Consider the following 230,686-nt stretch of genomic DNA (forward strand, 5'->3'; position numbering starts at 1 on the left):
CTGGCGCGACAGGAGGGGCACTTCCTTGACTTCAAGGATAAAAGAATCGCCCCCGCCAAGGTAGCAAGGGCTGTTTCCGCGTTCAGTAATGCGGACGGCGGCGATCTGTACATTGGGGTCAACGAGTTATCTACAGGTTTCTCCTGGGACGGTTTTGCGGACCCTGAGGATGCCAATCAATTGATTCACACACTTGAGGACGTATCTCCTTTCGGCACCGACATAGATGCCGAGTTCCTCTACGCGGAGGGGCTTCCGGGTTACGTTCTACACATCAACGCGCGCAAGTCGCGAGTGATTCGCAAGACGCCCGACGGGAAAGTCTACAAACGCCTCAGCGCTCAAAACGCTCCGGTAACTTCTGTCGATGCCCTAACTGCGCTGCGCAGACAGAAGGGACTTGAGTCCTTCGAGTCTGAAACTCTTCCAATCGACATCGACGTTGTAACCAATTCGGAAGCAATCCTTGAATACCTCCTGAGTGCGGTGCCCGTCACAGAACCGGAGACGTACCTCAGGAAGCAGCACCTGCTTATCTCGGGGAAACCAGTGGTAGCGGCGGGGCTTCTCTTCGCCGATGAACCGCAAGCCTTCCTGCCCAAGCGATGTGGCATCAAGATCTATCGATATAGCAGCGAGGAGCAGTCGCGCGATCGCCTTGTAGGAGATCCGGTGACCATCGAGGGTCCGCTCTACAAGCAGATCTACGATGCCGTAGATCGAACGGTGGAGCTAGTCGCAGCTGCCGCCTTCCTCGATGAAGACGGCCTGCGCAGTGTGAAGTACCCGCATGAGGCGCTGCATGAAATCATCACAAACGCCGTCCTGCATCGAGATTACTCCGTTACGGATGACATTCATATTCGAATCTTCGAGAATCGAATCGAGATTCAGAGCCCAGGTCGACTCCCTGGTCATATCACGATCAAAAACATCCTCGACGAACGGCTTAGTCGCAATCCATACCTTGTGCGCCACCTCAACCGATTCCCCAACCCGCCCAATAAGGATGTTGGTGAAGGCCTTAATACTGCCTTCGAGTCGATGAAGAAGTTGAATCTACACCCTCCGATTATCGAAGAAAAAGACAATTCGGTACTCGTTATCGTACGCCACGAAAGCCTGGCTTCACCGGCCCAGCTGGTGGTTGAATATCTCAAGGTCAACGACTCCATCAAGAATGAGCAGGCTCGGAAGCTGACGGGTGTTGGCAGTGAGAGCAAGGTGAAGAAAATCTTTGAAAGCCTGATCCAGGCGGATGAAATTGAGCACAAGCCAGGTACCGCTGGCCGTGGGTACGCTTATCAGCTCAAGAAGAAGGGGGATGGCTCGGTCTAAGGAGTCGCTCGACGGCTTTTGGGGTACAGCGGGCTGTTTCCTGCTACAGCAGCTCACCACTTCCTCCAGCTCCCATCCCGTCCGCCTTCGACCGACACATTGTGGAGCGGGCGGGGTCGCGTCCAGGTGGAGCGCGCCACTGTACGAACGACCTGGACGCCATGGGAGCCTCCCCGCGCACGCCACTACGCACCCGCAGTCGGTGGCGGCGCCCCCTCCATCCCGGCGCCGGCCGGTCCCCCGCCGAAGGCATTGCCTTGACTGCGGGCCGCTCTATGCGGTGATCGACTGGCCGCCGGCCCTATCCACACGTGGGCGTGCGTCGGCGCAGCGCGCGCGGAGCGGGCCGAAGGCAGGAGCGCAGCGCGGAGCGGAGCCGGGTGCCCTGGTGGCGTAGGGAAGGTCGTACCGCGCCGAGATCCGGCGCTTACAGTCGTGGGTTCGCGCTGCGGACCGCTTTCACTATGCACGGGTACGTCGGCGGACAGCTGCCGGCGTCCTTCCGGAAGTGTTCTTGTTGCCTAGCGCCGCCAGTGGTTCTGCTCATGGTCTTGCAGGAGGGTTACGTGTGCGGCCAGGGGGTGCTGTCTCGGAGAGGGATTTCAAGATCTTCTCCCAGATTTCTCCCAAGAGGCCCCGGAAACCACTCAGGGGCCCGACCCGCGCTGCGGATCAGGCCCCTGACCTGGTACTTCACTGTCGGGGTGGCGGGATTTGAACCCACGACCTCTTCGTCCCGAAGCAACTTCTGTGGGTCCTCGACCTGGAGCTGGTGTGCCTCTCACCTGTTGTGATGGTCCGCTGACGTCCGTGCTTGTTCGCGGTCGTTCATCGGCGTTGTCACGCAGTTAGACACTCACCCCGTGCCTCTGCATCACTTCTTACGGCGCTTGCTCGCCCTCTTCTTCTGTTCGGCTTGGCCACGCTTCGTCCAGTTGCCTTGGTGGCGGTAGCAGCGCGACGTGCCCTTCATCGTCTTGTTCTGACAACGTCTCCCGGCCGAAGTCGGCCAACCGCACTTCCCTTGCTTCCACTCGCCCACCGTCCACCCCCGGTAGTTCGGCTTCAAGGTCGGCACCCAGCGTGCGTCGCCGTTTAGCCATCGGGTAGGGCGCACGGCCGGCGCAGCAAGAGCGTCACGTGCACGCGAGTTGGTACAGGCAGCACCGTCGCACGTGCACTCTTTCCAACTGTGGTGGTGGGGTGCTGGGGTGTGTGCGGGGGCGTTCACCTGGGTTCATGTACGGCTAGCCACTCCCTGTCCATCGGCTCCCGGTCTCGCTTGAACGGCCGTGAACCGTGCTGAATGAGACGGAAATTGAGACGGCCGATGGAGCTGGACTCGGTAGCATCCGTGCCGCTGAGGAGGCGCCATGTCACTGGGCCGCAAGGGAGCGCGACGCATCGTCGTTGACGGCACGGACTACCGGTGGCGGCTGCGCCGTAGGCCGACCTATCTTCAGGCGCTGGTCTGGACACCGTGCACGTTCGCGGTCGAGCAGGCAGACGCCCGGGGGACGACACTCGTGGTCATCACCAACCACCCGCATCCGAGCAACTGGTTCGGGCGCAAGGCCAAGTCCGTACTGCCATCCGACGTCGCCCACGCCATCGAGCTTGCCCTTCGCGAGGGATGGACTCCAACGGAGCCTGGCTCCCCGTTCTACCTCGACCTGTCCGCCGGCTTCGCGCCCTTGCCCTGAGCAAGGCAAGGGGCACCTGAGCCTGGGAAGCTCAGGTGAGGCGCTGGTGGCCCCGCTGACCTTGGGTAAACGGCGCAGGCGCCTTCGCGGAGGTGGTGTTGCTCTCGGCACCTTTGCACTGGTTGATGTCCTGCTTCTGGAAAAGGTTCGGATGATCAGCTCCTGCTCAAGTGTCCGACGGCGGTGTTCACGAGCTTCTGCAGCCTTACGACTTGATGCTCGGCAGTGGGCACTCAACATGCCTTCAGGTGGCACAGTTGGAGTCTTTGAACTCGGGCTCATGCAAGGCCTGTTGCCTCTATCCTGGCTTCATGTTGGATGAGCTGGCGGTGATCTTGTCGGGCAGCGCCGTCGTGCCGGCCTTGGTCGCCACTTTGAGAGCATGGCTTAGCGCTAAGAACGCTCACTCGGTCACGCTTCGAGTGGGTGATCGTAAAGTGCTTGTCGATCTAGAAAAGCCCGAGGAAGCGGAGTTGTTTCTAAGGGAATTCTTGGATCGAGCTCCCGACAGCGAGGCCCGACGCGATGGCTGATCCTCAAGTTCCTGTCCAGCGAAAGAGGGCAGCGCGACGGGAAAGGCCCGCGCGGAAGGACACCATTAACTCGGGCCTTGGCGGAGTGGGAGGTGGTACGGGGGTTGTGGCGATCGCCAACAGCGTTGGCCTACATACCATGCTTGGGCAAACCTTGATTTATCTCGCTCCGGCGTTCTCTGTTGTGGCTGGCAGCTTCTTTTATATGCTGAAGAACCAAGCGGATTGGTATGCAGAGCGGTGGCAGATAAAGCGGGCTCGGAAGACTATTGAGAAGTCGCTGAAGTATCCGCACACCTCTGAGGAGCATAAGAGGAGGATTCGCGAAATGCTGGAGGAAATCGACGCAAGTGTTGCCGTATCGGAGCTGGACCGAATCAAGCTGCTAGGCAACAAATGACCATTCAGATACGCCGCGTGCGCTGCGCGAGTTTCTGAGGTTCTTGCTTCGGTGTGGCGTCAGAGCGGAGCCAAGCCAAGAGGAGGTCGGTCTCGCAGAGGCACCTACCGACCCAACTGCGCTCTCAGCTTGGGAAGCTGAGCGCTCTTGTGGCCGGTTCGCACGCTGACCTGCCTCGGATGGGTTCAACGCCTCGTGGGCGGGCCCGTTGATTCCCCGGTGTTCCCCGCGATTCCCCGTACGATCTGGCACGCGTCTGGCACGACCTCTTCGTCCCGAACTCTTGAGCTGGCCGTTGGAGGGCGCTGGCGGCCAGCTACGGCCGCTGTGGTTGCGGTACTTCGTGCTGTCCAGCAAAAGGGGTCGGGCGCGGTTGCGGAGCAGTAGGTTGTGGCCGGCGGGCGAGAATCGATCCGCCCGGCACACCGGACAGCCCTCCCGCGCCGACCGTTCTACACGGGCATGCGGCATGCGAGTGAACCACGCCAGGCCCGTCCACTGTGTGCTTGACTCCTGAAGCTCAGAGGTGATCTTTGAATTGGTAGGGCATCGCCAGATCAGATTGGGGATTGCGGGGTGGATAACGCCGCAGAAGAACTCGGAAGATTGCGCGAACAGCTTCAGCATGCGTTTGAACTCTTCAGTGCCGATGATGTTAAATCAGCTTCTGAAACGCTGGAGAGCGTAGTACGTCAAGCAGATGAGGTTATCGCTGTCCTTAGAGAAGCTGGGGCAACCGACGCAGTTACCCTTCCTTGGGACCTTGATAGGGCATTTGCTTTGATCTCTCGGGCATCCCTGGAATTCGGCGAGGGGAATGCGAGAGGTGTGGCCTCCTCGCTCAGGTCTGTTACTGAGGCTATCTCCCAAATCGACTTGGATGCAGTTGCGGATATGACCTTCGGCCGCTGCGTCCATAACCTGATTACGTCGGATGACAGTAGATGCCAAGCATCTCCGCCATGCTGAGCGATGTTTCTCAGCGGTTCCACGTTTCGTTTGGCTTCGACCTAATGGATGTGTGGCTGCTGTTCGCGTTGGCCATCGTCGTCGTTTGCCGACTTACGTGGCTGATTGCCTATTTTCGTAAGATGGGCAAGCACTCCTTTAAGGCCTTGCATGTTGAAGTGTTTCCACGTGCCGGGGAGACGGAGGAGAAAAAAGTCAAACGTAACGAAGACTTCTTCGCGGTTACTGTACGTCAGGAAAGCACGCTGCTAATCGTCGGCTCTATCGTGCTAGCGACATGGGCAGTATTGTTTACTACACTCAAATCAGCTCCAAGTAGAGATATTTCTTCACTCAGTAGAAATCTTCTTCTCGCCAGCTCCGTTACTTTTATGATTGCGCGGACATTTTTCCGTTCGGCGGGAAGAGAAATGTCTTTTATTGGCACAGAGGGGGCCACGGCCATTGGCTACAGTGCGTTCGCTCTAGCGCTTGCTTCGATTCTTGCAGATCTATTCAATATGGGCGGCGCTATCCTGGCGTTGATCATTGCGACCTGCCTTGTGGTCCGTGAGCTTATAGAGGTCAGGGAACTGGTTCGTTCCTATCAATAAGCCTCTAAGGCGCACCTTGGGCCGCGCTTTGTGCCCCACGCCGGCGATCCAGACCCTGCTGGTGACGAGTCACGTATGCCCGTGCCTTGTGCACGGTTGCTCTCGTCTACCGCCCAACGGCGAGGCCCCGTTCAACCTCACTCCCTGTTTGCGCGTGACTTGTCTCCAGCAAGGACAAAGTGTAGGTGCCAATAAGTATGGTTCCCGCACTTCCTGCGGCGGCATCTGCACACGTCGGGTGCATAATCGTGCTGGATCAGGTGATGTGCCCCGCAAGATTCAAACCTGCACACACGGCCCCGGAGGCTCCTTCGGGGCCTTGGCGCTACAAGACGTCACGGCGCTACACCCTGCACATGGCAGGCCCGGCGGGAGCTGAGGTACAAGCCAGGAACTCCGGTGGGAGGCAGCGCACGCCTCATGACACGGTGCTCGCCACGCGTGGACTATCTGTGGACGCGGGCAGTCGAACATCACGGATACTGCGGTGGGGTGGTTTTTCTGGCCGGGCAGCATCTGATCCGTGACTAAATTTGTCTTGCGAGATGGCGTTGAAGGTCAACATGTCTGAACTGGTAAACGGCGCCAACTTGTCGTAGGACGCCACGAACCTCATGAGCGTCTTGCAGAAATGCTGCCAATCGCCAAGGGGCTCTCCCCTCCACTGCTAGGAGTATACGGGCAGCTGTGTAAACCCCCCAAGCAGCATAACTGCATGCAAACATTGGGCCCACGGTGACGAGGATGGATATGAGCACCGGAGGTGCAAGTATGAAAAACGTGCCACGGTTCAGACTTGGGAAAGTCATAGCTGCGACGAGCAGCGAAATGTAGATTGACCACTGGAATGCAACCATCCTGAATGCGTGACGATCATTTCGGAGAGAAATGAATGGTCCTGTGGCTCGTTGCAAATCGGGTGCGACTTGATGCATTCCCATAGATATGACCGTGATAGCCACCCAGAGCAAGCCAGTGAACACCCCCAGGAACGGGGACCCGGTGCCAATCCCTGTTCCCCAGCCCATCACGACACCGGTGAGTATCGAGAGAACTGCCTTGTCTTTGCGTTGAGTGGGATTTCCGGCTGTCCAGCCGAGACGAGCGCTCGGGTTAGTCGTCAGCCTACCGCCAGCTGTAGTGAATCCAACAAAGAATCCAGCGAAAAGTCCGACCGTTAGGGAATTGAACAAGCTGGTCAACATCGCAGAAGTCAACGCTGCCGCTATTGCAGCCGGAAGTCCGAAGATGGCGGCCATCGCGATTCTGAGCTTAACGTTTGATGTCGCTGAATACAATTCCCACCATGCAATATCAATGGAGCCCGAGGCGTCGAACTCTTGATGCTTGGCAAGCTGAGTTAGCGTCTTGGTTGCCCTGGCTCCTGTCCATCGTGGCGGCCGTTGATTTCCTGGTCGATACACAGCAGGTATGAACGCTGAAAACAGGTGAGATTCGATGTCTGCCTGAGTTGGGAATCTGGATACATTCAGCAACTCGCTTGGGTGCGGAATGCCGCCTATGGGCTCACCGGCACGAGGGTTGTAGATGGCTCTAGCCAAGAATACAAAGAGAGGTCTACTGAGTGTTCGACCTAGGGGGCTAGCTTCGTTTATCTCTTGGAGGAGAGTTCCCCATCGATCGTTGCGAGACGCATTCGTGCCTCCAAAGCGGACCAGGTATTCGCGGACTCGCTGAAGGGTCAATGGGAGCAGCGTGATAACGGCTCCACCGTTCAACCCCTCTTCTCCTGTGCCACCTCCTGTTACGACTTGCCTATACTCGGCTGTGCGGCAGGAAATCACAATTGGCTGCCTGTATGAAATCTCCTCGTTAATAAGAGCCAAGGCTTTGGCGCGCAGTTGCTCCGGAAGCTCATCCAGGCCGTCAAGTACCGGGATAACCAGTCGGTTGTCCAATAGTTCTCGTGCCAGAATTTTTTCATCTACCCTGTTTTTGGAGCGCAATGAGAGAGCTTGATGGTCCTGAGATATTTTGCGAGTCATCCACGACAGAAAACCCTCCAGGTCTGGGTTCCATGACGCCAACGAGAACAACATAGGAACTGCTTCTCCGCTTTCTCGTCGAGCCAGTATCGAAAGGATGAGTCGAATCAATAGGACAGTTTTCCCAGCTCCTGGATCGCCGAGAATTATGAGACGTCGAGTAGGTGTGCGCTCCAGGAATACTTTGTCGATCTCGCTACCTTCACCGGCAAGATGACTCAATTCCTGTGCCCAGTGAGTGTGGTCACTGAATGGGCCTCCCGGCCAACTGTTGGCTACCTGCATGATGGAGGTCCAAGAGCTGGATATTTCACCTTCCGCGGCTGTCCACGCTACGGGAAGTGGATAAGGGTCGTTCAGACGCCTTAGCTGAGATTCACGCTCCCACTGCTGGCCGACGGCCTGTGCTAGCTGATCAGCTCGCTCACCGAGCGGTGTGTTGACTGCGTCATCGCCATTCTCTTTTCCCAGCCCGGTAAGAAGCAATGCAGGAAGGCCCAGCAAACCCATGACCAGGCCCACGGTGTCGGCAAGGTCGCCAGCCCTGTTCAGGCCGTCTCGGAGGTACCAGGCCACTCCAGCAATGACGGACGTTCCGTACATGATCCAGAACCACTTGCCGATCCGGCGCCTCATGGGCGTTCCTTATCTCCGACCTGGTGCTTCTCACGTGAGAAAGCAGTGCCCTACTTTCCCACGTAAGCAACATAGTTGGGGGTCTTGCATGCCCAATGGCACCTGTTGAAGGAGCGGGTCCTCTCGCGGCGGGGTCCTGTTGGCACTCAGGTTGGCGTAGCGGCTTTGGGGTGGCGCTGCTTTGGCGCGAGTGATCATGGCCCCGTAAGCTTCCGGCGCGTCGGGCAGTCTGTGGACCTGCCCGGTAAGGCACGACGTTGGGGCCATGATCTTCGAGGCTCGCGCCAAAGTGGCTCCGTAAAGCCGCGTAGCCGACCGCCCCAGCCACGACGTAGCTCTTTCTGGGCATCAGGTGGCTGAACGCTTTGAGCGCGGCGCGGGCGTCGGCTGGGCTGGAGCGGGGCGGAGACAGGAGCGCAGGCCCGGCCGGGGGCCGGGCCGCGCGCGGTGAGCGGAGCGAGCCGTCTTGATGACGTGGAGAAAGTCTGAGCCAACTGAGGTTCGGCTACAGCCTGAATGACAGTTCCAGATCGTCGCCGGGAAGGTGGAACTCCTCCAGGGCCAGCGGCTTGTCCCTCTCCGCGAGCGTCACGCGGATGACGTGCAGGAGCGGGACGCCTTCGGGAAGGCGGAGGGTCTGGGCCTGGTCCGGTAGAGGCATGCGGGTACGGACGTACTCCGTGAAGTGGAGTACGTGATCCAACGCGGCGAGCGCCACGTAGAGATCCGGTGCCGGCGGCGGTGCCTCTTCCTCGTACTTCGTGCCGACCAAAACAGAGAACGGCACGTGCGTGCGGTGGAGTTGGCGGAGGCGGCCGTGGTCGGCGGTCTGCAACGCGTCGTACGTGAACATCGGCTCGCCTGGTGGGATGCGGAGGAGGTCCGCCAATTCCAAGGGGGCGTCCGTGCGAGTGGATACCGGTGGCTCGGCGTTCGTCCACTGGATGCCGTCGGCCTCCATGTACCGGCCGTCGGGGGCCAGACGTACGCCGCGCGGGCGCGTGAGGCTTGGGCGGCTCTGGGGTGAGCGGGCGAATGTGCCTCGGCCCATGATCGCCTCTACTAGGCCGGATGCCCGTAGCTCCGTGAGGCCCTGACGGACTGTGGGACGCGTCACGCCGAACTGCTTTGCCAACGCCTCCTCGGAGGGGAGCGGTTGGCCGGCGGGGAAGGTGCCGTTCAGGATGCCTTCGCGCAGGTAGTCGGCGATCTGCCGATACTTCGGCTGCGTGTTCTTCGGCGGCATGCAAGCCCTCCACGGCCGTGATCAATACGTTCGATGTTCCATGAGTGGAAGCACCTTCCACGCGTGGAACACCATCCCTCATCACAAGACGGTTGACAACCCGTACTACGGGTCGCCACTCTGGACCCGGCGCCCGTACTACGGGTGGTCTAGCAGCCCGAAGGATCAGCCTTCGGGTGCCAGAGATGAGGAGTTCAGATCAGTGGCAAGCCTTCCGATCGACACCGCGAAGTTCACGGGGATCATCTGTGCCGTACCCCCGGCTCCGCGGATTGCGAATCGTGAGACCGGTCAGCTTCGTGTTGACCGTGACACCGGCAAGACCGTGTACCAGGTCGGTCTCTGCCTGATGGCTGGGTCATCGGCGGACGTGGTGAACGTGAGCGTCGCCGGTGAGCCGGCCGGTGTGCAGCTCGGTATGCCCGTGGCCGTACGGGACCTGGTCGCCACGCCGTGGGAGAACGACGGGCGGCACGGGGTTGCATTCCGTGCGGCGGAGATCCGGCCCCTGAGCGCTCCGGCGGGGAAGGGGGCCGGGCAGTGATGACCCTGGCCTCCTCCACCTCCTCGGCCGGGACGGTCTGGCCGAGTTGGGTTCTGGTGGTGGCCGCAGTGCTGGTGTCGGGTCTGCTTCTCGCAGGCCCGGCCCTGCGCCGCCGCTACCCCGTGGCCTGGTGGCTGTTACTCGGCTTCCCGGTCCTGGTCGTCCGGGTGATGCGCACCTGGCGGCCGTTGATGGCCGGGTGCGGACTCGCCGTGAGTCGTCGGCCGGCGCTGACCGTGGTGTCAGGGCTCGTCGGCAACGGGGCACCTCCGCCTCAGCCGCGCGTTCCCCGGTACGGGCTCATACGCCCGACCGGCGGCGGGTTCTGGCTACTGGTACGGCTGTTGCCGGGGCAGGTGCCCGAGGACTTCGTCAAGGCGGCGCCCGCCATGGCGGAGGACTGGCAGGTCCACGGGGTGCGAGTTACCTCCTGGAGGCCGGGAGTCGTACGGATCGCCGCCTCGGTGGCCGATCCCCTGGCCACTCCTCGGCTGCCGAAACAGCGCGGGCCCAGTCAGCTGCTCCGGGTCGCTGTGGGCGTGCTGGAGACCGGTGTTGCCTGGGTCATCGACCTGCGCCGCGTGCCGCACTGGCTCATCGTCGGTGCCACTCGGTCCGGCAAGTCGACGTTGATCAACGCACTGGTAGCGGGCCTGGCTCCGCAACCGGTCGCGCTGGTCGGCATCGACTGCAAGGGCGGCATGGAACTGTCGCTCTACGAGCCGCGATTGTCGGCGCTGGCGACCAACCGCGAGCAAGCGGTTCGGCTCCTGGCGGCGCTCGTCGACCTGACGCTCGACCGCATGACCGTCTGCCGGGCGGCCCGGGTACGCAACATCTGGGGTCTGTCGGAAAAGGAACGCCCGGTCCCCGTCGTCGTGATCGTCGACGAGATCGCGGAACTGTTCCTCGTCGCGAGCCGCAACGAGAAAGACGAAGCGCATGCCGCCGGTACGGCGTTGATCCGGCTCGCCCAACTCGGCGCGGCGCTCGGGGTGTTCCTCGTTGTGGCCGGCCAGCGGGTGGGTTCCGACCTGGGGCCAGGCGTCACGGCACTGCGGGCCCAGCTCGGAGGGCGCGTGTGCCACCGCGTGGCCGATCCCGGTACAGCGGAAATGGCACTCGGAGACCTCAATCCCGACGCGCTCAAGGCTGCCCAAGCCATCACGCCGGAACAGGCCGGTACGGCCGTGCTGGCCTCCGGCGACGGCTGGGAACGTGCCCGCTCACACCTGATCACCGAGGCAGACGCGGAAGTCATCGCGGCCGAGTACGAGTACCTCGCGCCGGTCCTACCCGAGTTGCTCACCGAGGCCAAGTGAGAGGGGGCTGTCGTGTTGGTTTCCATGTCGGCCGTACTGCTGCTCGGCCTGTGCATCTGGTTCCTGCTGCGCATCCGCTACCTGCGTTGGGCGGACACGCTGCTCTGCGGAACCTTCGGCTTCCTGGTGGCAAAGACCGTGGCCGCGCCAGTGGTTCAGGCAGTCCTCGTCGCCGTCAGCGGGTTCCTCGGCCAACTCCGCTTCTGAAGCGACCTCACCCGATGTCCGAACAAGAGAGGTGGGCGAGCCATGCCCAAGTACGAAATCCGCTCCGGCGAGCGGGCTGCGTTCATCGCCGGCCTGCGGGAGCTGGCGGACTTCCTCACCGCGAACCCCAGTGTCCTCGTCCCGCGCAACGCGTCGTTCGGTGTCTTCGTCGACGCAGCCGACCCCACCGCTCGCAGGGAGGGCGCGGAACACGTCGCCACCCCGCTCGGCGCCTCGGTGGAGGACCTCGGCGAGGGCTACTACGCCGCACGCCGTGCCTTCGGACCGATTGCGTTCAACGTCGTCGCGATCCCGCCCAAGGAACAGCGGTGATCGCCCGTATGACGGGCTCCCGACGGGGCGCGAAGTCGCCAAACCCGACCCCGTCAGGAACCCACTCCATCCGCCACATGAGCAGTGAAAGGAGTACTCACACTTTGTCCACCGCGCATCGTTCGCGCAAATCCCCTCTGCCGGAGTGCGAACTCAGGGTCGTCGACTCCGAGGTGTCGACCTGCGACGGACGGGAACAGATCGTCCTCGTCGGGCTCGACGGTTTGGAGCGGCACCTGTGCCCGGCACACGCCGCAGCACTCTGGCTCACAGACCCGACACTCCGGTTCAGCGCCAAGACCCGTACGGAAGCAATCGCTGCCGTGATGTCGCAGGCGTTCGGAGGCGGTGGTCGGCAATGACCGCACCTCTGCCGAAGAGCGTTGCTGCCCTGCTCAACAGGGCAACAGAGCCGGAGTTCGCAGCCTGGCGGCGCAACATTGTCAGCCTCGCCGGCTGCACCAACCCGATCCACCTGGTCGGCGGGGCAACCGTCGTCGACACGACCACGGGCGAGGCCCTGTTCTCGTACGCGTCGGACGTCTACGGCGGTCGACTCCTGACCGCATGCGGCAATCGGCGCGCGACGGTCTGCCCGTCCTGCTCCCGCCTCTACCGTGCCGACACCTATCAACTGATCCGGGCCGGGCTGGTCGGCGGCAAGAACGTCAGGGAGTCGGTGAGCGGGCACCCTCGGGTGTTCGCCACCCTCACGGCCCCCGGTTTCGGCCCAGTTCACACCCGTCGTGAGCGTGCGGGGCATGTACGGGGATGCCGTCCCCGGAGGGCGGGGGAGTACTGCCCGCATGGCCTGCCCATCGGATGCCATGAGCGGCATGCGGAGGGTGAGCCTCGCCTCGGCGAGCCCCTGTGCCCGCGCTGCTATGACTACGCCGGAGCTGTCCTCTGGCAGGCGTACGCCGGTCAGCTCTGGCACCGGTTCGCGCTGGAGCTGCGCCGCGAGGTCGCACGGCGGGCCGGACTGTCCCGTACCGAATTCGGCGACGTGGCCCGGTTGTCGTACGCCAAGGTGGCCGAGTACCAGCGGCGGGGCCTGGTCCACTTCCATGCCGTGATCCGTGTCGACGGTCCGGAGGGACCGGCCTCCGCTCCGCCCGGTTGGGCGACGACGGCTCTCCTGACGGATGCGGTACATGCAGTCGTCGGCAGGGTGGGGCTCATCGCTCCTGGCGCGGATGTCGTAGGCACTCGCGTGCTGCGCTTCGGCGATCAGGTCGACGTGCGACCCATTGCGGCGTTCGGAGCGGGGGAGCGGCTGACCTCCGCGGCCGTCGCGGGATACATCGCGAAGTACGCGACCAAGGGGGCCGAGTCCGCCGGCGCGGTCGACGGTCGGATTCACCAGGCGCGGGAAATGGTCATGTTGCCAGTACGGGCTCACGTTCTCCGCATGATCAGTACGTGCTGGTGGCTCGGCGGCTTGCCTCCCTTCGAACCTCTCGGGCTACGGCATTGGGCCCACATGCTCGGCTACGGCGGCCACTTCTCCACCAAGTCACGGCGCTACTCGACGACTCTGACTGCGCTCCGTGAGGCCCGTGCCGAACACCGTGCGGAGGAGCAGCGGACCGCTCTCGGCATCAGCGGGCGGTCAACCATCACCGTCGGCGAGTGGCGCTATGCAGGGCGCGGCTACTCGCTGGAGGGGGCGCTCCTGGCTGCTTCCGTGCGGGAGGGCGGTGTTTCTGATGGCGCGTGAGAAGGCAAGCGAACTGCTCACCGTGCGGCAGGTGCTCGAAGAGCTGGGCGGGATTTCCCGGCGGACCTTCTACCGCTGGCGGGAACTGCGCATCGCGCCGGCGTGCATCCGTCTGCCGAATGGTGAGTTACGGGTTCGTCGTGACGTGCTCAACGACTGGTTGGCGGAGCGAGCGGAGGGGGCCGCGTCGTGAAGTCGTACAAGGTCGTCATCTGGAAGCTGAGTATCAACCGCTCCGCGAAGAAACCGACGTACCTCGTCCGCTGGTCCGTGGACGGCGAGCCGTTCCACGAGTCGCACAAGACAAAGGCGCTTGCGGATCGCTTCCGGGCCAAGCTCCTCCGAGCCGCTGACAAGGGCGAACCGTTCGACACAGTCACCGGTCTGCCCGACTCGCTCCGCGGAGGGAAGGCGGCGCTGTCGTTCCTCGACCTGGCGCGGAAGTACGTGGACGCGCGTTGGGCAGAAGCGTCAGCGAAGCAACGGGACAGCATGACTGACGCTCTGGCCACGGTCATTCCCCTCCTCGTCAAGCCGGGGAGGGGGCGGCCCGCTCCCGAGGTGCTGCGACGGGCGCTGCGCTCGTACGTCCTGCCGGTTCCCCGTCGAGAGCGGGAGCGGCCCGAGGAGATCGCGGCGGCCGTGCGGTGGATCGAAAGGGCCTCACTCCCCGTGGGGGAGTTGCAGGAGATCGCCCGAGTGCATGAGCTGATCGACGGGTTGGGCCGGAAGCTGGACGGCAAGCTTGCGGCGACCCAGACGTACCGTCGGCGCAGGGCGGTGGTCTTCAACGCCCTCGAATACGCTGTCGAGTTGGAGCACCTGCCGTCCAACCCGCTGAGCCGGGTGCGCCGTAATCGGGGCAAGCGAGCGGTGCAGGAGGTCGACCGCCGGGTGGTGGTCAATCCTCGTCAGGCTCGGGAACTGCTGATCGCCCTCACCTACGTCGGTGGCTACGACCGTGCGAGCGGTCGGCGGCTCAGGGCGTTCTTCGGGTGCCTGTACTACGCGGCCATGCGGCCGGGTGAGGCGCTCGGTCTCCGCCGCTCCGACTGCACACTTCCGGCGTCCGGCTGGGGCCGGATCGAACTGACGGAGACCCGTCCCACGGCCGGGAAAGCGTGGACGGACTCCGGGGAGGCACACGACCGACGCGGCCTGAAGCAACGGGCCCGCGGCGAAGTGCGCATCGTGCCGATTCCGCCTCCGCTGGTGCGGCTGCTCCGCGAGCACCTGAACGAGTTCGGTACGGCGAAGGACGGCCGGCTGTTCTCCAGCGAGCGGGGCAACGTGATTGCGGCCTCGTCGTACTCACGAGCGTGGAAGCAGGCTCGGGAACTGGCGCTCGTACCGCATCAGGTGTCGTCGGTCCTGGCCTTCCGGCCGTACGACCTCCGGCACGCGGGTGTCTCGCAGTGGCTCAACTCCGGTGTACCCGCCCCGGATGTGGCATTCCGTGCCGGTCACTCGGTGGACGTACTGCTGAAGATCTACGCGAAGTGCATCGACGGCCAGGAGCAGGAGATGAACGACCGGATCCTGAAAGGGCTGGGAGAGGAGGGCGAGACCGAATAGACGGGGGCTCGCCGGACCACGATCACGAGCCCCGGAGGAATCCGGGGCTCAGTCGTATGAGCACGACCAGAGATTCAGTCGAACTCCGGTGGAGCGACGAAGCGGGCCGCTGCTCCGTCGTACCAACTCCACTGCCATCGGTGGTCGAAGCCGTTGGCCGGCGTCCCCGAGGTGACGAAGGCTCCGCCCTCCGGCGCGACGGGTACCACTCTGCGCTTCCCCGCCTGGGAGGTCTCGATATTCAGCGACCAGGAGCACTGCACGCTGTTGGCACGGCCTGTGATGAGGAGCGATTGTGTTTCTCCGGGCGAGAGGTTGATGACATGGTCGTCGAAGTAGGGTCGGCTACCCGTGCGGACCAGACGCTCGGTTGACCCTTCGTAGGTAGCGCTCCATGCCGCGGGTTGGTCCTCGTCGAGCAGAAAGTCCAGAACCAAGGCCTCTGCTGCGCCCGCTGGGGGGTACCTGACCCAAGCGGCGCTGAAGGGAGCGCCTTCTTGCGTCTTACGAACCGTGATGTTGGTGATGGTGAGTGGTTGCTCTGAGCGGTTCTCGACAAGGATCTTCGTATTGGTGGTTTTGAAGTCGGCGGCACCTTGGTTACGGAGCAGCCAGTACATGGGCCAGTAGGTGCGCTTGTCCTCAGGCACGTGTGACGGCAGGGACTCGGACGTCGGAAGGGCGAGCTGCCAAGCCTTGGGAACGATGATCTCTCCTGTCACCGCTAGAGGGTCCCCACGCTTCAGCCAGCGCCTGATGAACACAACGAGCCCGATGAGCGCTGCAACCACCAAGGGCGCGATGAAGTTCTCGATCACGTAGGGCTCCTTGCCGGTTCGACTCTGACGTTCGACTATTCCACCGGGAAGCGTGATCTGACCTGGCGAAAGACACTCCAAGATCATTACGTCGTCATTACGTGATCACTGACAAACGGCTGCTTTCAGCGGCGTCCGCCTGCACACACGCGAAGACCCCGTCTTCAGCTAAAGCGCTGATGGCGGGGTCTTTAGGCACCAAATGCAAGGTGCCCCCGGCAGGATTCGAACCTGCGCACACGGCTCCGGAGGCCGTTGCTCTATCCCCTGAGCTACGGGGGCGTGACCGCTGCGCTGTGTGCGCGGCGACGGGTAGAACCCTACCAGCTGATCCAGGGTGTTCATGAACGGGTTTTCCGACGTCGATTGGGGCGTCACCCCTCGCTGCATCACCGGCCGACGCCTTGCTGTTGGCCGCCGATCGCCCCCAGCCGTTGCTCCCACCGCTGCCGCCCGTCGCCCGCCGTGGCTCCCTCTGGCGCTCGCCCATCCCCTTACCTGCCACCCCCACCCATGTCCGCCCATGGACCCTGTTACCGCTCCCCACGCAACCCGCCCCCCGCAACCCACACCCCCCGGCGACCCCCACCACAAGCCCGCCCGCCCCCCACCCAGGACGCACCCCGCCCCTCCCAGGTTGGAAGTAGGGAAAACCCGGACGCGGTGGCCGGTCTCGACCTACTCTCGAGTTGTGCCAGGCGCGTCGGGTCGGGTGCTTGTTGTGGACGACAACAAGGTCATCCGGCAGCTGATCAGGGTCAATCTCGAGCTGGAGGGTTTCGAGGTGGTGACCGCGGCTGACGGTGCCGAGTGTCTGGATGTCGTTCATCAGGTGCGGCCCGATGTCATCACCCTCGATGTCGTCATGCCCCGGTTGGACGGGCTCCGGACCGCGGGCCGCCTGCGGACCGATCCACGGACCCGCGACCTTCCCCTCGCCATCGTCAGCGCCTGCACCTCGTACGAGGTCGAGACCGGGCTGGACGTCGGCGTCGACGCCTTCCTCGCCAAGCCCTTCGAACCTGCCGAACTCGTACGCCTCGTGCGGGAGTTGGTCGAGCGGGCGAGGAGCGGGCGGGGCCGGGGTGAGGGTGGTGAGTCCGGGCTCGGGAGTGTTCTCGGCGTGGGGGAGGCCGAGCGGGCCGGGCACGCCGGCGGCTGACAGGCACCCGTGCCCTGCCCCGCCGTGCCGTGTCTGACGTCCTCCCTGCCGGTTGAGTGCGCCTCCGTCGTCGGCCGGGTACGCCCCGTCCATATCCCGGACCTTCGCCCAAACCGGCTCGCATACCCACCCCCCTCCTCCCATACGCTTGTCCCGTGACCCCCGGCGAGCTCTCCCGTACCGTGCTGTGCGCGGTGCGTCGTGCTGTCGACGAGGGGGAGCTGAGCGTGGCCGTGCCGCGACGGGCCGTTGTCGCGCCGCCCGGGCCGGGTGGCTGTGGCGACTACGCCACCAACATCGCCCTCCAGCTCGCGCGGCCGGCCGGGCTGCCGCCTCTGCGTGTCGCCGAGATCCTGCAACAGCACCTCGTCCGGACGGACGGTGTCGCCGGCGTCGTCGTCACCGGGCCGGGGTTCATCAACTTCAGCCTGCAAGGGGCAGCGGGTTCCGCCGCAGTCGCTCTTACCCGCGAGATCCTCCGTGCGGGCGCGGCATACGGTCACGGCGACGCCCTCGCCGGGCAGGTCATCGACGTGCGTATCCCGTACGACGTCCGAGCCGAAGTCGTCGCCGACGCCCTCGTGCGCATCGTCGGATCCCAGGGCGGCCGCGTCGAGGTCGCCCACGGAGAGCCCGTGAACCTGCGGCCCGTCCCGGCGCCCGACGACCCCGCCCTACTCGGCCCCGATGCCGCCCGCTGGGCGCTCCTGCACCCCGCCGCCCACGACCGGCCCCGTATCACCGCCGATCACCTGGTCCAGCGCGAGAGCAACCCGCTCTTCCGCGTCCGTTACGCCCACGCCCGTACCCGGGCCCTCAGCCGTAACGCCGCCGAGCTGGGCTTCACCCCCGAGCCCGGTCACGTAGAAGTAGAAGTAGAAGCCGCAGCAGTAGCAGGCCCGCAGGGCGACGACACCAGCCGGCTTCTCGCCGTCCTCGCCGACCACCCCCGTGTCCTCGCCCGTGCGGCAGCACACCGCACGCCCGACAGTCTGGCCCGGCATCTCGTCACCGTCGCCGATGCCGTCCTCGCTGTCATGCCCACCGTGCTTCCGCGCGGCGACGAGAAACCCTCGGCCGCCCACCGTGCCCGGCTCGCGCTTGCCGAAGCCGCCGGGGCGGTGCTGGCCGGTGGCCTGTCCCTGCTCGGCATCGACGCACCCCAACACCTCTGAAAGACGACTGAAGATGAGCCGTTCCGCACACCCCGCCGGGCCCCGTCACGCCGACGTCCTCCCCGAGGGTCATTACTCCGCCCCGCCCACCGATCTCAACGACCTCGATCCGAAGGTGTGGGCCCAGACCGTCAGCCGGGACACGGACGGTGTCGTCACCGTCGGCGGCATCGACGTCAAGCGGATCGCCGAGGAGTTCGGCACGCCCGCCTACGTCCTCGACGAGGCCGACTTCCGGGCCCGGGCGCGGGCCTGGCGCAGTGCCTTCGGGGCCGACGCCGACGTCTTCTACGCCGGCAAGGCGTTCCTGTCGCGTGCCGTCGTGCGCTGGCTGCACGAGGAAGGGCTCAATCTGGACGTGTGCTCCGGGGGCGAGCTGGCCACCGCCCTCTCGGCCGGCATGCCCGCCGACCGCATCGCCTTCCACGGCAACAACAAGTCGGCGGAGGAGATCCGGCGGGCCGTCGAGGCCGGTGTCGGGCGGATCGTGCTCGATTCCTTCCAGGAGATCGTCCGGGTCGCGCACATCGCGAAGGAACTCGGCAGGCGGCAGCGTGTGCAGATCCGTATCACCGTCGGGGTGGAGGCGCACACGCACGAGTTCATCGCCACCGCCCACGAGGACCAGAAGTTCGGCATTCCGCTGGCCGGCGGGCAGGCTGCGGAAGCGGTCCGCCGTGCGCTCCAGCTCGACGGGCTCGAACTGATCGGGATCCACAGCCACATCGGGTCGCAGATCTTCGACATGTCCGGGTTCGAGGTCGCAGCGCACCGGGTGGTCGGGCTGCTGAAGGACATCCGTGACGAGCACGGTGTCGAGCTGCCGGAGATCGACCTCGGGGGCGGGCTCGGGATCGCGTACACGAGCGACGACGACCCCCGTGAGCCGCACGAGATCGCCAAGGCGCTGACCGAGATCGTCACGCGGGAGTGCGAGGGCGCCAGGCTGCGCACTCCTCGTATCTCCGTCGAGCCGGGGCGGGCCATCGTCGGACCGACCGCCTTCACGCTGTACGAGGTGGGCACGATCAAGCCGCTCGACGGGCTGCGCACGTACGTCTCCGTCGACGGTGGCATGTCGGACAACATCCGTACCGCGCTGTACGACGCCGAGTACAGCGTCGCTCTCGTCTCGCGCACCACCGACGCCGAGCCGATGCTCGCCCGCGTCGTCGGCAAGCACTGCGAGAGCGGCGACATCGTGGTGAAGGACGCGTTCCTGCCCTCCGACCTGGCACCGGGTGACCTCATCGCGGTGCCGGCCACGGGCGCGTACTGCCGGTCCATGGCCAGCAACTACAACCACGTGCTCAGGCCGCCCGTCGTCGCCGTGAACGACGGCGAGGCCCGTGTCATCGTCCGCCGCGAGACGGAGGAGGACCTCCTGCGCCTCGACGTCGGGTGAGTCAGCCCCAGGAATAGCGGCAGGAAGAGCGGGTGGAAGATCTCCTGTCTTCCGCCCCCGTACAAATGAAATCGATGTCTCACGATCCGGACATGGGATAGAAAGTCCCGTCCGGTGAGTGAGACTGGTCGAACCGTAGACGGTATGAGGAAACGAGGTCGGATGATGCGTACGCGTCCGCTGAAGGTGGCGCTGCTGGGCTGTGGGGTTGTCGGCTCAGAGGTGGCGCGCATCATGACGACGCACGCCGACGACCTCGCCGCCAGGATCGGTGCGCCCGTGGAACTCGCGGGTGTGGCCGTACGGCGGCCCTCCAAGGTCCGTGAGGGCATCGACCCCTCCCTCGTCACCACCGACGCCACCGCGCTCGTCAAACGCGGCGACATCGATGTGGTGGTCGAGGTCATCGGGGGGATCGAGCCCGCCCGCTCCCTCATCACCACCGCCTTCGCGCACGGCGCCTCCGTCGTCTCCGCCAACAAGGCGCTGCTCGCCCAGGACGGCGCCGCGCTGCACGCCGCCGCCGAGGAGCACGACAAGGACCTCTACTACGAGGCCGCCGTGGCCGGTGCCATCCCGCTGATCCGCCCGCTGCGCGAGTCCCTCGCCGGCGACAAGGTCAACCGCGTGCTCGGCATCGTGAACGGCACGACCAACTTCATCCTCGACAAGATGGACAGCACGGGAGCCGGGTACCAGGAGGCGCTCGACGAGGCCACCGCCCTGGGATACGCGGAAGCCGACCCCACCGCCGACGTCGAGGGCTTCGACGCCGCCGCCAAGGCCGCCATCCTCGCCGGCATCGCCTTCCACTCGCGGGTGCGCCTCGACGACGTCTACCGCGAGGGGATGACGGAGGTCACCGCCTCGGACTTCGCCTCCGCCAAGAACATGGGCTGCACCATCAAGCTGCTCGCCATCTGCGAGCGGGCCCAGGACGGCGGATCGGTCACCGCGCGCGTGCACCCCGCCATGATTCCGCTGAGCCACCCCCTCGCCTCCGTGCGCGGCGCGTACAACGCCGTGTTCGTCGAGTCCGACGCGAGTGGGCAGCTCATGTTCTACGGGCCCGGTGCCGGCGGTGCGCCCACCGCGTCCGCCGTGCTCGGCGACCTCGTCGCCGTCTGCCGCAACCGACTCAGTGGGGCAACGGGGCCCGGCGAGTCGGCGTATGCCGCGCTGCCCGTGTCGGGCATGGGTGAGGTCGTCACCCGCTACCACATCAGCCTCGACGTCGCGGACAAACCGGGTGTTCTCGCCCAGGTCGCCACCGTGTTCGCGGAGCACGGTGTGTCGATCGATACGGTTCGGCAGCAGGGCAACAACGGCGAGGCCTCCCTGGTCGTCGTCACCCACCGCGCGTCCGACGCCGCTCTGAGCGGGACCGTCGAGGCGCTGCGCAAGCTCGACACCGTGCGGGGTGTCGCCAGCATCATGCGGGTTGAAGGAGAGTAACCAGCAATGACCCACCAGTGGCGCGGAATCATCGAGGAGTACCGGGACCGGCTGCCCGTCTCCGACACCACGCCGGTCGTGACGCTCCGCGAGGGCGGCACGCCCCTCGTGCCCGCGCAGGTGCTCTCCGAGCGCACGGGCTGCGAGGTCCACCTGAAGGTGGAGGGCGCGAACCCCACCGGGTCCTTCAAGGACCGCGGCATGACCATGGCCATCACCCGGGCCAAGGAGGAGGGCGCGAAGGCCGTGATCTGCGCCTCCACCGGCAACACGTCGGCCAGCGCCGCCGCCTACGCCGTCCGCGCCGGCATGGTGTCGGCCGTTCTCGTCCCGCAGGGCAAGATCGCGCTCGGCAAGATGGGCCAGGCCCTCGTGCACGGCGCCAAGATCCTCCAGGTCGACGGCAACTTCGACGACTGCCTCACCCTCGCCCGCGCGCTGAGCGACAACTACCCCGTGGCGCTGGTGAATTCGGTCAACCCCGTGCGCATCGAAGGCCAGAAGACGGCCTCCTTCGAGATCGTCGACATGCTCGGTGACGCGCCCGACATCCACGTCCTCCCGGTCGGCAACGCGGGCAACATCACCGCGTACTGGAAGGGCTACAAGGAGTACGCCGCCGACGGCATCGCCACGCACACCCCCCGCATGTGGGGCTTCCAGGCCTCCGGCAGCGCCCCGATCGTGCGCGGCGAGATCGTCAAGGACCCGTCGACCATCGCCACCGCGATCCGCATCGGCAACCCCGCCTCCTGGCAGTTCGCACTGGACGCGCGGGACGAGTCCGGCGGCTTCATCGACGAGGTGACGGACCGTGAAATCCTGCGCGCCTACCGGCTGTTGGCCGCGCAGGAGGGCGTATTCGTCGAGCCGGCGTCCGCCGCGTCCGTGGCCGGACTGCTGAAGGCCGCCGAGCAGGGCAAGGTCGACCCGGGCCAGCGGATCGTGTGCACGGTCACCGGTAACGGCCTGAAGGACCCCGACTGGGCCGTCGCCGGCGCCCCGCAGCCGGTCACCGTCCCGGTCGACGCGGTGACGGCGGCCGAGCGCCTCGGTCTGGCCTGACCGGGAACTCCCTTCAAGGGGTGCACAGGGGGCTTACGGCGCGCATCGTGCGCCTCCTGTGCGCCCTATGTCGCCACGGAAGCTTCCTTCGATAGGCTGTACTGAACCCGCCCGCCGCATATGCCTCCGCACATGGAGCATGTGGACGGCGCCGCGCCGTCATTGCGGCCTGAGGGTCCTGGTACGTACCCGATGCCGTATCGAATGTCTTCGACCATCACGCAGCTCAAGGAGAGTCATCGAGAGATGGCCGGTCCCGCCTTCCGCGCCGCCGCCGTAAGGGTGCGCGTCCCCGCCACCAGCGCCAACCTCGGCCCGGGCTTCGACGCCTTCGGCCTGTCGCTGGGACTCTACGACGACGTCGTGGTCCGGGTGGCCGACACCGGGCTGCTCATCGACATCGCGGGTGAGGGCAGCGAAACCCTGCCCCGTGACGAGAAGCACCTCCTCGTACGGTCCCTGCGCACCGCCTTCGACCTGCTCGGCGGGCAGCCGCGCGGCCTGGAGATCGTGTGCGCCAACCGCATTCCGCACGGGCGCGGCCTGGGCTCCTCCTCGGCCGCCATCTGCGCCGGCATCGTCGCCGCGCGCGCCGTGACCATAGGCGGGGAGTCGAAGCTCGACGACACGGCCCTGCTGGAGCTCGCGACCGAGATCGAGGGTCACCCCGACAACGTGGCGGCCTGTCTGCTCGGCGGTTTCACCCTCTCCTGGATGGAGGCGGGCGCCGCGCGTGCGATCAGGATGGACGCCGCCGATTCCATCGTTCCGGTGGTTTTCGTGCCCGGAAGGCCGGTCCTGACGGAGACCGCGCGCGGCCTGCTCCCGCGCACCGTGCCGCACGTCGACGCCGCCACCAACGCGGGCCGTGCGGCCCTGCTCGTCGAGGCCCTGACCAGGCGTCCCGAGCTGCTGCTGCCCGCCACCGAGGACCGTCTCCACCAGGAGTACCGCGCGCCCGCGATGCCGGAGAGCGCCGCGCTGGTGGAGCGGCTGCGGGCCGACGGAGTCCCGGCGGTCATCTCCGGAGCGGGACCCACCGTGCTGGCGTTGGCCGACGCCGACAGCGCCGACAAGGTCGCCCATCTGGCAGGCGAAGGGTGGGCCGCCAACCGGCTCGAACTCGACGCCCAGGGAGCGAGTGTGCTGCCGCTCGCAGCCTCCAGTGACATGTAAAAACCGGCGGTTGCCGGATTTCGAGAGGGGGAATGTTTGTTGGATCCGGTAGTGTTAATCTCAAGTCTGCACCCGACCCCACCATGGCGAGGTGCTTCGTGTCCCCGTCCGGGACAGACATTCTTCCGGGAGCCTCCCAAGCCGCACTGTGTTCCGTACGACGTACGCGGGCAGTACCTCGTACGCGGGCACTGAGCGACTTGCCGGGCACGCTCCGGAACAGGTGCGACCAGGCCACGTGACACCGACACTCGGTGCCGCGGTCACGGCTTTGGGAAGCGCCGTCCCAGAAATTGCCTCCGCCACCTTTGGCGGACCACCGCCCCGGCACGGTCCACACAGCAAGGACCGCAGCCGGAAGCACAACCGGTCGCCGAGCCAGACAGGCCGACGTCCGCTCCAGGGAAGGACCCTTCGTGAGCGACACCACCGATCTGATGGGCGCACGTGTCGAGGAGACCGCTGCCGCGCCCGCCACGGACGCCTCCGCGCCTGCCACCGGTGCAGGCTCCCGGCGGCGCCGCGGTACCGGCCTCGACGGCATGGTGCTGGCAGAGCTGCAGCAGGTCGCATCCGGCCTCGGTATCAGGGGCACCGCGCGCATGCGCAAGAGCCAGCTGATCGAGGTCATCAAGGAGGCGCAGGCGGGAGGCGGTGCCGCGGCCCCCAAGGCCGAGGACGCCGCCGAGACCAAGCCCAAGCGCCGCGCCACCTCCAAGGCTCGTACGGGCGATGACGCAGCGCCCGCCGCCGCGAAGAAGGCCGCCGCCCCGGCCGAGAAGGCCGTGGCCCAGCAGCAGATCGAGATCCCCGGCCAGCCGGCCGGCGGCCCCTCCCGCGCGAGCGAGGCCGAGCGTGCGGGAGACGACGCGCCTGCGGAGCGCCGTCGTCGTCGCGCCACCTCGGAGGCCGGCGCCCCGGCGTCGAGCACCGAGACCATCGCCGCCGAGGCGAAGAGCGAGCCCAAGGCCGAGAACCCGGCCCAGAGCCAGCCGCAGGGCGACGCCGGTGACGGCGACGGCCGCCAGGGCCGCCGTGACCGCCGGGACCGCGACCGCGGGGGCCGTGGTGACCGCGACCGCCGCGGCAACAAGGGCGACGAGCAGCAGGGCGGCCAGGGCGGTGGCCAGCAGCGCCAGGACCGTCAGGACCGCGGGGACCGGCAGCAGCAGGGCGGCGCGCGCCAGGACCGTCAGGACCGCCAGCAGCGCGACAACGGCCCGCAGGACGACGACGACTTCGATGGCGGCCGCCGCGGCCGTCGGGGCCGTTACCGGGACCGTCGTGGCCGTCGTGGCCGTGACGAGATCGGCGGCGCCGAGCCGCAGCTCGCCGACGACGACGTCCTGATCCCCGTCGCGGGCATTCTCGACATCCTCGACAACTACGCTTTCATCCGCACGTCGGGCTACCTGCCGGGCCCCAACGACGTGTACGTCTCCCTCGCCCAGGTCCGCAAGAACGGCCTGCGCAAGGGCGACCACGTCACCGGTGCCGTGCGCCAGCCCAAGGACGGCGAGCGCCGCGAGAAGTTCAACGCGCTGGTCCGCCTCGACTCGGCGAACGGGATGGCGGCCGAATCCGGGCGCGGCCGCCCGGAGTTCAACAAGCTGACGCCGCTGTACCCGCAGGACCGCCTCCGTCTGGAGACGGACCCGGGCGTCCTCACCACCCGCATCATCGACCTCGTCGCGCCGATCGGTAAGGGCCAGCGCGGTCTGATCGTGGCCCCGCCGAAGACCGGCAAGACCATGATCATGCAGGCGATCGCCAACGCGATCACGCACAACAACCCCGAGTGCCACCTGATGGTCGTCCTGGTCGACGAGCGTCCGGAAGAGGTCACCGACATGCAGCGGTCGGTCAAGGGCGAGGTCATCTCCTCGACCTTCGACCGCCCGGCCGAGGACCACACGACGGTCGCCGAGCTGGCCATCGAGCGCGCCAAGCGCCTGGTGGAACTGGGTCACGACGTCGTCGTGCTGCTCGACTCGATCACGCGTCTGGGCCGTGCGTACAACCTCGCCGCCCCGGCCTCCGGCCGCATCCTGTCCGGTGGTGTCGACTCGACCGCCCTGTACCCGCCGAAGCGCTTCTTCGGTGCCGCGCGCAACATCGAGGACGGTGGCTCGCTCACCATCCTGGCGACGGCCCTTGTCGACACCGGGTCCCGCATGGACGAGGTGATCTTCGAGGAGTTCAAGGGCACGGGCAACGCCGAGCTCAAGCTCGACCGGAAGCTCGCCGACAAGCGCATCTTCCCGGCGGTGGACGTCGACGCGTCCGGTACCCGTAAGGAAGAGATCCTGCTCGGCAGTGACGAGCTCGCCATCACCTGGAAGCTGCGGAGGGTGCTGCACGCGCTCGACCAGCAGCAGGCGATCGAGCTGCTGCTGGACAAGATGAAGCAGACGAAGTCGAACGCCGAGTTCCTGCTCCAGATCCAGAAGACGACGCCGATGCCCGGTAACGGTGACTAGTCGCCGTTTGAGGTAGCTGTTGTCTGTCGGCTGCGAGTTTGTCGTGGTTGATCGCGCCCACGTGGCGGAGCCGCCTATTGATACGGCCCCGCACCCCTTAAGAGCCTGCCCTCCGTCACTTGCGTGACGGAGGGCAGGCTTTTTGCGCTGATAGGAACGGGCGTCTTCTCGCGCCCCTTTCACATCCTGTCTCCCTGGGGGGAACTCCTTGCGCACGCCCTTGGCCGGTAGCGGTCGTCGTAGACGCCGGATTCGTATGGCACTGCCCATTGCCGCGGCAGGACTGGCCGCCGCTGTCGCCGGTGCGTTGCCGGCCTCGTCCGCGGGTGCCGCCACCGGCGTGCCGACGCCGACCGTCAAGCCCGCCACCAGCACCGTCTCGACCACCGTGCTGCAGAAGCGCATCGCCGGCGCGCTCGTCACCGACGGCACCGCGGGGCAGGCGACGCCGAAGTCGTCCTTCAGCGCGAGCACGACCGGCTCCTCCGTGAGCCCGTACGTCATCGGCGGCACCGACACCGCCGTCACCTCGGCGCCCTGGATGGCGCAGCTCTGGTACTACGACGACCAGGGCACCGCCGACGAGAGCGACGACCTCGGCTTCTTCTGCGGCGGCACCGTCGTCTCGCCGACGAAGATCCTCACCGCCGCGCACTGCGTCAGGGACGAGAACGGCAAGAGCTACGACTGGAAGGCCTACGGCGCCGTCCTGACCGGCACCTCGCAGCTGCCGACCACCGACAGCTACGGCAGCACCGACCTGCACGGCGGCACCGTGTCGCTGCCGCTCAGACAGTGGAACCACCCGTCGTACAGCGCGACGACCATCAACAACGACATCGCCGTCCTCACCCTGGCCTCCCCGGTCACGGCGACGCCGCTGCGCATGACGACGTCCGGCGACACCACCTCGTACGCCGGCGGCACCAGCGCCAGGCTCTACGGCTGGGGGCGCACCGGCTCCACCAGCCAGGACATCTCCGAGACGCTGAAGTCGACCACGCTGACCATCCACGCCGACAGCACCTGCTCGGGCGTCTACGGCAGCGGGTACGTCAAGGGCCACATGATCTGCGCCGGCTCGCAGAGCGGCAGCGACATCGGCACCAAGGCGGCCTGCAACGGAGACTCCGGCGGGCCCCTGGTCGTGAACAACCGGATCGTCGGCGTCGTCTCGTGGGGCGTCGCGAACTGTGTGAAGAAGGGCTACTACAGCGTCTTCTCGAAGGTCAGCAGCTACGTCGGCGCCGCCTACGCGAACGTCGACGACACCGACCTCAGTCACACGGACGGCAAGGCCGACCTGTTCGTGCGCAGCTCCTCCACCAAGGAGGCGTTCGAGAAGGACTCCAAGGGCACGTCGCTTGCGGCACGGGTCTCCCTGGGGTCGTACGACGGTGTCGACCTCGTCCTGCAGACCGACCTGAACCGGGACGGCTACCAGGACATGGTGGTGCGCCAGAGTGCCGGCGGCGACGTCTACTGGCTGCACTACGTGCCGTCCGGTGGGACCTGGGCCAAGACGAAGATCTTCACCGACTGGAAGACCCGCACCCGCATCGTCGCCCCGGGCGACATCACCGGCGACTACCTTCCGGACCTGCTGTCGGTCGACTCCGGCGGCACCCTGTGGATCTACCCCGGCAAGGGCAACGGCACCTTCGCCTCCCGGGTGAAGGTCGGCACCGGCTGGAACCAGTACAACTCCCTGCGCGGCAAGGGGGACTTCACCGGCGACGGCAAGACCGACCTGCTCGCCCGCAAGAGCAGCAACGGGGACCTGTACCTGTACAAGGGCACCGGCAAGTCCGGCACGGGCGCCTTCTCTGCCCGCGTCAAGGTGCGCAGCGCCTGGACCGGCTACAACGCCTTCGACGCGGTCGGCGACGTCAGCGGCGACGGCAGGGCCGACTTCCTGGCCCGTACGCCCTCAGGGACCCTCTATCTGTACAAGGGCACCGGTAAGGCCACAACGGAGATCTTTGCCACAAGGGTCTCGGTCGGTACCGGTTTCCAGCAGTACGACCTCTTCGGCTGAAACAGCAGGTGAGCGAGTTACGCCCGCCAACTTTCGTGACGCTCTGTGCCCAACCTTCCACGGGTTGGGCACGGTGCGTTGTGCAACCCTTTCTCGAGTTCCTCCGTCTGACCGTACGGAGCGACGATGGTTCGGTACGACGCGTACGACGTGGATCCGGTACTGACAGGCCTGTCCCTGAAAGCAGGGGGTAACCGACCGTAACGAGAACGAGGAGCACATGTCCGCCGAGAGCACGCCGGGACCCGGCATACCGGGAGGATCCGGGACCAACGGCTCGCGCAACAGCGCCAAGGGCCGTCGCCGCAAGCCCCGCAGCAAGCGCCACAAGGGCCTTCTGATCGCGGCCTGGACCACTGCGGGCATCGTCGTGCTCGGCGGCACCGGGGCCGGATACGTGTACTTCAAGCTCAACGGCAACATCAAGAGCGTCGACATCGACTCGGCGCTCGGCACCTCACGGCCGACGAAGGTGGACAACGGCTCGGAGAACATCCTCGTCCTCGGCTCGGACTCCCGCTCCGGCAAGAACAAGAAGCTCGGCGGCGGCGCCGACGACGGCAGCGCCCGCTCCGACACCGCGATGATCGTGCACGTGTACAAGGGTCACAAGCGGGCCAGCGTGGTCTCCATCCCGCGTGACACCATCATCGACCGCCCCGAGTGCACCGACACCAAGGGCGTCACCCATGACGCCGCGAACGGCGTGATGTTCAACTCCGCGTACTCCACCGGCGGTGCCACCTGCGCGGTGAAGACCGTCGAGTCCCTCACGGACATCCGCATGGACCACTATCTCGAGGTCGACTTCAGCGGCTTCGAGAAGCTCGTCGACGAACTCGGCGGCGTCCAGGTCACCACGACCAAGGACATCAAGGACTCCGAGAGCCATCTGAACCTCAGCGCCGGCAGCCATAAGCTCGACGGCGAGCAGGCCCTGGGCCTGGTCCGCACCCGACACGGCGTCGGCGACGGCTCCGACCTCGGCCGCATCCAGCTCCAGCAGGCCTTCATCAAGGCACTGGCCGACCAGGTCAAGCACATCGGCGTCTTCTCCAACCCGAAGAGGCTCTACGACCTCGCCGACACCGCCACCAAGGCCGTGACGGCCGACTCCAAGCTGGGCTCGGTCAACTCCCTGATGTCGTTCGCGAACGGACTCAAGGGCATCGGCTCCTCGAACATGCACATGGTCACGATGCCGGTCCGGTACGACCCGGCGAACCCGAACCGCGTGATCGTCGAGAAGTCGAAGGCCCAGCAGGTGTGGACGGCCCTCAAGAACGACCGGCCGATCCCGAAGGCGGCCACCGAAGGCAATGCCACGGGCGAGGCCAGGGGCGTCGTCAGCTCCGGCCGGGAATAGATCACCCGAACCCCCGGTTTTGGGGGATGGCCCCAGTCCTGGCAGACTGGTACGTCGGCTCCGGTTCACGCCTCCGCAATCCGCGGCAGCGACCCGGCGCCCTCCCGAAACTAGGAGACACCTTGAAGCGCGACATCCACCCCGAGTACGTCGAGACGCAGGTCAGCTGCACCTGTGGCGCGTCGTTCACCACCCGTAGCACGATCTCCAGCGGCACCGTCCGTGCCGAGGTCTGCTCCGAGTGCCACCCGTTCTACACGGGCAAGCAGAAGATCCTCGACACCGGTGGCCGTGTGGCCCGCTTCGAGGCCCGCTTCGGCAAGGCTGCAGCCGGCTCCAAGAAGTAGCGAGCTCCAATCCGCCGGTCCACGGCCGCGCCCTGAAACAGGCGCGCCGGGACCGGCGTTTTTGGTCGCCCGCCTTCCCCCTCTTTCCGCATTTCAGGAGCCCAAGATGTTCGAGGCCGTCGAGGAACTCGTCGGTGAGCACGCCGACCTGGAGACGAAGCTCGCCGACCCGTCGGTCCACGCCGACCAGGCCAACGCGCGCAAGCTCAACAAGCGTTACGCCGAGCTCACCCCGATCGTCGCCACGTACCGCTCCTGGAAGCAGACCGGCGACGACATCGAGACGGCGAAGGAATTCGTCGCCGACGACCCGGACTTCGCCGCCGAGGCCAAGGAGCTGGAGAAGCAGCGCGAGCAGCTCACCGAGAAGCTGCGCCTGCTGCTGGTCCCGCGTGACCCCAGTGACGACAAGGACGTCATTCTGGAGATCAAGGCCGGCGCCGGCGGTGACGAGTCCGCGCTCTTCGCGGGCGACCTGCTGCGTATGTATCTCCGCTACGCCGAGCGCATCGGCTGGAAGACCGAGATCATCGACTCGACCGAGTCCGAGCTGGGCGGCTACAAGGACGTCCAGGTCGCCGTGAAGACCAAGGGCGGCAACGGTGCCACCGAGCCCGGACAGGGCGTCTGGGCACGCCTGAAGTACGAGGGCGGCGTGCACCGCGTGCAGCGCGTGCCGGCGACCGAGTCCCAGGGCCGTATCCACACCTCCGCGGCCGGTGTCCTCGTGACGCCCGAGGCCGAGGAGGTCGACGTCGAGGTCAACCCGAACGACCTGCGCATCGACGTCTACCGCTCCTCGGGACCCGGCGGCCAGTCGGTCAACACCACCGACTCCGCCGTGCGCATCACGCACATTCCCACCGGAGTCGTCGCCTCCTGCCAGAACGAGAAGAGCCAGCTGCAGAACAAGGAGCAGGCACTGCGTATCCTGCGCTCCAGGCTGCTCGCAGCGGCGCAGGAGGAGGCGGAGCGGGAGGCCGCCGACGCCCGCCGCAGCCAGGTCCGCACCGTCGACCGCTCCGAGAAGATCCGTACGTACAACTTCCCGGAGAATCGCCTCTCGGACCACCGCGTCGGCTTCAAGGCCTACAACCTGGACCAGGTCCTGGACGGCGACCTCGACGCGGTCATCCAGGCCTGCGTCGACGCGGACTCGGCGGCCAAGCTGGCAGCCGCGTAAGGCGCACGTACGCACGACCGAGTACGACACGGAGGACTTGCGTGAACCTGCTGCTCGCAGAGGTGGCACAGGCCACCCAGCGGCTGGCCGACGCCGGCGTGCCCTCGCCGCGCAATGACGCGGAGGAGCTCGCCGCGTTCGTGCACGGCGTGAAGCGGGGCGAGCTGCACTCCGTGAAGGACTCCGACTTCGACGCCCGCTACTGGGAGGTCATCGCCCGGCGCGAGCAGCGCGAACCGCTGCAGCACATCACCGGGCGGGCCTACTTCCGCTACCTGGAACTCCAGGTCGGGCCGGGCGTGTTCGTGCCGCGGCCCGAGACCGAGTCCGTGGTCGGCTGGGCCATAGACGCCGTGCGCGCCATGGACGTCGTGGAGCCCCGCATCGTCGACCTGTGCACCGGCTCCGGCGCCATCGCGCTCGCGCTCGCCCAGGAGGTTCCACGCTCCCGCGTGCACGCCGTGGAGCTGTCCGAGGATGCCCTCCAGTGGACCCGCAAGAACGTGGAGGGGTCCAGGGTCGACCTGCGGCAGGGCAACGCGCTGGACGCCTTCCGCGACCTCGACGGCCATGTCGACCTGGTCATCTCCAACCCGCCCTACATCCCCCTGACCGAGTGGGAGTACGTCGCCCCCGAGGCGCGGGACTACGATCCCCAACTCGCCCTGTTCTCAGGGGAGGACGGCCTCGATCTCATCCGCGGTCTGGAGCGGACCGCACACCGGCTGCTGCGCCCCGGCGGCGTCGTCGTCATCGAGCACGCCGACACCCAGGGCGGCCAGGTGCCGTGGATCTTCACCGAGGAGCGGGGCTGGGCCGACGCGGCCGACCACCCCGACCTGAACAGGCGCCCCCGGTTCGCGACGGCCCGCAAGGCGCTGCCGTGAGCACCCCCCAGACTCTTTCCCGGATGTACGTGTACGAGGAGGCCCGCTAGACATGGCACGGCGATACGACACCAACGACGCGACGGACCGTACGACGGGTCTGCGCGAGGCCGCGTCCGCCGTCCGTCGTGGCGAGCTGGTCGTCCTCCCGACCGACACGGTGTACGGCATCGGCGCCGACGCGTTCTCCTCGGAAGCCGTCGTCGATCTGCTGGAGGCCAAGGGCCGGGGCCGCAACATGCCCACCCCCGTGCTGATCGGCTCCCCGAACACGCTCCACGGCCTGGTCACGGACTTCTCGGAGATGGCCTGGGAACTCGTCGACGCGTTCTGGCCGGGCGCGCTCACGCTCGTCGCCAAGCACCAGCCGTCCCTGCAGTGGGACCTGGGCGACACCCGTGGCACCGTCGCCCTGCGCATGCCGCTGCACCCGGTCGCCATCGAGCTGCTCACCGAGGTCGGCCCCATGGCCGTCTCCTCCGCCAACCTCACCGGCCACCCGGCGCCGGAGGACTGTGACGCCGCGCAGGAGATGCTCGGCGACTCCGTCTCCGTCTACCTCGACGGCGGCCCGACGCCCGCCAACGTCCCCTCCTCCATCGTCGACGTCACCGGCCCGGTACCGGTGCTGCTGCGTGCCGGTGCGCTGTCGGCGGACGAGCTGCGGAAGGTCGTACCCGACCTCGAGGTGGCGAATTGACGGCCCCTGACGCGGGGCGTGGCATAGGCAACGGGGAACGTGCCACGGAGATCACGACGACGTTCGTCGGGCTTCCACGCGACTGTTTCCGCATCCTCCACGTCAGCACCGGCAACGTGTGCCGCTCGCCCATCACCGAGCGGCTGACCCGCCATTACGTGACGCAGCGGCTCGGCGTGCTCGGTGGCGCGCTGATCGTGGAGAGCGCGGGCACCTGGGGCCACGAGGGCGCACCCATGGAGGCGAACGCGGAGGCGGTCCTCGCCGACTTCGGCGCGGACGCCTCCGGCTTCATGGGCCGGGAGCTGCTCGACGAGCACGTCATCATGGCCGACCTCGTCCTGACGGCGACCCGCGACCACCGTGCGCAGGTCATCTCCATGGGCCACTCGGCGGGCCTGCGCACCTTCACGCTGAAGGAGTTCACCCGCCTGGTGCGGGCGATCGACCCGGCGACCCTGCCGCCGCTGGAGGAGGGTGTGGTCGCGCGCGCCCGGGCCCTGGTCCGCGCGGCGGCGGCTCTACGCGGGTGGCTCCTGGCGCCGACGGCGGAAGCGGACGAGGTGTACGACCCCTACGGCGCCCCGCTGACCTTCTTCCGGTCCGTCGGGGACGAGATACACCAGGCGGTGGACCCGGTCGTCACGGCGCTCACCGGTGTACCCGCAAGGGCGTAACAACCGAGCATCTCACCGGTCCCGGGCCTACATTGGTCGTACGTCACCGTCGACGCCCCGGAGCCCATCATGCCGGTCACCCATACCCTTGAGGCCGATGTCCTGCGCCGGCAGGACCCGGAGCTGGCCGAGATCCTGCTCGGTGAGCTCGACCGGCAGTCGACGACGCTGCAGCTCATCGCCGCCGAGAACTTCACCTCGCCCGCCGTGCTGTCCGCGCTCGGCTCACCCCTGGCCAACAAGTACGCCGAGGGCTACCCCGGTGCCCGGCACCACGGCGGCTGCGAGATCGTCGACGTGGCCGAGCGCCTCGCCGTGGACCGCGCGAAGGCCCTGTTCGGCGCCGAGCACGCCAATGTGCAGTCGCACTCCGGGTCCTCCGCCGTACTGGCCACCTACGCGGCGCTCCTGCGGCCCGGCGACACCGTCCTCGCCCTCGGCCTCCCCTACGGCGGTCACCTGACGCACGGCTCGCCCGCCAACTTCTCCGGCCGCTGGTTCGACTTCGTCGGCTACGGCGTCGACGCGGAGACCGGTCTCATCGACTACGAGCAGGTGCGCTCGCTCGCCCGTACCCACCGCCCCAAGGCGATCGTGTGCGGGTCGATCGCCTATCCCCGGCACATCGACTACGCCCTCTTCCGCGAGGTCGCCGACGAGGCCGGGGCGTATCTCATCGCCGACGCCGCCCATCCCATCGGACTCGTCGCGGGGGGCGCGGCGCCCAGCCCGGTGCCGTACGCCGACGTGGTCTGCGCGACCACGCACAAGGTGCTGCGCGGGCCGCGCGGCGGGATGATCCTGTGCGGCGCCGACCTGGCGGAACGGGTCGACCGGGCCGTTTTCCCCTTCACCCAGGGCGGCGCGCAGATGCACACCATCGCCGCCAAGGCCGTCGCGTTCGGCGAGGCGGCGACACCGGCCTTCACCGCGTACGCCCATCAGGTGGTCGCCAACGCGCGGGTGCTCGCGGCCGGGCTGGCCGCTCAGGGGCTGGTCGTGACCACCGGCGGCACGGACACGCACCTGATCACCGCCGACCCGGCCCCCCTCGGCGTCGACGGCCGCACCGCGCGCGGCAGGCTCGCCGCGGCCGGCATGGTGCTCGACTGCTGCGCGCTGCCGCACGGCGACGCCCGCGGCCTGCGGCTGGGCACGGCCGCGGTGACCACGCAGGGCATGGGCAAGGAGGAGATGGACCGGATCGCCGTGCTGTTCGCAGACGTGTTGCGGGGCGGGACCGAGAGCCAGAAGGCGCGTGACGAGGTGCGTGAGCTCACCGGTAGATTTCTGCCGTACACCGGCTGAGCGGGGGTAGACGCACCTGCGTACACCTGGATGCAGCCTGCGTGCACAGGCACGCGTGCAACCATCGTCGCTACCCGGAAGTCCCCACTCATATGCGTCCGTCGCTAGGGTGTGGGGCTGAGATGGCCAGCGAGACCTGTGGGGAAGCCTGTGCGTGAATATCTGCTGACGCTCTGCATCACGGCCGCGGTGACGTACCTGCTGACAGGGCCGGTACGGAAGTTCGCGATCGTGGCCGGAGCCATGCCGCAGATCAGGGCCCGTGACGTGCACCGGGAGCCCACTCCGCGCCTCGGCGGTATCGCCATGTTCTTCGGCCTGTGCGCCGGACTGCTGGTCGCCGACCACCTCACCAACCTCAGCGAGGTCTTCGAGAAGTCGAACGAACCGCGGGCACTGCTCTCCGGAGCGGCGCTGATCTGGCTGATCGGCGTCCTGGACGACAAGTTCGAGATCGACGCCCTGATCAAGCTGGGCGGCCAGATGATCGCCGCCGGCGTCATGGTCATGCAGGGTCTGACGATCCTGTGGCTGCCCATCCCGACCGTCGGCAACGTCGCGCTGACGCAGTGGCAGGGCACCCTGCTGACGGTGGCGCTCGTCGTCATCACCATCAACGCGGTGAACTTCGTGGACGGCCTCGACGGCCTGGCCTCCGGCATGGTGTGCATCGCGGCCTGCGCGTTCTTCCTGTACGCCTACCGGATCTGGTACTCGTACGGCATCGAGGCCGCCGCCCCGGCCACGCTCTTCTCGGCGATCCTGATGGGCATGTGCATCGGCTTCCTGCCGCACAACATGCACCCGGCCCGGATCTTCATGGGCGACTCCGGCTCGATGCTGATCGGCCTGGTGCTGGCGGCGGGCGCGATCTCCATCACCGGACAGGTCGACCCGGACGCGCTGAAGCTGTTCACCGGTTCCGAGAAGGCGGCCGTGCACCAGACGGTGCCCGTCTACATTCCGCTGCTGCTGCCGCTGACGATCATCGCGGTGCCCACCGCCGACCTGGTGCTGGCGATCGTCCGCCGCACCTGGAAGGGGCAGTCGCCGTTCGCCGCCGACCGCGGGCACCTGCACCACCGGCTCCTGGAGATCGGGCACTCGCACAGCCGGGCCGTGCTGATCATGTACTTCTGGTCCGCGCTGATCGCGTTCGGCGCGCTCGGCTACTCGGTCAACTCGGCGTCCATGTGGATCGTCCTGGGCGTCGTGATCCTCAGCTCGATCGGTCTGCTGCTGCTCCTGCTGCCGCGCTTCACGCCGCGTGCCCCGCGCTGGGCCGAGCACTTCGTACCGCCGCGCTACCGCCGCCGCAGGGCCGTCGCCGAGTCCGCGTCGACCCCGGCGCAGCCGGCCACGGTCGAGGAGGAGCAGCGCCCTCCGGTCGCCGCCGGTGTGCCGGGAGTGAACGGTGCGACCGCCCTGGGGACCCGATCGCGCTTCCTGGACCGGCGCAAGGCCGGGACGCCGCGCTGACCTCGGCAAGGTAAGAATCTGACTAGAGCATTGCCAACTCGTGGGGGAGTAAAGCTCCCCAATACCAGACATACACACCTGGTTTTTGCACAGACGCGCGCTGTCACTCTCATGTGTGACAGCGAGCACACCAACTAGGTAAAGACCGCATCAAATAGTTTGTGATACGGTTCACGAGAACCCCCGGACAGAGCCGAAGGACCGTAGTGCGACGGTTCATTGGCCGTGAGTTCCCCTCTCGATCCGGGACTACGCTCGTCCATGACGACACCCCCCCGCCCCCTGTGAAAGCGGAGTTGCCGCCATGCCGTCCAATGACGCCCGGAACCTCTTGCAGACCGCTGTGCCCACAGCAGCTGCCGGCGCGATTGTCGTCGCCGTCAGCGCTGGGGTCGCCGGTGGCAAAGGTGCGCTCGGTGCGGCGGTCGGCACGGTGCTCGCGATCCTCTTCATGGGAATCGGTCTGTACGTCCTGCAGTGGGTGGCAAAAACGCTCCCGCAGTTGTTCCAGGCCATGGGGCTGATGCTCTACGTCGCCCAGCTCCTGCTGCTCCTGATCTTCGTGGCCGTCTTCAAGAACACCCATCTCTTCAACGCGAAGACGTTCGCCGTCTCGCTCGTCGTCTCGACCGTCGTGTGGATGGCTGCGCAGGCTCGTGCGCACATGAAAGCCAAGCTTTTCTACATCGACCCGGACTCCGAGAAGAGTGGCAAATCCGAGAAGACCGGGTCGTCGTCGTGAGGAGTAGGGGCGGGATAAGGGCTTGTGAGATCTCCTGCTATCGTCCGGTGCCAACTGCGGCATCGCGGGCGCGGGCATTCGAGCTGACGCTTGCTCAATCGCGAGGCTTGAAGCCCCCCAGCCGCCCTCACATCCGTAACACCAGTCCGGTGCCGACCAGCGGCTTCGCGCCGCGCCGACACAACGAGGTTGCCCTACCCATGCGTCATGCCGAAGGAGCCCGTGGTGAGTGCTGACCAGACCCAGCTCGCCTTTGACTGGAGCTGTCGGATCATGTCCGACAACGGGTGTGGCTTTCCGGCTCCGGGCCTGCACTCGTTCCTCTTCAAGCCGATTGCCACGGTGGGGGGTTACGAGTTCAACAAGGTGATGTTGCTCGCGCTCATCACCAGTGCGCTTGTCGTCGTGTTCTTCTGGGCCGCCTTCGGCAAGGCCAAGGTGATCCCGGGCAAGCTGCAGATGGTCGGCGAGGCCGGTTACGACTTCGTGCGCCGCGGCATCGTCTACGAGACGCTCGGCAAGCGCGAGGGCGAGAAGTACGTCCCGCTCATGGTCTCGCTGTTCTTCTTCATCTGGATCATGAACATCTGGTCCGTGATCCCGCTGGCACAGTTCCCGGTGGCGTCGGTCTTCGCCTTCCCTGTGGTGCTGGCCGCGGTCGTCTACGTCACGTGGGTCTCGCTGACCTTCAAGAAGCACGGCTTCGTCGGCTTCTTCAAGAACGTGACGGGCTACGACAAGTCGCTCGGCGGCGTGCTGCCCCTCGTCATGGTCATCGAGTTCTTCTCGAACCTGCTGGTCCGCCCGTTCACGCACGCGGTGCGACTCTTCGCCAACATGTTCGCCGGCCACCTGATGCTGGTGATGTTCACCGTCGCCTCCTGGTACCTGATGAACAGCTGGATGATCCCGGCGGCCGGAGTCTCCTTCGTCATGACCGTGGTCATGATCCTCTTTGAGCTTTTCGTGCAGGCCGTCCAGGCGTACGTCTTCGTACTGCTGGCCTGCTCCTACGTTCAGGGCGCTCTCGCCGAGCACCACTGAGCCGAGTACCACCCGCCCGCACCCCCGAGACGTCCGGTGGCCAACCCCCACCGGTCCATGAAAGAGAAGGAAGAATCGGCATGTCCGCTCTCCAGGCACTTGCTGCTGACACCGTCCACGGCTCCATCGGCTCCATCGGTTACGGCCTCGCGGCCATCGGCCCCGGCGTCGGCGTCGGCATCATCTTCGGTAACGGCACCCAGGCCCTGGCCCGTCAGCCTGAGGCCGCCGGCCTGATCCGCGCCAACCAGATCCTCGGCTTCGCCTTCTGTGAGGCGCTCGCCCTCATCGGCATCGTTATGCCGTTCGTGTTCGGTACGTGATCAGCCCTTACCGACACGCATCGACGAAAGGCACTGATGTGATCGCCAACCACTTGGTACAGCTGGCGGCCGAGGAGAAGCAGAACCCCCTCGTCCCGGCCGGTCCCGAGCTGCTCGTCGGCGCCCTTGCCTTCGCCATCGTGTTCTTCTTCTTCTGGAAGAAGCTGCTCCCGAACATCAACAAGGTTCTGGAGGAGCGCCGCGAGGCGATCGAGGGTGGCATCGAGAAGGCCGAGGCGGCTCAGGTCGAGGCCCAGAGCGTCCTTGAGCAGTACAAGGCCCAGCTCGCCGAGGCCCGGCACGAGGCCGCGCGTCTGCGCCAGGAGGCGCAGGAGCAGGGTGCCGCGCTCATCACCGAGATGCGCGCCGAAGGCCAGCGGCAGCGCGAGGAGATCGTCGCCGCCGGTCACGCGCAGATCGAGGCCGACCGCAAGGCCGCCGCGTCCGCGCTGCGGCAGGACGTCGGTCACCTCGCGACCGAGCTGGCCGGCAAGCTCGTCGGCGAGTCCCTTGAGGACCACGCCCGGCAGAGCCGTGTCATCGACCGTTTCCTCGAGGACCTTGAGGAGAAGGCCGAGGCCACCCGATGAACGGAGCGAGCCGCGAGGCCCTGGCAGCCGCACGCGAGCGTCTCGACGCGCTGACGGACGCGACGTCCGTCGACGCGGCGCAGCTCGCCGACGAGCTGGCCGCCGTCACCGCGCTGCTCGACCGCGAGGTGTCGCTGCGTCGGGTCCTGACCGACCCGGCGCAGGCCGGTGAGGCCAAGGCCGAGCTGGCCCAGCGTCTGCTCGGTTCTCAGGTCGGCGGGGCGACCGCCGACCTGGTGTCCGGCATGGTGCGCTCCCGCTGGTCGCAGTCGCGTGACCTGGTGGACTCGCTGGAGGAGCTGGCGAACACCGCCGAGCTCACCGCGGCCCAGCAGGCGGGCTCGCTCGACGACGTCGAGGACGAACTGTTCCGGTTCGGCCGGATCGTCGCCTCGAACACCGGGCTGCGCGCCGCACTGACCGACCGCAAGGCCACCGCCGCCGCCAAGATCGAGCTGCTGCACCGGCTGCTCGGCGGGCGGGCCGCCGCGACGACCGAGCGTCTTGTGACGCGCCTTGTTACCGCGCCGCGGGGACGTAGCCTGGAGTCGGGACTGGAGTCCCTGTCCAAGCTCGCCGCCGAGCGCCGGAAGCGTCTGGTCGCCGTCGTCACCTCGGCGGTGCCGCTGAGTGACTCGCAGAAGCAGCGCCTGGGCGCCGCTCTCGCGAAGCTCTACGGCCACAAGATGCACCTCAACATCGACGTGGACCCCGAGGTCCTCGGCGGGATCCGGGTGCAGGTCGGCGACGAGGTCATCAACGGCTCGATCGCGGACCGCATCGAGGACGCCGGCCGCCGACTGGCGGGCTAGCAGCAACTTCACAAGCAAGAACAGCAGTACAGCAGCACAGCAGTACGTACCTACGGCCCGGTTGGGCCGTGCAGAGGATTCCTGGGGGTCGCCCCCAGACCCCCAAGTTGAAACTTCGGGCCCAACAAGGAGAGCAGGGAACCCAGATGGCGGAGCTCACGATCCGGCCGGAGGAGATCCGGGACGCGCTGGAGAACTTCGTCCAGTCGTACAAGCCGGACGCGGCCTCGCGCGAGGAGGTCGGTACGGTCACCCTTGCCGGCGACGGCATCGCGAAGGTCGAGGGCCTGCCCTCGGCCATGGCCAACGAACTGCTGAAGTTCGAGGACGGCACCCTCGGTCTTGCGCTCAACCTCGAAGAGCGCGAGATCGGTACCGTCATCCTCGGCGAGTTCAGCGGCGTCGAGGAGGGTCAGCCGGTGCAGCGCACCGGTGAGGTGCTCTCCGTGGCAGTCGGCGAGGGCTACCTCGGCCGCGTCGTCGACCCGCTCGGCAACCCGATCGACGGCCTCGGCGAGATCGAGACCAGCGGCCGCCGCGCCCTTGAGCTGCAGGCTCCGGGCGTCATGGCCCGTAAGTCGGTGCACGAGCCGATGGAGACCGGCTACAAGGCCGTCGACGCGATGACCCCGATCGGCCGTGGCCAGCGTCAGCTGATCATCGGTGACCGTCAGACCGGCAAGACCGCCCTGGCCGTCGACACGATCATCAACCAGCGTGACAACTGGCGCTCGGGCGACCCGAAGAAGCAGGTCCGCTGCGTCTACGTCGCCATCGGCCAGAAGGGCTCGACCATCGCCTCCGTGCGTGGTGCCCTCGAAGAGGCCGGCGCGCTGGAGTACACGACCATCGTCGCCGCCCCGGCGTCCGACCCGGCCGGCTTCAAGTACCTGGCGCCGTACACCGGTTCGGCCATCGGTCAGCAGTGGATGTACGAGGGCAAGCACGTCCTCATCATCTTCGACGACCTCTCGAAGCAGGCCGACGCCTACCGCGCCGTGTCCCTGCTGCTGCGCCGCCCGCCGGGCCGTGAGGCCTACCCGGGTGACGTCTTCTACCTGCACTCCCGTCTGCTGGAGCGCTGCGCGAAGCTCTCGGACGAGCTGGGTGCCGGTTCGATGACGGGTCTGCCGATCGTCGAGACGAAGGCCAACGACGTCTCCGCGTTCATCCCGACCAACGTCATCTCCATCACCGACGGCCAGTGCTTCCTGGAGTCGGACCTCTTCAACGCCGGTCAGCGCCCCGCGCTGAACGTCGGTATCTCCGTCTCCCGAGTCGGTGGTTCCGCGCAGCACAAGGCGATGAAGCAGGTCTCCGGCCGACTGCGCCTCGACCTCGCCCAGTACCGTGAGCTGGAGGCGTTCGCCGCCTTCGGTTCCGACCTGGACGCCGCGTCGAAGTCGCAGCTGGAGCGCGGTCAGCGCCTGGTCGAGCTGCTCAAGCAGGCGCAGTACCAGCCGATGCCGACCGAGAACCAGGTCGTCTCCGTGTGGGCCGGTACCACCGGCAAGATGGACGACGTCCCGGTCGCCGACGTCCGCCGCTTCGAGAAGGAGCTCCTGGAGTACCTGCACCGCAAGGAGCAGGGCCTCATGACCTCCATCAAGGAGGGCGGCAAGATGTCGGACGACACCCTCACCGCCATTGCGGACGCGATCGCCGAGTTCAAGAAGCAGTTCGAGACCTCGGACGGCAAGCTTCTCGGCGAGGACGCCCCGGCCGCGGCCAAGTGACGTAAGGAAGGGACCTGACTCATGGGAGCCCAGCTCCGGGTCTACAAGCGTCGCATCCGATCCGTCACCGCGACCAAGAAGATCACCAAGGCGATGGAGATGATCGCCGCCTCGCGCGTCGTCAAGGCGCAGCGCAAGGTGGCGGCCTCCACGCCGTACGCGACCGAGCTCACCCGCGCGGTCACGGCGGTCGGAACCGGTTCGAACACGAAGCACGCGCTGACCACGCAGGCCGAGACGGTCACCCGGTCCGCCGTGCTGCTCCTCACGAGCGACCGCGGACTGGCCGGCGCCTTCAACTCCAACGCCATCAAGGTCGCCGAGCAGCTGACGGCGCGCCTTGAGGCGGAGGGCAAGGAGGTCGACACGTACATCGTCGGCCGCCGCGGTCTGGCCCACTACAACTTCCGCGAGCGCAAGGTCGTGGAGTCGTGGTCGGGCTTCACCGACGAGCCCACGTACGTGGACGCCAAGAAGGTCGCGGGTCCGCTGATCGAGGCCATCGAGACCGAGACGGCCGAGGGTGGTGTGGATGAACTCCACATCGTCTTCACCGAGTTCGTGTCGATGATGACGCAGACGGCGCTCGACGACCGCCTGCTGCCGCTCAGCATCGAAGAGGTCGCCAAGGAGGCCGCCCCCAAGGGCGAGATCCTTCCGCTGTACGACTTCGAGCCGTCGGCCGAGGACGTCCTCGACGCCCTGCTGCCGCGCTACGTCGAGAGCCGTATCTACAACGCGCTGCTTCAGTCGGCCGCCTCCAAGCACGCCGCCACGCGCCGTGCGATGAAGTCGGCCACCGACAACGCGGGAGAGCTCATCACCACGCTCTCCCGACTTGCCAACGCGGCCCGCCAGGCCGAAATCACCCAGGAAATCAGCGAGATCGTCGGTGGCTCCGCAGCCCTGGCCGACGCGACCGCGGGGAGTGACAGGTAATGACGACGACAGTTGAGACGGCCGTTGCCACGGGCCGCGTCGCCCGGGTCATCGGCCCGGTCGTCGACGTGGAGTTCCCCGTCGACGCGATGCCGGACATCTACAACGCCCTGCACGTAGAGGTCGCCGACCCGGCGAACGAGGGCGAGAAGAAGACGCTGACCCTGGAGGTCGCCCAGCACCTGGGTGACGGCCTGGTCCGCACCATCTCCATGCAGCCGACCGACGGTCTGGTCCGCCAGGCCACCGTCACCGACACCGGCACGGGCATCACCGTCCCGGTCGGCGACTTCACCAAGGGCAAGGTGTTCAACACCCTCGGTGAGGTGCTGAACGTGGACGAGCAGTACGAGGGCGAGCGCTGGTCCATCCACCGCAAGGCCCCGCGCTTCGACGAGCTCGAGTCGAAGACCGAGATGTTCGAGACCGGCGTCAAGGTCATCGACCTCCTCACCCCGTACGTCAAGGGTGGAAAGATCGGCCTGTTCGGCGGTGCCGGCGTCGGCAAGACGGTGCTCATCCAGGAGATGATCTACCGCGTCGCCAACAACCACGACGGTGTCTCCGTGTTCGCCGGTGTCGGCGAGCGCACTCGTGAGGGCAACGACCTCATCGAGGAGATGGCGGACTCGGGCGTCATCGACAAGACCGCCCTGGTCTTCGGTCAGATGGACGAGCCCCCGGGCACCCGTCTGCGCGTGGCCCTCGCGGGTCTGACCATGGCGGAGTACTTCCGCGATGTGCAGAAGCAGGACGTGCTGTTCTTCATCGACAACATCTTCCGCTTCACGCAGGCCGGTTCCGAGGTCTCGACCCTGCTCGGCCGTATGCCCTCCGCGGTGGGTTACCAGCCGAACCTGGCCGACGAGATGGGTCTCCTCCAGGAGCGCATCACCTCGACCCGTGGTCACTCGATCACCTCGATGCAGGCGATCTACGTCCCCGCGGACGACCTGACCGACCCGGCCCCGGCCACCACCTTCGCCCACCTCGACGCGACGACGGTTCTGTCCCGTCCGATCTCCGAGAAGGGCATCTACCCGGCCGTGGACCCGCTGGACTCCACGTCCCGGATCCTGGACCCCCGCTACATCGCGGCGGACCACTACAACACCGCGATGCGCGTCAAGACGGTCCTCCAGAAGTACAAGGACCTGCAGGACATCATCGCGATCCTCGGTATCGACGAGCTGGGCGAGGAGGACAAGCTCACCGTCCACCGTGCCCGTCGCGTGGAGCGCTTCCTGTCCCAGAACACCCACGTCGCCAAGCAGTTCACCGGCGTCGACGGGTCGGACGTTCCGCTGGACGAGTCGATCACCGCGTTCAACGCGATCTGCGACGGCGAGTACGACCACTTCCCGGAGCAGGCGTTCTTCCTGTGCGGTGGCATTGAGGACCTCAAGGCCAACGCCAAGGAGCTGGGCGTCTCCTGAACTCGGACCGCTGAGTTCGTCTGAGGGGGCGGGGCTCGTCCCGCCCCCTCTACCACGCCCACTAGACTTGTAACCAACACCCGGCCGAACAGCCGGGTGGTGACCCGAGGAGCCACCTTGGCTGCTGAGCTGCACGTCGCGCTGGTCGCGGCCGACCGAGAGGTCTGGTCCGGCGAGGCCACCCTGGTCGTCGCGCGCACCACGTCCGGCGACATCGGCGTCATGCCCGGTCACCAGCCGCTGCTAGGTGTGCTGGAGTCGGGCCCGGTGACCATCCGTACGAGTGATGGCGGAACCGTCATCGCCGCGGTGCACGGCGGTTTCATTTCGTTCGCAGATGACAAGCTGTCGCTGCTGGCCGAGATCGCCGAGCTGTCCGACGAGATCGACGTCCAGCGCGTGGAGCGCGAGCTCGAGCGCGCGAAGGCGGAGGGCGACGCCGCCGCCGAGCGTCGCGCGGACGTACGACTGCGTGCGGCGACGACGGGCTGAACCCGCGCAGAGCTGTATGACGTCACTCAGCCGCGGCCGGCACCGGAGCAATCCGGAGCCGACCGCGGCTGAGGCAGATATAGGTGTTTTTTCCGTTCCGTTACCTATTTTCGGTACCTAGGAGACGAGGAGGTCGGTGTCGATGGTCCTCGCTCTGACTGTGTGCGGAGTCGTTGTCGCCCTTGTGGTGCTGGCGCTGTTCGTCTTCGGCCTGCGCCGCAGACTGATCCAGCGCTCCGGGGGCACCTTCGACTGTTCGCTGCGCTGGGACGTCCCGGAGAAGTCCGACACCAACGGAAAAGGCTGGAGCTACGGTGTCGCCCGCTACAACGGCGACCGCATCGAGTGGTACCGCGTCTTCTCCTATGCCTACCGCCCGCGCCGTGTCCTGGAACGCGCCGCCATCGAGGTCGCCGGCCGCCGTCTCCCGGAAGGCGAGGAGGAACTGGCCCTTCTCTCCGACGCGGTCATCCTGACCTGTCTGCACCGGGGCACGCGCCTCGAACTCGCCATGAGCGACGACGCGCTGACCGGGTTCCTCGCCTGGTTGGAGGCGGCCCCGCCCGGCCAGCGCGTCAATGTTGCCTGACAGGCTTACTGCAGCCCGCTGTTGATGGCGCTCACCAGCTCGCCGTTGCCCGTGTCGCCGCTGAACTCCCAGAAGAACGCGCCGCCGAGGCCCTGGGACTTGGCCCAGCTCATCTTTCCGGTGATCGTCGACGGGGTGTCGTACGACCACCAGTTGCTGCCGCAGTGCGCGTAGGCCGTGCCGGCGATGGTGCCGGTGGCCGGGCAGGACGTCTTGAGGACCTTGTAGTCCTCGATGCCCTGCTCGTACGTTCCCGCGGCCGGACCCGTGGCGGTGCCGCCCGGGGCGTCCTGGGTCACGCCCGTCCAGCCGCGGCCGTAGAAGCCGATGCCGATGAGCAGCTTGCTCGCGGGGACGCCCTTCGCCTTGTACTTGGCGATCGCGTCGGCCGTGGTGAAGCCGGGCGTCGGGATGCCGGCGTAGGAGGTGAGCGGGGAGTGCGGGGCGGTCGGGCCGTCCGCGTCGAAGGCGCCGAAGAAGTCGTACGTCATCACGTTGTACCAGTCGACGTACTGGGCGGCGCCCGCGTAGTCCGCGGCGTCGATCTTGCCGCCTGAGGTGCCGTCGGCCGTGGTGGCGGCGGTGACCAGATTGTTCGCGCCGAACTTGGCGCGCAGGGCCTGCATCAGGTTCTTGTAGGCCGCGGCCCCGCTGGTGTCGCAGCTCAGGCCGCAGGCGTTCGGGTACTCCCAGTCGATGTCGATGCCGTCGAAGACGTCGGCCCAGCGCGGGTCCTCGACCAGGTCGTAGCAGGACTGCGCGAAGGCCGCCGGGTTCTTGGCCGCCTCGCCGAAGCCGCCGGACCAGGTCCAGCCGCCGAAGGACCACAGCACCTTGATGTTGGGGTACTTGGCCTTGAGCTCGCGCAGCTGGTTGAAGTTGCCGCGCAGCGGCTGGTCCCAGGTGTCCGCGACGCCGCTGACGGACTGGTCGGCGGTGAAGGCCTTGTCGTAGTCGGCGTAGGAGTCGCCGATCGCGCACTTGCCGCCGGTGACGTTGCCGAAGGCGTAGTTGATGTGCGTGATCTTCGCGGCGGAGCCCGAGGTCACCAGGTTCTTGACGTTGTAGCCCCGGCCGTAGATGCCCCACTCGGTGAAGTAGCCGAGCTTGACCTTGCCGCCGGTCGGGGGCGGGTCGGTGGTGCCGCCCGTGGTGTGCACGGCGACCGCGCCGCTCGCCGGGCCGGTCTGGTCGGCGGTGTCACGGGCCTGGACGGTGTAGGAGTAGTCGCTGCCGGCGCTCAGGCCGGTGTCGGTGTACGAGGTCGTCGTCACCGTGGCGACCTTGGCGCCGTCGCGCAGGACGTCGTAGTTCTTGATGCCCTTGTCGTCGGTGGCGGCCGTCCAGCCGAGCTTCACGGACGTGTCGGTGATGCCGGAGGCGGTGGGGGTGCCCGGCGCGGAGGGTGCCGCGTCGCCCGGGACCGTCGTGCCGTCGCAACTGTCGCCGTTCAGCTTGCAGTTGGCGGGGGAGCCGGTGCCCGCGCCGTTGAAGCCGAAGGAGACGGAGGCGCCGGGGGCGATCGAGCCGTTGTAGGACTTGTTCCTGGCGGTCCAGTGGGTGCCGGAGGACGTGACGTCGGCGTCCCAGGCCGAGGTGACGGACGTGCCGGAGGGGAAGTCCCACTCGATCGTCCAGGAACTGACGGCGGTGGTGCCGGTGTTCTTCACCGTCCACTTGCCTTCGAAGCCGGTGCCCCAGTCCTGGGTCTTGGCGTAGGTCGCCGTCGCGGTGGCTGCGGCCTGGGCGGGGCTCGCGAGGCCGACCAGACCGGCCAGCGGGAGCAGCAGGGTCGCGAACCCTGCCACGGCTCTGTGTCTGAAGCGCATGCTGCGCCTCCTCTTTTCAAGAAGCGGTGGGGGCGCGACTGAGCCTTCACGCCCACGGTGCCGCGAGAATAGAAAGGTCTGGACCATCGGTCAAGAGGTCTGGACCACTACTCTTCAGGCGTGCTCAGATCCCCAATTCCTGTGCCAGTACGGCCGCTTGGACCCGGCTGCGCAGCTCCAGCTTCCCGAGGAGACGGCTGACGTGCGTCTTCACCGTCGCCTCCGCCATGTCGAGTCGGGCGGCGATCTCGGCGTTGGACAGGCCCTCGCCGAGACGGGACAGCACCTCGCGTTCGCGACGGGTGAGGCCGTCGAGGACGGCCGGGTCCGCGGTCGGTTCGCGTACGGGCTTGGCGGCGAACTCGGAGATCAGCCGGCGGGTGACGGCCGGAGCGATCAGACCCTCGCCGCGCGCGACGGTCCGTACCGCCTCCAGCAGGTCCTTCGCTTCGGTGTTCTTGAGCAGGAATCCGGCGGCGCCCGCGCGCAGCGCCCCGAAGACGTACTGGTCGAGATCGAAGGTGGTGAGGACGAGGACGTCGGCCAGTTCCTCGGCGACCACCTGCCGGGTCGCCGACACCCCGTCCAGCCGCGGCATCTGAATGTCCATCAGGACCAGGTCGGGGCTCAACTCCCTGGCCAGGGACACCGCCTGCTCGCCGTCCGCCGCCTCGCCCACCACTTCGATGTCGGGCGCGCTGCCCAGGATGAGGACGAGCCCGGCACGGACGGCGGACTGGTCCTCGGCGACCAGGACGCGAATCATTCGGGGTCTCCTTCCATCACGGGAAGCGTGGCGTGCACGGCCCACAGCGAGCTGTCGGGTCCGGCCTCGAACGTGCCGCCCAGCAGCGCGACCCGCTCCCTCATTCCGACCAGTCCGGCGCCCGAACCGGGGGCCCGCGGGCCGTCCCGGTGACCGTACGGGCTGGTCACGCGGACATCGAGGACGCCGTCGCACTGGACGAGGGCCACGGTGACCCGGCCTGAGAAGGCGTGTTTGAGGGCGTTGGTCAGGGACTCCTGGACGATGCGGTAGGCGGCGAGTTCGACGGGGGCGGGGACCTGGCCGTGGTCGGTGTCGAGGCGCACGTCGAGGCCGTTGGCGCGGGCGCCTTCGACGAGCGCGCCGATCCCGTCCAGCGTGGGTACGGCGGCCGGCTCGCCGTCGCCGCCGTCCCGCAGCAGGCCGATGAGCCGCCGCATCTCGGCGAGGCCGGCCACGCTGTTCTCCCGGATCACCGACAGGGCGTCCCGCGAAGTCCCCGGTCTGTCGATCGACAGCGCGGCCGTGGAGTGGATGGCGATCGCGGAGAGATGGTTGGCGACCATGTCGTGCAGTTCCCGGGCCATCCGCGCCCGCTCGGCCAGGACCGCCTGGGTGCGGTCCATCTCGGCGAGCAACGCCGTCTGTTCGGCGCGCAGCCGGGCGGCGTCGGCCGCGTCGCGGTGGTCGCGGACGATCCAGCCGGTGGCCGCGGGGCCGAACGCGACGATGCCGATGATCACGCCGATCAGCAGCGCCTCCGGCACGCGCCACACCGCGAACGGCACGAGCGTCCCGGCCACCGTGAGCAGCCCGGTGATCCAGGGGATGCGGCGGGCCGAGGCGGGCGGGCCGTACAGGACGGCGGCGTACACGAGGTCGGTGAACATCAGGATCGTGGCCAGGTTGCCCTGGGTCACAAGGTCGGCGCAGATCGCGGCCGTCCCGGCCAGCAGGGCCGCGCTCGGGGCGGTCCGGCGCAGCAGCTCGCAGCAGGCCATGACGACGAGCGGCGCCAGGACCGGCCAGGGCCCGTCGAAGAGCGTGATCGGATCGCCGGGGCCGCGGGAGCTGAGGCCGATGCCCATCAGCAGCAGGCCACCGAGCAGCCCGCCGACGGCGACGTACACGTCGAAGCGGTGCGGGCGGGGGAGTCGCAGGGCCATGGCTCCATCCAACACGCACCGCCCGCCCCGCACCTGATCCCCGGGGAGGGTCCGGAACTGCATCTTTCGATGTACCGCGACCTCGTCACCGGCGACGACGAAAGCGCCCCGTCCGGCCGGGAGCCTGGATGGACGAGGGAAGGAGCGGGTCGTGGTCGTCGGGCTGATCGTCGCGTGCGAGGTCGGGTTCTGGGTGCTGCTGGCGGCCGGGCTGGCCGTCCGCTATCTGCTGAAGTGGCGGCGCACCAGCGTGGCGCTGCTGTTGTGCGAGCCGGTGCTGGAGGTCGTCCTGTTCGCGGTGACGGCGGTGGACCTCAGAAACGGCGCCGAACCGAGCTGGGAACACGGACTCGCCGCGCTCTACATCGGCTACACCGTGGCGTACGGCCACTACACGATCCGCTGGCTGGACGGTCACGCTGCCCACCGCCTGGCAGGGGCCCCGCGTCCGCACCGGCCGCCGCGCTACGGGATGGCACGCGCCCGCCACGAGGGCGCCCTGTGGCTGCGCACCCTCCTCGCGGCCGCCGTCGCCTGCGCCCTGCTCCAGGCGGCGATCTGGTACGTCGGCGACGGCGACACCTCGACGCTGCGCACCTTCCAGTGGGTGTCGCTGCGGGCCCTGGGCATCCACGGGCTGATCGCGCTCACCTATCTGATCTGGCCGAAGAAGCAGCCGGACACCGCCGCCCGCCCGGTGGAGGACCGTACGCCGACCGGACGATGAACGAGGGAAGGGCGCGGGGGTGCTCCGGCTCAGCGCTCCCCGCCCGGCACCCACAGGACGTCGCCGGTGTCCTTGTTGGCGGTACGGGCCAGGATGAACAGCAGGTCGGAGAGCCGGTTGAGGTAGGTCGCGGTCAGCGGGTTCATCAGCTCGCCGTGGACCTCCAGCGCCGCCCACGTGGAGCGCTCGGCCCGGCGTACGACCGTGCAGGCCTGGTGGAGCAGGGCCGCGCCCGGGGTGCCGCCCGGCAGGATGAAGGACCGCAGCTTCTCCAGCCGTTCGTTGAAGCGGTCGCAGTCCGCCTCCAGCTTGTCGACGTAGAACTGCTCGACCCGCAGCGGCGGGAACTCGGGCTTCTCCACCACTGGCGTCGACAGGTCCGCACCCACGTCGAACAGGTCGTTCTGGACGCGGGTGAGGACCTTGACGACCTCCTCGTCCAGGCCGCCCAGCGCGATCGCCGTGCCGATCACCGCATTCGCCTCGTTGGCGTCGGCGTACGCGGAGATCCGCAGATCGGTCTTGGCGACCCGGCTCATGTCGCCGAGGGCGGTGGTGCCCCGGTCGCCGGTCCTGGTGTAGATGCGCGTCAGATTGACCATGTGGCCAGCGTAGTTACGCTCCGGCCGTCCGGAACCCGCGTGTGCCCACTGTCACGGCCCGCGCCGTGGGACCCGGGGCACGCCGGGTGGGCGTCGGCGGATCAGCAGGAGGTTCTGGCCAATCTCGAAACAGGTCCTGCGCGAGGAGAGCGGCGACGCCGCCGACGATGAGATGCCGCGCCTGATCGCGGGTCAGCTGGGCCGGGCGTAATCCGTGCAAAGCATCACGAGAGGTACCCCTCCTCCTCGACGGCATCGAGGAGCTGTTGGGCGTGGAGGCGCCCAACTAGGCCGTCCGAGGCACGGAATGGCCCGCGCCGGTGTGATGTCCGTCAGATGAGACGTGACGCGCATTACTTACCGGTCACACGGCACCGCACGAGCGCTAAGGTCCGCCGAAGAGGCAACCTAAAAAGGGTGTAAGGCGTTTCAAAGGGGAGTCGCAACAGTGGCACGGAAGCTTGCCGTCATCGGCGCCGGCTTGATGGGTTCCGGTATCGCCCAGGTCTCTGCCCAGGCGGGCTGGGACGTCGTTCTGCGGGATGTCACCGACGAAGCGCTCACGCGTGGCACCGACGGCATCAAGGCCTCGTACGACAAGTTCGTCAGCAAGGGGAAGCTGGAGGCGCACGACGCCGACGCCGCCCTCGGCCGTATCACCGCGACCACCGACCTCGACGCCGCAGCCGACGCGGACGTGGTCGTGGAGGCCGTCTTCGAGAAGCTGGAGGTCAAGCACGAGATCTTCCGCGCGCTCGACAAGATCGTGCGCCCGGACACCGTGCTCGCCTCCAACACCTCCGCGATCCCGATCACCAAGATCGCGGCGGCCACCGCACACCCCGAGCGGGTCGTCGGCGTCCACTTCTTCTCGCCGGTGCCGATGATGCAGCTCGTCGAGCTCGTCCGCGGCTACAAGACGAGCGACGAAACCCTCGCCACCGCACGGGAGTTCGCCGAGTCGGTCGGCAAGACCTGCATTGTCGTCAACCGCGACGTCGCCGGCTTCGTGACGACCCGTCTCATCTCGGCGCTCGTCGTCGAGGCGACCAAGCTGTACGAGTCGGGCGTGGCGAGCGCCGAGGACATCGACCTCGCCTGCAAGCTCGGCTTCGGTCACGCGATGGGCCCGCTGGCCACGGCGGACCTGACCGGCGTCGACATCCTGCTGCACGCCACCGGCAACATCTACACCGAGTCGCAGGACGAGAAGTTCGCGCCGCCCGAGCTGATGCGCCGGATGGTTGACGCCGGTGACATCGGACGCAAGAGCGGGCAGGGCTTCTACACGTACTGAAACACCAGTACGTACAGCCACTGACATCGCACAGACCCCGCGAGTATCACCCGCGGGGGTGAATTCGGTATCGGTTCGCTTACAGACGGCAACCTCGTCGCCGCTGAAGCAGTCAGACGTTGCACAGCCACCGTCACGGAGTACGCCACCGCACTCTCGGGGAGCGCATATGTACATCAGGGGCGACCACGCCGAGCTGGTCGTCGGGGGCCGCCTCGACGTCCGCAGCGCGGCGGACGCCCGTACGGTCCTGCACTCGGCCGTCGACGACGGAGTCGGCGACCTGGTGCTCGACCTGTCCGGACTGGACTCCTGGGACGCCACCGGCCTCGGGGTGATCATGGGTGTCCACCGGCGGGCCGGACGCTGCGGCCGGCGTCTGGTGCTGCGCGAGGTACCGCCACAGATGCAGCGCCTGCTGGTGGCCACCCGACTGCACCGGATCCTGGCGATCGAGGGCGGCATCGGCGTGGAGTCGCTGCCTCGCGTGTGACCCCTTCGAACGGATGTGAACCGGGAGGCGGGGGAGTCCCGGCGCAGGTCCGCGCAGCAGTCGTCGCGTGCGATCCTCACGAGACTGTGACGTCACGCACGGCGCGGTACCCGGGGCTGTCGTAGATACTGAGCGAAGGTTTAAGGTTCGGTCGCCCGCTGCCTGACAAACCCTGCAGCGGGCCCGGACCAGAAGCGACAGCGCGGTGTGCAGCAAGGCCGGGAGGGGCTCAAGGCACACACGACGCTTTTGGGGGGCTTGAAACCTATGGACCCGAACAGCCGGGGACCCGAGGAGTACGGCCACGACGATGGGGGCACCTCCCGCTCGGGTGCATTCGAGAGCGGGGGCGGCAGCTCGTCGCGCCAGCGCCCGCCCAGGGACCCCCTCACGCCGGACTTCGGACAGCACACGCCCGCACTCGCACGCACGGTGCAACTCGTCACGGGCGACTACCTGCTCACCGTCAACCCCGTCGACGGCAGCGAGATAGAGGCCTGCCCGCCGGGCGAGCGCCCGGGGCGGCCCGCGAAGTACACGACGGCCGAGCGGGCCGAGGTGGACCGCACGGCCAGGCCGCCCGTTCCGCCGGGCCCGGCCCAGCCGTCGCTGCCGCTCCTGGCGCGCCAGGAGGAGCGCGAGCGCCTGGTGCGGCTCCTCGCCCGCGGCCGCTCCGTGCGCCTCACGGGCCCCGCCGGTTCCGGCCGCACCAGCCTCCTCGACCTCGTCGCCGAGGACTGCTGGGACCTCGCCCCCGACGGCGTCGTCCGCCTGAGCGGCTTCCACCGCACGGCGAGCGACCTGCTCCACGACCTCTTCTACGCCGTCTACAACGCACCCCTGCACCGTCCGGAACAGGACGAACTGCTCGCGCTGGTCCGTGACATCGGCGCGGTCGTCGTCCTGGACGACGTCGAGTTCGGCGGCGCCGGACTGGACGAGCTGCTCGACGCGACGCCCGAGTGCGCCTTCGTGATCGGCACGACGCCGGAGGTGCCCGCGCCCTCCGCCGACTCCGCCCTCGAAGAGGTCTTCCTCGGCGGTCTCGACCGCGCGGGCGGCGTGGAGCTCATCGAGCGAGCCGTCGGTCGTGTCCTCACCGAGGAGGAGGCCAACTGGGCCGGCGACCTCTGGTTCGAGTCGGAGGGCCTGCCCCTGCGCTTCGTCCAGGCCGGCGCTCTGCTGCGCCAGCGCGACGAGCAGCGCTCCCGGGCCGACGCCGTCGACGAGTTCGGCGTCTTCCAGGACGCGGTTCCCGCCGACGGCCCGTTCGACACGCCCCTCGACGGCGAGGACGGCGCAGACGTACCCCTGCCGTCCCTCGGCGAGGCCGCGGCACCCGCTCCGCTGCTGGCCTCGCGGCTCAGCGACTCGGCGCGTGCCACCCTGCGGTTCGCCGTCGCGCTCGGCGGCGAGGTGCCGCACCAGGCCCATCTGCCCGCACTGGTCGGCGACACCCACGCCGACGCCGCCCTCGGCGAACTGGCGTCCTGCGGCCTGGTCTCCCCGGTCGGCTCCCGCTACCGGCTCGCGGCCGGGGTCCTCACCCAGCTCGTGGCCGCCGGATACGTCGACGACGTCGACACACGGGCTCTGTCCGCCGCCCAGCACTACGCCTGGTGGGCCGGGCACCCGTCGGTCACCCCGGAGCGCGTGTGCGCCGAGGCCGACGCCCTGCTCGCCGCCCTCGGCGTCCTGGTGCCGGGCACGACGGCGCCGGCCGAGGGCGAGGAGAGCGTCACCGTGCAGCTGGCCCGCACGGCGGCGCCGGCCTTCGCCGCGGGTCTGCACTGGAGCGCCTGGGAGCGGACGCTGCGGTTCGGTGCCGAGGCCTCCCGGCTCGCCGGCGAGGTGTCCGAACAGGCCTACTTCCACCACGAGTTGGGCATCCTCGCGCTCTGCGGCGGGCAGCTCGACCGAGCCCGCGCCGAGCTGGAGTCCTCCATCGGCCTGCGCGGCGCACTCGCCGACAAGCGCGGCACCGTGGCGGGCCGCCGCGCCCTCGCCCTGGTCGCCGACCGCTCCGGCACGACGCCGGGGCTCGGCTCGACGGCGGGCGAGGAGGTCCCGGACGCGCGCTACGAGGAGTCGCAGTCGCCGCCCCGGGGAATCCCGGCCGCGCTGCCGGGCGTGCCGCCGCCCGGTGACGCCTCGACCCTGGTCGTCCACCGGGGCATGTCCGGCCCGATGCCCAAGCCCCACCGGGCCGGCATCCGGGGCCTGGCCCGGCGCAACCTCGTCGCGGCCGGTGCGGGCGCGCTGCTCGCAGCCGTGCTCGGCACGGTCGTGACGCTCGGCGCGACCTCGAACAACGACGCCAACAACCCGTCCGACAAGGTCGGCGTCAACCCGTCAGCCAGCCAGGGCGCCGACGACGGCAGCCTGGGCGCCGACAAGCCGAAGAGCGGCAACGGCGACACCGGCACCGCGACGAGCCGCCCGACGGACCCGGGCCCCGACGGCACGTACGGCACCTCCGACGACCCGACGCCGCCGTCCGACACCCAGCGGCCCTCCGACGACCCGAGCGGCACGAAGGGTTCGGGAGGCGGTCCGTCGCACTCGCCGTCCAAGTCGCCGACGACGAAGCCGCCCACCTCGGGGACGCCGACCAAGTCGCCGACGACGCATCCGACCACGCCGTCGTCTCCGCCGCCCACGTCGCCGTCGGCGTCGCCCACCCCGTCCGCCACGCCTTCGACGAGCCCGTCCACCTCCGACTCGGCCAGCGGACCGGCGTCCAGTGCCCCGGCGTCCTCCAGCGCCCCGGCCCAGACGAGCAGTTCCGCGAGCGCGCCGACGAGCAGCGGTGCGGGAACGCCCAGTGGTTCCGGCGCCGTGATCTGAGGTTCCGCGCAGACGACGAGGGCCGGGTCCGTCTCACGGACCCGGCCCTCACCGTCGTGGAACCGCCTTTTATCCCGCTGTCGCTCAGAACAGCCGGAGCTTGTCGTCCTCGATGCCCCTCATGGCGTTGTAGTCCAGCACCGTGCAGCCGATGCCGCGGTCCGTCGCGAGGACGCGGGCCTGGGGCTTGATCTCCTGGGCTGCGAAGACGCCGCGGACCGGGGCGAGATGGGGATCGCGGTTCAGCAGCTCCAGGTAGCGGGTGAGCTGCTCCACGCCGTCGATCTCGCCGCGCCGCTTGATCTCGACCGCGACGGTCCGCCCCTCGGCGTCCCGGCACAGGATGTCGACCGGGCCGATGGCCGTCATGTACTCGCGGCGGATGAGCGTGTAGCCGTCGCCGAGGGTCTCGATGCGGTCGGCGAGCAGCTCCTGGAGGTGTGCTTCCACGCCGTCCTTGATCAGGCCGGGATCCACGCCCAGTTCGTGCGAGGAGTCGTGGAGGACTTCCTCCATCGTGATGATCAGCTTCTCGCCCGCCTTGTTGATGACGGTCCAGACGCCGTCCTCGTCGCCGGAACCCTCCTTCAGGGTGCAGGGCGGCGACATCCAGTTCAGGGGCTTGTAGGCGCGGTCGTCCGCGTGGATCGACACGCTGCCGTCCGCCTTCACCAGGATCAGGCGGGGCGCCGAGGGGAGATGGGCGGTGAGCCGGCCCGCGTAGTCGACGGAGCATCGGGCAATGACGAGACGCATGGTCGGCAACGCTACTCGACGGGTGCGGGTCGACGCGATTCGCGTCGGCAGAGCGCCCCTGTTGTCCCGGAAGACCCGAGACAACCCTTGTTCATTTGTGGCTGATTGTGCGCCCAATGAGGGCTCTCCATGTACGCATTTTTGTGGTGCGGTCACCGTCCGTTGCTTACCGTAGTAAACGGGAGGTCGCGAGTCGGGTACTGAGCGTGTTCGGTATCGCGAACTCCCCTATCTGTCCGGCAACCCCTGTCGACCACGGGGGTGCGAGAGGAGAACCCATGTCGCTCGACGTCTCACCGGCCCTACTCGAAAAGGCCGAGCGAGGCGAGGTCGACGAAGCCGAATTCGTCGACTGCGTCCGGACCTCCCTGCCCTACGCATGGGAGATGATCAGCTCCCTGGTGGCCCAGCTGAAGGTCGACGGCGGCAATTTCGCCGACAACCAGACGCCCCCGCCGGACGAGCAGGCACGCGGACAACTGCTGCGTGCGCTCGCGAGCGACGCCATACGCGGCGCGCTGCAAAGGCACTTCGGTGTGCGGCTGGCCTTCCAGAACTGCCACCGCGTGGCGGTGTTCCCGCTGGACGCCTCGGTCGACGAGACGCTGGCCCGCTTCACCTCGGTCCGCAGTCAGCTGCTCAACCAGTCCCCGGAGTTCCGGGACTGCTGAGAAGCAGGCCGCTTGCTTGCCGCTCCGTACGCGGGAGGTGTGTCAGTACTGGGGCGGCAAGCTCCTTGCAGTGCAGGCCCGTTCAACCGAGGTGCGGGAGCACCTCGGCACCCAGCCGTCGTACGTTCTCCTCGGTGGCCGCCAGGTCCCCCGAGCCCTCGACGAGCAGCGCGAAGCGGGAGATGCCGGTCCGCTCGCTGGTCGCCGCGAGCCGGTCGGCGCACAGGCGCGGGGTGCCCACCGGGTGCAGCCCGCACAGCAGTTCGGTGTAGGCCAGCGGGTCGCGCATCTGCCGGCTCCGGCCGTCGACCGTGACATGCGCTTCGAGTCCCTGCTTCAGCCAGCCCGGCATCGCCTTCGTCAGTGCCTCCACCGCGTCCGTACGCCGGTCCGCGATCTGGCAGACGCCGGCGGAGACATGGGCCGCACCGAGGACCTCGTCCGCCGGATGCCCGGCGGCCCGCGCCAACTGCCGCCACAGGGCGACCATCTCGGCCTTCTCCTCGTCGCCCACATGCATCCCGAGGAGCATCGGCAGCCCGCGCTCGGCGGCCGTCCGTACGCTCGACGGCGAGGTGCACGCGACGACGACCTCGGGGCCCGCCGTGTCCGTCAGGGACTCCGACGGCCTTGGTACGACGGGGACTTCACGGAAGGCGAAGCGATCCCCGGCCGCCGCGACCGACGGCTCGCGCAGCCAGCGAACCAGCAGATCGAGTGATTCCGGGAACCCCTTCTCGTACGCCTCGATGCCTGACCCGAACACTTCCAGGTCGACCCACGGCCCGCCGCGCCCCACGCCCAGCGAGAAGCGCCCGCCGGAGGTGATGTGCAGCAGCGCGGCCTGCTCGCCGACCGACACCGGGTGGGCGGTGGGCAGCACGGTCACCGCCGTGCCCACCCGGATCCGGCGGGTGCGGCCGAGCAGTAACGCCGCCAGGGTGATCGCCGACGGGCAGGTCCCGTAGGGCACGAAGTGGTGCTCGGCCAGCCAGACCGAATCCAGACCGGCCTCTTCGGCGATCTCGGCCGAGCGGACCGCCCGGTGCAGCGCCTCCCCCTGGCCCTGCCCCGGGAACTGGGCCGCCAACACGAAACTTCCAACGTGCATCGTTTTTCCTGCTTCCTTGGCCCCGACGCGGAGCTCCCCCACTCGCATAACCGTCTGACACGTGCCGAGGACACGGCCTGGCGAAGGGATTTGCGGATTGTCTGCAGAATCGGCGCTCGCGGCGGGGCCGGCGCCGACCGGTCCTTTACGCGTACCCCCGTCCGCGCCCCGTAGGCTGGAGTGGAACCGTGCTTCCTGTATAGCCCCGTGAGGTGTCCCGTGTCCCCGCGTCGCAACCGACCCAAGGGAGCCGACCCGTCGGACTCGTCCGGACGGAGCGCCGAGGACGACCGTCCCGGCCGCTACGGCGGCTGGCAGTCGACGGAGAGCTGGCAGGGCGAGGAGTGGAGCGTGCGGCACGTCGCGGGCGCCAGCGCGCAGGGCAAGACCTACCGCTGCCCCGGCTGCGAGCAGATGATCCCCTCCGGCGTCCCGCATGTCGTGGCCTGGCCGGAGCACTCGGGCGTCGACGACCGCCGCCACTGGCACAAGGCGTGCTGGAACGCGAAGGACCGCCGCACCACGCGGGTGCAGCGGTCCCGTAACGCGCCGAGGTTCTGAGCCCGGGCCAGAGGCTAGACGTCGCGCTTCTGCAGCAGCACGACCGCGCCGGCGAACGCGGCGGCCGTCACTCCCAGGGCGATCCACAGCGGGTCCCAGCCGGTCGGGCCCGTTTTGCTGAGCGACGTGGTGTAGAAGGCGCCGAGCTGGTTCGGGATCGAGTAGTCGAACAGCGCCTGGCGCAGGTCCTCCAGCGCCGACGAGAACATGAACAGCGCGATCACCAGCGGCGCGAGCACGAGGCCGATCATGAGGGTGATGGCGCCCGCCGAGTGCCTGATGATCGAGCCGACGACGAGCGAGAGCAGGCCGAGCAGCGCGATGTAGAGCGAGATGCCGAGCGTGCCCTTCAGCCACTCACCGCCGGACGGCTTCTCGGCGCCGTCCAGCATGCCCACGTCCGCGAGGGCGACGAGGAGCACCGACACGAACGTGACGGTGAACGCCACCGAGAAGAACACGATCGCCTTCGCCGCCAGCACCCGTCCCCGGGACGGGCATGCGGTCATCGTGGTCCGGATCATCCCGGTGCCGTACTCCGAGGCCGTGGTCAGCACGCCGAGCGTGATGATGCACATGCTGCCGAGCAGCAGCCCGAAGACACCGAAGGACAGCGGGTTGTCGCCGGCCAGATCGTCCTCGCCCGCGTTGGTGGAGACCAGCGTGGCCACCAGCAGCCCGATGCCGACGACGAGCAGCACGAACACGCCGAGCGTCCACATCGTGGAGCGCACCGACCTGATCTTCGTCCACTCCGAGGCGATCACGTGCCCGAGGTGCGTGCGCACGACGGGGATCGGCGAGGTGTAGGTGGGGTACGGCGAACCGGACGCGCCCGCCTGCCAGTTGGGTGCGGCGGCCTGCGGCATCGGGGGCTGGGGCGTGCTCATCGGGCGTCCTCGGGCTTGGTCATGTCGGCGGGGGCGGCGGGGGCGGCCGCGGGGGCCTGGGGCGCCTGGGGCGCCGACTGGGCGTACGGGTTGGCCGGCCCCGCCGCGGGTGCGCCGGGGGCTCCGTAGGGGCCCGCAGCGGGCTGCCCGGAGCCGTACGGGCCGGCGGGCGCCGCGCCCTGCGGACCCGGGGCGCCCTGCGGCATCGCGAACGCCTGGCCGCCCTGCTGGGGCGGCGGCGGGGCGTACCAGTCGGGCTGGCCCTGCCCCGGCACCGGCATCGGCGGCTGTACGCCGGGCGGCAGCGGCTGCATCAGCCCGGCCTTCTGGTCGATCGTCGAGCGGTAGTCGACGGCTCCCTGCGTCATCCGCATGTACGCCTCCTCCAGCGAGGCCTGGTGCGGCGACAGCTCCCACAGCCGTACGTCGCTGTCGTGCGCGATGTCGCTGATGCGGGGGAGCGGCAGTCCCGTGATCCGCAGGGCGCCGTCCTGCTCGGGCAGCACGTGCCCGCCCGCCTCGGTCAGCGCGGACGTCAGCTTCTCGCGCAGCTGCGGCTCGGTGTCCGGCGTGCGCACGCGCGCGAAGTCGGCGGAGTTCGCCGAGATGAAGTCCTTGACGCTCATGTCGGCCAGCAGCTGACCGCGGCCGATCACGATGAGCTGGTCGGCGGTGAGAGCCATCTCACTCATCAGGTGGGAGGAGACGAAGACCGTACGTCCCTCCGCCGCGAGCGCCTTCATGAGGTTGCGCACCCAGAGGATGCCCTCGGGGTCGAGGCCGTTGACCGGCTCGTCGAACAGCAGCACCTGCGGGTCGCCGAGGAGCGCGGCGGCGATGCCCAGGCGCTGCCCCATGCCGAGGGAGAAGCCCTTGGAGCGCTTCCTGGCCACTTCCTGGAGGCCGACCACGCCCAGTACCTCGTCGACCCGGCGCGCCGGGATCCCGGACAGCTGGGCCAGGCACAGCAGGTGGTTGCGGGCCGACCGCCCGCCGTGCACGGCCTTGGCGTCGAGCAGGGCGCCCACCTGGCGGGGAGCGTTGGGCAGCCTGGGGTACGGGTATCCGCCGATCGTCACCTGCCCCGCGGTGGGGTTGTCCAGGCCGAGGATCATGCGCATCGTCGTCGACTTGCCGGAGCCGTTGGGGCCGAGGAAGCCGGTGACGGCGCCGGGCCGCACCTGGAAGGAAAGGTTGTACACGGCGGTCTTGTCGCCGTAGCGCTTGGTCAGGCCGACAGCCTCGATCATGCTCCGCACCCATCGAAAGGATCAGGACAGCAGGGCACACGCCCCCGTAAGGGTTAGGAGGATATCGAGGCGCTGACGGTTCCGCTCAAGAGGAAGTAAAAGACCTGCCCCCGCTTACGTCCTTGCTCACGCGTCCCGCCTCTTCAGCAACCCGTACCCGCCGAGCAGTGCGGCGACGGCCCACAGCACCATGATCCCGAGTCCGCCCCAGGGACCGTAGGGAGCGTCGTCGTCGATCGGCGTGACCACCTGCATGATCTTGCTGCCGGCCTGGTCGGGCAGGAACCGGCCGATCTTCTTCGTCGCGTCGACGTTGCCCAGGATGTTGGAGATCAGGAAGAAGAACGGCATCAGGATGCCCAGCGACAGCATCGGCGAGCGCAGCATCGAGGCGACGCCCATCGAGAACACCGCGATGAGGGTCATGTAGACACCGCCGCCGATCACGGCGCGCAGGACATGCGGATCGCCGATGGCGGCCCGGTGCGAGCCGAGCATCGCCTGCCCGAGGAAGAAGGCGACGAAGCTGGTGACCATGCCGACGGCGAGGGCGAGGCCGGCCGCCACGGCGATCTTGCTGAACAGGAAGGTGCCGCGCTGGGGGACCGCGGCCAGCGAGGTGCGGATCATGCCGGTGCTGTACTCGTTCGAGACGACCAGCACGCCGAACACGATCATGGCCAGCTGACCGAGGCTCATGCCGGCGAAACTGATGAACGTCGGGTCGAAGGAGAGCCGGTCCTTCTGGCTCATGTTGTCGAACTCGTGCCTGGACAGCGCCGAGATGAGCATGCCGAGCGCGACGGTGACGACCACGGAGAGGGAGAGCGTCCACACCGTGGACGCCACCGACCGGATCTTGGTCCACTCGGACTGTACGACCTGGATCGCCGCCATGCTCAGCTCCTCTTCCAGTCCTCGCCCCAGTGCGGCCGCTCAGGGGGCGCCGGCGCCTCGTGGGGTGTGTCGGCGTGCGCGTGGTACTCCACCGACTCCGCGGTCAGCTGCATGAACGCCTCCTCCAGGGAGGCCTGCTGGGGGCTCAGCTCGTGCAGCACGAGCTGGTGCTGCGCGGCCAGCTCGCCGATCTGCTCGGCCTTGCCGCCGTCCACCTCCAGCACCCCGCTGCCGGACTCGATGACGGTGACCCCGGCCTCCTGCAGCACGTCCAGCAGCCGCTCGCGCTGCGGGGAGCGGACGCGGATGTACGACCGTGAGTTCTGCTCGATGAAGTCGGCCATGGAGGTGTCGGCGAGCAGCCGCCCCTGTCCGATGACCACGAGGTGCTCGGCGGTCAGCGCCATCTCGCTCATGAGGTGGGAGGAGACGAAGACCGTACGGCCCTGCGCCGCGAGCGATTTCATCAGGTTTCGGATCCAGTGGATGCCCTCGGGATCGAGGCCGTTGACCGGCTCGTCGAACATCAGGATCCGCGGATCGCCCAGCAGCGCGCCGGCGATCCCGAGTCGTTGTCCCATGCCGAGCGAGAACCCCTTGGCCTTCTTCTTCGCCACCGCCGTGAGGCCCACGGTGTCCAGGACCTCGGCCACCCGCCGCTTCGGGATGCCGTTGCTCTGGGCCAGGCACAGCAGATGGTTGAAGGCGCTGCGTCCGCCGTGCATGGCCTTGGCGTCCAGCAGGGCGCCGATGTACTTCAGGGGTTCCTTCAGGCGGTCGTAGTGCTTGCCGTCGATACGGACGTCCCCTGTGGTGGGCCGGTCGAGCCCGAGCATCATGCGCATCGTCGTCGACTTGCCGGCCCCGTTCGGCCCGAGGAAACCGGTCACCAGGCCGGGTCTGACGGTGAACGTGAGGTTGTTGACCGCCAGCTTCTCGCCGTAGCGCTTGGTCAGGCCCTCCAGCTCGATCATGCGGCCACGCTAAGACGCCGGTTGGGCCCCTGCCACCCGGGCAGGCAACCGGGCGTGAGCCGGGGCGGTCGGCAGCAGGCTGCCGAGGGGAGGCCGGGCAGGCCAGAGGCCCGCACCTTCGGGGGAGACGGTGCGGGCCTCTGATCGTGCTGCTGGTTACCGGGACTGCTGCGCCGGAACTCCACGGGAGATCGGCTCGTCCTCGGCCGGCGAACCGGCGGCGGCCACCGCGGCGCCCGTGAGCGTCGCGAGCATCTCGCGGACGTTCGTCAGCTGGGCGTTGATGCTGTCGCGGCGGTTGGTGAGGGCGGCCAGCTCGCGCTCGGATTCCGAACGGATCCGGTCGGCCTTGGCGTTGGCGTCGGCCACGATGTCCTCGGCCTGGCGCTGAGCCGTCTCCACCGTCTGGCGGGCGCGGCGCTCGGCGTCCGTGCGCAGCTTCTCCGCCTCCAGGCGCAGCTGCTCCGCGCGGTGCTCGATCTCCGCGAGACGCTTCTCCGCCTTCTGCTGACGCGACGCGAGGTCGCGCTCGGACTGCTCGCGGCGCTTGGCGAGGTTCGTCTCGAAGTCGGCGGCGGCCTGCGCGGCCTTGGCGCGGGTCTCCTCGAAGAGGGCGTCGGCCTCCTCGCGCTTGGACTGCGCGTCCTTCTGCGCCTCGGAACGCAGCTGAGAGGCGTCGCTCTTGGCCTTCTCGACGATGCGGACGCCCTCGTCCTCGGCCTTGGACTTGCGCTCCGCAGCGAACGATTCTGCGTCGTTGCGGACCTGCTGGGCCGCCGACTCCGCCAGCTCGCGGTGCTGTTCGGCCGCGCGACGCGCCTCCTCGCGCAGATCCTTGGCCTCCTCCTCGGCGAGGCGGAGGATCTTCTCTACGCGCGCGCCGAGGCCGGCGTACGAGGGCTCCGCGTCGGTCACCTGGGCCTGGGCGTTCTGCGTTTCGAGGTGGAGTTCCTCGATGCGCTTTTCCAGGGCGGTGATACGGGCCAGAGCGCTGTCACGGTCGGAGACGAGCTTCGAGATGCGTTCGTCCACCTGAGCGCGGTCGTACCCACGCCGCACAAGCTCGAAGCCGTAGGGGGAAGTGTCGCTCATGGGGTTCCTGTCAAATGAGACCGGTGAGGTGATAGGGGGAATCCTAGGGGCCGAAGCGGTGTGTCATCGAGCGGATACGTGTTTGATCTGGAGAATGACACCCCTTTTGGGTGGCTGACCGCGGGACGGCTTGCCAAAAACTTGGTCAAAGGCCCCAGACGACGCCGGTTTTGGACCTGTCGATCAGCTGTCCGACGGCTTACCCGAACGAGGGGCGCCGACCGTGACGCCCGCCTTGACGCCGCCGTCCTTGCCCGCCGTTGGGGTCTCGAAAGACTCCAACGCCTCCAGCACGTCCTGGACACGGGAGATCTCGGCGTTGATGTCCTCGCGCCGGCGCACCAGGATCTCCAGCTCCCGCTTGCCTTCCTCGACCGTGCGCCGGGCCTCGCGGATCGCCTCGGCCTTGAGCTCCTCGGCCTCCTTCACGAGCGCCGACTTCTTCAGCTCGGCCTCCTTCAGGAGCCCCTCGGCCTTCTTCACGGCGGCGATACGGACCTTGCCCGCCTCGGAGTTCGCCTCCGAGACCAGCTCCCTGGCCTTCGCCTGTGCCTTGGCCAGCTGCTCCTCGGCGGCCTTGATGAGCGCGTCGCAGCGGTCGCCCGTGGACTTCATCGTCTCGGCGGACTCGCGCCGGGCCCGCTCGTGGAGCGCCTCGATCTCGCCCGTGATCCGGTCGCGCAGCTCCTCCGCGCGCTCCCGGATCTGCGTGGCGTCACGGCGGGCGCCGACGAGCAGCTCGTCCGCGTCCGTACGGGCCTTCTCCACCCGCGAGTTGCCCTCGATCGTGGCCTCCGACACCAGGCGCTCCGCCTCCGTGCGGGCCGCGCCCACCATGGAGTCGGCCTGCGCCTCGGCGTCGGCGGTGGTCTTGTGGGCCTGCTGCTGTGCCTCGGTGAGCAGCTTGTCGGCCTCGGCCGTGGTCTCCGTGATGAGCGTGTCGACCTGCTCGGCCACGTCGGAGCGCCGTTTGTTGGCGTCCCTGCGGGCCTCGTCGAGGGTCCGGTCGGCTTCCTCGCGCGCCGCGTTGACCAGCCGCTCGGCCTCCGTGGCCGCGCCGGCCTTGACGCGCTCGGACTCGCTGCGTACCCGCTCGGCGTGCTGCTGCGCGGAGCCGACCGTCTCGGCGGCCTCGGCCCGCAGCCGCTCCGCGTCCCCGGCGGCGTCCGCGATGAGCTTCTCGGCCTTGGTGACCGCCTCGGCCCGCACCCGCTCGGCCTCGGCGGCCGTGTCGGAACGCAGCCGGTCGGTGTCAGCGATCGTCTCCGTCGTGAGCCGCTCCGCCTCGCTGCGCGCCTCGGTGATGAGGGTGTCCGCCTGGGTGGCGGCGTCCGACCGGATGCGGTTGGCGTCGTCGCGGGCGTCCGCCCGGGTGCGCGCCGCCGCCTGGTCGGACTCGGCGATCGCGTCCGACGCCTCCGTACGCACCCGCTGTGCGTACTCGGCGGCCTCCGAACGCAGCCGCTCGGACTCCGCGATCGCCTCCGAGACCGTGCGCTCCGCGAGCGACTTGGCGGCGTCCGTCTCCTCCCGCGCCTCGCGCCGGATCCGGCCCGCGTCCTCGGACGCCCGCTCCCGCTCGGAGTAGGCGTCGGCGCGGACCCGGTCCGATTCCTCCTGCGCCTCGCGCCGGGTGTGGTCCGCCGCGTGCTCGGCGGCGCTGCGCAGCCCGGCGATCTCCTCCTGGGCCTGCTCGTGCAGCCCGGCCACGGAGTCCCGTACCTGCTGGGCGTGTTGCTCGGCGGCCGACACCATCTCGTTCGCGCGCCGGTCGGCCTCCTCGACCAGCCGGACCGCCTCGGCCTGTGCCTCCTCGACGCGGTTGCGCGCCGAGGCCAGCAGCTCCTCGCTCTGCTCGCGGGCCCGCTCGCGCTCCTGGTCGGCCTCGGCACGCGCGGCGCCGAGGGTCTCCTCGGCCTCGCGCCGGCGCCGGCCGGCCTCCTCCTGTGCGGCGGCCAGCGTCTCCGACGCCTCCGTGCCGAGTCGCTCGGCGGCGGCCTGTGCCTCCGCCCGTACCCGGTCGGCGGTGTCCTGGGCCTCCGACTTCAGCCGCTCGGCCTCGGCCGCGGCCTCCGACCGCAGGCGTATGGCGACGGCCTCGCTCTCGGCACGCGAGGCGGACGCGTCCGACGCGGCCTCGCTGCGCAGCCGGTCGGCCTCCGCCTCGGCCTGCTGCTGCAGGGTGCGGATCCGTTCGGCGGCCTCGGCGCGCAGCCGGTCGGCCTCCTCGGCGGCCTCGCGGCGGATGCGCGACGCCTCCTCGCGGGCCTCGGTCAGCGCCAGCTCGGCGGCGGCGAGCCGGTCCTCGGTCTCCGCGTGCAGCCGCGTCAGCTCCTCGGCGGCCTCCGCGCGGCGTGCCTCTATGGCCCGCTCGGTCTCCTCGTGCAGCTCGCGCGCGGCGTGCTCGGCGTCGGCCTTGATGCCCTCGGCCTGCTCGACGACCTCCTCGCGGTGCCGCTCGGCCTCCTGACGGGTGCGCTGCAGCGTCTCCTCGGCCTGCCGGCGCAGCGTGGTCGCCCGCTCGATTGCCTCCGTACGGACCTTCTCGCTGTCCGTCGTGGCTTTCTGGCGCAGCTCGTCCGCGTCCTGCTTGGCCTTCGCCAGCAGCTCCTCGGCGGTCTTGGCCGCCTCCTCGATCTGCTGGACGGCCTCCTTGCGGGCCTCCGCGCGGATCTTCTCGCCCTCGGCGACCGCGTCGGCACGCAGCTGCTCGGCCTCGCCGCGCAGCCGGCGCGCCTCCTCCTGCAGCTCGACCGTCTTGGCGCGGTACTCCTTGGTGTCGTCCTTCGCCGAGCCCTTGAGCTGCTCGGCGATGTCGTGCGCCTCGGCGCGCAGCCGGTCGGCCTCGGTCTCCGCCTCGCGGCGGATCCGCTCGGCCTCCTCGGCGGCCGCCTTGGTGGTGTTCTGCGCGTCCTCCTGCGCCTTGTTGAGGACGTCCTCGGCGGTCTTGGCCGCCTTCGACAGCTGGGTCGCGCTCTCCTCGGCGGTGAGCGTGCGGGCCTTCTCGGCGGCCTCCGCGACGATCCGCTCGGCCTCCGCGCGGGCGTCCTCGACGGCCTGCTCGGCGTCCGACCTGGTGGACTCCGCCTCCTTGGTGGCCTCCTCGACCAGCCGGGCGACCTGCTCCTTCGCCGTACGGGTGCGCTGCTCGTTCGTCGACTCGGCGCTCGCGAGGGCCTTCTCGGCCGCCGCCGTGGCCTCGGTGACGAGCTTGTCGGCCTCGGCCTGCGCCTTGCGCAGCGCCTCCTCGGCCTCCGTCATCCGCTGCTCGGCGGTCCGGCTCAGCTCCTGCGCCTGACGGCGGGCGGAGTCCGACTCGGAGACGGTGGAGGTGCGCAGCTGCTCCGCGTGGTCGGTGGCCTCCTGAGCCTGCGTGGACGCGGCGTTCAGCAGCCGCTCGGCGTCCGTACGGGCCCTGAGCAGCAGCTGCTCGGCCTCCGCGCGGGCCGCCTCGGCGTCGGCCTCCAGGCGCTGCCGGGCCTCGGTCGCGACCCGCTCGGCCTCGGCGCGCGCGGCGGCCATGGCCTGCTCGGCCTCGGCGCGGGACTCCTCCAGCAGCCGGCGTGCCTGGGACTCCGAACGGGCGCGCAGCTGCTCCGCCCATGCCACGTTCTCGTTGACGTGCGACTCGACGGTCTGCCGGCGCTCCGACAGCTCCTGGTCGAGCTGCTGGCGCCGGGTGACCGCCTCCTGGTGCAGCTCCGCCTGCAGCCGGGCCGCGTTCTCCGCGTGTTCCTGGAGGATGCGCTGGGTCTGCGCCCGCGCCTGGCTCAGCTCGCGCTCGGCGTCCTGGCGCAGCTGGTCGGCCTGGACCTGCGCGTTGCGCAGCAACTGCTCGGCCTGGTAGCCGATGTCGCCGCCACCGGCGTCGTAGGAGGGCCGGGACATGATGGTGCGGCGCGCCTCGTGCAGCTTGGCGCGCAGCACCTCGACCTGGTAGCCGAGGTCCTCGGCGTGCTGGATCGCCTTTTCCCGCTCGGTCTTCAGCCGCTCCATCTCGGCCTCGAACCGAGAGAGGTGGTCGACGTCAGCCGCCGGCTCTCGCTCCTGGCGTTCGTAGCCCCGCACTGCGCGGTCCCATCCGTCCCCTGGTCGCAAGTCTGGCCATACGAGCTCCGTCCATCCGCCGAACGGGGCCCCCGGGGAATGGTGTCAGATCAACGGCGGAGCACGGGCTGCTGCCCCGACGCCCGCCCCCCGAAACCCGGTCCCCGGCGGTCCCGGTGTCAAAAGGTGGCGTCGTCCGCCCTCAGAGCGGGCCGCGCGTCGTCCGGCACATGCGGTCGCAAGGCGCCGGAAGGTCCTTGTAGCGGGGAGCCACCAGGGCCTTTCGGCAGCGCGGCGAGCGTGCGTGCCAGGCGTCGTACGGCAGGCGCCACCTCAGACGCCAGGACCGGGTCACCCCCCAAGAAGCGGCGACCGCCCCCAACCCTACCGGCCCATATGTACGGGGGTCAGTGCTCAGGTGACTCAACAGGCGCCGAAGTGACCAGTTCTGTCAGAACGCCGTGGCAATCCTTGGGGTGCAGGAACGTGATCCGTGACCCCATGGAACCGCGTCGCGGCTCTTCGTACAGCACGCGTACGCCCTTGTCGCGGATGTCCGCGGCCTCGCTGTCGACATCCGCCGTACCGAAAGCGATGTGGTGGACGCCCTCGCCGTTCTTGTCGAGCCACTTGGCGACGGTCGAGTCCGGACGCGTCGGCTCTAGAAGCTGCAGGTAGGAGGCGCCGCCGTCGGACGTGTCGTTGATCTTGAGCATGGCCTCGCGCACGCCCTGCTCCTCGTTGACCTCGGAGTGGAACACCTCGAAGCCGTACGTGGCCCGGTAGAACTCGACAGTTTTGTCGAGGTCGAAGCAGGCGATCCCGATGTGGTCGATTCGCGTCAGCATGGTGTTAGTGCAGCGCTCCCCCAGTGGTTACGCAACGTGCGCGCGATCACACCGACGGCCGGGTGACGGCACGGAGTGCCACTCAGTACATTCGAAGTAAACCCTCGTTCACTTCTTCAGCTGTGCAGCTGGAAGGGGATCGCACCTCATGTCTGGAACGAACAGCACGACCTCCGTGATCGTCGCGGGTGCTCGCACCCCGATGGGGCGGTTGCTCGGCTCTCTCAAGTCCTTCTCCGGAGCCGACCTCGGCGGCTTCGCGATCAAGGCCGCCCTCGACCGTGCGGGGATCGGTGGCGACCAGGTCCAGTACGTGATCATGGGTCAGGTCCTGCAGGCCGGCGCGGGCCAGATCCCGGCACGCCAGGCCGCGGTCAAGGCCGGCATCCCGATGAACGTCCCGGCACTCACCGTCAACAAGGTGTGTCTGTCCGGCCTCGACGCCATCGCCCTCGCCGACCAGCTGATCCGCGCCGGCGAGTTCGACGTGATCGTCGCGGGCGGCCAGGAGTCCATGACCAACGCCCCCCACCTGCTGCCGAAGTCCCGCGAGGGCTTCAAGTACGGGGCGATCGAGATGCTCGACGCCATGGCCCACGACGGCCTGACCGACGCCTTCGAGAACATCGCCATGGGCGAGTCGACGGAGAAGCACAACACGCGCCTCGGCATCCAGCGCCCCGAACAGGACGAGATCGCCGCCCTGTCCCACCAGCGCGCCGCCGCCGCCCAGAAGAACGGCATCTTCGAGGCCGAGATCACCCCGGTGGAGATCCCGCAGCGCAAGGGTGAGCCGGTCCTCTTCAGCAAGGACGAGGGCATCCGCGGCGACACCACCGCGGAGTCCCTGGGCAAGCTGCGCCCGGCGTTCACCCGGGACGGCACGATCACCGCCGGCTCCGCCTCGCAGATCTCGGACGGTGCGGCGGCCGTGGTCGTGATGAGCAAGGCCAAGGCGCTGGAGCTGGGCCTGGACTGGATCGCGGAGATCGGCGCGCACGGCAATGTGGCGGGTCCGGACAACTCCCTGCAGTCCCAGCCGTCCAACGCGATCGCGCACGCCCTGAAGAAGGAGGGCCTGGAGGTCGAGGACCTGGACCTCGTCGAGATCAACGAGGCCTTCGCGGCCGTGGCCGTGCAGTCAATGAAGGACCTCGGGATTTCCACGGAAAAGGTGAATGTCAACGGCGGAGCGATCGCCCTGGGCCACCCGATCGGCATGTCCGGCGCCCGGCTCGTCCTGCACCTGGCACTGGAGCTCAAGCGCCGGGGCGGCGGCGTCGGCGCGGCCGCGCTGTGCGGCGGCGGCGGTCAGGGTGACGCGCTGATCGTGCGGGTACCCAAGGCCTGAACCCGTCGCCGGGCAATTCTCTGAACGGAGCTGTGATGCAGGACGTCTCCACCCTGGTGGCCCAGGCCAGGGAAGGCCGGCCGCGGGCCGTGGCCCGGCTGATCTCGCTGGTCGAGGGGGCGTCCCCGCAGCTCAGGGAGGTCATGGAGGCACTTGCTCCGCTCACGGGGAACGCGTACGTGGTCGGTCTGACCGGTTCCCCGGGCGTCGGCAAGTCCACGTCGACCTCCGCGCTCGTGACGGCGTACCGCAATCAGGGCAGACGGGTCGGCGTCCTGGCCGTCGACCCGTCGTCCCCCTTCTCGGGCGGCGCGCTCCTCGGTGACCGCGTCCGTATGTCGGACCACGCCTCGGACCCAGGTGTCTACATCCGCTCCATGGCGACCCGTGGTCACCTCGGTGGCCTCGCCTGGGCCGCCCCGCAGGCGATCCGCGTGCTGGACGCGGCGGGCTGCGACGTGATCCTGGTCGAGACGGTGGGCGTGGGCCAGTCGGAGGTGGAGATCGCCTCCCAGGCGGACACGAGCGTGGTGATGCTGGCCCCGGGCATGGGCGACGGCATCCAGGCGGCGAAGGCCGGAATCCTCGAGATCGGCGACGTCTACGTCGTCAACAAGGCGGACCGGGACGGTGCGGACGCCACCGCCCGCGAGCTGAACCACATGCTGGGCCTGGGCGAGTCCCGCGGTCCCGGTGACTGGCGCCCGCCGATCGTCAAGACGGTCGCCGCGCGCGCCGAGGGCGTCGACGAGGTCGTCGAGGCCCTGGAGAAGCACCGCGCGTGGATGGAGGAGCGGGGAGTGCTGGCGCAACGCCGCCTCGCCCGTGCGTCCCGCGAGGTGGAGACCATCGCGGTGACGGCCCTGCGCGCCCGCATCGGCGACCTGCACGGCGATCGCCGGCTGAGTGTGCTGGCGGAGCGGATCGTGGGCGGGGAACTGGATCCGTACGGTGCCGCGGACGAGCTGGTGGCGGGGCTGACGGAGGGCTGAGGCGGGCCTTTCCCGCATCCCCGTCGCCAACTCCCCAACCCCGCTGCTACGTTGATGCACATGTACCTCCTCCTGGCATAGGGCACGCCCGAGCCCGCGCACGGCGAGCGGTGACCGACCGCACGGCCCGCGCGGCGATCAGGCGTCCCCTTTCCGCCTCGAGTCGAGGACTCCCGTGTCTTCCATACCGGTCGGACGGCCGTCGTACGCCGCCGTCCTTCGTATCCCGCATGCCCGCCGCACCTTCGCCGCCGCCCTGCTCGGCAGACTGTCGTACGGCGTCGTCCCGCTGTCCGTGATGCTCGCCGTGACCCGGGCCACCGGGTCCTACGCGGTGGCGGGCACCGTCATGGCCCTGTTCGGCGGCACCAGCGTCTTCCTGTCGCCCGCGAGGGCGGCCCTCACCGACCGGCACGGCCCGCGCCGCGCGCTCATCCCGATGGTCGTCGCCTACGCTGCCCTGCTCGGGCTGCTGACGGTGCTCCTCGGGCGTCCGGGTGCCGCCTCGCCGCTGACTCTGGGGGCGGTGACCGCCGCGGCGGGCGCCTGTACTCCGCCGCTGGGCCCGACCATGCGCGCCGTCTGGGGCCGACTCGCCCCGGACCGTGATCTGTTGCAGCGCGCCTACAGCCTCGACGGCGTCGCCGAGGAACTGCTCTTCGTCTCGGGGCCGTTGCTGGTCGGCGTCCTCGTGGGCTTCGCCCCGCCGACGGCCGGGATCGTCCTCGGCACGGCGCTGATCGTGGTCGGGACCGTCGGGTTCGTGTCGTCGCCGGCGGTACGGGACACGCGGTCACAGGACGGGCCGGCGCGGCACCGGTCCGGCGGGCGGCCGATACTGCTCGGGCTCCGACGGCCCGTGACCGCCGCCGCGGGCGTCGGGCTCGCGCTCGGCGCGGTCGATCTGCTGGTCGTCGCGTTCACCGGGCGGCAGGGGTACGGCGGTGACAGCGTGGCCTGGGTACTGGCCGCCCTGTCCGCTGGGAGCGCCGTCGGCGGACTGCTCAACGGGGCGGTGACCTGGCGGGCCCCGGCGGGGAGGCGGCTGCCCCTGCTGACCGCCGGGCTGGGGCTCGCGCTCCTCGGCGCCGCCCTGGTCCCGGACCTCGTCACGCTCGCCCTGGCCGCCACCGTGGCCGGGTTCTTCGTGTCCCCGGCGATCACCACGGCCTACCTCATCGCCGACGAGTCCGCCGCACCGGACACCCGCGTCCGCGCCGGCGCCTGGGTCAACACGGCCGTCAACGCGGGCGGCACGGCCGGAACCTCAGCCGCCGGCGTGCTGGCCGGGGCCTTGCCGACGGGCTGGTGTTTCGCGGCGACCGGCGGCGTCGTACTGCTGACGGCCCTGACGACGGTGACGGTGACGGTCGCCGGGCCGGACCGGACCGGAACAGCCTGACCTGCCCCCGGCTTCTCCTGGCTTCCTCCCGGTTTCCACGGGTTGCCCGAGGCGGCACCGTCGGGCCGTGCACGAGGCCGCACGGAGGTACTGGGCGAGTCCGCCGACAGGGCGAGACACGGATCCCGGCCGGGCGGTGCGGTAGTCCGGCGGCCGCCGTCGCGGCCGGGCGTTCCCGGACACGCGGTGCACCCGGCTGTTCGTCGACCACTCCAGGTCCGGCAGCCGGCGCTGGTACGACTGGCTGACGTGCCGCGGGGCAGCGTGCGGGCCGGCGCCGCGCGTGCGCGCCCGCCGCCTGCCGCCTGCCGGTCGGGGCCGTGCCCTGCCCGTCGGCCTCGCGCGGTCAGCGAAAAGTGGGCCGTGCGGTCCTGGGCGTACCAGGTGCCGCACGGCCCGGTGTGTCCTGCCGCGCGGACCCTAGGGCCGGCGCCCCCGCTGCCCGCGGAGGTGCTGCGCGATGGGCTTCAGGGCCTTGTCGAGTTCCGCCATGGCCTCGGGGGACAGCAGATCGATGAAGTGGCGGCGCACGGACCCCACATGGTGCGGCGCGACCTTCTGCATCGTTTCCAAGCCGTGCTCGGTGAGGACCGCGTAGAGCCCGCGGCGGTCGGACTCGCAGTTCTCACGGCGGACCAGGTTCGCGTTCTCCATCCGGGTGATCTGGTGGGAGAGGCGGCTCTTGGACTGGAGGGTGGCGGATGCGAGATCGCTCATGCGCATCCGTACGTCCTCCGACTCGGAGAGGTTCACCAGGATCTCGTAGTCGTTCATCGTCAGGCCGAACGGCTGCAGGTCCCTCTCGAGCTGGTACGTCAACAGCCTGTTGACCTCCAGGTGGGTGCGCCAGGCGCACTGCTCCGCATCGGTCAGCCAGCGAGTGGCCGTCTCGGTCTCCATGAATCAAGTCTACCTAAAATGTTGAAAGGCGAACTAGTGAGGGTGGCGTGACGGTGGCGTGCACACGTTCGACGTCACACTCCGCAGACTACCGCTCACAGCCCGAAGCGACGCTGGAGGTCCCCCAGCTGTCCGGGAAGGCGCGGTGTGCCGGCTTGCTGCGAAGGGCCCGCGTGTGCCCCGCCGCCACCGGGCACGCCGGCCTGCTGGGGAACCGCTCCGGTGGCCTGCTCGGCCATCAGGGTCTCCGAGGACTGGAGCAGTACCGTGCCGGCCCCGATGAACTCGAACTGGTGCTCCTCCCCGGAGGCCCCGCCGAGGCCTGTCATCGCACGTAGACCCCCCATGACGCCCGTCAGGTAGCCGTGGTCGTAGTGGTGGCACGGCGAGGGGCAGTCGGCCCAGCCGACGAGTGCCTGCGGGTCCACCCGGATCGGCGGTTCGATGAACACCACCGGACCGTTAGATGCAGCCACGAACTTTCCGGTTCCGATCAGGGTCAGAAAACCCGGCACGATTGATTGCTTGAGAGCGAGACTTGGCTGAAAAGCGAGCAGGTTGCCCGAGCGAATGGTCAGGTTGCCGTCTTCCAGGTCGTACGAATTCACGTCGAAGGCCCGGTCGGCGAGGAGCATCTTGCCCGAGCCCTCCGCCACGACCCAGTCGCTCGCGTGCAGTGGCGAATGAAAGGACGTACGGACAAGTCGGTCGAGTCGCCCGTGCCCGATGCCGTTGAACTCCATCGAGCCGTAGTAGGCGATCATCTTCCCCTTCTGCAGGAACCACTGGCTCCCCTTGAGCTCGACGCAGAAGGTGTACTTGTTCACGTTGTCGTCGACCGGCAGGGTCATCGGGTCGAAGACCGTCGGGCTGCCGCCCGGAGCCCCGTACATGCTCACAGCTTCTCCTCCGAGGCCTGGACGTAGACCGCGCCGCTGCCGCTGAGCTCCAACTGGAAGGCCTCGCCGGAGCCGCGGCCCACCATGTCGCGCCAGCCCAGCGCCGTGGACAGCTTGTTGCGGACGTCGCCGTGGTGGGCGACGTACGCCTGCGGGTCGACGTGGACGGGCCGCTGGGGGGTGATCGGGAGCTCGAAGACACCGCCGTGGGCCATCACGGCGACGGCGCCGTGGCCCTTGAGGGTGGTCGTGAACAGCCCCTGGCCGGTGACCTGGCCGCGCACCATGCCCATGACGCCGCCCTGCGAGCCCATGAACATCGTGCCCTGCTGGAGCGTGCCCTCGAAGGCGAGCAGGCGGTCCGCCTCGACGTAGAGGGTGTCGCCGGTGAGGTTGATGACGTGGACGTGGTGGCCGCCGTGCCCGAACAGGACCGTGCCGCTGCCCTCCACGCTCATCAGGGGCGTGGCCTCGTTGGCGACCCGGCGGCCGATCATCGACATGACCCCGCCCTGGCCGCCCTGGATGTTCGGGGTGAAGGAGACCTCGCCCTTGTAGGCGAGCATGGCGCCACGCTGGCTGAACAGCCGCTGACCGGGCAGGACGGTCGCCTCGACCATCTTGGAGTTGATCTCGCGCAGGGTCATGTCACACATCACCCGCGATCGTGTTGCGCTCGCTCGGCTGTACGTACACCAGCCCGTCCCCCTCGAAGCGGATCTGGAAGGCCTCGCCGCCGCCCTCCCCGAGGAGCGTGCGGAAGGTCACACCGGACTGGAAGGACTGCCGCAGATTTCCCTGGTGCGCGATGTAGGCGCCGGGGTCGACGGTCAGCGGGTACTGCGCGCTCACCCGCAGCACCACCGCCTGGCCGTCCGACATGATCGCCGCCTGGCCGTGGCCCTCGACGGTCGTCGTGAACAGTCCGTTGCCCTGTGAGGCGCCGCGCATTCCGGTGAAGGTCGTGCCGGTCCTGAGACCGGTGTCGGTCGCGAGCAGATTGCTCGACTCCACGTACAGCTTGTCCCCCTGGAGGCTGACGAGGTTGATCTCGGAGGCGCGGTCCGCGAACCAGCACGTGCCGTGCCCCTTCACCTCCATCACGGTCATCTGCTCGCCGGTGATCCGCCGGGTCACCATCCCCCGGATGCCCTCACCGCCGCCGCTGAGCTTCTTGAAGGCCATCTGCCCGTCGTACGCGACCATCGAGCCGTTCTTCGCCTTCACGGCGTCCCCGGTCATGTCGACGGCGAGCACCTTGCTTCCTTGAAGTCGGAACATCGCCACGTTGCGAAGGTAACCGCGGGCGGCTGCGCCGAACAGGGCTCAAAGGTGGAGAGGGACCCTGACCGCACCCTGAGAGCGACGGTTTGTCAGAATGGACGAACGCTTGTGCTTACATTCACAAAGAGCGACCGTCTCCCACCGAAGGTGACCCGTGGACCTCAAGACCGCCACCGCCCTGCGCCGGCTCCGACTCGTCTCGGCCCCCGAGGCCGTGTCCTTCCTCCTGCTGCTGGTCTGCTCCGTGCTGAAGCGGACCACGGACTTCAACGCGGTGCCGGTGATGGGCATGGTCCACGGCGTCCTGTTCATCCTGTACGTGATCTTCTGGGCCGACGCCTGGAACCGCACCAAGTGGCCGCTGAGGACCGCGGCCTTCTACTTCGTCCTCTCCGTCCTGCCCACCGGCGGCTTCTTCGCCGAGCGCAAGCTCAAGCGCGCCGCCGAGAACGCTGTCAACGCAGCCATCGCCTCGCGCGCCCGCCAGGAAGGGATCGTGAACGCATGATCGTCGCCTTCTCCGTGACACCGTTGGGGGTCGGCGACGAGGTGGGGGAGTACGTCGCCGACGCCGTCCGCGTGGTCCGCGAGTCGGGTCTGCCCCACCGCACCGACGCGATGTTCACGAGCATCGAGGGCGAGTGGGACGAGGTCATGGACGTCGTCAGGCGCGCCGTCGCCGCGGTCGAGGCACGGGCACCGCGCGTGTCCCTCGTCCTCAAGGCCGACATCCGCCCGGGAGTGAAGGACGGTCTCACCGCCAAGGTGGAGACGGTGGAGCGGTATCTGGCCCAGTAGTCGAGAGCTATGGGCTGTGGGCCGGGGCGCGGGGTCCGGCCCGCTGTCCGTCGCCCGTCCCGGCCGCTCGGCGGACCGAAAGGCGAGACGGGGCTGACCAGCATGTGACCGGCCGGTAAGGTCGATGCCGTGCCGAAGCCGCTCAGTCTTCCCTTCGATCCGATCGCCCGCGCCGACGAACTCTGGAAGCAGCGCTGGGGAAACGTGCCGTCGATGGCGGCCATCACCTCGATCATGCGTGCGCACCAGATCCTGCTCGCCGAGGTCGACGCGGTGGTGAAGCCGTACGGACTCACGTTCGCGCGGTACGAGGCGCTGGTGCTGCTCACCTTCTCCAGGGAGGGCGAGCTGACGATGTCCAAGATCGGCGAGCGCCTCATGGTGCATCCGACGTCGGTGACCAACACCGTGGACCGGCTGGTGAAGTCGGGCCTGATGGCCAAGCGCCCCAACCCCAACGACGGGCGGGGCACCCTCGCCTCCATCACCGACAAGGGCCGCGAGGTCGTCGAGGCGGCCACCCGCGACCTGATGGCGATGGACTTCGGCCTCGGTGCCTACGACGCCGAGGAGTGCGGGGAGATCTTCGCGATGCTGCGGCCGCTGCGGGTGGCGGCGAGCGACTTCGACGCGGACTGACCCCGCCCAAGATCTCCCGGAACGGGCGGTTACGCTCGACGCCATGAAGAAGAGCGTGCTGACCCGCTACCGCGTCATGGCCTACGTCACCGGTGTGCTGCTGGTCCTGCTGTGCCTGAGCATGATCGCCAAGTACGGCCTGGACGTCGACGGCGCCGCGGACTTCACCCGCGTCGTCGCCATCGCGCACGGCTGGCTCTACGTGGTCTACCTGATCTTCGCCTTCGACCTGGGCTCCAAGGCGAAGTGGCCGGTGGGCAAGCAGCTGTGGGTGCTGCTCGCGGGCACGATCCCGACGGCCGCCTTCTTCGTCGAGCGGAAGATCAGCCACGAGCTGGAGGCCAAGGCCGCCGGCCCGTCTCCCGCGGTCGCCAAGGCGTAACCACCCCACCGCCGCACGGACACGCGTGCGGCGGTCTTCCATCGACATGTACTAGGACGTCCAAGTAAATTCGATGGTATGAACGCTGACGCCATCGAGGAGGGCCGCCGTCGCTGGCAGGCCCGGTACGACGCCTCGCGCGGGCGCGAGGGCACCGGGGGCCCGAAGAACCGGACGCGCACCACGCTCTCCGGGGATCCCGTGGAGCCCGTGTACGGGCCCCGGCCCGGGGACGCGTACGAGGGCTTCGAGCGGATCGGGTGGCCGGGGGAGTACCCCTTCACGCGCGGGCTGTATCCGACCGGATACCGGGGGCGGACGTGGACCATCCGGCAGTTCGCCGGGTTCGGGAACGCCGAGCAGACCAACGAGCGCTACAGGACGATCCTCGCCAACGGCGGCGGGGGACTGTCCGTGGCCTTCGACATGCCGACCCTCATGGGGCGGGACTCCGACGAGCCGCACTCCCGGGGCGAGGTCGGGCACTGCGGGGTCGCCGTCGACTCGGCCGCCGACATGGAGGTGCTGTTCCGTGACATCCCGCTGGGTGACGTCACCACCTCCGTCTTCTGCATGTACCTCGTGGCCGCCGAACGGCAGGGTGTCGACCCGCGGGTGCTCAACGGCACGCTCCAGACCGACATCTTCAAGGAGTACATCGCCCAGAAGGAGTGGCTCTTCCAGCCCGAGCCGCATCTGCGCCTCATCGGCGACCTGATGGAGTACTGCGCCGCCCGGATCCCCGCCTACAAACCGCTGTCGGTCTCCGGCTACCACATCCGCGAGGCCGGTGCGACGGCCGCGCAGGAGCTGGCCTACACGCTGGCCGACGGGTTCGGGTACGTGGAGTTGGGGCTCAGCCGCGGGCTGGACGTGGACGTCTTCGCGCCCGGGCTGTCCTTCTTCTTCGACGCGCACGTGGACTTCTTCGAGGAGATCGCCAAGTTCCGCGCGGCACGCCGCATCTGGGCGCGCTGGATGCGGGACGTCTACGGCGCCCGGTCCGAGAAGGCGCAGTGGCTGCGCTTCCACACGCAGACCGCCGGTGTGTCCCTGACCGCCCAGCAGCCGTACAACAACGTCGTGCGTACGGCGGTGGAGGCGCTCGCGGCGGTGCTCGGCGGGACCAACTCGCTGCACACCAACGCCCTGGACGAGACCCTGGCACTGCCGAGCGAGCAGGCCGCTGAGATCGCCCTGAGGACCCAGCAGGTGCTCATGGAGGAGACCGGGGTCGCCAACGTGGCCGATCCGCTGGGGGGTTCGTGGTTCGTCGAGCAGCTGACGGACCGGATCGAGGCGGACGCGGAGAAGATCTTCGAGCGGATCAGGGAGCGTGGGCTGCGGGCGCATCCGGACGGCCGGCACTCCATCGGCCCGATCACCTCCGGAATCCTGCGCGGGATCGAGGACGGCTGGTTCACCGGCGAGATCGCCGAGTCGGCATTCCGGTACCAACAGGCCCTGGAGAAGGGCGAGAAGAGGGTCGTGGGCGTGAACGTCCACCACGGATCCGTCACCGGGAACCTGGAGATCCTGCGGGTCAGCCACGAGGTCGAGCGGGAGCAGGTGCGGGTGCTCTCCGGCCGGCGGGCGGCGCGTGACGAGGCCGCGGTGCGCACGGCGCTGGACGGGACGCTCGCCGCGGCCCGGTCCGGCGCGAACATGATCGAGCCGATGCTCGGCGCCGTACGCGCGGAGGCGACCCTCGGCGAGATCTGCGGGGTGCTGCGGGACGAGTGGGGGGTGTACACGGAGCCTGCGGGGTTCTAGTGCCGCGGCAGGGAACGTTTGCCCGTCAAGGAGCGGCGTCCGGTGCGTGCTCTCGGCGTGCCGGCCGGAAGTCCTCGTACTGGACGTACTTGGGCTTTCGGCCGGTGCGGTGAGAGTGCGTGCCGGGCGTCGCGACGGGGCGAACGTTGCCTGTTGCGGCACTAGGTGCCAAGGGGTTCCGCCCCTGGACCCCCGTCGGCCTACGGCCTCGTCCTCATTCGCCGGACGGGCTGATGGACGTGAGCCCGGTGAGCAGGACCTGGGTGAACCGGCGTACCCACTCCTCGTCCGCCGGCTCCGCGCTCACCAGGGTGCGGTGGACCACCGCCCCGGCCACCACGTCGAAGATCAGATCGACCGTGCGGTCCGCCTCGCCCGGATCCGTCTCCGGGGGCAGTTCGCCGCGGATCTGGGCGCGCGACCGGCCCTCCAGAACCAGCCGTTTCTGCCGGTCGACGATCGAGTCGCGGATCCGCTCCCGCAACGCCTCGTCGCGGATGGACTCCGCGACCACCGCCATCAGGCCGCTCTTGGCCTCCGGGCGGGCCAGGATCGCGGCGAACTGCAGGACGACACCCTCGATGTCGGCGGCCAGGGTGCCGCGGTCGGGGAGCACGAGTTCGTCGAAGAGCTCGGCCACCGCGTCGACCACCAGCTCGTTCTTGCCCGCCCAGCGGCGGTAGAGGGTCGTCTTCGCAACCCCGGCGCGGGTCGCCACGTCTCCCAGGGTGAGCTTGGACCAGCCCAGCTCCACCAGCGCCTCCCGGGTGGCCGCGAGGATCGCGGCATCGGCCTCGGCGCTGCGCGGGCGTCCTGAGGCGCGTGGGGCGGGAGTGCGGCTCTGCATCCCCTGACCATAAACCGGCGGTTCCTGTGAGGCCGTGAGGGAGATCACCGGGGGGTGGTGTCCGGGAGGCACGCGGTGCCATTACGCTACGACTCGTAGCGAAACCACTGGCGTGGCGCGGGGTGGGGACCCGGCGCCGAACACAGCGCAGTACGACCGGCTTTCACATGGCTTTTCACACACCGCGCGCGGACGGGGGAGGATAGGCGCATGCAGCCACGGAACATGTCCATGAGCGGAGTCGTCGACCTCGCCGCGGTGAAGGCGGCCCAGGAGGCCAAGACGAAGGCGGAGCAGGCGCGCGCCGAAGCCGCCCGGCAGGGCGGCGGCCCGGGAGCCGTCTCCCCGGCCGATCTGGTGATCGACGTCGACGAGGCCGGATTCGAGCGCGATGTCCTGCAGCGGTCCACCGAGGTGCCCGTCGTCATCGACTTCTGGGCCGAGTGGTGCGAGCCCTGCAAGCAGTTGAGTCCCGTCCTGGAGCGGCTCGCCGTCGAGTACGCCGGGCGCTTCCTCCTTGCCAAGGTCGACGTCGACGCCAACCAGATGCTGATGCAGCAGTTCGGGATCCAGGGGATCCCCGCGGTGTTCGCCGTCGTCGCCGGGCAGGCGCTGCCGCTCTTCCAGGGGGCCGCCGGCGAACAGCAGATCCGGCAGACCCTCGACCAGTTGGTGCAGGTCGCCGAGGAGCGTTTCGGTCTGACCGGACTGGCGGTCGACCCGGACGCCGAGTCGGGCGGCGGCCAGGCGGAAGCCGAGGCGATGCCGGCCGGACCGTACGACGCGCTGCTCGAAGCCGCCGTACGCGCCCTGGATTCAGGGGACTTCGGCGGTGCCGTCCAGGCCTACCGGAACGTGCTCAGCGACGACCCGGGCAACCCGGAGGCCAAGCTGGGTCTCGCCCAGGCCGAGTTGCTCCAGCGCGTGCAGGGGCTCGACCCCCAGCGGGTGCGCAAGGACGCCGCCGAGAAGCCGGCCGATGTGCAGGCGCAGATCGTCGCCGCGGACCTGGATCTGGTCGGCGGTCATGTGGAGGACGCCTTCGGGCGGCTCATCGAGACCGTGGGGCGCACGGCGGGTGACGACCGCGACACGGTACGTCTGAGGCTGCTGGAGCTCTTCGAGGTCGTTGGGGCGGATGATCCGCGGGTGGCGGGCGCGCGTCGGGCGCTCGCACGGGCCCTGTTCTGAGCGGGGCGGCAGGCCGGTTCTGACCTGTCGTTAAACGCCGGGGCATGTGGTGCCCGAGTGAAAGATTTGCCGACGGAACGTCAATGCGGCCGCGCTTTACCAAATCTTGGTAAACGCGGCCGCTGTTACTGCAAGTAAGTTTCGGGCGTTGATCTGTCGGTTTCTGTCCAATGATCAACGGTTTTGTCTCTGGCCCTGACTGCACCCTCCGTCGCCGCCCGAGACCTGTGGGTCGTTGTTCGGTTATCCGGCCGTTACTACCCAGTAACGAAGCCCCTTGTGCGGGCGGCGAGAATGCACCACGATCGGCGACGCTCGGTCCATTCCCGTACCCCGGCAGCCGGTTGGGTCGCGGGGCTTCCTGGGTCCCCACCGAGCAGAGGCGGCGCCACTGGCGCCGGCTCTTGGACAGGGGGGTCTTCGCCCACTCGGCGGAGCCTGTCCAGCAAGGTTGTGCGTGATGTGTGTCAGGCGCGACCAGTGGTTGTCGCTCGGGGGTGATCGCCGGTGATCGGTGCGCGGTTTCAGCGCCTCCGAGTACAGGCGCTCTCCTTCCCGAGGACGTAGCACTTCTCCCATCCCTGCCCGGCTGAGCCGCCAATTGGGGGCAGCCAGGGCCAGGAGATGTACGTCCGAGAAGGAGGAAATATGGAGTCCCAGGTGCGTGGCGGGACCAGATGGAAGCGGTTCGCTGTGGTCATGGTGCCCAGCGTCGCCGCTACGGCCGCGATAGGTGTCGCCCTCGCGCAGGGCGCTCTCGCCGCGTCGTTCAGCGTGTCCGGCCAGCAGTTCAAGGTGACGGCCGACCAGCTGGAAGGCACCGGCTTCTCGCAGTACGGAGCCATTGACTCGGGGTACACCCTCGACGGCAAGAAGACGGCGCACCCGGTCGCGGTCTCGGCGTTCAAGTCCGCGACCATCAAGAACCTGTGCCAGTCCGTCGTGACCCCGGACATCCCGGTGATCGGCAGTGTCAGCCTGATCCTCAAGGCCGGTGGCGGCAGCCAGCCGGTCGAGGCCGACAACCTCTACATCGACCTCGATGACCTGAGCGCCGACGCGACGTTCAAGAACATCGACATCGGTGTGGCCGCCAAGGACGCCAGCAAGGGTCCCGGCATCCACAGCGGTGACACCGCGAACCCGTACGGATTCGCACAGCAGGCGGACTCGGCCTCGCTGAGCAGCGTGAAGCAGACGGCGTGGGCCACCACTGCCGGAACCTTCAAGCTCAGTGGGCTGAAGATGTCCGTCTCGACGGGTGTCAAGGAGTGCTACTAAGCACTCGCTGACGGGCGGGGGAGCCTATGGCGCCCCCGCCCGTCGCCCTTCCACCACATTCTTCACACGTGGTGCAACTCACCACCACAGCACCATCACCACAGCAAAGCCGTACAGGGAGCTGTATTCCATGAGCGCCGAGACTCCTGCCGTACCCGCCGGCCAGTTCAGTCGCCGGAGGGTGCAGTTCCGCGCCTGGCGGGGCACGCGGCCGTTCTGGGCCGGCCTGTTCGTCATGCTCGCCGGACTCCCCATCGCCTACTTCCCGTACGCCCACCTGCAGGTCGGGCATCTGACTCTGGCGATGGCCACCACCGCGGGCGCCGGGTCCCTGATCATCGGTGTGCTGCTGGTGGTCCTGGGCTTCAGTCTCTGGTTCCAGAAGCACGTCCGTACCTTCGCGGGTATCGCGGCGATCCTGCTGGGACTGGTCTCCATCCCCGTCTCGAACCTCGGCGGTTTCCTGCTGGGCTTCCTGCTCTCGCTGGTCGGCGGGGCGATGGCCGTGTCCTGGGCGCCGGGCGAGCCGCCGGCCGAGGCCGCGCGAGAGGGCACACCGGCAGCGGGCCCCGCCCCCGAGGCACTGGACCCGGACACCACCATCCTCAAGCCCGTGCTGGGTGAGTCCAACGATCTGTCAGGAACGAGCCCGGCGAACGGGGCGAACGGGAGGCACAGTGCCGGCTGACGAGGTGACCCACGGGACGGATGTGGACGAGTCCCGCGTGAGAACCGGGCCGCGCCACGCGGCACCCAAGAAGCCGCTGTTCACCAGGTTCCACATGCCGGCCGGCAAGGCGATAGCCACGGTGGCGATGCCGACGGCGGTCCTCATGGGAATGGGGTTCACGTCCTCGCTCGCCCTCGCGGACAGCGGCGGTTCGGGTGCTCCGACGGCGAAGAGCCTGACCGCGGACGAGTACAAGGACTGTGTGGCCGCTCTGGGCGACGACGCGTCGGCCTCGCCGTCGCCGTCCGCCTCGGAGAGTTCGAGCCCGTCGGACGAGAAGGCGACGCCTTCACCGTCGTCCACCTCCTCGAAGGACGCCTCCGACTCGGGCAAGGCGGGATCGTCGGGTTCGTCGGATTCAGGTTCCGACGACAAGGCGACGCCCGCGCCGTCCGCCTCGGAGAGTTCGAGCAAGGACTCGTCGAGCGGCGACACCGCCACGCCGAGCCCCTCGGCGTCCGCGAGCAGCGGTGGCGGTCTGCTGAACGACCTCGGCGACGCGATCGGCGGCCTCTTCACAGGGGGCAGCGGCAGCTCCACGTCGAGCGCGAGCCCGACGCCGTCCGCGTCCTCCCCCTCGGCGAGCGCGAGCAAGGACTCGTCGACGTCCTCGGACAAGAGCGTCACGGACAGCGTCAAGGACACGACCAAGAAGGTCACCGACACGGTGGGCGACACCGTGAAGGACACGACCGACAAGGCGTCCAAGGCGGCCGACAGCGCCACCAAGACGGTGGAGAAGGCGGCCGGCGAGGCCACCTCCTCCGCGAGTCCCTCGCCGAGCTCCGGTGCCGACGCGGCGAACTGCCCGACCGCCACGGACGACGAGGGCGGCGTCGACAACAAGGTGACGCTGCCGGACGACCCCTGGTACCTGGACGCCAGCTCGCTGCTGCTGCAGAAGGCCGACTACCAGGGCATCGTCAAGGTGAAGACGGCGAACGGCACCACCAAGAAGGTGCTGAAGTACGTCGTTTCCGGCGGTGTCGACATCGGTGACCTGCACCAGACGGTCAAGGACAAGAACGCCGGGAAGACCTACCACGTGCAGGCCGGTTCGGGTACGACGTCCACCTTCCGCGACGGCGCCGTCACGATGTACACGGAGTCCATCTCGGGCAACCTGTTCGGGCTGATCCCGATCACGTTCAGCCCGGACAGCCCGCCGCCGCTCAACATCCCGCTGATCTACTTCACTCACGTGAAGGTCGTCCAGGCCGGTCAGTTCGGCGGGACGCTGCACATCCCCGGGATGCATGTGTACACGACCGACGGAGCCGGCTGAGCGCCACCACAGACCCGTTCGGGAGCCGCGCACAGAGCTGAGGGCGCCCCTCTTCGGAGGGGCGCCCTCAGTGCGTACACACCCGTTTGTGGCTGCGGCTCAGCGGGTCGGCGTCGTGCGCAGGGTGTCGATCCAGGTCAGGGTGAGGGCCGCCAGTTCGTCCTGCTGCTCCTGGAGATAGAAGTGCCCGCCCGGCAGCACCCGCACGTCACAGGTGCCGGCGGTGTGCTCCGCCCAGGATTCGGCCGCCTTCGGTGTCACCAGGGGGTCCTGGTCGCCGACCACGACCCTGACGGGGCAGCCGAGCCGCTGTCCCCGAGGGTGGACGTAGGTCTCCAGCGCCGTGTAGTCGCCACGCACCGCGGGAAGCGCCAGCCTCATCAGGTCCTCGTGGGCCAGGACCCGCGGGTCGGTGCCCGACAGGCGCCTGATCTCGGCCAGGAGCGCGTCGTCACCGAGGTGGTGGATCGTCCGTTCCCGAGGTGCGGAGGGGGCGGGGCTGCCGGAGACGACCACTCCCAACGGGCCGGCGCCGCGGGCTTCCAGGCGGGCGGCGACCTCGTAGGCGACGACGGCCCCCATGCTGTGCCCGAACAGGACGCAGGGCCCGGTGCCGCGGGCGACGACGGCTTCGCTCGCCCGGTCCGCGAGGGCGTGCAGGTCGTGCGGGGGCGGCTCGGCCGAGCGGTCCTGCCGCCCCGGGTACTGCACGGCCAGGACCTCGACCTCGTGCCGTAGCCGTGCGGAGAGCTTCAGATACGTCCCGGCCGATCCCCCCGCGTGCGGAAAGCACACCAGCCGGACGGCCGCGGAGGGGGAGGGGTGGAAGCACTTGATCCAGTCGGTGGTCCCGTCCCGGGTGGGCTCAGCGTTCGGCAACGAGTTCCTCCGAGACGTCCCACAGCTCGGCCGCGCGGGCCGCGTCGTGCGACTGCGGGGAGCTCTCGCGCCGCTTGCGCCCCGAGAAGTAGGTCCCGGTGACATCGGCGACGTCGGGGGAGGTGGTCAGCCAGGCCAGGTCACTGCCGGAGCCGGCCACGGAGCGGGTACCGGGCAGGACACGGACCAGCACCGGGGCCATCGCGTGGTAGATCCGCTGTGTCCACTGCGGCCAGTCCCGGTCGAGTCCGGTCTCCGGCATCAGGCCCGGGTCGAAGGCGTTGACGGTGATGCCGAGTTCGGCGACGCGCGGGGCCAGTTCGTACGTCAGATAGAGGTTGGCGAGCTTGGAGGTGGCGTAACGGACGCGGCCCGCCTTGGGGGAGCCGCCCAGCTCGGTCTGCGCCGGGTCGGCGAGCGCCTTGGGGTGCTGCCAGTGCGGCGCGGGGAATCCCATCGACTTGCGCGGGCCCTGATGCACCTCGCTGGACACCAGCACGATCCGGCCCGGCGCCACGATGTGGTCGGCGAGCAGCCGGATGAGCAGGAAGTGGCCCAAGTGGTTGGTGGCGAAGGTGAGTTCGTGTCCGTCGGCCGACTGCTGCACTCCGTTGACGACCTGGACGCCCGCGTTGCACACCAGCGCGTGCAGCGGTGGCCGGCCGCTGTCCGCCAGCAGCTTCGCGGCCGCCGTGCGGACCGAGTCCAGTGAGGCGAGGTCGAGTTCGAGCACCTCCAGAGAGGCGCCGGGAGTACGGGACCGGATGCGCTCGGCCGCAGCCTCGCCGCGCTCGACGCTGCGGCAGGCCAGGATCACATGGTGGCCGAGGGCGGCGAGATCCCCGGCGGTGATCTCCCCAAGGCCGGCGGAGGCGCCAGTGACGATGATGGACGTGGTCACGTTGAATTCCTCTTGTTGCGACGGGAGTTGAGGCGCGGACGTAGGTCTGTCAATCACTCTGTCATGCCGGTCTGTCGCCCGAGGCCGCCATGGTCCGTGGTGTGTCGAGCGCAGAGGCGTCCCCCAGCGCGCTGGAGTGGAGGTCCGTGGAGCGGATGAAGACGAAGCCGATCACCGCGCCGACCGAGGCGAGCACCCCGCACGCGAACAGCACGTCGTTCAGGCCGTGCACGAACGCGGCGCGCGCGGCGGCGGTGACCTGGTCGGCCAGGGCGGGCGGAAGGGTGGCGGTCAGTTCCCGGCCCCCACCGGCGGCCGCGGCCCGGCCGGCCTCCGCGGCGTGCGGGCCGAGCTGCCGCCCGGCGTCCGAATGGGTGAACGCGTCGACGACCCGGTTCTGGAACAGGGCTCCGAACCCCGCGATGCCCACGGCGACCCCCACCTGCTGGAAGGTCTCGCCGATGCCCGAGGCCATGCCCGCCTTGGCCGGTTCGGTCACCCCGATGCACAGCGACGCACGCGGCGGATTGAACATGCCGAGCCCGACGCCGCTGACGATCATGCTGGGCAGCAGCGCGGTCCACTCGTCCTCGACCGTCACCCGGCCCATCAGGAAGAGGCCCACGGCGATGCAGGCGAGCGCGGTCCCGACGAGCAGCCGCGGCGGGAGCGACACGGTGAGCGGGCCGGTCGCCGCCGCGGCGGCGAACAGCGTCAGGGTCAGCGGGAGGAAGCGCACACCGGTCTCCCAGGGGGAGTGGCCGAGCACGTTCTCCATGTAGGAGCCCTGGAGGAAGATGGCGGACAGCACCGTCGCGTTGGCGATGAAGGCGGTGAGGGAGATCCCGTTGAACGTGGGTATCCGGAACAGCGACAGGTCCAGCATCGCCGCGGCGCCCCTGCGCAGCTCCAGCGGGACGAAGACCGCCAGCAGGACGATCCCGGCCGTGAACATGCCGAGTATCAGCGGGCTGGTCCATCCCTCGGCCTGGCCGCGCATGAAGCCGAGGACCACCAGGGTCAGTGCGGCGCTGAAGACGGCCAGGCCCGCCCAGTCGACTCCGTGCGGCTGGGGATCGCGGGACTCCTTGAGCCGCCATGCGCCGACGAGTACCACCGCCACGCCGATGGGGACGTTCACCAGGAAGATCCACCGCCAGCTCAGCAGGTCGGTGAGCGCCCCGCCGATCAGCGGACCGAAGGCGATGGCGAGGCCCGAGACCGCCCCGAAGACGCCGAAGGCGAGGCCGCGGTCCTTGCCCCGGTACTCGTGACCGATCAGCGCGGGGCCGACGGCGAAGAGCAGGGCCGCGCCCAGGCCCTGGGCCGCGCGGGCGATGTTCAGCGCCGTCACGTCCGGGGCCAGGCCGCAGGCCAGTGAGGCGAGGGTGAAGACGACGAAGCCGGTCTGGAAGACCCGCTTGCGCCCGAGCCGGTCGGCGAGCGAGCCGCCGGTGAGCAGGAAGACGGCCAGGGTGAGCGCGTAGGCGTCCAGCACCCACTGAAGGTCGGAGAAGTCCGCCCGGAGCGCGGTGCGCATGTGCGGCAGGGCGACGTTCACCACCGTCAGGTCGAGCATGAGCATGAACGCCGCGGTGGACACGATCGTGAGCGTCCACACGCGCGCGTGGGGCAGTCCGTTGGGTGTGGCCGACAAGTCCAGCTCCTCGGTGATGGTGGGGCAACCGGCCTTGCGCCGACCGGTCTTGCGTCCGGCTTGTGTCGAACGGCTCCGTCGCGCACCGGCGGTGCAGGTGGCTCAGCCACGCGAACAGGTGGTGGCTCAGCCCGCCGTGATGATGTTTTCCAGGGCCCGGGACACCGAGCGGTCGGCCAGGGCGGTGGTGGTCAGCGCCGGCGGCATGGCGCCGGTGGAGCCGGGCAGCAGGGAGCTGTCCACCGCGAACAGGTTGTCGTGGCCGATGAGTTGGCCCGCCGAGTCGGTGGCCTCACCCAGGACGACGCCCCCGGTCGAGTGAGAGGTCAGCAGGGGGGTCACGATGTCGAGCCCGAGCCCCGTGGCGGCGTTGAGCCGCTGCGCGGTGCCCTGCACGGCGGCGGTGACGCGCAGGATCCGAGGGTCGGCGGCGGGCCAGTACAGCTCCGCGCTGTCGCTCAGCAGCCGGTAGGTGAAGCGGCCGATCGGGGGTGCCACGGACATCGCGAGGGCGGTGTCCGTGAGCGGTCCGAGCGCCGGGTAGCCCAGCGGGAAGCTCAGCAGGCTCACCGGAGCCTTCGGGTTGTCCCAGTCGGTCGCGAGGATGTGGGCGGGCCCGCCCTGGGCCTTGCCGGTGAGCGGCAGACCGGCCCGGGCGACGATGTGGTCGCCGCCGCTGCCCCAGTTGCGCCCCACCTGGTCGTTGAGGCGTGGCAGATGACCGCGTGCCTTCGCCCGCACCAGCAGACGGGTGGTGCCCAGCGACCCGGCGGCCAGGAAGACATGGCGGGCGGTGAACCGCGGGCGCGCCAGCTCGTGGCCCTGCTCGTCGATCTGCCGGCAGTCGATCACATAGCGGTCGCCGTCGGCCCGGATGTCCAGCACCTGGTGCAGCGGCAGCACCTCGGTGCGTCCGGTGGCCTCCGCGGCGGCCAGGATGGTGCGGTCCACGCTGCGCTTGGCACCGCTGTTGATGCCGAGCATGGCGTCGCCGACGATCGCCGAGCGGACCGCCGTACCGGCTATCTCGGCGCGCACGGTCTGCCAGTCGATCGCCATGTCGACGCGCCGGGTCCCCAGCCCCGCGCGTTCGGCGGCGGTCAGGAAGTCACGCGCGTTGGCGTAGTAGGGGGAGGCGAGCACGTCGTCGGGGATGGGAGCGACGCCGATCAGCCCGCGCGCCCGGGGATACCAGGTCCCGGCCATCTCGGCGTAGTCGAGCCGGGTGCCGAAACTCGCGCGGAACAGCTGCTCCGAAGGAGCCTCCATGACGGCGTAGTTGACCAGCGAGCCGCCGCCGACACCGGCACCCGCCAGACACGTCACGCCGCCGCCGGCGTAGGCCTCCAGTACGCCGGTGAACAGGCTGACCGGTTCCCGGCTGAGGGGCGAAGTGGTGGACAGCCAGGAGGCCCGTCCGTCCGGGCGGGCCTGCGGGGCGAAGGTGTCACCGGAGGGGGTGATGGTCCAGCGTCTTCCCCGCTCCAGGACGACGGAGTTGATTCCGGCCTGGGAGAGCCTGAGGGCCGCCACCGACCCGGCGTAGCCGCTGCCGATGACGACAGCGTCCACGGACTCGGAGGCCTTCGCCTCGGTGCTGAGCAGGGGTACGGACAGCGCCGCAGCTCCGGCTGCTCCCGCACCGCGCTTGAGGATCTGTCGTCGGGTGGGCGCAGGCTGGGTCATGGGTGGCGTGGGCTCTTCTCTTCGCGGACTCTTCGGCGCTTCACTTCGGCGCTTCACGATTCCGGGTGGGCCCGCGCCGCGGCAACCCCTGACTTCGGCTGCCGGCAACAGGGGTTGTAACCATAGGTAATAGGGGTCGTACCGCCTATGCTCGGAGTGAAATGTGAGGGGAAGGGGAAGGAGTTGCAGGAGTCTGCCGGGGGCTAAGGGCGTTTGCCGGGTGAGCCTTCCTAGGCTGTTCGGTGTACCTGGCAATGGGGGCAGCGCGGCCCCTCGATGTGCCGGGCGCGGGGGGCGGCGCGGCCCCTCTACCTGCGGAAGCTCCGTGTGGTGACGGATTTTTCGCAAACTTGAATTACCTAATGGGGGAAATAGAGAGAATGAACTTATGTGAACGGGACGGAGAGATCCGGCAAATACGAGGGCTACTGGCGGAAAGCAGAGAGGGCCACGGGAGGGTCGCCCTCATAAGCGCCGCAGCGGGCGCGGGGAAGACCGCGCTCTTACGGGAGTTAGAAGCGGAACTCTCCGACGATGTCATCTCCCTCGGCGCAAGCTGCGCCCCGTCCGACCGCGACGTCCCGTACGGAATGCTGACCGAGCTCCTCGAAAGTCCCGCACTCGGCGCGGAGGACGCCCGGCGGGCCAGGAGTCTGCTGGGAAACCGCACCGTTCTGGCCGGTTCCGGCTTTTCGAGACTTATCCGGGACATGGCCGAGCAAAAGCCGGTCGTCATCACCGTGGACGGTCTCCACAACGCGGACCCGGAATCAGTGGTTCACCTGGTGCGGGTGGTGCGCCGGGTGCCCTCCGACAGAGTGCTCGTGGTTCTCTCCGAACGTCCCCAGCCGGCCGAGGCGTACTCGGCACTGCACAGCGAACTGCTCGGGCGACCGCATGTCAGCTTCATCCGGCTCCGCCCGCTGTCCCCACGAGGGGTGCGGGAGATGGTCGACGCCGACACCGGGGCGAGGGCCGCGGCCCCGCCGGCCGCCGACCTGCACGCGCTCACCGGAGGCAGCCCGCTCCTGGTCCAGGCACTGCTGCAGGACCTGCGCGCGTCCGGACAGACCGCGGTCGCCGACGTCCCGCCCGGCGGCCCCGCCTTCGGCCACGCGCTGCTGGGCTGTCTGCACTCCGCGGGCCCGACGACGCTGGCGGTCGCCCGCGGGATCGCACTGCTGGACGGGGCGGCCACCCACGCGCTTCTGAGGCGGCTGCTCGACCTGCCGCTGGAGGCCGTCGCACGGGCCGTGGCCGAACTCGACGCCGTCGGGCTGGTGCGCGGCTGCCGGCTGCGCCATCCCACGGCGGTCCGGGTGATTCTGGGCGAGATGGCGCAGGGGGACAGGACGACATGGCACCGGCGGGCGGCGCGGCTGCTCCTCGACTCGGGCACCGCCGCGGCGGGTGTCGCCCGGCAGCTCCTGCACGCGGACTGCGTCGCCGAGACCTGGATGGCACAGGCTCTCGTCGACGGCGCCGGCGAACTCCTCGACGAGGACGACGGCGAGCAGGCCCGGGCATGCGCGCTCCTCGCCCTGCGGGCCGGTGTCGGCGACCTGCGGCTCCAGGCGGAGGCGGTCGCCGCGCTGGCCCGCGCCGAACTGCTGCTCAGCCCCGCCGCGGCACCCCGGCTGTACCCCTACCTGTCCGCGGCGATCAGACACGGCCATCTCTCACCACGCCTGGCCCTCGAACTCCCCGGGATTCTCTGGTGGCACGGCCGGGCCGGGCAGAACCAGCGGCTCTACGGCCACCTCGCGCGTCTCGTGGATGGCGCGAACCCCGGACCGGCCATGGAACTGCGCGCCTGCGGCACGATGCTCACCACGGTCTTCCCGCAACTCGCCGAGCACATACCGGACCTACGGGACCAGAGCAGTGATCTGCAGCTGGCCAGCGCGGCGTTCACCACCGCCACCCGCATGAAGGTCTTCATGCAGCTGCGCGCCGTACAGACGCACGGCCCCAGGGCCGACGCCGTGCGCAGCGCCGAGCAGGTGCTCGGCGCCACCCGGCTCAGCCACCGCACCGTCGAGCCGCTCGCCATGGCCGTGGCCACGCTCCTCGGCTGCGACCGGCCCCGGTCCGCCCGCAAGTGGGCGGACCGGCTGCTGGCCGAAGCCACCGACCGGGGCGCCGCCCACTGGGAAGGCCTGATGGCCGCCCTGCGCTCCCAAGCCGCCCTGTACGAGGGCGATCTGGTGGGTGTCGAACACTATGCGCGGCGGGCGCTGCGCCGGATGCCGCCGCAGGCGTGGGGCGTCGGGCTCGGCACCGTCTACGCCCTGCTGCTGCGCGCGTTCACCGGGACGCGACGGCATGGCGAGGCCGCCGAGCTGCTCAGCAGGCCGGTGCCGGAGATGCTGTTCGAGAGCACCCCGGGGCTGCTGTATCTGTACGCCAAGGGCTGTCACCATCTGGCCACGCACCAGTACCAGGCGGCACTCGCCGACTTCCACGCCTGCGGCGAGCTGATGGCGAAGTGGGGCATGAGCCGTTCCACGATGGTGCCGTGGCGCTGCGGGGCGGCACAGGCGCTGCTGGCACTCGGCGAACCGGACGCGGCCGGCCGCCTGGCGGAGGAACAGCTGTCGGCTCTGATGTCCGGCGGACACTTCCGGGTGAGAGGAATGGCGCTGCGCGTCCTGGCCGCCACCCGGCCACTCGAGCAGCGGTCCGAACTCCTCGTCCAGGCGGTGAACCTGCTGCGGAACAGCGGTGACCGGGTCGAGCTGGCGGAGGCCCTCGCCGATCTGGAGGACGCCCAGCGCCTGCTCGGCGAGAACGCACCCGCGCGCAGGCCGGTCCGGCCCAGCCTGCACGCGGTCATCGGAGGCCGGGCGGCCCTGCCCGTGCAGCTGACGGCGGTCACCGCCCCCGACGCCCGGTCCGCCGACCCGGAGCCCGCCGAGGACACCTCCGCCGATCTGCTGAAGCCCCTCACGGAGGCCGAACGACGGGTGTGCGACCTCGCGGCCCGGGGCCGCAGCAACCGGGAGATCTCCGGTGAGCTGTTCATCACCGTCAGCACCGTCGAACAGCATCTGACCAGGATCTACCGCAAGTTGAACGTCAAGGGGCGCCAGGACCTGCCCGTCGAGCAGACCGAGGCCCACCCCGACACCCTGCACGCCACGCCCCCTACCCGACTGCGCAAGGTATGACCGCGGGCGCTCGTGAACGGGTCGCACCGCTCACGAGCGTCCCCTACGCGGTCGCTCCCCTCGGGGGTGCTGAGGGGTGCTGAGGGGTGCTCAGGGGGCTCAGGGGTCCTCAGAGTCCTCAGGGGGCTCAGGCGTGCCTAGGGGTGCCGCCCGGTGGCGGGCATCCGCAGGTCAGACGGGCGTCCGCGAACCCCTGTAAGCCGGATAAGGGTTGTCACGGACGCCGCGGGTGACGAAGCCTCTTGTGTATCTGAGCTGCCGCATCGCCGCGGTGGCGCTTCCCCGGCCGTCCGAGCCGGGGCCCGCAGCGCACGGGCCGACACCGACGTCGGCGAATGGTGCGCCGTTGCCGATTCCGCATCCTGACCTGACCTTTCCGGGGGAACCGTGCCTGCGCATGACGAATTCACCGAGCCGATTGCTGTGGTGGGGGTGGGGTGTCGTTTTCCTGGTTCTGGTGGGGGTGTTGAGGGTTTTTGGGATCTGTTGACGCGGGGTGGGTCCGGGGTGGGGTTGGTGCCGGGGGACCGGTGGGATGTGGAGGCGTTCTTCGACGCTGATCCGGAGGTGCCGGGGCGGACGTATGCGCGGCATGGCGGGTTTGTGGATGGGGTGCGGGAGTTTGATGCGGGGTTGTTCGGGATTCCGCCGCGGGAGGCGGTGCGGGTGGATCCGCAGCATCGTCTGGTGCTGGAGGTGGTGTGGGAGGCGCTGGAGCATGCGGGGGTGGCGCCGGATTCTTTGCGGGGCAGTCGTACGGGTGTGTTTGTGGGGATGGGTGGGAGTGATTATGAGCGGTTGACGGCTTCGGGTGGGGATGTGTCGGGGCTGGATGGTTATACGGCGACGGGGGGTGCGCTGAATTTCGCGGCGAACCGGGTGTCGTATGTGCTGGGGCTTGAGGGTCCGAGTCTGGTGGTGGATACGGCGTGTTCGTCGTCGTTGGTGGCGTTGCATCTGGCGTGTCAGGCGTTGCGGGCTCGGGAGTGTGAGCGGGCGCTGGTGGGTGGGGTGAATCTGCTGTTGTCGCCGGGGACGACGGTGGCGTTGTCGAAGGCGCGGATGTTGTCGCCGGAGGGGTTGTGCAAGACCTTCGATGCTTCGGCGGATGGTTATGTGCGGGGTGAGGGCTGCGGTGTGGTGGTGCTGCGGCCGCTCGCGGACGCGCTCGCGGAGGGGCAGGACGTCCTTGCGGTGATCAGGGGCTCCGCCGTCAACCAGGACGGTCGCAGCAACGGCCTGACGGCACCTCGCGGTTCCGCTCAACAGGAGGTGATCCGGCGGGCGTTGGCGGTCGGTGGGGTCGCTCCGGGTGATGTGGGTTATGTGGAGGCGCATGGGACGGGGACGCCGTTGGGTGATCCGATCGAGGTGCGGGCGTTGGCCGGGGTGCTGGGTGAGGGGCGTGCGGTGGACCGGCCGGTGGTGTTGGGGTCGGTGAAGACGAATATCGGGCATCTGGAGGCGGCGGCCGGTATCGCGGGTCTGATCAAGACGATTCTGGCGGTCGGTCGTGGGGTGATTCCGCCGCATCTGAACATGTCGACGCCTAATCCGTTGCTGGCGTGGGACGAGTTGCCGGTGCGGGTGGCGACGGAGTTGACGCCGTGGAACGAGGAGCGTCGGGTGGCGGGGGTGTCGTCGTTCGGGTTCGGCGGGACCAACGCGCATGTGATCGTGGAGTCCCCGCCCGCGCCGGCCGAGACGATCGCCGACGTCGCGGATCAGGGTCCGGTGGTGGTGAAGGTGTCCGGGCGCAACGAAGATGCCCTGCGCGCCTCCGCACAGCAACTCGCCGCAGCCATCCGCGAGTTGGGCGAGGGCGTACAGCCACGTGCCGTCGCATGGGCGGCCGGCGTGGGCCGGGCGGACCTGCCGCAGCGAGCCGCCGTCGTCGCCGCCTCGGCCACCGAACTCGCCGAACGGCTCGACCAGGTCGCCGACGGAACGGTGCGCGGACGGCCCGCCGCCGGCGCGCCCCGGGTCGGCTTCGTGGTGCCGGGCCAGGGAGCCCGGCTGGCCGGAGTGCTCGCCGGACTCCACGGCCGGTTGGAAGCGGTGACCGAGGCCGTCGACGAGGTCGCCTCTGTGGTGGGCGGGTTGTCCGCGCCGCCGCTGTCGGTCCTCCTGGACCCCGGCGCCGAGGCGGCGGCCGCGCTGGCGGAGACCGACGTCGCCCAGCTGGCCCTGTACACGACCGGGGTCGCCCTGGGGTCGTGGTGGAAGTCCGTCGGAGTGGCGCCGGACGTCGTGACGGGGCACAGCGTCGGCGCCTACGCGGCCGCAGCGCTCGCCGGGGTCTTCAGCGTCGCCGACGGCGCCCGCCTGGTCGCCGCGCGCGCCCGGCTGATGGCGGAACTTCCCCGCACCGGCACCATGGCCGCGCTGTTCTGCGGCCCCGGGGAACTCACCGGGATCCCGGCCATCGAGTCGGGAACGGTGGAGATCGCCGCGTACAACAGCCCACGGGAAACCGTGGTCTCCGGGCCGCGGGAAGGGGTGGCGGACGTCGTGGCCCGGATCCGCGAACGCGGGATACGCGCCGTGCCCCTGCGGGTGTCGCACGCCTTCCACTCCGCCCAGATGGACCCCGCACTGGCGCCCTTCGCGGAGGCCTTCGACGGGGTACGGCTGCACGAACCCGCCCTGGACTTCGTATCGGATCTGACCGGTGAACTCGCCGGGCCGGAACCGGCCACCGTCGACTACTGGCTGCGGCATGCGCGGCAGGCGGTGCGGTTCGCGGACGCCGGGCGTGCCCTGCTGGCGGACGACATGCGGATCGTCGTGGAGCTGGGCACCGGCGGGCTGCTGCCGCACATCGTCTCCGCCGCGGGTGCCGCCGTCGTGACCTGCCTGCCCTCCGTGGCCTCGGACGGGGACTCGCACCGACGGCTGCTGGAGTCGCTGGCCCGGGTCTGGGCGGACGGCGTACCGGTGGACTGGGCCCGCGCGGGCGGCCCCCGCCCGGCCCGCCTGCCCCAGCTGCCCACCTACCCGTTCCAGCGTCAGACGTACTGGGAGCCGAGCAGCCCGCCCGTGCCCGGCGGCACCGCCGCCGCACCGGCCGCCGCGCCGCCCAGGACCACTCCACAGCCGACGCCGGCCGCCCGGCCCGCGCCCCTGGCCGCCTCCTCGGACAACCGTGACGAACGCGTCGCCGCGCTCGTCGCCCACCTCAGGCGCGAACTGGCCGCCGTGATGGAACTCGACGACGCCGGCGCACTCGACGCGGACACCGGACTGTTCGACCTCGGGCTCACCTCCACGATGGTGGTGGAACTGCGTGTCGGGATCGAGCGCGCACTGGGGCGCCAGATCCCCACGACGTCCGTGTTCGACCACCCCACCATCCGCCGCCTCGCGGCATACCTCGCGGACCTGGACGTGGCGGCCCCCGCCGCACCCGACCGGTCCGCCGAACGGGCCGGTGGAGCGGGGACCACCACGGAACCCCTCGCCATCATCGGCATGGGCTGCCGCTTCCCCGGCGGGGCCAACGACCTCGACGCCTACTGGCGGCTGCTGGCCCGAGGCGGCGACGCCACCTCCTCCGTGCCCGAGGACCGGTGGGACCGGGACGCCTTCTACGACCCGGACCCGGCCGCGCCCGGCAAGGCGTACACCTACCGCGGCGGCTTCCTCGACGTACCCGTGGACCAGTTCGACGCCGAGGCCTTCGGCATCGCGCCCAGGGAAGCCCGCAGCATGGATCCGCAGCAGCGGCTGCTGCTCGAAGTGGCCTCCGAGGCGCTCGCCGACGCCGGCCGCACCACCGCGCGGCTCGCCGGGTCCCGGACCGCGGTCTACGTCGGCATCAACACCAGCGACTACATGCAGCTGCTGTCCGCCGACGGCACCCACGGCATCGACCCGTACCAGGCGACCGGCAACACCTTCAGTGTGGCCGCCGGACGGCTCTCGTACCTCCTCGGCGCCCAGGGCCCCAGCATGGCCGTGGACACCGCGTGCTCCTCCTCACTGGTCGCCGCCCACCTCGCGGCCCGCAGCCTGCGCTCCGGCGAGGCGGACCTGGCGATCGTGGCCGGCGTCAACCTGATGCTGGCCCCCGGCACCACCGTCAGCCTCGCCAAACTCGGCGCGCTGTCCCCCGACGGCCGCTGCAAGACCTTCGACGCCTCGGCCGACGGGTACGGCCGCGGCGAGGGCTGCGGCGTCGTCGTCCTCAAGCGGCTGTCCGAGGCGGTCGCCGACGGGGACCGGGTGTGGGCCGTGCTGCACGGCTCCGCGGTCAACCAGGACGGCCGCAGCGCGGGCCTCACCGTCCCCAACGGACAGGCCCAGCAGGCCGTCATCCGGGAGGCGCTGCGCAGCGGCGGGACCGACCCGGCCGAGGTCGGCTACGTGGAGGCCCACGGCACCGGCACCCCGCTCGGCGACCCGATGGAGATCGGCGCCCTGGTGGAGGTGCTGCGCCCGCACCCGGAGACGGCGGCCCCGCTGACGGTCGGCTCGGTGAAGACCAACATCGGGCACCTGGAAGCCGCCGCGGGCATCTCCGGCCTCATCAAGGTGGCGCTGTCCCTGCACCACGGCAAGATCCCGCCGCATCTGCACTTCGACACCCCCAACCCGCACCTCCCGTGGGACCGGCTGCCGGTGGAGATCCCCGCGAAGCTCACCGAGTGGAAGCAGCCCGACGGCACCCGCACGGCCGGCCTCAGCTCCTTCGGCTTCAGCGGCACCAACGCCCATCTGATCCTGGGTGAGGCACCGCCGGACGGCCGCCGGGACTCCTCCGGCGCGGACACCCCGCAAGCCGCGGCCGCCGAAGAGCCCTCCGCCGAACTCCTGCTGCTGTCCGCCCGCACCCCGGACGCCCTGACCGCCACCGACGAGGCGTACGGCCGCTTCCTCGCAGCAGCAGCAGCTGACGACGACGAGGCGCCCGACGGAGCCCTTGCCGACCGGCCCGGCTGGGCGGGCATCACCCGCACCGCCGCCCTCGACCGCGACCACCTGACGCGGCGCACCGCCGTGGTCGCCCGCTCGGCGAGCGAGGCGGCGAGGACACTGACCGCCGCCGCGAACCCGGCACGGGCCACCGGCATCCGGCACGGCGCGGTCGTCCCCGCGGAACAGCGCCGGCTGCTGTTCGTCTACAGCGGGCAGGGCTGCCAGTGGCCCGGCATGGGACGCGGCCTGCTCGCCGACCCCACCGCCGCCCGGGTGCTGCACCACTGCGACAGCGTCGTCCGACGGCTCGCCGACTGGTCGCTCGTCGACGAACTCGTGGCCGACCGCGCCGGCTCCCGGCTGGCCGACACGGTGATCGCGCAGCCCGCGGTGCTCGCCGTGCAGGCCGCGCTGACCGAGGTGTGGCGCAGCTGGGGGATCACCCCGGACGCGGTGCTCGGACACAGCGTGGGCGAGGTCGGCGCGGCGTACGCCGCCGGGGCGATCGACCTGGACACCGCACTGGAGATCGTGGTCCGCCGCGGCGAGGCCATGGGGGCCACCCGGGGGCAGGGCGCGATGGCCGCCGTAGGAATGGGCGCCGACCAGGTCGCCGACCTGATCGCGCCCTACGGCGACCAGGTGACCGTCGCCGCCGTCAACTCCCCGGTCAGTACGGTGCTCGCCGGCGACCCGGCGGCACTGGCCGAGGTGGAGAAGCGCGTCCGTGAACGCCGCGCCCAGTGGGCGACGGTCCAGAAGGAGTACGCCTTCCACAGCCCCTACATGCTGCCGGTCCAGGGCGACCTGGAACGGGCGCTGGCCCACCTGCCCGCTCCCGCGCCCGCCGGCCTGCCCGTCCTGTCCACCGTCACCGGCGGACCCGCCGAACCGGGCGCGTTCGACACCGGCTACTGGTGCGCCAACATGGTCAGCCCGGTGCGCTTCGCCGACGCCGTACGGGCCGCCGTGGGCGACGAGGCCCACACGGTGGTGGTGGAGATCGGACCGCACGGCGTGCTCCGGTCCGCCGTCACCCAGACCCTGGCGGACCGCGCCGAGCACCTGACCGTGCTGGGCTCGATGCGGACCGGCGCCGACAGCCGCACCACGCTGCTCGACGCGGCCGGCGGACTGCACGTCCTCGGCTACGACCTCGCCCACGAGGCGATCCAGCCGCCGAACGCTCCGCGGGTCTCCCTGCCGGCCTACCCCTGGCAGCGACAGCGGCACTGGCTGCCCGCCAGGCCGGTGTCCACCGTGCCCGGAACCGCCCCGCGTACCGACGACGTCGACACCCAACTGGCCGAGAACAGCTACGAGTTGGAGTGGCGTACCGCCGAGGCTCCGCAGGGTCCTGAAGAGGCGGGCGAGGGCACCTGGCTGCTCGTCGCCGACCGGCAGGGCGTCGCCGCCCGGGTCGCCGCACTGCTGGAGGCCACCGGCGCCGACTGCCGGGTGCTCACTCCCGAGGAGGCCGAGGGGCCCCTGCCCGTGGACCTGCCGGTCCGCGGCCTGCTGCACCTCGGCACGCTGGACGCCGCCCCCGAGGCGCGCACCCCGGGCGCGGAACTGGACGCCGCACTCGCCGTCTCCTGCGGCCCCCTGCTGTGGGCGGCCCGCAGCCTCGCCGTCACCGACGGACACCCCGCCCCCCGGCTGTGGCTGGTCACCCGCGGCGGCGCCGCCGTCGACGACACCGGCGTGACCCCGTCGCACGCCCCCGTGTGGGGCCTGGGCCGGGTGGTGGCGCTGGAACACCCCGAGGTGTGGGGCGGCTCGCTCGACCTGGACCCGGCGGCGGCCGACCTCGACGCCGACGCCGCAGCCGTCGTCACCGAGGTGCTGCGCGCCGACGGCGAGGACCAGGTCGCCTACCGGGCCGGCGCACGCAAGGTCGCCCGGCTGCGCGAGGCCGACGCACTCGACCCGACGGCCACCGTGCGCATCGACGCCGACGCCGCCTATCTCGTCACCGGCGGCCGTGGCGCACTCGGCCTGCGGATCGCCCGCTGGCTCGCCGACCACGGAGCCCGCCACCTGGTCCTGACCGGCCGCCGGCCACTGTCCGACGACCCCGACGACCCGGCCGTACGTGCCGTCGCCGAACTGCGGGACGCGGGCGTCGCCGTGCACACCCCCGCCGTCGACGTGGCCGACGCCGAGGGCATGGCCGCCGTCTTCGACGCGTGCGGCACCGAGTGGCCCGCGCTGCGCGGAGTGGTCCACGCGGCCGGTCTCTTCGACCCCGCGGCCATCCAGGACATGAGCTGGGAACAGCTGCGCACCGTGCTGCGGCCCAAGGTCGAGGGCACCCTGGTCCTGGACGCGCTCGCGGACCGGGCGGAACTGGACTTCTTCGTGATGTTCTCCTCCGCCTCCTCGGTGTGGGGCTCGGCGCTCGCCGGGCACTACGCGGCGGCCAACTACTTCCAGGACGTGATGGCCCACGACCGCGCCGGACGCGGGCTGCCCGCACTCGCCGTCAACTGGGGCTGGTGGGCCGGCAGCGACATGGTCTCGCCCGAACACGTCGGCTACTTCGAGTCGATGGGCCTGTACGTGCTGCCCGACCGGGTCGGTTTCACCGCGCTCGACCGGCTGCTGGGCGCCGGACGCCACCAGATGACCGTCGCGCCGGTGAACTGGGACATCTTCCGTCCGGTCCTGGAGGCCAAGCGCCGCCGTCCGCTGCTGGAACTCCTGGGCACCGCCACCACGGCGACGGACACCGTGGACCAGGACCTCCTGGACCGACTGCGCGAGGCACCCGGCGCGGTGCGCCGGCGGCTCCTGGAGGACCGGCTGCGCGAGGAGACCGCCGTCGTGCTCGGCGGCACCCTCCTGGAACGCGACGCGGGCTTCTTCGAGGTGGGCATGGACTCGATCACCAGCGTCGAGCTGAAGACCCGGGTGGACGCGGTACTCGGCGTACGCCTGCCCGCCACCGCCACCTTCGAGCACCCGACCATCGCCGCACTGGCCGAGTACCTGCTCACCGAGGTGCTGCCGCCCGAAACCCCTCGCACAACCGAGCCCGCCCCGCCCGAGGACGAGCCCGCAGAGGAGTTCGACGACCTGTCCGAGGACGAACTGCTGCGCCTCCTCGGCGAGGAACTGGAGCGCTAGCGCCACATGAGCGGGTCCACGTCCACGAACACCATCATCATGCCCGGCACTGGGGGAATTTCATGACAACGGCCACCAACGGCAGCACCACTCACGACCGTTCCGACCTGCTGCGCCGCGCCCTGGTCGAGCTGAAGACCGCGCGCGCCGAGGCCGCCGAAGCCAAGAAGGCCCTCACCGAGCCGATTGCTGTGGTGGGGGTGGGGTGTCGTTTTCCTGGTTCTGGTGGGGGTGTTGAGGGTTTTTGGGATCTGTTGACGCGGGGTGGGTCCGGGGTGGGGTTGGTGCCGGGGGACCGGTGGGATGTGGAGGCGTTCTTCGACGCTGATCCGGAGGTGCCGGGGCGGACGTATGCGCGGCATGGCGGGTTTGTGGATGGGGTGCGGGAGTTTGATGCGGGGTTGTTCGGGATTCCGCCGCGGGAGGCGGTGCGGGTGGATCCGCAGCATCGTCTGGTGCTGGAGGTGGTGTGGGAGGCGCTGGAGCATGCGGGGGTGGCGCCGGATTCTTTGCGGGGCAGTCGTACGGGTGTGTTTGTGGGGATGGGTGGGAGTGATTATGAGCGGTTGACGGCTTCGGGTGGGGATGTGTCGGGGCTGGATGGTTATACGGCGACGGGGGGTGCGCTGAATTTCGCGGCGAACCGGGTGTCGTATGTGCTGGGGCTTGAGGGTCCGAGTCTGGTGGTGGATACGGCGTGTTCGTCGTCGTTGGTGGCGTTGCATCTGGCGTGTCAGGCGTTGCGGGCTCGGGAGTGTGAGCGGGCGCTGGTGGGTGGGGTGAATCTGCTGTTGTCGCCGGGGACGACGGTGGCGTTGTCGAAGGCGCGGATGTTGTCGCCGGAGGGGTTGTGCAAGACCTTCGATGCTTCGGCGGATGGTTATGTGCGGGGTGAGGGCTGCGGTGTGGTGGTGCTGCGGCCGCTTGCGGACGCGCTCGCGGAGGGGCAGGACGTCCTTGCGGTGATCAGGGGCTCCGCCGTCAACCAGGACGGGAAGAGTTCAGGACTCACCGTGCCGCGTGGACCGGCCCAACAGGAGGTGATCCGGCGGGCGTTGGCGGTCGGTGGGGTCGCTCCGGGTGATGTGGGTTATGTGGAGGCGCACGGGACGGGGACGCCGTTGGGTGATCCGATCGAGGTGCGGGCGCTGGCCGGGGTGCTGGGTGAGGGGCGTGCGGTGGACCGGCCGGTGGTGTTGGGGTCGGTGAAGACGAATATCGGGCATCTGGAGGCGGCGGCCGGTATCGCGGGTCTGATCAAGACGATTCTGGCGGTCGGTCGTGGGGTGATTCCGCCGCATCTGAACATGTCGACGCCTAATCCGTTGCTGGCGTGGGACGAGTTGCCGGTGCGGGTGGCGACGGAGTTGACGCCGTGGAACGAGGAGCGTCGGGTGGCGGGGGTGTCGTCGTTCGGGTTCGGCGGGACCAACGCGCATGTGATCGTGGAGTCCCCGCCCGCGCCGGCCGAGACGATCGTCGACGTCGCGGATCAGGGTCCGGTGGTGGTGAAGGTGTCCGGGCGCAACGAAGACGCCCTGCGCGCCTCCGCACAGCAACTCGCCGCGTTCGTACGGGACTCCGCGACCCCGGTCGCACTGCACGGGGTGGCCTGGGAGGCCGGCGTGGGCCGGGCGGACCTGCCGCACCGGGCCGCCGTCGTGGCCGGCTCGCTGACCGAACTCGCCGACGGGCTCGGGCATATCGCCGAGGGCGGGTCGCTGCCCGCCGGCGTGGTGTCGGGCCGGCGCGACGAGACCGGCGCGCCCAGGATCGCCTTCCTGGCGCCCGATGGGGAGGCCACCGGGCTGCCGTCCGGCCTGTACGGGCGGATCGACGTGGTGACGGAGACCGTCGACGAGATATGCGAGGCCGTCGACCTGACACCGTCGGCACTGATCGCCTCCGACGCGGAGCCTCAGGGCGGCGGTGCGCTCGCGGCATACGCGGCGGCCGTGGCCCTGGGAGCCTGGTGGAAGTCCGTCGGCGTGGCCCCGGACGTTGTCGCCGGGCATGGCGCGGGCGCCTACGCGGCCGCCGCGCTCGCCGGAGTCCTCACCGTCGCCGACGGCGCGCGCCTCGTCGCCGCGGCCGACGATCGGGAGACGCTGGCGAAAGTCCTCGCCGACATCGAACTGCGCCTGCCGGAGGTCGACTTCGTGTCGGACGCCACCGGCAAACCGGCCGGCGCCGAGGCGGTCACCGTCGACTATTGGCTGCGCCAGGCCGCCGAACCCGTCCCCTTCGAGGACGTGCTGTGGTCCACGCTGGGCATCCGGACCCGGGTCCTGGTCGAGCTGGGCTCGCCGGACCGGCGGCCGATGCTCGCTGAACTGGTCTCGGAGGGCGGACTGACCCGCGTCGCCTCCACGCCCCCCGCGGACACCACCGCCGACGCGCACGAGTGCCTGCTGCAGGCGCTGGCCCGCGTGTGGAGCGAGGGTGCCGACGCGAACTGGGCCCAGGTCAACGGCCCGCGGCCCGCCCGGGTACCCAAGCTGCCCACATACCCCTTCCAGCGCCGTACGTACTGGATGCAGCCCGCAGCCCACGACACCGCCGCCCAGGTCACCGCGCAGCCCGCCGCCGGTGACGCGGGTGCGGCGCTGCGCCCCCGCGTCCTCAAGGCGGCCACCGGGGACACGATCGGCGAGACCCGGCTGTCGCTGTCGGTCCTGCCGTTCCTCGCGGAACACCGGGTGCACGACCGGCTCGTCGTACCCGGCGTGGTCTACCTCGAACTGCTGCTGCGCTGCGCGGCGGAGACCTTCGACGGCCCGGTGCGCATCGAGGGTCTGGAACTGTCCCGGCCGCTGGTGCTGGGCGACGACGACGCGGCGACCGTCCAGGTCGTCATCTCTCCGGCCGAGTCAGGCCGGGCCCGGGCCCGGGTGTTCAGCGCGGACCCCAAGGGCGGCTGGCAGCAGCATCTGACCGTCGTGGTCGTCGAGGAGGAGCCCGCCTCCCCCGAGGACCCCGGCACCGGCACCCAGGCCTCGGCGGTCGACCTCCACGCCGTACGGGCACGCTGCGCCGAGAGCCTCGACGCGGACACCTTCTACCGGCAGGCCTGGCACCCCTCCTTCCGGCTCGGCCCCAGCTTCCGCCTGGTCCAGAGCGCCTCGCGGGGCCCCGGAGCGGCGGTGGGCACCCTGGTCCGGCCCGGCCCGGACGCCGAGGGGATCACCGCGGGGATCCGGCCGGAACTGCTCCTGCTCGACGCGTGCGTGCAACTGGTCGCGGTGGCCGCGCACTCCGGCACCGAGGGCTGGGACCAACGGCCCGTACGGCTGGGCACCGGCTACCAGAAGATGGTCGTGCACCGGCCGGTGGAGGGCGCCGCACTGGAGTGCGCCGCCACGGTCCGGGACACCGCGGACGGTTCGGTCATCGGTGACATCGCGCTCACCACGACGGACGGCACCCCCGTCGCCGACCTGCTGGGCGTTTCGTTCCGCCCGGTCGGCCCGCAGGTACTGAGCCGGCTGATCGCCGAACGGGCCACCGGCGAGGGCGGATCCGGGGCGCCGGACGCGGCACCGGCGCCGGCCCGCGAGGTGCTCCTCGCGGCGGACCCGGTCCGGCGGCAGCGTCTCCTGCTCGATCACTTCGTACGGGTGCTGGCCGGCATTCTGGCGGCCGAGCCCGAGGAGGTGCACCCGGACACCCCGGTGACCGACCTGGCCGACTCGCTGATGATGGCCGAGCTGCAGACCATGGTGGACCGGGACCTGGGCATCACGATCCCGATGGAGATGATCTTCGACGGCAGCGGGCTGCGCAGCCTGGCCGCCTGGGCCGCCGAGGAGTTGGTCGAAACCGCGGAAACGGCGGAAACGGCTGACACGGCTGACACGGCGCATGCCGCGGAAGCCTCACCCTCAGCCGTCGCCAGGGCGGCGGAGCCGGCACCCGTTGCCGCGCCGAAGCCCCGCCCGCGCCGCCGCAAGACCATGACCGTCGAGGAGATGGCCGGACGGGCGCGGCTGGAGGAGTCGATCGCCCCCGCCCTCCCGCCGGAGCCCGTGGGCACCGCCCCCGAGGCCACCCTGCTCACCGGCGCCACCGGATTCGTCGGCGCCTTCCTGCTCGCCGAACTGCTCGACCGTCGCTCCGGCGACGTCCTGTGCCTGGTCCGCGCCGACGACGAGGCACATGCGCTCCGCCGGATCGTGGCCAATCTGGAGGCCTACGGCGTCGACCCGGAACCGTACCGGGAGCGCATCGTGCCGCTCGTCGGCGACCTCGGCGAGCCGTTGCTCGGGCTGGACGACGGCGCGTTCGCCGCACTGCACGCCCGGGTGGGCTCGATCATCCACTGCGGCGGCATGGTGAAGTGGACGTACCCCTACAGCGGTCTTGAGGACGCGAACGTCGCCGGTACCCGGGAGGTGCTGCGGCTGGCCACGGCCGGCGCGGCCCGGCCCGTGCACTTCATCTCCACCGTCGGTGTCTTCTCCTCCATCGACTACACCGCCGACCTGGTGCACGAGAGCGACGACCTGCACAGCAGCGGAGCACTGGCGGTCGGCTACGCGCAGACCAAGTGGGTGGCCGAGCAGATGGTCCGCACCGCCCACGAACGCGGCGTACCGGTCACCATCCACCGCATCAACACCGGCGGGCACAGCCGTACGGGCTCCTTCAACCGTCTCGACCATCTGAACATGATGCTCAAGGGCTGCATCGAGGCCGGCATCGCGCCGCAGGACGTGCGGATGCCCGTACAGCCCGCGCCGATCGACTACGTGGCCGCCGCCGTGGTGGAAGTGGCAGGCCGTCCCGAACTGAGCGGCCGCACCTTCCACCTGGTCAACCACGGGTCGCTGAGCTGGTCCCAACTCTTCGACCACGTAGAGGAGTTCGGCTACCCGATGCGGCGGCTGCCGTTCGACGAGTGGAAGGAGCGGGTGACCAACCGCAGCTCGGGAACCATGGCGCTGCTCGGCCTCGCGCCCTTCCTCAACGACACCGTCGACGACGTACGGCTGCCGCTGTCCGACTCGGCCGAGACCCGCTCGGCTCTCGACCCGGCCGGACTGGTCTGCCCGTCCCTGGACGCCGACCTCGTCCACACCTATCTGCGGCGCTTCGTCGCCACCGGCTTCGTCGACGCGCCGGCGCGGCCGGACGCACCGCAGCACGCCTGAGCCGGACGCACCAGAGCACACTCTGACAGGAGTTCACCGATGACGACCCTGGCCATCGATCTCACCAGCACCGAATACCGGCTCAACCCCTGGCCGCTGTACGCCAGGCTGCGCGACGAGTCCCCCGTCCACCATGTGCGGGGCGGCGCCGCGGACGGCTCGGACTTCTATGTGCTGAGCCGCTACGACGACGTCGCGCTCGCCCTGAAGGACAAGAAGCTGTTCTCGTCCCAGATCCGGCGGGACGACTACATGAACCTGCCGATGCTGGTCAACCGCGACGCCCCGGAGCACACCCGGCTGCGCCACATGGCCAACCGCGCGTTCAACGCCCGTCTGGTCCGCACGCTCGGCGACTGGGTGCAGACCCTCGTGGACGACCTGATGACCGAGGTGCTCTCGCACGACCGGGTGGAGTTCGTCGAGGCGTTCACCACCATGCTGCCCCTGCGCGTGGTCGGCGGCATGCTCGGCATCCCGCTCGACCGCAAGAAGGACCTGCGCCGCTGGTCGCAGGCGGTGATGGACAGCTTCGCGGTGGCCGCGGGCATGGATCCCGACGAGGCACCCGGGTTCTTCGAGGACCTGATGGAGTTCGGGAACTACATGGGCGACCTGGCCGCCGAGCGCAAGGGCAAGCCCAACCAGGAGGACATCCTGGGCGAGCTGGTCGTCCAGCACGAGGCGGGCGACCTGACCCGGGACGAACTGGTCACCATGGCCTGGTCGTTCGTCGCCGCAGGGCACGAGACCACCATGAACCTGCTGGGCGGCGGCTTCCACATGCTGCTGAGCGACCCGGAACTGGCCAAGCGGATGCTGGCCGCTCCCGAGCGCTCCGGCGACTTCGCCGAGGAGTATCTGCGGCTGAACAGCCCCACCCAGTGGCTGCTGCGCCGCGCCAAGGAGGACGTCGAACTGCACGGGTCCGTCATCCCCGAGGGCGCGCTGGTGCACGTGCTGCTCGGCGCGGCCAACCGGGACCCGCGTCACTTCCCCGACCCCGACACCTTCGACCTGGACCGCCCCAACAGGGGCGACCACATGGCCTTCGGCGCGGGCCCGCACTTCTGCCCGGGCGCCGCCCTGTCCCGGCTGCTGGCCGACCGCGCCTTCCACGCCTACTACGACCACCTCGACCGGTTCTCCCTGGACCCCGAGGCGCCGGCCCAGTACCGCACCCGGCAGGGGTCGTACGGCATCGCGCGGATGGACGTTCTGGTGACACCGACCACGGGGGACAAGTGATGACGACAGCGACCACCCTTCCCACGACCTCCGCGACGCCCTCCGATCCGGCGGCGGAGACGACCCTGGACCGGTTCCTGCACCACGCCGAACGGCAGCCCACCGCACCGGCGTTCACCTTCCTCGACGACGACGGCGAGGTGCAGCGGACGCTGTCCTACGGCGAGCTGGACGCGACGGCGCGCAGCATCGCCGCCGGACTGCGGTCCAGGCTGGCGCGCGGGGAGCGGGCACTGCTGCTGCTGCCCGAGGGCCTGGACTTCGTCCCCGCGTTCTTCGGCTGTCTCCAGGCCGGCGTCATCGCCGTACCGGCGTACCCGCCGCTGCCGCTGCAGAACCGGCAGCGGATGGAGACCCTGAAGTCCATCGTCGACGACTGCCGGCCCGCCGCGGTGATCGTGGCCGTGCCGCCCGAGATGCTGGACACCGTGCGCTCGGTGATGCCGGACCTCGCGGACCTGTGGTGGACCACCGTGGCGGAGCTGTCCGCCGCCGACGCCGCCGACGCCCCGGACGACCACCGCCCCGGGCCGGACGACATCGCCTTCCTGCAGTACACCTCCGGCTCCACGGCGATGCCCAAGGGCGTGACGGTCACCCACCGGGCGCTCGCCCACAACGAGGAGATGATCCGGGAGTCCTTCGAGCACGACCAGGGACTCACCGGCGTGGGCTGGCTGCCGCTCTTCCACGACATGGGCCTGATCGGCCACGTGGTGCAGCCGTTGTGGATGGGCGGTCACTCGATCCTGATGTCACCGCTGACGTTCATCAGGCGGCCCGTCCGCTGGCTGCGGGCGATCTCCCAGTACCGGGCCACCACCAGCGGCGCACCCAACTTCGCGTACGACATGTGTGTCGCCCGCATTCGTGAGGAGGACTGCGAGGGCCTGGACCTGAGCAGCTGGAAGGTCGCCTACACGGGCGCAGAACCGGTGCGGGACCGCACCCTGCGCGCCTTCGCCGAACGCTTCGCCGCCCACGGCTTCGACTCCACCGCCGCCTACCCGTGCTACGGGCTCGCGGAGGCGACCCTGCTGGTCACCGGTGCCCGGGTGGCGGCCGAGCCCGTCCGGCTCACCGTGGACGACGAGGCACTGGGCGCCGGGCGGGTGCTGCCGGCCGACGTCGGGACGACGCTGGTCAGCAGCGGGATCACCCGCATGGACCGGGAAGTGGTCATCGTCGACCCGGACACCGCCGAACCGGTCGGGCCCGGCCGGGTGGGCGAGATCTGGATCGGCGGGCCTGACCTGCCCACCGGCTACTGGGGCAGGCCCCAGGTCAGCGACGAGGTCTTCGCCGCCAAGCCCGTCGGAGGCGGCGGCCCCTACCTGCGCTCCGGCGACCTGGGCTTCCTGCACGACGGCGAGCTGTACGTCACCGGGCGCTGCAAGGACCTGATCATCGTCGGCGGCCGCAACCACTACCCCCAGGACCTCGAATTCACCGCGGAGCAGGCCCACTCCGCGCTGCGCACCGGCTGCTCCGCGGCGTTCGCGGTCGAGGACGGCGGAGCCGAACGCGCGGTGCTCGTGGCCGGCGCCGGGCAGGGCGCGGCCGGGACCGACGAGGCCGCTGCCGCCAAGCGCGCCGAGATCGCGCGCGTGGTGCGCACCGCGGTCGCCGCCGCGCACGGCATCACCCTCGACGACGTGGTGGTGGTCGGTCCCAACGCGGTGCCCAGGACATCCAGCGGCAAGGTGCAACGTGGTGCCTGCCGGGCCGCCTACCTGCGAGGAGAGTACGCCCAGTGAGCACGAAGACCCTGACCCGGCGGCAGGTGCGGAGCTGGCTGGTCGGCCGGGTGGCCGAGCATCTCAAGGTCGCCCCCGAGACCGTCTCCCCGCAGGCCGTCTTCAGCGAGCTGGGACTGTCCTCCGTCCAGGCGGTCGAACTCACCGCGGAACTGGAGGACTTCAGCGGCCTGAAGATACCTCCCACGATGGTCTACGAGTACCCCACGATCGACGACGTCGCGGCGTACGTCGCCGGCCAGTGACGCGAGGAGACCCCGCCATGGCACTCAGTCCTGTCCCCGGGGCGCGGATCGCGGCTCTGGGGCACTATCTCCCGGCCACCGTGCTGTCCACCGAGGCCGCCGCCGAGCGGCTCACGGTGGACGCGGAGTGGATCGTGGCGCGCACCGGGATCCGGGAACGCCGGCTGGCGGACCCGGACGAGACGGTCGCCGACATGGCCACGAGCGCGGCACGTCACGCGCTCACCAAGCTGTCCGCGGACCCCCGTTGCACCGACCCGGCGCAGGAGATCGACACGGTGATCGTGGCGACGTCCAGCGCGGAGTCCACCATGCCCACCACCGCGGCCCGGGTCGCGGCCCGGCTCGGGCTGGCGCAGCCGGCGGCGTTCGACCTCAACAACGCCTGCGCCGGGTTCTGCCATGCGCTGGCGGTCGCCGACGCGCTGATCCGGGCGGGCAGCAGTCGCGGCGCGTTGGTGATCGGCGCCGACAAGGCCAGCGCCTGGCTGGACTGGACGGACCGGGACACCGCGATCCTCTTCGCGGACGGCGCCGGCGCGGCCGTGGTGCTGCCGCACGAGCGCCGGGCCATCGGGCCGGTGCGGTGGGGCAGTGCGGGAGAGCGCGCGGACCTCATCGCCATCGACCCGGTCGACCGGGTGCTGCGCCAGGAAGGCCGGGCGGTCTACCGCTGGGCCACCGGGCTGGGCTCCACGGCCCGGGAGGTCTGCGACAACGCCGGCGTCAAGCCCGGCGACCTGGCCGCCTTCGTCCCCCACCAGGCCAATCTGCGCATCGTCGACGCACTCGCCCGGCACCTGAACCTGGACGGCGTCCCCGTCGCCACCGATGTCGTGGACACCGGCAACACCATGGCCGCGACGATCCCGATCGCGCTGTCCCGCATGACCAGCCGCCCCGAGGCCGAGGTACGGGGCAACGTGCTGCTGTTCGGCTTCGGCGCGGGGCTGGCGTACGCCGGACAGGTCGTCGACCTGGATCTGGCGTCGGCGTCTCCGGCAGCGGCGCCCTGTGAGCCGGTCGCGGTGAGCGTGGGCCGCGGTGACTGAACTCCCGGCATCCCGGCCGGCCCGCTCCGACGGCCGGCCCGCACCCTCGACGGAGGAAGAGCCTCCGGGGGATCAGGCCCAGCACGAACAGGCCCAGCACGAACAGGCCCAGCACGAACAGGTTCAGTACGAACACGCCGTCCTCCGGGCCCTCCTCACCTTCACCGGGGGTCTGGCCGGCCCCAGCAGCGCGAACCCAGGCTGAACAGCGAGCGGAACACTGAGGGCGCCCCCTGTCGCAGGGGGCGCCCTCAGCGCAGTACAGGAGCCTTCAAGGCCCTTGCCGGGTACGTCAGTTGCTGCCGCCGGCGATGTGGTGGACGCGGAGCATGTTGGTGGTGCCGGGGACGCCGGGGGGCGAGCCGGCGGTGATGATGACGATCTCGCCCGGGCTGAAGCGGTTGATCTTGGCGATCTCCTGGTCGACCATGTCGACCATCTCGTCCGTGGTGTTCACGAACGGCACGACGTGCGACTCCACGCCCCAGCTGAGGGTCAGCTGGTTGCGGGTGTTCTCGTCGGTGGTGAAGGCGATGATCGGCTGCTGGGCGCGGTAGCGCGACAGACGGCGGGCGGTGTCGCCGGACTGGGTGAAGGCCACCAGGCCGCGGCCGCCGAGGAAGTCGGCGATCTCGCACGCGGCACGCGCGACCGAACCACCCTGCGTGCGCGGCTTCTTGCCCGGCACCAGCGGCTGCAGGCCCTTGCTCATCAGCTCCTGCTCGGCCGCGACGACGATCTTCGACATCGTCTTCACGGTCTCGACCGGGTAAGCGCCGACGGAGGACTCCGCCGACAGCATGACCGCGTCCGCGCCGTCCAGGATCGCGTTGGCGACGTCGGACGCCTCGGCGCGCGTGGGCCGGGAGTTGGTGATCATCGACTCCATCATCTGGGTCGCCACGATCACCGGCTTGGCGTTGCGGCGGCACAGCTCGATGAGCCGCTTCTGCACCATCGGGACCTTCTCGAGCGGGTACTCGACGGCCAGGTCACCACGCGCGACCATGACGGCGTCGAAGGCCATCACGACGGCCTCCATGTTGTCCACCGCCTGCGGCTTCTCCACCTTGGCGATGACCGGGACGCGGCGCCCCTCCTCGTCCATCACCCGGTGGACGTCGTCCACGTCCTTGGCGTCGCGGACGAAGGACAGTGCGACCATGTCGCAGCCCATGCGCAGCGCGAAGCGGAGGTCCTCGACGTCCTTCTCGGACAGCGCCGGCACGTTGACGGCCGTGCCGGGCAGGTTGATGCCTTTGTGGTCGGAGACGACACCGCCCTCGATGACGATCGTCTTCACCCGCGGGCCCTCGACGTCCAGGACCTTCAGCTCGACGTTGCCGTCGTTGATCAGGATCTGGTCGCCGCGGTCCACGTCACCGGGCAGGCCCTTGTACGTCGTGCCGCAGATGGACTTGTCGCCCGGGACGTCCTCGATCGTGATGACGAACTCGTCACCCCGCTCCAGCTCCACCGGACCCTCGGCGAAGGTCTCCAGCCGGATCTTCGGTCCCTGCAGGTCGGCGAGGACACCGATGGCCCGGCCGGTCTCCTTGGAGGCGGCCCGGACGCGGTCGTACCGCCCCTGGTGCTCGGCGTGGGTGCCGTGGCTGAAGTTGAACCTGGCCACGTTCATTCCGGCCTCGATCATCGAGACCAGCATTTCGTGGGAGTCGACCGCGGGGCCGAGAGTACAGACGATTTTCGAACGGCGCATGGGGCGATCCTATCGGTTTGTTTCGCCGCGGAATATTCCGTCTGGCGGAAGATACAAATGGGCGGGTCGGTGCTCAGCTGCGTTACCGCTCAGTCGCCGAGCGGCGGCGCCGCATATCAATGCCGTCCGACCAGTGCGTAGGTCTGTGTGGCGATTTCCAGTTCTTCGTCGGTGGGCACCACGGCGACCTTCACCCGTGCGTCCTCGGGCGAGATCAGCCGCGGTTCGTCACTGCGTACGGCGTTCAGCGTGCCGTCCACCGCCAGGCCCAGGGTCTCCAGGCCCGCGACGGCCGCCTCCCGCACCGGCGCCGCGTTCTCGCCGACCCCGGCGGTGAACGCGATCGCGTCCACGGTGCCGAGTACGGCGTAATAGGCGCCGATGTACTTCTTCAGACGGTGAATGTAGATGTCGAAGGCGAGCTTCGCCTCTTCGTCGCCCTCGTCGACCCGGCGCCGTATCTCCCGCATGTCGTTGTCGCCGCACAGGCCGACCAGCCCGCTCTTCTTGTTGAGAAGAGTGTCGATTTCGTCTGTGGACATTCCGCCAACTCGCGCCAAATGGAAGATGACGGCCGGATCCAGGTCTCCGGAGCGTGTACCCATCACGAGCCCCTCCAAGGGCGTCAGCCCCATGGAGGTGTCCACGCAGCGGCCCTTCGCGACCGCCGAGGCCGACGCCCCGTTGCCCAGGTGCAGCACGATCACGTTCACCTCGGACGGGTCCCTGCCGAGCAGCTTCGCCGTCGCCCGGGACACATACGCGTGCGAGGTCCCGTGGAAGCCGTAGCGCCGGATGCGGTGCTCGTCGGCGGTCCGCACGTCGATCGCGTAGCGGGCGGCGGACTCCGGCATCGTGGTGTGGAAGGCGGTGTCGAAGACGGCGACCTGGGGCAGGTCGGGCCGCAGGGCACGGGCCGTACGGATGCCGGTGAGGTTGGCCGGGTTGTGCAGGGGCGCCACCGGGATCAGCCGCTCGATCTCGGCGAGCACGGTCTCGTCGATCACGGTCGGCTCGGTGAAGGACTTCCCGCCGTGCACGACGCGGTGCCCGATCGCGGCGAGCTCTGGTGAGTCGAGCCCGAGACCGTCCCTGGCCAGCTCCTCCGACACGATCTTCAGGGCGGTCTCGTGGTCGGCGATCCGGCCGCCGAACTCGCGGCTCTCGCCGCCGCTCGCGAGGGGCGTGTGCCTGATGCGCGAGGTCTCCTCGCCGATCCGCTCGACGAGGCCCGCGGCCAGCCGGCGGCTGCCCTGCATGTCGAGCAGCTGGTACTTCACCGACGAGGAGCCGGAGTTGAGGACGAGGACGCGGGAGGGGCTCACTGTGCGGTCGCCTTCTCGTTCGAGTTCTGGGCCTGTATCGCCGTGATGGCGACGGTGTTGACGATGTCCGAGACCAGGGCGCCCCGGGACAGGTCGTTGACGGGCTTGCGCAGACCCTGCAGCACCGGACCGACCGCGATCGCCCCGGCCGAACGCTGCACGGCCTTGTAGGTGTTGTTGCCGGTGTTCAGGTCGGGGAAGATCAACACGCTTGCCTGGCCTGCGACTTCGGAGCCCGGCAGCTTGGTCTCGGCGACGGACGGCTCCACGGCGGCGTCGTACTGGATCGGCCCCTCGATCTTCAGGTCGGGGCGCCTCTCCCGCACCAGCTCGGTGGCCTCGCGCACCTTGTCGACGTCGGCGCCCGAGCCGGACGTGCCCGTCGAGTACGACAGCATCGCGATCCGCGGCTCCACGCCGAACTGCTCGGCGGTGGCGGCCGACTGGATGGCGATGTCGGCCAGCTGCTGTGCGTTCGGGTCGGGGTTCACGGCGCAGTCGCCGTAGACGAGGACCTTGTCGGCCAGGCACATGAAGAAGACGGACGAGACGATGCCGGCGTCCGGCCTCGTCCGGATGATCTCGAAGGCGGGCCGGATCGTCGCGGCCGTGGAGTGCACGGACCCCGACACCATGCCGTCGGCCAGCCCCTCCTGGACCATCAGCGTGCCGAAGTAGTTCACGTCCGAGACCACGTCGTACGCCAGCTCGACGGTGACGCCCTTGTGGGCCCGCAGAACGGCGTACTTCTCGGCGAAGGAGTCGCGCAGCTCGCTGGTCGCGGGGTCGATCAACTGGCAGCCGCCCAGGTCGATGCCGAGGTCGGCGGCCTTCTTGCGGATCTGGTCGACCGGCCCCAGGAGGGTGAGATCGCAGACGCCGCGGCGCAGCAGGACCTCGGCGGCGTGCAGGACGCGGGGCTCGGTGCCCTCGGGGAGGACGACACGGCGCCGGTCGGAGCGGGCCTGTTCGAGCAGCTTGTGCTCGAACATCATCGGGGTGAGGCGGTCGCTGCTCGGGGCCGAGACGCGCCGGGTGAGGTCGCCGGTGTCGGCGTACCGCTCGAAGAGCCCTAGCGCGGTCTCCGCCTTCCTCGGGGTGGCCGCGTTCAACTTCCCTTCCAGGGAGAAGAGTTCGGCCGCGGTGGGGAAACTGGTGGTGGCCACCGAGAGCACCGGGGTGCCCGGGGCGAGGCGGGCGGCCAGGGTGAGGATCCCGTCGCTCGGCACCTCGTTCAGGGTCAGCAGTACGCCGGCTATCGGCGGGGTGCCGGCGCTGTGCGCGGCCAGCGCGCCGACGACCAGGTCGGCGCGGTCGCCGGGGGTGACGACCAGGCATCCCGGGGTGAGAGCGGCGAGGAAATTCGGCAGCATCGCACCGCCGAACACGAAGTCGAGCGCGTCCCGGGCGAGACCCGAGTCGTCGCCCAGCAGCACCCTGGCGCCGAGGGCCTGGGAGATCTGGGCCACCGTGGGCGCGGAGAGCGCGGGCTCGTCGGGCACGACGTAACAGGGCACGGGCATACGGGAGTCGAGCCTGCGCGCGATCTCGTCCCGGTCCTCCCGGCCCACCCGGTTGGTCACCATCGCCAGCACGTCGCAGCCCAGCCCCTCGTACGCCCGGTAGGCGTTGCGGGTCTCGGCGAGCACCGACTCCGCGAGCTGCCCACGGCCGCCCACCACCGGGATCACGGAGGCGCCGAACTCGTTGGCGAGGCGGGCGTTGAGGGACAGCTCGTCGGGGAGCTGGGTGTCGGCGAAGTCGGTGCCGAGGACCAGTACCACCTCGTAGTCGCGCGCGACCAGGTGGAAGCGGTCGACGAGGGTCGACACCAGCTCGTCCGTGCCCTGCTCCGCCTGGAGGGCGGACGCCTCGTGGTAGTCCATGCCGTAGACCGTGGCCGGGTCCTGGGAGAGCCGGTAGCGGGCGCGCAGCAGCTCGAACAGGCGGTCGGGGCTGTGGTGGACGAGCGGCCGGAACACCCCGACCCGGTCGACCTGCCGGGTCAGGAGCTCCATGACCCCCAGCTCGACGACCTGCCGGCCGTCGCCGCGGTCGATACCCGTCACGTACACGCTGCGCGTCACGCGTGCTCTCCGTTTCGTCTGTCGCTGTTTCGTCTGTCGCTGGGGTGTCGCCGGAACAAAAATCGCCCACCGAGGTGAGCAGAACCCTCTTGACAATACCCTCGCCGGTGGTTAAGGCGCCCGCCAGGATCGAGGGTCGAGCCGATGGCCCGACAGGGTGATTCCGGCCAGAGGGGACGGAGGGGGCGGAGGGGGACATCGTCCTTCTGGCCGTGAAACAATCGGATCGGCTCACCGGCACCCACACCGAGCAGGAGACACAGCACGATGCGCATCGGAGTTCTCACCGCCGGCGGCGACTGCCCTGGTCTGAACGCAGTGATCCGGTCGGTCGTGCATCGAGCGGTCGACCACTACGGCGACGAGGTCATCGGCTTCGAGGACGGCTACGCCGGCCTGCTCACCAGCCGCTACCGCAGCCTCGACCTGAACGCGGTCAGCGGCATCCTGGCCCGCGGCGGCACCATCCTCGGCTCCTCCCGCCTGGAGCGCGACCGGCTGCGCGAGGCCTGCGAGCGGGCCGAGGACATGGTCGAGGCGTTCGGCATCGACGCGCTGATCCCCATCGGCGGCGAGGGCACGCTGACGGCGGCACGCATGCTGTCCGACGCCGGCCTGCCGGTGGTCGGCGTCCCGAAGACGATCGACAACGACATCTCCTCCACGGACCGCACCTTCGGCTTCGACACCGCGGTCGGTGTCGCCACGGAGGCGATGGACCGTCTCAAGACCACCGCCGAGTCCCATCAGCGCGTGATGGTCGTCGAGGTCATGGGCCGGCACGCGGGCTGGATCGCCCTGGAGTCCGGCATGGCCGCCGGCGCCCACGGCATCTGCCTGCCCGAGCGGCCCTTCGACCCGGCCGACCTCGTCAAGATGGTCGAGGAGCGCTTCGCCCGCGGCAAGAAGTTCGCCGTCGTGTGCGTGGCGGAGGGCGCCCACCCCGCCGAGGGCAGCATGGACTACGGCCACGGCGAGATCGACCAGTTCGGTCACGAGCGCTTCCAGGGCATCGGCACGGCGCTGGCCTACGAGCTGGAGCGCCGGCTCGGCAAGGAGGCCAAGCCGGTCATTCTCGGCCATGTCCAGCGCGGTGGCGTCCCGACGGCGTACGACCGCGTCCTCGCCACCCGCTTCGGCTGGCACGCGGTGGAGGCGGCGCACCGGGGCGAGTTCGGCAGGATGACCGCGCTCAAGGGCACCGACATCGTGATGGTGCCCCTCGCGCAGGCGGTGACCGAGCTGAAGACGGTGCCGAAGGACCGGATGGACGAGGCCGAGTCGGTCTTCTAGAGCCTGTCGGGGTACTACCGATGCCTCACTCGGTGTTGTCCTGGACCGCGGCCCAGAAGTGGTCGACGATTCGGTCCAGGAAGTCCCGCCCCAGGTCGCTCGACTCGTTGGCGGCGGTTCCGTCGCCCCAGCTCAGCGAGGCGACCATCTGCCCCTGGTAGTCCTGGTGCAGCTGCTGGAGGGAGTCCTCCAGCAGCCGCCGGTCCAGGGGCACCACTTTGCCGACCGGGCGGACGTAGGCCTGCCAGCGCGTACTCGCGGCACTGCGCAGCAGTTCGGTGAGCTTGCCCTCGCGCCCGGTGACGGAGATGAAGTCGGGGAGCGAGAGCCGGAGCAGCTCGGCGAGCGCGGCCGACTGGCGTTCGTTGCCCCGCCAGCTGTTGTGCTCCTCCATGTGGAGATAGGCGAGGAGTTCGAGGCCGGCGCTGCGGGCGATGTCCTCGGGGGCCAGACGGCGGGCGATGCGGTGTTCGCGCAGGGTGCGCGGCTTTCCGATGAGTTCACCGGGGGAGCACCACAACACGCCAGCGAGGGCGGCGAGTTCGGAGTCGGAGGGGCTGAGCTGCCCCCGCTCCCAGGCGACGACGAGGTCCGGGGTGATGTAGGGGAGCCCGTAGGAGACGCGCAGGCCGTAGGCGACATGTTCGGGTCCCATGTCGAGGGCGGTACGCAGGCGGCGAGCGGACTGGGCGTTGAAGGGCGGTGGTGGCTGGGCGGGCTGATTCGGGCGGGTAGGACGTTGGCGCACGGGCCACAAGCTAGGCGCACCGTGACGTGCTGACTACGGTCTGTTCGGCCAGGATCGCGGATTGTAGGAACGTACGGCTGGGGCGGTCGGGAGCGGCTGGCCGGAGATCGTCTGTCGATCGGGCCGGGATGATCGCGAGGATGGGCGCGGGCCGCCCGGACGGGCGGCGGAGAGGGCGTGATCTTCGTGTACGAGGTGAATGGCAAGGTAGAGGGGCATATTCGCGAGCGTCTGCTGGCGCCGAACTTCTGGCACCTCGCGACGGTCGGCGCCGACGGTGCGCCGCAGGTCTCGCCCATGTGGGCGGACCTCGAAGGTGAGTACGTCATGGTCAACACGGCGATGGGACGGGTGAAGGAGCAGAACCTGCGGCTCAATCCCAACGTTTCGCTGTCCCACCACGACCCCGGCAACCCCTACGACCGAGTGGAGATCCGGGGCCGGGTCGTGCGGTTCGTGGAGGGGGAGGAGGCGGAGCGGTCGATGGACCGGCTGACGAAGAAGTACATCGGCGAGGACCGGTATCCGTGGCTGCTGCCCGGGGAGCGGCGGGTGATGCTCCTGATCGAGCCGGTGCGGGTGCGCAGGGTGGTGGGCGTGGAGCCGTTCCGCCCGGGAGTGCTCAACCCTTGACCGCCCCGCCCAGCGCGAAGCCACCCCCCAGCCGCCGGGCGATCAGCACGTACAGCAGGAGGTCAATGAGTGTGCCGCGATCTAACGTCTTCGCTCGTCACCCCGGTCGCCCCGTTCGTCACGAACCCACCGATACTGCAACTCCGGGCGCCCCACGGTCCCGTACTGCGGATTGCGGGCCGCGCGTCCCGCGTCCACCAGATGCTCCAGATACCGCCGGGCCGTGATCCTGGAGATTCCCACCGCCTCCGCCAGCGCCGCGGCCGTCAGCCCCGCTCCGCAGTCCCGCAGCGCCACCGTCACCCGCTCCAGCGTCGGCGAGCTCAGTCCCTTGGGCAGCGCCGCGGGCGACGGCGCCCGCAGCGAGGCCAGCGCCCGGTCCACCTCGTCCTGCCCGCTCGCCTCACCCACCGCCGCATGGAACTCCGCGTACCGCACCAGCCGGTCCCGCAGCGTCGCGAAGGTGAACGGCTTCAGCACGTACTGCACCACCCCCAGCGACACCCCCTCCCGCACCACGGTCAGATCCCGCGCCGACGTCACCGCGATCACGTCCGCGTGATGCCCGGCCGCCCTCAGCGACCGCGCGAACTGCAACCCGTGCACATCCGGCAGATGCAGATCCAGCAACAGCAGATCCACCGGCGTACGGTCCAGCAGACGCCGCGCCTCCGCCCCCGTGTGCGCCTTGCCCACGGCCACGAACCCCGGCACCCGGCCGACGTACATGACATGCGCGTCCGCGGCCACCGGATCGTCCTCCACGACCAGGACGCGGATGGGCTGGACGGGCTGCTCGGTCGTCATACGTCACCTCTCACCGTGGTGCGCGTGATCGCGCCGGCCGGGGCGGCGGCACTCAGGGGCAGCCGGGCCTCGAAGACCGCGCCGCCCTCCTGGCCCTCCGCCACCGTCAGCGTGCCCTCCTGCCGGGCCACCGCCTGTCGTACCAGGGCGAGGCCCAGACCGCGCCCGCCGGGGCCGGCCGGCTTCGTCGAGAACCCCCGTTGGAACACCAGCTCCGCATGGGCGGGATCCACCCCCGCGCCGCTGTCCGCGACCCGCATCACCAGCTCGGAGTCCTCCGCGTACGCCGTCACCGTCACCCGGGCGCCGACGCTGCCCTGGGCCGCGTCCACCGCGTTGTCGATCAGGTTGCCGAGGATCGTGACCAGGTCGCGGGCCGGCAGGGTCGGCGGGAGCAGGCCGTCGTCGAGGCGGCTGTCCTCCGACACCACCAGCTCCACGCCCCGCTCGTTGGCCTGCGCCGTCTTGCCGAGCAGCAGCGCCGCCAGCACCGGTTCGCTCACCGCCGCCACCACCTGGTCGGTCAGCGCCTGGGCGAGCTCCAGCTCGGCCGTCGCGAAGTCCACGGCCTCCTCGGCCCGGCCGAGCTCGATCAGGGACACCACCGTGTGCAGCCGGTTCGCCGCCTCGTGCGCCTGCGAGCGCAGGGCCTGGGTGAAGCCCCGCTCGGAGTCCAACTCGCCCATCAGCGACTGGAGTTCGGTGACGTCGCGCAGAGTCACCACCGTCCCGCGCCGCTCCCCGCCGGACACCGGCGAGGTGTTCACCACCAGCACCCGGTCCGCCGTCAGAAGCACCTCGTCCACCCGCGGCTCCGAGGCCAGCAGGGCACCCGTCAGCGGGGCGGGCAGACCGAGCTCCGCGACCGACCTGCCCACCACGTCCTCCTGGGACGGCACACCCAGCAGCTCCTGCGCCCCGTCGTTGACCAGTGCCACCCGGTACTGTCCGTCCAGCATGAGCAGCCCCTCGCGCACGGCGTGCAGTGCGGCCTCGTGGTAGTCGTGCATATGGCTGAGCTCGGCCGCGTTCATGCCGTGGGTGTGACGGCGCAGGCGGGCGTTGACCACGTACGTGCCGACCGCGCCCAGCGCGAGGGCGCCGGCCGCCACCCCGAGCAGGGCCGACACCTGGCCCTGCGCCTGCTTGCTGATCGCCTGCACCTTGATGCCGGCGCTGACGAGGCCGACGATCCGCGTGCCGTCGTAGACGGGAGTGACCGCCCGGACCGACGCCCCGAGCGTGCCGGTGTAGGTCTCGGTGAAGGACTTGCCGTGCAGCGCCGGCCCGATGGTGCCGACGAAGTGCTTGCCGATCTCGTCCTTGTTCGGGTGGGTCCAGCGGATGCCCTTCGGGTTCATGATCGTCACGAAGTCGACGTCCGCGTCGCGCATCACCTTCAGCGCGTACGGCTGGAGCTGCGCGGTGGGGTCCGGGGTCTTGATCGCCGCCACCACGGACGGGGCGTCCGCGATCGAGCGGGACACCGCCATGGCCTGGCGGGCGGCCGCGTCCTCGGCCTGTGCCCGGTCGCTGAAGTAGCTGAACAGTGCATATCCGGCCACGAGCACCGCTATCAGCACCGCCTGCATGGCGAAGAGCTGGCCTGCCAGGCTGCGGGGTCTCGGGACGGGGATGCGCATGTCGTCAGTGTGCCTCTCACGCTGAGTGTGAACTAAATGAACGGAAGGGTGACCGCCCTCACAGAGCGGGAGATAGTCACGGCATTCCCCTATATCCCCGGACGTGAGCCGCACGCCGGTTGATGCCGATGACGTCGTCAAGGAGGGCAGCCGTGGCCAGCACCCCCGCTACCGCACCTGCCGCACCCGCCAAGCGGGACCGCACCCACTACCTCTACATCGCGGTGATCATCGCGGTGGTTCTCGGCATCGGCGTCGGGTTCGCCGCGCCAGATTTCGCCAAAGAGCTCAAGCCGATCGGCGCGGGCTTCGTGAACCTGATCAAGATGATGATCTCGCCGATCATCTTCTGCACGATCGTGCTCGGCGTCGGTTCCGTGCGCAAGGCCGCCAAGGTCGGCAAGGTCGGCGGGCTCGCCCTCGGCTACTTCATCGCCATGTCCTTCGTGGCGCTGGCCATCGGCCTGGTCGTCGGCAACATCATCCACCCGGGCAGCGGGATGCACCTGACCGAGGCCGTGAAGGGCGTCGGGCACGAGCAGGCGAAGGCCGCCGCCGAGGGGCCCGTCGACTTCCTGCTCGGGATCATTCCGACCACGTTCGTCTCGGCCTTCACCGAGGGCGTCGTCCTCCAGACCCTCCTCGTGGCGCTGCTCGTCGGGTTCGCCCTGCAGGCCATGGGGCGCTCCGGTGAGCCGATCCTGCGCGGGGTCGAGCACATCCAGAAGCTGGTCTTCCGCATCCTCGGCATGATCATGTGGGCCGCGCCCGTCGGTGCCTTCGGTGCGATGGCCGCCGTGGTCGGCGAGACCGGAGTGGACGCGCTCAAGGCGCTGGGCACGATCATGGCCGGTTTCTACATCACCTGTCTGCTGTTCGTCGTCATCGTGCTCGGCACGCTGACGAAGCTCGTGGCGAAGGTGAACCTCTTCCAGCTGCTGAGGTACCTCGGCCGGGAGTTCCTGCTGATCATCTCCACCTCGTCGTCCGAGTCCGCGCTGCCGCGGCTCATCGCGAAGATGGAGCACCTGGGTGTCGGCCGTCCGGTCGTCGGTATCACCGTGCCGACCGGCTACTCCTTCAACCTCGACGGCACGATGATCTACCTGACCATGGCCTCGCTGTTCATCGCGGACGCCATGGACCAGCCGATGAGCATCGGCCAGCAGATCGGTCTGCTGCTGTTCATGATGGTCGCCTCGAAGGGCGCGGCCGGTGTCTCCGGTTCCGGTATCGCGGTCCTCGCCAGCGGTCTGCAGTCGCACAAGCCCGCCCTCGTCGACGGCGTCGGCCTGATCATCGGCATCGACCGCTTCATGAGCGAGGCCCGCGCCGTCACCAACTTCGCCGGCAACGCCGTCGCGACCCTGCTCATCGGTACCTGGACCGGCGAGGTCGACAAGGAGCGCGTGGACCGCGTCCTGGCCGGCGAGCTGCCCTTCGACGAGAAGACGCTGCTGGACGACGCCGAGCCGGACGTCCCGGTGGAGGTGCCCGAGCAGGGCGGCGAGAAGGAACTCGCCAAGGCCTGAGCCCTTCAGTCCCCCGGGCGGCCGAAACTCCCCCCGTCGATCGGTCGCCCGGTCGAGAACGCCGAGCGGCCGGGTCCCTCCCCCGTGGACCCGGCCGCTCGGCGCGTTGATCCTCACCAACCTCTTACCTGCGTCCACTAGCGTGCCGCGCCGATCGTCAGGCGCGGCAAGCTGTTTGGAGGCACGGGGGATGAAGATCGACTGGGACCGGCGCACATGTGCCCGAAAGGGGCATGTCACCTATGCCCCGGACGACTCCCGGCTGCGGGTACGGCTGCACGCCGAGACCGCTCTCGGGGACGTCTGGCGCTGTCTGCGCTGCGGCGACTTCGCGCTGGGCGAGCCGCACGGGTCGGGACCGGCGAGCGAGGCGCCCCTCGTGCCGCGCGGGAAGGTGCTGCGCGACCTGTTCATCCTGCGCTTCCTGGCGATCGAGCGGGCCGTGCGCGGCGTGTTCATCGTGCTGGTCGCGGCGGCGGTGTGGAAGTTCAGCAACAGCCAGGACTCGGTACGCAGCCTCTTCGACGAGTACCTGAACGTCTTCCGGCCCGTCTTCAAGCACTTCCACTACGACCTCGACCACTCACCGATCGTCGGCAGCATCCAGAAGACCTTCGGCTACAAGCACTCCACGCTGCTGCTGGTGGCCGCACTGCTCGTCGCCTACGCCCTGATCGAGCTCGTCGAGGCGGTGGGCCTGTGGTACGCCAAACGCTGGGCCGAGTACCTCACGGTGGTCGCCACCGCCGCCTTCCTCCCGCTGGAGATCTACGAACTCACCGAGCACATCAGCTGGCTGAAGATCGGCACCCTGGTCCTCAACATCCTCGCCGTGCTCTACATCGCCCTCGCCAAGCGGCTGTTCGGGCTCAGGGGCGGCCGCCGGGCCTTCGACGAGGAACGGCAGAGCGCGTCCCTGCTGGAGGTCGAGGAGTCGGCCGGCATGCCCGCCGCCCAGCGCGCCTAGGTCAGTCGGCGGCCCAAGGGCGGGTGCGTTTGGGGGCACTTGCCCCAAATCCTTTGACCTGCGGGACCGTTGGGCATCAGGCTGGGAGGCCTCGGGGGTGCACGGCCCAACGCACGGAGGTGTACATGGGGCAGCCCGACGAGGTGGAGATCCTCAGCACGGACGAGTACAAGAGGCGGTACGGCGCGGAGCGCGAGCCCTCGCCCCTGTCGCTTGAGCGGGTCAACGAACTGTTCCACGAGTTCCTTATGGCGGTCGCGCGCCCGAAGCGCAGTGACGCCGACGGCAGCCGCGACCTCGCCAAGCGGCTGCGCGAACACCTGGGTTCGGCGCCGACCGACCGCCCGGTGGTCAAGTCCGCGTACGCGCCGTTCGACCTGCCCAACGTCCATCTCGCGCTGGAGCGCTGGTTCGCCGCGGACGGCCGGTCCTACGAACTGGTCGGCATGCGCGGCGCCCAGCACCACGGCGATCTCACCCTCGGCGACATCATCGAGGCCGCCGACCGCTACGACCGCTTCGTGATCGGCGCCGTCGACTACGCCCATCTGCCGGTCTCGCCCGACCGGGAACTGGCCTGCGTCTCCTGCGGGTTCTATCTCGGAGCGGAGGGCGACGAGCGTTTCGCCGTACTCCTGCGCGGCCCGCAGGACGCGTACGGACGCAACAAGGTCGAGCTCGAAGTCCTCGCCCGCGACAAGGAGTTCGCGGACCGGCTGCTCGCCGGGATCGACGCCCTCGTGCGCGAGCACAACGTCTTCCGCGGTCAGGTGCTCTCCTTCGAGGGCTCGCAGTTCGGCCACGGCCTCGGCCCGTTCCGCTTCCACCGCCGCCCCGGCCTGACCCGTGACGACATCGTGCTGCCGGCCGGGCTCCTGGAGCGGGTGGAGCGGCAGGTCGTGGGGGTGGCGCGCCGCCGCGAGCAGCTGCGCGCCGCGGGCCAGCACCTGCGCCGGGGACTCCTCCTCTACGGTCCTCCCGGCACCGGCAAGACCCACACGATCCGCTATCTCCTCTCCCACCTTCCGCAGTTCACGGTCGTCGTCCTGTCCGGCGAGAGCATCGACGCCATCGGCCCGGCGTGCGCCCTGGCCCGTATGCTCCAGCCCGCACTCGTCGTCCTGGAGGACTGCGACCTGATCGCCGAGGCCCGCGACTACGGCAACGGCGAACAGCCCCTGCTCTTCCAGGTCCTGAACGAGATGGACGGCCTCGGCGACGACGCCGACGTCGCCTTCCTGCTCACCACCAACCGCGCCGACCTGCTGGAACCGGCCCTGATCCAGCGCCCGGGCCGCGTGGACCTCGCCGTGGAGATCCCGCTGCCGGACGCGGAGGGCCGCGCCGCGCTGCTCGCCCTGTACGGCGCGGGCCTCGGCCTCGGCCAGGACGTCGCCGACGAGGTCGTGGCCCGGACCGAGGGCACGACGGCCTCGTTCACCAAGGAGCTGGTCCGCCGGTCCGTCCTGATCGCGGCGGAACGCGAGTCCCCCCGCACCGAACCGTCCGACATCCGCGAGGCCCTCGACGAGCTCATGTCCGACCGCGACCGGCTGACCCGCCGGCTGCTGGGGGTGCGGAACGCGAGCGAGGACGAGGAGGACGAGGAGGAAGGCGACGAGGACTACGACGGCAGGGGGCATGGTGGGCCGCCCTCGGGGGAGTGGCTGCTGGGCCCGCGTCCCGGCCGTGCGCCCCGCTGACCTTCACGCCGACCCTGACACCGAGACCTGACGCCGACCCCCCGGACGTCTGTCGTCGAGCGCTGTTGCCTTGACGTCGGCGTCAGGGATTACGTTCGTAGGCATGCGAATCGGCGAGCTGGCCGCACGGGCCGGTACCACGACGCGGACGCTGCGCTACTACGAGTCGCGCGGGCTGCTGCCCGCACGGCGGGGCGACAACGGCTACCGGACCTATGACGAGAGCGACCTGAAGCTGCTCCTGCAGGTCAGGACGCTCCAGGACTTCGGGTTCGACCTGGAGGAGACGCGGCCGTTCGTGGAGTGTCTGCGTGCCGGGCACCCGGAAGGCGACTCCTGCCCCGCGTCGCTGGCGGTCTACCGGCGCAAGCTGGACGAACTCGACGCACTGATCGAGGAGTTGCAGGCGGTGCGGGCGAAGATCGGCGTGCGGCTGGCCACGGCCGGAGGAGATTCACCGTTGTGCGAACTGGGAGGACGGGAACTGTGATCGGAGCAGTGGGTGTGGCCGCGGTGACGGACGCGGACTTCGAGACGGAGGTGATGCACAGTGATCTGCCGGTCCTCGTGGAGTTCACCGCCGACTGGTGTCCGCCGTGCCGGCAGATGGGACCGGTGCTCAGCGCCCTCGCCGCGGAGGAGGGGGAGCGGCTGAAGGTGGTCCAGCTCGATGTGGACACGAACCCGGAGACCACCAACGCGTACCGGGTCCTGTCGATGCCGACCTTCATGGTCTTCCGCGGTGGCCGGCCGGTGAAGTCGATGGTGGGCGCCAGGCCCAAGCGGCGGCTCCTTGAGGAGCTGGCGGACGTCCTGTGACCTGACGCAATACAAAGAAATCCCCCGAGCAATTGCGCTCGGGGGATTTCTTTGCGTATATTCAATGGTTCGCGACTTCAGGGCAATTGAGTCACGAAGAAGTCCAGTGAGCACATTCTATATGCGCGGGAGTGGAATTGTCAAACAGCGATGAAATTCGTGGTGAGCAGGAATTCATCGACGGGCTGTACGCGCGCGTGGACGCCCTGCGCGGGGACACCGAGGCCGGCGTCACGGACGCGCTGGCCCAGGGCAACACGCCCATGCAGGCCCGGCTGGAGCGGGACATCCTGGTCGCCGAGCGCTCGGGACTGCTCGCGGCACTGAACGCCGTGGACGGCTCGCTCTGCTTCGGCCGTATCGACCTCACCTCGGGCACGAGCCACCACATCGGCCGTATCGGGCTGCGCACCGACGACGAAGAGCGCACGCCGATCCTGATCGACTGGCGTGCCGACGTCGCCCGCCCCTTCTACCTGGCCACCGGGCACACCCCGATGGGGCTGCGCCGGCGTCGGCACCTCACCACCAGCGACCGTACGGTCACCGCCCTGCACGACGAGATCCTCGACCTGGGGGACCAGGAGAGGACCGGTCACGAGGACCCGACCGGCGACGCCGTGCTGCTGGCCGCGCTCAACTCCGCGCGCACCGGCCGCATGAGCGACATCGTGCAGACCATCCAGGCCGAGCAGGACGAGATCATCCGGGCACCGCACCGCGGGGTGCTCGTGGTCGAGGGCGGCCCCGGCACGGGCAAGACGGCCGTGGCACTGCACCGGGCCGCGTATCTGCTGTACGAGCACCGGGAACTGCTCGCCAAGCGGGCCGTTCTCATCGTCGGCCCCAACCCCGCGTTCCTCGGCTACATCGCGGAGGTGCTGCCCTCGCTCGGCGAGACGGGCGTGCTGCTCGCGACCGTCGGAGAGCTGTTCCCCGGCGTGAAGGCGAGGGCGACCGACACCCGTGCGGCGGCCGCGGTGAAGGGCCGTGCCGACATGGCGGCCGCGCTCGCCGAGGCCGTACGCGACTGGCAGGCGCTGCCCGACCCGGTGATCGCGATCGAGCACGACCGCGAGATCCTGATGCTCGACGACGGCCTGGTGAAGATGGCCCGCGAGCGCACCCGTGCCGCGGACCTGCCGCACAACGTGGCCCGCGAACACTTCGAGGGCCACATCCTCAACACGCTCACCGACATGGTCGCCGAACGCATCGGCACGGACCCCTTCGACGGTACGAACCTGCTGGACCCCAGCGACATCACGCAGATCCGCGACGAGCTCGCCGAGAACCCCGAGGTGTGGGCGGCCATCGACCAGCTCTGGCCGCGGCTGACCCCGCAGCGGCTGGTCGCGGACTTCCTCGCCGATCCCGTCGGCTATCTCCCCGACGAGGACGCGGCCGCCATCCGCCGCCCGGTGACACGGGCCTGGACGGTGGCGGACGTACCGCTGCTGGACGAGGCCGCCGAACTGCTCGGTGTGGACGACCGGGTGCGGCGGGCGCGGGTGGAGCGCGAGCGGGAGACGCAGGTCGCCTACGCGCAGGGCGTGCTCGACGTGTCGTACGCCTCGCGCACCTACGAGTTCGAGGACATCGACCAGGAGGACTCGGAGGTGCTGTCCGCGCACGACATCATCGACGCCGAGCGGTTCGCCGAGCGCCAGGAGGAGGACGACCACCGCAGCGCCGCCGAGCGGGCGGCGGCCGACCGGACCTGGGCGTTCGGGCACATCATCGTCGACGAGGCGCAGGAGCTGTCGCCGATGGCGTGGCGGCTGCTCATGCGGCGCAGCCCGACCCGCTCGATGACCCTGGTCGGCGATCCCGCGCAGACCGCGGAGGCGGCGGGTGTCGGCTCCTGGGCGGGGATCCTGCAGCCGTACGTCGAGGACCGCTGGGAGCACACGCGGCTCGGCGTCAACTACCGCACCCCAGCCGAGATCATGGAGGTCGCGGCGGCGGTGGTGCGGGCCGAGCAGCCGGACTTCGAGCCGCCGAGTTCGGTGCGGTCCACCGGCGTCCGGCCGTGGGCGCGTGCGACCGACGATCTGGCCGGTGCGGTGGCCAAGGCGGTGGAGGAGCTGACGCCTGCGGAGGGGCGGCTCGCGGTCATCGCGCCGCGGCATCTGCATCGGCGGCTGGCGGCGCGGCTGGACGGGGTGACGGTGGGGGCGGAGCCGGATCTGACCCGTGCGGTCGTTCTTCTTGATCCGCGTCAGTCGAAGGGGCTGGAGTTCGACTCGGTGCTGGTCGTGGAGCCGGGGCTGTACGGGACGAGTGATCTGTACGTGGCGCTGACCCGGGCCACGCAGCGGTTGGGGGTGTTGCACAGTCGGGCGTTGCCTGTGGCGCTGGCTGCTGCGTTTGCGTGAACGGGAGGGTTTCGCCCCCGCCGCTCAAACGCCGGAGGGGCTGGAAACCAGCCCCTCCGGCGTTTGAGGAGGCTAGGCCGGGCGTAGCCAGAGCGTCGCGAGCGGGGGCAGGGACAACCTGATGCTGGCCGGGCGGCCGTGCCAGCCCTGGGGTTCGGGCTTGATGACGTCAGGGTTGGTGACGTCGCTGCCGCCGTACTTGGCGAGGTCGGTGTTGAGGGTCTCGTGCCAGGCCGGGACGTCGTCGGGGACGCCGAGGCGGTAGTCCGGGCGGACGACGGGGGAGAGGTTGGAGACCGCCAGCAGCGGGGTGCCGTCGGTGGCGTGGCGCAGGAACGCGAAGACGTTGTCGTCGGCCGCGTCGCCGACGATCCACTGGAAGCCGGCCGGGTCGATGTCCCGCTGCCACAGCGCCGGCGTGTGGCGGTAGACGACGTTGAGGTCGCGGACCAGGTCGCGCACCCCGCGGTGGTCGGCCTCGGCGCCGTAGGCCGGGTCGAGGAGCCACCAGTCCGGGCCATGAGCCTCCGACCACTCCGCGCCCTGCGCGAACTCCTGCCCCATGAAGAGGAGTTGCTTGCCGGGGTGGGCCCACATGAAGGCCAGGTAGGCGCGCAGGTTGGCGCGCTGCTGCCACCAGTCGCCCGGCATCTTCGAGACCAGGGAGCGCTTGCCGTGCACCACCTCGTCGTGGGAGATGGGCAGGACGTAGTTCTCGCTGTAGGCGTACACCATCGAGAACGTCATCTCGTTGTGGTGGTACTTGCGGTGCACCGGCTCATGGCTCATGTAGTCGAGGGAGTCGTGCATCCAGCCCATGTTCCATTTCAGGCCGAAGCCGAGGCCCCCGAAGCCGCCCGGGCCCCGGTGGTGCGTGGCCCGGGTGACACCGTCCCAGGCCGTCGACTCCTCCGCGATCGTCACGACACCCGGCACCTGCCGGTACACCGTCGCGTTCATCTCCTGCAGGAACGCCACCGCGTCCAGGTTCTCCCGGCCGCCGTGCTCGTTCGGCACCCACTGGCCGGGCTCGCGCGAGTAGTCGAGATAGAGCATGGAGGCGACCGCGTCGACCCGCAGGCCGTCGATGTGGAACTCCCTGCACCAGTACACGGCGTTCGCGACAAGGAAGTTGCGCACCTCGCGGCGGCCGTAGTCGAACTCCAGCGTGCCCCAGTCGGGGTGAGCGGAGCGCAACGGGTCCTCGTGCTCGTACAGGGGGCGGCCGTCGAACTCCGCCAGCGCCCAGTCGTCGCGCGGGAAGTGCGCCGGCACCCAGTCCATCAGGACGCCGATGCCTGCCTGGTGCAGCGCGTCGACCAGGTACTTGAAGTCGTCGGGGCTCCCGAGTCGGGCCGTGGGGGCGTAGAAGCCGGTGACCTGGTAGCCCCAGGAGCCGCCGAAGGGGTGTTCCGCGATGGGCATCAGCTCGACGTGCGTGAAGCCCAGGTCCTTGACGTACGCGGGCAGCTGGTCAGCGAGTTGACGGTACGTCAGACCCGGGCGCCAGGACGGCAGATGGACCTCGTAGACGGAGAACGGCGCCTCGTGCGCGGGCAGGTCGGCACGCCGCTCCAGCCACTGCTCGTCGTGCCACTCGTGGTGGGAGGCGGTGATCACGGACGACGTGTTGGGCGGGGTCTCCGTGCGCCGGGCCAGCGGGTCGGCGCGCAGGGTCTTCGAACCGTCGGGCCGGGTGATCTCGAACTTGTACAGCTCGCCCTCGCCGATCCCGGGCAGGAACAGCTCCCAGACACCGGAGGAGCCGAGCGAGCGCATGGGATGACCGGAGCCGTCCCAGAAGTTGAAGGTGCCGGCCACGTGCACGCCGCGCGCGTTCGGCGCCCACACGGAGAAGCGGGTGCCGGCCATGCCCTGGTGCGTCATCGGGTGCGCGCCGAGCACCGTCCACAGTTCCTCGTGCCGGCCCTCGCCGATCAGGTGCAGATCGAGGTCGCCCAGCGTGGGCAGGAAGCCGTACGCGTCCTCGGTGTCCTGGACCGTCCCCTCGTACGCCACCAGGATCCGGTAACCGGGGACCTCGGACAGGGGCAGCAGGCCGGAGAAGAACCCGTCCCCGTCGTCGTGCAGCTCCGCCCGCAGGTCCCCGGCGACGACGCTCACGGACAGCGCGTACGGCCTGAAGACCCGGAAGGCGACCCCGCCGGGCACCTGGTGGGCGCCCAGCACCGTGTGCGGATCGTGGTGCGTACCGGTGAGCAGCCGCTCACGGTCACCGGCGCCGACGGCGGGGGAGACCGGCGAGTCGCCGACGGTCCCGACGGGCGCCGTGCGGGACGCGAGCCGCTCCGGTACGGGTACGGGTGCCTTCGTCGTGGCCTTGGTGACGGGTTTCCTGGCAGCTGACTTCGCGGGTGGCTTCGCCGGTGCCTTCTTCGCGATGGTCGTCTTCCTCGCGGCGGCCTTGGTCGCCACCGCTTTCTTGGCGACGGCCTTCTCGGCAGCGGTCTTCCCAGCGGTGGTCTTCTCGGCGGTCGGCTTCTTCACCGCGGTCTTCTTCACCGCCGTCGTCTTCGTGGTCGCCTTCTTGACCGCGGGCTTCTCGGCCGGCGCCTTCTTCGCCGCCTTCGCGGGCGCGACCGTCTTCTCCGCGGCCTTCTTCACCGCCTTCTTCACACTCTTCGCGGCTTTGGCGGCCTTCTCCTCGGCCTTCTTCTTCGGATCCGAACCGCTGGGCGTGGGGCGGGGGGTCACGGGCGGCGCCTCCTCTGCAAAGGTCAGGTCACGTCAGGTCAGGTCAGGTCGGACACGGCGTAACGCTCTATCGCCGCCATCGGGACGGGCAGCCAGTCGGGGCGGTGGCGGGCCTCGTAGACGACCTCGTAGATCGCCTTGTCGGTCTCGTAGGCGCGCATCAGTACCGGGTCGGTGCGCGGATCGCGGCCGCTGACCTCCGCGTACCCGGAACAGTAGGCGGCCCGGCACGCATCGGCCCAGCCCCCTGCGTGCGATCCCGCCGAGTGGGCCGCGTAGTCGAAGGACCTGAGCATCCCCGCGATGTCCCGCACCGGCGGCTGCGGCATCCGTCGCTCGGCGAGTGGCCTGGACGGCTCGCCCTCGAAGTCGATCAGCCACCACTGCCCGGCCGGCGAGCGCAGACACTGCCCGAGGTGCAGGTCGCCGTGGATGCGCTGCGCGGTCCAGGTACGGCCCTCCGCGGCCAGGTCGGCCAGTGCCGTGAACGCGGAGTGCAGCGCGGGCGCGTGCGGACGCAGCGCGGGTACCGCCTGAGCGGCCACGTCGAGGCGTTCGATCATGCCGTCGGCCAGCATCTGCACCTGGGTGTGGCCCATCGTCATGGTCGGCAGCGCGCGGGCGAGCGCGGTGTGCACCTCGGCCGTGGCGCGCCCCAGGGCCTGCGCCTCGGCGCCGAAGTCCTCGCCCTTGGCCAGCTCGCGCAGCGCCAGCTCCCAGCCGTCCGAGGCGCCCTGCAGGAACGGCTGGAGCACGCCGAGCACACACGACTCCCCGGCAGGCTCCGCGGTGAGCCACGCGGTCGGAGCGGGCACCCGGGCACAGCCCTCGCGGGCCAGCGCCAGCGGCAGTTCCAGGTCGGGGTTGACGCCGGGCACGATCCGGCGCAGCAGCTTCAGGATGAACGTATCTCCGTAGACGACCGACGAGTTCGACTGCTCGGCGGTCACCATCCGGGGGACCAGTCCGGCGCGGATCTCCTGGCCGGGCTCCCGCTCGAAGCGCAGCCCGCCGATGCGGGCCTGGGAGCGCAGCGCCTCCAGGAGCATCTCGGCGGGCCGGGGGTCGTACAGGGCGTCGTACACTGTGCGGCCGGCGAGCGGGCCCTCTTCCACGTGTCCGATCAGCGCGGGCGCGAGCCGGGGCGGCAGCGCCTCGCGCGCGCCTATCAGCAGCTGGTAGCAGTCGCCGGGGTGGGTCTCGGTGCCGAGCGCGAGCGGCTGATGGGCGCGCACCAGCAGATGGTAGAGGCCCAGCCGGGAGTCGGCCGGCAGCAGCTCGGTGGCCGCGACCAGCGAGAACCCGGTGACCGGGCGTCCCTTGCCCGCGAACCAGCGCTGTCGTGGCAGCCACTCGCGCAGCAGTGGATCCAGGGACGCGAGCAGGCCAGGACTTGTCGTACCGGAAAGTGTGACAGTTTCCGCCATGGTGTCACATTCCTTTCCCCGGGTGGGCGGGGTGTTACTGATGCGTGCCCCGGGTGGGGCAGGGGAAACCGCCCCACCCCGGGTTCTGCGAGGTCCTACGCGGGGTCCTTGCGCAGCCGGAACCAGTAGAAGCCGTGGCCCGCCAGGGTCAGCAGGTACGGCAGCTCACCGACGGCAGGGAAACGCACCCCGCCGAACAGCTCGACCGGATGCCGTCCGTTGAACGCGCTCAGGTCCAGCTCCGTCGGCTGCGCGAACCGCGAGAAGTTGTGCACGCACAGCACGAGATCGTCCTCGTACTCGCGCAGGAACGCGATCACCGCCGGATTCGACGACGGGAGTTCCGTGTACGACCCGAGGCCGAAGGCCGGGTTCTGCTTGCGGATCTCGATCATCCGGCGGGTCCAGTGCAGCAGCGACGAGGGCGACGACATCGACGCCTCGACGTTGGTGACCTGGTAGCCGTAGACGGGGTCCATGATGGTCGGCAGGAACAGCCGCCCGGGGTCACAGGACGAAAAACCTGCGTTGCGATCCGGTGTCCACTGCATCGGAGTGCGTACGGCGTCGCGGTCGCCGAGCCAGATGTTGTCGCCCATGCCGATCTCGTCGCCGTAGTAGAGGATCGGCGAGCCGGGCAGGGACAGCAGCAGGGCGGTGAACAGCTCGATCTGGTTGCGGTCGTTGTCGAGCAGGGTCGCGAGCCGCCGCCTGATCCCGATGTTGGCGCGCATACGCGGGTCCTTCGCGTATTCGGCCCACATGTAGTCGCGTTCCTCGTCGGTGACCATTTCGAGGGTCAGCTCGTCGTGGTTGCGCAGGAAGATGCCCCACTGGCAGCCCGAGGGAATCGCCGGGGTCTTGGCGAGGATTTCCGAGACGGGATAGCGGGATTCCCGCCGTACGGCCATGAAGATGCGCGGCATGACCGGGAAATGGAACGCCATATGGCATTCGTCCCCGCCGCTCTCGTAGTCGCCGAAGTAGTCGACGACGTCCTCCGGCCACTGGTTCGCCTCCGCCAGCACCACCGTGTCCGGATAGGAGGCGTCGATCTCCTTCCGCACCCGCTTCAGGAACTCGTGGGTGGCGGGCAGGTTCTCGCAGTTCGTGCCCTCCTCCTGGTAGAGGTACGGCACGGCGTCCAGGCGGAAGCCGTCGATGCCGAGGTCCAGCCAGAAGCGCAGGGCGGAGATCATCTCGTCCTGGACGGCCGGGTTCTCGTAGTTGAGGTCCGGCTGGTGGGAGAAGAAGCGGTGCCAGTAGTACTGCTTGCGGACCGGGTCGAAGGTCCAGTTGGAGGCCTCGGTGTCGACGAAGATGATCCGCGCGTCCGGGAACTGCTTGTCGTCGTCGGCCCACACGTAGTAGTCGCCGTAGGGCCCGTCGGGGTCCTTCCTCGACTCCTGGAACCACGGGTGCTGGTCGCTGGTGTGGTTCATGACGAAGTCGATGATGACGCGCATGCCGCGCTGGTGCGCGGCGTCGACGAACTCCACGAAGTCGGCCAGGTCGCCGAACTCCGGCAGGACGGCCGTGTAGTCCGAGACGTCGTAACCGCCGTCCCTGAGGGGCGACTTGAAGAACGGGGGCAGCCACAAGCAGTCGACGCCCAGCCACTGCAGGTAGTCGAGCTTGGCGGTGATGCCCTTGAGGTCGCCGACGCCGTCGCCGTTGCTGTCCTGGAAGGAGCGGACGAGGACCTCGTAGAAGACCGCACGCTTGAACCAATCCGGGTCCCGGTCCCTGGCGGGGGTGTCCTCGAAGGTGTCCGGTACGGGTTCGTTGACGATCATGTTGTGGGTGACCCTCCGATCTGCGGGGTGGACGGTCGCAGGACGGTGAACACGTGCGCGGGACGAGTGCCCGGTTCGAGGCGTACGTAATTCGCCCTGCCCCAGTGATAGGTCTCGCCGGTGAGCTCGTCGCGCACCGGCACCGACTCGTGCCATTCCAGGCCGAGTTGCGGCATGTCCAACGAGACCGTGGCCTCCTGGGTGTGGTGCGGGTCGAGGTTGGCGACCACCAGAACCGTGTTCGAGCCGCTCCGCTTCGAGTACGCGATCACCGCTTCCTGGTCCGCGTGGTGGAAGTGGAGGTTCCGCAGCTGCCGCAGGGCGGGGTTCGAGCGTCGGACGGTGTTGAGTTTGGTGATCAGGGGGGTGATGGTGCGGCCCTCGCGTTCGGCGGTCTCCCAGTCGCGGGGTTTGAGCTGGTACTTCTCCGAGTCGAGGTATTCCTCGCTGCCCTCGCGCAGGGGGGTGTTCTCGCACAGTTCGTAGCCGGAGTAGATGCCCCAGGTGGGGGAGAGGGTGGCGGCCAGCACGGCGCGCAGTTCGAAGGCGGGCCGGCCGCCGTGCTGGAGGAACTCGTGCAGGATGTCGGGGGTGTTGACGAAGAAGTTGGGCCGCATGTAGGCGGCCGTCTCGCCGGACAGCTCGGTGAGGTAGTCGGTCAGTTCCTGCTTGCCGGTGCGCCAGGTGTAGTAGGTGTAGGACTGCTGGAAGCCGGTCTGGGCCAGGGTGCGCATCATGGCGGGGCGGGTGAACGCCTCGGCCAGGAAGATCACGTCCGGGTCGGTGGCGTTGATCTGGGCGATCACCCGCTGCCAGAAGACGACCGGTTTGGTGTGCGGGTTGTCGACCCGGAAGATCCGCACGCCGAGGTCCATCCACAGCCGCAGGACCCGCAGGGTTTCGGTGATCAGCCCGTCCAGGTCGGCGTCGAAGGCGATCGGGTAGATGTCCTGGTACTTCTTGGGCGGGTTCTCGGCGTAGGCGATGGTGCCGTCGGGGCGGTGGTGGAACCACTCGGGGTGTTTGGCCACCCAGGGGTGGTCGGGGGAGCACTGCAGGGCGAAGTCGAGGGCGATCTCCAGGCCGTGGTCGGCGGCCTGGCGCACGAACCAGGCGAAGTCGTCGAGGGTGCCCAGCTGGGGGTGGACGGCGTCGTGGCCGCCCTCGGGGGAGCCGATGGCCCAGGGCACGCCGACGTCGTCGGGGCCGGCGGAGAGGGTGTTGTTGCGGCCCTTGCGGAAGGTGGTGCCGATGGGGTGGATCGGGGGCAGGTAGAGCACGTCGAAGCCCATGGCGGCGATGGCGGGCAGCCGGCGGGCGGCGGTGCGGAAGGTGCCGTGCGGGACGGCGGGGGTGCCCTCGGAGCGGGGGAAGAACTCGTACCAGGCGCCGTACAGGGCGCGCTCGCGTTCCACCAGCAGCGGCAGGGTCTGCGAGGCGGTGACGAACTCGCGCAGCGGATGCCGGGCCAGCACCGCGTCCACCTCCGGCGTCAACGCCGCCGCGAGACGCGAGGCGGCGGGCAGGCTCTCGTCCCGCAGGGAGCCGACGGCGGCGAGGAGCACCTCACGGCTGCCGCCGCCCTTGGGAACCCCGGAGGCCGCGCGCTCGTAGAGCTGCGCACCCTCCTCCAGCACCAGATCCGTGTCCATCCCCGCCGGGATCTTGATCTGCGCGTGGTGCCGCCAGGTGGTGACCGGGTCGCCCCAGGCCTCCACGGTGTACGTCCAGTGGCCGGGGGCGCCCGGGGTGACGGTGACGCCCCAGCGGTCGGTGCCCGGGGCCAGCTCCCGCATCGGGGTCCAGGGGCCGGGGCGGCCTTCCGGGTCCTTCAGCACGACGTTGGCGGCGACCGCGTCGTGCCCCTCCCGGAACACGGTGGCCGAGACCTCGAACGACTCGCCGGTCACGGCCTTGGCCGGCCGGCGCCCGTGCTGGACGACCGGGCCGATGTCGAGGACGGGTATGCGTCCGATGTCGGCCCCGTCGCCCGCGGAGGGTGGCTCCGGGGCCGGCGGTGCGGCGTCGGCGGGACGCACGGGACGTGCTTCGGGCCCCCGAGTCGGGGGTGCTGACGAGTGGTGCGTGGCGGGCATGACCGCTCCTGTCCGCGTCAACGTGGGTGGGCGGATGGCTGTGGGGAGGTGGGTCCTGCGTGGAGTTTTCGTGGAGCACCTGAGGGGTGTCCCGAGGGAGCCTTCCCACCCTATTCGGGTGGGCAATCCGGCACTTTGTTAACTACTCACGCGTATGTCTACACACAAGACCGGCCCCGTTCGTGAACGAACGGGGCCGGTGGCGGAACTCTTCTATGACGAGCCTGGCCTTGCGCCTACGAGGGCGGCACCTGCAGAAGCTCGTCGGGCGAGCCGAGACCCCGTCCGGAGACCTTCCCGGACGCCGCAAGTTTGACCAGGGCTTTGGAAACCTGGGCCGGCGTTGCCTTCGGATGGTCGGCCAGATACAGCGCGGCCGCCCCCGCCGCATGCGGCGAAGCCATCGACGTACCGGAGAAGGTCGCCTTGCCGGTGTTGCTCGCGTAGGACGCCGAGGTGATCGACACGCCCGGGGCGAACAGATCGACGGCCGGTCCGAAGTTGGAGAAGCTCGCCCGTGCGTCGTTCCTGTCGGTCGCGCCGACCGTGATGGCCTCCTTCACGTCCGCCGGCGAGTAGAGCGCGGCCGGCAGACCGTCGTTGCCCGCGGCAACGGCGTAGGTGACGCCCGACGCGATCGAGCTGCGTACGGCGGCGTCCAGCTGGGCGTTGTGGTAGCCGCCCAGGCTGAGGTTGGCGACCGCGGGCTTCCTCGCGTGCTTGGTCACCCAGTCGATACCCGCGATGACCTGCGCCGTCGTACCGGAACCGTCGTTGTCGAGGACCCGTACGGCGACGACCCCGGCCTGCTTGGCGACGCCGTACGTCGTGCCGGCGATGGTGCCGGCGACGTGGGTGCCGTGGCCGTTGCCGTCGGATGCGGTCCTGTCGTTTCCGACGAAGTCCCAGCCGTAGCTTGCCCGGCCGCCGAAGTCCTTGTGCGTGATGCGGATGCCGGTGTCGATCACGTACGCCGTCACCCCGCGGCCCGCGGACTCGGGCCAGGTGTAGCTCCTGTCCAGCGGCAGGCTCGGCTGGTCGATCCGGTCCAGGCCCCAGGACGGCGGGTTCTTCTGGGTGTGGTCAAGCGCCACACGCGTGTCCTGGACGACCGAAGCGACCCGGGAGTCGGCCGCGAGCCGCTTGGCCTGTCTCTCGTTCGCCCTGATCGCGTAGCCGTTGAGGACCGTGCCGTAGGTATGGCTGATTTTCGCCCCGTACTTCTCGGCGACGCCCTTTCCGGCCGCCGACGGAGCCTTCGTTCCCCCCTCAAGTGTCACCAGGTAACTTCCGCTGACGGAGCCGGGCTCTCCGGCGCCGAGTATCCGCCCCTCCGGTGCGGCGTGCGCGGGCAGGGTGATGGCCGAAAGTGCCGCGGTACAGGTCACCGCGGTCAGGCCCCCCGCCCAGCGCAGACGCCGTGTTCGCGTCCGTGCCATCGTCCGAGTTCCCCTCCTCGACTCGGCGTACGGCAGCCTCCGGTCCCCGGGTGCACCCGGCGGTCGGCCGGTACGCCACATGCAGCCTCTCGTGCGGCGCAGAAGACCCACAAGAGGGCCTACAGGGGCGGAATCGGCCATGTCGGCCATGGCGGATGCGTGAAGGTTGCGCTGTTTTCCGGACTGTGTACAAGTGTGTGCCGCTCTTGGACGTGCCGTGGTTGCGGAGCCCTCCGCACCGATACCGTCGAGGGTGACGACGAGGCGCACAGCGTTGTGCGTCCGCACAGCGACACGCGTCGAGGTGGAAAGTGAAGGCGATCCGTCGATTCACCGTCCGACCCGTTCTCCCCGAACCCCTCCGGCCGCTCAGTGACCTGGCCCGCAACCTGCGCTGGTCCTGGCATGCGGAGACTCGCGACCTCTTCCAGTCCGTCGACCCCGAGCGCTGGGCCGCCTCGGACGGCGATCCCGTACGGCTCCTGGGGAGCGTGGCGCCCGCGCGGCTCGCGGAGCTGGCCGAGGACCACCGATTCCTGCGCCGTCTGGCGGCTGTCACGGACGACCTGGGCGACTATGTGACCGGCGAGCGCTGGTACCAGACCCATACCGGCGAACTGCCCGCCGCCATCGCCTACTTCTCGCCCGAGTTCGGTATCACGGCCGCCCTGCCGCAGTACTCCGGCGGCCTCGGCATCCTCGCCGGCGACCATCTGAAGGCGGCCAGTGATCTCGGCGTACCCCTGATCGGCGTAGGCCTCCTGTATCGGCACGGCTACTTCCGCCAGTCCCTGTCCCGGGACGGCTGGCAGCAGGAGCACTACCCGGTGCTCGACCCCAACGAGCTGCCCGTCGCCCTCCTGGAGGAACCGGACGGCGCGCCCGCCCAGGTCTCCCTCGCCCTGCCCGGCGGCAAGCAGCTGCACGCCCGCATCTGGCTCGCCCAGGTCGGCCGTGTCCCGCTCCTGATGCTCGACTCGGACGTCGAGGAGAACGACCTCGGCGAGCGCGGGGTGACCGACCGGCTCTACGGCGGCGGCAGCGAGCACCGGCTGCTGCAGGAGATGCTGCTCGGGATCGGCGGGGTCCGGGCGGTGCGGACGTACTGCCGGCTCACCGGCCATCCCGCTCCCGAGGTCTTCCACACCAACGAGGGCCACGCCGGCTTCCTGGGCCTGGAGCGCATCGCCGAGCTCTGCGACGGCGGGCTGGACTTCGACTCCGCGCTGGAGGCGGTCCGCGCCGGGACCGTCTTCACCACCCACACGCCCGTCCCGGCCGGCATCGACCGCTTCGACCGCGAGCTGGTCGCCCACCACTTCGGCGCCGCAGCCGAACTCCCGCGCATCGACGTCGAGCGCATCCTGCGGCTGGGCATGGAGACCTATCCCGGCGGCGAACCGAACCTCTTCAACATGGCCGTGATGGGCCTGCGCCTCGGGCAGCGGGCCAACGGCGTCTCCCTGCTGCACGGCCATGTCAGCCGCGAGATGTTCTCCGGCCTGTGGCCGGGATTCGACCCCGACGAGGTGCCGATCACCTCCGTGACCAACGGGGTGCACGCGCCCACCTGGGTCGCGCCCGAGGTCTTCAGGCTCGGCGCCCGGCAGATCGGCGCCCAGCGCACCGAGGACGCGCTGACCGTCGGCGGCTCGGACCGCTGGGACGCGGTGGGGGAGATCCCCGACCAGGACATCTGGGAGCTGAGGCGGGTCCTGCGCGAGCAGCTGGTGGACGAGGTGCGCCGGCGGCTGCGGGCGTCCTGGCGCGGGCGCGGGGCCGGGACGGCCGAGCTGGGCTGGATCGACGGAGTCCTCGACCCGGACGTCCTCACCATCGGCTTCGCACGGCGCGTCCCCTCGTACAAGCGCCTGACCCTGATGCTGCGCGACCGCGACCGGCTGATGGACCTCCTGCTGCACCCCGAACACCCCATCCAGATCGTCGTCGCGGGCAAGGCGCACCCGGCGGACGACGGCGGGAAGCGGCTGGTGCAGGAGCTGGTGCGGTTCGCCGACGACCCGCGCGTGCGCCACCGCATCGTCTTCCTGCCCGACTACGGCATGGCGATGGCGCAGAAGCTCTACCCGGGCTGCGACATCTGGCTCAACAACCCCCTGCGCCCGCTGGAGGCCTGCGGCACCTCCGGCATGAAGGCCGCCCTCAACGGCTGCCTCAACCTCTCCGTCCTGGACGGCTGGTGGGACGAGTGGTTCCAGCCCGACTTCGGCTGGGCGATCCCCACGGCGGACGGCACGGGAACCGATCCCGAGCGCCGCGACGACATAGAGGCCGAGGCCCTCTACGACCTGCTGGAACAGCGCGTCGCCCCGCGTTTCTACGAGCGCGGGCAGCAGGGACTGCCCGACCGGTGGATCGAGATGGTGCGCCAGACCCTCACCCTGCTCGGGCCGAAGGTGCTGGCCGGCCGCATGGTCCGCGAGTACGTCGAGCGTCTCTACGCGCCGGCCGCCCATGCCCATCGCTCGATGGACCCCGACTCCGCGCGCGAACTCGCCGCCTGGAAGGCACGGGTGCGGGCCGCCTGGCACGGGGTCACCGTCGATCACGTGGAGACGTCCGCCGCCACCGCCACCGCGGAACTCGGCACGACGCTCGCCCTGCGGGTGCGGGTGGGCCTCGGCGAACTGGGGCCGGACGACGTGGAGGTCCAGGCCGTCTCCGGGCGCGTCGACCCGGAGGACCACATCGCGGACGCGGCGACCGTCCCGCTGAAACCGGCGGGCGGCCCCGACAACGAGGGCCGATGGGTGTACGAGGGCCCGCTCTCCCTGGACCGCACGGGGCCCTACGGCTACACGGTCCGCATCCTGCCCGCACACCGACTGCTGGCGTCCGGCGCGGAGTTGGGGCTGGTGGCGGTGCCCTCGGAGGAGACGGGGGAGGGGGCCGGGGTGCTGATGAGGTGAGGCGGTCTCACGCCTCCGAGTAGGGAGCGCACATACGCCTCAAGGTGGCCCCGCACTTTCGTGCGTAGGCATGCTGAAGGCCGCGCGTCGCAGGTCCGCCCGCCCGGGCGTACCACTTCGCCGCGCGGCTGAACGCGTCCACGGTCAGCCACACGGTCCCGTCACCGGTACGGTCCACGACGAAGGCCTCCTCGCCGCACTCCGGGTGGCCGGCCAGCGTGCCGTACGCCCAGCCCGCGCGGCGGGGCTCCTCGACCGTGTAGACGATGCGGCACGGAGCCTTGATCATCCCGGCGAGGGTGATGGTGACGTCGACTCCCTCGGTCGCCCGGTCCGCGCTCGCCTCGACGCCCACACCGAGTTCGCGGTGCATCTCCCAGGTCAGGACCGCCTCGGAGGCTCTCTGGAAGGCCTTCTCACCCTCGCCTATGCGCGTGCGTACGCGCATCGGGTGGAAACCCGGTGGGCAGAAACCGCCGCGGCGGGTGCCGCCGACGTCGTCGTAGGTGAAGTCCTCCAGGCGCATGGGACACAAGAGTAGGGCGGCACCCGGGACAGCCTTCGTCCCGGGTGCCGCCCGCCGACCCCCCTCGGGTCAGCTCACGTTGACAGCGGACCAGGCCGCGGCCACCGTCTTGTACTCCGTGCTGCTGGAGCCGTACAGGGCGGAGGCCGCCGACAGCGTGCCCGCACGGGCCGACTTGTAGTTCGTCGTCGACGTGAAGTACGTGGTCAGCGCCTTGTACCAGATCTGCAGCGCCTTGTCCCGGCCGATGCCGGTGACCGTGGAGCCGTTGGACGTCGGCGAGTTGTAGCTCACGCCGTTGATCGTCTTCGCGCCGCTGCCCTCGGACAGCAGGTAGAAGAAGTGGTTGGCGACGCCGGACGAGTAGTGGACGTCCTTGTTGCCGACGGACGAGGACCAGGAGTCGGCGGAGCCGCCGTCCTTGCTGGGCTTGTCCATGTAGCGCAGCGGGGTGCCGTCGCCGTTGATGTTGATCTTCTCGCCGATGAGGTAGTCACCCTTGTCGGCCGAGTTGTTGGCGAAGAACTCGACACCGGTGCCGAAGATGTCCGAGGTGGCCTCGTTGAGGCCGCCGGACTCGCCGCTGTACTCGAGACCCGCCGTGTTCGCGGTGACGCCGTGGCTCATCTCGTGGCCGGCCACGTCCAGCGAGGTCAGCGGGTCCGTGTTGCCCTCGCCGTCGCCGTACGTCATGCAGAAGCAGTCGTCGTCCCAGAACGCGTTCACGTACGAGCTGCCGTAGTGGACGCGGGAGTAGGCGCCGACGCCGTTGTTCTTGATGCCGCTGCGGCCGAAGGTGGACTTGTAGAAGTCCCAGGTCTCCTGCGCGCCGTAGGCGGCGTCCGCGGCGGCGGTCTGGTCCGTGCTGGAGCTGGAGGCGGTGCCGGTGCCCCAGACGTTGTCCGCGTCGGTGAACAGGGTGCCGGTGCCCGAGCTCGTGCCGTGCTTCAGGTTGTACGTCTTGTGGCCGCCGCGCGAGTCGTCGGTCAGCGAGTACGACGAGCCCGACCCGCTCGTGGCGAGGCTGACCGTGCCCGAGTACAGCGTCTTGCCGGTGCCGGTGGCGTTCTCGATGCCCTGGTACTCGAAGAGCTTCTTGCCGGTGGCCGCGTCGGTGATGACGTGCAGCTTGTTCGGGGTGCCGTCGTCCTGGAGGCCGCCGACGACGGTCTCGTAGGCGAGGACGGCCTTGCCGGAGCCCGCCCAGACGACCTTGCGGGCGCCGTCGGCCTCGGTCTTGGCGGAGCCGAGCGTCTTGGCGGCGCTCACCGCCTGCTTCTCGGCCTTGGCCGCGGTGATCTGCGGCTTGAGCGAGGCGACCTTGACGGAGGCGTTGGTCGCTCTGGTGACGCCCTCGGCCTTGCCGGACTTGGCGGTGTGCACCACGAGGTCGCCGCCGAGGACCGGCAGGCCCGCGTAGGTGCGCTCGTAGCGGGTGTGGACGGTGCCGTCGGCGTCCTTGACGACGTCCTTGACGACGAGCTTCTCCTTGGCGCCGAGGCCTATCTGCTGGGCGGTCTCGGTGACGTCGGCCTGGGCCTTCTGGATCAGCGTGGTGCGGGCCGCGTTCGACAGCGCGGCGGGCGCCGCGGCGAGCGTGGCCTTGGCCGGGGTGTCCGCCGGGGTCTGGGCGGCGGCCGAACCGGTGGTCAGACCGGTGGTGAGCAGGGCTCCGGCCGCGACTGCGGTGGCGATGGCCAGAGTCGAGCGCTTGTGACGCGCGTAGAGGGGGGTCACACAAGCTCCTTGTGGTGGGGGAGTCCGGCACGGCGTGGGGCGCCTGGCCGGAGTTGCTGTGAAGTTGTGCGGCGGTTGTGAGGAAGAGTGACACCGGGGGCGCGTACATGTCAGGACCCCCTTGTGATGTTGGCTGAAAATTGACCCTCGGGTGAACATTGCGGGAATGTAAACGGAGTTGACGGCGGCAATGGTCAAACCGGTCGGGGGTAAGGGCGTGGCAAAAAAGGGCGCCGCCCCGGGGAGTCGAACCACCGGGGCGGCGCCCTGAACCGAGGGCCTCAGGGGCCGGTCTACGGGAAGGTGAGCTTCCAGCTGTTGATGTAGCCCGTGTCCTGCGCCGCCTGGTCCTGGACCTTCAACTTCCAGGTTCCGTTGGCTACTTCGGAGGAGGCGTTGACCGTGTAGGTCGCCTGGACGTTGTCCGCCGAGTCGGAGGAGCTGAAGTTCTTCAGGCGGTACGTCGAACCGTCCGGGGCCACCAGGTCGATCACCAGGTCGCCACGCCACGTGTGGACGATGTCGACCGAAACCTGAAGGTTCGAGGGGGCGTTGCCCGTCCGGCCGGACACGGTCACGGACGACGTCACGGCCGCCCCGTTGTCCGGAATCGACACGTCGGTCGTGTTCTCGAACGAGGTGCCGCCACCGCCGCCGCCACCGGAGCGCGAGCCGACCGCGACGCCCGCCCAGGCGTCCTGCACGGCCTTGTACTCGGTGGACGTGGTGCCGTACAGCTCACCCGCCGCCGCGAGCGTGCCCGTGCGGGCGGAGGCGTAGTTGGTGGTGGACGTGAACTTCGTGGTCAGCGCCCGGTACCAGATCTGCAGCGCCTTGTCCCGGCCGATGCCGGTGACCGGAAGCCCGTCCGAGGTCGGCGAGTTGTAGCTCACGCCGTTGATGACCTTGGCGCCGCTGCCCTCGCTCAGCAGGTAGAAGAAGTGGTTGGCGACACCCGAGGAGTAGTGCACGTCGAGGTTGCCGACGCCCGAGTACCAGGAGTCGGCGGAGCCGCCGTCCTTGCTGGGCTTGTCCATGTAGCGCAGCGGGGTGCCGTCGCCGTTGATGTCGATCTTCTCGCCGATGAGGTAGTCACCCACGTCGGACGAGTTGGCCGCGTAGAACTCCACGCCGGTGCCGAAGATGTCGGAGGTGGCCTCGTTGAGGCCGCCGGACTCGCCGCTGTAGTTGAGCCCCGCCGTGTTCGAGGTGACGCCGTGGCTCATCTCGTGGCCGGCCACGTCGAGGGCGGTCAGCGGGTCGTTGTTGCCGGAGCCGTCGCCGTACGTCATGCAGAAGCAGCCGTCGTCCCAGAACGCGTTCACGTACGAGTTGCCGTAGTGCACACGGGAGTAGGCGCCGACGCCGTTGTTCTTGATGCCGCTGCGACCGAAGGTGTTCTTGTAGAAGTCCCAGGTCTCCGCGGCGCCGTAGTGCGCGTCGGCGCCCGCGGTGGCGGCGTTCGACGTGGTGCCGTTGCCCCAGGTGTTGCTCGTCTGCGAGAACAGCGTGCCGGTGCCCGAGGTGCCGTGGTTCAGGTTGTACGTCTTGTGTCCGCCGCGGTCGCCGTCGGTCAGCGTGTAGTTCGAGCCCGACTGGGTCGTCGTCAGCGGGACCGTGCCGCTGTACTGGGTGTTGCCGGTGCCGGTGGCGTTCTCGATGCCCTGGTACTCGTAGAGCTTCTTGCCGGTGGTCGCGTCCGTGATGACGTGCAGCTGGTTCGGGGTGCCGTCATCCTGGAGGCCGCCGACGACCGTCTCGTACGCCAGGACCGGCTTTCCGCTCGCCGCCCAGATCACCTTGCGCGGGGCCACGTCGGCGCCGGCCTTGGTCGAGCCGAGGGCCTTCGCACGCTTGACGGCCTGCTGCTCGGCGGCCGCCCTGGTGATGTCCGGGGTGACGTCGGAGACCTTGATGGCGGCGTTCGTCGCCTTGATGACGCGCTGGGTGGCGCCCGACTTGGCGGTGTCGACGATCAGGTCGCCGCCGAGGACCGGGAGACCGTCGTAGGTGCGCTCGTAACGGGTGTGGAGGCTGCCGTCCGCGTCCTTGACGACGTCACGGGCGACGAGCTTCTCCTTGGCGGCGAGGCCGATGTCCTTCGCGGTCTGCGCGCGGGCCGTGTCGGCGTCGCGGATCAGCTCGGCGCGCTGGGAGGGGCTGAGCTTGACGGCGGCGTGGGCCTTGCCCGCCTGGGCCGGGGCGGCGGACGCGGCGCCCGACTGGACGGCGGCGGCGAGCAGGGCGGTGACGCCGGCGACGGCGACTATGTGGGAGGTGCGTCTGCGAGAGGAATTGCTTCTCAACACTGACTCCTTCTGCGCGGCCGCGGGTCGCGCGGCCAGGGGGAGATCCGGACGGTGGGTCGACCGTCCGGGCAGAACTGGCAGAGCTGCGGAACCAGGTGCAGGTGGCCTTGTGACGACACAGCGGTGTATCTGTGGGGTTGCTGTGAAGCGGCCGTGGGAAGCCTGGCACCGGATGGCGCTTTCTGTCAGGGGCGCGTCAGAAAGTTGGCCGGAATTGGTTCGTTGTCCGGATGTTCATGTCCGATATGCGGAATGGGGGTCAGATGGTCACGCGGGGTCCCCGTGCCACGTCCGCCACAGCGCCGCGTACGCGCCGTCGGCGGCCACCAGCTCCTCGTGCGTGCCGAGTTCGGTCAGGCGGCCGCCCTCCATCACGGCCACCCGGTCCGCGTCGTGGGCGGTGTGCAGACGGTGGGCGATGGCGATGACCGTGCGGCCTTCCAGTACGGCGGCCAGGGCGCGCTCGGTGTGGCGGGCCGTCGCCGGGTCCAGCAACGCCGTCGCCTCGTCGAGGATCAGCGTGTGCGGGTCGGCCAGGACGACGCGGGCGAGCGCGAGTTGCTGGGCCTGGGAGCCGTCCGTGGGGCAACCCCCTTCGCCGAGCCGGGTGTCGAGGCCGTCCGACAGCCCCCGAATCCAGTCCTCGGCGCCGACCGCGGTGAGGGCGGCCCACAACTGCTCGTCCGTGGCGGCCGGTTCGGCGATCAGCAGATTGTCGCGGACCGTGCCGAGGAACACGTGGTGTTCCTGGGTGACCAGGACGACCTGACGGCGCAGTTGGTCGGGGCCGAGGTCGACTACGGGCACTCCGCCGACGGTCACCGTGCCCTCCCCGGGGGCGTCGACGCCGGCGAGAAGCCGGCTGAGCGTGCTCTTTCCGGCGCCGGACGGGCCCACGACCGCCAGCCGCTCGCCCGGCCGTACGGTCAGGTCGACGCCGCGCAGGACCTCGCCGCCGCGGTCGTAGGCGTAGCGCACACCGGTGATGTCGATGCGGTCGTCGGCAGGGGTGGGGGAGCCGGCCGGCACGGTCCGCGGGGCCTGGGCGAGGCCCTCGACCCGGGCGAAGGAGGCACCGCTGCTCTGCAGTTGCTCGATCCGCATCAGGATCTCGTCGAGCGGCCCGTTCAGCCGCTGCAGATACAGGGCCGCCGCCACGACCGCGCCCAGGCTCAGCGTGCCGTGGTCGAGCAGGACTCCGCCGACCAGGAGGACGGCGGCCACCGGGACGAGGTAGGAGACCTCCACCACCGGAAAGAACACGGTCCGCAAGAACAGCGTGTACAGCCGGGTTCGCCGCGACGTCTCCAGCGCGTCCCGGCTCGCCGTGACGCGGCGCCGCTCAAGCCGCAGCGCCTCGACGGTCCGGGCGCCGGACGCGGTCGCCGCGAGGATCTCCGCGACGTCCGAGGTGGCGGCGCCCTCGGCGAGGTAGCCGTCGCGGGCCCGCTTCAGATACCAGCGCAGCGCGCCCCAGATGCCGGTCAGCCCGAGCAGACCGCACGCGCCGAGCAGCGGGTTCAGGGCGAAGACGGCGCCGAGCAGGAACAGTGCCTGCACGGTGTTGATGAGCAGGTCGGGGCCGACGTCGCGCAGGGTGGTGCCGACCAGGGCGACGTCGGCCGTGCCGCGCGCCGTCAGATCACCGGTGCCGGCCCGCTCCAGAATCCCCGCGGGCAGGGCCAGCGCCCGCTCGACGAACTCCTCGCGCACACGGGCGAGCGTCCGCTCCCCGAACCGGTGCCCCACGTACCGGGCCCACCGGGCCAGCAGCAACTGCGCGAGCGAACACACCAGGATCCACAACGCCAGGCGGTCGACGGCCCCGACGCCGCCCCCGCCCCGCACCTCGTCGATGATCCGCCCGACCAGCCAGGGTCCGGCCAGTCCGGCTCCGGCAGCCATCCCGTTCAGCACGAGCACGGCGGCGAAGGCCCGCGCATCGGCGCGCAGCAGCCGCAGCATCGCCCGCCGCACGTCGGCGGGTTCGGCGACGGGGAGCCGGCCCGAGGCCGCCGTCATCGGATCGCCTCCTCGGCCGCGGTCTCCTCGGCGTCCCGGGCCACCAGGGCACGGTAGGCCGGTTCGCGCTCCAGCAGTTCGCGATGGCTTCCCACGGCCGTGGCCTTGCCCTCCTGTACGAAGTACACGGTGTCCGCCCGGTCCAGCACGAGCGGTGACGTGGTCGTGACGACCGTGGTGCGGCCCTCCCGTGCCGTGCGCAGCCGCTGGGCGACGCGTGCCTCCGTGTGGGCGTCCAGGGCCGATGTCGGTTCGACGGCGAGCAGTACCTCGGGGTCGGCCAGCAGGGCCCGGACCAGCCGTATCCGTTGACGTTGGCCGCCGGAGAGGTTGCGGGCCTGGGCGTCGATCGGTGAGTCGAGGCCGTCCGGCAGACCCTGGACGATGTCGTCGGCGACGGCTGCGTACAGAGCCTCGGACAGGGGCGTCTTCAAACGAGCCTCGGTTCGTGGTTCGGCGTCTGCGGGTTTGTCGTGGCCGGCCGCGCCCCTTGGGGGCGTGACAGAGCCGTCCACCGCTTCGCGCAGGGTGCCCGCGAACAGGTCTGCCTCGTGGTCGGCCACCAGGATGCGCTCCCGGATCTGCGGCAGCGCGATCTCGTCGAGGGGGATGTCGCCCCAGGTCGCCTTCGACGCCACGTACCGCCCGAGCCGGTCGACGACCGCCGCCGCGTCGGCCGGGTGACCGCAGGCCAGCGCGGTCAGGTGTCCCGGCCGTACCCGCACCCCGGACTCCGGGTCGTGCAGCACCGCCGGCTCTGCGGGCGCGTCCCGGGTGCCGATGTCGGCCAGCGGCTCCAGCCGCAGGAACCGTACGACCCGCCGTGCCGACACCAGCCCGCGGCTGATCTGGTAGCCGCACTCGACCCAGAACGCCACCGGCCCCACCAGCACGGCCACATAGCCGTACACCGACACCAACTCGCCGATGCTGATGGCCCCTTGGGCGGCGAGCCGGGCCGCCAGCCAGGTGACCACCGCGAGGAACAGGGTCGGCAGTCCGACGCCGAGCGCCTGGACCCAGCTGGTCACCGCCCCGACCCGGTAGCCCTGCCGGCGCAGCCGCTGCGAGTCGCGGTGGAAGGCGTCGGCGAACAGCCCCTTGCCGCCGAGGCCGTTGAGGACCCGCAGGCCGCCGGCGAGGTCGGCGATGCGGGCGGTGAGCACGCCCTGCCGCTCCCGGTACTCGGTCTCCGTGCCCTGCAGCCGTGCGAGGAGAGGCCCGACGAGGACGACGATCAGCGGTATCCCGAGGAGCACGACGGCGGCGATGAGCGGCGAGATGGCCACCAGCAGCCCGGCGACCGCCAGATACGCGACGACCGCGCCGACCCCGGGCCCGACGACCGTCAGGGACTGGCTGATCGTCTGCACATCGCCCACCCCGATGGTGACGACCTCCCCGGCCCCGACCCGGCGCGGCAGCGCGGCGCCCAGCCGGACCGCCTGTCCCACGACGACCTTGACCGTGCGGAAGTTGGCGTCCATCCGCACCCGGGTCATCGTGCGGTGCCGCATGATGCTCAGCCAGGCGTTGAACGCCCCGACCGCGAAGAGCACGGCGGTCCAGCCCGCCAGCGCCGGATAGTCACCGGGCTCCAGACCGTCGTCGATCGCCCGGGACATCAGATACGGCGTCGCCGCCAGCAGCACCATCCACACACTGCCCAGCACCGCCCCGGCGAGCGACCTGCCGGGCTGGCAACGGACCAGCCACCACAGATAGCGCCCGCCGCCGCGACAGTCCGGCGTCCCGGGCTCCTCGTACGCGTCGATCATCCATCCCTCGATCCCTACTTACGCCCAGCCGACGTCTACGCCAGACTGTCCCGCCACGCCCGGTGCAGATCCGCGAACCGCCCGGTGCCCGCGACGAGTTCGGCCGGGCTGCCGTCCTCCACGATCTTCCCGTGCTCCATGACCAGGACCCGGTCGGCGATCTCGACGGTCGACAGCCGGTGCGCGATGACGACGGCCGTGCGCCCGTGCAGCACCGTCGACATCGCCCGCTGCACGGCCCGTTCGCCCGGGATGTCGAGCGAGCTGGTCGCCTCGTCGAGGATGAGTACGGCGGGGTCGGCGAGCAACGCCCGTGCCAAGGCCACGAGTTGGCGCTGGCCGGCCGAGATACGGCCGCCCCGCTTGCGAACGTCCGTGTCGTAGCCGTCGGGCAGCGCCTCGATGAAGTCGTGCGCGCCGATCGCCTTCGCGGCGCGCTCGATCTGCTCGCGAGTCGCGTCCGGGCGGCCGATGGCGATGTTGTCGGCGACCGTGCCGGAGAACAGGAACGCCTCCTGCGTCACCATCACCACCCCGCGCCGCAGTTCGGGCACGGACAGCTCGCGCAGGTCCACGCCGTCCAGCAGGACCCGGCCCTCGGAGGGGTCGTAGAAGCGGGCGAGCAGCTTGGCCAGGGTCGACTTGCCTGCGCCGGTCGAGCCGACGACCGCGACCGTCTGCCCGGCCGGGACGGTGAGGCCGAAGCGGGGCAGGACCTCGCCGCCGGTGCGGTAGCCGAAGGCGACCTCGTCGAAGACGACCTCGCGGCCGGGGTGCTCGCTCTCCAGCGCGGGAAGTTCCACGGGACTCGACGGCTCCGGCACGGTCGGTGTCTGCGCCAGCAGCCCGGCGATCTTCTCCAGGGAGGCCGCCGCCGACTGGTACGAGTTCAGGAACATGCCGAGCCGGTCGATGGGGTCGTACAGACGGCGCAGGTAGAGCACGGCGGCGGCCAGGACGCCCAGCTCCAGCGAGCCGCCCGCCACCCGGTAGGCGCCCCACAGCACGATCCCCGCGACGGCCGTGTTGGCGACCAGCCGGGAACCGACGACATAGCGGGCCATCTCCAGCGACGCGTCGCCGTTGACCCGCTCGTGCCGCCGGTTCAGCACCCGGAAGTCGGCGTCGTTGACGGCCTCGCGCCGGAAGGCGCGCACCGGGCGGATGCCGTTCATCGTCTCGACGAACTTGACGATGACGGCGGCGATGGCGGTGGAGCGCAGGCGGTACACCCGGACCGCGCGCCGCTGGTAGACCCGTACGAGGAGGTACAGCGGCACGAAGGACGCCACCGCGACCGCCCCGAGGGCGAGATCCAGCCAGAGCAGCATCGCCGAGATGTAGACGAAGGAGAGGATGACCGCGACGAGTTCCTGGAGGCCCTCGCTGAGCAGTTCACGCAGCGACTCGACGTCGGCCGTCGACCGGGAGATGAGCCGGCCCGAGGTGTAGCGCTCGTGGAAGTCGAGGCTGAGTGCCTGCGCGTGGCGGAAGATACGGCCGCGCAGGTCGAGCAGCACGTCCTGGTTGACGCGGGCGGAGGCGATGACGAACGCGTACTGCAGCCCGCCGGACAGCAGCGCGCACAGCAGATAGACCACGGCCACCGCGATCAGAGGGCCGTGGCGCTGCTCCCGGAACGCCGGGACGGCGGTGTCGATCGCGTACGCCACCAGCAGCGGGCCCGCCTGCACGGCCGCCTGCTGGAGCAGCAGCAGGAGGCTGGTGAAGGCGACGCGGGCCTTCATCGGGGTGAGCAGGGAGCGCAGCAGGGCGGCGGTGGCGCCCGGGGGAGTGGGCAGCACATCCCGGTCGAAGGGGTCGGTCGCGTCCTTGGGGCGGGGGAGGTCCGGCTCGTCGTCCGCCGTGGGGACAGACGTGGTGGTGGCCGTCATCGGTCGTCCTCCGCTTCTGAGGTCCCGGACATCAGATGGGCGTACTCGGCGTTCGTGCGCAGCAGTTCGTGATGCGTGCCCACGGCGGTGATCCGGCCGCCGGAGAGCAGGGCGACCCGGTCGGCGAGCAGAACGGTGGACGGACGGTGCGCCACGATGAGGGCGGTGGTGTCGGCGAGCACGTCCCGCAGGGCGGCCTCCACGGCGGCCTCGGTGTGCACGTCGAGGGCGGACAGGGGGTCGTCGAGGACGAGGAACCTCGGTCTGCCCACGACCGCTCGCGCGAGCGCCAGCCGCTGCCGCTGCCCGCCGGAGAGGCTGAGTCCCTGCTCGCCGACCCGGGTGTCCGTCCCCTGGGGCAGCGCCTGCGCGAAGCCGGCCTGTGCGACGGACAGCGCCCGGTCCAACTCGGCGGCGCCCGCGTCGGCTTCGGCCCCCATGAGGACATTGTCCCCGACGCTCGCCGAGAAGAGGGTCGGCTCCTCGAAGGCGACCGCGACCATGGAGCGCAGCTCATCGCGGGAGAGGGCGGCGATGTCCTCGCCGTCCAGCGTGATCCGACCGGACGTCACCTCGTGCAGACGCGGGACGAGGGCGGTCAGGGTCGTCTTGCCGCTGCCGGTGGCGCCCACCAGGGCCAGGGACTCGCCGGGGCGGACATGCAGGTCGATGCCGTCGAGGACGGGCGGGGAGTCCTCGGGGGCGTCGGGATAACGGAACCGCACGTCCAGGAACCGGAGGCCGTCCGTGCCGGCTGCCGGCCGCCGGGGGCCGGTCGCGGCCTCCGGCCCGGCCGCGCGACGCTCCGGCCCCGCGCCCGTCTCCGCCTCCGGCGGTTCGTCCATCACCTCGAAGTACCGCTCCGTGGCCGTCGCCGCCTCCTGGCTCATCGCGAGCAGGAAGCCGATGGAGTCCACCGGCCAGCGCAGGGCGAGGGCCGTCGACAGGAACGCCACCAGGGTCCCCGCGGACAGGTTCCCGTCGGCCACCTGCACCGAGCCGACCACCAGCGCCGCCCCGATCGCGACCTCCGGCAGCGTGACGATGACACCCCAGATCGTGGCGAGCAGCCCCGCCTTGCGCAGTTCCGTCCCCCGCAGGGTCCGCGCCAGCGACCGGAACGCGCGCGCCTGGCTGCGGTGCCGCCCGAACCCCTTGATGATCCGGATGCCGAGCACGCTCTCCTCGACGACCGTCGTCAGATCGCCGACCTGGTCCTGGGAGAGCCGCGCCACCTCGGCGTACCGCTTCTCGAAGACCGCGCACGTGACCATCACGGGGACGGCCGGCCCGAGGATGACCAGCCCGAGCGTCCAGTCCTGCAGCAGCATGATCACCACGCCGACGAGGATCGTCACGCCGTTGACCAGAAGGAACGTCAGGGGAAAGGCGAGGAACTGACGCAGCAGCATCAGATCGGTGGTGCCGCGCGACAGCAGCTGTCCCGAGGACCACCGGTCGTGGAAGGCGACCGGCAGCCGCTGCAGATGCCCGTACAGATCCGCCCGCATCCCCGCCTCGACGCTCGACAGCGGCCGCGCCACCAGCCACCTTCGCAGCCCGAACAGCAGCGCCTCCGCGAGCCCCAGCAGCAGCAGGTACAGCGCCCCGAGCCACACGCCCGCCGGGTCGCGGTCGGCGACCGGCCCGTCGACCATCCACTTCAGTACGAGCGGGATCACGAGCCCCGTGCAGGAGGCGACGACGGCGACGGACGCGGCGGTGGACAGCCGCCCCCGCACGGGGCGTACGTACGGCCACAGGCGCAGCAGCGTGCGCACGGCGGATCGGTCGGTGGTCTTCCCGGGTTCCTTGGTCGTTGCACATGTCGTCGCCATCAGCAGTGAGCCTACGGATCGGCACTGACAACGCCCACCGAGTTTTGGCCGGAAGCGGGTCGGCCATCGGACCTACGACCTGCGCGTTCGAGGGGTCGTACGTGCGCATCAACCGATCGGTTGATGCGCCTTCGAGCGCGACGGCCGATGTGGCGGGCACCCGCTTCCCGCGACGCTGATGCCATGCCTGTCATCGAAGTCACCGATCTGCGCAAGTCCTACGGGGGCCGGCCCGTCGTCGACGGTGTCTCCTTCGCCGTCGAGGAGGGCGAGATCTTCGGGATCCTCGGCCCGAACGGCGCCGGCAAGACCACCACCGTCGAGTGCGTCGAGGGACTGCGCGTCCCCGACGCGGGCCGCGTCCGCGTCACCGGCCTCGACCCCGTCGCCGACCACGCGCGCGTGGCCGGTGTCCTGGGCGCCCAGCTCCAGCAGAGCGAACTGCAGCCCAAGCTCACCGTCCGCGAGGCGCTGGAGCTGTACGCCTCCTTCTACCCGAGCCCGCTCGACTGGACGCCGCTCGCCGAGCGCCTCGGACTGACCGCCAAGCTGACCACCCGGTTCGGCAAGCTGTCCGGCGGCCAGAAACAGCGCCTGTTCATCGCGCTCGCGCTGATCGGCAACCCGCAGGTCGTCGTACTGGACGAGCTGACCACCGGCCTGGACCCGCGGGCCCGCCGGGACACCTGGGAGCTCATCGAGGACGTGCGGGCAGGCGGTGTGACGGTTCTGCTGGTCACCCACTTCATGGAGGAGGCCCAGCGGCTGTGCGACCGGATCGCGGTGATCGACAAGGGCCGGGTGGCCGCCCTGGACACCCCGGCCGGTCTCATCCGGCGCTCCGCCGGCGCCACCGTCATCAGCTTCACCCCGTCCGCGCCCCTGGACGACCGTGACCTGAACGCGCTTCCCGCGCTCGCGTCCATCGAGCACAAGGACGGCCGTATCACGCTCGCCGGCACGGACGAGACCGTCAACGCCGTCATCACGCTCCTCGCCCGCCACCGCATCACGGCCCATCAACTCCGCGTCGTGGACGCCACGCTCGACGACGCGTTCCTCGACCTGACGAAGGAGGCAGCGGTATGAGCACCGCCGTCCTGAAGACCGAGGTCCGCCTCTTCCGCCGGGAACCGGGCGCCCTCTTCTGGATCCTGCTGTTCCCGACCCTGCTGCTCGTGATCCTCGGCTCCATCCCGTCCTTCCGGCACCACCAGGCCGACCTCGGAGGCCTGCGCACCATCGACGTCTACGTCCCGGTGGCCGTGCTGCTCGGCATGATCGTCGGCGGCCTGCAGTCGATGCCGCAGACCCTCACCGGCTACCGCGAGCGCGGCATCCTGCGCCGGATGGCCACCACGCCGGTCCGCCCGTCCGCCCTGCTGTCCGCGCAGATGCTGGTGTACGGCGGGTCCGCCCTCGCGTCGGCGCTGCTCGCCCTCGCGGTCGGGCGGATCGGCTTCGACGTACGCCTGCCGAAGCAGCCCTTCGGATACGTCCTCGCCCTGCTGCTGGCGGTCCTGGTCGCCCTTGCTCTCGGATCGGTGGTGTCGGCGCTGTCCCGTACGACGAAGATCGCCGGTGCGATCGGGTCCGCGGTGTTCTTCCCGTCGATGTTCTGCGCGGGCGTGTGGCTGCCGACGCAGGCCATGCCGCACGTGATGGCCCGGATCGTCGGATACACCCCCTTCGGGGCGGCCGCGCAGGCCCTCAACCAGGCGGCGGCCGGGCACTGGCCGGGCTGGACCCACCTGGGCGTGCTGGTCGTGTGGATCCTGCTGCTGACGGGTGCGGCCAGTCGCTGGTTCCGCTGGGAGTAGGCGGCCCGCCGTGCAGACTGGGGACATGACCGCGGTGGACACGCAGATCGAGCAGCGCTGGGAGCAACTGCACACCTGGGGGCCGTACGGGCTGCTCGGCATCAGCGTCGTCCTCGCGATCGCCGCTGCCGACCCGCACACCGGCCCGGCCAAGTGGCACGCCGCCCTGGCCCTGGTCGGCGCCGCGGTCGCGCTCCAGCTGTGGTGGCACAGCACCCGCCCCCGCAGGCCCGACCGCTGCCGGGTCCCGTCCCGGCCCGGGACCGTGTACTACGCCGTCCGCTGGGCCATCGCCTTCGCCCTCACCTGGCTCAGCCCGTTCTTCGCGTTCTACGCCGCCGCCGGCTACATGGACGCCGACGAGACGATCCCGGGCACCAGGTGGCAGCGGCTCGGACTGTTCGCGAGCGCGGTCACCGTGGCCGGCGCGCAGGCCGGCGGGCTGCCCCTCGGGAGCACGGTCCAGTGGGTCCTCTTTCCCGCGCTCCTGTTCGCCAACTCCGGCCTGCAGATGGTGGTCGCCCATCTCACCGACCAGGAACAGCAGCGGGCCCGCGAGCGCACCGAGACCATCACCGAACTCGAACGCACCAACACGGCGTTGCAGCAGGCCCTCGACGAGAATGCCGCCCTGCACGCCCAACTCCTCGTCCAGGCAAGGGAAGCGGGCGTCGCCGACGAGCGCCGCCGCCTGGCCGCCGAGATCCACGACACCATCGCCCAGGGCCTGACCGGCATCATCGCCCAGCTCCAGGTCGTCGCGAACGCCCCCGACCTCGACCTCGCCCGCACCCATCTGGGACGCGCCTCCGACCTGGCCCGCCACAGCCTCGGCGAGGCCCGCCGCTCCGTGCACAACCTGGCCCCGGTGGCGCTGGAGAACGACGGACTGCCCGAAGCGCTGAAGAAGACGGTCGCCGCATGGGGCGAACGAACCGGCGTACGCGCCGAGTTCACGGTCACCGGCACCTCGGAACAGCTCCACGAGGAGGTCGCCGCCACCCTCCTGCGCATCGTCCAGGAGGCCCTGTCGAACGCGGCCCGGCACGCCCGCGCCACCCGCCTGGGCGTCACCCTCTCCTTCCTGGGCGACGAGGTGATCCTCGACATCCGCGACGACGGCACCGGCTTCGATCCCCTCGCGCTGCCCGCCCGCACCCACGCGGGCGGCTTCGGCCTCGACGGCATGCGGGCCCGCGCCGAACGCATCGCGGGCTCCCTGACCGTGGAGTCCGAACCCGGGCACGGTACGGCCCTGTCGGCTCGCGTACCGTTGGTCCGCCATGACAGCTGACGTGACCGGAGACGCCCTGATCTCCCTGCTGATCGTCGACGACCACCCCGTCGTACGCGACGGCCTGCGCGGCATGTTCGAGTCGGCCCCCGGATTCACGGTCCTCGGCGAGGCCTCGGGCGGCATCGAGGCGCTCGATCGGGCCGCCGCCCTCGACCCCGACGTGATCCTCATGGACCTGCGCATGCCGGGCGGCGGCGGAGTCGACGCGATCGCGGAGCTGACCCGCCGCGGCGCCCGCGCCAAGGTCCTCGTCCTCACCACGTACGACACCGACACCGACACGCTGCCCGCGATCGAGGCGGGCGCGACGGGCTACCTCCTCAAGGACGCGCCCCGCGACGAGTTGTTCACGGCCGTCCGCGCCGCCGCCGAGGGCCGCACCGTCCTCTCCCCGGCCGTCGCCTCCCGCCTGGTCTCCGCGGTCCGCACCCCCCGGCCGCCCGGCAACGAGCCCCTCTCCCCACGCGAACGCGAGGTGCTGGCCCTGGTCGCCAAGGGCACGTCCAACCGTGAGATCGCCCGCGAGCTGTTCATCAGCGAGGCGACCGTGAAGACCCATCTCACCCATCTGTACGGCAAGTTGGGTGTCAACGACCGCGCGGCGGCGGTCGCGACGGCGTACGAGCGGGGAATCCTCGGCCGGCCGGGCAGCGGCGGCGCGGGTGGGACTCCCTCACCCTGACTCCCTCACTCCGCCACGCGCAGCAGCAGCACCGCCCGGGCCGGCACCGTGATCACCGCCCCCGCCCGGTGCTCCACCCCCGGCTCCTGAGACTGCGTCTCCCTCGACGTGTCGACGACCACCTCGTAGCGCTGCGCCCAGGGCGGCCCCGGCAGCACGAAGCTGACCGGACGGTCCCCGGCGTGCAGCACGGCGAGGAAGCTGTCGTCGAGGATCGGGTCACCGTGCTCGTCGCGGCCCGGTATGTCCCGCCCGGACAGATACATGCCGAGCGTGGCGGCCGGCGCGTACCAGTCCCGTTCCGTCATCTCCGTGCCGCGCGCGGTGAACCAGGCCAGGTCGCGCAGACCGTCCGCGGAGTGCGCCCGCCCCGAGAAGAAGGCCCGGCGACGCAGCACGGGGTGCCGGTGCCGCAGCTCGATGAGCCGGGCCGTGAGGTCGAACAGGGCCTTCCAGCCCGGCTCCTGGAGCAGCCCCCAGTCCAGCCAGCTGATCTCGTTGTCCTGGCAGTACGCGTTGTTGCTGCCGCGCTGGGTGCGCCCCAGTTCGTCGCCCGCGACCAGCATCGGTACGCCCGTCGACAGCAGCAGCGTGGTCAGCAGGTTCCTGAGCTGCCGCCGCCGCAGACCCCGTACGCGCTCGTCGGCCGTCTCGCCCTCGGCGCCGCAGTTCCACGACCGGTTGTCGTCCGTGCCGTCCCGGTTGCCCTCGCCGTTCGCCTCGTTGTGCTTGCGCTCGTACGACACCAGGTCGCGCAGGGTGAAACCGTCGTGCGCGGTGATGAAGTTGACGGACGCGTAGGGCCTGCGGCCTCCCCAGGCGTACAGGTCGCTCGACCCCGACAGCCGGTACCCGAGATCCCGTACGTCCGGCAGCGCGCCCCGCCAGAAGTCCCGTACGGCGTTGCGGTAGCGGTCGTTCCACTCCGTCCACAGGGGTGGGAAGGACCCCACCTGGTAGCCGCCGGAGCCCACGTCCCAGGGCTCGGCGATCAGCTTCACCCGGCGCAGCACCGGGTCCTGCGCGATGACCGCGAGGAACGGCGACAGCATGTCCACGTCGTGCATGGAGCGGGCGAGGGCGGCGGCCAGGTCGAAGCGGAAGCCGTCCACGCCCATCTCCGTCACCCAGTAGCGCAGCGAGTCGGTGATCAGGCGCAGTACGTGCGGCTGGACCACGTGCAGGGTGTTGCCGCAGCCCGTGTAGTCGGCGTATCGACGCGCGTCCGACTGCAGCCGGTAGTACCCCCGGTTGTCGATGCCCTTCAACGACAGCGTCGGGCCCAACTCGCCCGCCTCCGCCGTGTGGTTGTAGACCACGTCGAGGATGACCTCGATGCCGGCCGCGTGCAGCGCGCGCACCATGCGCTTGAACTCGCCGACCTGCTGGCCCGTCGTACCGGACGCGGCGTACGTGGCGTGCGGGGCGAAGTAGCCGATGGAGTTGTAGCCCCAGTAGTTCTTCAGACCCCGGCGCAGCAGATGGTCCTCGTGCGCGAACTGGTGGACAGGCAGCAGCTCCACGGCCGTGACGCCCAGCTTGACGAGGTGCTCGATCGCCGCCGGGTGGGCCAGCCCCGCGTAGGTGCCCCGGAGTTCCTCCGGGATCCCCGGATGCAGCTGGGTGAAGCCGCGCACATGCAGCTCGTAGATGACCGAGTCCGCCCACGGTGTCTTCGGTCGGCGGTCGTCCGCCCAGTCGTCGTCATCGTGGACGACGACGCCCTTGGGGACGTACGGCGCCGAGTCCCGGTCGTCGCGCACGGTGTCCGCGACCTGCTGCTGCGGCCAGTCCCGCACATGCCCGTACACCTCGGGCGGCAGGCTGAAGTCGCCGTCCACCGCGCGCGCGTACGGGTCGAGGAGCAGCTTCGCCGGGTTCCAGCGGCCCCCGGTCCACGGATCCCAGCGGCCGTGCACCCGGTAGCCGTACCGCTGCCCCGGCATCACACCCGGCACGAAGCCGTGCCAGATCTCGTGCGTCAGCTCGGTGAGCCGCCCCCGCGTCTCCTTTCCGTCCTGGTCGAACAGGCACAGCTCCACCGACTCCGCCCCGCCCGCCCACAACGCGAAGTTGGTGCCCGCCACGCCGTCCGGTCCGACCCGGAACCTCGCACCGAGCGGCGTCGGCGCACCCGGCCGCACGGGCACGCCCGGCACCTTGCGGGGCGCGCCGTTGACCACGGCGGCCGGGCGTTCGCCCTCGTCGGCGCGCTCCTCGGCGACCGCCTCCTGCTCGGCTGCGCTGGACACCTGTCAGCCTCCCACGGCTCATGCGACGACCTTGAAGGAGCACATGGCGTCCCGGCCGAGGCTTCCCGTCGCGTCGTCCTCCCCACTGTTCTGCCCAGCACGTGGCCGAACGACCCCGGACGCCGAGCAGGTCGGCCGAAGCCTCCTCCCGTCCGGCGCCGCCCGATCCTTTGCCGGGCTCCTCCGTCATAGCGCTGCGCACTCACGTTTCCCCAGGGCGTACCGCGGGGCGTACCGCGTCGTTGGGCAGGCCGTGAGGCATGCACAAGGGCGCGCACGGCGCGCGGGGGCCGCGCTGGCCGCCGTACTGACATGGGCAGGGCTCCTGGCCGGAGCCGCCGGCTGCACTTCCAACGCCACGGACAGGAGCGACATCGGCGAGGCACTCGGCAAGGCCCCGGCACCAGAGGACGTCATCCGGGTCTCCCCGGACGACGACAGCAAGGGCGTCAGACCCGACCGGACGCTGCGGGTACGGGTGCCCAGCGGGCGCCTGGAGAAGGTGAAGGTGGTGAAGTCCCAGGACGCACAGGAGTCCGAGGTGCGCGGCCGCATCTCCGAGGACGGCCTGCGCTGGGAACCCGACGAGCCCAGGCTGGCCCTCTCGGCCAAGTACACGGTCGACGTGGTCGCTCTGGACGGCCACGGACGGAGGTCCGCCCGGCACACGACGTTCACCACGTACGTCCCCGACGAGCGTTTCATCGGATACGTCACCCCGGAGAACCGCTCCACCGTCGGCACCGGAATGATCGTCTCCCTGGAGTTCAACCGGGAGATCGAGCACCGCGCCGCCGTCGAGCGCGCCATCCGCGTCACGGCGAAACCGGCGGTCGAGGTCCGCCCGCACTGGTTCGGCAAGGACCGGCTCGACTTCCGTCCCGAGCAGTACTGGAAGCCCGGCACTCAGGTCACCGTCTCCCTCGGGCTCCGCGACGTCGAGGGGGCGCACGGCGTCTACGGGCTGCAGTACAAGACGTTCTCCTTCACCGTCGGCCGCAGCCAGGTCTCCCTGGTCGACGCGGCCGCGCACACGATGCAGGTACGGCGCGACGGCGCGCTCCTCGCCACCGTGCCGATCACGGCCGGGGCACCCAAGCACACCACCTACAACGGGAAGATGGTGGTGATGGAGATGCTCGAACTGACCCGGATGAACGGCGCCACGGTCGGCTTCAAGAAGGAGAACGGCAAGGGCGAGTACGACATCCCCGACGTCCCGCACGCGCTCCGCCTGACCGATTCCGGCACCTTCCTGCACGGCAACTACTGGGCGCCGGACGCCCCCGGGCACGTCAACGTCAGCCACGGATGCGTGGGACTCGTGGACGTCAAGGGCGGCAGCTCCGACACCCCGGCCGGCTGGTTCTTCGACCGCAGCCTCGTCGGGGACGTCGTCCAGGTCGTCCACAGCAATGACAAAAAGGTCGCTCCCGACAATGGCCTCGGAGGGTGGAACATGGGTTGGAAGGAGTGGAAGGCGGGCGGCGCGGTCAAGTAACCGGAGGGAAGGCGGGGATTGAGTCAGGCGCGTGATCGATGTTGCGACTGAACAGTGACATTCACCTGACACGATCCCCGAAACCTTCTGGTTAATATGCGCCAATGCGTGCGTGGACGCGCGCCGGGGTGCGGGCCTGACCAGGCCCGGCGAGGGGAGAACAACTTGAACGTGCGGCCGATATCGGGGGCGTCGGTTGACGCGCGAACGACCCAGGCGCAGCGCCGTGGGGGCCGGGGACTGCTGGCACTGATACTCGGGGCGCTGGTGCTCGCCGTCACCGCGTGCGGCGGGGGCGGTTCGGGTTCCGGATCATCCGGTTCCGGCGACGGCAAGGGCAAGGGCTCGGACGCGGCACAGAGCAAGCAGTCGGAGGCCGTCGTCACGATCGCCCCGAAGAACGGCGCGAAGTCCGTCGACACCACCGGCGCCCTCAAGGTCAGCGCCGCCAAGGGCAAGCTGACGGCGGTCGCGGTCAAGGACTCCAAGGGTGCCGAGGTCGCCGGGAAGATAACCGGCGACGGCACCGGCTGGGCGCCGTCCACGCATCTGGCCGCGTCCACCACGTACACGGTGCACGCGGTCGCGAAGGACACCGAGGGACGTGAGGCGGCGGAGGACTCCCGCTTCACCACCCTCACCCCGCAGAACACCTTCGTCGGCAACTTCACGCCCGAGGACGGCACCACGGTCGGCGTCGGAATGCCGTTCTCCGTCCGCTTCACCCGGGGCATCACGCACCCGGAGGACGTCGAGAAGGCCATCACCATCAAGACCGAGCCGGCCGTCGACGTCGAGGGCCACTGGTTCGGCAACGACCGCCTCGACTTCCGTCCGGAGCAGTACTGGAAGTCCGGCACCAAGGTCACGGTCAAGCTCAACCTCGACGGGGTCGAGGGCCGGCAGGGCGTCTACGGCAAGCAGACCAAGACGATGGAGTTCACCATCGGCCGCAACCAGGTCTCCGTGGTCGACGCCAAGAAGCACACCATGAAGGTCATGCACGACGGCAAGGTCGTCAAGACCCTGCCCGTCACCACCGGCAAGCCCGGCTACGACACCTGGAACGGCCAGATGGTCATCAGCGAGCGGCTCCGGGTGACCCGTATGAACGGCGAAACGGTCGGCTACGGCGGCGAGTACGACATCAAGGACGTCCCGGACGCCATGCGCCTGACCAACTCCGGCACCTTCATCCACGGCAACTACTGGGGCGGCGGCGCCTTCGGCAACTACAACGCCAGCCACGGCTGCATAGGCCTGCGGGACACCCGCGGCGGCTACGACCGGGGGCTGCCGGGCGGCTGGTTCTTCGACCACTCGATCATCGGCGACGTCGTCGTCGTGAAGCACTCCAACGACCGCACGGTCGACCCCGACAACGGCCTCAACGGCTGGAACATGTCGTGGGAGAAGTGGAAGTCGTAGACGTCTGACGTCGAGCGGGCCCGGTGCTGTGAGCGACAGCACCGGGCCCGTTGCCGTTGGTCCCCGTGCTGTGCCTGCCTGGGGGCAACCCCCAGACCCCCGGCCGGAGTGTGAGCGACCGCACCAGGCCCGTTGCCGTTAGTCCCCGTTAACCTGCCTGCATGACCGTGAATCTCGAAGTCGCCGAAGGCGTCGGCACCATCCGTCTCGACCGTCCGCCGATGAACGCGCTGGACGTCGCCACACAGGACCGGCTGAAGGAACTCGCCGAGGAGGCGACCCGTCGTGACGACGTACGGGCCGTGATCGTGTACGGCGGGGAGAAGGTGTTCGCGGCGGGCGCGGACATCAAGGAGATGCAGAACATGGACCACGCGGCGATGATCCTGCGGGCCCGCGCCCTGCAGGACTCGTTCACGGCGGTGGCCCACATCCCCAAGCCGGTGGTCGCGGCGATCACCGGCTACGCGCTCGGCGGCGGCTGCGAGTTGGCGCTGTGCGCCGACTACCGGATCGCGGCCGAGGACGCCAAGCTGGGCCAGCCGGAGATCCTGCTGGGCCTGATCCCCGGCGCGGGCGGCACCCAGCGGCTGTCCCGTCTGGTCGGCCCGTCGAAGGCGAAGGACCTGATCTTCACGGGCCGCATGGTCAAGGCGGACGAGGCGCTGACCCTGGGTCTGGTGGACCGGGTGGTGCCGGCCGAGGACGTCTACACCGCCGCGCACGCGTGGGCGGCGAAGCTGGCGCAGGGACCGGCGATCGCCCTGAGGGCCGCGAAGGAGGCGATCGACACGGGTCTGGAGACGGACATCGAGACGGGCCTCGCGGTCGAACGGAACTGGTTCGCGGGCCTGTTCGCCACGGAGGACCGCGAGCGCGGGATGCGGAGCTTCGTGGAGGAGGGTCCGGGCAAGGCCAAGTTCCTCTGAGGTACTGAAGTACCAAGTACCTCTGTACCCCTTGCAATTGACGCGATGTCTGATCCCGTTCCCTCGATGGGGCGGTTTATGGGAGCCTTAACGCAACCTTAAGTCTGCCTTGTCGAGGGAGACCGTCGATTGCCCCCCACAGAGCCTTCACCGCAGGTCAGCCGCCCCGTTGACGCCTCCGAACTGCCTTTGGCATATGTCGATCGACCTATTCGGAGCGACGTATTCCGGGGGGCGTATTCCTCCGGAACGGCCCCGGAGCCCGCTCGTGGCGGCCATGATGGGGGCATGGCGGGGCTGGAGGGCATCGAACAGCCGCGGGGACAGGGCCGTGCGACCGCGGCGCGCTGGTCGCCCGCGGTCGAGGATGAACAGGCGCTCAAAGCGCTCGAGTTGTTCGGAAATCCGACCGAGGCGGAAGTCCCGCTGCCGTCCCGCCCGGAGTCCGCCGCCACCGCCCGCCGTCTCACCCAGGTCGTGGTCCTGCGTCACTGGGGCCTCACGCCCAAGATGACGGAGGACGCCGTCCTGCTCGTCTCCGAACTCGTCGGCAACGCGGTCCGCCACACCGGTGCCCGCGTCTTCGGTCTCCGTATGCACCGCCGCCGGGGCTGGATCCGTATCGAGGTCCGCGATCCCTCCCGGGGGCTGCCCTGCCTGATGCCGGTCCAGGAGACGGACATCAGCGGGCGCGGCCTGTTCCTCGTCGACAAGCTCTCCGACCGCTGGGGAGTCGACCTCCTGCCGCGTGGCAAGACCACCTGGTTCGAGATGAGGGTGGCCGACCGCTAGCGGTTGACCGCGACCCGAAGAATGTCCCCCGATCGGGGCAATCGGCGGTTTTCACACCCATCACCCCTTAAATGGTGCGGTGACCTCGACCGACCGCCGGACGGCGCTCCGCACGGGCGCCGGCCTTCTCGCCGCAGGCGCCCTCACCGCAGGGTGCGCCACGAGCGGCGCCGTCGCCCACTCCAGCGCCCCGGCGCACCCGTCCACCGATCCCGCCACCGCATCGGCCGCACCCACCCCGCGCGGCTACCCAGGCCAACCCGCGCAGCTCACCCACGGCCCCCGCACCCACCCCCGGGTGGCCCTCACCTTCCACGGTCAGGGCGACCCCGCTGTCGCCCACTCCCTGCTCACCGCGGCGGAGAAGCACGACGCCCGCCTCACCGTCCTCGCCGTCGGCACCTGGCTCGACGAGCACCCGGACGTCGCCCGCCGCATCCTCGACGGCGGCCACGACCTCGGCAACCACACCCAGCGCCACCTGGCCGTCAACACCATGTCCGAGGCCGACGCCCGTACCGAGATCACCGCCTGCGCCGACCGGCTCCGACGGCTCACCGGATCCATCGGCACCTGGTTCCGCCCCTCCCGCGCCCCCCTCGCGTCCCCGTTGGTCGTACGTCTGGCCCGCAGCGCCGGCTATCCGCACGTCCTCTCGTACGACGTCGACTCCCTCGACTACACCAGGCCCGGTGCCGACGCCGTCGTACGCACGGTCCTCGGTGAGGTCCGGGCCGGGTCCGTGGTGAGCCTGCACTTCGGCTACCCGGACACGGTCGCCGCCCTCCCCGTCGTACTGGAAGAACTCACCCACCGCGGCCTGGCCGCCGTGACCACCACGGAGCTGTTCAGCTGATGACCCCCACCCGGCTCACCCGCGCCCTGATCGCGACCGCCGCCCTCGCCGCGCTCGCCCCCCTCGCCGCCTGCAGCGGCACCCAGCATCACCAGGACGAGGCCCTCAGCAGCAAGGCGGCCATCGCACCGGTGAAGAAGAAGACGGCCGTGCAGCGCCTGCCCGGCATGCCGCCGGTCCTCGACCCGAACGACGTGTACGCGGCCGACCGCCCGGACCAACTCTCCCCGGTGGTGAAGGACTTCCCGTCCCGGGTCTACGTCCCCAACACCAATTCCAACACCGTCTCGGTCATCGACCCGAAGACGTACCGGGTCATCGACACGATCCCGGTCGGCGCCCAGCCCCAGCACGTCGTCCCCTCCTGGGACCTGAAGACGCTGTGGGTCAACAACGACAAGGGGAACACCCTCACCCCCATCGACCCCAGAACGGGCAAGGCCGGCAAGACCGTCGACGTGCACGACCCGTACAACCTCTACTTCACGCCCAACGGCAAGTACGCGATCGTCATGGCCTCCCTCGACCGCGAACTCGTCTTCCGCGACGCGCACACCATGAAGCGCGAGAGGACCGTCCCGGTCAGCTGCTACGGCGTCAACCACGCCGACTTCTCCCCGGACGGCCGCTACTTCATCGTGTCCTGCGAATTCAGCGGCGAACTGCTGAAGGTCGACACGGAGAAGATGAAGGTGATCGGCCAGGAGAAGCTGCCGTTCCACGGGGCGATGCCGCAGGACGTCAAGATCTCGCCCGACGGCAGGAAGTTCTACATCGCCGACATGGTGGCCGACGGCGTGTGGATCCTGGACGGCGACAAGTTCACCAAGCCCACCCTCCTGCCCACCGGCAAGGGCGCCCACGGCCTCTACGTCAGCCGTGACTCGCGCGTCATGTACATCTCCAACCGGGGCGAAGGCGCCATCTCCCTCTTCGACTTCGCGAAGAACAGGCTCACCGAGAAGTGGCACCTGCCCGGCGGCGGCAGCCCCGACATGGGCGGCGTCTCTGCGGACGGCAAGGTCCTGTGGCTGTCGGGACGCTACAACTCCGAGGTGTACGCCATCGACACCCGCACCGGCACCCAGCTGGCCCGCATCAAGGTCGGCAGCGGCCCCCACGGCCTCGCGGTGTACCCGCAGCCCGGCCGCTACTCGCTCGGCCACACGGGCATCTTCCGCTGAATCACCTTTGAAACACCGTGAGTTGAGAAAGGACGGGACACGCCGACGAACGAGTGATGATCCACAGTCCGCCGCCGCGGAACCGGAATCGTGCCGCACATGATCACAACTCGCCTGCGGCGGCGGGCCGCTGCCGCCGTCCTGTCCCTCGCGGCCGTCCTCGCCACGACGGCCGCGACCGTCCCCACCGTCACCCCCGCGAAGGCCGCCGCGCCTGCCTGTCCCCAGTTCGCCGACCCGGTCGAGGCGGCGGCCGACCACCGCGTCGACGTCGACCGCATCACCCCCGAACCGGTCTGGCGCAAGACCTGCGGCACGCTCTACCGCAGCGACAACCGCGGCCCGGGAGTCGTCTTCGAGCAGGGTTTCCAGCCCAAGGACGTCATCGGCGGCCAGTACGACATCGAGCAGTACGTCCTCGTCAACCAGCCCTCGCCGTACGTCTCGACGACGTACGACCACGACCTGTACAAGACCTGGCACAAGTCGGGCTACAACTACTACATCGACGCTCCCGGCGGCGTCGACGTCAACAAGACCATCGGCGACACCCACAAGTGGGCCGACCAGGTCGAGGTCGCCTTCCCCGGCGGCATCGCGCGGCAGTACGTCATCGGCGTCTGCCCGGTCGACAAGAAGACCAAGACCGAGATCATGAACGACTGCGAGAGCAATCCGTACTACGCGCCCTGGCACTGAGTCCCGACACGGCCCGGCGGGCGAGGAGCAGCGCCTCCGAGCCCACCGGACGGTAGCCCGCCGCCTGGAACGTCCGCATGCTGCGGGCGTTCCCCGGCGCGACCTGCGCCCACAGCGGCTCGGTGACGAGGTGCCGGGCGGCGGTCACGAGCCGCCGGCCCAGCCCCCGGTGCCGTACGTGCTCGTCCACCTCCACCGAGACCTCAAGCCGCCCGCCGATCCCGCGCCCCGTCACGAGCACACCGCCCTCGGCCGCCCACGCGCGCACCTCGTCGCGCCGCCCGCGCGCGTAGACGGCGCGGGAGTGGGCGGCGTCCTCGATCTCCCGCAGGGTGAGCGGCGGTTCACCCGGCAGCGGGGAGCCGACCAGCATGGCGTCGACGGTTTCGGCCCCGCGTCCCGTCCGCTCCATGAACGCCGCCAGGAACCGCGGATGCATGGGCGCCGCCAGCTCGTCGCAGTCCACGGTGCGCAGCGTCTCGTGGATCCACTGCGGATCCTCGTCCGTGAACACGACGGCGTGCGCGGTGAAGGCGAGGACACCCGCGTCCCGGGCGCAGGCCTGCGGGACCACCGTCGTACGACCGTCCGCCGGCGGGAAGACACCGCGGGCGGCCGCGTCGAGAATGTCCCGCAGAGTCTCCATCGCCGCGCTCCTTGAGTCTCCACCCACTGGAAGGCCCAGACTCCCAGACATGATCGATGACGGCACCGGCCTTTTCACCATCGGCGAGCTGGCCCGGGCCACCGGGCTGACCGTGCGGACCATCCGTTACTGGTCCGACGAGGGTGTCCTGACCCCGGTGACCCGCTCCACGGGCGGCTACCGGCTCTACGACGCCGGGTCCGCCGCCCGCCTGGAACTGATCCGCACGCTGCGCGAGCTGGGCCTCGGCCTGGACGACGTGCGCAGGGTGCTGGACGGGGAGCGGACGGTCGCTCAGGTCGCGGCGGCCCATGTGATGGCGCTGGACGCGCAGATCGACTCGCTGCGGGTGACCCGTGCGGTGCTGTCGACCGTGGCACGACGCGGTTCGACCGCAGAGGAGATGACCCTGATGAACAGACTGGCGCGGCTGTCGGCAGCCGAGCGCAGGCGGATCCTGCAGGAGTTCGTGGACGAGACGTTCCACGGGCTGGACCTGGCGGACCCGGAGATCCGGGAGCGGATGCGCACGAGCGCCCTCGACCTGCCTCAGGACCCGACGCCCGAGCAGGTGGACGCCTGGGTGGAACTGGCCGAGATGGTCCAGGATCCGCAGTTCCGGGCGCAGATGCGGCAGGCGGCCGAGTTCAACGCCGCCGACCGGGGCGAGGACACCCCGCGTGGCGCGTCCATGTGGTTCTTCAAGCGGCTGGTCGAGCTGGTGGGGAAGGCCCGCGAGCAGGGCGTCGCCCCCGAGTCCCCGCAGGCCGACAGGGTGCTGGCGGACCTCCTCGGCAATGCCGACCGGGCCGCCGTACTGGAACGCATGAAGGCGACCCACAACCTGCGCCTGGCCCGGTACCGGGAGCTGATGGCCGTTCTCAAGGGAACGACGCTCTCGGCGCACGAGGAGGAGTTCGCCTGGGTGGTCGCCGCACTGGAGTCTCGAACGGCCAGCTAATCTGACCTGCGTCAGCAAGACGGCAAGACGGCAAGACACGCAGGTACGGAGAAAAGGGGCGGATCGGTGGCGGACATCGAAGAGGCGCGCAAGGATTTCCAGCGGATCGACACTGACGGTGACGGCTTCATCACCGCCGCCGAGTTCAAGACCGCCCTTGCCCAGGGGGGCGACTGGAACGTCACCGAGACGGTCGCCGAGGCGATCATCAAGACGCGTGACCTGAACGGCGACAAGGTGCTGTCGTTCGACGAGTTCTGGGCGTACCTCAACAAGTAGCACGCACAGGGGGTGCCCGTCCGCGAGCCGGACGGGCACCCCCTTCGTCATGCCGGGCGGCGGCTAGGAGGCGCGCCTTCGGTACTGGCCCGGCGCCACCCCGTACGCCCGTTTGAAGGCCTTGGCGAAGGCGAACTCCGAGGCGTAGCCCGCGCGTCCGGCCACCTGGCGCAGGGGCAGGTCCTCCTCGCGCAGCAGGCGGCCGGCGGTCGTCATGCGCCACCAGGTGAGGTAGGCGAGCGGGGGTTCCCCGACGAGCGTGGTGAAGCGGCGGGCGAAGGCCGCGCGGGACAGGCCGCCCGCGGCGCCGAGTTCCTCGACCGTCCAGGCGTGGGCCGGGTCCCCGTGGATGGCGCGCAGGGCCGCCGCCACGGCCGGGTCGGCGAGCGCGGCCGACCAGCCGGTGCCATGGTGCTCCCGCTGCCACCAGGCGCGCAGGATGTACAGCAGCAGGGTGTCCAGCAGCGAGGTGACGATGGCGTCCGAGCCGGGCCGGCGCTCCTCCAGCTCCATGCCCAGCAGCTCCACCGCCGCCCGCAGCGAGCGGTGCGCGCCGACCTGGGCGGGCAGGTGCACCACCTCGGGCAGCTCGGTCAGCAGACGGTGGGCGCGACTGTGGTCCATCTTGTAGGCGCCGCACAGCATGACCGTGTCCGGTGCCGACTCCCTTGGCGCGGGCGGTGGTTCGGGCCACCGCCCGTCCGGCCCCGGCCGGACCTCCTCCAGCGGCACGTCGAGCCCGCTGGCCAGCGCGTGTCCCCGCCCGTGCGCCAGGAACACCACGTCCCCCGGCCCGACCGCTACGGGCTCGCCCTCCGACGGGATCAGCCAGGCCGACCCGCGCAGGATCACATGGAAGCCGGCCCCCTCCGCGGCCTCGAACCGCATGCCCCAGGGCGCGTACTTGTCCCGGCGCGAGGAGTGCGGCCGCCCGGTGCGCATCGCGCCCACGGCGTCACTGAGTACGTCCATGCCCGTACGGTATCCACAGCCGCGAGGGAGAAGACGATCGGACAGGAAAACGAGATCGGCGGACATGGATCGTCTCGCGACGGCCTCCTAGCGTTTCCTGTATGCCAACCACCGCACGTACCGTGCTCTTCCATGAAATCGGCGGACCCGAGGTCCTGCGGGTCGAGGACGTGACCGTCCGCGACCCGGGCCCGGGCCAAGTCCTCGTCCGGGTCGAGGCGTTGGGCCTCAACCGCGCCGAAGCCCTCTTCCGCGCCGGGGCCTACTACTACCAGCCCACGCTCCCCGCCTCCCGCCTCGGCTACGAGGCCGCCGGCGTCGTCGAGGCGATCGGCGAGGGCGTCACCGAACTCGCCGTCGGCGACCCGGTGATGACCGGCCCCGGCATCGAGATGAGCGCCCAGGGCGTCTACGGCGAGCGGGTCGTCCTGCCCGACACCGCCGTCGTTCGCCGCCCCGACTCCGTCGACGCGGTCACCGGAGCGGCGGCCTGGCTGACGTACACGACCGCGTACGGCAGCCTGCTGGAGACCGCCGGCCTCAGGCCCGGCGACCACGTTCTGATCACTGGCGCGTCCAGCGGCGTCGGCACCGCGGCCCTCCAGGTCGCCCGCCGCATCGGAGCGATCCCGCTCGCCACCACCCGCACCGAGGGGAAACGCCGGCACCTGCTGGAGCTGGGCGCGACGGAGGTCATCGTCACCGGGGAGTCGGAGCCGGAGGCCGTGGCCAAGGAGGTCAAGCGGCTCACCGGGGGCAAGGGCGTCGAGGTGATGTTCGACGCGATCGGCGGCCCCGGATTCCGCCCGCTGGCCGAGAGCCTTGCGCCCGGCGGCTCCGTGGTGGTCTACGGCTGGCTGGACCCCCGCCCCGCCGAGATCCCGTGGAGCTGGCCCTTCACCCTCCACACGTACGCCAACATGACCCTGACCACGACCCCCGACGGCCGCCGCCGCTCCACCGCCTTCCTCAACGCCGGACTCGCCGACGGCGGCTTCCGCCCGGTCGTGGGCGAGGTCCTCGACGGCCTCGACCGCATCCGGGACGCCCATCGCCTGATGGAGTCCAACCGGCACACGGGCAAGATCGTCGTACGGATCTGAGCGGGATCGTCGTACGGCCGGGCGCGGTCACCCGTTCGCAGCGGCCCGCGGAATAGTCAGGGAGCCCCCGGGGTTGACGCCGCCCAGACGCATGCGTGTGCATCGACCTTGGAAGGGCCTGTCATGAAGATCGGCATCATCGGCGCGGGCAACATCGGCGGCAACCTCACCAGGCGGCTCACCGCCCTCGGACACGACGTCTCCGTCGCCAACTCCCGCGGGCCCGAGACGCTCACCGCGCTGGCCGAGGAGACCGGCGCGAGGGCGGTACGGGTGGAGGAGGCGGCGCGCGGTGCGGAGGTCGTGGTGATCACGATCCCCGTCAAGGCGATCCCGAACCTGCCGAAGGGCGTCCTCGACGGCGCCGCGGAGAACGTCGTGGTGATCGACACCGGCAACTACTACCCGCAGCAGCGCGACGGCAGGATCGCGGCGATCGAGGACGAGGGCCTCACAGAGAGCGCCTGGACGGCGGACCGCATCGGCCACACCGTGATCAAGGCGTTCAACGGCACCTATGCCCAGGACATCCTGGAACGCCCGCGCCCGGCCGGCGACCCCGACCGCATGGCGCTCCCGGTCGCGGGCGACGACGAGGTGGCGAAGCGAACGGTACGGGCCCTGATCGACGATCTCGGCTTCGACACCGTAGACGCCGGCGGCCTGGAGGACTCCTGGCGGCAGCAGCCCGGCACACCGGTGTACGGGCTGCGCGAGGGTGTCGACGGGGTCACCAAGGCCCTCGCGGAGGCGCCGCAGGAGCGCCCGGCGGACTTCCGCGCGTAAGGGCCGCAAAAGGGGCGCAAAAGGGCCGCAACGGCCGTGGGCCGCACAGCCACACGGCCATCCAGTCGCATGCCTGTGTGACTGTGCGGCTGTGCGGCTGTGCGGCTGTGTGAGCGTGTGGCCGTTGCGGCCGTGTCGCTCAGACGATCTCCAGTGGCCGGTGCGGTCCGTCCGGCAGTTCGACCTTCACCGGATCCCCGGGCCGCACCGTCCCGCCGCTGACGACGACGCTCATGATCCCGGCCTTGAGCTGGAGCGTGCCGTCGCTGTCCCGCCCGACGACCCGCTTCAGCAGCCCGTGCTGGAACTTGTCGATCTGCAGACAGGGGTTGCGCAGCCCCGTGACCTCGACGACGGCCTCCGTCCCCAGCCGCAGCAGCGTTCCGGCGGGCAGGGCGAGGAGATCGATCCCGCGCGTGGTGACGTTCTCCCCGAGCTGCCCGGCCAGCACCTCGAACCCGGCCTCCCGGACCTCCTCGAACAGCTCCTCGTGTATGAGGTGCACCTGCCGAAGATTCGGCTGCGAGGGGTCCCTCGCCACCCGGGACCGGTGTTTCACCGTCGTACCGGCGTGCACGTCCCCCTCCACCCCGAGCCCTGCGAGCAAAGTGATGCTCTGCCGGTTCGGCTTGGTGAACGAGTACCCGCCGTTGCTGCTGACCGCACTGACTGCCCCACCCATCGTGAGGAGCTCCCCTCTTCCGTCTTGCCCCCACCGTACGACGACTGCTGCGCCGCAGGTCGGGACTTATACGGCCGCCCGCCGCGCCAGCACGAGCCCTCGTGCGTCGCCGGCCGTCATGGTGACCTGCGCCGCCCCGAGCGCGAAGGCCGCCGGCACATCGCGGCCGCGCCGCAGGCCCTCGTAGAAACCGCGGCTGAACGAGGCCGCGTCCTCGTCCAGCAGGGGGTGCCGAGAGCCGATGGAGAAGTCGGCGCACGACGTGAAGTCCCGCAGATCTCCGCCGAGATGACAGCCGGCCAGGACCAGGCAGTGCACGCCGCCGATCGCGGTCAGCGCCTGCGCGAGCCAGTCCGTGCGCACCGGTGCCGTCGCACCGTCGGGCGCCTCCATCAGCAGGAAACCGTCGGCCGAGCCGTGCCCGGCGAAGTGCACGACGTCCGGGCGGCCGTCGTCCAGCGCCGACACCACGTCGTCATTGCGCGCCGCCGCCCGCACCCGCAGGTCGATACGGCGGGACCCCGGCACCCGGACCGCGTCCTGAACACCGTCGAACTCCACGCCCAGCGCCAGCCGTTGCTCGGTCCGGGGCCCCGACATCAGGAAGAGCACCCGGGCCGGATCGGGCAGCCCGGAAAGCCGGTCGTCGAGGAGCTCCCTGAGCGCACGTGCACCCGGGTACTCGGCGAGAGCAGCCCTCAACAGCCCCTCCAGGGTGAAAGGGAACGCGCCGTGCTCCGTCAGCCGGCAGAGGGCGTACCAGCGCACGAGCGGCACCGCCTGGTCAGGCACCCGCGCCAGATCGCCGCCGAGCGGCTCCACCAGCAGCCGCGTCTCGGCGACCCCGGGATACAGCTCCGCCAACACCTTGACGACACCGTCCCGTTGCAGCCGGGCAGCAGTGAACTCCTCCACGGGCCCCACCCCCTCGGCCGAGGGTAGCCGTCAGGTGGTGCCGTCAGGCGTTGTCGGCCCACTCCTTCAGCGCGGCCTTGTCGGCGAAGTCCGCGACGTCCTTGTCGTGCGGCTCGCTGGTGTACTGGTGGAAGCGCCACTTGGCCTTGATGCGGGGCTTGCCGGCCGTGACGTAGTCGGCGATCCAGAGGCCGTCACCGGCGTACGACGTGGTGTCGACGTTCAGCCAGAAGTCCTGGTTCGCATAGAGGATCACCTGGTTGTTCGGCCGCAGCTCCTTCACCTTGCGGATGAACAGGTCCTTCTCCGCGTTGCTCGCGTGCGTGCCGGCGCTGTTGCGCTCCCAGTCGACGGCGAGGATGTCGCCCGCCTTCTCGGGGGCGTGTCTGACGAAGTACTCCGCCTGGGCCTGGAGGTTGCCCGGCCACAGGAAGTGGTAGAAGCCGACGACGAGACCGGCGTCACGACCCCGCTTCGTCTGGGCGGTGAGCCTCGGGTTGACGTACGAACGGCCCTCCGTCGCCTTGATGAAGACGAAGGAGAGACCGTCCGTGTCGTACGAGGAGGACTGGAACGCGCTTACGTCGATACCGCGCAGCATGGAGGGCCTCCCTGAATGACCGGTGGGGGGACAGGGGTTGATGTGTCTCCCACCTTGGCACGGGTGATCCCTTCCGGATGTGGAAAGGGAGTGGAAACGTCAACTTCTGAGGGTCGGCGGGGCCTTGGCAGGTACGGCGGCAACGTCGGCGGGGCGGGTCCGCCGACGTCAACGCAGTGTGGTTTCCGCCGGGCGGACGAGCGGGGTCTTCGGCGCCTCCGACCAAGAGCGGCACAGGGTCGGCACAGGGTTCAGGTCCTCGGTGGCCCAGACCGTGATGCTGGTGGCGTGTGGCCGTGAGGCCGGACAGGTGCGATCGCGTGGGTAGCCGGTTGCGGCGGGGCCTTGCCGTCGGCGCCAGGCGGCGGCTGGCGGTCAGGGCGGACCGGAACGGTGGCCGAGGGCGCCACAACCCCCGGGCCGGCAGACGCCCGTCCCGAGGGATGTCCCGGGGACTTTCACGCCTGTCGCCGGGACATCCCGGGGACTTTCCGCCGTGTGGGCAGGGAAGGCCCCGACAGCGCTGGAAGACGTGAACGCGCTGGTCAGGGCTGCTTCGTCAGCACTCGATGATGTTGACGGCCAGCCCGCCCCGCGCCGTCTCCTTGTACTTGACGCTCATGTCCGCGCCCGTGTCCTTCATCGTCTTGATGACCTTGTCCAGGGACACCATGTGCGAGCCGTCGCCGCGCATCGCCATCCGGGCGGCCGTGACCGCCTTCGCCGCGGCCATGCCGTTGCGTTCGATGCACGGGATCTGGACCAGTCCGCCGACCGGGTCGCAGGTCAGGCCGAGGTTGTGCTCCATGCCGATCTCGGCCGCGTTCTCGACCTGTTCGGGAGATCCGCCGAGCACCTCCGCGAGCGCGCCCGCCGCCATCGAGCAGGCGGAGCCGACCTCGCCCTGACAGCCGACCTCGGCGCCGGAGATGGACGCGTTCTCCTTGAAGAGCATGCCGATCGCGCCGGCGGCGAGGAGGAAGCGGACCACGCCGTCCTCGTCCGCACCGGGTACGAAGTTGATGTAGTAGTGCAGGACCGCCGGGATGATGCCCGCGGCACCGTTGGTCGGGGCGGTGACCACGCGGCCGCCCGCGGCGTTCTCCTCGTTCACCGCCATCGCGTAGAGCGTGATCCACTCCATCGCGTGCGCCAACGCGTCGCCCTCGGCGCGGAGTTGGCGGGCCGACATGGCGGCCCGGCGGCGTACCTTCAGACCGCCGGGGAGGATGCCCTCGCGGGACATGCCGCGCGCCACGCACGCCTGCATGACCCGCCAGATCTCCAGCAGCCCGGTGCGGATCTCCCCCTCGGTGCGCCAGGCCCGCTCGTTCTCCAGCATCAGGGCGGAGATCGACAGACCCGTCTCCTTGGTCAGGCGCAGCAGTTCGTCGCCGGTGCGGAAGGGGTACTTCAGCACGGTGTCGTCCAGCTTGATGCGGTCCGCGCCGACCGCGTCCTCGTCGACGACGAAGCCGCCGCCCACCGAGTAGTACGTCTTCGACAGCAACTCCGTACCGGCCGCGTCGTGTGCCCACAGCGTCATGCCGTTCGCGTGGTACTGGAGGGTCTTGCGACGGTGCAGCTTCAGGTCGTCGTCGAAGGAGAACGGGATCTCGTGCTCGCCCAGCAGCCGGATCCGGCCCGCCTGCTTGATCCGCTCCACCCGGTCGTCGGCACCCTCCACGTCCACCGTCCGCGGCGAGGCGCCCTCCAGGCCGAGCAGCACCGCCTTGGGCGTTCCGTGGCCGTGGCCGGTCGCGCCGAGCGAGCCGTACAGCTCCGCCCGTACCGACGCGACGGAGTCCAGCACCTCCTCGTTGCGCAGCCGGCGGGCGAACATGCGGGCCGCGCGCATCGGGCCGACCGTGTGGGAGCTGGACGGGCCGATGCCGATCGAGAACAGGTCGAAGACCGAGATGGCCACGGGGACTCCTCACTCTGGGGTGGCGGGGGTGCCCGGACAGGCACCCCCGCCGGGAACTACTTGGTCAGGCCGGGGTACAGCGGGTGCTTGTCGGCAAGGGCCTTGACCCGGGCCTTCAGCGATTCCACGTCGGCCTCCCCGAAGGGAGAAGCCGCCTTGAGCGTCTCGGCGATCACGTCCGCGACCTCGGCGAAGTCCTCGGCCGTGAAGCCGCGGGTGGCGAGGGCGGGCGTGCCCACCCGCAGCCCCGACGTCACCATCGGCGGGCGCGGGTCGTTCGGGACGGCGTTGCGGTTGACCGTGATGCCGACCTCGTGGAGACGGTCCTCGGCCTGCTGCCCGTCCAGTTCGGACTCGCGCAGGTCGACGAGGATGAGGTGGACGTCGGTGCCGCCGGAGAGCACGTTGACCCCGGCCTCCCGGGCGTCGTCGGCCGTCAGACGCTCGGCGAGGATGCGCGCACCCTCCACCGTACGCCGCTGGCGCTCCTTGAACTCCTCGCCGGCGGCGACCTTGAAGGAGACCGCCTTCGCCGCGATCACGTGCTCCAGGGGACCGCCCTGGAAGCCCGGGAAGACGGAGGAGTTCAGCTTCTTCGCGAACTCCTTCTTCGCGAGGATGATCCCGCCGCGCGGACCGCCCAGCGTCTTGTGGGTGGTGGAGGTGACCACGTCCGCGTAGTCGACGGGGTTCGGGTGCAGCCCCGCGGCCACCAGGCCCGCGAAGTGCGCCATGTCGACCCACAGGTACGCCTCGACCTCGTCGGCGATCCTGCGGAACTCCGCGAAGTCCAGCTGCCGCGGATACGCCGACCACCCGGCGATGATCACCTTCGGGCGGTGCTCCTTGGCCAGCCGCTCCAGCTCCGCCATGTCGACGAGACCGGCGTCGTCGACGTGGTAGGCGACGACGTTGAACTGCTTGCCGGAGAAGTTCAGCCGCATCCCGTGGGTCAGATGCCCGCCGTGCGCCAGGTCCAGGCCGAGGATGGTGTCGCCGGGCTGGGCCAGCGCGAACAGGGCGGCCTGGTTGGCGGAGGCGCCGGAGTGGGGCTGGACGTTGGCGTACTCGGCGCCGAACAGCTCCTTGACCCGGTCGATGGCGATCTGCTCGGCGACGTCGACGTGCTCGCAGCCGCCGTAGTAGCGGCGGCCGGGGTAGCCCTCGGCGTACTTGTTGGTGAGGACCGAGCCCTGCGCCTCCATGACCGCGACCGGGGCGAAGTTCTCCGAGGCGATCATCTCAAGGGTGGACTGCTGCCGGTGCAGCTCGGCGTCGACCGCGGCGGCGATCTCCGGGTCGAGCTCGTGCAGGTGCGTGTTCAATGCGGACATGCGTCTACGGCCCCTCAGCCGGCGTTCTGGGCGGTGTACTCGTCGGCGGAGAGCAGGTCGCCCGGCTCGTCCGTGAGGCGGACCTTGAAGAGCCAACCGCCCTCGAAGGGGGCCGAGTTCACCAGGGACGGGTCGTTCACCACGTCCTCGTTGATCTCGGTGATCTCACCGGTGACGGGGGAGTACAGGTCGCTGACCGACTTGGTCGACTCCAGCTCGCCGCAGGTCTCGCCCGCGGTCACGGCGGAGCCCACCTCGGGAAGCTGGGCGTAGACGACATCGCCGAGCGCGTTGGCCGCGAACTCCGTGATGCCGACCGTCGAGACGCCGTCCTCGGCGGCCGACAGCCACTCGTGCTCCTTGCTGTAGCGCAGCTGCTGGGGGTTGCTCATGGCCTGAATTCTCCTGTACGCGAGGGAGTGCTGATGAATGGGTGACTGCTGGATACGCGTGTGAGCAGGAAAGATATGCGCGCGGTCACGTCCGTGGACGGGCCGCCCACCGCCCAGTCTCTACTTCCGGCGCTTGTAGAACGGCAGCGGCACGACCTCGTACGGTTCGTGAGCGCCCCGGATGTCCACGCCCACCCCGGGTGCGCCCGGGGCCGCGTGCGCCGCGTCGACGTACGCCATCGCGATCGGTTTGCCCAGCGTGGGGGAGGGCGCACCGGAGGTGACCTCGCCGATCACCTCACCGCCGGCCACGACCGGGTACCCGGCGCGTGGGACCCGGCGGCCCTCGGCGACCAGGCCGACCAGGACGCGCGGCGGGTTCGACTCGGCGCGTGCGGCGGCCTCTTGCAGGGCCTCGCGGCCCACGAAGTCGCCCTCCTTCTCGAACTTCACCACCCGTCCGAGCCCGGCGTCGAAGGGCGTGAGCGAGGTGGACAGCTCATGCCCGTACAGCGGCATGCCCGCCTCCAGGCGCAGGGTGTCCCGGCAGGACAGTCCGCAGGGGACGAGGCCGACGGGCGCGCCGGCCTCGGTCAGCGCCTGCCACAGCTTCTCCGCGTCACCGGGGGCGACGAACAGCTCGAAGCCGTCCTCGCCGGTGTAGCCGGTGCGCGCGACGAGGGCCGGGACACCGGCGACGGTGCCGGGCAGGCCGGCGTAGTACTTCAGGGCGTCGAGGTCGGCGTCGGTGAGGGACGAGAGGATGCCCGCGGCCTCGGGGCCCTGCACGGCGATCAGCGCGTACGCGTCACGGTCGTCGCGCACCTCGGCGTCGAAGCCGGCGGCCCGCTCGACGAGCGCGTCCAGCACCACCTGGGCGTTGGAGGCGTTCGCGACGACCAGGTACTCGCTCTCGCCGAGCCGGTAGACGATCAGGTCGTCGAGGATGCCGCCGTCGGCCCGGCAGATCATGGTGTAGCGGGCGCGGCCGACGCCGACGGAGGCGATGTTGCCGACCAGGGCGAAGTTCAGGAGCTGGGCGGCCTGCGGGCCGGTCACGGCGATCTCGCCCATGTGGGAGAGGTCGAAGAGTCCGGCCTTCGTCCGTACGGCGAGATGCTCGTCGCGCTCGGAGCCGTAGCGCAGGGGCATGTCCCAGCCGGCGAAGTCGGTCATCGTCGCACCGAGGGAACGATGCAGGGCGTCGAGCGCGGTACGACGGATGTGGGTACTGCTCATCGGACGGTCGTCTCCCAGGGCATAGCGGGACAGGCGAGGGCATTCCTCCCCATCTGTCATCGGAACCTGAGAGGTTCGCCATGACCGCGCGCGGCATGGCTTGCACCGTGGGTGGGACCACCGGGAAACGGCGGCCCGCTTTTCAGATGTGCCTCGCCCGCGCGGTAACGGGGCCTGAGAGATTCAAGGGAGGGACTTGCTCCTTCGGCGCCCCGGCAGACAGTGCTGCTGGGGACTCTCCCGCGCGGATTCAAACGGCCGGTATGCAGTTGGCGCGCACATCATCGCACGGCGGGTCCGCGGGCGGCAGGCCGGACCTGGCACCTCTTTGTAACTGGCTTGTGGCAAGGCGATCACGAAAACACCAGACACCGCGCATTACCTTCTCTTTACACTTGAAGGGCAGGGGACTCCGTACCCGGCCCCAGGGGAGGACGATCACGGTGGACAGGACCACGGCGTACGCCACGAGCTCGGCCGTCGCGCTGCCCGAGCAGCCCGCGGCCCCGGCCCAGGAGGCGTGCGCGGTCCGGCCGGAACCCGTGGTCCGCGATCTGCGCGAGCGCTCGGGCCGTAGCCCGCACGCCCTGCTCTTCGGCCCCCGCGACCTGGTGGTGATCACCGGCCTGCCCGGCAGCGGCAAGTCCACGCTGATGGAGCGCGCGGTGCGCGGCGTCCGTATCGACTCCCAGGACGCCCGCGACCGCTGGGACGCCCGCGCCTCCCGCTACCTGCCGTACGCGGTCTACCGCCCCCTGGTCCGGCTCGCCCACTACGCCGGGCTGCACCGCGCCCTGCGCGGCGGCGAGGGCGTCGTCGTGCACGACTGCGGCACGCAGGCCTGGGTGCGTGGCTGGCTGGCCCGCGAGGCACGGCGCCGCGGCGGCCTCCTGCATCTGGTGCTGCTCGACGTCACCCCCGGCGCGGCGCTTCGGGGCCAGCGCGAGCGCGGCCGCGGCGTCTCCCGCTACGCGTTCCTGCGGCACCGCACGGCGGCGGGCCGGCTGATCCGCGCGGTGGAGCGGGGCGATCTGCCCGAGGGTGTCGGCTCGGCGGTGCTGCTGGACCGGGACGCGGCGGACGTACTGCGCAGGATCGGCTTCACGGGCTGACCCCTTTGTCCGTCCCACCCGTTAGCCTTTCCGGGCACACCAGTGGTTCTCAGCAGGCAGTGGTTCTCAGCAGGCGGTCGGACACAGATGGACTTCCCAGCGGATCTTCCCGCGGACTTTCCCGTACAGGCACACCCCCATCCGCACGGCGGATGGCCAGGCAACGAACTGGAGGAGGTGCTGTCGGCCTCCCTCGGCATGCCCTCGGCGGGTGGCCGGATCATCGAGGTGCTCGGACGCAGTTTCCTCTGGGTCCCGTTGCCCGGCGGCGGTGGCCCGCACAGCGGCCCCCTCGACCTGCCGACGCTGGAGATCGAGGGCCAGGGCTATGTCCCCGTCTTCAGCTCCGAGGAGCAGTTCCGCCAGGTCGTCGGCTCCCACATGTCGTACACGATCGCCCCGGCCGTCGAGTTCGCCCGCGGGCTGCCCCCGCAGGTGGGCCTCGCGATCAACCCGGACGGAGTGGTCGGCGTCCCCCTCCCGCCGGCCGCGGTCGCCGAGCTGTGCCGGGCGGGCCGCACCCCGCTGGACGGCCTGGCCTCCGGAGCCCGCGTCAAGCTCTTCGAACCGGACTGGCAGGACGACCCGGTCGACTTCCTGGCCGCGGCCTGCGCCGAGTTCGCGCAGACGGGCGTGGTCGTCACGGCCCGCCGCTGCCTCGCCGTCGTCGAGACGGCCGACCCGGTGATGTTCGTGGGCGTCGAACTCTCCCTGCGGGAGGGCGACCTGCGGGCGCTTCCCCTGGCCGCCCTGGAGCGGGCGGCGACCGCGGTTCCCACCCCGTGGCCGGTCAACCTGGTCCTCCTGGACGTGACGGACGACCCGGTGGCGAACTGGATGCGAGAGCAGGTGCGCCCGTTCTATACGGGCGATCACCTGTGAGCGCCGCAAGGGGCGAAGGCACAACAAGTCCGGAGCCCCCGGGCGCTTAAGCTGTTGGCAGAAGTGGGGCAACTTCCAGAAGGGGCGGTACACGTGAGCGCCAGCGGCACCACGACCGGGACGGTCGAGCACATGCTGCGCCAGGTGACGCCGGGGCGCTACGACGCCTACGAGGCACTCCTCCGCGCACTGGCCGCCCCCGGCGCCGGCCAGATCTGGATGCTCCTGTGGCACGGCCAGGCGGGCTCCCCGGACGCCCAGTACGGAAACATGGAGGTCGAGGGCTACGGCTACGCCCCGTGCGTCACCTCCGCCCAGGAGCTCTCGGCCAGCGGCTGGAACAGGTCGTACGAGGTGGTCGACGGCCTGGACGTGGCCCGGACCCTGTACCCCGACCACTTCGGCCTCTGGCTCAACCCGCACGCCCCGGGCGGCGGCCTGGGCATCCCCTGGCTCGACCTGCGCCGTATCGCCACCGGCCTGGAGCGCCAGGCCGCCGGTCCGCTGCGCCTGTCGGATCCCGCGATCGAGATCCCGCAGTTCTACGCCCTGCTCGCGCAGAACGCCCACCGCACCCCGTCCGTCCGCTCGCTGCGCCGGGCCTGGGTGCAGCCGGCCCTCGGGGCGCCGTATCTCGCCATCGGCCTGGACGTGTACGACACGAGCCCGCCCGCGGTGGACTCGGTGCGGGCCATGATGCAGCAGTCCATCGGCGCCGTCCCGGACGGACTGCCGGTGTCGACGGTGGCGATGTCCGACGAGTACGACCCGGTCGCCCTGTGGATGCGCGCGAGCGCCCGCCCCTTCTACGACCGCGAGGCCCACGCGGCGGCCCCGGCGCAGGCCCCGGCCCAGGCGCCGGTGTCCGGGTACGGCTACCCCCCGGTGCACGGCGGATACTGAGACGGCAGGCTTGGTCCGTACCGGGCTGGCCTGATCTTCGCGCGTAGATAGCGCCAGAAGATCCCTCCATGTCCAGGATGTCCGCAATGAACCCCGTCCGACCGCTGTTACCCGCTGTCCGGATAACGGAACACACCAGCCTGCATCACGTTTACGCATCCTTTCCCCGCCAAGTCTGGCAACAGATCGCCAAAGCGTTGAAGACTCCCGCTCCAGGGGGGTTCGCCCCCGTGTATTACGGACTGATCACGCCGCTACAGCGGCAAGTGCGGGCCGGCTACCGCCGGTTGAGAGGGGTCCCTGCCAGATGACGGCACCATTGCACGAGCCGACCGCGGAAGCGGCCCCGAGCGCGGCCGAAGAAGCGGCGGTCGCCACTGCCGGTGAAAAGGCAGTTCAGGGGCGTTCCCTGGGCCGGATCGCCTGGGAGCGCCTCAAGCGGGACAAGCTCGCCCTCGCGGGCGGCATCGTCGTGCTCGCCCTCATCGTGATCGCCCTGCTCGCTCCACTGCTCACGGACCTGATCGGACAGGACCCCGACGCCTACCACGAGAGCCTGATCGACCCGCTCTTCGGTACGCCCAAGGGGTCCCTGGGCGGCATCAGCGCCGATCACCTGCTGGGGGTCGAGCCGGTCAACGGCCGCGACATCTTCGCCCGTGTCCTCTACGGTGCCCGGATCTCGCTGCTGGTCGGCTTCCTGTCCGCGATCGTCGCCGTCGTGCTCGGCACGTTCCTGGGCGTCCTGGCCGGTTTCTTCGGCGGCTGGGTCGACTCGGTCATCAGCCGCGTCATGGACGGTCTGCTCGCCTTCCCGCAGCTGCTCTTCATCATCGCCCTGGTCTCCGTCATGCCGAACGAGATGCTCGGTCTGACCGGATCCAGCGTGCGCGTGTTCGTGATGATCCTGGTCATCGGATTCTTCGGCTGGCCCTACATCGGACGCGTGGTTCGCGGCCAGACGCTCTCGCTGCGTGAGCGCGAGTACGTCGAGGCCGCCCGATCGCTGGGCGGCGGGCGCTTCTACATCCTGTTCAAGGAACTGCTGCCCAACCTCGTCGCCCCCATCATCGTGTACACGACGATGATGATCCCCACCAACATCCTGACCGAGGCGGCACTCAGCTTCCTGGGCGTCGGCGTCAAGCCGCCCACGTCCTCGTGGGGGCAGATGCTCTCGACCGCGATCGATTACTACGACTCGGACCCCATGTTCATGGTGGTGCCCGGCGTGGCGATCTTCATCACCGTTCTGGCCTTCAACCTCTTCGGCGACGGCGTGCGGGACGCGCTCGACCCGAAGGGTTCGCGCTGAACTGCCGTACCCCAAGCGTCCCGTGAGCACCTCCACGGGGTCTCTCATCAAATCCGGAGGATCCGAGATCGTGACTACCCAACGCACCTCAGGGCGGCGTAAGCAGGCTTTGGCCGCTGCCGCCGCGGTCGCCGGCATGCTGACCATGGCGGCGTGCGGCGGCGGCAACGACGACGGCGGTTCGAAGAACGGTGCAGCCGGCTTCGACGCGGCGAACAACAAGGTCGCCCAGGCGTCGCAGGTCAAGAAGGGCGGCGAGCTGAAGTTCGTCACCACCCAGGACGCCGACTCGTGGGACACCACACGCGGTTACTACGGCTTCATGTGGGACTTCTCGCGCTACTACAGCCGCCAGCTGCTCACCTACAAGACCGAGCCGGGCGCCAAGGGCGCCGAGGTCACGCCGGACCTCGCCACGGACGAGGGCCAGGTCTCGGCCGACGGCAAGACGTACACCTTCCACCTACGTGACGGAATCACGTGGGAGGACGGCAAGGCGATCACGTCCCAGGACATCAAGTACGGCATCGAGCGCTCCTGGGCCCAGGACGTCCTGTCCGGCGGTCCGGTCTACCTGCAGCAGATGCTCGACCCCAACAAGACCTACAAGGGTCCGTACAAGGACACGTCCAAGGACAAGCTCGGCCTGAAGGCGATCGACACGCCCGACGCCAAGACGATCGTCTTCCACCTGCCGTCGGCGAACTCCGACTTCAAGCAGGTCCTGGCCATGACCTCGGCCTCGCCGGTCCGCCAGGACATGGACACCAAGTCCAAGTACGGTCTGAAGCCGTTCTCCTCCGGCCCGTACAAGTTCCAGTCGTACAGCCCGGGCAAGTCGCTGATCCTGGTCCGCAACACCAGCTGGAAGGCCTCCTCGGACCCGATCCGCAAGGCCTACCCGGACAAGATCTCGCTCACCATCTCGTCCAACCAGAGCGACTCCGACCAGCGTCTGATCAACGGCGACTACGACATCGACGCCAGCCAGACGGGTCTTGGCCCGCAGGGCCGCACCATCGCCCTGAAGCAGCACAAGGCCAACCTGGACAACCCGGTGTCCGGCTTCATCCGCTACGCGGTCTTCCCGCAGACGGTCAAGCCGTTCGACAACGTCGAGTGCCGCAAGGCCGTCATCTACGCCGCCGACCACGTCTCCCTGCAGACCGCGCGTGGCGGCCCCGTCGCCGGTGGCCTCATCGGCACCAACATGCTCCCGCCGTCGGTCCCGGGTTCCGAGGGCCAGAAGTACGACCCGTACAAGATCGCCGGTGAGAACAAGAACGGCAACGACGCCCTGGCCAAGCAGGCGCTGAAGGCCTGCGGTAAGCCGAACGGCTTCAAGACCACCATCGCGGTCCGCAACAACAAGCAGCAGGAGGTGGCCACGGCCACGTCCCTGCAGGCGGCGCTGAAGAAGGTCGGCATCCAGGCCGACATCTACCAGTACGACGGCTCGCAGAGCGCCGGCATCATCGGTGCCCCGGCCAACGTCGAGAAGAAGAAGCTCGGCATCATCATCATGGGCTGGGGTCCCGACTTCCCGAGCGTCCAGGGTTACGGCATCCCGCTGTGGAGCAGCAAGTACATCCTCCAGAGCGGTAACAACAACTTCGCCATGATCAAGGACAAGACGATCGACGGCCTCTTCGACCAGTACAACGCCACGAAGGCGACGGACGACGCGAAGAAGACCGAGATCGCCACGGAGATCAACCACAAGGTCAGCGAGGGCGCGTACTACCTGCCCTTCACCTTCGAGCGGCTGCTCAACTTCCGCGGCTCGAACCTGGCCAACGTGTACACGACGAACGCGTACAGCGGTTACTACGACTTCGTCAACCTCGGCCTGAAGTCCACGAAGTAAACCCGGCACACCCGCCGTACGGCACGAAAGGCAGGTGAAGGCCGGCGCGGCGTGACCGCGGGCCACCGGACAACCTCCGGAGGCCCGCGGTCCGCAGCGGGCCGTAAGCTGTGCTCGCTTACCTCCTCAGGCGGCTGTTCGCCGCCGCAGTGATGCTCGTGGTCATCATCCTGGTGGTCTTCAGCATCTTCTTCCTCGTCCCCAAGTGGGCGGGCGTGGACATCGCCACGAGCTTCGTGGGCAAGCAGGCCGACCCTGCGGCGGTCGAAGCCGTGCGGACGAAGCTGGGTCTGAGCGACCCGATCTTCATCCAGGTCTGGCACTTCTTCAAGGGCATCTTCGTGGGCCGCACCTACGCGGCCGGCGGCGACATCACCCACTGCTCCGCGCCGTGCTTCGGCTACTCCTTCCGCAGCGAGCAGGCCGTCTGGCCGGTGCTCACCGACCGCTTCCCGGTGACCCTGGGTCTGGCGCTCGGTGCCGCCGTGCTGTGGCTGGTCTTCGGTGTGGCCGCCGGTGTGCTCTCCGCGCTCAAGCGGGGCAGCCTCTGGGACCGCAGCGCGATGGTCATCGCCCTCAGCGGTGTCTCGCTGCCCATCTACTTCACCGGCCTGCTGTCGCTGGCGATCTTCAGCTACGGACTGGGCTGGATCGACGGCCAGTACGTGCCCCTCAGCCAGAGCGTCACCGGCTATCTCGGCGGCATGATCCTGCCGTGGGTCACCCTCGCGTTCCTGTACGCGGCGATGTACGCCCGGATCACCCGCGCCACCATGCTGGAGATCCTCGGCGAGGACTACATCCGCACCGCCCGCGCCAAGGGCCTCAGAGAACCCGTCGTCATCGGCAAGCACGCCATGCGCTCCACGATGACGCCCATCCTGACCATGCTCGGCATGGACCTCGGTGCTCTGATCGGCGGCGCGATCCTGACCGAGACCACGTTCAGCCTGCCCGGCCTCGGCCAGGCCGTCCTGAACGGCATCAAGAACCAGGACCTGCCCATCATTCTGGGCGTCACCCTGATCACCTCCCTCGCCGTGCTCATCGCCAACCTCGTGGTGGACGTCCTGTACGCCGTGATCGACCCCCGAGTGAGGCTCGCATGACCGAACTCAGCAAGACCGGAGCAGCCGTGGGCGAACCCACCTCGGCCTCGCCGGCCCCGACCTCCTTCCTGGAAGTGCGCGACCTGAAGGTGCACTTCCCGACCGACGACGGCCTGGTCAAGTCCGTCGACGGGCTCTCCTTCAAGCTGGAGAAGGGCAAGACCCTCGGCATCGTGGGCGAGTCGGGATCCGGCAAGTCGGTGACCTCGCTCGGCATCATGGGCCTGCACACCGCCGGCCAGTACGGCAAGCGCAAGGCGCAGATCTCCGGCGAGATCTGGCTGGACGGCACCGAGCTGCTGACCGCCGACCCGGACGACGTACGCAAGCTGCGCGGCCGTCAGATGGCGATGATCTTCCAGGACCCGCTGTCGGCGCTGCACCCGTACTACACGATCGGCCAGCAGATCGTGGAGGCGTACCGCATCCACCACAACGTCGACAAGAAGACCGCCAAGCGGCGCGCGGTCGAGATGCTCGACCGGGTGGGTATCCCGCAGCCGGACAAGCGGGTGGACAGCTACCCGCACGAGTTCTCCGGCGGTATGCGCCAGCGCGCGATGATCGCGATGTCGCTGGTCAACAACCCCGAACTGCTCATCGCGGACGAGCCGACGACCGCACTGGACGTGACCGTCCAGGCGCAGATCCTCGACCTGATCCGGGATCTGCAGAAGGAGTTCGGCTCCGCGGTCATCATCATCACCCACGACCTGGGCGTCGTCGCCGAGCTGGCCGACGACATCCTGGTGATGTACGGCGGCCGCTGCGTCGAGCGCGGTCCGGCCGACAAGGTGTTCTACGAGCCCCGCCACCCCTACACCTGGGGCCTGCTCGGCTCGATGCCGCGCCTCGACCGCGAGCAGCAGGAGCGCCTCATCCCGGTCAAGGGGTCCCCGCCCTCGCTGATCAACATCCCGTCCGGCTGCGCCTTCAACCCGCGCTGCCCGTACGCCGACATCCCGAAGGACAACGTCACCCGCACGGTCCGCCCCGAGCTGACCGAGGTCGGCAGCCAGCACTGGGCCGCCTGCCACATGACGCAGGAGCAGCGGGAGCGTATCTGGATCGAAGAGATTGCGCCGAAGCTGTGAGCGAGAACCCTAAGGACGCGGCAGTGGGCATCCCTGCGCAGAGCGATGGCAGCGTGGCCACCAGGGACGGGGCCGCCCCCGGCGAGACCCTGCTGAAGGTGACCGGGCTCCAGAAACACTTCCCGATCAAGAAGGGCCTGCTCCAGCGGCAGGTCGGCGCCGTGCACGCGGTCGACGGCATCGACTTCGAGGTCAAGTCCGGCGAGACGCTGGGCGTCGTGGGCGAGTCGGGCTGCGGCAAGTCGACCATGGGCCGGCTGATCACCCGGCTGCTGGAACCGACCGGCGGCACGGTCGAGTTCCAGGGCCAGGACATCACGCACCTCGGGGTGAGCGGCATGCGTCCGCTGCGCCGCGACGTGCAGATGATCTTCCAGGACCCGTACTCCTCGCTGAACCCGCGCCACACCATCGGCACGATCGTCGGCGCCCCCTTCAAGCTGCAGGGCGTCGAGCCCCAGGGCGGCATCAAGAAGGAGGTCCAGCGGCTGCTGTCGGTGGTCGGTCTCAACCCCGAGCACTACAACCGCTATCCGCACGAGTTCTCCGGCGGCCAGCGCCAGCGCATCGGCATCGCCCGCGCGCTCGCCCTGAACCCGAAGCTGGTCGTGGCGGACGAGCCGGTCTCCGCCCTTGACGTGTCGATCCAGGCCCAGGTCGTCAACCTGCTCGACGACCTCCAGCAGGAGCTGGGCCTGACGTACGTGATCATCGCGCACGACCTCTCCGTCGTGAGGCACGTCTCGGACCGGATCGCGGTGATGTACCTCGGCAAGATCGTCGAGCTGGCCGACCGCGAGGCGCTGTACAAGGCGCCGATGCACCCGTACACCAAGGCCCTGATGTCGGCGGTGCCGATCCCGGACCCGCGGCGCAGGAACGCCAAGAGCGAGCGCATCCTGCTCAAGGGGGACGTGCCCTCGCCGATCTCCCCGCCGAGCGGCTGCCGCTTCCACACCCGGTGCTGGAAGGCGACGGAGATCTGCAAGACGACCGAGCCGAAGCTCGTGGAGCTCAAGCCCGGCCAGCAGGTCGCCTGCCACCACCCCGAGAACTTCGAGGACCAGGCCCCGCAGGAGACGGTGCTGCTGACCATGGCCAAGGAGGCGGCCGAGCTGATCGCCGACGAGGTGCTCGCGGAGTCGGCGGAGACGTCGGCTGCCGTGGCGGCGGAGGTCGCGGAGACCACCGATGCCCCGAAGCCGACCGAGACCACCGCTGCCGCGAAGGTCACCGAGGTCACCGAGGTCACCGACGCCGACTCCACCGAGTCCGCCGTGACCCCGGAGGCCGAGAGCCAGGAGTCAACCGACAAGTAACGCATGACAAGTTGGCAAAGTCATGCACATGACCGAACGGGAGAGTTCAGAGTCGTCCGGGTCCGATTTATCGGCACACGCTCGGATAGGACGACTCATGAAACTCTCCCGTTCGTCACGCTTAGGAGCCGTCGCGACCGCGGCGGCTTCCTTCTTCGCCATCGCCGCCTCCGCGGCCCCCGCCCCGGGCGCCCCCGGAATCGGCGACACCTACTTCCCGAACCTGGGCAACGGCGGCTTCGACGCCCGGCACTACGCCCTCGACGTGGCGTACAACCCGGACACCGACCGCCTCGACGGCCGTACGACCCTCACCGCGCGCGCCACCCAGAACCTCTCCTCCTTCGACCTCGACCTGCAGAAACTCGAGGTCACCAGAGTCGAAGTGAACGGCAGACGCGCCCAGTTCACCCGTGACGGCGACGAACTGCACATCACCCCGCGCGACTCCCTCCACAAGGGCCACGACTTCACGGTCACCGTCACCTACGGCGGCGTCCCCGAAGCCCTCTCCGGCCCCATCGTCTTCGGCTCCGACTACGGATGGATGAAGACAGCCGACGGTGTCTTCGTCGCCTGCGAACCCAACGCCGCCTCCACCTGGTTCCCCTCCAGCGACCACCCCTCCGACAAGGCCACGTACGACATACGCATCAAGGCCCCCAAGGGCCTGACGGGCGTCTCCAACGGTCGGCTGGTCTCGACGTACGACAAGGGCGGTTCGACGTACGCCCATTGGCGCGAGAGCCGGCCCATGGCGACCTACCTCGCGACCGCCACCATCGGGAAGTTCGACGTGAAGACCGGCAGGACGCCCTCCGGGATCCCGATCTACGTCGCCATCGACCCCGTGCTCGCGAACAGCAACAGCGTCGACGTGTACGCCGTGACCGCCGCGGCAACCGACTACTGGTCGCAGGTCTTCGGGCCGTACCCCTTCGAGGAGACCGGCGCGATCGTCGACGACATGCCGGAGGCCGGGTTCTCGCTGGAGGTGCAGAGCAAGCCCGCCTACTCGGCCGTGCGCAACGAGACGACGATCGTGCACGAGCTGGCCCACCAGTGGTTCGGCGACTCCGTCTCGGTCGAGCACTGGAAGGACATCTGGCTCAACGAGGGCTTCGCCACGTACGCGCAGTGGCTGTGGGCCGAGCACCAGGGCACCCGCAGTGCCCACGACTCGTTCCTGGCCGGCTACAACTCCCGCCCGGCCGACAACGCCTTCTGGCAGACCGTCGTCGCCGACCCGCAGCGCGACACCATGTTCGCGTCAGCGGTCTACCAGCGCGGCGCGATGACCCTGCAGGCGCTGCGCGAGCGCATCGGGGACAAGGCGTTCTTCAAGCTGTTGCCGACGTGGACGAAGCTCCACCGCTACGGCAACGCCAACACCGCCGAGTTCATCAAGCTCGCCGAGAAGGTCTCCGGGCAGAAGCTCGACGACCTCTTCCAGAAGTGGCTCTTCACCACGGGCAAGCCGGCCCTGTAGTGACCCCTGAGTAGAATGTGGGGTGCTTCAGCAACTGTTCAGCCCCTCCGTCCAGCACACGCTCGACCTCGTCGGCATCTTCGTGTTCGCCATCTCCGGCGCGCTGCTGGCCGTCCGCAAGAACTTCGACGTCTTCGGCATCGCCGTGCTCGCCGAGGCCACCGCGCTGGGCGGAGGGCTGTTCCGTGACCTGATCATCGGCGCCGTACCGCCCGCCGCCTTCACGGACTTCGGCTACTTCGTCACCCCGCTGTTCGCCGCCCTTCTCGTCTTCTTCCTCCACCCGCACGTGGAACGCATCCAGGCCGGGGTGAACGTCTTCGACGCGGCCGGCCTCGGCCTGTTCTGCGTCGCCGGGACGACGAAGGCGTACGAGTACGGGCTCGGCCTCACCCAGTCGGCGACCCTCGGCCTCGCCACCGCCGTCGGCGGCGGTGTCCTGCGCGACGTGCTCGCCAACGAGGTGCCCTCGCTGCTGCGTTGGGACCGCGACCTGTACGCGGTCCCGGCGATCGTCGGTGCCACCATGGCCGTCCTGTGCATCCGCTACGACGCCCTCACCCCGCTCACGGGCGGGCTCGCGGCCCTCACCGCCTTCGTCCTGCGCCTGCTCGCGATGAAGTACCACTGGCGAGCGCCGCGTGCGTGGAACCGGCGCTCGACGGTGCGCGAGGAGTAGCGCCGTGGGCCCGGGCGTGATGCTGGCCCATTTCCACGGAGAGCCAGCGGAACGACGGGACCACCTGCGGCCGCCACAGCGCCATGTTGTGCCCGCCCGCGCTCTTCGGGATGAAGATGACGTGCACGGTCGTCGGTGCCTTCGCGCTCTGTTCGAGGGCGACGGCGGCCTCGTAGCCGTCGCGCGGCTGTCCGGAGACGTACAGGGCGATCCGCGGCGGGGTGGGGGACTTCTTCAGCAGCAGGTAGGGGTTGTTCTCGGCCCTGACCGTCGGGTTCTGCGCGGCGAGCGAGTTGCGTTCGCCGATCGGGTCGTTGTAGCCGGACATGCTGATCGCGGCCATGTAGCGGTCCGGGTGCGCCACCGCCAGCTTGACCGCGCAGTGCGCCCCGGCCGAGTACCCGGCGACCGCCCAGCCCCTGGGGGCGGGTTGGGCGCGGAAGTTGTCCATGACCATCTTCGGTACGTCTATGCTCAGCCAGCTGTCCGCGTTGACCTGGCCCGGGATGTTCGCGCAGCCCGTGTCGACCCCGGCCAGCAGGTTGGTGCGCGGGGCGACCAGGATGAACGGCGCGACCTGACCGCTCTGCATCAGCGGGGCCAGCTGCCGGGTCGCCTTCATCGAACCGAACCACGCCTTCGCCGAGCCCGGGTAGCCCGGCAGCAGCTCGACCACGGGGAACTTGTGGTGACGGTAGGCGGGCTGGTCGTACTGGGGCGGCAGCCAGACGTAGACCTCGGCGTTCACGCCGGAGACGCGGCCCTTGAGCTGGGTCTCGCGCACGCCGTTCATTCCCGGCCCGGTCGCCGGCGCGAAGTCCTGCTTGACCTTGGGCAGGCGCTTGAGAGCTATTCCGCCGGTGCCGTCGGCACCCAGATTGGCCGCCTGCTGCACATGGTTGCCCGTGCCGAGCAGGTCGGCCCAGTTGTCGTACAGGCTGTTGGCGTTGTTGACGAGCACGAAGACCAACGCGACCGCCGTCCCCTGGGCGAACAGCAGCATCAGCATCCGGCCCGCCGTACGCAGGGCTTTCGGTCCGTGGATCCGTGACCACAGGACGAGCGGCAGTATCAGTGCGATCGCGAAGAGCACGATCAGCGTGTAGAGGAACGGAGTCCCGGTGAGGCTCATGCCCCCATAGAGAGGGACAGGGGCGCCCGGGTTGAGGACGAGTGCGGACACTTACCAAGAAATTGCCGGAACCTCACTCGGGAGGACGGCCGAACGGCTCTGTTCATCCGTCCGTAACTCCAAAAGCTACCGCTTAGTAATTTCCCATTATACTGTTCAGGCATGCCAGAAGCAGCTTCAGCACCGGCCGTCCGGGCCGCCATCGGCGACAGCGAGTTCGACCGGGACACCGCGCTCACCCCGCGCGCGCCCGGTGTGTACGACATCGACCTGTCCGCCGGCTGGACCATCATCAACGCCGTGAACGGCGGCTATCTGCTGGCCGTCCTGGGCCGTGCGCTCGCGGACGCCCTGCCGCATTCCGACCCCTTCACGATCTCGGCGCACTACCTCACCGCGTCCCAGCCGGGCCCGGCGGTCGTCCGCACCGACGTCGTCCGCACCGGCCGCACCCTGTCGACCGGCCAGGCCTCGCTCTTCCAGTACGACGAGCAGGGCCGCGAGGTGGAACGCATCCGCGTCCTTGCCTCCTACGGTGACCTGGACGCCCTGCCCGACGACGTCCGTACGACGGCTCAGCCGTCCGTGATCCCGTCGCCGGACCAGTGCTTCGGTCCCCAGGACGGCCCGGCGCCGGTGTCCGGCAGCTCGGCCATCGCCGACCGCCTGATGATCAAGATCGACCCGTCGACCCTGGGCTGGGCGCTCGGAGCGCCGTCGGGCAAGGGCGAGATGCGTGCCTGGTTCGGCCTCGCCGACGGCCGCGACGCCGACCCCTTCTCGCTCCTCCTGGCGGTGGACGCGCTTCCGCCCACCGCCTTCGAGATCGGCCTGAAGGGCTGGGTGCCCACGGTGGAGCTCACGGTCCACGTCCGCTGCCGCCCGGCCCCCGGCCCCCTGCGCGTCTCGATCACCACCCGCAACCTCGCCGGCGGCTTCCTGGAGGAGGACGCGGAGGTCTGGGACAGCGCCGACCGCCTGGTCGCGCAGTCCCGCCAGCTGGCACGGGTCAGGCTCGGGTGAGCAGTTCCCGCCCCAGCCAGGCCGCCAACTGCCCGTAGACATCCGCCCCTTCGGGGGTGGGCCGGACCGAGGCGAACGGGGTGCGTTCGTCGCGGTCCGGGGCGGGCAGCACGCGGCGGGCCGTGGTGAGGGCAAAGTCGGCCAGCTCCGGGTCGAGTTCGAGCGGGTGACCGAGGGACTCGGAGAGGTCCCAGGTGTGGGTGACCAGTTCCATGACGTAGCCCGACAGGGCGGCGTGCCCCGGGACCTCGCCCCAGGGCACGCGGACCGGGGCCGCCATGCGGTCGTCGCCCGACCATGCCTTGAGCACTCGCGTGCGGGCCTCGTCGTACGCGGCCGTCCAGCCGTCGTCCGCCACCCCGTCGGCGAAGGGGTGCACGGCGAGCCCGTCGCCGCCCTCGCCGACGACCGCGATGCGCAGGGTGCCGCCGACGACATGGCTGAGCAGTGTGCGGACGTCGAACTCGGTACAGGGGGTCCGGCCGGTCAGGTGCTCGGGGCGTACGGTCGCGATGAGCGTCGCCGCCTGCTCGGTGGCGCGGGCGTACACGGGGCGGGGGTCGATGGCGTTCACAAGGGGCCTCTCTGTCGTGGGCTGTGAGGAGAGAGTCGCCGCATAACCTGACAGTTCCCGTCAACATTTGCCGCGGTCCTCGACCGGCGGGATTCTGGTGCCGTGAAGTCCGATCGCCTGCTCTCGATCCTGCTGCTCCTGCAGACCCGCGGCCGCGTCCCCGCGCATGAACTCGCCGGGCGGCTGGAGGTGTCCGTGCGCACCATCTACCGCGACGTCGAGGCACTGTCGGCCGCCGGCGTCCCGGTCTACGCCGAACGCGGGCGACACGGCGGCATCGAGTTGCTCGCCGGGTTCCGTACGGACGTCACGGGGCTGACCGCCGACGAGTCCCGGGCCCTGTTCATCCTGGCCGCACAGGGCGCGCACGCCGCGCTCGGCCTGGACACGGCGCTCGGCTCGGCGCTGCGCAAGGTGATGGCCGCGCTGCCGGCGCCGTACCGCCCGGCCGCCGAGGTGACCTCCCGGCGCATCCTCGTCGACGCCACGCGCTGGAAGGGCGGCCCACAGCCCGCCGTCGACCTGGACACCCTCCAGGACGCCGTCTTCACCGACCGCCGGCTGCGGCTGCGCTACCGGCACAGCGGGCAGCAGGAAGCGCGGACGTACACCGTCGATCCGTACGGCCTCGTGTCGAAGGCGGGCGTCTGGTACCTCGTCGCCGACCGCCGCACGAAACCGCAGCTGTTCCGCGCCGACCGGGTGCGGTCCGCCGCCGTCCTGGACGACCGGGTGAAGCGGCGGCCCGGCGTCGAACTCGCCGACGTCTGGGAGGTGTTGCGCCGCCAGGTGGAGGAGCGCCCCGGCGGGCTCGACGTCACCGTCCGCGTGCGGCGCGACCGCCTCGACATGTTCCTGCGGCTGAACGCCTCACAGCTCGCGGGGCTCCCCGACGACGACGGCGCGAGCGAGTGGGTGACCGTGCGGCTGTCGTACGGCGTCGCCCGCGAGGCCCGCCAACTGCTCGCGTTCTCCGATCGGGTCGAGGTCCTCTCGCCGCCCGAGGTACGCGAGGAAGTGGCCGCGGCGGCCGCTCGTGTCACGGAGTTGTACCAGCGAGTGGACGACGGGCCGGTGTGAAGTCGCAGGTCGGCGCGGTGTCTTGAGATTGGCTTTACCCGGGTCACAGGCCGGGGACAGGGCGGCCCCAAGGAAGCCCTAAGCGCCGTTGATTGAGTGTCCGCCTCAAGGTTCCCTCACCTTCCGTGGAGTTGTTTCTCATGAAGAGCGTGCGTCTCGTCCCCGCAGTCGCCCTCCTGGCGCTCTCGCCCCTGGTCCTGGCGGCCTGCGGCTCGGGCGACTCGTCGTCGTCCTCGAACAGCGGCAACTCCGGGCAGCGGCAGGCCTGCCAGGCACCGACCGGCAACGCGACCGCCAAGCGGTCGGGCGCCCCTTCGGGTGCACCTTCGGGCGCCCCCACCGGCAAGGCGACCGCCAGGCCGTCCGGCGCCCCCTCGGGCATGCCCAGCGGTGCGCCCAGTGGTGCGCCCAGCGCGGGTGCCGCGGCGCGCGGTAGTCGGGGCGGCGCTGGCGGAGGCGGGCAGGGCGGCGGCTGCGGCGGCGGTCAGGGTGGTCCCGGCGGAGGCGGCGCCGCACCCAGCGGCGCTCCGACCGCGCAGGCGGCCAAGAACTGACCCCAAGCGTCGTACGACAGGGGCCGCACTCCCTTGAACGGGGGTGCCGCCCCTGAGTATCGCCAGGTCGCCAGGTCGCCAGGTCGCCAGGTCGCCAGGTCGCCAGGTCGCACGGGTGTCGGGCTCAGCCGGTCCAGTGGTGCCGTCCGATGCTGATCAGCCGCATCTGCCGGGTCGCGACGTGCGCGACCCGCGCGCGTTCCTCCTCCGGACCCTCCAGCGCCTCCAGGAACAGGGATGCCGTGATCAGCATCTGGTCCACGTACAGATGGGCCAGCATGAGCAGGTCGTCGTCGTCCCAGCCCGCGGACTCGTCGTCCTTGGCCAGCTCGGCCCTCACCTCCTCGGCGAACCGGGCCAGTTGCTCCCGGATGGCCTCCCGCACCGGCTGGACCCCGCTGTGCCGCTCACGGGCGATGAAACGGACGTGAGCGGGGTACGCGTCCACATGGCCGGCGATCAACTCGACGGCGCGCACGATGCGTTCCTCGCTGGAGTCGGCCGTGGTCACCGTCGTCCGGATCATGGGGTGCAGGCTGCCCAGCGCCTCCTCGACCAGGGCCACGCCCAGGTCCGCCGTGGAGCGGAAGTGGCGGTAGAAGGCGGTCGGGGCGACGCCGACGGCGCGGGTGACCTCGCGCAGGCCCAGACTGCTCAGGCTCTGCTCCTCCAGCAGGCCCAACGCCGCGTCCAGGAGCGCCTGTCGGGTCTTCTGCTTCTGGACCTGCCGGATACCGAGGGTGTGACTCATGTCATCCAGTTAACAACTGTTCTCCGGAATTGAAAAGTCCTCAGGCGCGCTAGACTCTCAAGTCAGTGAACAAGTGTTACTACAAGCGTTCACCGAAATGTCACGAGAGGCGTCCCCGCGGGACGCCGGAGGGGGATCGAATCCCATGCTGTTCCTCGTCGCCGCACTCATGCTGCTCGGCGTAGTCCTGGGCACCGTGGCCCACGCGCCGCTGACCGTCACCGCCCTCGTCGCCGTCGGCATCGCCGTCTGGCTCGGCATCTTCGCCGCCCGCGAGCGCCACAGCCGCCGCACCTCGGCCAACTGACCCACCGCGCACCGCCACCGACCGCCCGACCCGACACCCTGGAGCTGAGCACGATGCAACTCACCGCCCCGGCCACGAGCCGCACCGACACCACCCGCACCCCCGCCCGCGACGCCGACGGCATGGCCGTCGCGTCCTTCATCCTCGGCCTCCTCGGCCTCCTCGTGCTCAACGTCTTCCTCGGCCCCGTCGCGATCATCCTGGCCTCGGTCGCCCTGTGGCGCGGCACCACCCGCCGCGGCCGCGCGTTCCTGGGCATGGGGCTGGGCGTGGCCGACCTGGTGGTCCTGGTGATCTCCATGCAGATGGCCAACACGGTCTCCTGGAACCTGTGAGCCCGAGGCGCACACCATGAACGACGGCCGGCCTCCCCGAGGACGACGGGGTTCGGCCGCCGAGCCGCCCGGCCTCGGCGCACTGCCGGTGGCGGCGGCCCCGTAGAATCGGCCCCACCATGGCTTACCTCGACCACGCCGCGACCACCCCGATGCTCCCCGAGGCAGTCGAGGCGATGACCGCCCAGCTGAGCGTCACGGGCAACGCCTCCTCCCTCCACGCCTCCGGCCGGCAGGCCCGCCGCACCGTCGAGGAGGCCCGCGAGACCCTCGCCGAAGCGCTCGGCGCCCGCCCCAGCGAGGTCGTTCTCACCTCCGGCGGCACCGAGGCCGACAACCTCGCGGTGAAGGGCCTGTACTGGTCCCGCCGCGACGCCGACCCGGCCCGCACCCGCGTTCTCGCCAGCCCCGTCGAGCACCACGCCGTCCTCGACGCCGTCCACTGGCTCGGCGACCACGAGGGCGCCACCGTCGAGTACCTCCCGGTCGACCCGTACGGACGCGTCCACCCCGAAGCGTTGCGCGAGGCTGTCGCCCGCAACCCCGACGACGTGGCCCTCGCGACCGTGATGTGGGCGAACAACGAGATCGGCACCATCACGCCGGTGCGCGAACTCGCCGACGTGGCACGGGAGTTCGGCGTCCCGCTGCATGCCGACGCCGTCCAGGCCTTCGGCCAGGTCCCCGTCGACTTCGCCGCCTCCGGCCTCGCCGCGATGACGGTCTCGGGCCACAAGATCGGCGGCCCGTACGGCATCGGAGCGCTGCTCCTCGGCCGCGAGTACACCCCCGTGCCCGTCCTGCACGGCGGCGGCCAGGAGCGCCATGTCCGCTCCGGCACCCTCGACGTCCCCGCCGTCGCCTCCTTCGCGGTGGCCGGCCGGCTGGCCGCGGAGCAGCGCGAGTGGTTCGCGCGGGAGATCGGGGCCCTGCGCGACGGCCTGGTCGAGGCGGTCCGTACGGCCGTCCCCGACGCGATCCTCGGCGGCGACCCGGTGGACCGCCTCCCGGCCAACGCCCACTTCACGTTCCCGGGCTGCGAGGGCGACTCCCTGCTGCTGCTCCTGGACGCCCAGGGCATCGAGTGCTCCACCGGCTCCGCCTGCACCGCGGGCGTCGCGCAGCCCAGCCACGTACTGCTGGCCACCGGCACCGACCCCGACCTGGCCCGCGGCACCCTGCGCTTCTCCCTCGGCCACACCTCCACGGAGGCGGACATCGAGGCCCTGGCGAAGGCGATCGGCCCCGCGGTCGAGCGCGCCCGCGCCGCGGGGCTGACCTGAGGGGCGATTCAGGACTTCGTCGACGAAGCCTGGTGTACGAGCTTCATGTACCGGTCCCAGTCCCAGTGCGGCCCAGGGTCGGTGTGGTCCGTGCCCGGCACCTGCACATGCCCGATGATGTGCTCCCGGTCGACGGGTATGCTGTAGCGCCCGCATATCCCGGCCGTCAGCCGCGCGGAGTTCGTGTACATCGCGTCCGTGAACGACGACGCGCGCTCCACGAAGCCCTCGTGCTCGATGCCGACACTGCGTTCGTTGTACTCCCGGTTGCCCGTGTGGAACGCCACGTCCAGCTCGCGGATCATCTGCGTGATGTGCCCGTCCCTGCGGACGATGTAGTGGGCCGCTGCTTGGTGGCCCGGATCCTGGAAGACCTTGACCGCGCTCGCGAAGCTGCCCTGGGTGACATGGATGACCACCCGGTCTATCGAGTAGTCGTCCGGCCGGTCGGCCCGCCGGTAGTTCGCCGAGGAGGCCGCCACCCAGCGGGCGTCCCGGAAGTCGACCGCACCCGGCACCCGCGGCTTCTCCACCCCCGGCAGCCGCCACCACAGGTGCGACAGCTCCTCGCGCGCCAGCACGGCGGTGCCGACGGCGGCCGCCGCCCCGCCCAGCAGCAGCGCACGGCGCCCGATGCGCCGGTCCGAGTCGCTCTTCTTCGCCCCCATGTGATCACCAACGGATACTCGTGGGCTTCGGTTCCCGTGGCCCTTACCCTTGAAGGGCTATGACTGACACCCCGCAGCCCTTCCGCCCCCTTCGTGTACTCGCCGCCATGTCCGGCGGAGTGGATTCAGCCGTCGCCGCCGCCCGGGCGGCGGAAGCCGGCCACGACGTGACCGGTGTCCACCTGGCGCTGTCCGCGAACCCGCAGTCGTTCCGCACGGGCGCGCGTGGCTGTTGCACCATCGAGGACTCGCGTGACGCCCGCCGCGCCGCGGACGTCATCGGCATCCCGTTCTACGTCTGGGACCTCGCCGACCGCTTCCGCGAGGACGTGGTCGAGGACTTCGTCGCCGAGTACGAGGCGGGGCGCACCCCGAACCCCTGCCTGCGCTGCAACGAGAAGATCAAGTTCGCCGCGCTGCTCGACAAGGCCCTGGCCCTCGGCTTCGACGCCGTCTGCACCGGCCACTACGCCCAGGTCGTCGTGAACCCGGACGGCACGCGCGAACTGCACCGTGCCTCCGACATGGCCAAGGACCAGTCGTACGTCCTCGGCGTCCTGGACGAGAAGCAGCTGGCGCACGCGCTCTTCCCGCTGGGTGACACGGTGACCACCAAGGGCGAGATCCGCGCGGAGGCCGAGCGCCGCGGTCTCGCGGTCGCCAAGAAGCCCGACTCGCACGACATCTGCTTCATCGCCGACGGCGACACCCAGGGCTTCCTCGCGAACCGGCTGGGCACGCACGAGGGCGACATCGTCGACGAGTCCGGCGCCAAGCTGGGCACGCACGAGGGCGCGTACGGCTTCACCATCGGCCAGCGCAAGGGCCTGCGTATCGGCACCCCGGCACCCGACGGCAAGCCGCGCTACGTCCTCGACATCTCGCCGGTGAACAACACGGTGACGGTCGGCCCGGCCGCCGCCCTGGACGTGACCGGGCTGACCGCGATCAAGCCCCGCTGGTGCGGCACCGCCCCGTCCGGCTCCGGCACCTACACGGCCCAGCTGCGCGCCCACGGCGGCGAGACCGAGGTCACCGCCGAACTGGTCGACGCCACCCTGGAGGTGTCGTTCACGGAGCCGGTCCGCGGCGTCGCCCCCGGACAGGCGATCGTGCTGTACGACGGCACGCGCGTGGTGGGTTCGGCGACGATCGCCTCGACCACGCGCGCGACGGCGGCCGTCGGCTAGAAGAGGGGCTGCCCGGCCCCACGGCCGGACAGCCCCTCACCAAGATCTTCATCGACCTTCTAGTCGTGCTTGGGCCAGCTGGGGCCCTGATCGGTCCAGACAACACCCTTGTTGCGGCAGAGACAGAAGGGGTGGCCGATGGGGTCGGTGTAGACGCGGAAGCCGTAGCCGTCGGGGCCGGTGCAGTCCCGCTGCAGGGTCGCGCCGAGGGCCAGGACGCGGCGCTGTTCGGCCTCGACGTCGTCGACTTCGAAGTCGAGGTGGAACTGCTTGGGGTGCTCGCCGTCGGGCCACTGCGGGGCGCGGTAGTCCTCCACCTGGATGAAGGCCAGTTCGATCTCGCCGAACTGGATACCGGCCCAGTTCCCGTTACTGCCCTCCTTGACCGGGAGCCCCGTCACCTCGGAGTAGAAGGCTGCCAGCTTCATCGTGTCCGGGCAGTCGATGATGAAGTCGGTTAGTCGTAGCATCCCGCGATCTTGCCACAAGGCCAAGTGAGCCTGACTCTGAGACAGAACACCTAGGGCGCCGACGAGAAGAACTCCGCCAGCACCGGCGCGAGTACATTGGGATCGACCATGTGGGTCTGGCCCTCCAGGGTCCGGTACGTCCCCTGGGGTGCCGTTTCGGCCACGGCCCGGGCGGCCTCACGCAGCCAGGAGGGGCTCACGGAGCCCGCGGCGGACAGGACGGGCACGCCGATCGAGGCCAGCCGCGCCCGCGGCACCAGACCGCCGCCCATCACGGCGTTGTCGTACGCGAGACTCGGCGCGATGGCCTCCATGCCCGCCCACATGGGGGCCCGGCGGGCACCCTGGATCATCTCCTCGGCCATGCCCGTCAGCCGCAGGAACAGCTCGACCGCGTCCCCGCGCCGGCCGTCCCCGAGCGCCTCGGTGAGGTGCTCGGTGTACTCGGCGAGCCGCTCCGCGCCACCTTCGTAGACGACGAACGGCACCTCGTACACCGCGACCTGACGCACCGGCAGCCCGCTCGCCGCCGCCTCCAGGACGAGCGCGCCGCCCGACGAGATGCCGTAGAGCGACGCCTCACCGCCCGCCACGTCGATGAGCGCGGCCAGGTCCTCGACCTCGCGGGCCACCGCGTAGGGCGCCGTGTCGCCGCTGCCACCGCGGCCGCGGCGGTCGTAGGCGATGACGCTGAAGCGGTCCGAGAGGAGCCCGGCGAGGGGCGCCACCGTGGCGCCCGTAGACATCGCTCCGCTCACCAGGATGACCGCCGGGCCCTGTCCGGTCCGTTCATACGCGACGGACGTGCCGTCGCGTGAAGTGGTCTTCTTGTCCATGCCTCTGGAGACTGCCCCACCACAGGGGATTAGTCGCGCTCAATCGCTCACGACACTTCCACTTCGTAGAAGCAGAAGTGGTCCTTGATCCCGGCGACGTCGGGCTTGGGATCGGGGTAGCCCCAGACGAGGTCTGCCGCGTCCGGGGTCGACCAGTAGGAGGCGGTGCCCTTGAACGGGCAGTACGTGTGCGTGTCGGACGGCGTCAGCAGGTCGAGGCGGACGTCCTCGGGCGGGATGTAGTACCGCACCGGACAGCCCGTCTCGCGCAGCACGAGAGCCCGGTCGCTCTCCGCCAGAACCTGGTCGCCGTGCACCACGCGCACGTGCTGGTCGTCCTGCTCGATGGTGATCGTGTGTCCTTCGGCCATACCCGCACAGCGCTCGGGGCCGCCCGGTTCTTCCCGCGTACCGTGACCTCATGCGAATCTGCGTGTTTCTCTCCGCCGCCGACCTCGACGACCGCTACACGCGCCCCGCGCGTGACTTCGCGAAACTGCTGGGCAAGGGCGGGCACACGCTCGTGTGGGGCGGTTCGGACGTCGGTCTGATGAAAGTGGTCGCCGACGGCGTGCAGGAGGCGGGAGGGCGGCTGTGCGGGGTCTCCGTGGACTTCCTCGCGGCCAAGGCACGGCAGGGCGCGGACGAGATGGTGATCGCTCGTGACCTCGCCGAGCGCAAAAGGCTGCTCCTGGAGAAGGCCGACGCCGTGGTGATCATGGTGGGCGGCACGGGAACACTCGACGAGGCCACCGAGATCCTCGAACTGAAGAAGCACGGGCACACCGACAAGCCCGTCGTCCTGCTCAACACCGCGGGCTTCTACGACGGCCTCAAGGAGCAGTTCCGGCGCATGGACGACGAGGGGTTCCTGCCCCGTCCGCTCACCGACCTGGTGTTCTTCGCGGAGGAGCCGGTGGGCGCGCTGGCCTACCTGGAGGAGAGCCGGGGCGTCGCATGACCCCGGCGTGATGCGAGCATGGCGGACATGGCTACACATGTGATCACCGGGGCGGGCTCCGGCATCGGCGCGGCCGTCGCTCGCCGCCTCCACGCGCGCGGGGACGAACTCGTGCTGCACGCGCGCGACGCGGGCCGCGCGAAGGAGCTGGCCGCCGAGTTCCCCGGGGCGAGGACGCTGGTGGGCGATCTGGCCGACCCGGACAGGCTGAGCTGGGCCTTCTCCCACCAGTCCCTGCCCGACCGCGTGGACTCGTTGCTGCACATCGCGGGGGTGGTCGACCTGGGCCCGGTGGGTGAACTGACCCCGAAGGCCTGGCGTCACCAGCTCAACGTCAACCTCATCGCCCCGGCCGAGCTGACCCGTCACCTCCTGCCCCAACTGCGGGCGGCGCACGGGCATGTGGTGTTCGTGAACTCGGGAGCGGGCCTGCGGGCGAGCGCCGAATGGTCGGCGTACGCGGCGTCGAAGCACGGCCTGAAGGCGCTCGCGGACTCGCTGCGAGCCGAGGAGCACGACAGCGGCGTCCGCGTCACCTCGGTCTACCCGGGCCGCACGGCGAGCCCCATGCAGGCCAAGGTCCACCAGCAGGAGGGCAAGGAGTACGACGCCTCGCAGTGGATCGACCCCGAGTCGGTGGCGACGACGATCGTGATGTCCCTCGACCTGCCGAGGGACGCAGAGGTCAACGACCTGACGGTGAGGCCGGGACGGTGACCGGATTCAGTTTCGGTGCCGCCACCGGTGTCGGCTCCATGCCCGGGGGCGACGCCCGCGAGGCCGCCAAGACGGTCACCGGCAGCTGCGAGGACTTCCCGTTCCTGCCCGAGCTGCCCGCCCGAGGCCCCGGCGCCGACATGATCGGACGGACCGCAGGGCTGCTCGTCGAGCTGTACGCGCGCGTGGAGCCCAGCGGCTGGCGGATCGGGGACCGGCCGGGGCGGGACACCAAGCGCGCCAGGTCCTGGCTCGGCGAGGACCTCGACGCGCTGGAGGAGTTCACGCAGGGGTACGCGGGCCCGCTCAAGGTGCAGGCCGTGGGGCCCTGGACGCTGGCCGCCGCGCTGGAGCTGAGGAACGGCGAGTCGGCACTGTCCGACACCGGCGCCCGCCGTGACCTCGCCGGCTCCCTCGCCGAGGGCCTGCGCCTGCACCTGGAGGAGATGCGGCGACGCGTCCCCGGAGCCCAACTCGTCCTCCAGCTCGACGAACCCTCCCTCACCTCCGTACTCCGCGGCCATGTGAAGACCGCCAGCGGCTACCGCACCCACCGCGCTGTCGACCGCCAGGTCGTCGAGGCCACGCTCCGCGACGTCATCGGGGTTCACAGCGACGGCCCGGCCGTGGTCCACTCCTGCGCACCGGATGTCCCGTTCGCCCTGCTGCGCCGGGCGGGCGCGACGGCGATCTCCTTCGACTTCTCGCTTCTCACCGAGCGTGACGACGACACGATCGGCGAGGCGGTGGAAGGGGGGACCCGGCTCTTCGCCGGTGTCGTGCCGGGGACGGACGGCCCGTTGTCAGACCCTGCCGGTAGCGTCATGGGTGTCAGGACGCTGTGGCGCAGGCTGGGGCTGCAACCGGGGCTTCTCGCGGAGGCGGTCACGATCACGCCGTCGTGCGGACTCGCGGGGGCCTCCCCGGATTACGCACGCAGGGCGCTCGCCCACTGCGTCCGGGCGGCGAGATCCCTCGCGGACAACCCAGAGTAACGGGAGGACACAACGGTGGCCGGCGACAAGCAAGCGGAGACGACGGTGCCCGCCGAGGCACGGGAGAAGCACGCCAAGCTCGCTGAGCAGATCGAGGAGCACCGCTTCCGGTACTACGTGAACGACGCCCCGGTCGTCAGCGACGCGGACTTCGACAAACTCCTGCGCTCCCTGGAGGCGCTGGAGGAGGAGTACCCGGAGCTGCGCACCCCGGACTCACCGACCCAGAAGGTCGCGGGGGCCTACGAGACGGAGTTCACCTCCGTCGAGCACCGCTCCCGGATGCTCTCCCTGGACAACGCCTTCAGCGACGAGGAGCTAGCAGCCTGGGGCGAGCGCGTCGCCAGGGACGTCGGCGGATCCGGCTACCACCTGCTGTGCGAGCTCAAGGTCGACGGCCTCGCCGTCAACCTCACCTACGAGCACGGCCGCCTCACGCGCGCGGCTACCCGCGGCGACGGCCGCACCGGTGAGGACATCACGCCCAATGTCCGGACGATCGCGGAGATTCCGGACCGGCTGAAGGGTGACAAGGTTCCCGACCTCGTCGAGATCCGCGGCGAGGTGTACTTCCCGATGGAGAAGTTCGAGGAGCTGAACGCCCGGCTGGTGGAGGCCGGCGACAAGCCCTTCGCCAACCCGCGCAACGCGGCGGCCGGTTCACTGCGCCAGAAGGACCCCCGCGTCACCGCCACCCGCCCCCTGCACATGGTCGTCCACGGCATCGGCGTCCTGGAGGGCTTCGAGGGGCTCACCCGCCTGTCCCAGGGCTACGACCTGCTGAGGACCTGGGGCCTGCCCACCTCCCGGCATAACAAGGTGGTCGACGGCCTCGACGGCGTACGGGAGTTCATCGCCTACTACGGCGAGAACCGCCACTCCGTGGAACACGAGATCGACGGCGTCGTCGTCAAGCTCGACGAGATCCCCCTCCAGGGACGCCTCGGTTCCACCTCCCGCGCACCGCGCTGGGCGATCGCGTACAAGTACGCGCCCGAGGAGGTCAACACCAAGCTCATCAACATCCGCGTCGGCGTGGGCCGCACGGGCCGGGTCACCCCGTACGCCCAGGTCGAGCCGGTCACGGTGGCCGGCTCGGAGGTCGAGTTCGCCACCCTGCACAACCAGGACGTCGTCAAGGCGAAGGGCGTCCTCATCGGCGACACCGTGGTGCTGCGCAAGGCCGGTGAGGTCATCCCGGAGATCCTCGGTCCGGTCGTCGACCTGCGCGACGGCAGCGAGCGCGCGTTCGTGATGCCGGCCGAATGCCCCGAGTGCGGTACGCCGCTCAGGCCGATGAAGGAGGCCGACGTCGACCTGCGCTGCCCGAACGCCCGCGCCTGCCCGGCCCAGTTGCGTGAGCGGCTGTTCTACCTCGCGGGCCGCAAGGCGCTGGACATCGAGCACTTCGGATACGTCGCCGCGGCCGCCCTGACCAAGCCGCTGGAGCCGGCCGACCCGCCGCTGCACGACGAGGGCGACCTCTTCGACCTCACCATCGAGCAACTGCTGCCCATCAGGGCGTACGTCCTCGACCAGGACAGCGGGCTGCCCAAGCGCGACCCGAAGACCGGCGAGGAGAAGATCGCCACGGTCTTCGCCAACCAGCAGGGCGAGCCGAAGAAGAACGCGGTTGCCATGCTGGAGAACATCGCCGCGGCCAAGGAGCGCCCGCTCGCCCGCGTCCTCACCGGCCTGTCGATCCGTCACGTCGGCCCGGTCGCCGCGGAGGCGCTCGCCCGCGAGTTCCGTTCGATCGAGCGCATCGAGCAGGCCACGGAGGAGGAGCTGGCGAGCACGGACGGCGTGGGCGGGATCATCGCCGCCTCCCTCAAGGAATGGTTCGCCGAGGAGTGGCACCAGGAGATCCTCCGCAAGTGGCGCGCGGCCGGAGTCCGCATGGAGGACGAGGGTTCGGGCGAGGACGAGGGGCCGCGGCCGCTCGAAGGACTGACCGTCGTGGTCACCGGCACCCTTGAGCACTTCACCCGCGACGGCGCCAAGGAGGCCCTGCAGAGTCGCGGAGCGAAAGTGACCGGTTCCGTTTCGAAAAAGACGTCTTTCGTGGTCGTAGGTGACAATCCAGGTTCGAAATTTGACAAGGCGATGCAGCTCAAGGTGCCTGTTCTGAACGAGGAAGGCTTCACCGTCCTGCTGGAACAGGGGCCGGACGCGGCGGCCGAAGTGGCACTGCCCACAGAGGAGTAGCGGTTGAAGGCCACCCGATCGGCGCATACCAGATGCATAAGGGTGGCTGGGGTGCATTCGGGCAACCGTCCACGACCGCTGCCCGTAGAAGCCTTCTGCGGCCTACTGTTGAGGTGTGCACCTGCCGTGCCCAGCTGCGGTCGGGGCATCCCCTTGGCTCTTGGTGAGCGAGGGGAAGGGTTTTCCAACGCGGTGCCGTTGATGGTTGTCGGGCATCGGGCCGCGTGGCGTGGGCACCGCCGGCTGTGAGAGGGACGGGAATGGAACCGACCGAGAGCGCCGCCCCTGACTCATGGCTGCGCCGGGCCACCGGCGCATGGCGGGCGAGCCGGGGGGCCGGGCGGCCGTCGGAGCGTCCGGGCGCGGAGGGGCGCGCCACCGGACAGTACACCGTGACCGACGGGCGCGCCCCGCACCTCACAGCCGACGCGTCCTCAGCGATGCCGGGCGCCGAACACGAGCGCCATCTGTCCTGGCCCGCGCTGCCGGCGGCGGTCGTCGGGTCGGCGGCCTTCGTCCTCGGCGCCGGTTTCTACCGGGCGTTCACCGGGACCCACGCGCTCTTTCCGGCCGGCGCCGTCGGCTGGTCGCTGGCCGTGCTGACCGGCATCATCGTCGGCCACCTGGTGATGCTCGGCCGCTCCCGCTGGTGGGGCGGCACCGGCTCCGGCGCCGCCCTCACCCTCGCCGTCCTGATGCTGTACGGCTGGGTGCCCGCGGGCATGGTCAGCGTCACCGTCGTCGTGCTGGTCGGTGTCGCCCGCCGCAACCGCTGGCGCCAGGGTGTGCTGCACGGCTCGGTGGACATCCTCGGCATCGGTGCCGGAGCCCTGGTGCTGGGCGCCTTCGGACGCGTGCCGTCCGTGGAGACGCCCTGGAACCCCGACACCTGGACGCTCTACACCGCCCCCGAGGTGGTGCTGGTCGCCACCGCGTACCTCCTGGTCACCCGCATCCTGCTCTGGTATCTGCACGCGCCGCGCGGCGGTGTGCCCACCGTCGCCCGTACCGCCCTGGTCAGACAGGGACTGGTCGCGGTCGCGCTGCTCGGCATCGCCCCGCTGGTCTGCGTGGTCGCCGTCGCCCAGCCGGTGCTGCTGCCACTGTTCTCCATCCCGCTGATCGCCCTCGACTCCACCCTGTGGATCGCTCGCGCCCGCGCCGAGGAGCAACTGCGCGACCCGCTGACCGGGCTGCCCAACCGGCAGTGGCTGCTGGAGCGCATCTGGACCGCGCTGGACGACGCCGAGCGGATCGGTGCCCGGTCCGCCCTGATGCTCATCGACCTCGACCGCTTCCGCTCGGTCAACGACACGCTCGGGCATCTCGCCGGTGACCGGCTGCTGTTGCAGATCGCCGACCGCCTGCGCGTCGCGCTGCCGCGCGGAGCGGAGGCCGCGCGGCTCGGCGGGGACGAGTTCGCCGTTTTACTGCCGGTCGCCGACTCCACGACGTCCGCGACCCGGGTGGCCCGCGGGCTGGTGGCCGAGCTCAGCTCCCCGCTCGACCTCGACGGACTCACCCTCGTGCTGGAGGCCAGCGCGGGCGTCGCCGTCTTCCCGGACCACGCACTGGACGCCGAGGGCTTGCTGCGGCGCGCGGACGTGGCGATGTACCAGGCGAAGCGGGACCGTACGGGCGTCGAGGTGTACGAGTCCAAGCGGGACTCCAACACCCCGGACCGGCTGGGCCTGCTGGGCGACCTGCGCCGGGCGCTGGACGCGCACGAGGTGCAGTTGCACTACCAGCCCAAGGTCCGCTTCGACGGACAGGTGGCCGGCCTCGAGGCCCTCGTCCGCTGGGTGCATCCCGAGCGCGGGAAGGTGCCGCCGGACGAGTTCATAGCGATCGCCGAGTCGTCGGGGCTGATGCCCCACCTCACGGAGTACGTGCTGGAGACGGCGCTCGGGCAGGTGGCCCGGTGGCGGGCGCAGGGACTGTTCGTGCCCGTCGCGGTCAACGTCTCCCCGCGTGACGTCCACACCCCCGGTTTCGCGGGCTCCGTCGCCGCGCGGCTGGCCCGGCACGGGGTCCCGGCGGGAGCGCTCCAACTGGAGATAACGGAACACGTCCTGCTGGAGGACCCGCAGCGAGCCGCGGACACGCTGGCCGCCCTGACCGGGCACGGCGTGAAGATGTCGCTGGACGACTTCGGCACGGGCTACTCGTCCCTGGTGCATCTGCGGCGGCTCCCGGTGAGCGAGCTGAAGATCGACCGTTCCTTCGTGGCCCGGCTGGCCGTCGACACGGAGGACGCCGAGATCGTCCGCTGCACGGTCGACCTCGCCCATTCCCTCGGCCTGCTCGTCGTCGCCGAGGGAGTCGAGGACGACGAGACCTGGGAACGCCTGCGCGACATGGGCTGCGACGCCGTACAGGGGTGGCTGGTGGCCGCGGCGATGCCGCCCGAGGAGACGACGGCGTGGCTGCTGGCGCGCGGATCACGAGGGTGGCAGCGGCCTCGGGCAGCGCTGCCGGCCGCGGCGACCGACGAGTAGTCCGCCCACCCGCCCACCCTTTCACCCTGGTTCAGGCGCTCACCCGACCCCCGCCGTGAAATGCCCGATCAGCAGGGCCAGCCGGTCCTCGTGTGCCCTCTCGGGCAGGCGGCCGCTGCGCATCAGGGTCACCAGGCCGTGCAGTCCCGCCCAGTACGTCTCCGTCAGCAGACCCACGTCCTCGCCCTCGGCCGCGATCGGCTCGACCGCCTGCGCCAGTTCTCCGAAGGCCCGCTTCAAGGGCTCCGGGGCCTCGTCCGTGGCGAACGGCAGATCCACGGCGTGCGTGAACACCGCGTCGTAGAGCGCGGGCCGCCGTCGTCCGAAGGCCGCGTACGCCTCGCCGACCGCCGCCAGCGCCTCGCGCGTGCCCTTGACCGCCGTACGCGCCGTGCGCAGTTCCTCCGCCAGTTCTGCGCAGCCCTGTACCGCGACCGCGGCCATGATCGCGTCCTTGCCCTTGAAGTGGCTGTAGAGGACCGGCTGGCTGTACTCGATCTCCGCCGCCAGCCGGCGGGTCGTCACCGCGTCCCAGCCCTCGGCCTCCGCCAGTTCCCGCGCGGCCGTGACGATCAGCCGCTCGCGCTCCGCTCGTTCGCGCTCCCGGCGCGTCTGGATCGACATGCCAGGAATTCTAGCAGCGCTAGCCAATCTGTCGACGTTCTGATAGCTTCGCTCTCATCGCTAGCGCCGCTAGCGGCAAGAGATGGGGAGAAGAGTCGTGACCGTCACCGCCTACACCCTGGCCGTCGTGCTCAACCTGTTCTGCCTGTTCCTCGGCTACCGGTTCCTGTTCCAGCCGGCCTCCGCCGCCGCCGGATACGGCGCGCCCGCCGACCCCGCGGGCGACGCCGGCGCCTACCTCACGATCAAGGGCCTCAGGGACGGCACCCTCGGCCTGGTCGGCCTCGCGCTGCTGGCCTTCGCCGGGGCGCACGCCGAGGCCTGGATGATGCTGTGCGTGGCAGTCGTGCCGCTCGGCGACACACTGATAGTCCTGCGCAACGGCGGCACGAAAGCCGTGGCGTTCGGGATCCACTTCGCCACGGCGATCGTTGTACTGATCAGTGCCGTCCTGCTGTTCCTCGTCTGACCGTTCCTCGTCCGAGCCGTCAACACCAGCACCGGGGGTCCGAAGATGTCGCTGTTCGTTCCGAAGTTCGACGAGTCCGTGATCGTCCGCGAGGCGGAGGCCGAAGTCGTCGGCCGCGCGCCCACCACCATCCGCCTGCTGGCCGACAGCAGCCGGACCGGCGGTGCGCTGTCCACCCAGCGCGTCACCCTCACGGACGGCGCCGACGGTGCGAAACCGCACTGGCACGACAACTCCGCGGAGATGTTCTTCCTGCTCGACGGCGCCGCAGAGATCCTGTCCGGCGAGGACGTCGTCACCGCGGGCCCGGGCGACCTCGTGATCGTCCCGCCCGGAAAACCGCACGCCTTCTCCGCCGTACCGGGCGCCGACGCCGACCTGCTCATCGTCCTCACCCCCGGCGTCGAACGCTTCGAGTACTTCCGCCACCTCCAGCGCATCGCGCTCGGCGAAGTCACCCCGGAGAGCCTGCTGGAGGTGCAGGAGCTGTACGACAACCACTTCATGAAGAGCCAGGCCTGGGAGGGGCGGCGAGGGTGACGAGCGCGCGGCCGGCAAACCGTTTAACGGCGACCGGCCCTCGCCCCATAGGATTGGCCCCAAACCACACACACTCACCCCAGAGGAACGCTGCATGCCTGGCATCACGCGCGAGGAGGTCGCCCACCTCGCCCGGCTGGCGCGTCTGGAGCTGAAACCCGAAGAGCTCGAACACTTCGCGGGCCAGCTGGACGACATCATCGGCGCGGTCGCCCGCGTCAGCGAGGTCGCCGACCAAGACGTACCGCCGACCTCGCACCCGCTCCCGCTGACGAACGTCATGCGGCCGGACGAGGTCCGTCCGTCGCTCACCCCCGAGCAGGCGCTCTCCGGCGCCCCGGCCCAGGAGCAGCAGCGTTTCAAGGTGCCGCAGATCCTGGGGGAGGACTAACCGCCATGACGGACAACGTCACCATCATCAAGCTCACGGCCGCCGACACCGCCGCGAAGATCGCGTCCGGCGAACTCACGGCCGTCCAGGTCACCGAGGCCCACCTGGCGCGGATCGAGGCCGTCGACGAGAAGGTGCACGCCTTCCTGCACGTCGACCGGGAGGGCGCTCTGGCCCAGGCCCGCGCCGTCGACGAGAAGCGGGAAAGGGGCGAGAAGCTAGGCCCACTCGCCGGCGTCCCGCTCGCGCTCAAGGACATCTTCACCACCGAGGGCATCCCGACGACCGTCGGTTCGAAGATCCTCGAAGGCTGGATCCCGCCGTACGACGCGACGCTCACCAAGCGGCTGAAGGCCGCCGACGTCGTCATCCTCGGCAAGACCAACATGGACGAGTTCGCCATGGGGTCCTCCACCGAGAACAGCGCCTACGGCCCGACCGGCAACCCCTGGGACCTCACCAAGATCCCCGGCGGTTCCGGCGGCGGCTCCTCCGCCGCCCTCGCCTCCTTCCAGGCCCCCCTCGCCATCGGCACCGACACCGGCGGTTCCATCCGCCAGCCGGCCGCCGTCACCGGCACGGTCGGCGTGAAGCCGACGTACGGCGCGGTCTCGCGGTACGGCATGGTGGCGTTCTCGTCCTCCCTCGACCAGGGCGGGCCCTGCGCCCGTACGGTCCTGGACGCGGCGCTGCTCCACGAGGTCATCGCCGGACACGACCCGCTCGACTCGACCTCCATCGACGCACCCGTCCCGCCCGTCGTCGAAGCCGCCCGCAACGGCAGCGTCGAAGGCATGCGAGTCGGCGTCGTCAAGCAGTTCCGCGGCGAGGGCTACCAGGCCGGCGTCATCCAGCGGTTCGACGAGGCCGTGGCCCTGCTCAAGGAGCTGGGCGCCGAGATCGTCGAGCTGGACTGTCCGTCCTTCGACCTCGCGCTGTCGGCGTACTACCTGATCGCCCCGTCCGAGTGCTCGTCCAACCTCGCCCGCTTCGACGGCCTGCGCTACGGCCTGCGGACCGGCGACGACGGCAGCCACTCGGCCGAGGAGGTCACCTCCCTCACCCGTGAGGCGGGCTTCGGGCCCGAGGTCAAGCGCCGCATCATGCTCGGCACGTACGCCCTGTCGAGCGGCTACTACGACGCCTACTACGGCTCCGCCCAGAAGGTCCGCACGCTCATCACGCGCGACTTCGAGAAGGCCTTCGAGCAGGGCACCGGCGTCGATGTGATCGTCTCGCCGACGACCCCGACCACCGCCTTCGCGATCGGCGAGCGCGCCGACGACCCGATGGCGATGTACCTGGCCGACCTCTGCACCATCCCCACGAACCTCGCGGGCAACGCGGCCATGTCGCTGCCCTGCGGTCTGGCCCCGGAGGACAACCTCCCGGTCGGCCTGCAGATCATCGCCCCGGCGCTGAAGGACGACCGTCTGTACAAGGTCGGCGCCGCCGTCGAGGCCGCCTTCGTGGAAAGGTGGGGCCACCCGCTCCTGGAGGAGGCTCCGTCGCTGTGACCAAGACACTGACCAAGGCTCAGGACTTCAAGAAGTCCAAGTCCGGAATGTACGTGTCCATCGCCACCACCGCCTTCGGCGCGTTCGGTGTCGCCAAGCGGATCAAGAAGGCACGTTCCGAACAGGACGCGCTGCGACTGCTCGACGCGACGGTGGCCGCCGTCGGAATCGTCACCGGCCTCGCCGTCCTGTACCGCGAGCTGAAGCGGCTGGGCGACGACGACGTCCTGCTGGGCTGAGAGGGAAGTTTCACCGTGACCACCACGACCGACCTGGAGTCGTACGAGGACGCGCTGGCGTCGTACGACCCCGTCATGGGCCTTGAGGTCCATGTCGAACTCGGCACCAAGACCAAGATGTTCTGCGGCTGTTCGACCGAACTCGGCCAGGACGCCAACACGCAGACCTGCCCCACCTGCCTCGGCCTGCCCGGCGCGCTCCCGGTCGTCAACGCGATCGGCATCGAGTCGGCGATCAAGATCGGTCTCGCGCTGAACTGCGAGATCGCCGAGTGGTGCCGCTTCGCCCGGAAGAACTACTTCTATCCGGACATGCCGAAGAACTTCCAGACCTCCCAGTACGACGAGCCGATCGCCTTCAACGGTTACCTCGACGTACAGCTGGAGGACGGCGAGACCTTCCGCGTGGAGATCGAGCGCGCACACATGGAGGAGGACACCGGCAAGTCGACCCACGTGGGCGGCGCCACCGGCCGTATCCATGGCGCCTCGCACTCGCTGCTGGACTACAACCGCGCCGGCATCCCGCTCATCGAGATCGTCACCAAGCCGATCGAGGGTGCGGGCGAGCGCGCTCCCGAGGTCGCCCGGGCGTATGTGCGTGAGCTGCGCGAGGTCATCAAGGCGCTCGGTGTGTCGGAAGCCCGCATGGAGATGGGGCAGATGCGCTGCGACGTGAACCTGTCGCTGCGCCCGCACGGCCGGGAGAAGTTCGGCACGCGGAGTGAGACCAAGAACGTCAACTCGCTTCGCTCCGTGGAGCGTGCGGCCCGTTTCGAGATCCAGCGGCACGCGGCCGTGCTGAACAGCGGCGGCACGATCATCCAGGAGACCCGCCACTTCCACGAGGACACGGGGTCGACAACCTCGGGCCGAGTGAAGGAGGAGGCCGAGGACTACCGGTACTTCCCCGAGCCGGACCTGGTGCCGGTGGCCCCCTCGCGCGAGTGGGTCGAGGAGATCCGGGCGGGGCTGCCCGAGATGCCGCTGGCCCGCCGCAACCGGCTTGTCGCCGAATGGGGCATCACGGCCCTCGACATGCAGGCGATCCTCAACGCCGGTGCGCTGGAGCCGATCGTCGCCACGATCGACGCCGGTGCCGACGCCGCCTCCGCCCGCAAGTGGTGGATGGGCGAACTGGCCCGCAGCGCCAACGAGTCGGGCCTCCCGCTCGACGAGCTGGCGATCACGCCGGAGCAGGTCGCCCGGGTCACCGCGCTGGTCAACTCCGGTGAGCTGAACGACAAGCTGGCCCGCCAGGTCATCGAAGGCGTCCTCGCGGGCGAAGGCACCCCGGACGAGGTCGTCGAGAAGCGCGGCCTGAAGGTCGTCTCCGACGAGGGCGCCCTGGGCACCGCCGTCGACGAGGCCATCGCCGGCAACCCGGGCATCGCCGACAAGATCCGCGGCGGCAAGGTGGCCGCGGCAGGCGCCCTGGTCGGCGCGGTCATGAAGGCGACCCGCGGTCAGGCCGACGCGGCCCGCGTCAAGGAGCTGATCCTGGAGAAGCTGGGCGTCAGCGAGGGCTGACGCCAGATGGTGCACGGCCCCGGAGGCATCCCCTCCGGGGCCGTCCCCTTGCTCGACTCACGCCGTCCCGCGGACCGGCTACGACGCCCCACACCTACTTACGGCGCCCCACGACGCGGACGAATCCGAGTGAGCGCCCCTGGTCCACGCGGAGCATCTCCGCGCAGCGGCCCGCCATCCGGACGTGGAACTCGTCCGTGCTCTCCTCGGCGACCACCTCGCACCACAGCAGCCAGTCCCGCCAGCCGTCCGGCTGCCAGTCGGCCGTCTCGACCTCGACGGCCCCGCTGCGGGTCCAGTGGCGCCGCCACCAGCCGGGAGAGTGGAAGCACCAGAAGTCGGGCTCCCACCAGGGCCTCAGATGCTCCGGCGGCTCGACGCCTTCGGGCTCCTCCCGAAGTGCCGGTACGACGACGCCGATCCGTCCGCCGGGCTTCAACAGCCGGGTGAGCGTGGGCAGATAGAGGTCGTCGGTGCCGAAGTACTGATAGGCGTCGATGCTCACGATCGCGTCGAAGCCGCCCTCGGCGAAGGGCAGGTCGTGCGCCTCGGTGTGCACGGGCAGCACACGGTCGGCGAATCCGGCCTCCGCGATGCGGCGGGCGTTGTCGTCGGGCTTGACCCAGAGGTCGGCCGCGGTGACCTGGGCGTGGAACTCCCTGGCGAGGAAGACCGACGTCATCGCACGTCCGCAGCCCAGATCGAGTACCCGGGCACAGGGCCGCAGGGCGTTCAGGCCGAGTGCGGGGGCGAGCCACTCCAGCAGCCACAGGGCATGCGGGCCCATCTGGTTCTCGACGGTCCAGCGGGCGTCGTACTGGCTGCTGCGCGGGTAGGCCGGGTGGTTCAGCCGGTCAGTGAGGGGGTCGTTCGAGGTCCTGGAAGTGATGTCGGACATCGGTGAACGGGCTCCTTGAGGTCTTCGTAGTGGAAGGCGATGCGTAGGAGCTCGGTCGGACCTTCAAAAAATGCACCCGTTTCGGTCGTCGGCGAGGAGCCGGTGGCAGCTGACCCGCGGAAGCTAGCAGCCGTGCGGTGTGCTCCGCAGCCGGTTTCCCGGCGGTACGCGCTACGCTCGCCCGCCATGAGCGGACGCGGTGATTCCGACCCGACCGAGATCCAGGACGTCGACGACGCCGGTGACGCCGGTGACGCCGGTGACGGCGGCGATGCCGGGGATGTCGGAGATCCGGGCGAGGACGCGCGGCGGGCCCGCTGGGCGGCGGCCGGGACCGGGGTGCTGCTGGCCCTCGCAGGGTTGGCCGCCGCGGTGCTTCGCGCCCACGGGACCGCGCCGACGCTGGTGCCGGCCGCCTATGCCCTGGGCGCCGCGGTCTGCGCGCTGGCCGCGTTCCTCGGGTCGCGCGGGCGCACCCGGCGGGCGCTGTGGCTGATGGTCGTCGGGGCGATGGTGATGGCCCTGGGAGACCAGTTCGACTGAGGTGACAGAGTCACCGTTACTGTCTTGTGATCTGCCTCCCATTCCTGTGAATAAAGCCACGAATGGCATGAACGATCACTTCTGCCTGCAAGAGTGGACCTCGCATTGCTCATGCGTTCTTTGCGGGCTGTTCATGGTGTGAACGACTGTTCCCGGCCAAAGATCAACAAATCGTCCCCTGGGAGCACGTTCGTGGCAGCCCTTGCACGTTGGTGTGTTCGGCACCGCCTCGTCGCGGTCCTCCTGTGGCTCCTCGCCTTCGGCGGGGTGAGCGCGGCCGCCGCCGTCACGGGCTCGGCGTACTCGAACGACTACGAGGCCCCCGGCACCGAGTCGGGCCGGGCCATGCAGCTGCTGCAGGAGGGGTTCCCGGGGTTCGGCGGCGACAGCGACACCGTCGTCTGGCACACCACGCCTGGCTCCGTCCGGGCCGCCGACGTCGAGCAGACGATGACCCAGTCCCTGGACAAGATCGCGGACCTGCCGGGGGTGGCCTCGGTGAGCAGCCCCTACGACGGCCAGGGAACCGGCCGGATCAGCTCCGACGGGCACACCGCGTACGCCACCGTCACCTTCGACGACCGCGCCGAGGACATCAAGAAGTCCGAGGCCGAGGCTGTCGTGCACACCGCCAAGGCCGCAGAGGCCGACGGGCTCCAGGTGGAGCTCGGTGGCAGCGCCATCGCGCTCACCGCGTCGTCGGGCGGGCACGTCGCCGAGATCGTCGGCGTCGTCGTGGCTGCCGTCGTGCTCTTCCTCGCCTTCGGCTCGCTCGCCGCGTCGGTGCTGCCCATCGCGACCGCGCTGGTGAGCGTCGGCACCGCGTACGCCGCGATCGTGCTGCTCGGGCACGCCATGACCGTCGCCGACTTCGCGCCCATGCTCGGCATGCTGATCGGGCTCGGCGTGGGTATCGACTACGCGCTGTTCATCGTGACCAGACACCGGCGCGGACTGAAACGCGGGCTGTCGGTCACCGAGGCGGTCACGAGCGCCGTGGCGACCACGGGCCGTGCGGTGGTCTTCGCGGGTGCCACCGTTTGCATAGCCCTGCTGGGAATGCTGATCCTCAGGCTGAGCTTCCTCAACGGCGTCGCGATCGCCGCCTCCCTGACCGTCGTCCTGACGGTCGCGGCCTCCGTCACCCTGCTGCCCGCCCTGCTGTCCTTCATCGGCCCGCGCGCCCTGAGCCGGCGCGAGCGGCGCCATCTGGAGGAGCACGGGCCCCAGCCGGAGCTGCCGACCGGGCTCGCCGCCCGCTGGTCGGCGTTCGTGGAGCGCCACCCCAAGGTCCTCGGCATCGTCGCGCTGGCCGTCATGGCCGTCCTCGCGCTGCCCACGTTCTCCCTCCACCTGGGCACCTCCGACCAGGGCAACGACCCCAGGTCGTCCACGACACGCCAGGCCTACGACCTCCTCGGGCACGGCTTCGGGCCCGGCGTCAACGGTCCGCTGACGGTGGCGACGCGCGTCAACGGCGCCGAGGACAAGCTCGCCCTCGACAACCTCGACGCCACCATCCGCACCACCGAGGGTGTCGCCTCGGTGACACCGGTGACGTACAACACCGGCGGCAACACCGCGTACTTCACGATCGTCCCGAGTTCCGAACCCCAGTCGCAGAAGACCAGCGATCTCGTGGACCGGCTGCGCACCGAGGTGCTGCCGCGCGCCGAGACCGGCACCTCGCTCGACCTGCACGTCGGCGGCGTGACGGCCAGCTACGACGACTTCGCCGACGTCATCGTCGGCAAGCTGCCCCTGTTCGTCGGCGTCGTCATCGGCCTCGGCTGCCTCCTGCTGCTGCTCGCCTTCCGCTCGCTCGGCATCCCCGCGAAGGCCGCCGCGATGAACGTCGCCGCGGTCGCAGCCGCCTTCGGCGTCGTCGTCGTGATCTTCCAGTGGGGCTGGGGCAGCGAGCTGCTGGGCCTCGGCCGCGCGGGCCCGATCGAGCCCTTCCTGCCCGTGATCATGGTGTCCGTCCTCTTCGGACTCTCCATGGACTACCAGGTCTTCCTGGTCAGCCGGATGTACGAGGAGTGGCTGGAGACCGGTGACAACCGGCGCGCCGTCCGCGTCGGGCTCGCCGAGACCAGCCGGGTGATCAACTCCGCCGCGGTCATCATGATCTCGGTCTTCCTCGCCTTCGTCCTCAGCGGCGAGCGTGTGATCGCCATGTTCGGCATCGCGCTCGCCTCGGCCGTCGCCCTCGACGCCTTCGTCCTGCGCACCCTGCTGGTGCCCGCCCTCATGCACCTGCTCGGCGGCGCCAACTGGTGGCTGCCCCGCTGGCTCGACCAGCGCCTGCCCCGCATCAGCATCGAACCGCCGGAGTGCCGCGCCGCCCATGAAAGGCTGGCCGCCGCGACGGACGCCGAGGTGGCGGACGTACTGGCGAAGGGGCGGGAACAGGATGTACGCGATATCTCTGGGTGACGATGCAGAACTCCGGCCGCTGGAGCCGTGGCACGCCGAGGAGTTCCTGGCGCACCTGGAGCGCGGGCGGGAGTTCATCGGGCAGTTCATCCCGTTCGGCTCCAAGGCCGTCGACGTGCCCTCCGCGCGCGAGGCGCTCCAGCGCTACGCCGACATGCGCGCCGCCGACACCGCGTCCCTGCACGGCATCTGGCTGGACGGAAAGCTTGTGGGCGGCGTGCTCTTCCTCAACTTCGAGGCGGACACCGGCAACTGCGAGGTCGGCTGCTGGCTGGAGCCCGCCGGCACCGGACGCGGCCTCGTCACGCGCGCGATGCGGGTGCTGATCGACTTCGCGGTCGAGCAGCGAGGCATCCATCGCGTGGAATGGGTCGCCGCCTCGGGCAACGAGCCCAGCCTGAACGTCGCCCGCCGTCTGGGCATGACCCGCGATGGGGTACGCCGGGAGGCGCACCCCTATCGTGGCCTACGGCACGACCTGGAGGTGTGGTCGATCCTCGCCCCGGAATGGCGTGAAGCACGCGCGCGTGCCGCGCACAACGATCATTAAGAAGTCTCTCAGACAGGATCCGTACGGTGCCGGACATGGGAACCAAGACAGTTGACGAGACCGGAGCCGAAACGGGCGCCGAGACCACGACCGACGAGGAGAAGGTGGACGTCACCAAGGCCGACGAGGTGACCGAGACCAAGGCCACGGCCGAGGCGGACGACGCCGACGTCGAGGCCGCCGAGGACGTGGTCGAGGACGAAGCGACGGCCCCGGCCGGCGTCGGCCAGGGCGCGGGAGCTGTCGTTTCCGCCGCGCTCGGCATCGTCTCGCTGACCGGCAGCTGGATCGGCACGGTGGCCGCCGCGCGCGAGACGCTCGTGGGCCAGCTGGGGACCGCGCAGAACGCGAGCGTCGCCAAGCAGATCAAGGAGGTCTACGGCGACGCCTGGCAGACCAGCGCCCTGTGGGGTGGCGTCTTCGCGCTGCTCGCGCTGGTCGTGGGCGTCGTGGTCCTCGCGCGGCCGGCCTTCGGTGCCCCCGGCAGGCCGCAGCCGGCCTGGATCAAGTCGGTCGCCTGGGGCGGTGTCGCCCTCGGCGTCATCGGCCTGCTCCTGGCCGTCCTCAAGTACACCGACATCCTGCTGGGGCTGCCCTCCGCAGGCTGAATCACCGCAGGTCCTGAGGGGTCTTAGGGCGTCCGTAAGCACCTTACGGATGCGTCTGAGGCCCCTCAGGCACGTCTAAGGCCCCGGGCGCCGCCGAAGATGCGGAACTCTCCCGATGTGGCGCACCCCCCTTGGAGACGAAGGTTGAGGCATCGCAGAAAGCGAAGCCGACACACCGCCTCTCACAAGGGACACGACATGTACGAGTACGAGATCTCGCAGCTCCGCTCCGCCGAACTGATCCGTCGGGCCGAGCAGGAGCGCCTGGCCCACGAGGTCGCCCGTGTGCGCCGCGCCGCCCACCGCGAAGCCGCACGGGGCGCCGACGAGGACGAATGCCATAGCCGCCGCCTTCGCCGGCTCCGGTCCGCCCGCGCGGCGTGAGCGCGGGGCTCCGGGAGGACGGCCGCACGGGGGACGGCCGCCCTCAGCGGGGGTCAGGGGGTGGCGACCCCCAGAGGACGGCACCGCCGACGCCGAGCAACGGGCAGGACGACGGCTCACTGAAAACCGGTGCCGCGTCGTCGGACCCTCGTGCGATGCTCGGGCTCGTGGAGACCAGGTCCGTCAGTCCGGTGTTCGTGGGTCGCATCCAAGAACTGGACACGCTGAACGATGCGCTCGCCCGCGCCGCCGCGGGCGAGCCGCAGGCGTTGCTGATCGGTGGCGAGGCCGGGGTCGGCAAGACCCGGCTGGTCGAGGAGTTCGCCACCGCCGCCTGCCGGGAGGGCGCCGTCGTGGCACTCGGCGGCTGCGTGGAGATCGGCGCCGACGGACTGCCGTTCGCCCCGTTCTCCACGGCCCTGCGCGCCCTGCGCCGCGAACTGCCCGACCAGCTCGCCGCCGCGGCCGCCGGGCAGGAGGAGGAACTGACCCGCCTGCTGCCCGAGTTGGGCGAGTCCAGCGGAGGCCGCCACGACGAGGAGGGCATGGCCCGCCTCTTCGAACTCACCGCCCGACTCCTGGAGCGCGTCGCCGCCGACCGCACCGTCGTCGTCGCCCTGGAGGACCTCCACTGGGCCGACGCCTCCACCCGCCACCTCCTCGCCTATCTCTTCCGCACCCTGCGCACCGGCCGACTCCTCGTCCTCGCCACCTACCGCGCCGACGACATCCACCGCCGCCACCCGCTGCGCCCCCTGCTCGCCGAACTCGACCGGCTGCGCACCGTCCGCCGCATCGAGCTGAGCCGCTTCAACCGGGAGGAAGTCGGCCGCCAGATCGCCGGCATCCTCGCCGCCGAACCCGACCCGACTCAGGTCGACGAGATCTTCGAACGCTCCGACGGCAACGCCTTCTTCGTCGAGGAACTCGCCGTCTGCGCCCACGAGGGCTGCCGCACCGGCCTCACCGACTCCCTCCGCGACCTGCTCCTGGTCCGCGTCGAAAGCCTCCCGGAGAGCGCCCAGCGGGTCGCCAGGATCGTCGCCGAAGGCGGCTCCACCGTGGAGTACCGGCTGCTCGCAGCCGTCGCCCGGCTCACCGAGGACGACCTGATCGACGCGCTGCGTGCCGCGGTGAACGCCAACATCCTGCTGGCCACGTCCGCCGGCGACGGCTACCGCTTCCGCCACTCCCTGGTCCGCGAGGCCGTCAGTGACGATCTGTTGCCCGGCGAGCGCTCCCGCCTCAACCGCCGCTACGCCGAGGCCCTGGAGGCCGACCCCACGCTCGTCCCCGCCGGCGAGCGCGTCATGCGCCTGGCCAGCTACTGGTACCACGCCCACCACGTCGCCAAGGCCCTCCCCGCCGTCCTGGACGCCTCCGTCGTGGCCCGCTGCCGCCATGCCTACAGCGAACAACTGCGGCTCCTGGAGCGGGCGATGGAGCTGTGGGACACCGCCCCCGAGGAGATCCGGGACCAGCTGCGCCCCATCGACTACACCGAGGTCTACCCTCCCTGCGGCTGCGACCCCGCCACCACACCCCTGCGCTACCTCGACCTCATGGCCGAGGCCGCGGTCGCCGGCCGGCTCTCCGGGCAACGGGAACGCGCCCTGAAGATCACCAAGCGTGCGCTGCATCTGCTGGAGGACGAGGGCGACCCCCTGCGCGCCGCCTGGTTCTGGGTCCAGCGCTCCCGGCTGGTGCAGGCCCTGGCCCGCGGCGACGGCCGGCAGGAACTCGGCACCGCCCAGCAGCTCATGCGCGGCTTGCCGCCCTCCGAGGTGCACGCCGAGGTGCTGGCCACCGCCGCCAACTGGTCGATGCTCCACGAACCCGGCCCCGACGCCCTCTCGGCCGCCGAGCGCGCTGTCGAGTACGCACGCATGGTCGGCGCCCGCGAGATCGAACTCAACGCCCGCCTCACCCTCGGCGGCCTCATGGTCGACGCGGGCTCCGCCGAGCAGGGCCTCGCGGAGATGTACGAGGTCAGGGACCGCGCTCTCGCCGAAGGCGTCTCGTACGTCGCCGGGCGGGCCTACGTCAATCTGCCCTCCGAACTTGACGCCGTCGGCCGCACCCGGGAAGCCGTGCCCCTCTTGGAGGAGGGCCTCGCCTACACCCGCAAGTTCGGCCAGCTGGACTCCGAGGCCTGGGTGTGGGCCAACCTCTCGGCGGCGCTGTACTCCCTGGGCCGCTGGGACGAGGCCGCCGAAGCCGCCGCGGGCGCCCTGCGCGTGGGGCTCAGCGCCAAGCCCCAGGGCGGCGGCGCCGTGTGTCTGGCGCACGTCGCCCTCGGTCGCGGCGACCTGCCCGAGGCGGCCCGCCAACTGGCCTCCGCCCGCGCCTACTTGGGCACGCACGACCCCATGCCTCAGCACACCTTCCTCCTGTCCCGCATCGAGATCGGCGTGGCCGCCGGCGAGGGCCGTCTCCTCGACGCCCGAGCCGAACTCGCCCGCGTCCTGGTCCCCGACATCCCGCCCGGCACCCAGCGCTACGGCTGGCCCCTGCTCCTCGCCGCCGCGACCGCCGAGGCCGACGCCCGCACCCTGCCCGTCGCGGCGGCGGGCCGCGCCGAGGTTCTCCAACGGCTCCGCGAGGCCGCCAGGAAGACCACCACCGATGCTCCCGTCTGGCTCGCCCACGAGCGGTGGGTGCGCGCCGAACTCGCCCGGGCCGAGGGCCACGACGGCGCCGACACCTGGTCGGAGGTGGTCACTGCCTTCGAACGCCTGGATCGGCCCTACGACCTCGCCCGCGTCCGCCACCGCCTGGCCGAGGCACTCCTCGCGGCCGGCGGCGAGGACGAGCGCGACCGTGCCGCCGAGCTGCTCCGACTGGCCCACGCCGTCGCCGACCATCTCGGTGCCCGCCCGCTCTCCGACACTGTGGCGCTGCTCGCGCAGCGCGCCCGCCTGGGCCTGGGCCGCGTCCCGGCCCGGCGGCCCGCCGACCCCGCCGAGGCCCTCGGCCTCACCAGCCGGGAACGCGACGTCCTGCGCCTGGTGGCCGCCGGCCGCACCAACCGCCAGATAGCCGAGGAACTCTTCATCTCCCCGAAGACGGCCAGCGTCCATGTCTCGAACATTCTGGCCAAGCTCGGCGTCTCAGGAAGAGGAGAGGCCGCCGCCGTCGCCCATCGGCTGGAGCTGTTCGCGACAGGGGACGGGGACCGGTTGGTCGCCGGATGAGAGAGGGGACACCATGTTCAACGCCTTCGAGGAACTGTTCGCCCCGGGCCGCAAGCACACCCAGGACGAACAGAAGCGGCTGGAGCTGACCCGGGAGGACGTGGGGGACGCGGACCCCGGGCGAGGCCCGATAGATCTCTCGTCCGGAAAGGTCGTCGTACGACGGCCGAACGCTGACACGTCACAGACGCCGGAGGAGTCGGCGGAGTCGAAGCCCGCCGAGTAGCAGCGGCCCGCCAACGAGCGGCAGCCGCCTACTTCACCTGCAGTTCCAGGATCCGGTCGTCCCCGCTCTTCGGGTTCCCCCGGCCGTCCGTGTTGCTGGTCGTCAGCCACAGCTTGTCGCCGCCCGCCGACACCACCGTGCGCAGTCGGCCGTACGCGCCGGAGAGGAAGGCCTGCGGGTCGGCCGAGGCTTTGGTGCCCTTCAGGGGTATCCGCCACAGGCGCTGGCCCTTCAGTCCCGCCATCCAGAGGGAACCTTCGGCGTAGGCGATGCCGCTGGGGGAGGCATCGTCCGTGTGCCACTGGCCTATCGGGTTGTGGAACTTGGAGTCGGACGACCTGCCCTCGGCGTCCGGCCAGCCGTAGTCGTCACCCGGCTTGATCGCGTTCAGCTCGTCCCAGGTGTCCTGGCCGAACTCCGAGGCGAACAGGCGCTGTTTGGAATCCCAGGCGAGGCCCTGCACATTGCGGTGGCCGTACGTGTAGACGGGGGAGTCCGGGAACGGATTGCCGGGAGCCGGTTCGCCCTCCGGGGTCAGCCGAAGGATCTTGCCGCCCAGGGACTTCTTGTCCTGGGCCAGGCCACGGTCACCGCTCTCGCCCGTGCCCGCGTACAGCATCTTGTCCGGGCCGAAGGCGATGCGGCCGCCGTTGTGGATGTAGCCCTTGGGTATGCCCTTGAAGATCGTGTCGGGCGCGCCCAGCTGTTCGCCGGAGGGCTTCTTCGCGTCATACAGCATGCGGACGATGCGGTTGTCCGAGGCCGAGGTGAAGTACGCGTAGACCATGTGGTCCGAGGCGTAGTCCGGGGAGAGGGCGATGCCGAGCAGGCCGCCCTCGCCGGCCGGGGAGACGCCGGACACGGTGCCGAGCTCGGTCTTCTTGCCCGTCTTCTCGTCGACCTTCGTGATCGTCCCCTTGTCGCGGGATGCGACCAGCAGGCCTCCGTCGGGCAGCGGGGCGAGGCCCCAGGGCGTGTTCAGGCCCGTGGCGACCGTCCGCAGCACCTTGACCGAGCCCTTGGCGGGCGGGGCCTGCTCGGCTGACTGTTCCGAGGGGGACGAGTTCGCCGTCGTACTCCCCGGCGTCTTGCCGTCACCGGCCCCGGCGGACCCTCCACCCCCACCTCCGCCGGAGGAGCAGCCGGCCGTCAGCAGGAGTGCGGTCGCGGCCAGCACGGCCGGCACAGCTCGTCGTAGCACGATCTTGGTCCCTTCGGGCGGCGGTCCAGCGGCAGGTTCTACTTGTCTTACACCGCTCGCGCCCCGCAGGTTCCCGATCAACCGATCCGGATTCTCCGGCGCCGCAGCCACCCCGTCCGTTTCCGGTCTCGCGACCGCTGTCCTCACCTCCCAGGATCCCCGCGGGCCGGGCCCAGCGCAGGTCAGGATCCCGGCTCGGTCGGGATCTCCGCGCTCCCGGCTGCTCCGGGGATGTGGCTGCGGCTGTCAGTCCCAGGATCCTCGTGCGGCCGGCAGCTCCGCGATCTCGGTGAGGTCCCGGGGTGTCAGGCTCAGCGCCGTGGATGCCGCGTTCTCGGTCGCCCAGCGTTCCTGTTTGGTGCCCGGGACCGGGATCACGTGCCGCCCCTGCGTGAGTACCCAGGCCAGGGCCACCTGGGCGGGCGTGACCTCGTCGCCGTGGCGGGCCGCGACGCGGCGCAGGCCCGCCACGATCGGCTGGTTCGCGGCCATCATCTCCGCGGTGAAACGGGGGTGGCGGGCGCGGACGTCGTCCGGTTCGAATCCCTCACCGGGTGTGAGCGTGCCGGTCAGGAAGCCGTTGCCGAGCGGCATCGCGGCCAGGAAGCCGACGCCGCGCGCCTCGCACCACGGCAGCAGCGACTCCAGCGCCTCCGGCGACCACACCGACAACTCGGCCTCCACCGCGCTCACCGGGAACACCTGCTGCACCCGCTGCAGCTGCCTGATCGTCGCGTCGTGCAGCCGGCCGCCGGACCTGCGGCCGCCCCGCGCACCGACCGCGCACAGCCCCAACGCCCTTACCTTGCCCGCCCGGACGAGCTCCGCCATCGCACCCCACGTCTCCTCGACGGGCACCTCGGGGTCCTCCCGATGCAGCTGGTAGAGGTCGATGACGTCCGTCTGCAGGCGCCGCAGCGACGCGTCGCAGGCGCGCTTCACATATCCGGGGCGGCCATTGGCCACGATGTGCTGCTCACCCACCAGCAGCCCCACCTTCGTCGACACGAAGGCGTCCTCGCGCCGCTCCTTCAACACACGCCCCACCAGCAGCTCATTGGTGAAGGGGCCGTACATGTCGGCCGTGTCCAGGAGCGTCGAGCCCGCGTCCAGCGCGCGCTGCACGGCCCGGACCGACTCGTCGCCCCGCTGCCGCGACCCGCTGTACGCCCAGCTCATCGGCATGCACCCAAGGCCGACGGCCCCCACCTCGAGTGCCCCCGCGCCGATCGTCCTGCGCTCCACCTGCTCGTGCCCCCCTCTCCAGGCCCCCCAACCTAACCTCTCACTCCCACGGGCCTGACATAGCCTCCTGACATGACTCCTGACGTGTGGCTTCCCCTCCCGCCGGACACCATCGAGGGGCTTCCCGAGGGCCCCAACTACCACTTCTGGAACGGCGCCGACGAGTTCCCCGCCGACCCGGCCGACTGCGCCTACTACGTCGTTCCCTACATGAAGCCCAGTGAGGTGGCCGTACGCCCCCTCCCCGAGTTGAGCGGTGTGCAGGTCGTGCAGACGCTGTCGGCCGGCATCGACAACCTCGTACCGGGCCTGAAGCACCTGCGTCCCGGCGTGCAGGTGTGCAACGCGCGCGGGGTGCACGAGGCGAGCACCGCCGAGCTGGCGCTCACCCTGATCCTCTCCTCGCTGCGCGGCGTCCCCGACTTCGTGCGCGCCCAGGACAGGGGGGAGTGGCTCGGCGGGTTCCGGCCCGCGCTGGCCGACCGGAACGTCCTCATCGTGGGATACGGATCGATCGGATCCGCGATCGAGGACCGGCTCACTCCGTTCGAGGTCGCGCGGGTGGCGCGCGTCGCGCGCTCTGAGCGCACCACGGCGCGCGGCCCGGTGCATCCGCTCACCGACCTGCCCGCCCTGCTCCCCGAGGCGGACGTCGTCGTCCTCGTCACGCCCCTCAACGAGTCCACGCGCGGCCTGGCCGGCGCCGAATTCCTCGCGCGCATGAAGGACGGCGCGCTCCTCGTGAACGTCTCCCGCGGCCCCGTGGTCGACACCAAGGCCCTGCTCGCGGAAGTGGAGACCGGCCGTATCACGGCCGCCCTCGACGTCACCGACCCCGAACCGCTGCCGCCTGAACACCCCCTGTGGCGCGCGCCCGGCGTTCTCATCAGCCCCCACGTCGGTGGGCCCACGTCCGCGTTCCTGCCCCGCGCCAAGCGGCTGCTCGTGGACCAGTTGACCCGATTCGTGAACCGGGAGCCGCTGCGCAACGTGATCCTTACGACAGGCGCAACAGGCGCGTGACCCCGACGACTTGAGCGCCCCGCACATGGCCCGCGCGTGACCCGCGCGAAGGGCGCAACAGGCGCGTAATCCGTTTCCGGTACGCTCCGCAACCTTGCGGACGCGGTCCGTGCTCGCATTCCCGCTGGTCGTCACGGAGCGTAGAGGAACTATGTCCCTGAGTGACGAGACTGGTGTATCGTCCGAGCAGGGGCTGCGCCGCGCATCTACGGCGCCGGGGATGGACATTTCAGACTGCGAGGGGGGCGACGGACGATGCACGGCCCATGGACGAGCGATCCGACGCGACGGGGCCGCCGAAGGCGACCATGGCGTACAGCCGCGTGCAGACGCGGTCACCACGGCGATCACGGCTGCCGTCACTGCCATCACCACCGCAGTCTCAGCAGCCTCCGTAGGCATGCGCACCCAGTGCACCGGGACCCGGGAGCGACGCGGACCTGGAGGGCCCGGTGAGCTCGCCCCCGCCTCCCACGACCACCCTCGACGGAGCGCTGCGGGCACAGCCCTCGTCAGGGGCGCATCGGCCCCGTCCGCCGGTCGTCGGCGGTCGGCCCTGTCTGGTCCACCAACTCGTCCTGGCTCTGGTCTGCGCGGGATACGCCGTCGGTTCCGCGGTCGACTGGGGTTCGGACCGTGTCGCGCTGATCATGGGTGACTTCGGGCTCAGCGCCGCCGCGGCCACCGCCGCCGTGTCGCTCTTCCTCTACGCGCGCAGCCGCCGTATCCGCTTCCGGCCCGCCTGGCTGCTGTTCGCCCTCTCCTCGGCGATGGCCGCCCTCGGTAACGCGGTCTGGGGGTGGTACGAGGTCGTGCTGGGGGAGCCGGTGCCCACCCCCAGCTATGCCGACCTCTTCTTCCTGTGCTTCGCGCCGCCCGCGATCGTGGGGCTCCTGGTGCTCGCCAAAAGGCCGGTCACCAAGGCCGGCTGGGTCTGCCTCGCGCTGGACGCCTGGCTGATCGGCGGCTCGCTGCTCACGCTGTCGTGGAGCCTCGCGCTCGCCCAGGCGGCCAAGTTCGACGGGCCGAGCGTCGCGCACACCGCGCTGTCGCTCGCGTATCCGCTGCTGGACATCGCCCTGGTCAGCATGGTGCTCGCGCTGCACTTCAGGCGCTCGGCGGTGAACCGCACCGCGGTCAACACCGCCATCGGCGCGCTGGCACTCACCGTGATGTGCGACGCCTTGTTCACCTCACCGCTGCTCCACAACAGCTACCACTCGGGCCAACTGCTCGACGCGGGCTGGTTCGCCGGCTCCCTGCTCCTCGCGTACGCGCCCTGGGCCGCGCGCCCGAGCGGACAGGCGGATGCCGACGGCCGCGAGTCCGACGGGTATACGCGCGTGGTGCACGAACACCTGCCGGGCCAGCGGGGCGGCGCCCACCAGCACCACCCAGCCCCCCAGGGAGGTGATCACAGTCGGTATCCGGCCGCCCGGCCCATCGCCGGCTCCCTGGCCGCCCTCACGCCCTACCTCGCCGCCGCCGTCTGCACGCTGGGGATCCTCTACAACGTCCTCAACGGCCGCAGCGTCGACCGTGTGGTGCTCCTGACCGGCGGCACGGTCGTGCTCGCCCTCGTGGTGCGCCAGGGCATCATGCTGCTCGACAACATCACCCTCACCCAGGAACTGGCGCAGAAGGAGAACCACTTCCGCTCCCTCGTGCTGGGCTCCAGCGACGTCATCATGATCGCCGCACCCAACGGCATCCTCCGGTACGTCTCCCCGGCCGCGGCCGGGGTCTACGGACGCTCCGCGGAGGACCTGGTGGGAACAGAACTGGCCAATCTCATCCACCCGGAGGACCTGGGCTGCGTGGTGCACGAGGCGCGCCGCTTCCTCGCCGCCAGCCCGCTGGAGGAATCCACTACGCGCATCGAGTGCCGCTTCCGGTCCGGCGACGGCGGCTGGCTGAACGTCGAGTCGACCGTCAACCGCCACCACGGCGGCCTCATCTTCAACAGCCGTGACGTGACCGAGAGGGTGCGCCTCCAGGCACAGTTGCAGCACAACGCCGAGCACGACCCGCTCACCGACCTGCCCAACCGCGCCCTGTTCACCCAGCGCGTCCAGCAGGCCCTGTCGGGGCGCCGCTCCACGGACCGGGGCGCCGCGCTGTGCCAGACGGCGGTCCTCTTCATCGACCTCGACGGTTTCAAGGCCGTCAACGACACGATCGGGCACCAGGCCGGGGACGAACTGCTCGTCCAGGCCGCCCGCAGACTCCAGGAAGCGGTCCGGCACGGGGACACCGCCTCCCGGCTCGGCGGCGACGAGTTCGCGGCCCTGATCGTGGGGGACGGCACCCGTGACCGCTCCGCGCGCGAACGTCACATCATGGAGCTCGCCGACCGCCTCAGGCTCACGCTCTCGCAGCCGTATCTCATCGACGGGAACGATGTCCGGGTGGCCGCGTCCATCGGTGTCGCCTTCGCCGAACCCGGCCTCGGCGCAGGCGAGTTGCTGCGCAACGCCGACCTCGCCATGTACCGCGCCAAGGCGGGCGGCAAGGGCCGCGTCGAGCTGTACGCCCCCCAGATGCAGCAGGACGTCGTGCGGAAGGCGGAGCTCGCCACGCGCCTGCGTGCCGCGCTGCACGACGGCGAGTTCTCGCTGCTGCACCAGCCCGTCGTCTGCCTGGAGGACGGCCGGATCACCTCGGTCGAGGCGCAGGCGCGCTGGCGGTCCTCGCAGGGGGTGCTGTTCACCCCGGCCGAGTTCCTGCGCGTCGCGGAGGACAGCGACCGGACCGCCGAGCTGGGCCGCTGGATGCTTGAGGAGGCCGTGGAGCAGGCCGCCGAGCGCACCGCTACGGGGCTCGCCGTGCCCGTGGCCGTCCGGGTCGGCGCCCGCCGGCTGCTGGACCGGTCGATGCCGCTCGGCTCGATCGAGGCCCTGCTGACCCGGCACGGTCTGCCGTCCGGATCGCTGGTGATCGAACTGTCCGACACCGACCCCCGGGTCTCCCTGGACGAGCTGGAGCGGAGGCTGGGCGCCCTGCGGCGGCTCGGCGTCCGGATCGCCCTGGACGGTTTCGGCAGCGGCTTCGCGGCGATCACAGCACTGCGCAGACTCCCCGTCGACGTGCTGAAACTCGACCGCAGCCTGGTCGAGGGCGTCGTCGAGTCCGCGCGGCTGCACAAGATCACCAGTGGGCTGCTCCGGATCGCCGGCGACCTCGGGCTGCAGTCCGTGGCCGACGGTGTGGACCTGCCCGAGCAGGTGGTCGCGCTGCGCGCGATGGGCTGCACCCACGGGCAGGGCATGGCGTTCTCCGGTCCGCTGGACGAGTACCGGCTCCGCCGGGCGCTCGCTTCCGGCCATTATCCGGTGCCGCACGGGCCGATCGAGCCGGCGTTCGCGGGCGGCGGCGCGGGGGTGTACACAGGGAGTGTGCCGGCCGTTCTGGGAGGCGGAAGTGGTCTGCGCTCACATAATGAGACTCCCGTCCCACCTACTTGACACATGGTGCGTGCCGGGGGGAGGGTCTGTGCCATGCGCACCCGAATTCTCGTACTTGGAAAGCGCGTCGGCTGAGCTGGTGATGTCCGGACGGAACCGGAACTCCCAGCGACCACACCCGGCGCGCTCCCCTCGCTTGCCTTATGGCACGAGGGGTTTTTTGTTGCACAGGCACCAGTCGTGCAGCGCTTGAACACCGCAGAAACCTCGCAAAAACCCTCAGCATCGAGAAGAGACTGACGATGACCGAGCAGGCCACCGGGGCCCATCCGCAGCCGCGGCCCCGATCCGGAGGACAGCAGTCCGCACCCGAGCACGTCACGGGTGCGAAGTCCCTCATCCGCTCTCTCGAGGAGGTCGGGGCCGACACCGTATTCGGCATTCCCGGCGGTGCGATCCTTCCCGCGTACGACCCGATGATGGACTCCACCCGGGTGCGCCACGTCCTGGTCCGCCACGAGCAGGGTGCCGGCCACGCGGCCACGGGCTACGCGCAGGCCACCGGCAAGGTCGGCGTCTGCATGGCGACCTCCGGCCCCGGTGCCACCAACCTGGTGACGCCGATCGCGGACGCGCACATGGACTCGGTGCCGCTCGTGGCGATCACCGGCCAGGTCGCCTCCAAGGCGATCGGCACGGACGCCTTCCAGGAGGCGGACATCGTCGGCATCACCATGCCGATCACCAAGCACAACTTCCTGGTCACCAAGGCCGAGGACATCCCGCGGGTGATCGCGCAGGCCTTCCACATCGCCTCCACCGGCCGCCCGGGCCCCGTCCTGGTCGACATCGCGAAGGACGCGCTGCAGGCGCAGACGACCTTCTCCTGGCCGCCGGTCATGGACCTGCCCGGCTACCGCCCGGTGACCAAGCCGCACGCCAAGCAGATCCGCGAGGCCGCCAAGCTGATCACCGCAGCCAAGCGGCCCGTCCTCTACGTCGGCGGCGGTGTCATCAAGGCACACGCCACCGCCGAGCTCAGGGTCCTCGCCGAGCTCACCGGAGCGCCCGTCACCACCACCCTGATGGCGCTCGGCGCATTCCCCGACAGCCACCCGCTGCACGTGGGAATGCCGGGCATGCACGGTGCGGTCGCCGCCGTCACCGCGCTGCAGAAGGCCGACCTGATCGTCGCCCTCGGAGCCCGCTTCGACGACCGCGTCACCGGCAAGCTGGACAGCTTCGCCCCGTACGCCAAGATCGTCCACGCCGACATCGACCCGGCCGAGATCGGCAAGAACCGCGCCGCGGACGTGCCGATCGTCGGGGACGCCCGCGAGGTGCTGGCCGACCTGATCCAGGCCGTCCAGAAGGAGCACAGCGAGGGCAACCAGGGCGAGGCCGCCAGGTCCAGGTATGCGGACTGGTGGAAGGACCTGTCCCGCTGGCGCGACACCTACCCGCTCGGCTACGACCAGCCCGAGGACGGCTCCCTGTCCCCGCAGCACGTCATCGAGCGCATCGGCCAACTCGCCCCGGAGGGCACGATCTTCGCGGCGGGCGTCGGCCAGCACCAGATGTGGGCCGCGCACTTCGTCCAGTACGAGAAGCCCGCGACCTGGCTGAACTCCGGCGGCGCCGGAACGATGGGCTACGCGGTCCCGGCCGCGATGGGCGCCAAGGCCGGCGCGCCGGACCAGACGGTCTGGGCGATCGACGGCGACGGCTGCTTCCAGATGACCAACCAGGAACTCACCACCTGCGCCCTGAACAACATCCCGATCAAGGTCGCCATCATCAACAACGGCGCCCTCGGGATGGTCCGCCAGTGGCAGACCCTCTTCTACAACCAGCGGTACTCCAACACCGTGCTCCACAGCGGCCCGAACGACGTCAACCCCGACGCCCGCGGCACCCGCGTCCCCGACTTCGTGAAGCTGTCGGAGGCCATGGGCTGCTACGCGATCCGCTGCGAGTCCCCGGAGGACCTCGACAAGGTCATCGAAGAGGCGAACTCCATCAACGACCGCCCGGTCGTCGTCGACTTCGTCGTCCACGAGGACGCCATGGTGTGGCCGATGGTCGCCGCAGGCACCTCGAACGACGAGGTCATGTTCGCCCGGGACGTCCGCCCCGACTTCGGCGACAACGAAGACGACTGAGCGAGAGAGACGAAAGAGAAATGTCCAAGCACACGCTCTCCGTCCTGGTGGAGAACACCCCGGGCATCCTGGCCCGGATCGCTGCCCTGTTCTCCCGCCGCGGCTTCAACATCGACTCGCTCGCGGTCGGCGTCACCGAGCACCCCGACATCTCCCGCATCACCATCGTCGTGGGCGTGGAGGAACTGCCGCTGGAGCAGGTGACCAAGCAGCTCAACAAGCTGGTCAACGTGCTGAAGATCGTCGAGCTGGAGCCGGGGCAGGCCGTTCAGCGCGAACTCGTTCTGGTGAAGGTGCGCGCCGACAACGAGACGCGCTCCCAGATCGTCGAGATCGTCCAGCTGTTCCGCGCCAAGACCGTCGACGTCTCCCCGGAGGCCGTCACGATCGAGGCCACCGGCAGCAGTGAGAAGCTGTCGGCCATGCTCAAGATGCTCGAACCGTACGGCATCAAGGAACTGGTGCAGTCCGGCACGATCGCGATCGGCCGCGGCGCCCGCTCGATCACGGACCGCTCGCTGCGCGCGCTCGACCGGTCGGCATAACGGCGGAATCGGGCGGCCGGGTGACTCGGCCGCCCGTATACCGAGACCCCGAAACTTCCCTTCCGCCCGCCGTCATACGGTGGGACGCAACACCTGCACACAAGGAGAGAACCCAAAGTGGCCGAGCTGTTCTACGACGCCGACGCCGACCTGTCCATCATCCAGGGCCGCAAGGTCGCGGTCATCGGTTACGGCAGCCAGGGCCACGCCCACGCGCTGTCGCTCCGTGACTCGGGTGTCGACGTCCGTGTCGGTCTGCACGAGGGCTCCAAGTCCAAGGCCAAGGCCGAGGAGCAGGGCCTGCGCGTGGTCACGCCGTCGGAGGCCGCCGCCGAGGCCGACGTCATCATGATCCTGGTGCCGGACCCGATCCAGGCCCAGGTCTACGAGGAGTCCATCAAGGACAACCTCAAGGACGGCGACGCGCTGTTCTTCGGCCACGGCCTGAACATCCGCTTCGACTTCATCAAGCCCCCGGCGAACGTCGACGTCTGCATGGTCGCCCCCAAGGGCCCGGGCCACCTCGTCCGCCGCCAGTACGAGGAGGGCCGCGGCGTTCCCTGCATCGTGGCCGTCGAGCAGGACGCGACCGGCAACGGCTTCGCGCTCGCGCTGTCGTACGCCAAGGGCATCGGCGGCACCCGTGCCGGCGTCATCAAGACGACCTTCACCGAGGAGACCGAGACCGACCTGTTCGGTGAGCAGGCCGTTCTCTGCGGTGGTACCGCCGCGCTGGTCAAGGCGGGCTTCGAGACGCTGACCGAGGCCGGCTACCAGCCGGAGATCGCGTACTTCGAGTGCCTGCACGAGCTGAAGCTGATCGTCGACCTCATGTACGAGGGCGGCCTGGAGAAGATGCGCTGGTCGATCTCCGAGACCGCGGAGTGGGGCGACTACGTCACCGGCCCGCGCATCATCACGGACGCCACCAAGGCCGAGATGAAGAAGGTCCTCGCCGAGATCCAGGACGGCACCTTCGCCCGTGAGTGGATGGCCGAGTACCACGGCGGTCTGAAGAAGTACAACGAGTACAAGACGGCCGACTCCGAGCACCTGCTGGAGACCACCGGCAAGCAGCTGCGCAAGCTCATGTCGTGGGTGGACGAGGAGGCGTGACCTCCGCGTCCCGTGTCGGCGCCCTCTGCTGGGGGCGCCGTCACGGGGCCTCGCCCCGGACCCGTACACAATGGAGTTTCACGTCCGGGTGATCCTTCCGCGGAGGCGCAGGACGGCCTCCCCCGCGCCACT

The 230,686-nt window shown here is 69.9% G+C and carries 192 protein-coding genes, 1 tRNA gene and 2 riboswitches (1 of these 195 cut by a window edge); of the genes, 128 read left to right on the top strand and 65 right to left on the bottom strand.

What is annotated here, in order from left to right:
• The 5 genes from OG870_RS31300 to OG870_RS31320 form a co-directional block, all read left to right on the top strand.
• Positions 1-1,338 carry the 3' portion of an ATP-binding protein gene (locus tag OG870_RS31300; protein WP_327691733.1) on the top strand. 111 nt of this gene lie to the left of the window's left edge, so the window shows 1,338 of its 1,449 coding nt (coding positions 112-1,449); its start codon lies beyond the left edge, outside the window; the stop codon is at positions 1,336-1,338.
• A 1,373-nt stretch (positions 1,339-2,711) separates the two neighbouring features.
• The gene (locus tag OG870_RS31305; protein WP_327691734.1) at positions 2,712-3,041 is read left to right on the top strand and encodes a hypothetical protein; all 330 of its coding nucleotides are present in this window, start codon (positions 2,712-2,714) and stop codon (positions 3,039-3,041) included.
• A gap of 311 nt (positions 3,042-3,352) precedes the next feature.
• Entirely contained in the window at positions 3,353-3,574 is a 222-nt protein-coding gene (locus tag OG870_RS31310) for an effector-associated constant component EACC1 (RefSeq protein WP_327691735.1), read from the top strand.
• 106 nt (positions 3,575-3,680) lie between these two features.
• Positions 3,681-3,974, top strand: a complete 294-nt coding sequence (locus tag OG870_RS31315) for a hypothetical protein (protein WP_327691736.1) — start codon at positions 3,681-3,683, stop codon at positions 3,972-3,974.
• Positions 3,975-4,918: 944 nt separating this feature from the next.
• Complete coding sequence (locus OG870_RS31320; protein WP_327691737.1) at positions 4,919-5,536, top strand: hypothetical protein; 618 nt, start codon at positions 4,919-4,921, stop codon at positions 5,534-5,536.
• A 527-nt stretch (positions 5,537-6,063) separates the two neighbouring features.
• Here OG870_RS31320 and OG870_RS31325 read toward each other — a convergent pair.
• Together OG870_RS31325 and OG870_RS31330 are read right to left on the bottom strand one after the other, a co-directional pair.
• On the bottom strand, positions 6,064-8,178 hold the full coding sequence (locus OG870_RS31325; protein WP_327691738.1) for an NACHT domain-containing protein: 2,115 nt from the start codon (positions 8,176-8,178) through the stop codon (positions 6,064-6,066).
• 505 nt (positions 8,179-8,683) lie between these two features.
• A complete protein-coding gene (locus OG870_RS31330) occupies positions 8,684-9,424 on the bottom strand; it encodes a GntR family transcriptional regulator (protein ID WP_327691739.1) in 741 nt (246 codons plus the stop codon).
• Positions 9,425-9,626: 202 nt separating this feature from the next.
• Between OG870_RS31330 and OG870_RS31335 the strand changes: the two genes are divergently transcribed.
• The 7 genes from OG870_RS31335 to OG870_RS31365 all read left to right on the top strand — a co-directional run bounded on the left by OG870_RS31335 (position 9,627) and on the right by OG870_RS31365 (position 15,125).
• Positions 9,627-9,968 carry an SCO3933 family regulatory protein gene (locus OG870_RS31335; RefSeq protein ID WP_327691740.1) on the top strand — a complete coding sequence of 114 codons (342 nt, stop codon included), beginning with the start codon at positions 9,627-9,629 and terminating at the stop codon, positions 9,966-9,968.
• Entirely contained in the window at positions 9,968-11,290 is a 1,323-nt protein-coding gene (locus OG870_RS31340; protein WP_327691741.1) for an FtsK/SpoIIIE domain-containing protein, read from the top strand. Before OG870_RS31335 ends, OG870_RS31340 begins: the two co-directional genes overlap by 1 nt.
• Before the next feature lie 12 nt (positions 11,291-11,302).
• Positions 11,303-11,497: a hypothetical protein gene (locus OG870_RS31345; protein WP_266926353.1), complete on the top strand. Its 195-nt coding sequence runs from the start codon at positions 11,303-11,305 to the stop codon at positions 11,495-11,497.
• Positions 11,498-11,539: 42 nt separating this feature from the next.
• Positions 11,540-11,830, top strand: a complete 291-nt coding sequence (locus OG870_RS31350; RefSeq protein ID WP_327691742.1) for a hypothetical protein — start codon at positions 11,540-11,542, stop codon at positions 11,828-11,830.
• Between the two features lie 358 nt (positions 11,831-12,188).
• Entirely contained in the window at positions 12,189-13,550 is a 1,362-nt protein-coding gene (locus OG870_RS31355; RefSeq protein WP_327691743.1) for a replication initiator, read from the top strand.
• Positions 13,540-13,743: a helix-turn-helix transcriptional regulator gene (locus tag OG870_RS31360; protein ID WP_327691744.1), complete on the top strand. Its 204-nt coding sequence runs from the start codon at positions 13,540-13,542 to the stop codon at positions 13,741-13,743. Before OG870_RS31355 ends, OG870_RS31360 begins: the two co-directional genes overlap by 11 nt.
• The gene (locus OG870_RS31365; RefSeq protein WP_327691745.1) at positions 13,740-15,125 is read left to right on the top strand and encodes a tyrosine-type recombinase/integrase; all 1,386 of its coding nucleotides are present in this window, start codon (positions 13,740-13,742) and stop codon (positions 15,123-15,125) included. Before OG870_RS31360 ends, OG870_RS31365 begins: the two co-directional genes overlap by 4 nt.
• A 74-nt stretch (positions 15,126-15,199) precedes the next feature.
• Here OG870_RS31365 and OG870_RS31370 read toward each other — a convergent pair whose 3' ends face one another.
• Positions 15,200-15,943, bottom strand: coding sequence for a hypothetical protein (locus tag OG870_RS31370; protein ID WP_327691746.1), 744 nt, complete (start codon positions 15,941-15,943; stop codon positions 15,200-15,202).
• 210 nt (positions 15,944-16,153) lie between these two features.
• A tRNA-Arg gene (locus tag OG870_RS31375) sits at positions 16,154-16,225 on the bottom strand.
• A 430-nt stretch (positions 16,226-16,655) separates the two neighbouring features.
• On the opposite strand from OG870_RS31375, the gene OG870_RS31380 reads away from it, so the two are divergent.
• The 26 genes from OG870_RS31380 to OG870_RS31505 all read left to right on the top strand — a co-directional run bounded on the left by OG870_RS31380 (position 16,656) and on the right by OG870_RS31505 (position 44,549).
• A complete protein-coding gene (locus OG870_RS31380; RefSeq protein ID WP_405624823.1) occupies positions 16,656-17,105 on the top strand; it encodes a response regulator in 450 nt (149 codons plus the stop codon).
• 155 nt (positions 17,106-17,260) lie between these two features.
• Entirely contained in the window at positions 17,261-18,280 is a 1,020-nt protein-coding gene (nrtL, locus tag OG870_RS31385; protein WP_327691747.1) for an ArgS-related anticodon-binding protein NrtL, read from the top strand.
• Between the two features lie 13 nt (positions 18,281-18,293).
• Positions 18,294-19,685, top strand: a complete 1,392-nt coding sequence (gene lysA / locus OG870_RS31390) for a diaminopimelate decarboxylase (protein ID WP_266926365.1) — start codon at positions 18,294-18,296, stop codon at positions 19,683-19,685.
• A 162-nt stretch (positions 19,686-19,847) separates the two neighbouring features.
• Positions 19,848-21,140 (top strand): homoserine dehydrogenase, encoded by a 1,293-nt coding sequence (locus OG870_RS31395; RefSeq protein ID WP_266521582.1) that lies wholly within the window; start codon positions 19,848-19,850, stop codon positions 21,138-21,140.
• A gap of 6 nt (positions 21,141-21,146) precedes the next feature.
• The gene (gene thrC / locus OG870_RS31400; RefSeq protein ID WP_266521584.1) at positions 21,147-22,205 is read left to right on the top strand and encodes a threonine synthase; all 1,059 of its coding nucleotides are present in this window, start codon (positions 21,147-21,149) and stop codon (positions 22,203-22,205) included.
• Positions 22,206-22,451: 246 nt separating this feature from the next.
• A complete protein-coding gene (gene thrB / locus OG870_RS31405; RefSeq protein ID WP_266521586.1) occupies positions 22,452-23,381 on the top strand; it encodes a homoserine kinase in 930 nt (309 codons plus the stop codon).
• 416 nt (positions 23,382-23,797) lie between these two features.
• On the top strand, positions 23,798-25,861 hold the full coding sequence (rho, locus tag OG870_RS31410; RefSeq protein ID WP_266521589.1) for a transcription termination factor Rho: 2,064 nt from the start codon (positions 23,798-23,800) through the stop codon (positions 25,859-25,861).
• 256 nt (positions 25,862-26,117) lie between these two features.
• Positions 26,118-27,899: a trypsin-like serine protease gene (locus OG870_RS31415; RefSeq protein ID WP_327691748.1), complete on the top strand. Its 1,782-nt coding sequence runs from the start codon at positions 26,118-26,120 to the stop codon at positions 27,897-27,899.
• A 220-nt stretch (positions 27,900-28,119) separates the two neighbouring features.
• Positions 28,120-29,265, top strand: coding sequence for an LCP family protein (locus OG870_RS31420; RefSeq protein ID WP_327691749.1), 1,146 nt, complete (start codon positions 28,120-28,122; stop codon positions 29,263-29,265).
• A 122-nt stretch (positions 29,266-29,387) separates the two neighbouring features.
• Positions 29,388-29,612: a 50S ribosomal protein L31 gene (gene rpmE, locus OG870_RS31425; protein WP_055625166.1), complete on the top strand. Its 225-nt coding sequence runs from the start codon at positions 29,388-29,390 to the stop codon at positions 29,610-29,612.
• 106 nt (positions 29,613-29,718) lie between these two features.
• Positions 29,719-30,795 (top strand): peptide chain release factor 1, encoded by a 1,077-nt coding sequence (gene prfA / locus OG870_RS31430; protein WP_266521596.1) that lies wholly within the window; start codon positions 29,719-29,721, stop codon positions 30,793-30,795.
• Positions 30,796-30,836: 41 nt separating this feature from the next.
• Positions 30,837-31,682 carry a peptide chain release factor N(5)-glutamine methyltransferase gene (prmC, locus tag OG870_RS31435; protein WP_266521597.1) on the top strand — a complete coding sequence of 282 codons (846 nt, stop codon included), beginning with the start codon at positions 30,837-30,839 and terminating at the stop codon, positions 31,680-31,682.
• Positions 31,683-31,734: 52 nt separating this feature from the next.
• A complete protein-coding gene (locus OG870_RS31440; RefSeq protein ID WP_327691750.1) occupies positions 31,735-32,382 on the top strand; it encodes an L-threonylcarbamoyladenylate synthase in 648 nt (215 codons plus the stop codon).
• The gene (locus OG870_RS31445; RefSeq protein WP_266521599.1) at positions 32,379-33,059 is read left to right on the top strand and encodes an arsenate reductase/protein-tyrosine-phosphatase family protein; all 681 of its coding nucleotides are present in this window, start codon (positions 32,379-32,381) and stop codon (positions 33,057-33,059) included. The genes OG870_RS31440 and OG870_RS31445 overlap by 4 nt, the downstream gene beginning before the upstream one ends.
• Positions 33,060-33,128: 69 nt before the next feature.
• Positions 33,129-34,367: a serine hydroxymethyltransferase gene (gene glyA, locus OG870_RS31450; RefSeq protein ID WP_327691751.1), complete on the top strand. Its 1,239-nt coding sequence runs from the start codon at positions 33,129-33,131 to the stop codon at positions 34,365-34,367.
• 150 nt (positions 34,368-34,517) lie between these two features.
• Entirely contained in the window at positions 34,518-35,846 is a 1,329-nt protein-coding gene (locus OG870_RS31455; protein WP_266589958.1) for an MraY family glycosyltransferase, read from the top strand.
• 304 nt (positions 35,847-36,150) lie between these two features.
• The gene (locus OG870_RS31460) at positions 36,151-36,588 is read left to right on the top strand and encodes a hypothetical protein (RefSeq protein WP_266589960.1); all 438 of its coding nucleotides are present in this window, start codon (positions 36,151-36,153) and stop codon (positions 36,586-36,588) included.
• 273 nt (positions 36,589-36,861) lie between these two features.
• Entirely contained in the window at positions 36,862-37,632 is a 771-nt protein-coding gene (atpB, locus tag OG870_RS31465; protein WP_266592487.1) for a F0F1 ATP synthase subunit A, read from the top strand.
• A gap of 80 nt (positions 37,633-37,712) precedes the next feature.
• Entirely contained in the window at positions 37,713-37,955 is a 243-nt protein-coding gene (locus tag OG870_RS31470) for a F0F1 ATP synthase subunit C (RefSeq protein WP_123967491.1), read from the top strand.
• 38 nt (positions 37,956-37,993) lie between these two features.
• Complete coding sequence (locus tag OG870_RS31475) at positions 37,994-38,545, top strand: F0F1 ATP synthase subunit B (RefSeq protein WP_266589965.1); 552 nt, start codon at positions 37,994-37,996, stop codon at positions 38,543-38,545.
• On the top strand, positions 38,542-39,357 hold the full coding sequence (locus tag OG870_RS31480) for a F0F1 ATP synthase subunit delta (RefSeq protein WP_327691752.1): 816 nt from the start codon (positions 38,542-38,544) through the stop codon (positions 39,355-39,357). Before OG870_RS31475 ends, OG870_RS31480 begins: the two co-directional genes overlap by 4 nt.
• A gap of 146 nt (positions 39,358-39,503) precedes the next feature.
• Positions 39,504-41,093, top strand: a complete 1,590-nt coding sequence (atpA, locus tag OG870_RS31485; protein WP_266521610.1) for a F0F1 ATP synthase subunit alpha — start codon at positions 39,504-39,506, stop codon at positions 41,091-41,093.
• 21 nt (positions 41,094-41,114) lie between these two features.
• Entirely contained in the window at positions 41,115-42,032 is a 918-nt protein-coding gene (locus OG870_RS31490) for a F0F1 ATP synthase subunit gamma (RefSeq protein ID WP_327691753.1), read from the top strand.
• The gene (gene atpD / locus OG870_RS31495; RefSeq protein ID WP_266521614.1) at positions 42,032-43,468 is read left to right on the top strand and encodes a F0F1 ATP synthase subunit beta; all 1,437 of its coding nucleotides are present in this window, start codon (positions 42,032-42,034) and stop codon (positions 43,466-43,468) included. Before OG870_RS31490 ends, atpD begins: the two co-directional genes overlap by 1 nt.
• Positions 43,469-43,585: 117 nt before the next feature.
• Complete coding sequence (locus OG870_RS31500) at positions 43,586-43,960, top strand: F0F1 ATP synthase subunit epsilon (protein ID WP_266589969.1); 375 nt, start codon at positions 43,586-43,588, stop codon at positions 43,958-43,960.
• A 142-nt stretch (positions 43,961-44,102) separates the two neighbouring features.
• Positions 44,103-44,549, top strand: coding sequence for a DUF2550 domain-containing protein (locus OG870_RS31505; RefSeq protein WP_266521618.1), 447 nt, complete (start codon positions 44,103-44,105; stop codon positions 44,547-44,549).
• Positions 44,550-44,554: 5 nt separating this feature from the next.
• Here the strand turns inward: OG870_RS31505 and OG870_RS31510 are convergent, their stop codons facing one another.
• The 3 genes from OG870_RS31510 to OG870_RS31520 form a co-directional block, all read right to left on the bottom strand.
• Positions 44,555-46,378 carry a glycoside hydrolase family 18 chitinase gene (locus OG870_RS31510; RefSeq protein ID WP_327691754.1) on the bottom strand — a complete coding sequence of 608 codons (1,824 nt, stop codon included), beginning with the start codon at positions 46,376-46,378 and terminating at the stop codon, positions 44,555-44,557.
• A gap of 124 nt (positions 46,379-46,502) precedes the next feature.
• Positions 46,503-47,144: a response regulator gene (locus tag OG870_RS31515; RefSeq protein ID WP_266843923.1), complete on the bottom strand. Its 642-nt coding sequence runs from the start codon at positions 47,142-47,144 to the stop codon at positions 46,503-46,505.
• A complete protein-coding gene (locus tag OG870_RS31520) occupies positions 47,141-48,310 on the bottom strand; it encodes a sensor histidine kinase (RefSeq protein ID WP_327691755.1) in 1,170 nt (389 codons plus the stop codon). The genes OG870_RS31515 and OG870_RS31520 overlap by 4 nt, the downstream gene beginning before the upstream one ends.
• Before the next feature lie 151 nt (positions 48,311-48,461).
• Between OG870_RS31520 and OG870_RS31525 the strand changes: the two genes are divergently transcribed.
• Positions 48,462-49,037 (top strand): hypothetical protein, encoded by a 576-nt coding sequence (locus OG870_RS31525; protein ID WP_266843919.1) that lies wholly within the window; start codon positions 48,462-48,464, stop codon positions 49,035-49,037.
• 29 nt (positions 49,038-49,066) lie between these two features.
• Here OG870_RS31525 and OG870_RS31530 read toward each other — a convergent pair whose 3' ends face one another.
• Positions 49,067-49,639, bottom strand: a complete 573-nt coding sequence (locus OG870_RS31530) for a cob(I)yrinic acid a,c-diamide adenosyltransferase (protein WP_266521633.1) — start codon at positions 49,637-49,639, stop codon at positions 49,067-49,069.
• A gap of 448 nt (positions 49,640-50,087) precedes the next feature.
• On the opposite strand from OG870_RS31530, the gene OG870_RS31535 reads away from it, so the two are divergent.
• The 3 genes from OG870_RS31535 (at position 50,088) to OG870_RS31545 (ending at position 54,276) form a co-directional block, all read left to right on the top strand.
• Complete coding sequence (locus tag OG870_RS31535; protein ID WP_266521635.1) at positions 50,088-50,936, top strand: 3-hydroxyacyl-CoA dehydrogenase family protein; 849 nt, start codon at positions 50,088-50,090, stop codon at positions 50,934-50,936.
• Positions 50,937-51,105: 169 nt separating this feature from the next.
• Positions 51,106-51,429, top strand: coding sequence for an STAS domain-containing protein (locus OG870_RS31540; RefSeq protein ID WP_266521637.1), 324 nt, complete (start codon positions 51,106-51,108; stop codon positions 51,427-51,429).
• 267 nt (positions 51,430-51,696) lie between these two features.
• The gene (locus OG870_RS31545) at positions 51,697-54,276 is read left to right on the top strand and encodes an ATP-binding protein (RefSeq protein ID WP_266843916.1); all 2,580 of its coding nucleotides are present in this window, start codon (positions 51,697-51,699) and stop codon (positions 54,274-54,276) included.
• 84 nt (positions 54,277-54,360) lie between these two features.
• Here OG870_RS31545 and nucS read toward each other — a convergent pair whose 3' ends face one another.
• Entirely contained in the window at positions 54,361-55,032 is a 672-nt protein-coding gene (gene nucS / locus OG870_RS31550; RefSeq protein WP_266521641.1) for an endonuclease NucS, read from the bottom strand.
• A gap of 278 nt (positions 55,033-55,310) precedes the next feature.
• Between nucS and OG870_RS31555 the strand changes: the two genes are divergently transcribed.
• Positions 55,311-55,703, top strand: coding sequence for an SCO5389 family protein (locus OG870_RS31555; protein ID WP_232652334.1), 393 nt, complete (start codon positions 55,311-55,313; stop codon positions 55,701-55,703).
• 82 nt (positions 55,704-55,785) lie between these two features.
• Here OG870_RS31555 and OG870_RS31560 read toward each other — a convergent pair whose 3' ends face one another.
• Positions 55,786-56,814 (bottom strand): LLM class flavin-dependent oxidoreductase, encoded by a 1,029-nt coding sequence (locus OG870_RS31560; protein ID WP_266521645.1) that lies wholly within the window; start codon positions 56,812-56,814, stop codon positions 55,786-55,788.
• A gap of 219 nt (positions 56,815-57,033) precedes the next feature.
• Here OG870_RS31560 and OG870_RS31565 point away from each other — a divergent pair, with 219 nt between their 5' ends.
• Positions 57,034-57,375 (top strand): ATP/GTP-binding protein, encoded by a 342-nt coding sequence (locus tag OG870_RS31565; protein ID WP_266521647.1) that lies wholly within the window; start codon positions 57,034-57,036, stop codon positions 57,373-57,375.
• Between the two features lie 14 nt (positions 57,376-57,389).
• Here the strand turns inward: OG870_RS31565 and OG870_RS31570 are convergent, their stop codons facing one another.
• The 7 genes from OG870_RS31570 to mce form a co-directional block, all read right to left on the bottom strand.
• Positions 57,390-58,265 (bottom strand): ABC transporter permease, encoded by an 876-nt coding sequence (locus tag OG870_RS31570; RefSeq protein WP_327691756.1) that lies wholly within the window; start codon positions 58,263-58,265, stop codon positions 57,390-57,392.
• Positions 58,262-59,515 carry an ABC transporter ATP-binding protein gene (locus tag OG870_RS31575; protein WP_266843911.1) on the bottom strand — a complete coding sequence of 418 codons (1,254 nt, stop codon included), beginning with the start codon at positions 59,513-59,515 and terminating at the stop codon, positions 58,262-58,264. The genes OG870_RS31570 and OG870_RS31575 overlap by 4 nt, the downstream gene beginning before the upstream one ends.
• A 126-nt stretch (positions 59,516-59,641) precedes the next feature.
• A complete protein-coding gene (locus tag OG870_RS31580) occupies positions 59,642-60,412 on the bottom strand; it encodes an ABC transporter permease (RefSeq protein WP_266589991.1) in 771 nt (256 codons plus the stop codon).
• A 2-nt stretch (positions 60,413-60,414) separates the two neighbouring features.
• Positions 60,415-61,386 carry an ABC transporter ATP-binding protein gene (locus OG870_RS31585; protein WP_266589993.1) on the bottom strand — a complete coding sequence of 324 codons (972 nt, stop codon included), beginning with the start codon at positions 61,384-61,386 and terminating at the stop codon, positions 60,415-60,417.
• A 156-nt stretch (positions 61,387-61,542) separates the two neighbouring features.
• On the bottom strand, positions 61,543-62,478 hold the full coding sequence (locus OG870_RS31590; protein ID WP_266521657.1) for a cellulose-binding protein: 936 nt from the start codon (positions 62,476-62,478) through the stop codon (positions 61,543-61,545).
• A 183-nt stretch (positions 62,479-62,661) separates the two neighbouring features.
• On the bottom strand, positions 62,662-66,546 hold the full coding sequence (gene scy, locus OG870_RS31595; RefSeq protein ID WP_266589995.1) for a polarized growth protein Scy: 3,885 nt from the start codon (positions 66,544-66,546) through the stop codon (positions 62,662-62,664).
• 386 nt (positions 66,547-66,932) lie between these two features.
• Positions 66,933-67,373: a methylmalonyl-CoA epimerase gene (mce, locus tag OG870_RS31600; RefSeq protein ID WP_266926386.1), complete on the bottom strand. Its 441-nt coding sequence runs from the start codon at positions 67,371-67,373 to the stop codon at positions 66,933-66,935.
• A gap of 148 nt (positions 67,374-67,521) precedes the next feature.
• Here mce and OG870_RS31605 point away from each other — a divergent pair, with 148 nt between their 5' ends.
• The 3 genes from OG870_RS31605 (at position 67,522) to OG870_RS31615 (ending at position 71,118) form a co-directional block, all read left to right on the top strand.
• Positions 67,522-68,724: an acetyl-CoA C-acetyltransferase gene (locus OG870_RS31605; RefSeq protein WP_266521663.1), complete on the top strand. Its 1,203-nt coding sequence runs from the start codon at positions 67,522-67,524 to the stop codon at positions 68,722-68,724.
• 35 nt (positions 68,725-68,759) lie between these two features.
• The gene (gene meaB / locus OG870_RS31610) at positions 68,760-69,716 is read left to right on the top strand and encodes a methylmalonyl Co-A mutase-associated GTPase MeaB (protein WP_266521665.1); all 957 of its coding nucleotides are present in this window, start codon (positions 68,760-68,762) and stop codon (positions 69,714-69,716) included.
• Positions 69,717-69,891: 175 nt separating this feature from the next.
• Positions 69,892-71,118: an MFS transporter gene (locus tag OG870_RS31615; RefSeq protein ID WP_327691757.1), complete on the top strand. Its 1,227-nt coding sequence runs from the start codon at positions 69,892-69,894 to the stop codon at positions 71,116-71,118.
• Between the two features lie 420 nt (positions 71,119-71,538).
• On the opposite strand, the gene OG870_RS31620 is transcribed toward OG870_RS31615, so the two are convergent.
• The 4 genes from OG870_RS31620 to OG870_RS31635 form a co-directional block, all read right to left on the bottom strand.
• Positions 71,539-72,018: a MarR family winged helix-turn-helix transcriptional regulator gene (locus OG870_RS31620; RefSeq protein ID WP_266521668.1), complete on the bottom strand. Its 480-nt coding sequence runs from the start codon at positions 72,016-72,018 to the stop codon at positions 71,539-71,541.
• 95 nt (positions 72,019-72,113) lie between these two features.
• Positions 72,114-72,911, bottom strand: a complete 798-nt coding sequence (locus OG870_RS31625; RefSeq protein WP_327692339.1) for an AIM24 family protein — start codon at positions 72,909-72,911, stop codon at positions 72,114-72,116.
• 2 nt (positions 72,912-72,913) lie between these two features.
• Positions 72,914-73,564 carry an AIM24 family protein gene (locus OG870_RS31630; protein ID WP_266592496.1) on the bottom strand — a complete coding sequence of 217 codons (651 nt, stop codon included), beginning with the start codon at positions 73,562-73,564 and terminating at the stop codon, positions 72,914-72,916.
• Between the two features lies 1 nt (position 73,565).
• Positions 73,566-74,198: an AIM24 family protein gene (locus OG870_RS31635; protein ID WP_266844844.1), complete on the bottom strand. Its 633-nt coding sequence runs from the start codon at positions 74,196-74,198 to the stop codon at positions 73,566-73,568.
• A 157-nt stretch (positions 74,199-74,355) separates the two neighbouring features.
• Here OG870_RS31635 and OG870_RS31640 point away from each other — a divergent pair, with 157 nt between their 5' ends.
• From OG870_RS31640 to OG870_RS31660, 5 genes are all read left to right on the top strand, one after another.
• Positions 74,356-74,709, top strand: a complete 354-nt coding sequence (locus OG870_RS31640; protein ID WP_266521670.1) for a DUF3817 domain-containing protein — start codon at positions 74,356-74,358, stop codon at positions 74,707-74,709.
• Entirely contained in the window at positions 74,706-74,999 is a 294-nt protein-coding gene (locus tag OG870_RS31645; RefSeq protein ID WP_266521672.1) for an MTH1187 family thiamine-binding protein, read from the top strand. The genes OG870_RS31640 and OG870_RS31645 overlap by 4 nt, the downstream gene beginning before the upstream one ends.
• Positions 75,000-75,128: 129 nt before the next feature.
• Entirely contained in the window at positions 75,129-75,638 is a 510-nt protein-coding gene (locus OG870_RS31650; RefSeq protein ID WP_266521674.1) for a MarR family winged helix-turn-helix transcriptional regulator, read from the top strand.
• Positions 75,639-75,681: 43 nt separating this feature from the next.
• A complete protein-coding gene (locus tag OG870_RS31655) occupies positions 75,682-76,020 on the top strand; it encodes a DUF3817 domain-containing protein (RefSeq protein ID WP_266843902.1) in 339 nt (112 codons plus the stop codon).
• Positions 76,021-76,098: 78 nt separating this feature from the next.
• Entirely contained in the window at positions 76,099-77,793 is a 1,695-nt protein-coding gene (locus OG870_RS31660; RefSeq protein WP_327691758.1) for an acyl-CoA mutase large subunit family protein, read from the top strand.
• Between the two features lie 214 nt (positions 77,794-78,007).
• Here OG870_RS31660 and OG870_RS31665 read toward each other — a convergent pair whose 3' ends face one another.
• Positions 78,008-78,640: a TetR/AcrR family transcriptional regulator gene (locus OG870_RS31665; RefSeq protein ID WP_266521682.1), complete on the bottom strand. Its 633-nt coding sequence runs from the start codon at positions 78,638-78,640 to the stop codon at positions 78,008-78,010.
• Between the two features lie 210 nt (positions 78,641-78,850).
• Between OG870_RS31665 and OG870_RS31670 the strand changes: the two genes are divergently transcribed.
• From OG870_RS31670 to OG870_RS31685, 4 genes are all read left to right on the top strand, one after another.
• Entirely contained in the window at positions 78,851-79,831 is a 981-nt protein-coding gene (locus OG870_RS31670) for a tetratricopeptide repeat protein (RefSeq protein ID WP_266521684.1), read from the top strand.
• A gap of 648 nt (positions 79,832-80,479) precedes the next feature.
• Positions 80,480-81,112, top strand: a complete 633-nt coding sequence (locus OG870_RS31675) for a DUF6230 family protein (protein WP_266521686.1) — start codon at positions 80,480-80,482, stop codon at positions 81,110-81,112.
• A 130-nt stretch (positions 81,113-81,242) separates the two neighbouring features.
• Positions 81,243-81,800, top strand: a complete 558-nt coding sequence (locus tag OG870_RS31680) for a DUF6114 domain-containing protein (protein WP_266521688.1) — start codon at positions 81,243-81,245, stop codon at positions 81,798-81,800.
• Positions 81,790-83,127: a hypothetical protein gene (locus tag OG870_RS31685; RefSeq protein WP_266521690.1), complete on the top strand. Its 1,338-nt coding sequence runs from the start codon at positions 81,790-81,792 to the stop codon at positions 83,125-83,127. Before OG870_RS31680 ends, OG870_RS31685 begins: the two co-directional genes overlap by 11 nt.
• A 99-nt stretch (positions 83,128-83,226) precedes the next feature.
• Here OG870_RS31685 and OG870_RS31690 read toward each other — a convergent pair whose 3' ends face one another.
• The 4 genes from OG870_RS31690 to OG870_RS31705 all read right to left on the bottom strand — a co-directional run bounded on the left by OG870_RS31690 (position 83,227) and on the right by OG870_RS31705 (position 88,250).
• On the bottom strand, positions 83,227-84,006 hold the full coding sequence (locus OG870_RS31690; protein WP_266590010.1) for a thioesterase II family protein: 780 nt from the start codon (positions 84,004-84,006) through the stop codon (positions 83,227-83,229).
• Positions 83,993-84,907, bottom strand: a complete 915-nt coding sequence (locus tag OG870_RS31695) for an SDR family NAD(P)-dependent oxidoreductase (protein ID WP_266590012.1) — start codon at positions 84,905-84,907, stop codon at positions 83,993-83,995. Before OG870_RS31695 ends, OG870_RS31690 begins: the two co-directional genes overlap by 14 nt.
• Before the next feature lie 61 nt (positions 84,908-84,968).
• Entirely contained in the window at positions 84,969-86,564 is a 1,596-nt protein-coding gene (locus OG870_RS31700; protein ID WP_266521696.1) for an MFS transporter, read from the bottom strand.
• Between the two features lie 126 nt (positions 86,565-86,690).
• Entirely contained in the window at positions 86,691-88,250 is a 1,560-nt protein-coding gene (locus OG870_RS31705; protein WP_266521699.1) for a GMC family oxidoreductase N-terminal domain-containing protein, read from the bottom strand.
• A gap of 380 nt (positions 88,251-88,630) precedes the next feature.
• Here OG870_RS31705 and OG870_RS31710 point away from each other — a divergent pair, with 380 nt between their 5' ends.
• The 8 genes from OG870_RS31710 to OG870_RS31745 all read left to right on the top strand — a co-directional run bounded on the left by OG870_RS31710 (position 88,631) and on the right by OG870_RS31745 (position 109,123).
• Positions 88,631-91,420, top strand: a complete 2,790-nt coding sequence (locus OG870_RS31710) for a helix-turn-helix transcriptional regulator (RefSeq protein WP_266590014.1) — start codon at positions 88,631-88,633, stop codon at positions 91,418-91,420.
• A 423-nt stretch (positions 91,421-91,843) separates the two neighbouring features.
• Positions 91,844-99,466 (top strand): type I polyketide synthase, encoded by a 7,623-nt coding sequence (locus tag OG870_RS31715; protein ID WP_266844843.1) that lies wholly within the window; start codon positions 91,844-91,846, stop codon positions 99,464-99,466.
• Positions 99,467-99,528: 62 nt separating this feature from the next.
• Positions 99,529-104,616, top strand: a complete 5,088-nt coding sequence (locus tag OG870_RS31720) for a thioester reductase domain-containing protein (protein ID WP_266590016.1) — start codon at positions 99,529-99,531, stop codon at positions 104,614-104,616.
• 39 nt (positions 104,617-104,655) lie between these two features.
• On the top strand, positions 104,656-105,864 hold the full coding sequence (locus OG870_RS31725) for a cytochrome P450 (protein WP_266590018.1): 1,209 nt from the start codon (positions 104,656-104,658) through the stop codon (positions 105,862-105,864).
• Positions 105,864-107,621, top strand: coding sequence for a fatty acyl-AMP ligase (locus tag OG870_RS31730; protein ID WP_266590020.1), 1,758 nt, complete (start codon positions 105,864-105,866; stop codon positions 107,619-107,621). The genes OG870_RS31725 and OG870_RS31730 overlap by 1 nt, the downstream gene beginning before the upstream one ends.
• The gene (locus OG870_RS31735; protein WP_266521714.1) at positions 107,618-107,866 is read left to right on the top strand and encodes an acyl carrier protein; all 249 of its coding nucleotides are present in this window, start codon (positions 107,618-107,620) and stop codon (positions 107,864-107,866) included. Before OG870_RS31730 ends, OG870_RS31735 begins: the two co-directional genes overlap by 4 nt.
• A gap of 17 nt (positions 107,867-107,883) precedes the next feature.
• Positions 107,884-108,918: a beta-ketoacyl-ACP synthase 3 gene (locus tag OG870_RS31740; protein ID WP_266521716.1), complete on the top strand. Its 1,035-nt coding sequence runs from the start codon at positions 107,884-107,886 to the stop codon at positions 108,916-108,918.
• Positions 108,911-109,123 (top strand): hypothetical protein, encoded by a 213-nt coding sequence (locus OG870_RS31745; RefSeq protein ID WP_266590022.1) that lies wholly within the window; start codon positions 108,911-108,913, stop codon positions 109,121-109,123. Before OG870_RS31740 ends, OG870_RS31745 begins: the two co-directional genes overlap by 8 nt.
• A gap of 87 nt (positions 109,124-109,210) precedes the next feature.
• Here the strand turns inward: OG870_RS31745 and pyk are convergent, their stop codons facing one another.
• The 3 genes from pyk to pta form a co-directional block, all read right to left on the bottom strand.
• Positions 109,211-110,638 carry a pyruvate kinase gene (gene pyk / locus OG870_RS31750; protein ID WP_266521718.1) on the bottom strand — a complete coding sequence of 476 codons (1,428 nt, stop codon included), beginning with the start codon at positions 110,636-110,638 and terminating at the stop codon, positions 109,211-109,213.
• 116 nt (positions 110,639-110,754) lie between these two features.
• The gene (locus OG870_RS31755) at positions 110,755-111,963 is read right to left on the bottom strand and encodes an acetate kinase (RefSeq protein ID WP_266590024.1); all 1,209 of its coding nucleotides are present in this window, start codon (positions 111,961-111,963) and stop codon (positions 110,755-110,757) included.
• On the bottom strand, positions 111,960-114,050 hold the full coding sequence (gene pta / locus OG870_RS31760; RefSeq protein WP_266590026.1) for a phosphate acetyltransferase: 2,091 nt from the start codon (positions 114,048-114,050) through the stop codon (positions 111,960-111,962). Before pta ends, OG870_RS31755 begins: the two co-directional genes overlap by 4 nt.
• 267 nt (positions 114,051-114,317) lie before the next feature.
• Here pta and OG870_RS31765 point away from each other — a divergent pair, with 267 nt between their 5' ends.
• Positions 114,318-115,343 carry an ATP-dependent 6-phosphofructokinase gene (locus OG870_RS31765; RefSeq protein ID WP_266521726.1) on the top strand — a complete coding sequence of 342 codons (1,026 nt, stop codon included), beginning with the start codon at positions 114,318-114,320 and terminating at the stop codon, positions 115,341-115,343.
• Between the two features lie 25 nt (positions 115,344-115,368).
• Here OG870_RS31765 and OG870_RS31770 read toward each other — a convergent pair whose 3' ends face one another.
• Complete coding sequence (locus OG870_RS31770) at positions 115,369-116,100, bottom strand: helix-turn-helix domain-containing protein (protein WP_405624848.1); 732 nt, start codon at positions 116,098-116,100, stop codon at positions 115,369-115,371.
• A gap of 168 nt (positions 116,101-116,268) precedes the next feature.
• On the opposite strand from OG870_RS31770, the gene OG870_RS31775 reads away from it, so the two are divergent.
• Entirely contained in the window at positions 116,269-116,724 is a 456-nt protein-coding gene (locus tag OG870_RS31775; protein ID WP_266521732.1) for a PPOX class F420-dependent oxidoreductase, read from the top strand.
• A gap of 81 nt (positions 116,725-116,805) precedes the next feature.
• On the opposite strand, the gene OG870_RS31780 is transcribed toward OG870_RS31775, so the two are convergent.
• Both OG870_RS31780 and OG870_RS31785 read right to left on the bottom strand, forming a co-directional pair.
• On the bottom strand, positions 116,806-117,531 hold the full coding sequence (locus tag OG870_RS31780; RefSeq protein ID WP_266521734.1) for a response regulator: 726 nt from the start codon (positions 117,529-117,531) through the stop codon (positions 116,806-116,808).
• A complete protein-coding gene (locus OG870_RS31785) occupies positions 117,528-119,174 on the bottom strand; it encodes a sensor histidine kinase (protein WP_266590030.1) in 1,647 nt (548 codons plus the stop codon). Before OG870_RS31785 ends, OG870_RS31780 begins: the two co-directional genes overlap by 4 nt.
• Before the next feature lie 128 nt (positions 119,175-119,302).
• On the opposite strand from OG870_RS31785, the gene OG870_RS31790 reads away from it, so the two are divergent.
• The 6 genes from OG870_RS31790 (at position 119,303) to OG870_RS31815 (ending at position 126,573) form a co-directional block, all read left to right on the top strand.
• A complete protein-coding gene (locus OG870_RS31790; RefSeq protein WP_266521738.1) occupies positions 119,303-120,706 on the top strand; it encodes a cation:dicarboxylate symporter family transporter in 1,404 nt (467 codons plus the stop codon).
• 190 nt (positions 120,707-120,896) lie between these two features.
• The gene (locus OG870_RS31795; RefSeq protein ID WP_266521740.1) at positions 120,897-121,673 is read left to right on the top strand and encodes a DUF2127 domain-containing protein; all 777 of its coding nucleotides are present in this window, start codon (positions 120,897-120,899) and stop codon (positions 121,671-121,673) included.
• Positions 121,674-121,798: 125 nt separating this feature from the next.
• The gene (locus OG870_RS31800; protein ID WP_266843891.1) at positions 121,799-123,376 is read left to right on the top strand and encodes an AAA family ATPase; all 1,578 of its coding nucleotides are present in this window, start codon (positions 121,799-121,801) and stop codon (positions 123,374-123,376) included.
• Positions 123,377-123,479: 103 nt separating this feature from the next.
• Entirely contained in the window at positions 123,480-123,866 is a 387-nt protein-coding gene (locus OG870_RS31805) for a MerR family transcriptional regulator (protein ID WP_266521745.1), read from the top strand.
• The gene (locus OG870_RS31810; protein WP_323178458.1) at positions 123,863-124,195 is read left to right on the top strand and encodes a thioredoxin family protein; all 333 of its coding nucleotides are present in this window, start codon (positions 123,863-123,865) and stop codon (positions 124,193-124,195) included. The genes OG870_RS31805 and OG870_RS31810 overlap by 4 nt, the downstream gene beginning before the upstream one ends.
• A gap of 155 nt (positions 124,196-124,350) precedes the next feature.
• Entirely contained in the window at positions 124,351-126,573 is a 2,223-nt protein-coding gene (locus tag OG870_RS31815) for a HelD family protein (RefSeq protein ID WP_266844842.1), read from the top strand.
• A gap of 72 nt (positions 126,574-126,645) precedes the next feature.
• On the opposite strand, the gene glgB is transcribed toward OG870_RS31815, so the two are convergent.
• The 5 genes from glgB to OG870_RS31840 form a co-directional block, all read right to left on the bottom strand.
• Positions 126,646-129,288, bottom strand: a complete 2,643-nt coding sequence (gene glgB, locus OG870_RS31820) for a 1,4-alpha-glucan branching enzyme (RefSeq protein ID WP_266843888.1) — start codon at positions 129,286-129,288, stop codon at positions 126,646-126,648.
• A 38-nt stretch (positions 129,289-129,326) separates the two neighbouring features.
• A complete protein-coding gene (locus tag OG870_RS31825) occupies positions 129,327-130,715 on the bottom strand; it encodes a maltokinase N-terminal cap-like domain-containing protein (RefSeq protein ID WP_266590036.1) in 1,389 nt (462 codons plus the stop codon).
• Positions 130,716-130,810: 95 nt separating this feature from the next.
• Entirely contained in the window at positions 130,811-132,511 is a 1,701-nt protein-coding gene (gene treS / locus OG870_RS31830) for a maltose alpha-D-glucosyltransferase (RefSeq protein WP_266521751.1), read from the bottom strand.
• Complete coding sequence (locus OG870_RS31835) at positions 132,508-134,607, bottom strand: alpha-1,4-glucan--maltose-1-phosphate maltosyltransferase (protein WP_266843886.1); 2,100 nt, start codon at positions 134,605-134,607, stop codon at positions 132,508-132,510. The genes treS and OG870_RS31835 overlap by 4 nt, the downstream gene beginning before the upstream one ends.
• A 236-nt stretch (positions 134,608-134,843) precedes the next feature.
• A complete protein-coding gene (locus OG870_RS31840) occupies positions 134,844-136,046 on the bottom strand; it encodes a S8 family peptidase (protein WP_266521756.1) in 1,203 nt (400 codons plus the stop codon).
• 311 nt (positions 136,047-136,357) lie between these two features.
• Between OG870_RS31840 and OG870_RS31845 the strand changes: the two genes are divergently transcribed.
• Entirely contained in the window at positions 136,358-138,976 is a 2,619-nt protein-coding gene (locus OG870_RS31845; RefSeq protein ID WP_266590040.1) for a glycosyltransferase family 1 protein, read from the top strand.
• A 7-nt stretch (positions 138,977-138,983) separates the two neighbouring features.
• Here OG870_RS31845 and OG870_RS31850 read toward each other — a convergent pair whose 3' ends face one another.
• The 7 genes from OG870_RS31850 to OG870_RS31880 all read right to left on the bottom strand — a co-directional run bounded on the left by OG870_RS31850 (position 138,984) and on the right by OG870_RS31880 (position 151,081).
• A complete protein-coding gene (locus OG870_RS31850) occupies positions 138,984-139,502 on the bottom strand; it encodes a DUF1990 family protein (RefSeq protein ID WP_266590042.1) in 519 nt (172 codons plus the stop codon).
• Positions 139,503-139,571: 69 nt separating this feature from the next.
• On the bottom strand, positions 139,572-141,239 hold the full coding sequence (locus tag OG870_RS31855) for a M4 family metallopeptidase (RefSeq protein ID WP_266590044.1): 1,668 nt from the start codon (positions 141,237-141,239) through the stop codon (positions 139,572-139,574).
• Between the two features lie 293 nt (positions 141,240-141,532).
• Positions 141,533-143,545 carry a M4 family metallopeptidase gene (locus OG870_RS31860; protein WP_266521765.1) on the bottom strand — a complete coding sequence of 671 codons (2,013 nt, stop codon included), beginning with the start codon at positions 143,543-143,545 and terminating at the stop codon, positions 141,533-141,535.
• A 270-nt stretch (positions 143,546-143,815) separates the two neighbouring features.
• Positions 143,816-145,570 carry an ABC transporter ATP-binding protein gene (locus OG870_RS31865; RefSeq protein WP_266590047.1) on the bottom strand — a complete coding sequence of 585 codons (1,755 nt, stop codon included), beginning with the start codon at positions 145,568-145,570 and terminating at the stop codon, positions 143,816-143,818.
• Positions 145,567-147,348 (bottom strand): ABC transporter transmembrane domain-containing protein, encoded by a 1,782-nt coding sequence (locus OG870_RS31870; protein ID WP_266590049.1) that lies wholly within the window; start codon positions 147,346-147,348, stop codon positions 145,567-145,569. The genes OG870_RS31865 and OG870_RS31870 overlap by 4 nt, the downstream gene beginning before the upstream one ends.
• Before the next feature lie 35 nt (positions 147,349-147,383).
• Positions 147,384-149,243 carry an ABC transporter ATP-binding protein gene (locus OG870_RS31875; protein WP_266590051.1) on the bottom strand — a complete coding sequence of 620 codons (1,860 nt, stop codon included), beginning with the start codon at positions 149,241-149,243 and terminating at the stop codon, positions 147,384-147,386.
• The gene (locus OG870_RS31880; protein WP_266590053.1) at positions 149,240-151,081 is read right to left on the bottom strand and encodes an ABC transporter ATP-binding protein; all 1,842 of its coding nucleotides are present in this window, start codon (positions 151,079-151,081) and stop codon (positions 149,240-149,242) included. The genes OG870_RS31875 and OG870_RS31880 overlap by 4 nt, the downstream gene beginning before the upstream one ends.
• 183 nt (positions 151,082-151,264) lie before the next feature.
• Between OG870_RS31880 and OG870_RS31885 the strand changes: the two genes are divergently transcribed.
• The 4 genes from OG870_RS31885 to OG870_RS31900 are packed head-to-tail and all read left to right on the top strand — an operon-like array spanning position 151,265 to position 154,880.
• A complete protein-coding gene (locus OG870_RS31885; RefSeq protein ID WP_266590055.1) occupies positions 151,265-152,170 on the top strand; it encodes an ABC transporter ATP-binding protein in 906 nt (301 codons plus the stop codon).
• Positions 152,167-152,901 (top strand): ABC transporter permease, encoded by a 735-nt coding sequence (locus OG870_RS31890; RefSeq protein ID WP_266521784.1) that lies wholly within the window; start codon positions 152,167-152,169, stop codon positions 152,899-152,901. The genes OG870_RS31885 and OG870_RS31890 overlap by 4 nt, the downstream gene beginning before the upstream one ends.
• 25 nt (positions 152,902-152,926) lie before the next feature.
• A complete protein-coding gene (locus OG870_RS31895) occupies positions 152,927-154,195 on the top strand; it encodes a sensor histidine kinase (RefSeq protein ID WP_266521787.1) in 1,269 nt (422 codons plus the stop codon).
• Positions 154,185-154,880: a response regulator gene (locus OG870_RS31900; protein WP_266521790.1), complete on the top strand. Its 696-nt coding sequence runs from the start codon at positions 154,185-154,187 to the stop codon at positions 154,878-154,880. The genes OG870_RS31895 and OG870_RS31900 overlap by 11 nt, the downstream gene beginning before the upstream one ends.
• A gap of 5 nt (positions 154,881-154,885) precedes the next feature.
• Here the strand turns inward: OG870_RS31900 and glgX are convergent, their stop codons facing one another.
• Positions 154,886-157,132, bottom strand: a complete 2,247-nt coding sequence (glgX, locus tag OG870_RS31905; protein WP_266590060.1) for a glycogen debranching protein GlgX — start codon at positions 157,130-157,132, stop codon at positions 154,886-154,888.
• 253 nt (positions 157,133-157,385) lie between these two features.
• Between glgX and OG870_RS31910 the strand changes: the two genes are divergently transcribed.
• The 7 genes from OG870_RS31910 (at position 157,386) to OG870_RS31940 (ending at position 164,521) form a co-directional block, all read left to right on the top strand.
• A complete protein-coding gene (locus OG870_RS31910) occupies positions 157,386-158,633 on the top strand; it encodes a L,D-transpeptidase (RefSeq protein ID WP_266521796.1) in 1,248 nt (415 codons plus the stop codon).
• A 165-nt stretch (positions 158,634-158,798) separates the two neighbouring features.
• On the top strand, positions 158,799-160,061 hold the full coding sequence (locus tag OG870_RS31915) for a L,D-transpeptidase (protein ID WP_266521798.1): 1,263 nt from the start codon (positions 158,799-158,801) through the stop codon (positions 160,059-160,061).
• Between the two features lie 161 nt (positions 160,062-160,222).
• Positions 160,223-160,990 (top strand): enoyl-CoA hydratase/isomerase family protein, encoded by a 768-nt coding sequence (locus OG870_RS31920; protein WP_266590064.1) that lies wholly within the window; start codon positions 160,223-160,225, stop codon positions 160,988-160,990.
• Between the two features lie 183 nt (positions 160,991-161,173).
• On the top strand, positions 161,174-161,782 hold the full coding sequence (locus OG870_RS31925; RefSeq protein WP_266592502.1) for an ATP-binding protein: 609 nt from the start codon (positions 161,174-161,176) through the stop codon (positions 161,780-161,782).
• Between the two features lie 79 nt (positions 161,783-161,861).
• Positions 161,862-162,638, top strand: coding sequence for a polysaccharide deacetylase family protein (locus tag OG870_RS31930; protein WP_266521803.1), 777 nt, complete (start codon positions 161,862-161,864; stop codon positions 162,636-162,638).
• Positions 162,638-163,822, top strand: a complete 1,185-nt coding sequence (locus OG870_RS31935; RefSeq protein WP_327691759.1) for a YncE family protein — start codon at positions 162,638-162,640, stop codon at positions 163,820-163,822. Before OG870_RS31930 ends, OG870_RS31935 begins: the two co-directional genes overlap by 1 nt.
• 99 nt (positions 163,823-163,921) lie before the next feature.
• Positions 163,922-164,521 carry an ADP-ribosyltransferase gene (locus tag OG870_RS31940; RefSeq protein WP_266843877.1) on the top strand — a complete coding sequence of 200 codons (600 nt, stop codon included), beginning with the start codon at positions 163,922-163,924 and terminating at the stop codon, positions 164,519-164,521.
• Here the strand turns inward: OG870_RS31940 and OG870_RS31945 are convergent.
• Complete coding sequence (locus OG870_RS31945; protein ID WP_266590068.1) at positions 164,475-165,167, bottom strand: GNAT family N-acetyltransferase; 693 nt, start codon at positions 165,165-165,167, stop codon at positions 164,475-164,477. The two genes, OG870_RS31940 and OG870_RS31945, sit on opposite strands and share 47 nt — an antisense overlap.
• Before the next feature lie 49 nt (positions 165,168-165,216).
• Here OG870_RS31945 and OG870_RS31950 point away from each other — a divergent pair, with 49 nt between their 5' ends.
• Together OG870_RS31950 and OG870_RS31955 are read left to right on the top strand one after the other, a co-directional pair.
• Positions 165,217-166,128, top strand: a complete 912-nt coding sequence (locus tag OG870_RS31950) for a helix-turn-helix domain-containing protein (protein WP_266843874.1) — start codon at positions 165,217-165,219, stop codon at positions 166,126-166,128.
• Between the two features lie 66 nt (positions 166,129-166,194).
• Positions 166,195-166,407 carry an EF-hand domain-containing protein gene (locus OG870_RS31955; protein WP_266590073.1) on the top strand — a complete coding sequence of 71 codons (213 nt, stop codon included), beginning with the start codon at positions 166,195-166,197 and terminating at the stop codon, positions 166,405-166,407.
• 63 nt (positions 166,408-166,470) lie between these two features.
• Here the strand turns inward: OG870_RS31955 and OG870_RS31960 are convergent, their stop codons facing one another.
• Entirely contained in the window at positions 166,471-167,379 is a 909-nt protein-coding gene (locus tag OG870_RS31960) for an AraC family transcriptional regulator (RefSeq protein ID WP_266843872.1), read from the bottom strand.
• A 101-nt stretch (positions 167,380-167,480) separates the two neighbouring features.
• On the opposite strand from OG870_RS31960, the gene OG870_RS31965 reads away from it, so the two are divergent.
• Together OG870_RS31965 and OG870_RS31970 are read left to right on the top strand one after the other, a co-directional pair.
• The gene (locus OG870_RS31965) at positions 167,481-168,482 is read left to right on the top strand and encodes a zinc-dependent alcohol dehydrogenase family protein (protein ID WP_266843870.1); all 1,002 of its coding nucleotides are present in this window, start codon (positions 167,481-167,483) and stop codon (positions 168,480-168,482) included.
• Between the two features lie 108 nt (positions 168,483-168,590).
• Positions 168,591-169,268, top strand: coding sequence for an NADPH-dependent F420 reductase (locus OG870_RS31970; protein WP_405624863.1), 678 nt, complete (start codon positions 168,591-168,593; stop codon positions 169,266-169,268).
• Between the two features lie 139 nt (positions 169,269-169,407).
• Here OG870_RS31970 and OG870_RS31975 read toward each other — a convergent pair whose 3' ends face one another.
• The 7 genes from OG870_RS31975 to gcvT all read right to left on the bottom strand — a co-directional run bounded on the left by OG870_RS31975 (position 169,408) and on the right by gcvT (position 176,358).
• A complete protein-coding gene (locus OG870_RS31975; RefSeq protein ID WP_266590077.1) occupies positions 169,408-169,950 on the bottom strand; it encodes an MOSC domain-containing protein in 543 nt (180 codons plus the stop codon).
• Between the two features lie 66 nt (positions 169,951-170,016).
• Positions 170,017-170,865, bottom strand: coding sequence for a CHAT domain-containing protein (locus OG870_RS31980; protein ID WP_266590079.1), 849 nt, complete (start codon positions 170,863-170,865; stop codon positions 170,017-170,019).
• A 43-nt stretch (positions 170,866-170,908) separates the two neighbouring features.
• On the bottom strand, positions 170,909-171,466 hold the full coding sequence (locus OG870_RS31985) for a GH25 family lysozyme (protein ID WP_266521828.1): 558 nt from the start codon (positions 171,464-171,466) through the stop codon (positions 170,909-170,911).
• Positions 171,467-172,025: 559 nt separating this feature from the next.
• Positions 172,026-173,393: an L-serine ammonia-lyase gene (locus tag OG870_RS31990; RefSeq protein ID WP_266521830.1), complete on the bottom strand. Its 1,368-nt coding sequence runs from the start codon at positions 173,391-173,393 to the stop codon at positions 172,026-172,028.
• Between the two features lie 56 nt (positions 173,394-173,449).
• On the bottom strand, positions 173,450-174,727 hold the full coding sequence (gene glyA, locus OG870_RS31995; RefSeq protein ID WP_266590082.1) for a serine hydroxymethyltransferase: 1,278 nt from the start codon (positions 174,725-174,727) through the stop codon (positions 173,450-173,452).
• Positions 174,728-174,741: 14 nt separating this feature from the next.
• Positions 174,742-175,119 (bottom strand): glycine cleavage system protein GcvH, encoded by a 378-nt coding sequence (gene gcvH, locus OG870_RS32000; protein WP_266590084.1) that lies wholly within the window; start codon positions 175,117-175,119, stop codon positions 174,742-174,744.
• 120 nt (positions 175,120-175,239) lie between these two features.
• Positions 175,240-176,358, bottom strand: a complete 1,119-nt coding sequence (gcvT, locus tag OG870_RS32005) for a glycine cleavage system aminomethyltransferase GcvT (protein WP_266590086.1) — start codon at positions 176,356-176,358, stop codon at positions 175,240-175,242.
• Between the two features lie 43 nt (positions 176,359-176,401).
• Positions 176,402-176,510, bottom strand: a riboswitch (glycine riboswitch).
• Positions 176,511-176,611, bottom strand: a riboswitch (glycine riboswitch). It lies immediately after the preceding riboswitch.
• Positions 176,612-176,795: 184 nt separating this feature from the next.
• On the opposite strand from gcvT, the gene OG870_RS32010 reads away from it, so the two are divergent.
• The 10 genes from OG870_RS32010 (at position 176,796) to OG870_RS32055 (ending at position 188,127) form a co-directional block, all read left to right on the top strand.
• On the top strand, positions 176,796-177,470 hold the full coding sequence (locus OG870_RS32010) for an AAA family ATPase (protein WP_266523743.1): 675 nt from the start codon (positions 176,796-176,798) through the stop codon (positions 177,468-177,470).
• Positions 177,471-177,557: 87 nt separating this feature from the next.
• Positions 177,558-178,352: an enhanced serine sensitivity protein SseB gene (locus OG870_RS32015; protein WP_266590088.1), complete on the top strand. Its 795-nt coding sequence runs from the start codon at positions 177,558-177,560 to the stop codon at positions 178,350-178,352.
• 93 nt (positions 178,353-178,445) lie between these two features.
• Positions 178,446-179,255 carry an enhanced serine sensitivity protein SseB C-terminal domain-containing protein gene (locus OG870_RS32020; protein ID WP_266521841.1) on the top strand — a complete coding sequence of 270 codons (810 nt, stop codon included), beginning with the start codon at positions 178,446-178,448 and terminating at the stop codon, positions 179,253-179,255.
• Between the two features lie 307 nt (positions 179,256-179,562).
• Positions 179,563-180,570: an ABC transporter permease gene (locus OG870_RS32025; protein WP_266521842.1), complete on the top strand. Its 1,008-nt coding sequence runs from the start codon at positions 179,563-179,565 to the stop codon at positions 180,568-180,570.
• Positions 180,571-180,640: 70 nt separating this feature from the next.
• On the top strand, positions 180,641-182,437 hold the full coding sequence (locus OG870_RS32030) for an ABC transporter substrate-binding protein (RefSeq protein WP_266521843.1): 1,797 nt from the start codon (positions 180,641-180,643) through the stop codon (positions 182,435-182,437).
• A gap of 110 nt (positions 182,438-182,547) precedes the next feature.
• Entirely contained in the window at positions 182,548-183,546 is a 999-nt protein-coding gene (locus tag OG870_RS32035) for an ABC transporter permease (protein WP_266521845.1), read from the top strand.
• Entirely contained in the window at positions 183,543-184,640 is a 1,098-nt protein-coding gene (locus OG870_RS32040) for an ABC transporter ATP-binding protein (protein WP_266521847.1), read from the top strand. Before OG870_RS32035 ends, OG870_RS32040 begins: the two co-directional genes overlap by 4 nt.
• Positions 184,637-185,959 (top strand): ABC transporter ATP-binding protein, encoded by a 1,323-nt coding sequence (locus OG870_RS32045; RefSeq protein WP_266590090.1) that lies wholly within the window; start codon positions 184,637-184,639, stop codon positions 185,957-185,959. Before OG870_RS32040 ends, OG870_RS32045 begins: the two co-directional genes overlap by 4 nt.
• Before the next feature lie 97 nt (positions 185,960-186,056).
• The gene (locus OG870_RS32050; protein ID WP_266590093.1) at positions 186,057-187,448 is read left to right on the top strand and encodes a M1 family metallopeptidase; all 1,392 of its coding nucleotides are present in this window, start codon (positions 186,057-186,059) and stop codon (positions 187,446-187,448) included.
• A 22-nt stretch (positions 187,449-187,470) separates the two neighbouring features.
• Entirely contained in the window at positions 187,471-188,127 is a 657-nt protein-coding gene (locus OG870_RS32055; protein WP_266521851.1) for a trimeric intracellular cation channel family protein, read from the top strand.
• Here OG870_RS32055 and OG870_RS32060 read toward each other — a convergent pair.
• Positions 188,036-189,259, bottom strand: a complete 1,224-nt coding sequence (locus tag OG870_RS32060; RefSeq protein WP_266590095.1) for an alpha/beta hydrolase — start codon at positions 189,257-189,259, stop codon at positions 188,036-188,038. The genes OG870_RS32055 and OG870_RS32060 overlap by 92 nt on opposite strands.
• Positions 189,260-189,421: 162 nt before the next feature.
• On the opposite strand from OG870_RS32060, the gene OG870_RS32065 reads away from it, so the two are divergent.
• A complete protein-coding gene (locus tag OG870_RS32065; RefSeq protein WP_327691760.1) occupies positions 189,422-190,282 on the top strand; it encodes a thioesterase family protein in 861 nt (286 codons plus the stop codon).
• Here the strand turns inward: OG870_RS32065 and OG870_RS32070 are convergent.
• Complete coding sequence (locus OG870_RS32070; RefSeq protein WP_327691761.1) at positions 190,269-190,856, bottom strand: TIGR03086 family metal-binding protein; 588 nt, start codon at positions 190,854-190,856, stop codon at positions 190,269-190,271. The two genes, OG870_RS32065 and OG870_RS32070, sit on opposite strands and share 14 nt — an antisense overlap.
• 102 nt (positions 190,857-190,958) lie before the next feature.
• Between OG870_RS32070 and OG870_RS32075 the strand changes: the two genes are divergently transcribed.
• Both OG870_RS32075 and OG870_RS32080 read left to right on the top strand, forming a co-directional pair.
• Positions 190,959-191,936 carry a helix-turn-helix transcriptional regulator gene (locus tag OG870_RS32075; RefSeq protein WP_266521859.1) on the top strand — a complete coding sequence of 326 codons (978 nt, stop codon included), beginning with the start codon at positions 190,959-190,961 and terminating at the stop codon, positions 191,934-191,936.
• Between the two features lie 140 nt (positions 191,937-192,076).
• Positions 192,077-192,490: a hypothetical protein gene (locus OG870_RS32080; protein WP_327691762.1), complete on the top strand. Its 414-nt coding sequence runs from the start codon at positions 192,077-192,079 to the stop codon at positions 192,488-192,490.
• A 124-nt stretch (positions 192,491-192,614) separates the two neighbouring features.
• Here the strand turns inward: OG870_RS32080 and OG870_RS32085 are convergent, their stop codons facing one another.
• Positions 192,615-193,241 carry a TetR family transcriptional regulator gene (locus OG870_RS32085; RefSeq protein ID WP_266521863.1) on the bottom strand — a complete coding sequence of 209 codons (627 nt, stop codon included), beginning with the start codon at positions 193,239-193,241 and terminating at the stop codon, positions 192,615-192,617.
• A 145-nt stretch (positions 193,242-193,386) separates the two neighbouring features.
• Between OG870_RS32085 and OG870_RS32090 the strand changes: the two genes are divergently transcribed.
• The 3 genes from OG870_RS32090 (at position 193,387) to OG870_RS32100 (ending at position 195,166) form a co-directional block, all read left to right on the top strand.
• Positions 193,387-193,548, top strand: a complete 162-nt coding sequence (locus OG870_RS32090) for a hypothetical protein (protein ID WP_181922309.1) — start codon at positions 193,387-193,389, stop codon at positions 193,546-193,548.
• Positions 193,549-193,601: 53 nt separating this feature from the next.
• Positions 193,602-193,883 carry a DUF4190 domain-containing protein gene (locus OG870_RS32095; RefSeq protein ID WP_266590102.1) on the top strand — a complete coding sequence of 94 codons (282 nt, stop codon included), beginning with the start codon at positions 193,602-193,604 and terminating at the stop codon, positions 193,881-193,883.
• A 119-nt stretch (positions 193,884-194,002) separates the two neighbouring features.
• On the top strand, positions 194,003-195,166 hold the full coding sequence (locus OG870_RS32100) for a cysteine desulfurase family protein (RefSeq protein ID WP_327691763.1): 1,164 nt from the start codon (positions 194,003-194,005) through the stop codon (positions 195,164-195,166).
• 8 nt (positions 195,167-195,174) lie between these two features.
• Here the strand turns inward: OG870_RS32100 and OG870_RS32105 are convergent, their stop codons facing one another.
• Complete coding sequence (locus OG870_RS32105) at positions 195,175-195,834, bottom strand: N-acetylmuramoyl-L-alanine amidase (protein WP_327691764.1); 660 nt, start codon at positions 195,832-195,834, stop codon at positions 195,175-195,177.
• A 59-nt stretch (positions 195,835-195,893) separates the two neighbouring features.
• Here OG870_RS32105 and mnmA point away from each other — a divergent pair, with 59 nt between their 5' ends.
• A complete protein-coding gene (mnmA, locus tag OG870_RS32110; RefSeq protein WP_266843858.1) occupies positions 195,894-197,024 on the top strand; it encodes a tRNA 2-thiouridine(34) synthase MnmA in 1,131 nt (376 codons plus the stop codon).
• 59 nt (positions 197,025-197,083) lie between these two features.
• Here mnmA and OG870_RS32115 read toward each other — a convergent pair whose 3' ends face one another.
• The 3 genes from OG870_RS32115 to OG870_RS32125 are packed head-to-tail and all read right to left on the bottom strand — an operon-like array spanning position 197,084 to position 198,701.
• Positions 197,084-197,494, bottom strand: coding sequence for a VOC family protein (locus tag OG870_RS32115; protein ID WP_266843856.1), 411 nt, complete (start codon positions 197,492-197,494; stop codon positions 197,084-197,086).
• Positions 197,495-197,544: 50 nt separating this feature from the next.
• Positions 197,545-198,330, bottom strand: coding sequence for an alpha/beta fold hydrolase (locus tag OG870_RS32120; RefSeq protein ID WP_266521888.1), 786 nt, complete (start codon positions 198,328-198,330; stop codon positions 197,545-197,547).
• A gap of 47 nt (positions 198,331-198,377) precedes the next feature.
• On the bottom strand, positions 198,378-198,701 hold the full coding sequence (locus OG870_RS32125) for a DUF427 domain-containing protein (protein WP_266521890.1): 324 nt from the start codon (positions 198,699-198,701) through the stop codon (positions 198,378-198,380).
• Positions 198,702-198,751: 50 nt separating this feature from the next.
• Here OG870_RS32125 and OG870_RS32130 point away from each other — a divergent pair, with 50 nt between their 5' ends.
• The 5 genes from OG870_RS32130 (at position 198,752) to OG870_RS32150 (ending at position 205,709) form a co-directional block, all read left to right on the top strand.
• Complete coding sequence (locus OG870_RS32130; protein WP_266521892.1) at positions 198,752-199,291, top strand: TIGR00730 family Rossman fold protein; 540 nt, start codon at positions 198,752-198,754, stop codon at positions 199,289-199,291.
• An 18-nt stretch (positions 199,292-199,309) separates the two neighbouring features.
• Complete coding sequence (locus OG870_RS32135) at positions 199,310-200,008, top strand: SDR family oxidoreductase (RefSeq protein WP_266521894.1); 699 nt, start codon at positions 199,310-199,312, stop codon at positions 200,006-200,008.
• Positions 200,005-201,003 (top strand): methionine synthase, encoded by a 999-nt coding sequence (locus tag OG870_RS32140; protein WP_266521901.1) that lies wholly within the window; start codon positions 200,005-200,007, stop codon positions 201,001-201,003. Before OG870_RS32135 ends, OG870_RS32140 begins: the two co-directional genes overlap by 4 nt.
• A 15-nt stretch (positions 201,004-201,018) precedes the next feature.
• The gene (gene ligA / locus OG870_RS32145; RefSeq protein ID WP_266521904.1) at positions 201,019-203,211 is read left to right on the top strand and encodes an NAD-dependent DNA ligase LigA; all 2,193 of its coding nucleotides are present in this window, start codon (positions 201,019-201,021) and stop codon (positions 203,209-203,211) included.
• Positions 203,212-203,471: 260 nt separating this feature from the next.
• Positions 203,472-205,709, top strand: a complete 2,238-nt coding sequence (locus OG870_RS32150) for a putative bifunctional diguanylate cyclase/phosphodiesterase (protein ID WP_405624875.1) — start codon at positions 203,472-203,474, stop codon at positions 205,707-205,709.
• Between the two features lie 39 nt (positions 205,710-205,748).
• Here the strand turns inward: OG870_RS32150 and OG870_RS32155 are convergent, their stop codons facing one another.
• Positions 205,749-206,333, bottom strand: a complete 585-nt coding sequence (locus tag OG870_RS32155; protein WP_266590111.1) for a TetR/AcrR family transcriptional regulator — start codon at positions 206,331-206,333, stop codon at positions 205,749-205,751.
• A gap of 97 nt (positions 206,334-206,430) precedes the next feature.
• Here OG870_RS32155 and OG870_RS32160 point away from each other — a divergent pair, with 97 nt between their 5' ends.
• The 6 genes from OG870_RS32160 (at position 206,431) to gatB (ending at position 211,019) form a co-directional block, all read left to right on the top strand.
• On the top strand, positions 206,431-206,802 hold the full coding sequence (locus tag OG870_RS32160; RefSeq protein WP_266521910.1) for a DUF4267 domain-containing protein: 372 nt from the start codon (positions 206,431-206,433) through the stop codon (positions 206,800-206,802).
• A 45-nt stretch (positions 206,803-206,847) separates the two neighbouring features.
• Complete coding sequence (locus tag OG870_RS32165) at positions 206,848-207,342, top strand: cupin domain-containing protein (RefSeq protein WP_266843851.1); 495 nt, start codon at positions 206,848-206,850, stop codon at positions 207,340-207,342.
• A 94-nt stretch (positions 207,343-207,436) separates the two neighbouring features.
• Positions 207,437-207,733 (top strand): Asp-tRNA(Asn)/Glu-tRNA(Gln) amidotransferase subunit GatC, encoded by a 297-nt coding sequence (gatC, locus tag OG870_RS32170; protein WP_030231941.1) that lies wholly within the window; start codon positions 207,437-207,439, stop codon positions 207,731-207,733.
• Positions 207,734-207,738: 5 nt separating this feature from the next.
• Positions 207,739-209,250, top strand: coding sequence for an Asp-tRNA(Asn)/Glu-tRNA(Gln) amidotransferase subunit GatA (gene gatA / locus OG870_RS32175; protein ID WP_266521916.1), 1,512 nt, complete (start codon positions 207,739-207,741; stop codon positions 209,248-209,250).
• A gap of 47 nt (positions 209,251-209,297) precedes the next feature.
• The gene (locus OG870_RS32180; protein WP_266523752.1) at positions 209,298-209,489 is read left to right on the top strand and encodes a hypothetical protein; all 192 of its coding nucleotides are present in this window, start codon (positions 209,298-209,300) and stop codon (positions 209,487-209,489) included.
• Between the two features lie 15 nt (positions 209,490-209,504).
• Positions 209,505-211,019, top strand: coding sequence for an Asp-tRNA(Asn)/Glu-tRNA(Gln) amidotransferase subunit GatB (gene gatB, locus OG870_RS32185; RefSeq protein WP_266521918.1), 1,515 nt, complete (start codon positions 209,505-209,507; stop codon positions 211,017-211,019).
• Between the two features lie 94 nt (positions 211,020-211,113).
• Here gatB and OG870_RS32190 read toward each other — a convergent pair whose 3' ends face one another.
• Complete coding sequence (locus OG870_RS32190) at positions 211,114-211,917, bottom strand: SAM-dependent methyltransferase (protein WP_266590133.1); 804 nt, start codon at positions 211,915-211,917, stop codon at positions 211,114-211,116.
• A 186-nt stretch (positions 211,918-212,103) separates the two neighbouring features.
• Here OG870_RS32190 and OG870_RS32195 point away from each other — a divergent pair, with 186 nt between their 5' ends.
• The 7 genes from OG870_RS32195 to OG870_RS32225 all read left to right on the top strand — a co-directional run bounded on the left by OG870_RS32195 (position 212,104) and on the right by OG870_RS32225 (position 219,858).
• A complete protein-coding gene (locus OG870_RS32195) occupies positions 212,104-212,460 on the top strand; it encodes a hypothetical protein (protein ID WP_327691765.1) in 357 nt (118 codons plus the stop codon).
• A 192-nt stretch (positions 212,461-212,652) separates the two neighbouring features.
• On the top strand, positions 212,653-214,896 hold the full coding sequence (locus tag OG870_RS32200) for an MMPL family transporter (RefSeq protein WP_327691766.1): 2,244 nt from the start codon (positions 212,653-212,655) through the stop codon (positions 214,894-214,896).
• A complete protein-coding gene (locus OG870_RS32205; RefSeq protein ID WP_266521930.1) occupies positions 214,874-215,446 on the top strand; it encodes a GNAT family N-acetyltransferase in 573 nt (190 codons plus the stop codon). The genes OG870_RS32200 and OG870_RS32205 overlap by 23 nt, the downstream gene beginning before the upstream one ends.
• Positions 215,447-215,481: 35 nt before the next feature.
• Positions 215,482-216,054, top strand: a complete 573-nt coding sequence (locus OG870_RS32210; RefSeq protein ID WP_266521932.1) for a hypothetical protein — start codon at positions 215,482-215,484, stop codon at positions 216,052-216,054.
• A gap of 198 nt (positions 216,055-216,252) precedes the next feature.
• Positions 216,253-216,438, top strand: a complete 186-nt coding sequence (locus tag OG870_RS32215) for a hypothetical protein (RefSeq protein WP_327691767.1) — start codon at positions 216,253-216,255, stop codon at positions 216,436-216,438.
• Positions 216,439-216,593: 155 nt separating this feature from the next.
• Positions 216,594-219,632 (top strand): helix-turn-helix transcriptional regulator, encoded by a 3,039-nt coding sequence (locus OG870_RS32220; RefSeq protein WP_266590139.1) that lies wholly within the window; start codon positions 216,594-216,596, stop codon positions 219,630-219,632.
• Positions 219,633-219,645: 13 nt separating this feature from the next.
• Entirely contained in the window at positions 219,646-219,858 is a 213-nt protein-coding gene (locus tag OG870_RS32225) for a DUF6191 domain-containing protein (protein ID WP_266521938.1), read from the top strand.
• Positions 219,859-219,886: 28 nt separating this feature from the next.
• Here OG870_RS32225 and OG870_RS32230 read toward each other — a convergent pair whose 3' ends face one another.
• Together OG870_RS32230 and OG870_RS32235 are read right to left on the bottom strand one after the other, a co-directional pair.
• Positions 219,887-221,044, bottom strand: a complete 1,158-nt coding sequence (locus tag OG870_RS32230; RefSeq protein WP_266844839.1) for a PQQ-dependent sugar dehydrogenase — start codon at positions 221,042-221,044, stop codon at positions 219,887-219,889.
• Positions 221,045-221,305: 261 nt separating this feature from the next.
• Positions 221,306-222,304 carry an aldo/keto reductase gene (locus tag OG870_RS32235; protein WP_266521940.1) on the bottom strand — a complete coding sequence of 333 codons (999 nt, stop codon included), beginning with the start codon at positions 222,302-222,304 and terminating at the stop codon, positions 221,306-221,308.
• A gap of 72 nt (positions 222,305-222,376) precedes the next feature.
• Between OG870_RS32235 and OG870_RS32240 the strand changes: the two genes are divergently transcribed.
• The 5 genes from OG870_RS32240 to ilvC all read left to right on the top strand — a co-directional run bounded on the left by OG870_RS32240 (position 222,377) and on the right by ilvC (position 230,554).
• Positions 222,377-223,327 (top strand): 2-hydroxyacid dehydrogenase, encoded by a 951-nt coding sequence (locus OG870_RS32240; protein ID WP_266521942.1) that lies wholly within the window; start codon positions 222,377-222,379, stop codon positions 223,325-223,327.
• Between the two features lie 452 nt (positions 223,328-223,779).
• On the top strand, positions 223,780-226,791 hold the full coding sequence (locus tag OG870_RS32245) for an EAL domain-containing protein (protein WP_266590141.1): 3,012 nt from the start codon (positions 223,780-223,782) through the stop codon (positions 226,789-226,791).
• A gap of 236 nt (positions 226,792-227,027) precedes the next feature.
• Positions 227,028-228,893 carry an acetolactate synthase large subunit gene (locus OG870_RS32250; protein WP_327692340.1) on the top strand — a complete coding sequence of 622 codons (1,866 nt, stop codon included), beginning with the start codon at positions 227,028-227,030 and terminating at the stop codon, positions 228,891-228,893.
• 20 nt (positions 228,894-228,913) lie between these two features.
• Positions 228,914-229,438: an acetolactate synthase small subunit gene (gene ilvN, locus OG870_RS32255; protein ID WP_266521946.1), complete on the top strand. Its 525-nt coding sequence runs from the start codon at positions 228,914-228,916 to the stop codon at positions 229,436-229,438.
• Between the two features lie 117 nt (positions 229,439-229,555).
• Entirely contained in the window at positions 229,556-230,554 is a 999-nt protein-coding gene (ilvC, locus tag OG870_RS32260; protein ID WP_266521948.1) for a ketol-acid reductoisomerase, read from the top strand.
• The last annotated feature ends 132 nt before the right edge of the window (positions 230,555-230,686 follow it).

The sequence above is a fragment of the Streptomyces sp. NBC_00461 genome, assembly GCF_036013935.1.
Taxonomy (GTDB): domain Bacteria; phylum Actinomycetota; class Actinomycetes; order Streptomycetales; family Streptomycetaceae; genus Streptomyces.

Excerpts from the sequence above, each read along its gene's own strand:
- OG870_RS31305 (WP_327691734.1), top strand. The coding sequence starts at position 2,712 with ATGTCACTGGGCCGCAAGGGAGCGCGACGCATCGTCGTTGACGGCACG.
- OG870_RS31310 (WP_327691735.1), top strand. The coding sequence starts at position 3,353 with ATGTTGGATGAGCTGGCGGTGATCTTGTCGGGCAGCGCCGTCGTGCCG.
- OG870_RS31320 (WP_327691737.1), top strand. The coding sequence starts at position 4,919 with ATGCCAAGCATCTCCGCCATGCTGAGCGATGTTTCTCAGCGGTTCCAC.
- OG870_RS31325 (WP_327691738.1), bottom strand. The coding sequence starts at position 8,178 with ATGAGGCGCCGGATCGGCAAGTGGTTCTGGATCATGTACGGAACGTCC.
- OG870_RS31330 (WP_327691739.1), bottom strand. The coding sequence starts at position 9,424 with ATGCCGCCGAAGAACACGCAGCCGAAGTATCGGCAGATCGCCGACTAC.
- OG870_RS31340 (WP_327691741.1), top strand. The coding sequence starts at position 9,968 with ATGACCCTGGCCTCCTCCACCTCCTCGGCCGGGACGGTCTGGCCGAGT.
- OG870_RS31350 (WP_327691742.1), top strand. The coding sequence starts at position 11,540 with ATGCCCAAGTACGAAATCCGCTCCGGCGAGCGGGCTGCGTTCATCGCC.
- OG870_RS31355 (WP_327691743.1), top strand. The coding sequence starts at position 12,189 with ATGACCGCACCTCTGCCGAAGAGCGTTGCTGCCCTGCTCAACAGGGCA.
- OG870_RS31360 (WP_327691744.1), top strand. The coding sequence starts at position 13,540 with ATGGCGCGTGAGAAGGCAAGCGAACTGCTCACCGTGCGGCAGGTGCTC.
- lysA (WP_266926365.1), top strand. The coding sequence starts at position 18,294 with ATGAGCCGTTCCGCACACCCCGCCGGGCCCCGTCACGCCGACGTCCTC.
- OG870_RS31395 (WP_266521582.1), top strand. The coding sequence starts at position 19,848 with ATGATGCGTACGCGTCCGCTGAAGGTGGCGCTGCTGGGCTGTGGGGTT.
- thrC (WP_266521584.1), top strand. The coding sequence starts at position 21,147 with ATGACCCACCAGTGGCGCGGAATCATCGAGGAGTACCGGGACCGGCTG.
- thrB (WP_266521586.1), top strand. The coding sequence starts at position 22,452 with ATGGCCGGTCCCGCCTTCCGCGCCGCCGCCGTAAGGGTGCGCGTCCCC.
- OG870_RS31415 (WP_327691748.1), top strand. The coding sequence starts at position 26,118 with ATGGCACTGCCCATTGCCGCGGCAGGACTGGCCGCCGCTGTCGCCGGT.
- OG870_RS31420 (WP_327691749.1), top strand. The coding sequence starts at position 28,120 with ATGTCCGCCGAGAGCACGCCGGGACCCGGCATACCGGGAGGATCCGGG.
- prfA (WP_266521596.1), top strand. The coding sequence starts at position 29,719 with ATGTTCGAGGCCGTCGAGGAACTCGTCGGTGAGCACGCCGACCTGGAG.
- OG870_RS31440 (WP_327691750.1), top strand. The coding sequence starts at position 31,735 with ATGGCACGGCGATACGACACCAACGACGCGACGGACCGTACGACGGGT.
- glyA (WP_327691751.1), top strand. The coding sequence starts at position 33,129 with ATGCCGGTCACCCATACCCTTGAGGCCGATGTCCTGCGCCGGCAGGAC.
- OG870_RS31460 (WP_266589960.1), top strand. The coding sequence starts at position 36,151 with ATGCCGTCCAATGACGCCCGGAACCTCTTGCAGACCGCTGTGCCCACA.
- atpB (WP_266592487.1), top strand. The coding sequence starts at position 36,862 with ATGTCCGACAACGGGTGTGGCTTTCCGGCTCCGGGCCTGCACTCGTTC.
- OG870_RS31470 (WP_123967491.1), top strand. The coding sequence starts at position 37,713 with ATGTCCGCTCTCCAGGCACTTGCTGCTGACACCGTCCACGGCTCCATC.
- OG870_RS31480 (WP_327691752.1), top strand. The coding sequence starts at position 38,542 with ATGAACGGAGCGAGCCGCGAGGCCCTGGCAGCCGCACGCGAGCGTCTC.
- atpA (WP_266521610.1), top strand. The coding sequence starts at position 39,504 with ATGGCGGAGCTCACGATCCGGCCGGAGGAGATCCGGGACGCGCTGGAG.
- OG870_RS31490 (WP_327691753.1), top strand. The coding sequence starts at position 41,115 with ATGGGAGCCCAGCTCCGGGTCTACAAGCGTCGCATCCGATCCGTCACC.
- atpD (WP_266521614.1), top strand. The coding sequence starts at position 42,032 with ATGACGACGACAGTTGAGACGGCCGTTGCCACGGGCCGCGTCGCCCGG.
- OG870_RS31505 (WP_266521618.1), top strand. The coding sequence starts at position 44,103 with ATGGTCCTCGCTCTGACTGTGTGCGGAGTCGTTGTCGCCCTTGTGGTG.
- OG870_RS31510 (WP_327691754.1), bottom strand. The coding sequence starts at position 46,378 with ATGCGCTTCAGACACAGAGCCGTGGCAGGGTTCGCGACCCTGCTGCTC.
- OG870_RS31515 (WP_266843923.1), bottom strand. The coding sequence starts at position 47,144 with ATGATTCGCGTCCTGGTCGCCGAGGACCAGTCCGCCGTCCGTGCCGGG.
- OG870_RS31520 (WP_327691755.1), bottom strand. The coding sequence starts at position 48,310 with ATGGCCCTGCGACTCCCCCGCCCGCACCGCTTCGACGTGTACGTCGCC.
- OG870_RS31530 (WP_266521633.1), bottom strand. The coding sequence starts at position 49,639 with ATGGTCAATCTGACGCGCATCTACACCAGGACCGGCGACCGGGGCACC.
- OG870_RS31540 (WP_266521637.1), top strand. The coding sequence starts at position 51,106 with ATGTACATCAGGGGCGACCACGCCGAGCTGGTCGTCGGGGGCCGCCTC.
- OG870_RS31545 (WP_266843916.1), top strand. The coding sequence starts at position 51,697 with ATGGACCCGAACAGCCGGGGACCCGAGGAGTACGGCCACGACGATGGG.
- nucS (WP_266521641.1), bottom strand. The coding sequence starts at position 55,032 with ATGCGTCTCGTCATTGCCCGATGCTCCGTCGACTACGCGGGCCGGCTC.
- OG870_RS31555 (WP_232652334.1), top strand. The coding sequence starts at position 55,311 with ATGTCGCTCGACGTCTCACCGGCCCTACTCGAAAAGGCCGAGCGAGGC.
- OG870_RS31560 (WP_266521645.1), bottom strand. The coding sequence starts at position 56,814 with ATGCACGTTGGAAGTTTCGTGTTGGCGGCCCAGTTCCCGGGGCAGGGC.
- OG870_RS31570 (WP_327691756.1), bottom strand. The coding sequence starts at position 58,265 with ATGAGCACGCCCCAGCCCCCGATGCCGCAGGCCGCCGCACCCAACTGG.
- OG870_RS31575 (WP_266843911.1), bottom strand. The coding sequence starts at position 59,515 with ATGATCGAGGCTGTCGGCCTGACCAAGCGCTACGGCGACAAGACCGCC.
- OG870_RS31580 (WP_266589991.1), bottom strand. The coding sequence starts at position 60,412 with ATGGCGGCGATCCAGGTCGTACAGTCCGAGTGGACCAAGATCCGGTCG.
- OG870_RS31585 (WP_266589993.1), bottom strand. The coding sequence starts at position 61,386 with ATGATCGAGCTGGAGGGCCTGACCAAGCGCTACGGCGAGAAGCTGGCG.
- OG870_RS31590 (WP_266521657.1), bottom strand. The coding sequence starts at position 62,478 with ATGAGCGACACTTCCCCCTACGGCTTCGAGCTTGTGCGGCGTGGGTAC.
- mce (WP_266926386.1), bottom strand. The coding sequence starts at position 67,373 with ATGCTGACGCGAATCGACCACATCGGGATCGCCTGCTTCGACCTCGAC.
- OG870_RS31605 (WP_266521663.1), top strand. The coding sequence starts at position 67,522 with ATGTCTGGAACGAACAGCACGACCTCCGTGATCGTCGCGGGTGCTCGC.
- meaB (WP_266521665.1), top strand. The coding sequence starts at position 68,760 with ATGCAGGACGTCTCCACCCTGGTGGCCCAGGCCAGGGAAGGCCGGCCG.
- OG870_RS31620 (WP_266521668.1), bottom strand. The coding sequence starts at position 72,018 with ATGGAGACCGAGACGGCCACTCGCTGGCTGACCGATGCGGAGCAGTGC.
- OG870_RS31625 (WP_327692339.1), bottom strand. The coding sequence starts at position 72,911 with ATGTACGGGGCTCCGGGCGGCAGCCCGACGGTCTTCGACCCGATGACC.
- OG870_RS31630 (WP_266592496.1), bottom strand. The coding sequence starts at position 73,564 with ATGACCCTGCGCGAGATCAACTCCAAGATGGTCGAGGCGACCGTCCTG.
- OG870_RS31635 (WP_266844844.1), bottom strand. The coding sequence starts at position 74,198 with ATGTTCCGACTTCAAGGAAGCAAGGTGCTCGCCGTCGACATGACCGGG.
- OG870_RS31645 (WP_266521672.1), top strand. The coding sequence starts at position 74,706 with ATGATCGTCGCCTTCTCCGTGACACCGTTGGGGGTCGGCGACGAGGTG.
- OG870_RS31655 (WP_266843902.1), top strand. The coding sequence starts at position 75,682 with ATGAAGAAGAGCGTGCTGACCCGCTACCGCGTCATGGCCTACGTCACC.
- OG870_RS31660 (WP_327691758.1), top strand. The coding sequence starts at position 76,099 with ATGAACGCTGACGCCATCGAGGAGGGCCGCCGTCGCTGGCAGGCCCGG.
- OG870_RS31665 (WP_266521682.1), bottom strand. The coding sequence starts at position 78,640 with ATGCAGAGCCGCACTCCCGCCCCACGCGCCTCAGGACGCCCGCGCAGC.
- OG870_RS31670 (WP_266521684.1), top strand. The coding sequence starts at position 78,851 with ATGCAGCCACGGAACATGTCCATGAGCGGAGTCGTCGACCTCGCCGCG.
- OG870_RS31675 (WP_266521686.1), top strand. The coding sequence starts at position 80,480 with ATGGAGTCCCAGGTGCGTGGCGGGACCAGATGGAAGCGGTTCGCTGTG.
- OG870_RS31680 (WP_266521688.1), top strand. The coding sequence starts at position 81,243 with ATGAGCGCCGAGACTCCTGCCGTACCCGCCGGCCAGTTCAGTCGCCGG.
- OG870_RS31705 (WP_266521699.1), bottom strand. The coding sequence starts at position 88,250 with ATGACCCAGCCTGCGCCCACCCGACGACAGATCCTCAAGCGCGGTGCG.
- OG870_RS31710 (WP_266590014.1), top strand. The coding sequence starts at position 88,631 with ATGAACTTATGTGAACGGGACGGAGAGATCCGGCAAATACGAGGGCTA.
- OG870_RS31720 (WP_266590016.1), top strand. The coding sequence starts at position 99,529 with ATGACAACGGCCACCAACGGCAGCACCACTCACGACCGTTCCGACCTG.
- OG870_RS31725 (WP_266590018.1), top strand. The coding sequence starts at position 104,656 with ATGACGACCCTGGCCATCGATCTCACCAGCACCGAATACCGGCTCAAC.
- OG870_RS31730 (WP_266590020.1), top strand. The coding sequence starts at position 105,864 with ATGACGACAGCGACCACCCTTCCCACGACCTCCGCGACGCCCTCCGAT.
- OG870_RS31740 (WP_266521716.1), top strand. The coding sequence starts at position 107,884 with ATGGCACTCAGTCCTGTCCCCGGGGCGCGGATCGCGGCTCTGGGGCAC.
- pyk (WP_266521718.1), bottom strand. The coding sequence starts at position 110,638 with ATGCGCCGTTCGAAAATCGTCTGTACTCTCGGCCCCGCGGTCGACTCC.
- OG870_RS31765 (WP_266521726.1), top strand. The coding sequence starts at position 114,318 with ATGCGCATCGGAGTTCTCACCGCCGGCGGCGACTGCCCTGGTCTGAAC.
- OG870_RS31780 (WP_266521734.1), bottom strand. The coding sequence starts at position 117,531 with ATGACGACCGAGCAGCCCGTCCAGCCCATCCGCGTCCTGGTCGTGGAG.
- OG870_RS31785 (WP_266590030.1), bottom strand. The coding sequence starts at position 119,174 with ATGCGCATCCCCGTCCCGAGACCCCGCAGCCTGGCAGGCCAGCTCTTC.
- OG870_RS31790 (WP_266521738.1), top strand. The coding sequence starts at position 119,303 with ATGACGTCGTCAAGGAGGGCAGCCGTGGCCAGCACCCCCGCTACCGCA.
- OG870_RS31795 (WP_266521740.1), top strand. The coding sequence starts at position 120,897 with ATGAAGATCGACTGGGACCGGCGCACATGTGCCCGAAAGGGGCATGTC.
- OG870_RS31800 (WP_266843891.1), top strand. The coding sequence starts at position 121,799 with ATGGGGCAGCCCGACGAGGTGGAGATCCTCAGCACGGACGAGTACAAG.
- OG870_RS31805 (WP_266521745.1), top strand. The coding sequence starts at position 123,480 with ATGCGAATCGGCGAGCTGGCCGCACGGGCCGGTACCACGACGCGGACG.
- OG870_RS31825 (WP_266590036.1), bottom strand. The coding sequence starts at position 130,715 with ATGGCGGAAACTGTCACACTTTCCGGTACGACAAGTCCTGGCCTGCTC.
- treS (WP_266521751.1), bottom strand. The coding sequence starts at position 132,511 with ATGATCGTCAACGAACCCGTACCGGACACCTTCGAGGACACCCCCGCC.
- OG870_RS31835 (WP_266843886.1), bottom strand. The coding sequence starts at position 134,607 with ATGCCCGCCACGCACCACTCGTCAGCACCCCCGACTCGGGGGCCCGAA.
- OG870_RS31840 (WP_266521756.1), bottom strand. The coding sequence starts at position 136,046 with ATGGCACGGACGCGAACACGGCGTCTGCGCTGGGCGGGGGGCCTGACC.
- OG870_RS31850 (WP_266590042.1), bottom strand. The coding sequence starts at position 139,502 with ATGCGCCTGGAGGACTTCACCTACGACGACGTCGGCGGCACCCGCCGC.
- OG870_RS31865 (WP_266590047.1), bottom strand. The coding sequence starts at position 145,570 with ATGACGGCGGCCTCGGGCCGGCTCCCCGTCGCCGAACCCGCCGACGTG.
- OG870_RS31870 (WP_266590049.1), bottom strand. The coding sequence starts at position 147,348 with ATGATCGACGCGTACGAGGAGCCCGGGACGCCGGACTGTCGCGGCGGC.
- OG870_RS31875 (WP_266590051.1), bottom strand. The coding sequence starts at position 149,243 with ATGACGGCCACCACCACGTCTGTCCCCACGGCGGACGACGAGCCGGAC.
- OG870_RS31880 (WP_266590053.1), bottom strand. The coding sequence starts at position 151,081 with ATGGCGACGACATGTGCAACGACCAAGGAACCCGGGAAGACCACCGAC.
- OG870_RS31885 (WP_266590055.1), top strand. The coding sequence starts at position 151,265 with ATGCCTGTCATCGAAGTCACCGATCTGCGCAAGTCCTACGGGGGCCGG.
- OG870_RS31890 (WP_266521784.1), top strand. The coding sequence starts at position 152,167 with ATGAGCACCGCCGTCCTGAAGACCGAGGTCCGCCTCTTCCGCCGGGAA.
- OG870_RS31895 (WP_266521787.1), top strand. The coding sequence starts at position 152,927 with ATGACCGCGGTGGACACGCAGATCGAGCAGCGCTGGGAGCAACTGCAC.
- OG870_RS31900 (WP_266521790.1), top strand. The coding sequence starts at position 154,185 with ATGACAGCTGACGTGACCGGAGACGCCCTGATCTCCCTGCTGATCGTC.
- OG870_RS31920 (WP_266590064.1), top strand. The coding sequence starts at position 160,223 with ATGACCGTGAATCTCGAAGTCGCCGAAGGCGTCGGCACCATCCGTCTC.
- OG870_RS31935 (WP_327691759.1), top strand. The coding sequence starts at position 162,638 with ATGACCCCCACCCGGCTCACCCGCGCCCTGATCGCGACCGCCGCCCTC.
- OG870_RS31940 (WP_266843877.1), top strand. The coding sequence starts at position 163,922 with ATGATCACAACTCGCCTGCGGCGGCGGGCCGCTGCCGCCGTCCTGTCC.
- OG870_RS31945 (WP_266590068.1), bottom strand. The coding sequence starts at position 165,167 with ATGGAGACTCTGCGGGACATTCTCGACGCGGCCGCCCGCGGTGTCTTC.
- OG870_RS31950 (WP_266843874.1), top strand. The coding sequence starts at position 165,217 with ATGATCGATGACGGCACCGGCCTTTTCACCATCGGCGAGCTGGCCCGG.
- OG870_RS31960 (WP_266843872.1), bottom strand. The coding sequence starts at position 167,379 with ATGGACGTACTCAGTGACGCCGTGGGCGCGATGCGCACCGGGCGGCCG.
- OG870_RS31965 (WP_266843870.1), top strand. The coding sequence starts at position 167,481 with ATGCCAACCACCGCACGTACCGTGCTCTTCCATGAAATCGGCGGACCC.
- OG870_RS31975 (WP_266590077.1), bottom strand. The coding sequence starts at position 169,950 with ATGGGTGGGGCAGTCAGTGCGGTCAGCAGCAACGGCGGGTACTCGTTC.
- OG870_RS31985 (WP_266521828.1), bottom strand. The coding sequence starts at position 171,466 with ATGCTGCGCGGTATCGACGTAAGCGCGTTCCAGTCCTCCTCGTACGAC.
- glyA (WP_266590082.1), bottom strand. The coding sequence starts at position 174,727 with ATGTCCGCATTGAACACGCACCTGCACGAGCTCGACCCGGAGATCGCC.
- gcvH (WP_266590084.1), bottom strand. The coding sequence starts at position 175,119 with ATGAGCAACCCCCAGCAGCTGCGCTACAGCAAGGAGCACGAGTGGCTG.
- gcvT (WP_266590086.1), bottom strand. The coding sequence starts at position 176,358 with ATGAGCAGTACCCACATCCGTCGTACCGCGCTCGACGCCCTGCATCGT.
- OG870_RS32015 (WP_266590088.1), top strand. The coding sequence starts at position 177,558 with ATGGACTTCCCAGCGGATCTTCCCGCGGACTTTCCCGTACAGGCACAC.
- OG870_RS32025 (WP_266521842.1), top strand. The coding sequence starts at position 179,563 with ATGACGGCACCATTGCACGAGCCGACCGCGGAAGCGGCCCCGAGCGCG.
- OG870_RS32040 (WP_266521847.1), top strand. The coding sequence starts at position 183,543 with ATGACCGAACTCAGCAAGACCGGAGCAGCCGTGGGCGAACCCACCTCG.
- OG870_RS32050 (WP_266590093.1), top strand. The coding sequence starts at position 186,057 with ATGAAACTCTCCCGTTCGTCACGCTTAGGAGCCGTCGCGACCGCGGCG.
- OG870_RS32060 (WP_266590095.1), bottom strand. The coding sequence starts at position 189,259 with ATGAGCCTCACCGGGACTCCGTTCCTCTACACGCTGATCGTGCTCTTC.
- OG870_RS32065 (WP_327691760.1), top strand. The coding sequence starts at position 189,422 with ATGCCAGAAGCAGCTTCAGCACCGGCCGTCCGGGCCGCCATCGGCGAC.
- OG870_RS32080 (WP_327691762.1), top strand. The coding sequence starts at position 192,077 with ATGAAGAGCGTGCGTCTCGTCCCCGCAGTCGCCCTCCTGGCGCTCTCG.
- OG870_RS32085 (WP_266521863.1), bottom strand. The coding sequence starts at position 193,241 with ATGAGTCACACCCTCGGTATCCGGCAGGTCCAGAAGCAGAAGACCCGA.
- OG870_RS32090 (WP_181922309.1), top strand. The coding sequence starts at position 193,387 with ATGCTGTTCCTCGTCGCCGCACTCATGCTGCTCGGCGTAGTCCTGGGC.
- OG870_RS32095 (WP_266590102.1), top strand. The coding sequence starts at position 193,602 with ATGCAACTCACCGCCCCGGCCACGAGCCGCACCGACACCACCCGCACC.
- OG870_RS32100 (WP_327691763.1), top strand. The coding sequence starts at position 194,003 with ATGGCTTACCTCGACCACGCCGCGACCACCCCGATGCTCCCCGAGGCA.
- OG870_RS32105 (WP_327691764.1), bottom strand. The coding sequence starts at position 195,834 with ATGGGGGCGAAGAAGAGCGACTCGGACCGGCGCATCGGGCGCCGTGCG.
- mnmA (WP_266843858.1), top strand. The coding sequence starts at position 195,894 with ATGACTGACACCCCGCAGCCCTTCCGCCCCCTTCGTGTACTCGCCGCC.
- OG870_RS32115 (WP_266843856.1), bottom strand. The coding sequence starts at position 197,494 with ATGCTACGACTAACCGACTTCATCATCGACTGCCCGGACACGATGAAG.
- OG870_RS32120 (WP_266521888.1), bottom strand. The coding sequence starts at position 198,330 with ATGGACAAGAAGACCACTTCACGCGACGGCACGTCCGTCGCGTATGAA.
- OG870_RS32125 (WP_266521890.1), bottom strand. The coding sequence starts at position 198,701 with ATGGCCGAAGGACACACGATCACCATCGAGCAGGACGACCAGCACGTG.
- OG870_RS32130 (WP_266521892.1), top strand. The coding sequence starts at position 198,752 with ATGCGAATCTGCGTGTTTCTCTCCGCCGCCGACCTCGACGACCGCTAC.
- OG870_RS32135 (WP_266521894.1), top strand. The coding sequence starts at position 199,310 with ATGGCGGACATGGCTACACATGTGATCACCGGGGCGGGCTCCGGCATC.
- OG870_RS32150 (WP_405624875.1), top strand. The coding sequence starts at position 203,472 with ATGGAACCGACCGAGAGCGCCGCCCCTGACTCATGGCTGCGCCGGGCC.
- OG870_RS32155 (WP_266590111.1), bottom strand. The coding sequence starts at position 206,333 with ATGTCGATCCAGACGCGCCGGGAGCGCGAACGAGCGGAGCGCGAGCGG.
- OG870_RS32165 (WP_266843851.1), top strand. The coding sequence starts at position 206,848 with ATGTCGCTGTTCGTTCCGAAGTTCGACGAGTCCGTGATCGTCCGCGAG.
- gatC (WP_030231941.1), top strand. The coding sequence starts at position 207,437 with ATGCCTGGCATCACGCGCGAGGAGGTCGCCCACCTCGCCCGGCTGGCG.
- gatA (WP_266521916.1), top strand. The coding sequence starts at position 207,739 with ATGACGGACAACGTCACCATCATCAAGCTCACGGCCGCCGACACCGCC.
- OG870_RS32180 (WP_266523752.1), top strand. The coding sequence starts at position 209,298 with ATGTACGTGTCCATCGCCACCACCGCCTTCGGCGCGTTCGGTGTCGCC.
- OG870_RS32190 (WP_266590133.1), bottom strand. The coding sequence starts at position 211,917 with ATGTCCGACATCACTTCCAGGACCTCGAACGACCCCCTCACTGACCGG.
- OG870_RS32195 (WP_327691765.1), top strand. The coding sequence starts at position 212,104 with ATGAGCGGACGCGGTGATTCCGACCCGACCGAGATCCAGGACGTCGAC.
- OG870_RS32205 (WP_266521930.1), top strand. The coding sequence starts at position 214,874 with ATGTACGCGATATCTCTGGGTGACGATGCAGAACTCCGGCCGCTGGAG.
- OG870_RS32210 (WP_266521932.1), top strand. The coding sequence starts at position 215,482 with ATGGGAACCAAGACAGTTGACGAGACCGGAGCCGAAACGGGCGCCGAG.
- OG870_RS32215 (WP_327691767.1), top strand. The coding sequence starts at position 216,253 with ATGTACGAGTACGAGATCTCGCAGCTCCGCTCCGCCGAACTGATCCGT.
- OG870_RS32220 (WP_266590139.1), top strand. The coding sequence starts at position 216,594 with ATGCTCGGGCTCGTGGAGACCAGGTCCGTCAGTCCGGTGTTCGTGGGT.
- OG870_RS32225 (WP_266521938.1), top strand. The coding sequence starts at position 219,646 with ATGTTCAACGCCTTCGAGGAACTGTTCGCCCCGGGCCGCAAGCACACC.
- OG870_RS32240 (WP_266521942.1), top strand. The coding sequence starts at position 222,377 with ATGACTCCTGACGTGTGGCTTCCCCTCCCGCCGGACACCATCGAGGGG.
- ilvN (WP_266521946.1), top strand. The coding sequence starts at position 228,914 with ATGTCCAAGCACACGCTCTCCGTCCTGGTGGAGAACACCCCGGGCATC.